Source organism: Mesorhizobium sp. M2A.F.Ca.ET.043.05.1.1 (assembly GCF_003952445.1).
GTDB lineage: Bacteria > Pseudomonadota > Alphaproteobacteria > Rhizobiales > Rhizobiaceae > Mesorhizobium.
This window is the reverse complement of the sequence record NZ_CP034446.1, coordinates 3,195,551-3,426,236: the sequence shown is the minus strand read 5'-3', so window position 1 is coordinate 3,426,236 and position 230,686 is coordinate 3,195,551. Positions and strand designations below refer to the sequence as shown.

The 230,686-nt window shown below is 62.9% G+C and carries 201 protein-coding genes, 3 pseudogenes and 1 riboswitch (1 of these 205 only partly in view); of the genes and pseudogenes, 123 read left to right on the top strand and 81 right to left on the bottom strand.

Features of this window, described 5'->3' with window-relative positions:
- On the top strand, positions 1–689 hold the final stretch of the coding sequence (glyS, locus tag EJ069_RS16865) for a glycine--tRNA ligase subunit beta (protein ID WP_126062260.1). The gene continues 1,591 nt to the left of window position 1, outside the view; 689 of the gene's 2,280 nt are visible here — the last part of the coding sequence; the start codon falls outside the window, past its left edge; the stop codon is at positions 687–689.
- 221 nt (positions 690–910) lie between these two features.
- Positions 911–1,171, top strand: coding sequence for an ATPase (locus EJ069_RS16860; protein WP_126062259.1), 261 nt, complete (start codon positions 911–913; stop codon positions 1,169–1,171).
- 117 nt (positions 1,172–1,288) lie between these two features.
- Here EJ069_RS16860 and EJ069_RS16855 read toward each other — a convergent pair whose 3' ends face one another.
- Positions 1,289–1,678, bottom strand: a complete 390-nt coding sequence (locus tag EJ069_RS16855) for a hypothetical protein (RefSeq protein WP_126062258.1) — start codon at positions 1,676–1,678, stop codon at positions 1,289–1,291.
- A 99-nt stretch (positions 1,679–1,777) separates the two neighbouring features.
- Complete coding sequence (locus tag EJ069_RS16850; protein WP_189475845.1) at positions 1,778–2,284, bottom strand: hypothetical protein; 507 nt, start codon at positions 2,282–2,284, stop codon at positions 1,778–1,780.
- A gap of 274 nt (positions 2,285–2,558) precedes the next feature.
- On the opposite strand from EJ069_RS16850, the gene EJ069_RS16845 reads away from it, so the two are divergent.
- The 4 genes from EJ069_RS16845 (at position 2,559) to EJ069_RS16830 (ending at position 6,971) form a co-directional block, all read left to right on the top strand.
- Positions 2,559–3,521 carry an L-threonylcarbamoyladenylate synthase gene (locus EJ069_RS16845; protein ID WP_245456142.1) on the top strand — a complete coding sequence of 321 codons (963 nt, stop codon included), beginning with the start codon at positions 2,559–2,561 and terminating at the stop codon, positions 3,519–3,521.
- Between the two features lie 21 nt (positions 3,522–3,542).
- Complete coding sequence (locus EJ069_RS16840) at positions 3,543–4,976, top strand: FAD-binding oxidoreductase (protein ID WP_126062256.1); 1,434 nt, start codon at positions 3,543–3,545, stop codon at positions 4,974–4,976.
- 185 nt (positions 4,977–5,161) lie between these two features.
- Positions 5,162–5,728 (top strand): DUF6101 family protein, encoded by a 567-nt coding sequence (locus EJ069_RS16835; protein WP_126062255.1) that lies wholly within the window; start codon positions 5,162–5,164, stop codon positions 5,726–5,728.
- 304 nt (positions 5,729–6,032) lie between these two features.
- Complete coding sequence (locus EJ069_RS16830) at positions 6,033–6,971, top strand: IS110 family transposase (protein WP_126059835.1); 939 nt, start codon at positions 6,033–6,035, stop codon at positions 6,969–6,971.
- A gap of 71 nt (positions 6,972–7,042) precedes the next feature.
- Here EJ069_RS16830 and ubiA read toward each other — a convergent pair whose 3' ends face one another.
- Both ubiA and EJ069_RS16820 read right to left on the bottom strand, forming a co-directional pair.
- Positions 7,043–8,026, bottom strand: coding sequence for a 4-hydroxybenzoate octaprenyltransferase (gene ubiA / locus EJ069_RS16825; RefSeq protein WP_126064766.1), 984 nt, complete (start codon positions 8,024–8,026; stop codon positions 7,043–7,045).
- Positions 8,027–8,092: 66 nt separating this feature from the next.
- The gene (locus tag EJ069_RS16820; protein WP_126062254.1) at positions 8,093–9,004 is read right to left on the bottom strand and encodes a LysR family transcriptional regulator; all 912 of its coding nucleotides are present in this window, start codon (positions 9,002–9,004) and stop codon (positions 8,093–8,095) included.
- Positions 9,005–9,094: 90 nt separating this feature from the next.
- Between EJ069_RS16820 and EJ069_RS16815 the strand changes: the two genes are divergently transcribed.
- Both EJ069_RS16815 and purD read left to right on the top strand, forming a co-directional pair.
- Entirely contained in the window at positions 9,095–9,889 is a 795-nt protein-coding gene (locus tag EJ069_RS16815; protein ID WP_189475842.1) for a phytanoyl-CoA dioxygenase family protein, read from the top strand.
- A gap of 154 nt (positions 9,890–10,043) precedes the next feature.
- A pseudogene (purD, locus tag EJ069_RS16810) lies at positions 10,044–11,319 on the top strand (phosphoribosylamine--glycine ligase).
- A gap of 6 nt (positions 11,320–11,325) precedes the next feature.
- Here purD and EJ069_RS16805 read toward each other — a convergent pair.
- The 6 genes from EJ069_RS16805 to EJ069_RS16780 all read right to left on the bottom strand — a co-directional run bounded on the left by EJ069_RS16805 (position 11,326) and on the right by EJ069_RS16780 (position 20,306).
- Positions 11,326–12,696, bottom strand: a complete 1,371-nt coding sequence (locus EJ069_RS16805) for an alpha-glucosidase/alpha-galactosidase (protein WP_126062252.1) — start codon at positions 12,694–12,696, stop codon at positions 11,326–11,328.
- A gap of 21 nt (positions 12,697–12,717) precedes the next feature.
- Positions 12,718–14,388, bottom strand: a complete 1,671-nt coding sequence (locus EJ069_RS16800; RefSeq protein ID WP_126062251.1) for an ABC transporter ATP-binding protein — start codon at positions 14,386–14,388, stop codon at positions 12,718–12,720.
- A gap of 10 nt (positions 14,389–14,398) precedes the next feature.
- Entirely contained in the window at positions 14,399–15,535 is a 1,137-nt protein-coding gene (locus EJ069_RS16795; RefSeq protein WP_126062250.1) for an ABC transporter permease, read from the bottom strand.
- Entirely contained in the window at positions 15,536–16,543 is a 1,008-nt protein-coding gene (locus tag EJ069_RS16790) for an ABC transporter permease (RefSeq protein ID WP_126062249.1), read from the bottom strand.
- A 112-nt stretch (positions 16,544–16,655) separates the two neighbouring features.
- Complete coding sequence (locus tag EJ069_RS16785; RefSeq protein WP_126062248.1) at positions 16,656–18,740, bottom strand: ABC transporter substrate-binding protein; 2,085 nt, start codon at positions 18,738–18,740, stop codon at positions 16,656–16,658.
- 99 nt (positions 18,741–18,839) lie between these two features.
- Positions 18,840–20,306 (bottom strand): alpha-glucosidase/alpha-galactosidase, encoded by a 1,467-nt coding sequence (locus EJ069_RS16780; RefSeq protein WP_126062247.1) that lies wholly within the window; start codon positions 20,304–20,306, stop codon positions 18,840–18,842.
- Between the two features lie 247 nt (positions 20,307–20,553).
- Between EJ069_RS16780 and EJ069_RS16775 the strand changes: the two genes are divergently transcribed.
- Entirely contained in the window at positions 20,554–21,396 is an 843-nt protein-coding gene (locus tag EJ069_RS16775; RefSeq protein ID WP_126062246.1) for an AraC family transcriptional regulator, read from the top strand.
- A 10-nt stretch (positions 21,397–21,406) separates the two neighbouring features.
- Here the strand turns inward: EJ069_RS16775 and EJ069_RS16770 are convergent, their stop codons facing one another.
- Positions 21,407–22,558, bottom strand: a complete 1,152-nt coding sequence (locus EJ069_RS16770; protein WP_245456682.1) for a glycoside hydrolase family 25 protein — start codon at positions 22,556–22,558, stop codon at positions 21,407–21,409.
- Between the two features lie 261 nt (positions 22,559–22,819).
- Here EJ069_RS16770 and EJ069_RS16765 point away from each other — a divergent pair, with 261 nt between their 5' ends.
- From EJ069_RS16765 to EJ069_RS16730, 8 genes are all read left to right on the top strand, one after another.
- Positions 22,820–23,704: an AraC family transcriptional regulator gene (locus tag EJ069_RS16765; RefSeq protein WP_126064765.1), complete on the top strand. Its 885-nt coding sequence runs from the start codon at positions 22,820–22,822 to the stop codon at positions 23,702–23,704.
- Between the two features lie 234 nt (positions 23,705–23,938).
- The gene (locus tag EJ069_RS16760; RefSeq protein ID WP_126062244.1) at positions 23,939–25,021 is read left to right on the top strand and encodes a sugar ABC transporter substrate-binding protein; all 1,083 of its coding nucleotides are present in this window, start codon (positions 23,939–23,941) and stop codon (positions 25,019–25,021) included.
- Positions 25,022–25,088: 67 nt separating this feature from the next.
- Positions 25,089–25,919: an ATP-binding cassette domain-containing protein gene (locus EJ069_RS16755; protein WP_126062243.1), complete on the top strand. Its 831-nt coding sequence runs from the start codon at positions 25,089–25,091 to the stop codon at positions 25,917–25,919.
- Positions 25,916–27,166 carry a sugar ABC transporter permease gene (locus tag EJ069_RS16750; RefSeq protein ID WP_126062242.1) on the top strand — a complete coding sequence of 417 codons (1,251 nt, stop codon included), beginning with the start codon at positions 25,916–25,918 and terminating at the stop codon, positions 27,164–27,166. The genes EJ069_RS16755 and EJ069_RS16750 overlap by 4 nt, the downstream gene beginning before the upstream one ends.
- 24 nt (positions 27,167–27,190) lie before the next feature.
- Positions 27,191–27,919, top strand: a complete 729-nt coding sequence (locus tag EJ069_RS16745; RefSeq protein ID WP_126062241.1) for an SDR family oxidoreductase — start codon at positions 27,191–27,193, stop codon at positions 27,917–27,919.
- 113 nt (positions 27,920–28,032) lie between these two features.
- Positions 28,033–29,640 carry an FGGY-family carbohydrate kinase gene (locus EJ069_RS16740; RefSeq protein WP_126062240.1) on the top strand — a complete coding sequence of 536 codons (1,608 nt, stop codon included), beginning with the start codon at positions 28,033–28,035 and terminating at the stop codon, positions 29,638–29,640.
- Positions 29,641–29,839: 199 nt separating this feature from the next.
- Positions 29,840–31,609: an acyl-CoA dehydrogenase family protein gene (locus tag EJ069_RS16735; RefSeq protein WP_126062239.1), complete on the top strand. Its 1,770-nt coding sequence runs from the start codon at positions 29,840–29,842 to the stop codon at positions 31,607–31,609.
- Between the two features lie 19 nt (positions 31,610–31,628).
- Complete coding sequence (locus EJ069_RS16730; RefSeq protein ID WP_126062238.1) at positions 31,629–32,381, top strand: crotonase/enoyl-CoA hydratase family protein; 753 nt, start codon at positions 31,629–31,631, stop codon at positions 32,379–32,381.
- A gap of 15 nt (positions 32,382–32,396) precedes the next feature.
- On the opposite strand, the gene pdxH is transcribed toward EJ069_RS16730, so the two are convergent.
- Positions 32,397–33,014 (bottom strand): pyridoxamine 5'-phosphate oxidase, encoded by a 618-nt coding sequence (gene pdxH, locus EJ069_RS16725; RefSeq protein ID WP_126062237.1) that lies wholly within the window; start codon positions 33,012–33,014, stop codon positions 32,397–32,399.
- A gap of 40 nt (positions 33,015–33,054) precedes the next feature.
- Between pdxH and EJ069_RS16720 the strand changes: the two genes are divergently transcribed.
- From EJ069_RS16720 to EJ069_RS16705, 4 genes are all read left to right on the top strand, one after another.
- Positions 33,055–33,519 carry an RT0821/Lpp0805 family surface protein gene (locus EJ069_RS16720; RefSeq protein ID WP_126062236.1) on the top strand — a complete coding sequence of 155 codons (465 nt, stop codon included), beginning with the start codon at positions 33,055–33,057 and terminating at the stop codon, positions 33,517–33,519.
- A gap of 100 nt (positions 33,520–33,619) precedes the next feature.
- Positions 33,620–34,546 (top strand): J domain-containing protein, encoded by a 927-nt coding sequence (locus tag EJ069_RS16715; RefSeq protein ID WP_126062235.1) that lies wholly within the window; start codon positions 33,620–33,622, stop codon positions 34,544–34,546.
- Positions 34,547–34,654: 108 nt separating this feature from the next.
- Positions 34,655–35,473: an enoyl-ACP reductase FabI gene (gene fabI / locus EJ069_RS16710; protein ID WP_042641715.1), complete on the top strand. Its 819-nt coding sequence runs from the start codon at positions 34,655–34,657 to the stop codon at positions 35,471–35,473.
- A 105-nt stretch (positions 35,474–35,578) separates the two neighbouring features.
- Positions 35,579–36,166 carry a histidine phosphatase family protein gene (locus EJ069_RS16705; RefSeq protein WP_126062234.1) on the top strand — a complete coding sequence of 196 codons (588 nt, stop codon included), beginning with the start codon at positions 35,579–35,581 and terminating at the stop codon, positions 36,164–36,166.
- A 241-nt stretch (positions 36,167–36,407) separates the two neighbouring features.
- Here the strand turns inward: EJ069_RS16705 and EJ069_RS16700 are convergent, their stop codons facing one another.
- A complete protein-coding gene (locus EJ069_RS16700; protein WP_042641719.1) occupies positions 36,408–36,671 on the bottom strand; it encodes a DUF1344 domain-containing protein in 264 nt (87 codons plus the stop codon).
- Positions 36,672–36,866: 195 nt separating this feature from the next.
- Here EJ069_RS16700 and aroC point away from each other — a divergent pair, with 195 nt between their 5' ends.
- Positions 36,867–37,973 (top strand): chorismate synthase, encoded by a 1,107-nt coding sequence (gene aroC, locus EJ069_RS16695; RefSeq protein WP_126062233.1) that lies wholly within the window; start codon positions 36,867–36,869, stop codon positions 37,971–37,973.
- A gap of 109 nt (positions 37,974–38,082) precedes the next feature.
- On the top strand, positions 38,083–39,183 hold the full coding sequence (gene ribB / locus EJ069_RS16690; RefSeq protein ID WP_126062232.1) for a 3,4-dihydroxy-2-butanone-4-phosphate synthase: 1,101 nt from the start codon (positions 38,083–38,085) through the stop codon (positions 39,181–39,183).
- Positions 39,184–39,527: 344 nt separating this feature from the next.
- On the opposite strand, the gene EJ069_RS16685 is transcribed toward ribB, so the two are convergent.
- On the bottom strand, positions 39,528–40,748 hold the full coding sequence (locus EJ069_RS16685; protein WP_126062231.1) for an MFS transporter: 1,221 nt from the start codon (positions 40,746–40,748) through the stop codon (positions 39,528–39,530).
- A 116-nt stretch (positions 40,749–40,864) separates the two neighbouring features.
- Here EJ069_RS16685 and EJ069_RS16680 point away from each other — a divergent pair, with 116 nt between their 5' ends.
- Positions 40,865–41,458, top strand: a complete 594-nt coding sequence (locus tag EJ069_RS16680; RefSeq protein WP_126062230.1) for a TetR/AcrR family transcriptional regulator — start codon at positions 40,865–40,867, stop codon at positions 41,456–41,458.
- Between the two features lie 131 nt (positions 41,459–41,589).
- A complete protein-coding gene (locus EJ069_RS16675; RefSeq protein WP_126062229.1) occupies positions 41,590–42,570 on the top strand; it encodes a hypothetical protein in 981 nt (326 codons plus the stop codon).
- On the opposite strand, the gene bluB is transcribed toward EJ069_RS16675, so the two are convergent.
- Positions 42,571–43,296, bottom strand: a complete 726-nt coding sequence (bluB, locus tag EJ069_RS16670) for a 5,6-dimethylbenzimidazole synthase (RefSeq protein WP_126062228.1) — start codon at positions 43,294–43,296, stop codon at positions 42,571–42,573.
- A gap of 42 nt (positions 43,297–43,338) precedes the next feature.
- A riboswitch (cobalamin riboswitch) is annotated at positions 43,339–43,516 on the bottom strand.
- A 115-nt stretch (positions 43,517–43,631) separates the two neighbouring features.
- Here bluB and EJ069_RS16665 point away from each other — a divergent pair.
- From EJ069_RS16665 to EJ069_RS16640, 6 genes are all read left to right on the top strand, one after another.
- On the top strand, positions 43,632–44,558 hold the full coding sequence (locus tag EJ069_RS16665; protein WP_126062227.1) for a histone deacetylase family protein: 927 nt from the start codon (positions 43,632–43,634) through the stop codon (positions 44,556–44,558).
- A gap of 3 nt (positions 44,559–44,561) precedes the next feature.
- On the top strand, positions 44,562–44,813 hold the full coding sequence (locus EJ069_RS16660; protein ID WP_027164646.1) for an exodeoxyribonuclease VII small subunit: 252 nt from the start codon (positions 44,562–44,564) through the stop codon (positions 44,811–44,813).
- A gap of 44 nt (positions 44,814–44,857) precedes the next feature.
- On the top strand, positions 44,858–45,124 hold the full coding sequence (locus EJ069_RS16655; protein ID WP_042641736.1) for a DUF2277 family protein: 267 nt from the start codon (positions 44,858–44,860) through the stop codon (positions 45,122–45,124).
- Positions 45,125–45,133: 9 nt separating this feature from the next.
- Positions 45,134–46,054, top strand: coding sequence for a pirin family protein (locus EJ069_RS16650; protein WP_126062226.1), 921 nt, complete (start codon positions 45,134–45,136; stop codon positions 46,052–46,054).
- A gap of 441 nt (positions 46,055–46,495) precedes the next feature.
- The gene (dxs, locus tag EJ069_RS16645; protein ID WP_126062225.1) at positions 46,496–48,403 is read left to right on the top strand and encodes a 1-deoxy-D-xylulose-5-phosphate synthase; all 1,908 of its coding nucleotides are present in this window, start codon (positions 46,496–46,498) and stop codon (positions 48,401–48,403) included.
- 251 nt (positions 48,404–48,654) lie between these two features.
- A complete protein-coding gene (locus tag EJ069_RS16640; RefSeq protein WP_126062224.1) occupies positions 48,655–48,942 on the top strand; it encodes a hypothetical protein in 288 nt (95 codons plus the stop codon).
- Here EJ069_RS16640 and EJ069_RS16635 read toward each other — a convergent pair.
- Positions 48,939–49,340, bottom strand: a complete 402-nt coding sequence (locus tag EJ069_RS16635) for a GFA family protein (protein WP_126062223.1) — start codon at positions 49,338–49,340, stop codon at positions 48,939–48,941. The genes EJ069_RS16640 and EJ069_RS16635 overlap by 4 nt on opposite strands.
- Before the next feature lie 100 nt (positions 49,341–49,440).
- On the opposite strand from EJ069_RS16635, the gene EJ069_RS16630 reads away from it, so the two are divergent.
- The 3 genes from EJ069_RS16630 to EJ069_RS16620 all read left to right on the top strand — a co-directional run bounded on the left by EJ069_RS16630 (position 49,441) and on the right by EJ069_RS16620 (position 54,380).
- A complete protein-coding gene (locus tag EJ069_RS16630; protein ID WP_126062222.1) occupies positions 49,441–50,217 on the top strand; it encodes a TlyA family RNA methyltransferase in 777 nt (258 codons plus the stop codon).
- Positions 50,214–51,455 carry a class I SAM-dependent RNA methyltransferase gene (locus EJ069_RS16625; RefSeq protein ID WP_126062221.1) on the top strand — a complete coding sequence of 414 codons (1,242 nt, stop codon included), beginning with the start codon at positions 50,214–50,216 and terminating at the stop codon, positions 51,453–51,455. The genes EJ069_RS16630 and EJ069_RS16625 overlap by 4 nt, the downstream gene beginning before the upstream one ends.
- A gap of 168 nt (positions 51,456–51,623) precedes the next feature.
- Positions 51,624–54,380 carry a caspase domain-containing protein gene (locus tag EJ069_RS16620; RefSeq protein ID WP_126062220.1) on the top strand — a complete coding sequence of 919 codons (2,757 nt, stop codon included), beginning with the start codon at positions 51,624–51,626 and terminating at the stop codon, positions 54,378–54,380.
- 131 nt (positions 54,381–54,511) lie between these two features.
- On the opposite strand, the gene EJ069_RS16615 is transcribed toward EJ069_RS16620, so the two are convergent.
- The 6 genes from EJ069_RS16615 to EJ069_RS16590 form a co-directional block, all read right to left on the bottom strand.
- The gene (locus EJ069_RS16615) at positions 54,512–55,183 is read right to left on the bottom strand and encodes a transglutaminase-like cysteine peptidase (protein WP_189341595.1); all 672 of its coding nucleotides are present in this window, start codon (positions 55,181–55,183) and stop codon (positions 54,512–54,514) included.
- Between the two features lie 189 nt (positions 55,184–55,372).
- A complete protein-coding gene (locus EJ069_RS16610) occupies positions 55,373–55,762 on the bottom strand; it encodes a type II toxin-antitoxin system VapC family toxin (RefSeq protein WP_126062219.1) in 390 nt (129 codons plus the stop codon).
- Positions 55,749–56,024, bottom strand: coding sequence for an AbrB/MazE/SpoVT family DNA-binding domain-containing protein (locus EJ069_RS16605; protein ID WP_126062218.1), 276 nt, complete (start codon positions 56,022–56,024; stop codon positions 55,749–55,751). The genes EJ069_RS16610 and EJ069_RS16605 overlap by 14 nt, the downstream gene beginning before the upstream one ends.
- A 75-nt stretch (positions 56,025–56,099) precedes the next feature.
- Entirely contained in the window at positions 56,100–57,512 is a 1,413-nt protein-coding gene (tldD, locus tag EJ069_RS16600) for a metalloprotease TldD (RefSeq protein ID WP_126062217.1), read from the bottom strand.
- 99 nt (positions 57,513–57,611) lie between these two features.
- Positions 57,612–58,079, bottom strand: coding sequence for a YbjN domain-containing protein (locus tag EJ069_RS16595; protein WP_189476425.1), 468 nt, complete (start codon positions 58,077–58,079; stop codon positions 57,612–57,614).
- Positions 58,080–58,156: 77 nt separating this feature from the next.
- A complete protein-coding gene (locus EJ069_RS16590) occupies positions 58,157–58,696 on the bottom strand; it encodes an invasion associated locus B family protein (RefSeq protein WP_126062215.1) in 540 nt (179 codons plus the stop codon).
- 327 nt (positions 58,697–59,023) lie between these two features.
- Here EJ069_RS16590 and coxB point away from each other — a divergent pair, with 327 nt between their 5' ends.
- The 12 genes from coxB to rnhA all read left to right on the top strand — a co-directional run bounded on the left by coxB (position 59,024) and on the right by rnhA (position 68,660).
- Entirely contained in the window at positions 59,024–59,905 is an 882-nt protein-coding gene (gene coxB / locus EJ069_RS16585; RefSeq protein WP_126062214.1) for a cytochrome c oxidase subunit II, read from the top strand.
- A 38-nt stretch (positions 59,906–59,943) separates the two neighbouring features.
- Complete coding sequence (ctaD, locus tag EJ069_RS16580) at positions 59,944–61,593, top strand: cytochrome c oxidase subunit I (protein WP_126062213.1); 1,650 nt, start codon at positions 59,944–59,946, stop codon at positions 61,591–61,593.
- A 70-nt stretch (positions 61,594–61,663) separates the two neighbouring features.
- Positions 61,664–62,608 carry a heme o synthase gene (locus EJ069_RS16575; RefSeq protein WP_126062212.1) on the top strand — a complete coding sequence of 315 codons (945 nt, stop codon included), beginning with the start codon at positions 61,664–61,666 and terminating at the stop codon, positions 62,606–62,608.
- Positions 62,605–62,796, top strand: coding sequence for a hypothetical protein (locus tag EJ069_RS16570; protein WP_112125881.1), 192 nt, complete (start codon positions 62,605–62,607; stop codon positions 62,794–62,796). Before EJ069_RS16575 ends, EJ069_RS16570 begins: the two co-directional genes overlap by 4 nt.
- Positions 62,796–63,422, top strand: a complete 627-nt coding sequence (locus EJ069_RS16565) for a cytochrome c oxidase assembly protein (protein ID WP_126062211.1) — start codon at positions 62,796–62,798, stop codon at positions 63,420–63,422. The genes EJ069_RS16570 and EJ069_RS16565 overlap by 1 nt, the downstream gene beginning before the upstream one ends.
- Before the next feature lies 1 nt (position 63,423).
- Positions 63,424–64,305 (top strand): cytochrome c oxidase subunit 3, encoded by an 882-nt coding sequence (locus EJ069_RS16560; protein ID WP_126062210.1) that lies wholly within the window; start codon positions 63,424–63,426, stop codon positions 64,303–64,305.
- A gap of 137 nt (positions 64,306–64,442) precedes the next feature.
- Positions 64,443–64,949, top strand: coding sequence for a L,D-transpeptidase family protein (locus tag EJ069_RS16555; RefSeq protein WP_126062209.1), 507 nt, complete (start codon positions 64,443–64,445; stop codon positions 64,947–64,949).
- Positions 64,946–65,332, top strand: coding sequence for a DUF983 domain-containing protein (locus EJ069_RS16550; protein ID WP_112125877.1), 387 nt, complete (start codon positions 64,946–64,948; stop codon positions 65,330–65,332). Before EJ069_RS16555 ends, EJ069_RS16550 begins: the two co-directional genes overlap by 4 nt.
- Positions 65,329–66,084 (top strand): SURF1 family protein, encoded by a 756-nt coding sequence (locus EJ069_RS16545; protein ID WP_189476423.1) that lies wholly within the window; start codon positions 65,329–65,331, stop codon positions 66,082–66,084. Before EJ069_RS16550 ends, EJ069_RS16545 begins: the two co-directional genes overlap by 4 nt.
- Positions 66,085–66,159: 75 nt before the next feature.
- The gene (gene ispH, locus EJ069_RS16540) at positions 66,160–67,164 is read left to right on the top strand and encodes a 4-hydroxy-3-methylbut-2-enyl diphosphate reductase (protein ID WP_126062208.1); all 1,005 of its coding nucleotides are present in this window, start codon (positions 66,160–66,162) and stop codon (positions 67,162–67,164) included.
- A gap of 6 nt (positions 67,165–67,170) precedes the next feature.
- On the top strand, positions 67,171–68,133 hold the full coding sequence (locus EJ069_RS16535) for a homoserine kinase (RefSeq protein WP_126062207.1): 963 nt from the start codon (positions 67,171–67,173) through the stop codon (positions 68,131–68,133).
- Entirely contained in the window at positions 68,130–68,660 is a 531-nt protein-coding gene (rnhA, locus tag EJ069_RS16530; protein WP_126062206.1) for a ribonuclease HI, read from the top strand. The genes EJ069_RS16535 and rnhA overlap by 4 nt, the downstream gene beginning before the upstream one ends.
- A gap of 16 nt (positions 68,661–68,676) precedes the next feature.
- On the opposite strand, the gene EJ069_RS16525 is transcribed toward rnhA, so the two are convergent.
- The 3 genes from EJ069_RS16525 to EJ069_RS16510 all read right to left on the bottom strand — a co-directional run bounded on the left by EJ069_RS16525 (position 68,677) and on the right by EJ069_RS16510 (position 70,649).
- On the bottom strand, positions 68,677–69,153 hold the full coding sequence (locus EJ069_RS16525) for a DUF2938 domain-containing protein (protein ID WP_126062205.1): 477 nt from the start codon (positions 69,151–69,153) through the stop codon (positions 68,677–68,679).
- A gap of 121 nt (positions 69,154–69,274) precedes the next feature.
- Complete coding sequence (locus EJ069_RS16515; protein WP_126062204.1) at positions 69,275–69,757, bottom strand: peroxiredoxin; 483 nt, start codon at positions 69,755–69,757, stop codon at positions 69,275–69,277.
- 85 nt (positions 69,758–69,842) lie between these two features.
- Positions 69,843–70,649: a protein-disulfide reductase DsbD domain-containing protein gene (locus EJ069_RS16510; RefSeq protein WP_126062203.1), complete on the bottom strand. Its 807-nt coding sequence runs from the start codon at positions 70,647–70,649 to the stop codon at positions 69,843–69,845.
- 126 nt (positions 70,650–70,775) lie between these two features.
- Between EJ069_RS16510 and EJ069_RS16505 the strand changes: the two genes are divergently transcribed.
- Complete coding sequence (locus tag EJ069_RS16505; protein WP_126062202.1) at positions 70,776–71,384, top strand: YqgE/AlgH family protein; 609 nt, start codon at positions 70,776–70,778, stop codon at positions 71,382–71,384.
- A 249-nt stretch (positions 71,385–71,633) separates the two neighbouring features.
- Here EJ069_RS16505 and EJ069_RS16500 read toward each other — a convergent pair whose 3' ends face one another.
- The 4 genes from EJ069_RS16500 to thrC form a co-directional block, all read right to left on the bottom strand.
- On the bottom strand, positions 71,634–74,522 hold the full coding sequence (locus EJ069_RS16500; RefSeq protein ID WP_126062201.1) for an EAL domain-containing protein: 2,889 nt from the start codon (positions 74,520–74,522) through the stop codon (positions 71,634–71,636).
- 2 nt (positions 74,523–74,524) lie between these two features.
- Positions 74,525–75,121 carry a GNAT family protein gene (locus tag EJ069_RS16495; RefSeq protein ID WP_042641788.1) on the bottom strand — a complete coding sequence of 199 codons (597 nt, stop codon included), beginning with the start codon at positions 75,119–75,121 and terminating at the stop codon, positions 74,525–74,527.
- A gap of 118 nt (positions 75,122–75,239) precedes the next feature.
- A complete protein-coding gene (locus tag EJ069_RS16490; RefSeq protein ID WP_126062200.1) occupies positions 75,240–76,532 on the bottom strand; it encodes a pitrilysin family protein in 1,293 nt (430 codons plus the stop codon).
- A gap of 14 nt (positions 76,533–76,546) precedes the next feature.
- Positions 76,547–77,944 carry a threonine synthase gene (thrC, locus tag EJ069_RS16485; RefSeq protein ID WP_126062199.1) on the bottom strand — a complete coding sequence of 466 codons (1,398 nt, stop codon included), beginning with the start codon at positions 77,942–77,944 and terminating at the stop codon, positions 76,547–76,549.
- 128 nt (positions 77,945–78,072) lie between these two features.
- Between thrC and EJ069_RS16480 the strand changes: the two genes are divergently transcribed.
- Positions 78,073–78,819, top strand: a complete 747-nt coding sequence (locus tag EJ069_RS16480; protein ID WP_126062198.1) for a hypothetical protein — start codon at positions 78,073–78,075, stop codon at positions 78,817–78,819.
- 34 nt (positions 78,820–78,853) lie between these two features.
- Here the strand turns inward: EJ069_RS16480 and EJ069_RS16475 are convergent, their stop codons facing one another.
- On the bottom strand, positions 78,854–80,416 hold the full coding sequence (locus tag EJ069_RS16475; RefSeq protein ID WP_126062197.1) for a winged helix-turn-helix domain-containing tetratricopeptide repeat protein: 1,563 nt from the start codon (positions 80,414–80,416) through the stop codon (positions 78,854–78,856).
- A 109-nt stretch (positions 80,417–80,525) separates the two neighbouring features.
- Here EJ069_RS16475 and EJ069_RS16470 point away from each other — a divergent pair, with 109 nt between their 5' ends.
- On the top strand, positions 80,526–80,984 hold the full coding sequence (locus EJ069_RS16470) for a cupin domain-containing protein (RefSeq protein WP_126062196.1): 459 nt from the start codon (positions 80,526–80,528) through the stop codon (positions 80,982–80,984).
- A 16-nt stretch (positions 80,985–81,000) separates the two neighbouring features.
- Here EJ069_RS16470 and EJ069_RS16465 read toward each other — a convergent pair whose 3' ends face one another.
- Complete coding sequence (locus tag EJ069_RS16465; protein ID WP_126062195.1) at positions 81,001–81,690, bottom strand: HAD family phosphatase; 690 nt, start codon at positions 81,688–81,690, stop codon at positions 81,001–81,003.
- A gap of 171 nt (positions 81,691–81,861) precedes the next feature.
- Between EJ069_RS16465 and EJ069_RS16460 the strand changes: the two genes are divergently transcribed.
- Positions 81,862–82,995: a site-specific DNA-methyltransferase gene (locus EJ069_RS16460; protein ID WP_126062194.1), complete on the top strand. Its 1,134-nt coding sequence runs from the start codon at positions 81,862–81,864 to the stop codon at positions 82,993–82,995.
- Positions 82,996–83,050: 55 nt separating this feature from the next.
- Here the strand turns inward: EJ069_RS16460 and EJ069_RS16455 are convergent, their stop codons facing one another.
- Both EJ069_RS16455 and mutY read right to left on the bottom strand, forming a co-directional pair.
- Positions 83,051–83,662, bottom strand: a complete 612-nt coding sequence (locus EJ069_RS16455; protein ID WP_126062193.1) for an HAD family phosphatase — start codon at positions 83,660–83,662, stop codon at positions 83,051–83,053.
- Positions 83,659–84,783, bottom strand: a complete 1,125-nt coding sequence (mutY, locus tag EJ069_RS16450) for an A/G-specific adenine glycosylase (RefSeq protein ID WP_126062192.1) — start codon at positions 84,781–84,783, stop codon at positions 83,659–83,661. The genes EJ069_RS16455 and mutY overlap by 4 nt, the downstream gene beginning before the upstream one ends.
- 32 nt (positions 84,784–84,815) lie before the next feature.
- Between mutY and EJ069_RS16445 the strand changes: the two genes are divergently transcribed.
- The 3 genes from EJ069_RS16445 to smc all read left to right on the top strand — a co-directional run bounded on the left by EJ069_RS16445 (position 84,816) and on the right by smc (position 89,751).
- Positions 84,816–85,325 carry a DUF721 domain-containing protein gene (locus EJ069_RS16445; protein WP_126062191.1) on the top strand — a complete coding sequence of 170 codons (510 nt, stop codon included), beginning with the start codon at positions 84,816–84,818 and terminating at the stop codon, positions 85,323–85,325.
- Positions 85,326–85,479: 154 nt separating this feature from the next.
- Positions 85,480–86,226 (top strand): DsbA family protein, encoded by a 747-nt coding sequence (locus tag EJ069_RS16440; RefSeq protein ID WP_042641803.1) that lies wholly within the window; start codon positions 85,480–85,482, stop codon positions 86,224–86,226.
- Positions 86,227–86,289: 63 nt separating this feature from the next.
- A complete protein-coding gene (gene smc / locus EJ069_RS16435; RefSeq protein WP_126062190.1) occupies positions 86,290–89,751 on the top strand; it encodes a chromosome segregation protein SMC in 3,462 nt (1,153 codons plus the stop codon).
- Positions 89,752–89,779: 28 nt separating this feature from the next.
- On the opposite strand, the gene EJ069_RS16430 is transcribed toward smc, so the two are convergent.
- Complete coding sequence (locus EJ069_RS16430; RefSeq protein ID WP_126062189.1) at positions 89,780–91,492, bottom strand: HAD family hydrolase; 1,713 nt, start codon at positions 91,490–91,492, stop codon at positions 89,780–89,782.
- Between the two features lie 229 nt (positions 91,493–91,721).
- Here EJ069_RS16430 and EJ069_RS16425 point away from each other — a divergent pair, with 229 nt between their 5' ends.
- Entirely contained in the window at positions 91,722–92,645 is a 924-nt protein-coding gene (locus EJ069_RS16425) for an acetamidase/formamidase family protein (protein ID WP_126064762.1), read from the top strand.
- 51 nt (positions 92,646–92,696) lie between these two features.
- On the opposite strand, the gene EJ069_RS16420 is transcribed toward EJ069_RS16425, so the two are convergent.
- Positions 92,697–93,611, bottom strand: a complete 915-nt coding sequence (locus EJ069_RS16420) for an aldose 1-epimerase (protein WP_126062188.1) — start codon at positions 93,609–93,611, stop codon at positions 92,697–92,699.
- Positions 93,612–93,671: 60 nt separating this feature from the next.
- Here EJ069_RS16420 and EJ069_RS16415 point away from each other — a divergent pair, with 60 nt between their 5' ends.
- The 11 genes and pseudogenes from EJ069_RS16415 (at position 93,672) to EJ069_RS16365 (ending at position 103,840) form a co-directional block, all read left to right on the top strand.
- Positions 93,672–94,457: a FadR/GntR family transcriptional regulator gene (locus EJ069_RS16415; RefSeq protein ID WP_126062187.1), complete on the top strand. Its 786-nt coding sequence runs from the start codon at positions 93,672–93,674 to the stop codon at positions 94,455–94,457.
- Positions 94,451–96,178, top strand: a complete 1,728-nt coding sequence (locus EJ069_RS16410) for an IlvD/Edd family dehydratase (protein ID WP_126062186.1) — start codon at positions 94,451–94,453, stop codon at positions 96,176–96,178. Before EJ069_RS16415 ends, EJ069_RS16410 begins: the two co-directional genes overlap by 7 nt.
- Before the next feature lie 8 nt (positions 96,179–96,186).
- A complete protein-coding gene (locus EJ069_RS16405) occupies positions 96,187–96,966 on the top strand; it encodes an SDR family oxidoreductase (RefSeq protein WP_126062185.1) in 780 nt (259 codons plus the stop codon).
- Between the two features lie 26 nt (positions 96,967–96,992).
- On the top strand, positions 96,993–97,991 hold the full coding sequence (araD1, locus tag EJ069_RS16400; RefSeq protein ID WP_126062184.1) for an AraD1 family protein: 999 nt from the start codon (positions 96,993–96,995) through the stop codon (positions 97,989–97,991).
- Between the two features lie 52 nt (positions 97,992–98,043).
- Positions 98,044–99,069 (top strand): ABC transporter substrate-binding protein, encoded by a 1,026-nt coding sequence (locus EJ069_RS16395; RefSeq protein WP_126062183.1) that lies wholly within the window; start codon positions 98,044–98,046, stop codon positions 99,067–99,069.
- A 77-nt stretch (positions 99,070–99,146) separates the two neighbouring features.
- Positions 99,147–100,247, top strand: a complete 1,101-nt coding sequence (locus tag EJ069_RS16390; RefSeq protein WP_126062182.1) for an ABC transporter ATP-binding protein — start codon at positions 99,147–99,149, stop codon at positions 100,245–100,247.
- Positions 100,244–101,116 (top strand): ABC transporter permease, encoded by an 873-nt coding sequence (locus tag EJ069_RS16385; protein ID WP_126062181.1) that lies wholly within the window; start codon positions 100,244–100,246, stop codon positions 101,114–101,116. The genes EJ069_RS16390 and EJ069_RS16385 overlap by 4 nt, the downstream gene beginning before the upstream one ends.
- A complete protein-coding gene (locus tag EJ069_RS16380; protein WP_126062180.1) occupies positions 101,113–101,913 on the top strand; it encodes an ABC transporter permease in 801 nt (266 codons plus the stop codon). Before EJ069_RS16385 ends, EJ069_RS16380 begins: the two co-directional genes overlap by 4 nt.
- Positions 101,914–102,441: 528 nt before the next feature.
- Positions 102,442–103,290 (top strand): tyrosine-type recombinase/integrase, encoded by an 849-nt coding sequence (locus tag EJ069_RS16375; protein WP_189476502.1) that lies wholly within the window; start codon positions 102,442–102,444, stop codon positions 103,288–103,290.
- A gap of 4 nt (positions 103,291–103,294) precedes the next feature.
- Positions 103,295–103,608 (top strand): annotated as a pseudogene (locus EJ069_RS16370) (transposase zinc-binding domain-containing protein); the annotation flags it as partial.
- Between the two features lie 13 nt (positions 103,609–103,621).
- Entirely contained in the window at positions 103,622–103,840 is a 219-nt protein-coding gene (locus EJ069_RS16365) for a transposase (protein WP_189476421.1), read from the top strand.
- A gap of 69 nt (positions 103,841–103,909) precedes the next feature.
- On the opposite strand, the gene EJ069_RS16360 is transcribed toward EJ069_RS16365, so the two are convergent.
- Positions 103,910–104,785: an HNH endonuclease gene (locus EJ069_RS16360; protein WP_126062177.1), complete on the bottom strand. Its 876-nt coding sequence runs from the start codon at positions 104,783–104,785 to the stop codon at positions 103,910–103,912.
- 11 nt (positions 104,786–104,796) lie between these two features.
- Entirely contained in the window at positions 104,797–106,395 is a 1,599-nt protein-coding gene (locus EJ069_RS16355) for an ATP-binding protein (protein WP_245456614.1), read from the bottom strand.
- 160 nt (positions 106,396–106,555) lie between these two features.
- Between EJ069_RS16355 and EJ069_RS16350 the strand changes: the two genes are divergently transcribed.
- From EJ069_RS16350 to EJ069_RS16310, 8 genes are all read left to right on the top strand, one after another.
- Positions 106,556–106,840, top strand: a complete 285-nt coding sequence (locus EJ069_RS16350; RefSeq protein WP_126062175.1) for a hypothetical protein — start codon at positions 106,556–106,558, stop codon at positions 106,838–106,840.
- A gap of 552 nt (positions 106,841–107,392) precedes the next feature.
- Entirely contained in the window at positions 107,393–108,859 is a 1,467-nt protein-coding gene (locus EJ069_RS16340) for a tetratricopeptide repeat protein (protein ID WP_126062173.1), read from the top strand.
- Positions 108,856–110,967: a hydantoinase/oxoprolinase family protein gene (locus EJ069_RS16335; protein ID WP_126062172.1), complete on the top strand. Its 2,112-nt coding sequence runs from the start codon at positions 108,856–108,858 to the stop codon at positions 110,965–110,967. Before EJ069_RS16340 ends, EJ069_RS16335 begins: the two co-directional genes overlap by 4 nt.
- The gene (locus EJ069_RS16330; RefSeq protein ID WP_210211342.1) at positions 110,954–112,750 is read left to right on the top strand and encodes a hydantoinase B/oxoprolinase family protein; all 1,797 of its coding nucleotides are present in this window, start codon (positions 110,954–110,956) and stop codon (positions 112,748–112,750) included. Before EJ069_RS16335 ends, EJ069_RS16330 begins: the two co-directional genes overlap by 14 nt.
- Positions 112,750–113,718 carry an oligopeptide/dipeptide ABC transporter ATP-binding protein gene (locus EJ069_RS16325; RefSeq protein ID WP_126062171.1) on the top strand — a complete coding sequence of 323 codons (969 nt, stop codon included), beginning with the start codon at positions 112,750–112,752 and terminating at the stop codon, positions 113,716–113,718. The genes EJ069_RS16330 and EJ069_RS16325 overlap by 1 nt, the downstream gene beginning before the upstream one ends.
- Before the next feature lie 20 nt (positions 113,719–113,738).
- Positions 113,739–115,367, top strand: a complete 1,629-nt coding sequence (locus EJ069_RS16320; RefSeq protein WP_126062170.1) for an ABC transporter substrate-binding protein — start codon at positions 113,739–113,741, stop codon at positions 115,365–115,367.
- 81 nt (positions 115,368–115,448) lie between these two features.
- On the top strand, positions 115,449–116,477 hold the full coding sequence (locus EJ069_RS16315) for an ABC transporter permease (RefSeq protein WP_126062169.1): 1,029 nt from the start codon (positions 115,449–115,451) through the stop codon (positions 116,475–116,477).
- Between the two features lie 6 nt (positions 116,478–116,483).
- Positions 116,484–118,202, top strand: a complete 1,719-nt coding sequence (locus EJ069_RS16310) for a dipeptide/oligopeptide/nickel ABC transporter permease/ATP-binding protein (protein ID WP_126062168.1) — start codon at positions 116,484–116,486, stop codon at positions 118,200–118,202.
- A 52-nt stretch (positions 118,203–118,254) separates the two neighbouring features.
- Here EJ069_RS16310 and EJ069_RS16305 read toward each other — a convergent pair whose 3' ends face one another.
- A complete protein-coding gene (locus EJ069_RS16305) occupies positions 118,255–119,244 on the bottom strand; it encodes a helix-turn-helix domain-containing protein (RefSeq protein WP_126062167.1) in 990 nt (329 codons plus the stop codon).
- A 137-nt stretch (positions 119,245–119,381) separates the two neighbouring features.
- Between EJ069_RS16305 and EJ069_RS16300 the strand changes: the two genes are divergently transcribed.
- From EJ069_RS16300 to EJ069_RS16290, 3 genes are all read left to right on the top strand, one after another.
- Positions 119,382–120,743, top strand: a complete 1,362-nt coding sequence (locus EJ069_RS16300) for an aminotransferase (RefSeq protein ID WP_126062166.1) — start codon at positions 119,382–119,384, stop codon at positions 120,741–120,743.
- Positions 120,744–120,834: 91 nt separating this feature from the next.
- Positions 120,835–121,653 (top strand): transketolase, encoded by an 819-nt coding sequence (locus EJ069_RS16295; RefSeq protein WP_127258542.1) that lies wholly within the window; start codon positions 120,835–120,837, stop codon positions 121,651–121,653.
- 1 nt (position 121,654) lies between these two features.
- Positions 121,655–122,635, top strand: a complete 981-nt coding sequence (locus tag EJ069_RS16290; RefSeq protein ID WP_126062164.1) for a transketolase C-terminal domain-containing protein — start codon at positions 121,655–121,657, stop codon at positions 122,633–122,635.
- 11 nt (positions 122,636–122,646) lie between these two features.
- Here the strand turns inward: EJ069_RS16290 and EJ069_RS16285 are convergent, their stop codons facing one another.
- From EJ069_RS16285 to EJ069_RS33020, 4 genes and pseudogenes are all read right to left on the bottom strand, one after another.
- Positions 122,647–123,615: an IS481 family transposase gene (locus EJ069_RS16285; protein WP_126062163.1), complete on the bottom strand. Its 969-nt coding sequence runs from the start codon at positions 123,613–123,615 to the stop codon at positions 122,647–122,649.
- Between the two features lie 381 nt (positions 123,616–123,996).
- Positions 123,997–124,652, bottom strand: a pseudogene (locus EJ069_RS16280) (SMP-30/gluconolactonase/LRE family protein).
- A gap of 159 nt (positions 124,653–124,811) precedes the next feature.
- Positions 124,812–125,633 (bottom strand): SDR family oxidoreductase, encoded by an 822-nt coding sequence (locus EJ069_RS16275; protein ID WP_126062162.1) that lies wholly within the window; start codon positions 125,631–125,633, stop codon positions 124,812–124,814.
- Positions 125,617–126,378, bottom strand: a complete 762-nt coding sequence (locus tag EJ069_RS33020) for a hypothetical protein (RefSeq protein WP_210211339.1) — start codon at positions 126,376–126,378, stop codon at positions 125,617–125,619. Before EJ069_RS33020 ends, EJ069_RS16275 begins: the two co-directional genes overlap by 17 nt.
- A gap of 244 nt (positions 126,379–126,622) precedes the next feature.
- Here EJ069_RS33020 and EJ069_RS33015 point away from each other — a divergent pair, with 244 nt between their 5' ends.
- Positions 126,623–127,003: a hypothetical protein gene (locus EJ069_RS33015; RefSeq protein WP_210211338.1), complete on the top strand. Its 381-nt coding sequence runs from the start codon at positions 126,623–126,625 to the stop codon at positions 127,001–127,003.
- Positions 127,004–127,088: 85 nt separating this feature from the next.
- Here the strand turns inward: EJ069_RS33015 and EJ069_RS16265 are convergent, their stop codons facing one another.
- A complete protein-coding gene (locus EJ069_RS16265; RefSeq protein ID WP_189476419.1) occupies positions 127,089–127,799 on the bottom strand; it encodes a LuxR C-terminal-related transcriptional regulator in 711 nt (236 codons plus the stop codon).
- 40 nt (positions 127,800–127,839) lie between these two features.
- Between EJ069_RS16265 and EJ069_RS16260 the strand changes: the two genes are divergently transcribed.
- From EJ069_RS16260 to EJ069_RS16240, 5 genes are all read left to right on the top strand, one after another.
- Positions 127,840–129,126 carry a DUF3445 domain-containing protein gene (locus tag EJ069_RS16260; protein ID WP_245456610.1) on the top strand — a complete coding sequence of 429 codons (1,287 nt, stop codon included), beginning with the start codon at positions 127,840–127,842 and terminating at the stop codon, positions 129,124–129,126.
- Positions 129,123–129,713, top strand: coding sequence for a dimethylamine monooxygenase subunit DmmA family protein (locus EJ069_RS16255; RefSeq protein WP_126062160.1), 591 nt, complete (start codon positions 129,123–129,125; stop codon positions 129,711–129,713). Before EJ069_RS16260 ends, EJ069_RS16255 begins: the two co-directional genes overlap by 4 nt.
- Positions 129,713–130,684 (top strand): PDR/VanB family oxidoreductase, encoded by a 972-nt coding sequence (locus tag EJ069_RS16250; protein ID WP_126062159.1) that lies wholly within the window; start codon positions 129,713–129,715, stop codon positions 130,682–130,684. The genes EJ069_RS16255 and EJ069_RS16250 overlap by 1 nt, the downstream gene beginning before the upstream one ends.
- 276 nt (positions 130,685–130,960) lie before the next feature.
- Positions 130,961–132,403 (top strand): NAD-dependent succinate-semialdehyde dehydrogenase, encoded by a 1,443-nt coding sequence (locus EJ069_RS16245; protein ID WP_126062158.1) that lies wholly within the window; start codon positions 130,961–130,963, stop codon positions 132,401–132,403.
- An 88-nt stretch (positions 132,404–132,491) separates the two neighbouring features.
- A complete protein-coding gene (locus EJ069_RS16240; protein WP_126062157.1) occupies positions 132,492–133,754 on the top strand; it encodes a four-carbon acid sugar kinase family protein in 1,263 nt (420 codons plus the stop codon).
- Positions 133,755–133,781: 27 nt separating this feature from the next.
- Here EJ069_RS16240 and EJ069_RS16235 read toward each other — a convergent pair whose 3' ends face one another.
- The 5 genes from EJ069_RS16235 to EJ069_RS16215 all read right to left on the bottom strand — a co-directional run bounded on the left by EJ069_RS16235 (position 133,782) and on the right by EJ069_RS16215 (position 139,663).
- Positions 133,782–134,663, bottom strand: a complete 882-nt coding sequence (locus EJ069_RS16235) for a DMT family transporter (RefSeq protein WP_189476417.1) — start codon at positions 134,661–134,663, stop codon at positions 133,782–133,784.
- Between the two features lie 108 nt (positions 134,664–134,771).
- Positions 134,772–136,151, bottom strand: coding sequence for an aminotransferase (locus tag EJ069_RS16230; RefSeq protein ID WP_126062155.1), 1,380 nt, complete (start codon positions 136,149–136,151; stop codon positions 134,772–134,774).
- 128 nt (positions 136,152–136,279) lie between these two features.
- Positions 136,280–137,440: an acyl-CoA dehydrogenase family protein gene (locus EJ069_RS16225; RefSeq protein WP_126062154.1), complete on the bottom strand. Its 1,161-nt coding sequence runs from the start codon at positions 137,438–137,440 to the stop codon at positions 136,280–136,282.
- 101 nt (positions 137,441–137,541) lie between these two features.
- Positions 137,542–138,801, bottom strand: coding sequence for an acetoin dehydrogenase dihydrolipoyllysine-residue acetyltransferase subunit (locus EJ069_RS16220; protein WP_126062153.1), 1,260 nt, complete (start codon positions 138,799–138,801; stop codon positions 137,542–137,544).
- A 4-nt stretch (positions 138,802–138,805) separates the two neighbouring features.
- Complete coding sequence (locus EJ069_RS16215; RefSeq protein WP_126062152.1) at positions 138,806–139,663, bottom strand: IclR family transcriptional regulator; 858 nt, start codon at positions 139,661–139,663, stop codon at positions 138,806–138,808.
- A gap of 199 nt (positions 139,664–139,862) precedes the next feature.
- Between EJ069_RS16215 and EJ069_RS16210 the strand changes: the two genes are divergently transcribed.
- From EJ069_RS16210 to EJ069_RS16175, 8 genes are all read left to right on the top strand, one after another.
- Entirely contained in the window at positions 139,863–140,876 is a 1,014-nt protein-coding gene (locus EJ069_RS16210; RefSeq protein WP_126062151.1) for an ABC transporter permease, read from the top strand.
- 10 nt (positions 140,877–140,886) lie between these two features.
- Entirely contained in the window at positions 140,887–141,735 is an 849-nt protein-coding gene (locus EJ069_RS16205; protein ID WP_126062150.1) for an ABC transporter permease, read from the top strand.
- Positions 141,732–142,784: an ABC transporter ATP-binding protein gene (locus EJ069_RS16200; RefSeq protein ID WP_126062149.1), complete on the top strand. Its 1,053-nt coding sequence runs from the start codon at positions 141,732–141,734 to the stop codon at positions 142,782–142,784. The genes EJ069_RS16205 and EJ069_RS16200 overlap by 4 nt, the downstream gene beginning before the upstream one ends.
- A 13-nt stretch (positions 142,785–142,797) precedes the next feature.
- Entirely contained in the window at positions 142,798–143,811 is a 1,014-nt protein-coding gene (locus tag EJ069_RS16195; protein ID WP_189476499.1) for an oligopeptide/dipeptide ABC transporter ATP-binding protein, read from the top strand.
- A 38-nt stretch (positions 143,812–143,849) separates the two neighbouring features.
- Positions 143,850–145,100 carry a CaiB/BaiF CoA-transferase family protein gene (locus EJ069_RS16190; RefSeq protein ID WP_126062147.1) on the top strand — a complete coding sequence of 417 codons (1,251 nt, stop codon included), beginning with the start codon at positions 143,850–143,852 and terminating at the stop codon, positions 145,098–145,100.
- Positions 145,101–145,334: 234 nt separating this feature from the next.
- Entirely contained in the window at positions 145,335–146,642 is a 1,308-nt protein-coding gene (locus EJ069_RS16185) for an LLM class flavin-dependent oxidoreductase (protein ID WP_126062146.1), read from the top strand.
- 55 nt (positions 146,643–146,697) lie between these two features.
- Entirely contained in the window at positions 146,698–147,579 is an 882-nt protein-coding gene (locus EJ069_RS16180) for a transketolase (RefSeq protein WP_126062145.1), read from the top strand.
- Between the two features lies 1 nt (position 147,580).
- On the top strand, positions 147,581–148,558 hold the full coding sequence (locus tag EJ069_RS16175; RefSeq protein WP_126062144.1) for a transketolase C-terminal domain-containing protein: 978 nt from the start codon (positions 147,581–147,583) through the stop codon (positions 148,556–148,558).
- Positions 148,559–149,184: 626 nt separating this feature from the next.
- Here EJ069_RS16175 and EJ069_RS16170 read toward each other — a convergent pair.
- Entirely contained in the window at positions 149,185–149,697 is a 513-nt protein-coding gene (locus EJ069_RS16170; RefSeq protein WP_126062143.1) for a flavin reductase family protein, read from the bottom strand.
- A gap of 270 nt (positions 149,698–149,967) precedes the next feature.
- On the opposite strand from EJ069_RS16170, the gene EJ069_RS16165 reads away from it, so the two are divergent.
- Both EJ069_RS16165 and EJ069_RS16160 read left to right on the top strand, forming a co-directional pair.
- Complete coding sequence (locus EJ069_RS16165; RefSeq protein ID WP_126062142.1) at positions 149,968–150,936, top strand: LysR substrate-binding domain-containing protein; 969 nt, start codon at positions 149,968–149,970, stop codon at positions 150,934–150,936.
- Positions 150,937–151,095: 159 nt separating this feature from the next.
- Entirely contained in the window at positions 151,096–151,773 is a 678-nt protein-coding gene (locus EJ069_RS16160) for a TetR/AcrR family transcriptional regulator (protein ID WP_126062141.1), read from the top strand.
- 105 nt (positions 151,774–151,878) lie between these two features.
- Here the strand turns inward: EJ069_RS16160 and EJ069_RS16155 are convergent, their stop codons facing one another.
- Positions 151,879–153,195 carry an LLM class flavin-dependent oxidoreductase gene (locus EJ069_RS16155; RefSeq protein WP_126062140.1) on the bottom strand — a complete coding sequence of 439 codons (1,317 nt, stop codon included), beginning with the start codon at positions 153,193–153,195 and terminating at the stop codon, positions 151,879–151,881.
- Between the two features lie 273 nt (positions 153,196–153,468).
- Between EJ069_RS16155 and EJ069_RS16150 the strand changes: the two genes are divergently transcribed.
- From EJ069_RS16150 to EJ069_RS16140, 3 genes are read left to right on the top strand one after another with little or no spacing between them, the layout of a single operon-like run.
- The gene (locus EJ069_RS16150; RefSeq protein ID WP_189476415.1) at positions 153,469–154,326 is read left to right on the top strand and encodes a shikimate dehydrogenase; all 858 of its coding nucleotides are present in this window, start codon (positions 153,469–153,471) and stop codon (positions 154,324–154,326) included.
- A gap of 3 nt (positions 154,327–154,329) precedes the next feature.
- On the top strand, positions 154,330–155,667 hold the full coding sequence (gene otnK / locus EJ069_RS16145; protein ID WP_126062138.1) for a 3-oxo-tetronate kinase: 1,338 nt from the start codon (positions 154,330–154,332) through the stop codon (positions 155,665–155,667).
- Positions 155,664–156,317, top strand: a complete 654-nt coding sequence (locus tag EJ069_RS16140) for a class II aldolase/adducin family protein (RefSeq protein WP_189476413.1) — start codon at positions 155,664–155,666, stop codon at positions 156,315–156,317. Before otnK (EJ069_RS16145) ends, EJ069_RS16140 begins: the two co-directional genes overlap by 4 nt.
- Positions 156,318–156,349: 32 nt before the next feature.
- Here EJ069_RS16140 and EJ069_RS16135 read toward each other — a convergent pair whose 3' ends face one another.
- From EJ069_RS16135 to EJ069_RS16120, 4 genes are all read right to left on the bottom strand, one after another.
- Positions 156,350–157,468, bottom strand: coding sequence for an ABC transporter ATP-binding protein (locus EJ069_RS16135; RefSeq protein ID WP_126062137.1), 1,119 nt, complete (start codon positions 157,466–157,468; stop codon positions 156,350–156,352).
- 10 nt (positions 157,469–157,478) lie between these two features.
- On the bottom strand, positions 157,479–158,285 hold the full coding sequence (locus EJ069_RS16130; protein WP_126062136.1) for an ABC transporter permease: 807 nt from the start codon (positions 158,283–158,285) through the stop codon (positions 157,479–157,481).
- Positions 158,282–159,121, bottom strand: coding sequence for an ABC transporter permease (locus EJ069_RS16125; RefSeq protein ID WP_126062135.1), 840 nt, complete (start codon positions 159,119–159,121; stop codon positions 158,282–158,284). Before EJ069_RS16125 ends, EJ069_RS16130 begins: the two co-directional genes overlap by 4 nt.
- A gap of 186 nt (positions 159,122–159,307) precedes the next feature.
- Positions 159,308–160,366 carry an ABC transporter substrate-binding protein gene (locus EJ069_RS16120; protein WP_126062134.1) on the bottom strand — a complete coding sequence of 353 codons (1,059 nt, stop codon included), beginning with the start codon at positions 160,364–160,366 and terminating at the stop codon, positions 159,308–159,310.
- 86 nt (positions 160,367–160,452) lie between these two features.
- Between EJ069_RS16120 and EJ069_RS16115 the strand changes: the two genes are divergently transcribed.
- Positions 160,453–161,940 (top strand): aminotransferase class III-fold pyridoxal phosphate-dependent enzyme, encoded by a 1,488-nt coding sequence (locus tag EJ069_RS16115; protein ID WP_245456606.1) that lies wholly within the window; start codon positions 160,453–160,455, stop codon positions 161,938–161,940.
- A 118-nt stretch (positions 161,941–162,058) separates the two neighbouring features.
- A complete protein-coding gene (locus EJ069_RS16110) occupies positions 162,059–162,628 on the top strand; it encodes a malonic semialdehyde reductase (RefSeq protein ID WP_126062133.1) in 570 nt (189 codons plus the stop codon).
- A gap of 113 nt (positions 162,629–162,741) precedes the next feature.
- Here EJ069_RS16110 and EJ069_RS16105 read toward each other — a convergent pair whose 3' ends face one another.
- From EJ069_RS16105 to otnK (EJ069_RS16035), 15 genes are all read right to left on the bottom strand, one after another.
- Entirely contained in the window at positions 162,742–163,701 is a 960-nt protein-coding gene (locus EJ069_RS16105) for an aminotransferase class IV (RefSeq protein WP_126062132.1), read from the bottom strand.
- 210 nt (positions 163,702–163,911) lie between these two features.
- The gene (locus tag EJ069_RS16100) at positions 163,912–165,462 is read right to left on the bottom strand and encodes an ABC transporter substrate-binding protein (RefSeq protein WP_245456680.1); all 1,551 of its coding nucleotides are present in this window, start codon (positions 165,460–165,462) and stop codon (positions 163,912–163,914) included.
- A gap of 88 nt (positions 165,463–165,550) precedes the next feature.
- On the bottom strand, positions 165,551–167,728 hold the full coding sequence (locus EJ069_RS16095; RefSeq protein ID WP_189476411.1) for an alpha-ketoacid dehydrogenase subunit alpha/beta: 2,178 nt from the start codon (positions 167,726–167,728) through the stop codon (positions 165,551–165,553).
- A 24-nt stretch (positions 167,729–167,752) separates the two neighbouring features.
- The gene (locus EJ069_RS16090; protein WP_245491099.1) at positions 167,753–169,267 is read right to left on the bottom strand and encodes a 3-hydroxyacyl-CoA dehydrogenase; all 1,515 of its coding nucleotides are present in this window, start codon (positions 169,265–169,267) and stop codon (positions 167,753–167,755) included.
- Positions 169,268–169,286: 19 nt separating this feature from the next.
- Positions 169,287–170,078, bottom strand: a complete 792-nt coding sequence (locus tag EJ069_RS16085) for an enoyl-CoA hydratase-related protein (protein WP_126062130.1) — start codon at positions 170,076–170,078, stop codon at positions 169,287–169,289.
- A gap of 316 nt (positions 170,079–170,394) precedes the next feature.
- Positions 170,395–172,062, bottom strand: coding sequence for a N,N-dimethylformamidase beta subunit family domain-containing protein (locus EJ069_RS16080; protein ID WP_126062129.1), 1,668 nt, complete (start codon positions 172,060–172,062; stop codon positions 170,395–170,397).
- Between the two features lie 37 nt (positions 172,063–172,099).
- A complete protein-coding gene (locus EJ069_RS16075; protein ID WP_126062128.1) occupies positions 172,100–172,945 on the bottom strand; it encodes an SMP-30/gluconolactonase/LRE family protein in 846 nt (281 codons plus the stop codon).
- Positions 172,946–172,968: 23 nt separating this feature from the next.
- Positions 172,969–173,988 carry an ABC transporter ATP-binding protein gene (locus tag EJ069_RS16070; RefSeq protein WP_245456604.1) on the bottom strand — a complete coding sequence of 340 codons (1,020 nt, stop codon included), beginning with the start codon at positions 173,986–173,988 and terminating at the stop codon, positions 172,969–172,971.
- A gap of 2 nt (positions 173,989–173,990) precedes the next feature.
- On the bottom strand, positions 173,991–174,977 hold the full coding sequence (locus EJ069_RS16065) for an ABC transporter ATP-binding protein (RefSeq protein WP_126062127.1): 987 nt from the start codon (positions 174,975–174,977) through the stop codon (positions 173,991–173,993).
- On the bottom strand, positions 174,974–175,735 hold the full coding sequence (locus EJ069_RS16060) for an ABC transporter permease (protein ID WP_245456678.1): 762 nt from the start codon (positions 175,733–175,735) through the stop codon (positions 174,974–174,976). Before EJ069_RS16060 ends, EJ069_RS16065 begins: the two co-directional genes overlap by 4 nt.
- 71 nt (positions 175,736–175,806) lie before the next feature.
- A complete protein-coding gene (locus EJ069_RS16055; protein ID WP_126062125.1) occupies positions 175,807–176,820 on the bottom strand; it encodes an ABC transporter permease in 1,014 nt (337 codons plus the stop codon).
- Between the two features lie 33 nt (positions 176,821–176,853).
- On the bottom strand, positions 176,854–178,386 hold the full coding sequence (locus EJ069_RS16050) for an ABC transporter substrate-binding protein (RefSeq protein ID WP_126062124.1): 1,533 nt from the start codon (positions 178,384–178,386) through the stop codon (positions 176,854–176,856).
- Between the two features lie 170 nt (positions 178,387–178,556).
- Entirely contained in the window at positions 178,557–179,267 is a 711-nt protein-coding gene (locus tag EJ069_RS16045) for a GntR family transcriptional regulator (protein ID WP_126062123.1), read from the bottom strand.
- Between the two features lie 127 nt (positions 179,268–179,394).
- Positions 179,395–180,039, bottom strand: coding sequence for a class II aldolase/adducin family protein (locus EJ069_RS16040; RefSeq protein ID WP_126064754.1), 645 nt, complete (start codon positions 180,037–180,039; stop codon positions 179,395–179,397).
- 7 nt (positions 180,040–180,046) lie between these two features.
- On the bottom strand, positions 180,047–181,324 hold the full coding sequence (gene otnK, locus EJ069_RS16035; protein ID WP_126062122.1) for a 3-oxo-tetronate kinase: 1,278 nt from the start codon (positions 181,322–181,324) through the stop codon (positions 180,047–180,049).
- Positions 181,325–181,429: 105 nt separating this feature from the next.
- On the opposite strand from otnK (EJ069_RS16035), the gene EJ069_RS16030 reads away from it, so the two are divergent.
- Complete coding sequence (locus tag EJ069_RS16030) at positions 181,430–182,662, top strand: aminotransferase class III-fold pyridoxal phosphate-dependent enzyme (RefSeq protein WP_126062121.1); 1,233 nt, start codon at positions 181,430–181,432, stop codon at positions 182,660–182,662.
- 6 nt (positions 182,663–182,668) lie between these two features.
- Here the strand turns inward: EJ069_RS16030 and EJ069_RS16025 are convergent, their stop codons facing one another.
- The 3 genes from EJ069_RS16025 to EJ069_RS16015 form a co-directional block, all read right to left on the bottom strand.
- A complete protein-coding gene (locus EJ069_RS16025; protein ID WP_126062120.1) occupies positions 182,669–183,346 on the bottom strand; it encodes a GntR family transcriptional regulator in 678 nt (225 codons plus the stop codon).
- Positions 183,347–183,569: 223 nt separating this feature from the next.
- On the bottom strand, positions 183,570–184,547 hold the full coding sequence (locus EJ069_RS16020; protein WP_126062119.1) for a transketolase C-terminal domain-containing protein: 978 nt from the start codon (positions 184,545–184,547) through the stop codon (positions 183,570–183,572).
- Positions 184,544–185,431 (bottom strand): transketolase, encoded by an 888-nt coding sequence (locus EJ069_RS16015; RefSeq protein WP_126062118.1) that lies wholly within the window; start codon positions 185,429–185,431, stop codon positions 184,544–184,546. The genes EJ069_RS16020 and EJ069_RS16015 overlap by 4 nt, the downstream gene beginning before the upstream one ends.
- Positions 185,432–185,532: 101 nt before the next feature.
- Here EJ069_RS16015 and EJ069_RS16010 point away from each other — a divergent pair, with 101 nt between their 5' ends.
- The 6 genes from EJ069_RS16010 (at position 185,533) to EJ069_RS15985 (ending at position 192,785) form a co-directional block, all read left to right on the top strand.
- A complete protein-coding gene (locus EJ069_RS16010; protein ID WP_126062117.1) occupies positions 185,533–186,900 on the top strand; it encodes an aminotransferase in 1,368 nt (455 codons plus the stop codon).
- Between the two features lie 255 nt (positions 186,901–187,155).
- Positions 187,156–189,141: a branched-chain amino acid ABC transporter ATP-binding protein/permease gene (locus EJ069_RS16005; RefSeq protein WP_189476409.1), complete on the top strand. Its 1,986-nt coding sequence runs from the start codon at positions 187,156–187,158 to the stop codon at positions 189,139–189,141.
- A complete protein-coding gene (locus EJ069_RS16000) occupies positions 189,134–190,288 on the top strand; it encodes an ABC transporter substrate-binding protein (protein WP_126062115.1) in 1,155 nt (384 codons plus the stop codon). The genes EJ069_RS16005 and EJ069_RS16000 overlap by 8 nt, the downstream gene beginning before the upstream one ends.
- 58 nt (positions 190,289–190,346) lie before the next feature.
- A complete protein-coding gene (locus EJ069_RS15995) occupies positions 190,347–191,030 on the top strand; it encodes an ABC transporter ATP-binding protein (RefSeq protein ID WP_245456600.1) in 684 nt (227 codons plus the stop codon).
- Positions 191,031–191,033: 3 nt separating this feature from the next.
- The gene (locus EJ069_RS15990) at positions 191,034–191,918 is read left to right on the top strand and encodes a branched-chain amino acid ABC transporter permease (RefSeq protein WP_126062113.1); all 885 of its coding nucleotides are present in this window, start codon (positions 191,034–191,036) and stop codon (positions 191,916–191,918) included.
- A 63-nt stretch (positions 191,919–191,981) separates the two neighbouring features.
- Complete coding sequence (locus tag EJ069_RS15985) at positions 191,982–192,785, top strand: N-acyl homoserine lactonase family protein (RefSeq protein ID WP_126062112.1); 804 nt, start codon at positions 191,982–191,984, stop codon at positions 192,783–192,785.
- A gap of 108 nt (positions 192,786–192,893) precedes the next feature.
- Here EJ069_RS15985 and EJ069_RS15980 read toward each other — a convergent pair whose 3' ends face one another.
- The gene (locus EJ069_RS15980) at positions 192,894–193,355 is read right to left on the bottom strand and encodes an FCD domain-containing protein (protein WP_189476407.1); all 462 of its coding nucleotides are present in this window, start codon (positions 193,353–193,355) and stop codon (positions 192,894–192,896) included.
- 198 nt (positions 193,356–193,553) lie between these two features.
- Positions 193,554–194,108, bottom strand: a complete 555-nt coding sequence (locus EJ069_RS15970; RefSeq protein WP_126062110.1) for a VOC family protein — start codon at positions 194,106–194,108, stop codon at positions 193,554–193,556.
- A 127-nt stretch (positions 194,109–194,235) separates the two neighbouring features.
- On the opposite strand from EJ069_RS15970, the gene EJ069_RS15965 reads away from it, so the two are divergent.
- The 3 genes from EJ069_RS15965 to EJ069_RS33320 all read left to right on the top strand — a co-directional run bounded on the left by EJ069_RS15965 (position 194,236) and on the right by EJ069_RS33320 (position 197,191).
- Complete coding sequence (locus tag EJ069_RS15965; protein WP_126062109.1) at positions 194,236–195,156, top strand: aminotransferase class IV; 921 nt, start codon at positions 194,236–194,238, stop codon at positions 195,154–195,156.
- Positions 195,153–195,920, top strand: a complete 768-nt coding sequence (locus tag EJ069_RS15960) for an SDR family NAD(P)-dependent oxidoreductase (RefSeq protein ID WP_126062108.1) — start codon at positions 195,153–195,155, stop codon at positions 195,918–195,920. The genes EJ069_RS15965 and EJ069_RS15960 overlap by 4 nt, the downstream gene beginning before the upstream one ends.
- A 611-nt stretch (positions 195,921–196,531) precedes the next feature.
- Entirely contained in the window at positions 196,532–197,191 is a 660-nt protein-coding gene (locus EJ069_RS33320) for a hypothetical protein (RefSeq protein WP_245456598.1), read from the top strand.
- A gap of 306 nt (positions 197,192–197,497) precedes the next feature.
- Here EJ069_RS33320 and EJ069_RS15945 read toward each other — a convergent pair whose 3' ends face one another.
- The gene (locus tag EJ069_RS15945; protein ID WP_126062106.1) at positions 197,498–198,187 is read right to left on the bottom strand and encodes a GntR family transcriptional regulator; all 690 of its coding nucleotides are present in this window, start codon (positions 198,185–198,187) and stop codon (positions 197,498–197,500) included.
- Between the two features lie 158 nt (positions 198,188–198,345).
- On the opposite strand from EJ069_RS15945, the gene EJ069_RS15940 reads away from it, so the two are divergent.
- From EJ069_RS15940 to EJ069_RS15880, 12 genes are all read left to right on the top strand, one after another.
- Complete coding sequence (locus tag EJ069_RS15940) at positions 198,346–199,740, top strand: aspartate aminotransferase family protein (RefSeq protein ID WP_126062105.1); 1,395 nt, start codon at positions 198,346–198,348, stop codon at positions 199,738–199,740.
- Positions 199,741–199,901: 161 nt separating this feature from the next.
- The gene (torT, locus tag EJ069_RS15935) at positions 199,902–200,960 is read left to right on the top strand and encodes a TMAO reductase system periplasmic protein TorT (protein WP_126062104.1); all 1,059 of its coding nucleotides are present in this window, start codon (positions 199,902–199,904) and stop codon (positions 200,958–200,960) included.
- Positions 200,961–201,121: 161 nt separating this feature from the next.
- The gene (locus EJ069_RS15930) at positions 201,122–202,609 is read left to right on the top strand and encodes a sugar ABC transporter ATP-binding protein (RefSeq protein ID WP_126062103.1); all 1,488 of its coding nucleotides are present in this window, start codon (positions 201,122–201,124) and stop codon (positions 202,607–202,609) included.
- Complete coding sequence (locus EJ069_RS15925) at positions 202,606–203,631, top strand: ABC transporter permease (RefSeq protein WP_126062102.1); 1,026 nt, start codon at positions 202,606–202,608, stop codon at positions 203,629–203,631. Before EJ069_RS15930 ends, EJ069_RS15925 begins: the two co-directional genes overlap by 4 nt.
- A gap of 23 nt (positions 203,632–203,654) precedes the next feature.
- Complete coding sequence (locus EJ069_RS15920; protein ID WP_126062101.1) at positions 203,655–204,617, top strand: ABC transporter permease; 963 nt, start codon at positions 203,655–203,657, stop codon at positions 204,615–204,617.
- Between the two features lie 26 nt (positions 204,618–204,643).
- Complete coding sequence (locus EJ069_RS15915) at positions 204,644–206,704, top strand: hydantoinase/oxoprolinase family protein (protein ID WP_126062100.1); 2,061 nt, start codon at positions 204,644–204,646, stop codon at positions 206,702–206,704.
- A gap of 27 nt (positions 206,705–206,731) precedes the next feature.
- Positions 206,732–208,531: a hydantoinase B/oxoprolinase family protein gene (locus EJ069_RS15910; protein ID WP_126062099.1), complete on the top strand. Its 1,800-nt coding sequence runs from the start codon at positions 206,732–206,734 to the stop codon at positions 208,529–208,531.
- Between the two features lie 926 nt (positions 208,532–209,457).
- A complete protein-coding gene (locus tag EJ069_RS15900; protein ID WP_126062098.1) occupies positions 209,458–210,900 on the top strand; it encodes a hypothetical protein in 1,443 nt (480 codons plus the stop codon).
- Positions 210,901–211,048: 148 nt separating this feature from the next.
- Positions 211,049–211,711 (top strand): hypothetical protein, encoded by a 663-nt coding sequence (locus EJ069_RS15895; RefSeq protein ID WP_126062097.1) that lies wholly within the window; start codon positions 211,049–211,051, stop codon positions 211,709–211,711.
- Positions 211,711–213,024 (top strand): hypothetical protein, encoded by a 1,314-nt coding sequence (locus EJ069_RS15890; protein WP_126062096.1) that lies wholly within the window; start codon positions 211,711–211,713, stop codon positions 213,022–213,024. Before EJ069_RS15895 ends, EJ069_RS15890 begins: the two co-directional genes overlap by 1 nt.
- On the top strand, positions 213,021–214,067 hold the full coding sequence (locus EJ069_RS15885; RefSeq protein WP_189476399.1) for a hypothetical protein: 1,047 nt from the start codon (positions 213,021–213,023) through the stop codon (positions 214,065–214,067). The genes EJ069_RS15890 and EJ069_RS15885 overlap by 4 nt, the downstream gene beginning before the upstream one ends.
- A gap of 328 nt (positions 214,068–214,395) precedes the next feature.
- A complete protein-coding gene (locus tag EJ069_RS15880; protein ID WP_245456597.1) occupies positions 214,396–215,277 on the top strand; it encodes a hypothetical protein in 882 nt (293 codons plus the stop codon).
- A gap of 38 nt (positions 215,278–215,315) precedes the next feature.
- Here EJ069_RS15880 and EJ069_RS15875 read toward each other — a convergent pair whose 3' ends face one another.
- Together EJ069_RS15875 and EJ069_RS15870 are read right to left on the bottom strand one after the other, a co-directional pair.
- Positions 215,316–215,909, bottom strand: coding sequence for a thermonuclease family protein (locus tag EJ069_RS15875; RefSeq protein ID WP_245456595.1), 594 nt, complete (start codon positions 215,907–215,909; stop codon positions 215,316–215,318).
- A gap of 279 nt (positions 215,910–216,188) precedes the next feature.
- A complete protein-coding gene (locus tag EJ069_RS15870; RefSeq protein WP_126062093.1) occupies positions 216,189–216,638 on the bottom strand; it encodes a MucR family transcriptional regulator in 450 nt (149 codons plus the stop codon).
- 323 nt (positions 216,639–216,961) lie between these two features.
- On the opposite strand from EJ069_RS15870, the gene EJ069_RS15865 reads away from it, so the two are divergent.
- From EJ069_RS15865 to EJ069_RS15850, 4 genes are all read left to right on the top strand, one after another.
- A complete protein-coding gene (locus EJ069_RS15865) occupies positions 216,962–217,294 on the top strand; it encodes a hypothetical protein (protein WP_126062092.1) in 333 nt (110 codons plus the stop codon).
- A gap of 379 nt (positions 217,295–217,673) precedes the next feature.
- Entirely contained in the window at positions 217,674–223,244 is a 5,571-nt protein-coding gene (locus EJ069_RS15860; RefSeq protein ID WP_126062091.1) for a DUF3320 domain-containing protein, read from the top strand.
- Between the two features lie 86 nt (positions 223,245–223,330).
- A complete protein-coding gene (locus tag EJ069_RS15855; protein ID WP_126062090.1) occupies positions 223,331–224,596 on the top strand; it encodes a DNA repair exonuclease in 1,266 nt (421 codons plus the stop codon).
- A complete protein-coding gene (locus EJ069_RS15850; RefSeq protein ID WP_126062089.1) occupies positions 224,593–228,063 on the top strand; it encodes a YhaN family protein in 3,471 nt (1,156 codons plus the stop codon). Before EJ069_RS15855 ends, EJ069_RS15850 begins: the two co-directional genes overlap by 4 nt.
- A gap of 43 nt (positions 228,064–228,106) precedes the next feature.
- Here EJ069_RS15850 and EJ069_RS15845 read toward each other — a convergent pair whose 3' ends face one another.
- From EJ069_RS15845 to EJ069_RS33005, 4 genes are all read right to left on the bottom strand, one after another.
- On the bottom strand, positions 228,107–228,379 hold the full coding sequence (locus tag EJ069_RS15845) for a hypothetical protein (RefSeq protein ID WP_126062088.1): 273 nt from the start codon (positions 228,377–228,379) through the stop codon (positions 228,107–228,109).
- A 426-nt stretch (positions 228,380–228,805) separates the two neighbouring features.
- A complete protein-coding gene (locus tag EJ069_RS15840) occupies positions 228,806–229,348 on the bottom strand; it encodes an SLATT domain-containing protein (protein WP_245456593.1) in 543 nt (180 codons plus the stop codon).
- Positions 229,349–229,373: 25 nt separating this feature from the next.
- Positions 229,374–229,781: a hypothetical protein gene (locus tag EJ069_RS33010; RefSeq protein WP_210211337.1), complete on the bottom strand. Its 408-nt coding sequence runs from the start codon at positions 229,779–229,781 to the stop codon at positions 229,374–229,376.
- Positions 229,747–230,277 (bottom strand): nucleotidyltransferase, encoded by a 531-nt coding sequence (locus EJ069_RS33005; RefSeq protein ID WP_210211336.1) that lies wholly within the window; start codon positions 230,275–230,277, stop codon positions 229,747–229,749. The genes EJ069_RS33010 and EJ069_RS33005 overlap by 35 nt, the downstream gene beginning before the upstream one ends.
- Positions 230,278–230,686: the final 409 nt, after the last annotated feature.

The following is a 230,686-nucleotide window of genomic DNA, read 5'->3' as shown; positions in this document are numbered from 1 at the left end:
CGTCGACTCACTTTCGCCAGTTGAGACGACAGGAAGCGCATGTCGCCACTCGCGAGCGCTTGGAAAAAGTCAAAGCGGGGTCCGATCAAAGCACCATATCATTGGTTGGCAGTGACGTTGCAATGTCGGTCAACAGAGTGGTGGAGGGGCGACATATTGATGAAGGTGCGCTCGATCTTCTCGCCTTCTTCCACGATCGCCTGAAAGTCTACCTGCGTGACCAGGGCGCGCGGCACGATCTGATCGACGCCGTCATCACGCCGCAGTCGGACGATCTCCTGCAGATCGTGCGCCGCGTCGAGGCGCTGGGCTCCTTGCTCGAAACCGACGAGGGCAAGAACCTGCTCGCCGGCACCAAGCGCGCCGCCAATATCCTGGCCGCCGAGGAGAAGAAGAGAACGGCCGTGGCCGAGACCGTTGAGCCGGCTCTGTTCCGCGAAGACGCGGAAAAGAAGCTCTATGCCGCGGTGAATCAGGCCGAGAAGGAAGCCGGCCAAGCAATTCAAAACGAAGATTTTTCCGCCGCCATGCTGGCGCTTAGCGTGTTGCGCGAACCGGTTGATTCATTCTTTGAAGGCGTTCTCGTGAATGATGAGGACCAGGCCGTGCGCGCCAACCGCCTGGCGCTGCTTGCCCGCATCCGCGCTGCCACCGACCAGGTCGCGGATTTCTCAAAAATCGTCGGCTGACGGCTCGAAAAATCGATCATTTGGACCTGCCCGCATCCGGTAGGATGCGGGCAGGCTTCAACAATTCTGCGCCCGAAATTTAATGCGCCGGAGCCGGCTTACAGTCATACGGCGATGACCTCCGCGTGGGAGAACCGATGCATGTCGCCCGGAAGCGCAGCGGTTCCGGGACAACGACATGCATCAGACAAAAGACGTTCCCCAAACCACGGAGGCATGCCATGAATCCCGTTGACGATATCGACCTGATTGAAGAGACCCCGGCCGCCGCCGAGGCCGTCGAACCCGCTTCCGACGACATCCTCGACCATGCTGCCGCCGCGGCGGTCGAAGCCGCCGACATGTCCGAGGACGACGAGGACGAAGACGGCGACGAAGAAGAAGAAGAAGAAGCCAAGGCCTCGGGCGATGACGAGGATGAAGACGGCGACGAAGATGAAGACGATGCCGACGAAGACGATGACAAGGAAGAAGCGGCCTGAGTCGTCTGCAGTCGTTTGAAGAATGAAGGGCGGCGCGTTTCGCGTCGCCCCTTTCGTCAGGCCAGCCTGATCAGGCTGCCAGGAAGAATGGCCCCGTCAATCAGGAAGATTGAGGCCTCAATCTTCCACGATGCTGACCCGCACGCTGTCGGAGTAGACATCCACCTCGATCAGCGGTTCGCCATTGACGATGGCGCGCCTCGTTGCGCTGCTCATGGCGCCGCCGCGTTCCAGCATGCGCTGCAGGTCGGCGCGCGAGCCGTCGCTGCGGAACCAGGGATCGCCCTGATCGTCGCTGTCGCGCCGATGGAACTTGTGCCAGTTGGCGCGGTCTTGCCGCACCATCTGCGCCGCGCTGCTCAGCGGATAGCCGTCGCTGGCGCGATGATCGCGATCGGAAATCCGCGCGACGTAAGAGCCGAGCATGTCGTCGGCTCGCGCCGAACCCGCGACCAGTGTCGCCGCCGCCACCAATCCGGCAACGGCCATTGCTTTCGAAACGGTCATGAAACCCCCATTGAACGCCAGCGCGATAGTGCCCGATCCGGATGACGGGAATCGGACAGAGCCGAGCGGTTAGCACATCGAAGCGGTTTCCAGTGTGATCTACATCGCCTTGCCGACGCGCGGCAGGGGCTGGCCATTTGACGGCTGCGCCTGTGGCTGCGCGTTGGCCGTCGCGGCCGGTTTGTCGCCGGTTTTGCCGTTGCCGTTCGAAGCAGACGCTGTGCCGTTGGCAGGCGTTGCCGGCGAAGTGCCGTTTGCCGGTGCGGCCGCGGTTGTTGTTGCCGGTGCCGTGGGCTTCGCCGCCGCGGTCGCCGCGGGCGTTGCGAAGGCGCCGCCGACGATGCCGCCGCGGATGATCATAGGCGCTGGCTGATGCCCGAACCTTTCGGGAATAGCCGCGACCTTTTCGTCGGTGACGGCGGGCACGGGGTCGCCCAGCGCAATCATCGATGGCGCGGAGAGCGCCGACAGCTTGGCCGGATCGATCGCTTCCAGCCTGACCACCGAAGGCGTTGAGGTCGAGACGCCGAGCACGACGATCGACGACGCATGCGCCGCACCGTTCATCGCTAAAAGGCCGATGCCGAACGCTCCGAACAAACGCATTACAAAACTCCCCAGCCCGCAACTACACCGGCCCGCACCTTAAGGCAGGCAAATTGAAGCCGGCTTGCCGGGAAACTTAACATTTTAGGGATTGATAAATCGCCAATGCCCGCCCTTGCCCGATGGAAGCCGTCGTATTACGGGACCGGCATGTCTGAAGCGCGTCGCGTTGAAACGGATTCAATCGACGCGCTTTAGGTTTTGTTTCATGCATGTTGTTGTCCCAAAACCGCTGCACACTTTTGGGCAACATGCATCAGGACTGGTGGCAAATTTGGCTGAGATATTGGCGGTTGGCGAGGCGCTTGAGCGGGCTTTGGCGTTGCTGCAAGCCGGTGACGTTGTCGCGATCCCGACCGAGACGGTTTACGGCCTGGCTGGCGATGCCACCAACGGCGTCGCCGTGGCGCGCATTTTCGAGGCCAAGGGCCGGCCGCGCTTCAACCCGCTGATCGCCCATGTCGCCGATCGCGCGATGGCGGACCGCATCGCCGGCTTCGACCCGCTCTCGGCGAAACTCGCGCAAGCCTTCTGGCCCGGCCCGCTGACGCTGGTGCTGCCGCAGCGCGCCGACAACGGCATCCATCCGTTGGTCACCGCGGGGCTGGACACGATCGCGTTGCGCATGCCGCGTGGGTTCGGCGGTGAGCTGATCGCGCGGCTTGGCCGGCCGCTCGCCGCTCCCAGCGCCAATTCCTCGGGCAGGATTTCCGGCACGACGGCGCAGGCGGTCGCCGCCGATCTCGGCGACAGGATCAAACTGGTCGTGGATGGCGGCGCGACCCCCGTTGGCCTGGAATCGACCATCCTCAAGGTCGAGGACGGCAAGTTGCGGCTGCTCAGGCCGGGCGGCATCGGCGCCGAGGAGATCGAGGCCGCGGCCGGCGCGAAACTGGTGCGCGGCGCTGCCGGCATCGAGGCGCCAGGCATGCTTGCCTCGCATTACGCGCCGGGCGCGGCGATGCGGCTCAATGTTCAACAGATCGTGAGGGGCGAGGCATTGCTTGCCTTCGGCCGTAACCGCGCCGAGGGCTGGCAGGATGCGGCGGCTATGCGCAATCTCTCAGAGACCGGCGACCTGCGCGAGGCGGCCAGCAACCTTTTTGCCGCCATGCAGGCGCTTGACCGCGTCGGCGCCGCGACCATCGCCGTCGAGCCGATCCCTTTCGAGGGGCTGGGCGAGGCGATCAACGACCGGCTCGCGCGCGCCGCTGCCCCCCGTGACAAGCAGGCCTGAGCGCCATAGGTTCTTGCCGCCATGAACGATCAGCCCTTCGACCTCGACCCTGCCGTCATCGACCGCTTCGCGGCAATCGTCGGCGACAAATATGCCTTGCGCGATCAGGCCGACATCGCGCCTTACATCACCGAGCGGCGCAGCCTCTGGCATGGCCGCACATCGCTGGTGCTGAGGCCCGGCAGTGTCGAGGAAGTGAGCCGCATCATGCGGCTTGCGACCGAGACCGGCACGCCGATCGTGCCGCAGAGCGGCAACACCGGGCTGGTCGGCGCCCAGGTGCCGGACAAATCCGGCCACGACATCGTGCTATCGCTGTCGCGGCTGAACCGCATCCGCGAGATCGATGTCTTGTCGAATACCGTGACGGCCGAAGCCGGCGTCATCCTGCAAACGCTGCAGGAGGCGGCCGACGCCGCCGATCGGCTGTTTCCGCTCTCGCTCGCCGCGCAAGGCTCCTGCCAGATCGGCGGCAATCTGTCCTCCAATGCCGGCGGCACGGGCGTGCTTGCCTATGGCAATGCGCGCGAGCTCTGCCTCGGCGTCGAGGTGGTGCTGCCGACCGGCGAGGTTTTCGACGATCTGCGCAAATTGAAGAAGGACAACACCGGCTACGATCTGAAGAACCTCTTCGTCGGCGCCGAAGGCACGCTCGGCGTCATCACCGCCGCGGTGCTGAAACTGTTCCCGAAGCCGAAGGGCAGGGAGGTCGCCTTTGTCGGCCTGCCATCGTCCCCGAAAGACGCGCTTTCGCTGTTCACTTTGGCGATGGACCGCGCCGGCGCTTCGCTCACAGCTTTCGAGCTGATCGCCAGAAGGCCTTACGATTTCACGCTGAAGCACGGGCAAGGCATCACGCGGCCGCTGGCCGACGACTGGCCATGGTATGTGCTGATGCAGATCTCGTCCGGCCGTTCCGAAGAGGACGGCAAGGCGCTGATCGAGGAGGTCCTGTCAGCCGGCCTTGAGCAAGGCATCGTTGGCGACGCGGTGGTGTCGGCAAGCCTGGCCCAGGGCGACGCCTTCTGGAATTTCCGCGAGACGCTGCCCGAATGCCAGAAGCCCGAGGGCGCCTCGATCAAGCACGACATCTCCGTGCCGATCGCCTCGATCCCCGACTTCATAGATAAGGCGGCCGGCGTGGTGGAAGGCGTCTGCCCCGGCGCGCGCGTGGTCTGCTTCGGCCATATGGGCGACGGCAATCTTCACTACAACATCTCGCGCCCGGTGGACTGGCAGGACGAGCCGTTTCTCGAGCTCTACCACCCGATGAACAAGGCCGTGCATGATGTCGTGCGCTCCTTCCACGGCTCGATCTCGGCCGAGCACGGCATAGGTCAGTTGAAGCGCGACGAGCTCATCGCCACGGCGCCGCCGATGGCGATCGACCTGATGCGCCGGGTGAAGGCCGCCTTCGATCCCGCAGGCATCATGAATCCCGGTAAGGTTATCTGATCCTTCCCATATCTGGTGGGCGGTCGCATTCCGATAACCATCGGCTCCGATCAGCAAAATTTAACCGACTTTCTTAAGCGCGCCGGTAAGAAGCCAGCGCTAACATTTCTTCCCATAACGAGGCCGGAAAAACCGGCCCTGAGAGAACCGGAAAACGGCCCTCAGGAGTAACAGGGAAGACATCGATGAACACTGGACTGAAGCCAGTCTGGGCCGGGCGCAACATGCGTCTCGACCCGTTTCGCCTGCCGCAGATGGTGAGCTATGCCACCCGCGACGACTATGGCGATGTGACCTTCACCATCGACCAGCGTGGCGCCGTCATCCGCCGCATGCTGGAGATGAGCGGCTTGCCGGCGATCATCGCGCTGCCCGCCAAGGCGTTCCGCGGCGTGGCCGCCCGCGCCATGGAGGATGCGGACGGCAACGTCACCGTGACGCTCGAGCTCCTGCACAATGATCCGATGCTGTCGGTGCCGCTGCTGGTCGCCGACGATCTCGAGGATGTCGCCGCCGACTGGCGCGCCTGGGCCGATGCCTATCGCCTGCCGATGCTGCTGATCGAGGCCGACGGCATCGCCCGTACGCTGGAAGAATCGCTCGGCGCCGCCATCAAGGCGCTGCCGCCGCAGGAGCGCCGCAAGGGCCGCGTCTCCACCACACGCCGCCCGCGCTTCCTCGCCCGCCGCAAGGCCGGCAATCTGGGCCTGAGGCTCGTCATCGACGGCCAGGAGATCATTGCAAGGGAGTAGCAGCGATTTTTCCTTCTCCCCTTGTGGGAGAAGGTGGATCGGCGCGCAGCGCCGAGACGGATGAGGGGTGTTCCAGCGGAGAGAGACGCTGGCTTTCCGTGGAACACCCCTTGTATCTGCACGGACAGAGATTTGTGCAAGGAAAGCGACTGAGCCTCGAACCGGACGGCCATCCGATACGAGGCTTGGCGAAGTCGCCCGACACCCCTCCGGTCACAACCGTGGATGAGCCTGGGATCTTCGCCTTCGTCACGCACGACCGAATAGTCGCTTGGCTCCAATCGCACGCACAAGGCAGGTTACCGTGAACAAGATCATATGTGGAGTGGATGTTTCGAAAGGATGGCTCGATGCCCATGTCGAGCCGAGCGGGGCGGTGGGCCGCTTCGGCAATGATGCGGCAGGCATCGCCGATCTGGCCGCCTGGTGTCAGAGCCACGACGTCGAGCTTGTCGTGATGGAGGCTAGCGGCGGCTATGAACGACTGGCCTTCCTGCTGCTGTGGGAGTTGGGCGTATGCTGTGGCTTGGCCAATGCCCGCAGTGTGCGCTACTTCGCCGAGGCGATGGGCTTCCTGGAAAAGACCGACAAGATCGATGCCGCCATGATCGCCCGCTATGGCGCGGTCAAGCAGCTCAAGGCGATGCCGCCACCAAATGCGGCCCAACTGCGGCTCAAGGCGTTGGTTGCCCGGCTTTCCCAGGTGACTGGCGATCTCACCGTTCAAAAGCAGCGCAAGAGTGCTGCCCTCGACGCCGAGACCGTCGCCAGCCTTGATGAGGTGATCGCGCTGCTCACACGCCAGAGCCGCAGGCTCGAGGGTGAGATCGCTTCGCTCATCGACGATGATCCGTTGTGGGCATGCCTCGACCGGGCCTTTCGCTCGCTCAAGGGCGTGGCCTCTCGCACCGTGCCACGGCTGATGGCGCAACTGCCTGAGATCGGCATCGTCTCCAACAGGGCCATCGCTAAGCTGGCTGGCCTGGCTCCGATCGCCAATGACAGCGGTAAGCGCAGCGGCCGAAGAGCGGTGCGCGGTGGCCGCGCCGGGCCGCGAGGCGTCCTCTTCCTCGTTGCCAGCATCGTTGCCAAATATGATCCCCATCTCGCCGCCTTCAAGCAACGGTTGCAGGCGGCTGGAAAGGAAAAGATGGTCATTCGCATTGCGCTCGCCAGGAAGCTGCTCGTCATCCTCAATGCAAAAGCACGCGACGCGCGCAAACAGTTCGCAAATGCAACTTGACACCTCAGATAGTCGCTCATCCGTCGCCTTCGGCGACACCTTCTCCCACAAGGGGAGAAGGGGGAGCCCCGCTACACCAGCGGCTTCAGCCATATCCAAACCGAACCGCCGATCAGCCCCAGGAAGATCAGCCAGCCGACCTGGTTGTTCGACTTGAATAGCTTCAGGCACTGGTCCGGATTGTTGATGTCGAGCCGGATGATCTGGCGCCCCATATGCGCGCCGGCGGCGATCAGTCCCGCCAGCGCCACGATCGGCACCTGCGCCGAGGCGAAGGCGATGGCGAAGCAGATCAGCGCGCCGCCATAGAGCCCGCTAAGCCACATCTTGGTGTTGTCGCCGAACAGCCGCGCCGTCGAGCGCACGCCGACGATGGCGTCGTCTTCCTTGTCCTGATGCGCGTAGATCGTGTCGTAGCCGATCACCCACAGGATCGAGCCGATATAGAGCATGATTGCCGGGCCATCGATGTCGCCGAACTCGACCGCCCAGCCCATCAGCGCGCCCCAGGAGAAGGCTAAGCCCAGCACGAATTGCGGCCAGTTGGTGATGCGCTTCATGAACGGATAGACCGCGACGATCACGAGCGAAGCGATGCCGAGCGGAATGGCGAAGCTGTTGAACTGCAAGAGCACGGCCAGGCCCACCAGCGCCTGGATAATGACGAAGATCCAGGCCTGGCGGCGCGTCACCTTGCCGGCCGGCAGCGGCCGCGAGCGGGTGCGCTCGACCTGGTTGTCGATGTCCTCGTCGGCGAGATCGTTATAGGTGCAGCCGGCGCCGCGCATGGCGACGGCGCCGATGAAGAACAATACCAGATACCAGGGCGCCGGAAGCAGCGTCAGCAGCGGGTCGGTCGGACGCGGATAGGCGCCCGCGGCAAGCGCTGCCGACCACCAGCAGGGCCATAACAGGAGTTGCCAGCCGATCGGCCGGTCCCAGCGCGCAAGCTGCGCGTAAGGCCACAGCCAGCGCGGCAGCACCCGGTAGACCCAATGGCCGCTCGGCGCGTCGGCGACGCGGCCCTGGATCGCTTTCGACTGGACGGTTTCCATCACGCTGGAGTGGCAGCAGCAGGCAGCGCCGTCAAGCGGCCGTGGTGTCGCTCAAGCGCCGAAAACTCAGGCGGTGAAAACATCGTGACCGGCAAACCATGCCTTGGCGACCTCGATGAAGGCCGTGGCCGCCTTCGACAGGCGCTGGCGTGTGTCATGCGTCAGGATGATGCGCTGCATCGGCAGCGGATCTGAGAGCGGCTTTAAGACCAGCGGCAGCCCGTCATAGCTGCGGTCGCCATGGGGCCTGGTATAGCTGACGGCGACGCCGAAGCCGTTGGCCACCATGGAGCGCTGCAATTCGAACGAGCTCGTCGTCGCCCGCGCGATCGGCGACAGGCCGCGGCTGAGGAAGAGGTCCAGCATATGCTGCCAGCTATGCGGCTGGTCGGTGGTGATCAGCGGATGCTGCGCAAGCTCGGCCAGGCTGACGGCATGCTTGTCCGCCAGCACGTGGCCTGCCGGCAGAAGCGCGTGCGGCCGCAATTCATGCAGGAGAATGCGCTTGAAATGCCCGGGAAGCCCGAGATCATAAGTGAGGCCGAGATCGACGGCGCTGTCGGCCAGGCGCCGCCCCAGGGTCTCGAAAGTCTCGTCGCCGATGACGACGGTGACGGCCGGGCAGCGTTCTGCGAAGGCGCGCATCAGCGCCGGCGCGAAATAGGGCGCCAGGTCCTCGAAGCAGCCGAGCACCAGCTCGCCGCCGATATCGGCGTCGCGCGATCCGAGCGCCGCCAGCTCGTCCGCCTCGCCCAACACCTGCCTTGCCTTGGCGACGGCCCTGCGGCCGAAAGATGTCAGCGCAACGCCGCTGCCCCGCTGGCGCACGAAGAGCTTCTGGCCGAGCGCGTCCTCGACATGGTCGATCGCCACCGAGATCGAAGGCTGCGACACGTTCAGCGCCTGGGCCGCCATGGTGACGCTGCCATGGCGGGCGACGGCGACGACATAGCGCAACTGCGTGAGTGTGAACTTCATAGGTCAAAACTATAAGCAGGATGACAAGTTATTATTTTACGTAATGTGAGGCTCTTGCGATAGTCGGTCATCGACAAGCAGGAGAGCACGATGGCCAGCCCGAAGATCGACGCCGCGACGATTGCCGATTACCAGCGTGACGGCGCGGTCTGCATCCGGGGCGCCTTCAAGGACTGGGTCGACGTCATCGCCGACGGCATCGAGCGCAACATCCAGAACCGGAGCGCCACGGCCTCCGACATCGCCGGCGGCAAGGGCAGCTTCTTCGACGACTACTGCAATTGGGAGCGCATCCCGGAATTCGTCAGGATCGTCAGGGAATCGCCTGCGGCAGAACTCGCGGCCGCCGTCATGCAGTCGCGCAGCGCCCAGTTCTTCCACGACCACGTCCTGGTCAAGGAGCCCGGCACGCAGAAGCCGACGCCCTGGCACCAGGACATTCCCTATTACTTCGTCGACGGCAGCCAGACGGTGAGCTTCTGGATCCCGATCGACCCGGTGAAGGAAGCGACGCTGCGGCTGATCGCCGGCTCGCACAAATGGGAAAAGATGGTGCTGCCGGTGCGCTGGCTGAACGACGCAAATTTCTATGCCGGCGAGGGCGACTATTTGCCGGTGCCCGATCCCGACAACGACCCGTCGATGAAGGTGCTCGAATGGGAGATGGAGCCGGGCGACGCCATCCTGTTCGATTTCCGCACCGCCCATGGCGCGCGCGGCAACATGACCTCGGCGCGGCGCCGCGCGCTGTCGCTGCGCTGGGTCGGCGACGACGCGCATTATGTCGAGCGCCCCGGCCGCACCTCGCCGCCCTATCCCGGCCACGACATGAAGCCGGGCCAGAAGCTGCGCGAGGACTGGTTCCCCGTTATCTATCAGAGCTGAGCGGCCCTGCTTCGTCATCCACGGGGCGGCTTCGACAGTCCCCGGCGTTTGCCCTGCTTTCCCGTGCGCAATTGCCGCCAAAATGCCAAGACGCCTTGACCCGCCGCCCGCGGACCAATAGCGGGTTCTGGGAGACGATCAGCAAGAGGTGGCCATGAACGTTCTTCTTCTCGGCTCGGGTGGCCGCGAACATGCGCTCGCCTGGAAGATCTCCGCCTCACCGCTGCTGACGAAGCTTTATGCCGCGCCTGGCAATCCGGGCATCGGCCGTGTCGCCGAACTGGTAAAGCTCGATGTCGCCGACCATTCCACCGTCGCCGCCTTCTGCCAGGAAAAGAAGATCGACCTCGTCGTGGTCGGCCCTGAAGGCCCGTTGGTCGCCGGCATCGCCGATGATCTGCGCGCCTGGGGCATCCGCGTCTTCGGTCCGTCCAAAGCGGCGGCCAGGCTCGAGGGCTCGAAGGGCTTCACCAAGGATCTTTGCGCCAAATTCAACATCCCGACCGCCGCCTATGGCCGTTTCGACGACCTTGCCTCGGCGAAAGCCTATGTCGAGAAGACCGGCGCGCCGATCGTCATCAAGGCCGACGGGCTCGCGGCCGGCAAGGGCGTCACCATCGCCATGACGCTCGATGAGGCGAACGCCGCGCTGGAAGCCTGTTTCGACGGTGCCTTCGGCGCCGCCGGCGCCGAGGTCGTGGTCGAGGAATACCGGCGAGGAGGCGAGCTTCTTCTGTCTGTGCGACGGCGCCACGGCGCTGCCCTTCGGCACCGCGCAGGACCACAAGCGCGTTGGCGACGGCGATACCGGGCCGAACACCGGCGGCATGGGCGCCTATTCGCCGGCGCCGGTGATGACGCCCGAAATGACCGAGCGCACCATGCGCGAGATCATCGAGCCGACCATGCGCGGCATGGCCAATCTCGGCGCGCCTTTTGCCGGCATCCTCTTCGCCGGCCTGATGATCACCGACCAGGGCCCCAAGCTCATCGAATACAACACCCGCTTCGGCGATCCCGAATGCCAGGTGCTGATGATGCGGCTGAAGGACGACCTGCTCGTCCTCCTCAACGCCGCCGTCGACGGCCAACTCGCGCATATGTCGATCCGCTGGAGCGACGAGACGGCGCTGACCGTGGTGATGGCCGCGAGGGGCTATCCCGGCACGCCGGAAAAGGGTTCGGTCATCCGCGGCCTCGACGAGGCCGAGCGTGATGGCGCCCAGATTTTCCACGCCGGCACCGCCATCAATGGCGGCGCGCTGGTCGCCAATGGCGGCCGCGTGCTCAACGTAACCGCGCTCGGCAAGGCCGTCGGCGAGGCGCAGGCCAAGGCCTATGCGGCGATCGAGCACATCGACTGGCCGCAGGGCTTTTACCGGCACGACATCGGCTGGCAGGCCGTGGCGCGCGAGAAGACCGGCGCGTAACCCAGCTCAGGCGGCCGCGCTCTTTCGTCCGCCGCGCGCCCAGGCCGGCAGCCAGTCGCCATGCGCGGCAAGCAGGTCGTCGACTAGCGACCAGATCTGGTCGAGATCGAGCTCGGCGGCGGTGTGCGGGTCCATCATCGCCGCGTGGTAGATGTGCTCGCGGTTCTCGTTGATCAGCGCCCGCACTGTCAGTTCCTGCACATTGATGTTGGTGCGGATCAGCGCCGTCAGCTGCGGCGGCAGGTCGCCGATATAGGTCGGCTGGATGCCGGAGGCGTCGACCAGGCACGGCACTTCCGCCGCGCAGCCGAAAGGCAGCGAGGTGATGCAGCCATTGTTGCGGACATTGCCGTAGATCACCGACGGCTCGCCGGTCCACACCGAATTCATGATCGAGGAGGCATATTCCCTGGACTGCTCGACCTCGATGCGATCGGCCGAGCGATAGGCTTCAGCCTGGCCCTTCCAGCGCTCGATCTGCTCGATGCAACGTTTTGGATATTCATCCAACGGAATGCCGTATTTCTCGATCAGGTCGGGACGCCCGTCCTTGATGAAATAGGGCGTGTATTCGGCGAAATGCTCCGAGCTTTCGGTGACGAAATAGCCGAGCCGCGTCAGCATCTCGTAGCGCACCTTGTTCGGGCAGCGCGGGTTCCAGCCGGGCTTCGGCGCGCGGCCTTCGCGATAGGCGCGCACGAGGTCGGGATAAAGGTCGCGATAGCTGCCGTCCGGCTGGCGATGCTCGAATTTGAGATAGAACGCCATGTGGTTGATGCCGGCCGAGCGATAGCGGATCTCCTCGTAGGGAAGGTCGAGGTCGTGCGCCAGCTCCATTGCCGTACCCTGCACCGAATGGCAGAGCCCGACCTGCTTGATCGTGGGGTATTTCTCTGCGATCGCCCAGGTGTTGATCGCCATCGGGTTGACATATTGCAGCATGATCGCCTCGGGGCAGACGGCGAGCATGTCCTCGCAGATCTTCCACAGATGCGGCACGGTCCTCAGGCCCCGCATGATGCCGCCGACGCCGAGCGTGTCGGCGATGGTCTGGCGCAGGCCGTATTTCTTCGGCACCTCGAAATCGGTGACGGTGCATGGCTCATAGCCGCCGATCTGGAAGGCGACCACGACGAAGTCGGCGCCTTTCAGCGCCTTGCGCTGGTCCGAATAGGTCTCGGCCTTCGCCTTGACGCCGAGCGTCGCGATCAGCTTGTTGACGACGATGGCGCTTTCTTCCAGCCGCTGCGGATTGATGTCCATCAGCGCGATCGTAGCGCCCGACAGTGCCGGCCGCTGCAGCACGTCGCCGACGATGTTCTTCATGAACACCGTCGAGCCGGCGCCGATGAACGCGATCCTGGGATTCTTTGCCACTTTTGAAGCCTCCGGCCTTGTCTACGCCACCTCGAAAGCGGCCCTGACGAGCCGTTCGGTGTAGGCGGTCTTGGGATTGGAAAGGACCTCGTCGACAGGTCCCTGTTCGACGATCCTGCCGTGCTGCATGACGATGACGCGGTGGCACAGCGCCCGCACCACCTTGAGGTCGTGCGAGATGAAGAGGTAGCTCAAGCCGCGCTCGTCCTGCAGCTTGCGCAGCAGATCGATGATCTGCGCCTGGACCGAAAGATCGAGCGCCGATGTCGGTTCGTCGAGCAGGATGAATTCCGGCTCCAGCGCAATGGCGCGCGCGATCGCGATGCGCTGCCGCTGGCCGCCCGAGAATTCATGCGGAAAGCGCGACAGGATGTTGCCGGGCATGCCGGCGCTGACCAGCGCCTCGCGCACCCGCTCGACCCGTTCGCGCCGCGTCGCTCCCAGCCTGTTGACGACCAGTCCTTCCTCGATGATCTGGCCGATCGTCATGCGCGGATTGAGCGAGGAGAACGGATCCTGGAAGACGATCTGCATGCGCGAGCGCAGCGGCCGCATCTCGGCGCGCGACAGCGTCTCGATCGGCTGGCCGTCGAAACGGATCTCGCCGCGCTTGGCGTCTTGTAGCCTGAGCAGCGCCTGGCCGAAGGTGGTCTTGCCGGAGCCGGATTCGCCGACCAGCCCCAGCGTCTCGTGGCGGCAGAGCTTCAGGTCGAGATCGTCGACTGCGACCAGCTCGCGCCAGTCGGGTTTGAGGAACGTGCCGTGGCGCAGCATGAAGCAGACGCGCACGCCATTCGCCTCGAGGATTGGGCCGGACCCCTCCGGCAACGGCTGCGGCCGGCCATGCGGTTCGGAGGCGAGCAGCCGCTGCGTGTAGGGATGCTGCGGATTGGCGAAGAGCCGCTCGGTGACATTGTGCTCGCGCATCTCGCCATGCTGCGTGACATAGACATAGTCGGAGAATTTGCGCACCACGGTGAGGTCGTGGGTGATCAGGATCACCGCCATCTTCAGCTCCTTCTGAAGATTGCGGATCAGGTTGAGGATCTGCGCCTGCACCGTGACGTCGAGCGCGGTGGTCGGCTCGTCGGCGATCAGCACATCGGGGTCGTTGGCCAGGGCCATCGCGATCATCACGCGTTGCCGCTGCCCGCCGGAGAGCTGATGCGGATACTGCTTGAGCCGCGCTTCCGGTTCGGGAATCTGGACATGCTTGAGAAGCTCGAGCGCCCGCGCCCAGGCCTCCCTGCGGCTCACCTTGCGATGCACCCGGATCGCTTCGACGATCTGGCCGCCGACTGTGTAGATCGGGTTGAGCGAGCTCATCGGTTCCTGGAAGAGCATCGAGATGCGATTGCCGCGCAGCTTGCGCCGGGCGGCCTCGGGGAATTTCAGGATGTTCTGCCCGAGATAGTCGACGCTCGAGCGTGGCGACACGGTCGCCCGCCGCGACAGCAACCCCATGACCGTGCGTGCGGTCACCGATTTGCCGGAACCGGATTCGCCGACAATGGCGATGGTCTCGCCGCGATAGAGCTGGAACGAGACGTCCTTCACCGCCTCGACGGTGCCGTGCTCGACCTTGAAGGCGACCTCGATGTTGCGGGCATCGATGATGGGCTGTTCATGGCGCGCGGCGTGGTCGAGCCGGACGGCCGGTGCGAAATTCTCCGCGAGCGCGATCGTCGTCATCCCGGCCACCTCAATAAGGATCGACGGCATCGCGCAGGCCGTCGCCCAGCGCGTTGAAGGCAAACACGGTGACCAGCACGAAGCCGACCGGCGACAGTATCCACGGATAGGTGCCGATGACCGAATAGGTCGCCGTATCCTGCAGCATCAGCCCCCAGGAGATCAGCGGCGGCTTCACCGCGAAGCCGAGGAAGCCGAGGAAGGCTTCGAGCAGCACAACCGTCGGGATGGCGATCGTCACCGCGACGATCACATGGCTCATCACATTGGGAAAAATGTGCTGGACGATGATGCGCCGGTCGGTGGCGCCGACCGCCATGGCGGCGCGCACATAGTCGATCCGCGCCAGCGCCAGCGTCTTGCCGCGCACCTCGCGCGACATCTGCGCCCAGCCCAGCGCCGACATGACGATGATGACGAAGGCGAGGAAGACATTGGTCGGCGCGGTGACCGGGATCAATGTCGTCAGCGCGAGATAAAGCGGCAGCTGCGGGAAGGCGAGCACCAGCTCGACGAAGCGCTGCATCCAGATATCGAACTTGCCGCCGAAATAGCCGGAAACCATGCCGACGGTGGTGCCGATAACGGTGATGATGAAGACCACCGTCAGCGCGATCATCAACGAGACGCGCGAGCCGTGGATGGCGCGCGACAGCACGTCGCGGCCGAACTTGTCGGTGCCGAGGAAATGCACCGGCTGGCCGTCCATCGACCCGAACAGGTGCCGGTCGGCCGGGATCAGCCCGAACAGCCTGTAGGGCGCGCCCTCGACGAAGAAGCCGAGCAGGCGCGGGTGGTCGTAGTCGGGGCCGACGATCGGCTGGAAGGTAACCGGATCGAGATCGGCCGAGTCGGCCAGCGCATAGATCCTCGGCCGGAAGGTGAAGTTGCCGTCCTTGTCATGAAAGCCCGGCACCTGCGGCGGCGCGAAGGCGACATCGGTCGCCTTCGGATCCGAGGGTGCGATGAAATCCGCGAACACCGCCATGACGAGCAGAAGCACGACCAGGAAGAGCCCGGCCATGCCGGTCCAGGAGCGCTTCAGCCGCCGCCAGACCAGCGCGATATAGCTTTCGTTGCCATGCGCCGGCTCGGCGATGGCCACGCCTTCGCCTGGCGGCGGCGGGGAGGGATCGCGCGCCAGCATCTAGCGCTCCCCGAACTGGCGGATGCGGGGATCGAGCAGCACCAGCAGCATGTCGGCGATGATGTTGCCGACGATCAGCGTCGCCGAGAGCACCATCATGAAGGTGGCGGTCACATAGACGTCCCCCACCGCCATCGAACCGACGATGGCCGGTCCGACGGTCGGCAGCGCGAAGATGATCGCCGTCTCGATCTCGCCGGTCAGCATATAGGGCAGCACCACGCCCTGATACATGACCAGCGGATGCAGCGCATTAGGCACGGCATGCCGCATGACGACCGCGCCGCCGGTCAAGCCCTTGGCCTTGGCCGTCTCGACATATTGCATGTTCAGTGTGTCGAGCAGATTGCCGCGCATGACGCGCATGTTGTAGGCGAGGCCGCCGAAGGTCGCGATCGCCACCACCGGCCAGACATGCCTGACCAGGTCGACGAACTTCGCCCACGACCATGGCGCGCCGCCATATTGCGGCGAGAAGAACGAGCCGATCTCCGAGACGTTGAACTGGAAGACCAGCAGATAGACGATGATCAGCGCCATCAGGAAGCGCGGCACCGTCATCCCGAGGAACGAGATCGCCGAGAGCGTGGAGTCGATCCAGCTATACTGCCTTGTCGCCGCCCATATGCCGAAGGTTATGCCGAGCACCGAGGCGAGCAGGTGGCAGACCAGCGCGAGCAGCAGCGTGCGCGGCAGGCGTTCGCCCACGACGTCGGCCACCGGCTTGTTGTAGTAGAGGCTGTAGCCGAAATCGCCGCGGGTGATGATGCCGCCGATCCAGTTGAGATACTGGACGGGCAACGGCTTATCCAGGCCGTGCTCGACGCGATAGGCCTGTGCCTGCGCCTCTGCCTGCGCATAGGAGGCCCCGCCCTGGTTGATCAGCTGCGATTTGATGTAGTCGGCATAGTCGCCAGGCGGCGCCTGGATGATGGCGAAGGTGACCAGGCTCAGAATGGCGAGGACGGGAACGGCCGAGGCGATGCGCATGAGCAGGAATCGCAACATGGACGGTCTGCTTCCTTTCTGGCCGGTCACGCATTCGATGCGTTTGGAGGATTTGCTTTGTCCGGCCGCGCCGCAACGCGGCCGAACATCTCTTCGTCAGGGGAGGTAAAGCTTAATCCATCGGTCCCTTATCGCCAGGCTTGCCGGGCAGTTCGTTGGGGAACAATTCGTATTTTGCCTGCTTGTCCGCCTTGACGAACACACGCTCGCGGATGATCGAATCCTCGGCCCAGTTGAACATGTAGATCGGCGTGCCCTGGGGGATGTTGGAGAAGCGCTTGTTGACGATCAGCGCGCCCGGATATTCCGTCAGGCCGACATTGTAGACATGCTCGGTCGAGATCTTCTGGAACTTTCGCATCAGCTCGGCACGCTGGTCGTTGTCCTGCGTCGACACGAATTTGTTGACGATGTCGACGAGGTCCTTCTCGAACGGCATCAGGTCGACCTGGCCGCTTTCCGGCGCGCGATGGTTCCAGCTGGTCTTCGGGCCGACCGGCGCCAGCTGCTCGGTGTTTTGAACGACGGAGGTGAGCTCGGTCTCGTTTCGCCGGATCAGCCAGTCGAAGCGGCCGGAATATTGCGTGGCATCGCGCTGCGTGCCGTTGAGCCCGTTGAGCACGACCCGGAGGCCGAGCTTCTCCATCTGCGCGACCACGCCTTCGGCAAGGCTCTTGTCGGTCGTATAGTCGTTGTTGACCAGCATCACGATCTCGACATCCTTGCCGCCTGCGGTGCCGGCCGGGAAGTTCGCGATGCCGTCGCCATCCGTATCCTTGAGGCCGGCCTTGGCGAGCAATGCTTTTGCGCCTTCGAGGTCGAACGGATAGTAGACCGTCGACTTGCGGTCATAGAAGCTGGTGCCGGATGAGAAGCCGCCCGGATAGATGGCGGTGAACGGACCCTTGACCAGCGAGTCGCCTAGCGCCTTGCGGTCGAGCGCCATGGTGACGGCCTTGCGGAAGTCCTCGTTGCGGTTGAGCTCGCGGATCGCCTGGCCGCGCTCGTCCGGGTTGCCCCAGCCATTGGCGGAAAAATTCATGCGCAGATTGTAGCCGATGAGACGCGGGCCGAAGGCGAGGCGTGCCGGCGCGTTCTTATCGGCCGCGCGCTTCAGCGAGGCGACGAAGTTCTCCGGCTGTTCGAGGTTGGAGAAATCGCCCGAGCCGGCAACAGCCTGCACGTCGCGGTCGGCCCAGGTCGAGAGCTTGTAGTGCAGCTCGTTGAGATAGGGCAGCTGGTTGCCCTTCTCGTCGACCTTCCAATAATAGGGGTTGCGGCGCATGACGATGATGTCGTCCGGCCGGTATTCGACCGGCACCCAGGCGCCCATCACCGGCATGTTCATATATTCCGGCGGGAAGGCGTTCTTGAACTGGTCATAGGTGTTCTTCGAATATTTCGGGTGCTGCGGCTTGAGGATGTGCGAGGGGCCAGGGCAGAAAGTGCCATAGGCCATGGCATAGAGATATTGCCGCGGGAACGCCTCCTTGAACGTCCACTCGACAGTGTAGTCGTCGATCTTCTTCAGCGTCGTGCCGACGCCGAAAGTCTCCGGGGTGGCGCCGTTGAGCGGCGAGACGTTTGGATCGACCACCTCGTCATCCCAGTAGAACATGACGTCGTCGGCATTGAAGGGCGCGCCGTCGGACCATTTGGCGCCTTCGATCAGATGCATGGTCAGCTTGTGGCCGTCGCTCGACCAGTCCCAGCTCTTGGCGAGGTTGGGCAGCGGCTCGGTGTCCTTGGCCTCGACCTGGAACAGCGGCGCCGTGCGCGTCAGGCATTCGGACAGCCCGATGTCGATACCGCCCCAGCCTTGCGTTTGGCCCGCGCCGTAGTTCCAGCCTTCCGGCCGGCCGCCGATGACATGGCGCATCGTGTCGCCATAGACGCCGATGCCGTCCGGCATGTTGGCCGTCTTGAAGACCAGCGGTTCCTTCGGCAGCCTGTCCTTGACCGGCGGCAGCTTGCCGGTCTTGACATATTTCTCGGTCACCCAGTCCGGCTCGTGATATTCGGGCAGCGCCTTGAACTCCAGGATGGAGTCGCGCGCCACATAGTGGATCTTGCCCTCGGCCGGGAATGTCGCAGGCTGCGGCGGGATCGTCGGCTCGGAAGCGAAGGCGTTGAGCGCATGGACTGAAACGCCGAGCATCAGCCCGGCGGCAATGGCAGTTCTACGAAAAGTCCTCATAGTCTCCTCCCAGATGTTTTTGGACGTCTGCTGCTGCCCGCCTCTTGTGAATTTCTTGCCGAGCTGCCTCCTGCGACCCGGCCTGCTTGCCTTTAGGCCTCAGCCGGCCTGTTTCAGAGCCGCCTTTTCGGCGCGTAGTTCCTCGATCGAGCGCACGTTGCGCCGCGCGGCACCCGCCCATTCGCGGGTCTTGACGTGTGCTTTCGAAAGCCGCTCCTTCGCCGCCGGAACGGCGTGCGCATATTGCGGCAGCCATGCGGCTTCAGCGACCACCATCTCGTCCACCATCTGCCAGACCTCTTCCGGCGTCGACACCGCACCCACCAGCGGATCGTGCAGCACGGCGAGCTTCAAGAGATCGATGTCGCCGGCGATCGCCGCATGCACCGACATGCGCTGCACGTTGATCGAAGCCATGCAGGTTGCCGCACAGGCTTCCGGCAGCGTGATCCCGGCCGCCATGTTGATGCCGAAACGGTCGACGAAGCCGGGCGATTCGATGATGGCGTCCTGCGGCAGGTTGGTGATCACGCCATTATTCTTGACGTTGAAGTGGCCGCGATAGACGCGGTTGGTCTCCAGCGCCTCGAGGATGTGGCTGGCATGCTCATTGGAGCGTTTGGCCGGATCGATCGGCTTCGAGGCCGCTTCGAGGAATTGCGGATACTCCGTCTCGAACCAGTTGCGGGTTTCGGTCGAGTAGCGGAGATACCCTCCCGTCTCGCCATGGATCCAGTCCGACATGTCGATCCAGCGCGTGATCTCGTCGGGGCGCTTGCGGTACCAGGGCAAATATTCGGAGAGATGCCCGTTGCTTTCGGTCGAATAGACGCCGAAGCGCTTCAGCACGTCGATCCTGAGCTTCTCCTGCTTCGAATAGACCGGATGCGCCTCGAAGGCGGCGACGAGCTCGTCCTTACCGATCGGCCGGCCGTTCAGCTTGAGCTCGATGAACCAGGTCTGGTGGTTGATGCCGGAGCAGACATAGTCGAGCTCTCTGGGCGATTTCGCGCCGAGCACCTCGGCGATCTGTTCGGCGCCGTGCTGCACGCCGTGACAGAGCCCGACCGTGTCGACCTTGCCATATTCGATCGCCGCCCAGGTGTTCATCGCCATCGGGTTGGCATAGTTGAGGAATTTCGCGCCGGTCGCGGCGACCTCGCGAATGTCTTTGCAGAAGTCGAGGATCACTGGAATGTTGCGCTGGCCGTAGAGGATGCCGCCGGCGCAGATCGTGTCGCCGACGCACTGGTCGATGCCATATTTCAGCGGGATGCGAATGTCGTCGGCATAGGCCTCCAGCCCGCCGACGCGCACGCAGCTGATGATGTAGCGCGCGCCCTCCAGCGCCTCGCGGCGATTGGTCGTCGCCGTCACTTTGGTCGGCAGGCTGTTCGCCTCGACGATCCGGTCGAGGATCGCCTTGATCATCCCGAGATTGTGCTCGCTGATGTCGGTCAGCGCGAATTCGATGTCCTGGAATTCAGGCACGCACAGAATGTCGGTGAACAGCTTCTTGGTGAAGCCGACGCTGCCGGCGCCGATAATAGCGATTTTGAAGCTCATCACCTTCACCTCGATCCGTTCGAATGCTAGGCAAGGAGCAAGGGAGAAGGATATGGCCGCACGCAACAGCGCGCATGCCACTCAACGCCGGAAATCCGGCTCTTTCTCCTCCCGCCCGCTCCTCGACCGCGGGTCTTTCGCGTTCTGAGAAGCCGGATTATGCGCTTATTCGCCGGCTCGGCCAGAGAAGGATTATGCTTTCGAGGGTAATTTTGTGCTGCGTGACTTGATCGCCAACGGGGAACTGATGCGGACAATTTCGCTGCCGCGCGGGCGCCAGCGGCTGCATGCCATGCCGACAAGCACCGGCTATGAGGTGCGCGAGGACGAAACCTATGACTGGGACGGCAGGAAGCGTGGCCAGACTCCGTTCACGGTGCTCCAGCATACGATCAGCGGCACCGGGCAGTTGCGCTACGAGAACCGCAACTACCGTCTGCAGGCCAACGACACGCTGCTGGTTCTGGTGCCGCACAACCACCGCTACTGGTTGGGGCAGGGCGATCGCTGGGAATACTTCTGGATCTCCATGAACGGCGAGGAGGCGCTGCGTATCCACAAGTCGATTCTCAGCGTCTCCGGCCCGGTGTTCCGGCTGCAGCCGGCGACCGTCGATCACCTTGCCGATTGCAGCCTGCGCCTCATCAAGGGAGCGGGTTCGCCTGGTGCGGCCTCCGCGATCGCCTATGAGGCGGCGATGGCGCTCTACGACGATGTCTTCGGCTCGCATGCCTTCGCCGAGAAGCAAAGCGCCATGCAGCCGGTCATCGATCACATCAACGCCAATCTCGACAAGCCACTGCCGGTGGCGGAGCTAGTCGGGATCAGCGGCCTCAGCCGCGCCCATTTCTCGCGCTGCTTTGCCGAGAGCGAAGGATTGCCGCCTGCCGAGTTCGTGCTGCAGCAGCGCCTGCAGCGCGCGGCCAAGCTGCTCACCAAGGCCGATTTCCTGCCGGTCAAGGAAGTGGCTGTGCTCTGCGGCTTCGAGGATGCGAACTATTTCTCGAAGGTCTTCCGCCGTTTCTACGGCATCACCCCGACGCAGTTCCGCACCACCGGCATGTATGCGAGCCTCGGCAACCATCGCTGATGCTTGGGATTCAGTGCCGCCTACGGTCCAGAGCGGTCGAAGCGGTCTTGACCGGATCGGCGGCGGCAAAGGCCGCGTCGACCTGCTCGGGTGTGCGCTGCTCGGTCCGCTTCCAGGCGACATATTGCACGATGCCGAAGCTCGGGCGCTGCGGCACCGTCTTCACCACCGGCATGCGGAAGCCGTCGCGGAATTTTTCCCAGCGCGCGCCGAGCACCGCGACCATTTCCTCGACGGTCGGTGGTGTCGCCACATCGGCATAGGTGATGGTGACCTTGCCGGCGAGCGCCTTTTCGCGCGAGAGCGGCACCGGGATCGAAGCGAGATAGTCAGTCGGCACGTCGAGCAAACCGCCAAACGCCCATTGCTGGCGCAATTGGTCGGCGCTCATCGGCGCGACGCTGACATCGATGTCGTTGGGCGTGCCAGGTACGCGGTAGGGGCAGCGGAAACGGCCGCAATTGGCCTGCGCCGAGAATTGCCACAGCGCATAGCCCTGCCAGTTGCCCATCGGGAAATGCACGTCGATGTCGGGCTTGTAGCGCGCATACCAGAGCGGCAGCCGCGACAGCAGTCGATACTGGTAACGGTTGTCGGCGATGTACTGGGCCGTCTTGCCGTTGACATAGAGCACCGGGAAGCGGCCGACGCGGCGATGCACCTGGCGCACGAATTCCTCGGCGTCCTCCAGCGACATCCATTGCGTCGGATCGATGCCTTCGATGTCGAGAGCCATCAGCTCATCCGGGGCCGGTTCCGCGAAATCGATGAAATTATTGGCCTGCTCGACCGGGTTGCCGGGCCGCGCCAGGTGATAGGCGCCCCATTTCAGGCCGAGCGCCTTGGCCACGATCTTGCGCGTCTGGAATAGCTCGCGCGTCACCGCATAGCGCTTCCACTGCGCCTTGCAGAGTTTGACGTCGGCCTCGGCGCCGAAGCAGAAGTAGGGCGGAGGCAGCCCGTCGGACGCCTTGTTGATGAAGCCGGCGACGCGCTTGTCGGTGACGAGCTGCTGCCAGTCGATCGAATTGTATTCATAGGCGTCGATCACCAGCGGGCGGGCGGCATTCTTCCACGGCTCGGAGAAATCCGAGGCCTGTGCCGCCGTACCCAGCGCAACCGCCGCAGCGAGAAACGCCAGGCGGCGAAGAGGGCGCGCCAGCTTTTTCAATCAGGGTGTCCCCACTGACCAGGGAACGATCCTGAACCGCTATGGTTAAGGAATTGCTTTCACAACATCGGCTTGCTTCCGTCCGCTCCAAAACATCAAAAAAGTATCGGTCGGGTGGACAAGCCGTGGTGGCAGGGGCTTCAATTGCCGCCTAAGCTTTCGATAACGGCGGCCAGTGGGAAGAGGCGGGCCCGCCTGACGAAGCGCAGCAACCTGTCACAAGACCGGACCCGCGCGGGGAGGAAAATGAACATGAATCCGGACCTGGAAGTCGTCCAGATCAGACAGGGAGAGTCGTTCAAGGCCTGGGCCCACGGCTATCCTTTCCGCACCGTTCGCTGGCACTTCCACCCCGAATACGAACTGCATCTGGTCGTCGCCACCACCGGCCGTTATTTCGTCGGCGACTTCATCGGCGAATTCGAGCCGGGTAATCTGGTGCTTACCGGGCCGAATCTGCCGCACAATTGGGTCAGCGACGTGCCGCCGGGCGAGACCGTGCCGCTGCGCGGCCGCGTCGTGCAGTTCTCCGAAGAATTCATCGCCAGCGCTTCAGCTGCCTTGCCCGAACTTGCCGCCTGCGCCGGCATCCTCGAAACCAGCCGCCGCGGCGCGCTGTTCTCGCCGGCGACGGCCGAACTTGCGGCGCCCCTGCTGGCGGAGCTGACCGAGGCGCAGGGCGTGCGCCGCCTGTCGCTGTTCATGGCCGTGCTCGATATCTTGAACCGCGCCGGCGATGTCCGCACGCTGGCCAGCGCCGGCTATCTGCCCGACCCCTCCGGCTTCATGTCGGCAGGCATCAACCAGGCGCTCGCCTATATCAATTGCCACCTGACCGAGCCGTTCAGCGAAGGAACGCTGGCCGAGATCGCCGGGCGCAGCCCAAGCGCCTTCTCGCGCAGCTTCCGCCGGCACACCGGCATGGCGCTGGTGCAATATGTCAACCGCCTGCGCATCAATCTTGCCTGCCAGCTCTTGATGAGCGAGGTGCAGATGTCGATCACCGAGATCTGCTACGCCGCCGGCTACAACAACATCTCGAATTTCAACCGTCAGTTCCTGGCGCAGAAAGGCATGTCTCCTTCGCGCTTCCGGGCGTTGCTGGCTGAGAATATCAACGCGGAGATTGCCGCCTAACAGGGAGGAACCGGGAGGAGCTCAAGGCGATTCCGAGAGGAATTGCGTCAAGACCAAAGAGACATTCAGGGAAATCCAGCATTCAGGAGGATGTTTGCGCGGCTTGCCAGGATCAGATCGATCCTGAGCCGACTGATCATACTCCTTTCAACAGTTAGACATGCAGTCAAGGCCTGGCGCGCCGTTCACCGCGCAGGTCCTCGTGAAACCATTTCTCGAAAGGGAGACATTCGAATGACCAGACATGCTTGGAAATCGCCGTTTGCCTTGAAATCGACGATCGCGGCTGTTTTCGCCTTCTCGCTGCTCGGCAGCACGGCAGCGTTTGCAGACACCGTCACCGATGCAACGGTGGCCTTCCTGATGCCCGACCAGGCATCGACCCGCTACGAGCAACACGACTATCCGGGCTTCGTCGCCGAGATGAAGAAGCTCTGCCCCGGCTGCAAGGTGATCTACCAGAACGCCGATGCCGATGCCGCGCGCCAGCAGCAGCAGTTCAATTCGGTGATCTCGCAGGGCGCCAAGGCGATCGTGCTCGATCCGGTCGATTCCACCGCCGCGGCCTCGCTGGTGAAGCTGGCGCAGAGCCAGGGCGTCAAGGTGATCGCCTATGACAGGCCCATCCCGACGGCGCCCGCCGATTTCTACGTCTCCTTCAACAATGAAGGCATCGGCAAGGCGATCGCCGATTCGCTGGTCGAGCACCTCAAGGCGCTTAAGGTCGATCCGGCCACTGGCGGCCTGCTGCAGATCAACGGCTCGCCGACCGACGCCGCCGCCGGCCTGATCAAGAAGGGCATCCATGAGGGCCTCGACAACAGCGGCTATCCGATCCTGGCCGAGTTCGACACGCCGGAATGGGCGCCGCCGAAGGCCCAGCAATGGGCGAGCGGCCAGGTCACCCGCTTCGGCGCCAAGATCCTCGGCGTCGTCGCCGCCAATGACGGCACCGGCGGCGGCGCGATCGCCGCCTTCAAGGCGGCCGGCGTCGATCCGGTTCCCCCGGTGACCGGCAACGACGCGACGATCGCGGCGCTGCAGCTGATCATCGCCGGCGACCAGTACAACACAATCTCCAAGCCGAGCGAGATCGTCGCCGCCGCCGCGGCCAACGTCGCCGTCAAGCTGTTGTCGGGCGAGACGCCGAAGGCCGAGATGACGCTCTACGACACGCCCTCGCAGCTCTTCACGCCGGCGGTGGTGACGCAGGAGAACCTCAAGGCTGAGATCATCGACAAGAAGATCAACACGGCCGCCGAACTCTGCGTCGACCGCTATGCCGAAGGCTGCAAGAAGCTCGGCATCACCAACTGATCAAGTGGCATCCGGCCGCCCCTCGGCGGCCGGATGTCCGGGCAACGACTGTCAAGAAAGGCGGCGCATGAGCGAAAGTCCTGAAGGGTCGGCTTCCGTCGGTGAGCTGGTGCTCAGCTTGCGCGGCATATCGAAGAATTTCGGGGCCGTCTCGGCGCTAACCGATATCGATTTCGACGTCCATGCCGGCGAGGTCGTAGCCTTGGTCGGCGACAATGGCGCCGGAAAGTCGACGTTGGTCAAGATCCTTGCCGGTGTTCATCAGCCGAGCTCGGGGACGATCAATTTCCGCGGCCGGTCGGTCACGCTGCCTGACCCGCGCGCGGCGCTCACGCTCGGCATCGCCACGGTGTTCCAGGATCTCGCGCTCTGCGAGAACCTCGATGTCGTCGCCAACATTTTCCTCGGCAACGAGCTCAGCCCGTTGCGACTGGACGAGGTGGCTATGGAGATGCGTGCCTGGACGCTGCTCAACGAATTGTCGGCGCGCATTCCGAGCGTCCGCGAGGCGGTCGCCTCGCTGTCCGGCGGCCAGCGCCAGACGGTGGCGATTGCGCGCTCGCTGCTGCTCGAGCCGAAACTCATCCTGCTCGACGAGCCGACCGCCGCGCTCGGAGTCGCCCAGACGGCGGAAGTGCTCAACCTCATCGACCGCGTCCGCGCGCGCGGTCTCGGCGTCGTCATGATCAGCCACAACATGGAGGATGTCCGCGCCGTCGCCGACCGCATCGTGGTGCTGAGGCTCGGGCGCAACAACGGCGTCTTCGAGCCGGATGCCTCGAACCAGGACCTGGTGAGCGCCATCACCGGCGCGTCGAACAACGCGGTGTCGCGGCGCGTCGAGCGCCTGCGCATGGAACGCGATCACAGCGCACAGGCGGGGGAGCCGCGTCCATGACGGAGCAAGGCAATTCGACTCCCCTGGCGCTCGACCGCGCCGATGCGCGCGTGAAGCATGAGGCAGGCATCGGCGGCGCGGTTCGCGCCTTCCTCGATCGCGTGCGCAGCGGCGATCTCGGCTCGCTGCCGGTCATCGTCGGTCTCGTGGTGATCTGGACGGTCTTCACCAGCCTCAACCCGATCTTCGTGTCGAGCAGCAATCTGGTCAACCTCCTGTTCGACTGCTCGACGGTCGGCGTCATTGCGCTCGGCATCGTCTGCGTGCTGATAGTCGGCGAGATCGACCTGTCCGTCGGCTCGATCAGCGGCTTCGCCTCGGCCATGGTCGGCACGCTCTGGGTCAACCAGGGTTGGCCGGTCGCGCTGGCAATCCTGGCCGCGCTCGCATTCGGCGCCCTGATCGGCTCGCTCTATGCGCTGCTGTTCAACCGGCTCGGCATGCCGAGCTTCGTTTCGACGCTGGCCGGCCTGCTCGCGGTGCTCGGCATGCAGCTCTATATCCTCGGCTCCACCGGCTCGATCAACCTGCCTTACGGCTCGGCTTTGGTGGATTTCGGCCAGCTGATGGTGATGCCGAAATGGGTCTCGCATACGCTTGCCGCGATCCCGGGTTTGGCGATGCTGGTAAGCGGACTCCGCACCGTCGCACGCCGCCGCGCGGCCAATCTCTCGACGCCGTCCGTAGCCGGGCTCGTCCTGCGCGTCGCCACTATTACCATCGGCCTCGAGCTGATCGTCGCCTACCTCAATCAGTCGCGCGGCATCCCCTGGATGTTCGGCCTGTTCGTCGGACTCGTCGTGGCGATGAACTATGCGCTGACCAGGACCAAATGGGGGCGTTCGATGACCGCCGTCGGCGGCAACCGGGAGGCGGCGCGGCGAGCCGGCATCAAGGTACGCGCCATCTATCTCAGCGCCTTCGCGCTGTGCTCGCTCTTTGCCGCGCTCGGCGGCGTCCTTGCGGCCGCCAGGCTTGCTTCCGCCAGCCAGCAGGCCGGCACCGGCGACGTGAATTTGAACGCCATCGCGGCCGCGGTCATCGGCGGCACAAGCCTGTTCGGCGGCCGCGGCAGCGCCTATTCGGCGCTGCTCGGCATCATCGTCATCCAGTCGATCGCCAGCGGGCTGACGCTGCTCGATCTGTCCTCGTCGCTCCGCTACATGATCACCGGTGCCGTTCTGGCCATCGCCGTGATCGTCGACTCCCTCGCGCGCCGCTCCCGTGCCTCGCACGGCCGCGCCTGAACCGTTCAAACGAGAAGGGTACACATGGCTCAAGATCTTTCGGGAAAAGTCGCCGCGGTCACTGGCGCGGCATCGGGCATCGGCCTTGAATGCGCCAGGGCGATGCTTGCTGCCGGCGCCCGCGTGGTGCTGGTTGACCGCGCTGAAGACAGGCTGAAGGAGGTCATCGCCGAACTCGGCGACGGCGCCATCCCGCTGGTGGTCGACCTCACCAACCCCGCCAGCGTGGCGACCATGCTGCCCGGCATCCTCGACAGGGCCGGCCAACTAGACATCTTCCACGCCAATGCCGGCGCTTACGTCGGCGGCGAGATCCTCAATGGCGACCCGGATGCCTGGGACCGCATGCTGAACCTCAACATCAACTCGGTGTTCCGCTCGGTGCATGCGGTGCTGCCGCACATGGTCGGACGCAAGACCGGCGACATCATCGTCACCAGCTCCATCGCCGGGCTGGTCCCCGTCGTCTGGGAGCCGGTCTACACGGCCTCCAAGCACGCCATCCAGGCCTTCGTCCATACGCTGCGCCGTCAGGTCGCCAAGCACGGCCTGCGCGTCGGCGCCGTGGCGCCCGGCCCGGTGGTGACGGCGCTGATCAGCGACTGGCCGCAGCAGAAGCTCGAGGACGAGCTGGCGGCCGGCGGGCTGATGCAGCCTGTCGAGGTCGCGGAAGCCGTCCTGTTCATGCTGACGCGGCCGAGGAACATCACAATTCGCGATCTAGTGATCCTGCCGCAGAGCAATGATTTGTGAGGCAGTAGGAATGAGGCAGTAGGGAGTAGGGAAAGAGGCTCTTGCGTCCAGCCATTCAACACTGACCTACCGCCTACCGCCTACCGCCTACTGCCCCGCTTCTGAGGTCCCCCATGTCTTCCCACTTCCTTGGCATCGATGTCGGCACCGGCAGTGCGCGCGCCGGCGTCTTTGACGAGCGCGGCGAGCTGCTCGCTTCCGCCAAGCGCGACATCGCGCTCTTCGTCGAGCCTGGCGAGATCGCCGAACAATCCAGCCGCGACATCTGGCAGGCGGTCTGCGCCAGCGTGCGCGAGGCGGTCGAGATGGCTGGCGTCGATCCCAGAGACATCGGCGGCATAGGCTTCGACGCGACCTGTTCCCTGGTGGTGGTCGATGATAATGGCCAACCTTTGCCGATCGGCCGCTCTGGAGACAGCGACAGGAACATCATCGTCTGGATGGACCATCGCGCCCTCGACCAGACCAGGCGCATCAATGCCCTCCGGCATCCCGTCCTCGACTATGTCGGTGGCGTCATCTCGCCGGAAATGGAGACGCCGAAGCTCCTGTGGCTGAAGGAGAACCTGCCCGCGACTTTTGCCAAAGCGCGGCATTTCTTCGACCTTGCCGACTACCTGACCTGGCGCGCCACCGGCAGCCTTGCCCGTTCGGTCTGCACCCTTGCCTGTAAATGGACCTATCTCGGCCATGAGCGGCGCTGGGATGACAGCTATTTTTATTCCGTCGGGCTCGGCGATCTTGCGGATGAAGGATTTGCCCGCATCGGGACCGAAGTGGTCGATCCCGGCACGGCGGTCGGCGCCGGCCTGACGGAAGCGGCCGCGACCGAACTGGGGCTGGTCGCGGGCACGATCGTCGCCGCCGGGCTGATCGACGCCCATGCCGGCGGCGTCGGTACCGTGGGTGCTTCCGGCGATGCCGGCACCATCGCCTCGCGCATGGCCTATGTGCTCGGCACTTCGGCCTGCACTATGGCGAGCAGCCAAGGTCCGGCCTTCGTTCCGGGCGTATGGGGGCCCTATTACTCCGCCATGGTGCCGGGGTTCTGGCTGAGCGAGGGCGGCCAGTCGGCGGCCGGCGCGGCCATCGATCTGCTGGTGCATTTCCACCCTGCCGCAGCCGAGGCCGCCGCGCGCGCGGCTGCGGAAGGCAAATCGCTGGTCGACTGGCTGGCCGCGGCCGCTACGGAGGCTTCGCTTGATTTATCCGCCGCCGCCACGCTCGCGGGAAGCATCCATGTCGTGCCCGAATTCCTCGGCAATCGTTCGCCCTTGGCCGACCCGGATGCGCGCGGCCTGATCGCCGGGCTCGGCACCGACCGTTCCGTCAACAGCCTCGTCGGCCTCTACGTGGCCGGGCTTTGCGGCCTCGGCTACGGCGTGCGCCAGATCGTGGCAGCGATGGCGTCGTCCGGCCTTGTCGTCGACACAATCGTCATCAGCGGTGGCGCCGGGCAGTCGCCGCTCGTGCGCCAGCTGCTTGCCGACGCCGCCGGCTTGCCGGTCGCCGCGTCGCAATCAGCCGAGCCAGTGCTCCTGGGCGCCGCCATTCTTGGAGCGGTCGCGGCTGGGCGTTACCCCGACCTGTCGAGCGCCATGCCTGCCATGTCACGGCTTGGCGACATTTTTACACCTGCGTCGGGCGACATCCGCACTTGGCACGACAAGCGTTACGAAGCCTTCTTGGCACTGCAGGCGGTGGGCCGCAGCCTACGCTGATGGTTCGATCAGCCCCCTAAACAGCGCCCGAACCTCGAACGGATCGGGCCCCGGCTCCCGCTCCACCCGTGAATGGCGAAGTCCACGCAAAAATCCGCGTGACAAAGTTTGACGTTTACGTAAAAAGAAGGTGCGAAATCGACGCATGGTTTCGCTTCGGCCATGCACTACGATTGGCTGGGACGGAGGAGGATGAGACATGTATCGCGCGCCCGTCGAGGATATCGCCTTTACGCTCAAGCACGTGGCGGGGCTGAAGCCGGCGCTGGACGCCGGCATTTTCGGTGACCTCGGCGAGGACTTGGTCGACGCGATCCTGGCTGAAGCCGGCCGCTTCGCCAGCGAGGAGGTGGCTCCGCTCTACAAGATCGGCGACGAGCATGGCGCGGTGCTGAAGGATGCGGTCGTCACCACGCCGCCCGGCTGGAAGGAGCTTTACCGGCGCTGGATCGACGGCGGCTGGAACGCGCTGTCGGGGCCGGAGGAGTACGGCGGCCAGGGCCTGCCGACCATGCTCGGCGTCGCCGCGCTCGAAATGTGGAACTCCGCCGCCATGGCCTTCGGCATCGGCCCGACGCTGACCATGGGCGCGGTCGAGGCGCTCGACAAACACGCCTCGGAGGAACTCAAGGCCAAATATCTCGCAAAGCTCGTCTCTGGCGAGTGGATGGGCACGATGAACCTGACCGAACCGCAGGCGGGCTCGGACCTCGCGGCCCTGCGCAGCCGCGCCGAGCCGGTTGGCGACGGCACCTACCACATCTTCGGCCAGAAGATCTTCATCACCTATGGCGAGCACGATTTCACCGACAACATCGTGCATCTGGTGCTGGCGCGATTGCCCGACGCGCCGGCCGGCACGCGCGGCATCTCGCTGTTTCTGGTGCCGAAATTCTTCGTCAATGACGATGGCTCGCTTGGCGCCCGCAACGACGTCTTCTGTTCCGGCCTCGAGCACAAGCTCGGCATCCATGCTTCGCCGACCTGCACGATGATCTATGGCGACGGTTTTCAGGGTGCCCAGCCCGGCGCCATCGGCTGGCTGATCGGCGAGGAGAACAAGGGGCTCGCCTGCATGTTCACCATGATGAACAACGCGCGCCTCGCCGTCGGCATGCAGGGCGTAGCCGTCGCCGAGACCGCGACGCAGAAGGCGATCGCCTATGCCAATGAGCGCCGCCAGGGCAAGGCTTCCGCCTATGCGGGCTCCGGCATGGCGCCGATCGTCCATCATCCGGACGTGCAGCGCAATCTCCTCACCATGCGGGCGCTGACCCAGATCGCGCGCTCGATCAGCTATTCCTGTGCCCATGCGCTCGACCGCGCCCGCGTCGGCGAGGGCGAGGCAGGAGCGAAATGGCATGACCGCGCCAGCCTGCTGACGCCGCTCGCCAAAGCCTTCTCCACCGATGTCGGCGTCGAGGTCGCCTCCCTGGGTGTCCAGGTTCATGGCGGCATGGGCTTCATCGAGGAGACGGGCGCTGCCGCGCTTTATCGCGACGCGCGCATCGCGCCGATCTATGAAGGCACCAACGGCATCCAGGCGATCGACCTTGTCTCGAGAAAGCTGCCGCTCGGCGGCGGCGAGCATGTGCATGGTTACATCAGCGAACTGAAAGCGGTGGCGGACGCCGTGCGCACCTCCAATATCGAAGGCTTCGGCCGCACCGCCGACAATCTCGACCGCGCGCTGGCCGATCTCGACGAAGCGACGCGCTTCCTGCAAAAACTGCTTGCCGACGGCGAGGCCGACGCCGCGATGGCCGGCGCCACGCCCTATCTGCGCCTGATCTCGCTCGCCGCCGGCGGCGCCTATCTGGCGCAGAGTGGCCTGGCAGACCGCAGCCGCATCGCGCTTTGCCGCTTCTTCGCCGAAAACCTGCTCGGCGAGACGCGCGCCTTGAAGGAGCGCGTCATCGACGGCGCCGAAAGCCTCGCCGCCGCCGGCAAGGCGCTGATTTCAGCCTGACGTTCACAAGGAAAAAATCGTGACCGACCATATCCTCGTCGAGCGCCAGGGCGCCGTGCAGATCATCCGCATCAACCGCCCGGACAAGAAGAACGCGCTGACGCGCGCCATGTACGCGAAAATGTCGGCGGCGCTCACCGAAGGCGACGCCGATCCGGCGGTCCGCGTGCATGTCTTCCTCGGCGTTCCGGGCGCCTTCTCCGCCGGCAACGACCTCGCCGATTTCCTAGTCATCGCCACCGGCGGCGAGGGCGGCAACGAGGTGTGGGATTTCCTGATGGCGCTGGCCATGTCGCAGAAGCCGATGATATCCGGCGTCGACGGCATCGCCGTCGGCATCGGCACCACGCTCAATCTGCATTGCGACCTGACCTTCGCCACGCCGCGCACGCTGTTCCGCACGCCCTTCGTCGATCTCGGCCTGGTGCCGGAGGCCGGCTCCAGCCTGATCGCGCCGCAGCTTCTGGGCCGGCAGGGCGCCTTCGCGCTGCTTGGGCTCGGCGATGGCTTTTCGGCCGAGCGCGCCAAGGCCGCCGGACTGATCTATGACGTCGTCGCCGAAGACGCGTTGGAAAGCACGGTGCTGGCCGCCGCCAACGGCATCGCCGCCAAGCCGCCGCAGGCGCTGAAGATCGCGCGCGACCTGATGCGCGAGCCGCGCGAAGCGCTCGTCGCCCGCATCAAGGTCGAAGCCGAGCATTTCCGCGAGCGGCTGACGTCCAACGAGGCACGCGCCGCGCTCACCGCTTTCATGACGCGCAAGAAGAGCTGAACGCGTCGCCCGCCCTCAAGGATAAAGCCTGGTCTTGTCCCAGCCGCCGGCGGCGTTGCGTGAAAACACGACACGGTCATGCAGCCGGAACGGCCTGTCGTGCCAGAACTCGATCGTCTGCGGCACGATACGGAAGCCCGACCAATGCTTCGGCCGCGGGATCTCGCCGATGGCGTAGCGCGCCGTGTATTCGGCCACCGCCTTCTCCAGCGCGAAGCGGCTCTCCAGCGGCCGCGACTGCTTCGACGCCCAGGCGCCGATGCGGCTGCCGCGCGGGCGCGTGGCATAATAGGCGTCGGCCTCGGCGTCGCTGACGATCGTCACTGGCCCGCGCACGCGCACCTGGCGGCGCAGCGACTTCCAGTGGAAGCACATCGCCGCCTTCATGCTGCCAAGAATTTCGCGGCCCTTGGCGCTCTCGAAATTCGTGTAGAAGACAAAGCCTTTTTCGTCGAACCCCTTGAGCAGCACCATCCGCACATCCGGCATGCCGTCGGCGTCGACGGTTGCCAGCGCCACGCCATTGGGATCATTGGGCTCGCTCTTCGTGGCGTCCTCCAGCCATGCGGCAAAGAGCCGGAACGGCTCCGCCGCTTCGGTGAAGTCACTGCTTGTTAACTCGGTTTCGTTCATAGTTTTCCAAATTTTTAACATTGCGGGAGGAGTTCGCCGATTGTCGCGTATCGCGCAAGCTTTTGACAGCGGGCAATGGAGCGTTATCGCTTCGGCCAGTGCCAAGGCTGCGCTGCTGACCTTGGCGCTTCCCCTTGCCGCCTGCGGCGCCGGCGGCTTCAGCCTGCAAAAAGCCGAGGTCGACCGCTCGATCATCACCGCCAGCGCGCCGTCCTCGCCAACCGCGCCGGCTGCCTCCGACCAGGACTCCGACCAGACCACCATCGGCAACGCGGTTTCTTCCGCCGACATCAAGGAGCTTGGCGGCCAGACGGTGCCATGGGCCAATGCTGGCACCGGCTCGCGCGGCGCGATCACCGAACTGGTGGAACTGAAGGACGGCGGCCTGACCTGCCGCCGTTTCAGCGCCACGCGCGAGAGCTTCGACGGCGTTGCGCTCTACAAGGGCGAACTGTGCCTGGCCGAAGCCGGCGGCTGGCGCATGCAGGAGTTCAAACCGCTCTGATTTAGGCAGCGCAAATCCCTCTTGCGCCACTGGAATTTCTTCCTATGCGAGCGCATATAGGGTGCAACCGTGGATTCAATCTCTCTTGCAGGCAGGAAGCATGCGCGACCCCTATGAGGTGCTGGGCGTTGCCAAGAACGCATCGGCCAAGGACATAAAATCGGCTTACCGCAAGCTCGCCAAGAAATATCATCCGGACCAGAATCCGAATGATCCCAAGGCGAAGGACCGTTTTGCGGCCGCCAACCAGGCTTACGAGATCGTCGGCGACGAAAAGACACGCGCCGCCTACGATCGCGGTGAGATCGACGCCGATGGCAAGCCGAAATTCCAGGGCTTTGAAGGCGCGGCCGGCGGCGACCCGTTCGCCGGGTTCCGCCGCCAGCAGGGCCCGGGCGGCGCGCATTTCGAATTCCGCACCGGGCGTCCGGGCGGCGATCCGTTCGACGGCAACAGCGACATCTTCAGCCAGATCTTCGGCGATGCCTTCTCCGGCGCCCGCGGCGCTGGCCGGGGCGATCGCCGGCAGCCGGCGCAGGCTGCCGACCTCAACGTCACCATGGACATCAGCGTCGAGGAGGCGGCCACCGCCGACAAGGTGACGGCGATGTTCCCCGACGGCCGCAAGGTTGCGGTCAAGCTGCCGGCCTATGTCGAGGACGGCCAGACGATCCGCCTGAAGGGCCAGGGCGAGCAGGGGCCTGGACAGCCGGGCGACGCGCTGGTCAAGATCCACATCCGCCGTCACCCGCGCTACCGCATCGAGGGCCGCGACCTGCATGTGGATCTGCCTGTCGATCTGGCCGACGCCGTGCTCGGCGCCAAGGTGGCGGTCGAGACGCCGACCGGCAAGCTCGCGGTCAACGTTCCGGCATGGTCTAGCTCGGACAAGGTGTTGCGGCTGAAAGGCCGGGGCTTGCCGGAAAAGGCCGGCGGCCACGGCGATCTCTATGCCCATGTGCGGCTGATGCTGCCGGAGGGCGGCAATGCCGAGCTTGAGGCCCTGATGCGCCGCCAAAAAGGCTGATCGAGGGAATTTTGTTCCCGTTACAGTGTCTTTTGAGCGCTTGAAGGGGCTCTGTGCCTGTGCGATAGGGCTCTCCACAAAGCAGATATTCTTGCGGAGAGCTTGCACATGGCAGGTGGACAGGGCCTGATGGCCGGTAAGCGAGGCCTGATCCTGGGCGTCGCCAACAATCGGTCGATCGCTTTCGGCATCGCCAAGGCTTGCGTCGATCACGGCGCCGAGATCGCGCTGACCTATCAGGGCGAGGCCTTCAAGAAGCGCGTCGAGCCGCTGGCGGCCGAGCTCAACGCGCATGTCGCCGGCCATTGCGACGTCACTGACCCGGAAAGCCTCGACGCGGTCTTCGCCGACATCGCCAAGCACTGGGGCAAGCTCGACTTCCTCGTCCATGCCATCGCCTTCTCCGACAAGGACGAGCTCACCGGCCGCTATGTCGAGACCACGCGCGACAATTTCCTGCGCACCATGGACATTTCGGTGTTTTCCTTCACCACCATCGCCAAGCGCGCCGAGCCGCTGATGACCGATGGCGGCTCGCTTTTGACGCTGACCTATTACGGCGCCGAGAAGGTGATGCCGCATTACAACGTCATGGGTGTCGCCAAGGCGGCGCTGGAAGCGAGCGTGCGCTATCTCGCCGTCGACCTCGGCGCCAAGAAGATCCGCGTCAACGCGATCTCGGCCGGTCCGATCAAGACGCTCGCCGCCTCGGGCATCGGCGATTTCCGCTATATCCTGAAGTGGAACGAATACAATTCGCCGCTGAAGCAGACGGTCACCCAGGAAGAGGTCGGCGATTCCGGCGTCTACTTCCTGTCCGACCTGTCGCGCGGTGTGACCGGCGAGGTCCATCACGTCGATTCCGGCTATCATGTCGTCGGCATGAAGGCGGTCGACGCGCCGGATATCTCGACCGTCAAGGACTGATCTTTCCGCCTATCCAGCGTCCAAGCAATTCCAGGAAAAGTGCGAAGCGGTTTTCCGCCCGGAATTGCTTGCAAAAGCAAATAGCGTCCGACCTTGGAAGACCTGATGTACCCGCTCGTCTACATCGCGCGCCACGGCCAGACCGAGTGGAATACCCAGCGTCGCCTGCAGGGTCAGGCCGACACCGACATCAATGAGCTTGGACGCCAGCAGGCGACTGCCAACGGACGGCGCCTGGCCGCGATGATCGGCAAAGGTGAGGGTTTCGACTTTGTCGCAAGTCCGATGCGGCGCACATGCGAAACAATGGAACTGATGCGCGCGGCAATGGGACTCGACCCGCTCGCTTACCGGACGGAGCCGCGTCTGGTGGAATTGAGTTTCGGCGAATGGCAGGGTTTTACGTTTCGGGAGCTCGAGGCAAGGCATCCTGGATCCACGCATGGCCGCCGCGCCGCGAAATGGGATTTCCAGCCGCCCGGCGAGGGCGCGGAAAGCTACGAGATGCTGCTCGAACGGGTGAAGCCTTGGTTCGACGCGCTTGACCGGCAGACGGTGTGTGTCACCCATGGCGGCGTCATGCGCTGCCTTTTCCGCCTCGTCACCGGCCTTTCCAAGCAGGAAGCCGCCAGTCTCGATGTCCCCCAGGACCGCCTGCTTCGGCTGGAAGGCCGGAGTTTGGAGTGGTTATAGGTCCGGGTGCGGCCGTGAAGGTCGTCATCCTTGGGCGCAGCGACGCGAAGCGGAGCGAAGACCCGGGGATCCATGCCGTGACATTCCCCGAATGGTAAAAACGGTGCAGAAAAGATCGTTCTGCACCGCTGAAAAGCTCAGACGTAGTGGCATGGATTCCAGGGGCTGCGCGCCGTCGCTACGCTCCTTGCTCCGCCCTGGAATGACGAAGCTTAGGCGTTCAAGCCCCTGGCCGGAAAAGTTAGTTCTGGTCGCTGTCGGGCAACTGCATATCGGTCACGACATTCTCGCCATTGCTCACGTCATAGGCGATGACGATGTCCATGCCCGGCTTCAGCGAGTCGATATCGGTCTCGGCGTTGAGCTTGTAGGCCTTTCCGTCGTCAAGCGTCAGCGTCAGCGTGTCCTTGTCGACCTTCTTGATCAGGCCCTCGGTCTGGCCGGCGAATGCGGCGGCAGTGGAAATCATGAGCATGGCGCAGGCGGCGCCAATCAGGGTACGCATCGTCGTCCTCTTTGGTCATTGCGCCGGCTGGTCAGCGGCGGGTCCTCAACGGCGGATGGGAAGAGAGCAGAAACCAACCGAATGTGTCAAAACTAAATCCGCCACATCACAGTTTGATGCAGCCGTTTGACCACTGTGGAAAACGCCAATAGAAGGCAGCCGTAGCCGGTTTCCTCGCCGGGCAGGACGTTTTTCATGTCTCACAACACATTCGGCCATCTCTTCCGCGTCACCACCTGGGGTGAAAGCCATGGCGCGGCGCTCGGCTGCGTTGTCGACGGCTGCCCGCCCGGCATCCGCTTCAGGCGCGAGGACATCCAGGCCGACCTCGACCGCCGCCGCCCGGGGCAGTCGCGCTTCGTAACCCAGCGCCGCGAGCCGGACGAGGTCAAGATCCTGTCCGGCTTCATCCTCGACGAGGACGGCGAGACGATGATCACCACCGGCACGCCGGTGTCGATGCTGATCGAGAATGTCGACCAGCGCTCCAAGGACTATGGCGAGATCGCCCGCCAGTACCGGCCGGGCCATGCCGACTACACCTATGACGTCAAATACGGGTTGCGCGACCATCGCGGCGGCGGCCGCTCCTCGGCGCGCGAGACGGCCGCCAGAGTTGCGGCCGGCGCGCTGGCGCGTAGGGTTGTGCCCGGCATGACGGTGCGCGGCGCCCTGGTCGCGATGGGCGAAAAGTCTATCGATCGCGCCAACTGGAACTGGAATTTCGTCGGCGATGCCGAAAATCCGTTCTTCACGCCGGATCCGGCCTCGGTCCCGGTCTTCACCGAGTACCTGGACGGCATCCGCAAGGCCGGTTCCTCGGTCGGCGCGGTAATCGAGATCGTCGCGGACGGCGTGCCGCCCGGGCTCGGCGCCCCGATCTACGCCAAGCTCGACCAGGACATCGCGTCCGGCCTGATGTCGATCAACGCCGTCAAGGGCGTCGAGATCGGCAACGGCTTCGAGGCCGCCCGCATCACCGGCGAACAGAACGCCGACGAGATGCGCATGGGCAATGACGGCAAGCCGGTGTTCCTGTCCAACAATTCCGGGGGAATCCTGGGCGGCATCTCGACCGGACAGCCGATCGTCGCCCGCTTCGCCGTCAAGCCGACTTCGTCGATCCTGACGCCGCGCAAATCCATCGACAAGGACGGCAAGGATGTCGAGGTGATGACCAAGGGCCGCCACGACCCGTGCGTCGGCATCCGCGCCGTGCCGATCGGCGAGGCCATGGTTGCCTGCGCGATCGCCGATCATTATCTGCGGCACAGAGGACAAACGGGGAGGGGAGGGGAGTAAGGCAATAGGGCAGTATGTTAAGCAGCCCCGCCGAAACAGCCAAAATTTCCTTTCCCCTACTCCCTTACTGCCCTATTCCCCTACTCCCTTGCGAGCGAAGCGAGCGCCCATGCCTTACGACCAGAAGAAGATCGTCGAAGCGATCCGCGCCTTCGAGCGCGGCGAGATCGTTGTCGTCATGGACGATGACGGGCGCGAGAACGAGGGCGACCTGATCGTCGCCGCCGTGCATTGCACGCCGGAGAAGATGGCCTTCATCGTGCGCAACACCTCCGGCATCGTCTGCACGCCGATGCTGCGCGAGGATGCGAGGCGCCTGAATCTCGCGCCGATGGTGGCGGACAATGATTCGGCCCACACCACCGCCTTCACCGTCAGCGTCGATTTCAAGCATGGCACGACGACAGGCATTTCCGCCGACGACCGCACGCTGACCGTGCGTAACCTCGCCAACGGCAATGTCGGCCCGTCGGATTTCGTGCGCCCCGGCCACATCTTCCCGCTGATCGCGCGCGAAGGCGGCGTCTTGATGCGCTCCGGCCATACGGAGGCCGCGGTCGACCTCTGCAAGCTTGCCGACCTGCCGCCGGTCGGTGTCATTTCAGAGCTGGTCAATGATGACGGCACGGTCAAGCGCGGGCCGGAAGTGCAAGCTTTCGCGGAACAGCATGGCCTGAAGCAGGTTTCGGTGGCCGACCTCATCGCCTACCGCCAGCGCAAGGAAACGCTGGTCCAGCGCGTCGCCTGTTCCGATATCGAAACGCCAGGCGGCAAGGCGCAGGCCTTCACCTACACGCTGCCATGGGATTCCATGCACCACCTGGCGGTCGTCTTCGGCGACATCCGCGACGGTGAGGAGGTGCCGGTGCGCCTGCACCCGGAGGACGTCGTGACCGACGTGTTCGGCACCAGCCACCGGCTGGACGGCATCATGAAGGCGATGGGCGAGCGCCGGCGCGGTGTCATTGTCTATCTGCGCGAAGGCTCGGTCGGCGTCGCCCACCAGGAGCGCAAACGTCCGGTGAGCGGCGACCGCGAAGATCACGAAGAGGCTCGCCGGCGCGAGAACGAATGGCGCGAGATCGGCCTCGGCGCCCAGATCCTCAAGGACCTCGGCATCTCCTCGATCAACCTGATCGCCTCGCGCGAGCGCCACTATGTCGGTCTCGAGGGCTTTGGCATCCATATCGCCAAGACTGAGATTCTGTAGTCCGTCAGGGTTGGCGCCGGAGGTCTATGGCAGCCTGCCGGCGTTGCTGACCGACCGAAGCCTCCCCGACTTGGCCGAACCCTTCCGCAACGCAGGCGATTGGCCGAGACCTATGCGACGTCGTCATCCACGGGCGGAGCAAGGAGCGAAGCGACGCGCGCAGACCCGAGGATCCATTCCGTGACTTTCACGTGTTGCGACGGTGCAGAATTCCGCTCCGTCGCGTCCTACGATCAAGGTCACGGAATGGATCCTCGGGTCTTCGCTCCGCTGGGCGTCGCTTCGCCCGTGGATGACGACGTCGCATAGGTCTCGGGCTAACCGCAACGTCGGCCAAATAACCGTCACTCCGCAGGCGCCACCGCTTCGCCTCTGTCCACATCGCAATCGTCCGTCGCCAGCCGGCATTGGCCGGCAAGCACGGTGCCCAGCGCAATCGCGCCCGCCGCGACCGAGACCCAGAACCCGTTCTGCGGGCCGAAAGTGTCGACCATCCAGCCCGCGGCGAAGGAACCCAGCGCCATGCCGATGCCGATGCCGGTCGTCACCCAGGTGACGCCTTCCGTCAGCATGGCCGGTGGCACGTGGCGCTCGATCAGGCCGAAGGCGGTGATGAAGGTCGGCGAGATCGCGACGCCGCTGACGAACACCGCCAGCGCCAGCGTCGGCACCGTGTCGGCGAAGAGCAGCGGCAAGGTGGTGAGCGCGATCACGGTGACCGCGAGTGCCAGCTGCCGCTGCAGCGGCGCCTTCAGGCTGAGCGCGCCGACGATGATCCCAACCACGAAGGATCCCAGCGCATAGACGCCGATGACAAGGCTCGCCGCCTCAGGCTGGCCGAGCGCCTTGGTGATGGCGACGGTGGTGACTTCCGTGGTGGCGAAGGTCGCGCCGACGAAAATGAGGGCGAAAGTGATGATCTGCACCGGTCGCAGGCGGATCGCCGAGCCGGTCGCCCCATGCTCCGCCGGCCGCGCTGGCGGCTCCGTCGAGCGCTGCAGCAGGAATGCCGCTGAGCCCAGCGCAAGCAGCAGTGTGCTGACGACCATGCCGGCCTCGGGAAACAGCGCCGCGCTCAACCCCACCGACAGCGAGGCGCCGGCGACATAGACCAGTTCGTCCGCGGCTGACTCGAAAGCAAACGCCGTGTTGAGCTCCGGCCGATCGCGAAAGATCTCGGTCCAGCGCGCCCTAACCAGCGCCGGAATGCTGGGCATGGCGGCGGCGAGCAGGGCCGAACCGAACAAGGTCCATGCTGGCCAATGCCGGTTGGCCGCGATAATCAATGTCGCGAAGGCAAGCACCGAGACGAGCGTCATGGGCACCGCGATCGCCAGCTGGCCGCGCCGGTCCACCAGCCGCGACACATGCGGCGAAAGAAAAGCGTTGACCAGCGCATAGGTGGCCGAGACCGCGCCGGCCAGCCAGTACTCGCCATGCGTCTGCGACAGCATCGCCACGATGCCGATCGGCGCCATGGCGATCGGCAAGCGCGCGACGAAGGCGGCTGCGGCGAAGCCTTTCGTGCCGGGAGCCCGAAAGATGTCCGCATAGGAGTTTCGCATGATCCTGCTCCTCGACAAGGGTGCATACCACAATTACATACGTTGCGTATGTGAGATAGTTCATACGCCGCGTATATCAATTGGCATACGAAGCGTATGTGAATAGGGCCAGAGCCATGCACAGACCGCGCAAGGAGATGATCGCCGAGACGCGCGCCAAGCTGATCGCGGCCGCCCGCCACGCCTTCGGCACGGTCGGCTATGCCGAGTCCTCGATGGACGATTTCACCGCGTCGGCCGGCCTCACGCGTGGCGCGCTCTACCATCATTTCGGCGACAAGAAGGGGCTGCTGCAGGCGGTGATCGCCGAGATCGACGGCGAAATGGCCTTGCGCGTCAACGAGGTGGCCTCGAAGGCGCCGACCCGTTGGCAGCATTTCGTCGACGAATGCACCACCTATATCGAAATGGCGCTGGAGCCGGAAATCCAGCGCATCATGTTCCGCGATGGCCCGGCGGTGCTCGGTGACCCGGCGCAGTGGCCGAATGCCAGCGCTTGCATCGCCTCGATGACCGACCACCTGACGAAGCTGCAGGAAGAGGGCGTGGTCGTCGCCGATGTCGACCCTGAAACAACCTCGCGGCTGATCAATGGTGCCAGCAGTCAGGCCGCGCAGCGCATCGCCAATTCAAATGATCCTGAAGCCACCTCGAAGAAGGCGATCGCCGCCTTCAAGCAACTGCTCGAAGGCTTGCGCAGCAAGCCGTGACGGTGCGCTTGGTTAACTTATTTGCCGGGTTGTGCACCGCTTTCAGGCCGGCGCAACCCTGCCGTGATTGACAATCAAAGGGGCGAGCGCATCCTCCCTTCCCATTCTCTTAAGGGCGGGAGAGTCGGGGCATGTGGGACTTCAGCATCGCCAGGTCGGTCTCCATCATGATGCGGACATGGCCGTTCATCGTCTTTCGCATGATCGTCTATTTCGGCATCACCGTCGCTTACATCATGGCGACCGGCACGGGCGCCAGCGTCGGCTACGGCGTCGGCCACATCTCGACCGATCCGGATGGCCCGATGTCCTTCGCTCTCTGGGGCGGCGTGGTCGGCTTCGGAATCGTGTCGATCGCAGTCTACTGGATCCGCGAATATATCCTTTATGTGCTGAAAGCCGGCCATGTCGCCGTCATGGTGCATCTGATCGACGGCCATGAAGTGCCCGACGGCCAGGGCCAGATCGCCTATGCCAAGGAAGTGGTCAGCCAGCGCTTTGCCGAGGCCAATATCCTTTTCGTCGTCGACCAGTTGGTCAAGGGCGCCATCCGCGCCATCACCGGCCTGATCGGCGGCATCGCCGCCTTCCTGCCCATTCCCGGCCTGAGCGGCATCGTCAGCTTCATCAACACGGTGATCCGCCTGTCTCTGACCTATGTCGACGAGATCATCCTCGGCTACAACATCCGCATCAATTCGAACTCGCCCTTCGAGACGGCCAGGCAGGGCGTCGTGCTCTACGCCCAGAACGGCAAGCACATGATCAAGAACGCCGTCTGGTTGGCGGTGATCATGTGGGGCGTGTCCTTCGTCATCTTCCTATTGATGCTGGCGCCCGCGGCCGCGATCCTGTGGGTCATGCCCGGACAATTGGCCGGCTGGGCCTTCATGCTGGCCATCGTCTTTGCCTGGGCCTTCAAGGCGGCCTTCATCGAGCCCTTCGCCATCGCCTCGCTGATGCAGGTCTATTTCGAAGCCATCGAAGGCCAGGTTCCCAATCCAGAATGGGACAACCGGCTCGCCGAGGCGTCGTCCAAATTCAGGGAGCTGCGCGACAAGGCGCTGGGCTCCTTCGGCGGCTCGCGCTGGGATACGCCGCGAGCCGCTTGATCATTGCTGGCGACCTAGCCTTGCGATCGCCGATTTGAGCGGCGCCTCGCCGGCGCCGCGAAACGTCTCGCTCATCACCAACTCGGGCAGCGGCAGGCGCTTGCCCCAGCCATGCGCTTCGAGGTCGGGCCTCGGCGCGAATTCCGAGACGCGGCCGACGCACAGATAGGCGATCGGCGTGACATGCTCCGGGATCGACAGAAGCCGTTTCAGCGCCTCCGTCTCGATGATGCTCACCCAGCCGACGCCGACGCCTTCGGCGCGTGCCGCCAGCCAGAAATTCTGCACCGCGCAGACGGTGCTGTAGAGATCCATCTCCGGATTGTGCCAGCGCCCGAGCGGCGAGTCCTTCGAGCGCTGCCGGTCGCAGGTGATGCAGAGATTGAGCGCGCTTTCGCATATGCCTTCGAGCTTCAGCTTGCGGTAGAGCGCCTGCCGCTCCGCCTCGATCGCCGGCAATTCCTGCTCGCGCGCGGCGAGGAACAGGTTGCGCACCTGTCTGCGCCGCTCGGCATCGCGGATGACGATGAAGTTCCAAGGCTGCATGTAGCCGACAGACGGCGCATGGTGAGCGGCGGTGAGAAGCCGCGCCAGCACACAATCGTCGAGATCGTCGGCTGTGAAATGGCTGCGCACGTCGCGCCTGGTGAACATCGCCCGGTACACCGCGTCGCGCGCCAATTGGTCAAAGTCGTCGCCACACGCGGCGATCGCTGCTGCCGTCATCGCTTTTCCCCTTGCGACAAGCCGTCCCCCGCCTGACCAAGCGGACGACCATGTCTGCCGGGCCGGTCTTCTGGCTCGGGATCGTCCCGCTCCGGCGCCTTCCCGTCATGGACAGTGGCTTTTGCCGGCGCGGTCCCCCTCACAGCGTTGGGCACGCCACGGAATAAAACCGTGTTCCCGATTCTCCCGCGTCGCGGGCACCAGGCAGCGGAATGACCTTACCGCGAAGTTCGGCACCCGCCAATGGTGCGGACGACATGGGCTGGCGCAATTTCCCCAGCCATTCGGCTTTTCAAACATGGTCATTACGGCTGCGGGTGCCTAGATTAGGCGCCATGGCCACCCGTCTCTACACGCACCCAATCTTCCTCGAACACCTCACGCCGCCCGGCCACCCCGAGCGGCCCGACCGCCTGCGCGCCATCGAGCGCGTGCTGGACGACGAGGCGTTCTCGGCGCTCGACCGCGTAAAGGCGCCGGAAGGCGATGAGAAAACCATCCTCTATGCGCACCCCGAGACTTTCGTCGAGTGCGTGCGTGCGGCGATCCCTCGGACCGGCATTGTCTCGATCGATGCCGACACCAGCGCCAGCCCGAAAAGCTGGCAGGCCGCGGTGACGGCGATCGGCGCGGCCAATGCGGCGATAGACGATGTCTTCGAGGGCCGAGCCTCGAATGTCTTCGTCGCCGCCCGTCCGCCTGGGCATCACGCCGAAAAGACGACGGCCATGGGTTTTTGCCTCTTCAACACGGCGGCGATCGCTGCCCGTTACGCGCAGAAGAAGCACCAGGCCGAGCGTGTCGCCATCGTCGATTGGGACGTCCATCATGGCAATGGCACGCAGGACATCTTTTGGGACGACCCGTCGGTGCTCTACTGCTCGACGCATCAGATGCCGCTTTACCCGGGCACAGGCGCCAAGAGCGAGACCGGCGCCGGCAATATCGTCAACGCGCCGCTCGCGCCGCGGACCGGCAGCGACATGTTCCGCGACGCCTTCCTGTCGCGCGTGCTGCCGTCGATCGATGCCTTTGCGCCGGACCTGATCATCATTTCCGCCGGCTTCGACGCGCATCACCGCGATCCGCTGGCCGAGATCAACCTGACCGAGGACGATTTCGACTGGGCGACCGGGCAGTTGATGGAGCGCGCCGGCCGCCACAGCTCCAACAGGCTCGTCAGCCTGCTGGAAGGCGGCTACGATCTGCAGGGACTGGCATTTTCAGTCGCCGCCCATGTCGGGCGGCTGATGAAGGGATAGGGTATGGCAGTGGAAGGCAATGAGGACGTCAAGGCGATGAGCTTCGAGCAGGCGCTCGACGCGCTGGAGAAGATCGTCGACGATCTGGAGCGCGGCGACGTCCCGCTCGATCAGTCGATCAAGATTTATGAGCGCGGCGAGGCGCTGAAGGCGCATTGCGACCGGCTGCTCAAGGCGGCCGAGGACAAGGTCGAGAAGATCAGGCTGTCGCGCGACGGCAAGCCGGTGGGAACGGAGCCGCTCGACGCCGAATAATCCGGAATAGCGTAGGCAGAGCAAGCAGGTAAGGAGTTCAAGCCATGTGCCGCAACATCAAGACCCTGGCCAATTTCGAGCCGCCGGCGACCAATGACGAGGTGCATGACGCGGCGCTGCAATTCGTGCGTAAGCTGAGCGGCTCGACGAAACCGTCCAAGCGCAACGAGCATGCCTTCTATCACGCCGTGGAAGCGATCGCCGCCGCCGCGCGCGAATTGATCGACTCGCTCGAAACCAGCCAGGAACCGCGCAATCGCGAGGAAGAGGCCGCCAAGGCGAAGGCCAGGTCGGCGTTGCGTTTCGCCTGAAGGACAGTCATGAGCTTTTTTCCGGGAAACGATCCTGAACCCGGCGATGCCTTCGCCTGCGATCAGATCGAACTGATGGTCATCCCGAACGCCAAGGACATCGGCGGCTTCGAGGTTCGCCGCGCCTTGCCGACGGCAAAACGCCGCCTGGTCGGGCCGTTCATCTTCTTTGATCGCATGGGCCCGGCCATCCTGCGCGCCGGCCACGCGCTCGATGTGCGCCCGCACCCGCATATCGGGCTCTCCACTGTCACCTATCTGTTCGACGGCAAGATCAGGCATCGGGATTCGCTCGGCACCGAAATGGTGATCGCGCCGGGCGACGTGAATTTGATGACCGCCGGGCGCGGCATTGTTCATTCCGAACGCACGCCGGAAGAATTGCGCGGCGCGCCGATGTCGGTCTCCGGCCTGCAGACCTGGCTGGCGCTACCGGACGGCAAGGAGGAGATTGCCCCGGTTTTCGCCAACACGTCCGTGGCCCGCTTGCCGCAGATCGATGCCGAGGGCGTCAGCGGCCGCGTCGTCATCGGCGAGTTCTCGGGCCTGCGCTCGCCGGTCGCAACCGCTTCCGACACGCTCTATGCCGATCTGCGCCTGGCGACGGGCGCCAGCGTGCAGATTCCCGCCGATGCCGAGGAACGAGCCATCTACACGCTGGAGGGCGACGTCTCGATCGCCGGCGATGTTTTTCCGGCCGAGCGGCTTCTGGTGTTCAAGCCGGGCGAGGAGATCGTCGTCTCCTCCGAGCGCGGCGCGCATTTCATGCTGTTCGGCGGTGCCTCGCTCGGTTCCCAGCGCTACATCTGGTGGAATTTCGTCTCGTCCTCGAAGGAACGCATCGAACAGGCCAAGCAGGAATGGAAGACAGGCCGCTTCGATATCGTTCCTGGCGATGAGGAGGAGTTCATTCCGCTGCCTGAGGGTTAGTTCTCGAGCACACAGAATTTTTGACGGCTCGGATATGCGTTTCTAGGTGCATGCCTTGGCGATTGGCCGAAACGTCCCTTGCGTCGTCATCCTATGGCGGAGCAAGGAGCGAAGCGACGCGGCGCAGACCATAGGATCCATGCCGTGACTTCCAAGCGTTGCAACGGTGCAGAATTCTGCTCCGCTGCGCTCTTCGGCCAGAGTCACGGCACGGATTCCAGGGTCTCCGCGACGGAGCTTCGCTCCTGCTTCGCCCTGGAATGACGACGTTGGGAGGGCTTCCGCCAATTCCAGCCGTTTTCGATGGCTTGCCAAAATAAGCAGCGCCACGCGTCACTGGCGCGCATTTACATTCGCCCGGCGGCGGCCTATGCCGCGCATGATTATGGCGCAATCTGCTGGTAGCGCCGTGTTCGATCGATTGAGGCAGGACGCGCCCGAGTGAAGCCAGACACGCCGCTGCTCGACAAGGTTCGCATTCCCGCGGACCTGCGGACGCTCGATGAGAGCGCGCTACCGCAGCTTGCCGCCGAACTCCGCGCCGAGCTCATCGACGCCGTGTCGCAGACGGGCGGCCATCTCGGCGCCGGCCTCGGCGTCGTCGAGCTGACGGTTGCGTTGCATTATGTCTTCAACACGCCGGACGACCGGCTGATCTGGGACGTCGGCCACCAGGCCTATCCGCACAAGATCCTGACCGGCCGCCGCGACCGCATCCGCACGCTGCGCCAGGAAGGCGGCCTCTCCGGTTTCACCCGGCGGGCCGAGAGCGAATACGATCCGTTCGGCGCCGCGCATTCCTCGACCTCGATTTCGGCCGGTCTCGGCATGGCCACGGGACGCGACCTGTCGGGTGGCCGCAACAATGTCATTTCCGTCATCGGCGACGGCTCGATGTCGGCCGGCATGGCCTTCGAGGCGCTGAACAATGCCGGCGCGCTGGATGCTCGCCTCATCGTCATTCTCAACGACAACGACATGTCGATCGCGCCACCGACCGGCGCCATGAGCGCTTATCTGGCCAGGCTTGCCTCCGGCAAGGCCTATCTGGGCTTGCGCGATTTCGGCAAGAAGCTGACATCCTATCTCGGCAAGCGCGCCGACCGCGCCATCACCCGCGCCGTCGAGCATGCGCGCGGCTATGTGACCGGCGGAACGCTGTTCGAGGAACTCGGCTTCTACCACATCGGCCCGATCGACGGACACAATCTGGAGCATCTGATCCCCGTGCTGAAGAATGTGCGCGACAACGGCAAAGGCCCGGTGCTGATCCATGTCGTGACCCAGAAGGGCAAGGGCTATGCGCCGGCGGAGGCCGCGGCCGACAAATATCACGGCGTCAACAAGTTCGACGTCATCACCGGCGCGCAGGCCAAGGCGCCGGCCAACGCACCCGCCTACACCAAGGTCTTCGCCGAGAGCCTGATCCAGGAAGCGCGCGAGGACGAGCGCATCGTCGCCATCACCGCCGCCATGCCGAGCGGCACCGGCCTCGACCTGTTCGGCGAGGTGTTCCCGAAGCGGACCTTCGATGTCGGCATCGCCGAGCAGCATGCGGTGACCTTCGCCGCGGGGCTGGCCACCGAAGGCTACAAGCCCTTCGCCGCCATCTATTCGACCTTCCTGCAGCGCGCCTACGACCAGGTCGTGCACGATGTGGCGATCCAGAAGCTGCCGGTGCGTTTTCCCATCGATCGCGCCGGCTTCGTTGGCGCCGACGGCGCCACCCATTGCGGCGCCTTCGACACGACCTTTCTCGCGACACTGCCGGGCTTCGTCGTCATGGCCGCGGCCGACGAGGCGGAGCTTCGCCATATGGTGCGCACGGCGGCGTCCTATGATGACGGTCCGATCGCCTTCCGCTATCCGCGCGGCAACGGCGTCGGCGTCGACATGCCGGAGCGCGGCTCGGTTCTCGAGATCGGCAAGGGCCGCATCATCAAGGAAGGGACCAAGGTCGCACTGCTTTCCTTCGGCACGCGGCTGCAGGACTGCCTGTTGGCTGCCGAGGAGCTCGGCGCCGCGGGCCTCTCCACCACCGTCGCCGACGCCCGCTTCGCCAAGCCGCTGGATGAGGATATGGTCCGCCGGCTCGCCCGTTCGCATGAAGTGCTGGTGACCGTGGAGGAGGGCGCTATCGGCGGCTTCGCCAGCCAGGTCTTGCATTTCCTCGCCCATGAAGGCCTGCTGGAAAGCGGCCTCAAGGTGCGCCCGCTGGTGCTGCCGGACGTGTTCACCGACCATGCCAAGCCCGAGAAGATGTATGCCGACGCCGGCCTGGATTCGGCGGGAATCGTGCGCACGGTCTTCGCGACGCTCGGCCATGGCGTGCAGGCGCAGCGCGCCTGAATCAGGACTTCAACACGCTGAATCGGTTTGCCGGCTTCCGGCCGTAAGCTTTTGTTAAGGCTTCCGTTTGGCGGTTCGCTTACCCTGTCTCTTGGCCGATTTTCAACGGCGCCCTGCTAAGACCTTGGCCCCAGAGCAATTCCAGGAAAAGTGTGAGCGGTTTTCCGCCCGGAATTGCGTAAAAACAAAGGGATAGAGCGGTTCGCCGTTTCACTGAAACGGTGAAACGCTCTAGGCAGGGGATAAGAACAATGAAGTCGTTCCTTTGCGGCACGGCCTTGCTGGCCGCCATGGCCGCGCCGGCGACAGCCGAAACGCGTTACGACCGCAATATCGAAAAGGCGGCGATGGACATCGTCGCCGGCAAGATGGGCAGCATCCGCGGCGGCTTCTCCTACAAGCAGAGGCCTCAACTCGTCGTGCTGCCGGATGCTACGCCCGTCGCACCCACTCCGGTTGAACCGCCGCGCAAGGAAGCCTCCGGCAATGACGGCCTGACACCGGCCGTCGAGCGCCGCGTCTCCCGAACCGTTTTTTAGAACCACAGGTCGCGCACGCAGCGCCCGTCGCGCGGCAGGTCGTCGAATGTGTCCAGGCCATCGAAATGGTCGATCGGCAGGTCGGCAACCTCCTCGGGCGGCGCCAGCCTGACATTGACGGCGACGCGCGTGCGGCCGCTTTTGCTGGAACGCAGGCCGCGCCAGGCGAGGACGCAGGCGCAGGTCGGGCAGAACAGGATCTCCAGCGCGGGCTCGGCCACCTCGGCGCGTGTGTAGGACTTCAGCTGTCCCCCGATGCGGATGCGCTCGTCGAGATAGTCATACGCCCAGAGCGTGCCGTAGCGGCGGCAAAGCGTGCAGTTGCAGGCGGTGATTCCGCCGGGATCGCCTTCCAGCGTCCAGTGGGCAGCGCCGCAATGACAGGTCCCCTTCAGCATCGACTCCTCCGATCGACAGCCCGCGTGGCGGCATTCTGCAGTCTCTTGCGCGGTATTCAAACCCATTGCGTTAGCGCTTGGCTTTCGCCAATGAAGGCCGATGAATTCCCCATTGCCATTAAGCCAGCGCCAGCGGCTCGATGAATTGCTCGTCGGGCGCGGCCTGTTTGCCAGCCGCTCACGCGCCCGCGACGCGATCGAGCGCGGCACGGTGACGGTTGACGGCACAATTGCCCGCAAGCCCGGCCAGCCCGTTGCACCGGACTGCGTGGTCGCCATCGACGATCCGGCCCAGGCCTATGTTTCGCGCGCGGCATTGAAGCTGATCGCCGGCCTCGACCATTTCGGCCTCGATCCTTCCGGCAGCGAGGCGCTCGATATCGGCGCTTCAACCGGCGGCTTCACCCAGGTGCTGCTGAAACGAGGCGCGGCGCATGTCACGGCGATCGATGTCGGCCACGGCCAGATCCATCCCGATATTGCCGGCGACCCGCGCGTGACGGTGATCGAAGGGCTGAACGCCCGAGATTTGACGGCAGCCGATCTCGGCGGCCGCGTTGCCGATTTCCTTGTCTGCGATGTCTCCTTCATCTCGCTGAAGCTGGCGCTGCCGCCGGCGCTTGAGCTGGCGGGCGAGGGCGCCAGGGCAGTCCTTCTGGTCAAGCCGCAATTCGAGGCCGGCCGCGAGGCGATCGGCAAGGGCGGCATGCTGAAGGATCCAGGCGATGCCGAGCGCATTGCCGGGAATCTGCGCGATTGGCTCGCCGGCATTATCGGCTGGCGCGTGCTGGGACTTCACCCGTCGCCGATCGAAGGCGGCGACGGCAACCGCGAGTTCTTGCTCACTGGCATCAAGGACGCAGGACCGTTGCGATGAGCGCACGCTTCACCATCGCCAGGCTGGGCTCCCAGGGCGACGGCATCGCCAATGCCGAGGGCGGGGAGGTTTTCGTCCCGTTCACGCTGCCGGGCGAGACGGTCACCGCCGCGCGCCAGAAGGACCGCGCCACCCTGGTGTCGGTGCTGGAAGCCTCCCCGCTCAGGATCGACCCCGCTTGCCGTCATTTCACCGAATGCGGCGGCTGCGCGCTGCAGCACTACGAGCCCGCAGCCTATCAGGAATGGAAGCGCGAAAAAGTCGTGCAGGCGCTGAAGGCCAAGGGTATCGCTTGCGAGGTCGCCGCGCTGGTGCCGTGCGCGCCGCACAGCCGCCGCCGTGTCACCTTCAGTGCCAGGCGCACCGAGGCCGGCATGCTGCTCGGCTTCGTGCGCGCGCTGTCGTCGGAGATCATCCCGATCGAGGAATGCCCGATCTCGCTTCCGGCGATCGTCGCGGCGCTCGATAAGTTGCGCGTCCTGGCCGGATTGGTCTGCGCCACGCCGAAAGCGTTTCATATGACGGTGACCGTCACTGCTTCCGGCCTCGACATTGCGGTTCATGATGCCGGCAAGCTTGGCGACCACCAGCGCCGCATCGCCTCCAACTTCGTCATGGCCGAGGGCCTGGCCAGGCTGTCCGTCGATGGCGAGATCGTCGTCGAGCCGAAGAAGCCGGTGGTGCAGTTCGGACCGGTCGCCGTCGCCGTGCCGCCCGGCGCCTTCCTGCAGGCGACGGAAGCCGCCGAGCAGGCGATGGCCGGTCTCGTCGGCCAGCATCTGTCGCGCGCGAAGAAGGTCGCGGACCTGTTTGCCGGCTGCGGCAGCTTCGCGCTTCGGCTGGCGGCGAAATCCGAGGTTCATGCCGTCGAAGGCGAAGCCGCGGCACTTGCCGCGCTCGATCGCGCCTACCGCTTCGCCACCGGCCTGAGGCGGGTGACCAGCGAACGCCGCGACCTGTTCCGCAGGCCGCTGACCTTCAAGGAGTTGAACGCCTTCGACGGCCTGGTCTTCGACCCGCCGCGCGCCGGCGCCGAGGATCAGTCGAAACAGATCGCCCGCTCCAACGTGCCGCTGGTCGCGGCCGTCTCCTGCAATCCGGTGACGCTGGCACGGGATTTGCGCATCCTTCTCGACGGCGGCTACACGCTGAAAAGTGTCATCCCGATCGACCAGTTCCTGTGGTCGCCGCATGTCGAGGCCGTGGCCTTGCTGGAGAAGCGGAAGCGGCGGCGCTAGTCGACTGGCGGAGGTTCGCTGGAAAAATTGTGAAGTCTCTGTTCTTTCGGTGAAATCGCGCCCTAAAGCCGCCTTTTTGCCGGACCTTAATTTCGCTGTTAGGGAAACATTCCTGCCTCCCCGGCGTTATCGCTTGGGATGGATGGCGAACAAGGATGGCGAATTGCTATGCTCTCGCTTCGGAAAGTCATCGGTCTTCTCGTTCTTCTCATCGCGTTCACCGTCGCGTCCGCGACCGGTGTGCTCGCGCAACAGCAGAAACGTCTCGCTTTCGTCATCGGCAACGCCGCCTATCCGTCCGATGCGCTGGTCACCTCCGCGAACGACGCCGGTCTGATCGCGCAGACCCTGCAGGCAGCCGGGTTCGATGTGGTCGGCGCGCGCGATGTCGACCAGGAATCGCTGCGTGGCGCGCTGCGTGATTTCCTTGCGAAAGTTTCCGCCGCCGGTCCGGACGCTACCGTTTTCGTGTACCTCGCCGGCCGTGGCGTGCAGTTCGAAGGCGAGAACTACTTCTTGCCGGTCGATGCCCAGATCGCCAATCCGGCCGACGTGCCGCTCCAGGCCATGCGGCTCTCCGACATTACCAAGTCGCTGGCCGGACTGCCGACGAAGGTTAATATAGTCGTCCTCGACGCGGCCCGGCCGAATGCCCTCCCCAAAATGAGCCAGCCGCTGGCCAGCGGGCTGGCGCTGGTCGACCCCGACCCCAATATGCTGATCGCGTTCAACGCCGCTCCCGGAACGGTTGCGCCGGAAGGCAAGGGCCCATACGGCGCCTATGCCCAGGCGCTCGCCGAGATGATGCGCGACGGCGGCTTGTCGCTCGATGAGGTTTTCGACCGCACGCGGCTGCGCGTCAACGAGGTGACGCAAGGCGCCGAAATCCCGTGGAATGTCTCGAAGGTCGATGCGCCTTTCGTCTTCTTCGAGCGCGCTCCGGACGCGCCGCCGCCGAAGGTTTCCGAGGCCGAAGAACGGACCAACCGGACCAGGGCGATCCGCGACTTCAATGCGCACGACGCCTATCTCGCGGCACTCGATCGCGACACGATGCGCGGCTACGAGGATTTCATCGTCGCCTATCCGCACGACCCAATGGCCAAACGCGTGCGCGCCATCATCGCGGCGCGGCGCGAGGCGATCACCTGGCGTGAAACGTGGCTGCGGGACACGCCCGAGGCCTATTGGTCCTATCTCGAACGCTATCCGCACGGGCCGCACGCCTGGGACGCACGGCGCCGGCTGGAGCATTTCGACGCCGAGCTCGAGCCACCGGCGAGCTTCACAGTTATCGTGTACGATGTGCCGCCGCCACCGGAGGACGAAATCGTCTATATCGATAGGCCGGTGCTCTATTTCGACGATCCCGATTTCGATTTCGAGCCTCCGCCGCCGGTCGACGTGATATTCCTGCCGCCTCCGCCGCCGGATTTTGTCGTGCTGCCGCCGCCTCCGCCGCCGGTCGATGTTTACGTCCTGCCGACGCCGGTCTTCGTCCCCGTGCCGGTCTGGGTCAGGCCGCCACGCGACATCGTGCCGCCGCCGGATAACATCATTTTCAACAACATCCACAACACGACCGTCATCAACAACATCAATAACACCACGATCCGCAACGAGACCGCCAATCAGGCCGGGCAGCCAAACGGCAATGCAGAGGGCGGCCTCACCACCGGCCAGAAAATGACCGGAGCTGCCATCGGTGCCGGCGCGACGCTGGCGGCCAGGGTCGCGCTGCCGCCGCTCTTGAAGAAGAGGGCGGCCGTATCCGGTCAGGCCCAGTTCAACCAGAATCAGGGCGCCTTGCCGCTGAAGCCCGGCCAGGGTGTGGCGCAGGGCCAGCAGCCTGGTGCTGCCGCTCCGCTGTCGAAGAACCTGTCCACCCGCAAGCTCGGAACCGACCACGCCTTGCCGGGAGCCGATGGCAAAACGCTGCCGCTCGTCAATGGCAAGCCTGTGCTCAACGGCCAGAATCTGCCCAACGACAGGTCGAGGAGGCTGCTTGGCAAGCAGGGCATCGTGGGCCAGCAGCCGACGGGAAATGCCGGCACCGCGGCGACTGGAGAGCAGGGCACGGATCAGCAGAAGGGCAAGAAATTCCGCAGGCTGCCGACCGTCAACGGCTTGCCGGCCGATAACGGGGTGAGCGCACAGGAAAAATTCAGGAAGAACAATCCGAATGCGTTGTCCGACCAGGGCAACGGCAAGCCGAAAAGGCTGACGCGCAAGGATTTGTCAGCCGGCCAGTCCATAGTTGAACCAGGCGATCAAGGCTCGGCCAACAGAAACAACAAAGTCAGGAAATTCGGCAAGCTGCCGACCGTCAATGGTGAGCCGGCTGACAACCGGCCGAGCGTGCAGAAGGACCTGAGGAAGAACAATCCGGACGTGTTCTCCGACCAGGGCTCGATCGACGGGAACGTCAAGAAGTTCCGCAGACTGCCGACTGTCAATGGTGCGCCGGCCGACAATGGGCCGAGTATGCAGAAGCGGCTCAGGAAGAACAATCCGGACGTGTTCTCCGACCAGAGCTCGATCGACGGGAACGTCAAGAAGTTCCGCAGACTGCCGACCGTCAATGGTGCGCCGGCCGACAATGAGCCGAGTATGCAGAAGCGGCTTAGGAAGAACAATCCGGATGTCTTCTTCGGCGAGAATCAGGGCTCCGCCGGCGGGAACGACGGGGCCAGGAAGTTCCGCAGGCCGCAGAACGAGGAAGGTTCCGTTGGCCCCGAAGCCAACGTCCAGCGCAACTTCAAGGTCAACCGGCCGAACGAGAATGTGCAGCGCCAGCTCGAGCTTCAGGAGAATTCCAACGCTCAGGAGCGGCGTCTGCCACAACAGCCGAAGGAACAACCGCCGCAAGGTAACAACAAGAAATTCGCCTGCGGCAACCCGGGCGAGCCGCCCTGCAAGCAGTAGCGGCAGGGGTTGGACAGCAATTCTCCGTCGATAGGCCGGAGTTTCCTGGCTCATCGCCTGCAAATCAAGAGATCGCTGGCTCGCGGCGCTTCAGCCGATGCTGGCTGCACGGGACAGGGGGACTATTCGGCCTATGAGCTCGGCGATAGCCGCTTTGCCGTGCCGCCACGCTGGTTGATCGAAACCCAGGTGTTCGGGTTCTGCTGCGACTGCCGCTTCAGGAAATAATAGCCGGTCGCGTTCCACGGCCTAACCTCGTCGACCAGATTGTCTAGCACGAGATCGCCCTTGTCGGTTTTCACCGTCAGGATGGTGTGGCCCTCGTTGTGCAGGTCGCGAACCACCGTCATCAGCAATGCCTGCCGGGGAAATCCTGCTTCCTGAAGAAGCTTGCGCTTGTAGAGCGCGTAGATCTTGCAATCGCCCTTGCCGTCCACGGGATAGTCCCAGTGGTCCATCATCGTGCCCCAGTGATCGTAGTTGCTGACGGGCTTGATGGAGCGGTTCGCCTTCTGGTTGACCCGCTTGAGGATGCTCATGTTTTGCGCGGTCAGCTTTACGCTGGTGGCCGGCAGCGCAGGCACCTTGCATTCTTTCGGCCGGCGATGACAGAAGTCGAGCCACCCATAAGGGACGCTGGTACTTGCACCGACCGTGGCGGAACTGGCGACAGGTCGTGTCGACGCTAGCTTGAACAGCGACGACTGCGCCGCCGAAGGGCTGACACAGAACGATGAAACACCAACCGACGAAACAAGGCCAAACAGGAAGGAAGAAGTCAGGACGTGAGGGGATCGCTTCACTGCCAACACCACCGCAACGAGGAGACTGGTGACAGGCTAACGCGCAAACGCCAGCCTGGCCAATTAAACAATTAATAATGTCCTAACACGATTGTGTTCACTTCAAGGTGGAGGCTGCCTTCAAGTCGGAATGCGAGCATCAACCTGGCGGACACTGCGGCGAGGTCATAGTCCCGACCGCGGCTGGCTTCATGCCTCCCGCACACCTTCAGACCCAGCCGCCTTTGCAGCTTTTACGAAATTGCGGTCAAAGGTTGCAAAGCCGGTACAGTGGGTTGATTTACCCAGATGCAGCGCATCCGCGAAATCAACGCCCGCCTCGACCAGATCGAGCGCTGAAGCGACAACAGGGGCATCTTCGATCTCGACCGTAGGAAGCCCGCCGAACTTCCGCAGTGCCCTGACGATATCAGGCCGGTCATAGCCATAGGCGCTGCGTAGCACCCACTCGGTTCCCAGGATCACTGTGACGGCCGCAAAGACCTGTTGACCGTCGATCAACCGCCGGGCGCGCTCAGATTGTTCGGGGTGGTCGTTCGTCAGGTAGCGAACAACAACATTCGTATCAATCGCGAGCATGGCGCCGCCGTGCTTCGGCGAGGACGCCCGCGTCCATTTCTTCCAATGTCTTCGGCGCGCCGCGGGATGGCAAGGAGCCGAACACGTCTTTCGGCTGCGTCGCCGCGAATGCGGGCGCCAGCTTCAAAAGTACGCCTTCCGACGTTTCCTGAACTTCAAGCCGCGTTCCAGCGCTCCACTCTCTCCGTTTCCGGATGGCGCTGGGCAGAATCACCTGCCCCTTGGTCGAGACTGTGGTCGTGAGCTTTTCAGAAGCAGACATGGCACTTACCTATGTAAGACAAAGGTAAGATAGATGGCGTGAGCGCCGAATTCAAGTCATATATTGGCTCGAACCTCAAACCCTGGTGCCGCCCACGGTCATCTGGTTCATCCGCAGATGCGGCTGGCCGACGCCCACCGGCACGCCCTGTCCGGCCTTGCCGCACATGCCGATGCCGGTGTCGAGCTTCATGTCGTTGCCGACCATGCTGACGCGGTGCATGGCGTCCGGACCGTTGCCGATCAGCATCGCGCCCTTGATCGGCTGCGTCACCTTGCCGTTCTCGATCATATAGGCTTCGGTGCAGCCGAACACGAATTTGCCGGACGTGATGTCGACCTGGCCGCCGCCGAAGGAGACGGCGTAGATGCCGTTCTTGACCGAAGCGATGATCTCTTCCGGCTGCATGTCGCCCGCGGTCATGTAGGTGTTGGTCATGCGCGGCATCGGCTGGTGCGCATAGCCCTCGCGCCTTCCGTTGCCGGTCGCCTTCATGCCCATCAGCCGGGCGTTCTGGCGGTCCTGCATATAACCGACGAGCTTGCCGTCCTCGATCAGCACGTTGCGCGCCGACGGCGTTCCTTCGTCGTCGACGGTGAGCGAGCCGCGCCGCTCGGGGATGGTGCCGTCGTCAACCACCGTGACGCCCTTCGCCGCCACCTGTTGGCCCATCAGGCCGGCGAAGGCCGATGTCTTCTTGCGGTTGAAATCGCCCTCCAGTCCGTGGCCGACCGCTTCATGCAGCATCACGCCCGGCCAGCCGCTGGAGAGCACGATGTCAAACGTCCCGGCGGGCGCTGGAACGGCCTCGAGATTGACCAGCGCTTGCCGGAGAGCCTCGCTGGCCGCATGCTTCCAGCTTTCCTCGCTGACGAACTCGCCGAAGCTCTTGCGGCCGCCCATCCCGTAGGAGCCGCTCTCCTGCCGGTCGCCGCTGCCGACCACGACCGAGACGTTGATCCTGACCAGCGGGCGGATGTCGCGCACGATCTGGCCGTCGCCGCGCACGACCTCGACATGCTGCCAGGATGCGGCGAGCGAGGCCGTCACCTGGCGCACGCGCGGATCCTTTGCGCGCAGCCAGCCGTCGATCTCCTGCAGCAGCTTGGCTTTGGCCTCGAAGGAAGGCGAGGGGATGGGGTTCTCGTCGCCATAGAGGTGGCGGTTGGTGCGGGCCGGCGCGCCGGCAAGCGTGCCGGAATAGCCGCCCTTGACCGCCGAGACGGCATCGGCGGCGCGCAGCAGCGAGGCTTCGGAAAGATCGCTGGAATGCGCATAGCCGCTGGCCTCGCCGGCCACGGCGCGCAGGCCGAATCCCTGATCGGTGTTGAAATTGGCCGTCTTCAGCCGGCCATTGTCGAACATCAGCGCCTCGCTCTCGCTGTATTCGAGGAACAGCTCGCCGTCGTCGGCGCCCTTGATGGTCTCGGTGACGATCTCCTTGACGCGATCATCGGAAATATCGAATTGGCCGATCAGGCTGTTCATGGCAAATTCCATTCGTGGAAACAAATCTTGCAACGGATGTAGGCGCGAAGCTGCCGTCGCACAATCGCCAACGAGATGAAGCCGGCGATTGCGACGCCGTCACCTGCCGTTGATGAAGTCCTTGATGTTGCCGGCCATCGCATTCCAGTTGGAGAACTGCTCCTCCAGATTGGCCCTGGTGATGCCGCCGGCGAAGCTGACATCCATCTTGAAATTCGAGCCGTCGCCCGAATAGGCCTTCACCCAGCGGTACTTTGCGTTCCAGGCATTGGCCTGGTCGGCGGTCAGCGGATCGGTGTAGCCGGTCGAGAACTGCAGCGACTTGCAGTTCTCGTGGTCTTCGCAGCCGTAGAAATAGATCACGTATTTGACACCCTCGACACGGCCGGAAATCATCGGGTCGCCATTGTCGTCCTTGTCCATCCTGGCCGAGCCGAAGCCCTTGGCGATCTCGAGAACCGTCGCGGGGTCCGGCGTCTGGAGGATTTCCGCATCCTCGGCCCGGGCTGCAGAGGCCGCGCAGGCAAGCGCCAGACCTGCAATGGAAATGGACAGCGTCGCGCGCATCAAGCCTCCTGGCCGCCAAGCGCGCATCACCGCCGCGCCTCGGCATGAGGCACGGCCGCTGCGCGTGGGCGCCAAGATCAAGGTAGGGCGGCGAAGCCTTCCGCAAAGCCCTTGAGGTCGACGGGAATGCCGATGCCCTCTTCCGGCGTCTGGAAGACGATGAAGGTGGCCGAGGTGCCGCTCTTCAACGTGTCGAGCAGCGGCTTTTCGAGGATCACCTCGGCATAGCAGCCATCCTGGAAGCAGCGCACGAAATAGGCGCGGCCGATATCCTTGCCGTCGACATTGAGACCGAGGCCGTTGGGCAGGAGAACGCCGAGCGGCGCCAGCACGCGCAGGATCTCCGCCTTGTTGTCGGCGGTGCGCAGCACCACGACCGAAAGCCCCATTTCAGGGCGATCCTCGGCGACGACATTCTGCATCATCACGCATTGCTCGGAGGTCGCTCCCGCCGGCGTGTCGCAGATGATCGACCATGCGCCATGCGTCGACTTCACCGTGCCGCTGGGCGGCGTGGCGTTGTTCGGCGAGGCGGCGCCGCCTACGGCTATGCCGACGCCGAGCAAGGCGACGGCAAGAACGACCTTCGCCAAGGTTCTCGAAAGCCAGGAAGTCATGACGGCTCCATTGCGAATCACGGCACTTTAAGCTGCGCCCGGGCCAAGTAAAGGACGAGACCATCGCCGGTGCGCCCCGATACCGGCAATTGCGTGCTTTTCCAAAGCAAATTCGCCCGAATTGGGGCCGCCCGGCATATAGCATGGCGAGCGCCGAACACGGCCTTCGGGCTGCGCGCAAAAATGCCGCACGGTTTCCTCCGCTCCTTTCTTGCGGAGGGAAAAAGAGTATGGTTTGAACCACCCAGGGACAGACCGGGATTCCCAATCCCGGCATCGTCCGCTATTGGTGCGACAAGATCGCGGGAAGTGGGAGACGAGAGGGCGATGAGGAAATTCCTGGCAAGCGCTAAATTCTTGGCAGGTACGGCAGCTTCGGCCGTGCTCTTTTCCCGCGCGGCCCGTGCCGACCAGCCGCGGGAATGGGAGGTGAGCTTCCAGGCTCCGGCCACCGACATGATGCGGCAGATCGAGCGGTTCGGGAACTACACGATGTGGTTCATCGTCCCGATCACCGTCCTCGTGCTGGTGCTTTTGCTGGTCTGCATCGTCAAGTTCCGCGCCAGCGCCAATCCGGTGCCGTCAAAGACCAGTCACAACACGCTGATCGAGGTGATCTGGACGGTCGGGCCGGTGATCGTGCTCTTGCTCATCGCCATTCCCTCCTTCCAGCTGCTCACTGCGCAATACACGCCGCCGGAAGAAGCCAAGCTCACCGTCAAGGCGACCGGCAACCAGTGGAACTGGGATTACGAGTACCAGGTCGACAAGACCTTCTCCTTCAACTCGGCGGTTTTGCAGGATGGCGACCGCGCCAAGGCCGGCAAGGAGGATCGCGCCCTCTATCCGCGCCTGCTCGCGGTTGACAACGAGCTGGTTGTCCCGGTCAACACCACGACCCGCGTGCTGATCACCGCGACCGACGTCATCCATTCCTTCGCCGTGCCGTCCTTCGGTATCAAGATGGACGCCGTTCCCGGCCGCACCAACGAGACCTGGTTCAAGGCGGAGAAGGAGGGCCTCTACTACGGCCAGTGCTCGCAGCTCTGCGGCAAGGACCACGCTTTCATGCCGATCGCGGTCCGCGTCGTTTCCGATGCGCAGTTCAAGACCTGGCTGGAAGCGGCCAAGACCGACGTGCCCGCCGCCAACAAGGCGCTGATGGCCGAGATCGATGGTACCAACAAGGTAGCGGCCGCCGGCAACTGATGCCGCGGGTTAGCAAGATTTAGGGAACGGAGCGGAACATGGCAGAGGCTGCAGCTCACGATCACGGCGACCACAGGCCGCATGGCTGGGTCCGCTGGGTCTACTCGACCAACCACAAGGACATCGGCACGCTCTACCTGATCTTCGCGATCATGGCCGGCATCATCGGCGGCGCGCTCTCGGTCGCCATCCGCATGGAGCTGCAGGAGCCGGGCATCCAGATCTTCAGCGGTCTGGCTCAGATGGTCTACGGCATGCAGGGCGACGCCGCCATCGACGGCGGCAAGAGCATGTACAATGCCTTCGGCGCCGCGCACGGCCTGATCATGATCTTCTTCATGGTCATGCCCGCGCTCATCGGCGGCTTCGCCAACTGGATGGTGCCGATCATGATCGGCGCGCCGGACATGGCCTTCCCGCGCATGAACAACATCTCCTTCTGGCTGCTGCCTCCGGCCTTCATCCTGCTGCTCTCCTCGATGTTCGTGCCGAGCGCGCCGGGTGCGTTCGGTGTCGGCGGCGGCTGGACGATCTACCCGCCGCTCTCGACCTCCGGCCAGCCCGGGCCTGCGATGGATCTGGCGATCCTGTCGATCCACATCGCCGGCGCCTCGTCGATCCTCGGCGCCATCAACTTCATCACCACCATCTTCAACATGCGCGCTCCCGGCATGACGCTGCACAAGATGCCGTTGTTTGCCTGGGCCGTGCTGATCACCGCCTTCCTGCTCCTGCTCTCGCTGCCGGTCCTGGCTGGCGGCATCACCATGCTGCTCACGGACCGCAACTTCGGCACCGCCTTCTTCGTGCCGGACCAGGGCGGGGATCCGCTGCTCTTCCAGCACCTGTTCTGGTTCTTCGGCCACCCCGAAGTGTACATCCTGATCCTGCCGGGCTTCGGCATCATCAGCCACATCGTCTCGACCTTCTCGAAGAAGCCCGTCTTCGGTTATCTCGGCATGGCCTACGCCATGGTCGCGATCGGCGCGGTCGGCTTCATCGTCTGGGCGCACCACATGTACACGACCGGCCTGTCGCTCGACACGCAGCGTTACTTCGTGTTCGCCACCATGGTCATCGCGGTGCCGACCGGCGTGAAGATCTTCTCCTGGATCGCCACCATGTGGGGCGGCTCGATCTCCTTCAAGCCGCCGATGCTGTGGGCGCTGGGCTTCATCTTCCTGTTCACCATCGGTGGCGTCACCGGCGTCCAGCTCGCCAATGCCGGCCTCGACCGCTCGCTGCACGACACCTATTTCGTGATCGCCCACTTCCACTACGTGCTGTCGCTAGGCGCCGTGTTCGCGATCTTCGCTGGCTGGTACTACTGGTTCCCGAAGATGACCGGCTACATGTACTCGCCGGTGATCGCCAACACCCACTTCTGGGTCACCTTTGTCGGCGTCAACCTAATCTTCTTCCCGCAGCACTTTCTCGGCCTCGCCGGCATGCCGCGCCGCACGGTCGACTATCCTGACGCGTTCGCCGGCTGGAACATGATCTCGTCCTACGGCTCTTATATCGCGGCCGTCGGCGTCGCGATCTTTCTCTACGGCGTGTTCGAGGCCTTCCAGAAGAAGCGCGTCGCCGGCGCCAACCCATGGGGTGAGGGTGCCACCACGCTCGAATGGCAGCTGCCTTCGCCGCCGCCGTTCCACCAGTGGGAACAGCTGCCGAAGATCAAGTAAGGCAGCCCTATTACGAGACCGCCGGACAGCCGGCGGTCTTGGCCAACGGAATAACGGACTTTAAGTACGCATGGCCCTTGCCGACCACAGATTGATGAAGGACGCGGGCTTTCCCATATCGGAAGCGACTGCGGGCGATTACTTCGCCCTGCTGAAGCCGCGCGTCATGTCGCTGGTCGTCTTCACCGCCTTTGTCGGCCTTGTCGCCGCGCCCGTGGCCATCAATCCGCTGCTGGCGATGATTGCCATCCTGGCGATCGCCATCGGCGCGGGCGCTTCTGGAGCGCTCAACATGTGGTACGACGCCGACATCGACGCGGTGATGACCAGAACGGCATCCCGTCCAGTGCCGGCCGGCCGCGTCACGCCGGGCGAGGCGTTGACCTTCGGTCTGGTGCTGTCGGTGCTGTCGGTGATGACGCTCGGCGTGTTGGTCAACTGGCTGTCGGCATCGCTTCTTGCCTTCACCATCTTCTTCTATGCCGTCGTCTACACCATGTGGCTGAAGCGCTGGACGCCGCAGAACATCGTCATCGGCGGTGCTGCCGGCGCCATTCCGCCGGTGATCGGCTGGGCCGCGGTGACGGGCTCGGTCAGTCTCGAAAGCGTGATCCTGTTCCTGATCATCTTCCTGTGGACGCCGCCGCATTTTTGGGCGCTGGCGCTGTTCAAGTCCGACGACTACGCCCGCGCCGGCATCCCGATGATGCCGAACGTCGCCGGCCATGCCTCGACCCGCCGGCAGATCTTTTCCTATGCGCTGATCCTGGCGCCGGTCGGCGTGCTGCCCTGGGCGCTAGGCTACACCACGGCCGGCTATGGCGTCGTCGCGGCCATCCTCGGCGCGGGCTTCGTCTGGTATGCCTGGAAAGTGCTTGGCATGGCCGACGACGATCGCGCGATGAAACCGGCCAAGGCGCTCTTCGGCTATTCGCTGCTCTATCTCTTCGCCATCTTCGCCGCCTATCTCGTCGACTGCGTGGTCGGGCGCGCCCTCATGATGGGGGGAGCATGACCGTGGCCGACAAGAAGCTCGAACTGGTCACGTTGACGGAACGCCAGCAGAAGGCGCGCCGCAACCGGTCCATCGCCATCGCTGTCGCGCTGGCGGCATTGGTCGTCATCTTCTACGCCGCCACCATCGTGCGCTTCGGCCACCAGGGCGCCAGCCTGACCGGCTCGGGCCTGTTGGGAGGCGGCTGATGAGCGGCGACGTGAGCAAGCCGCGCAAGGTGAACAACGGCATCGTCGCCGCGGTCTGCCTCGCCTTCTTCACCGGTATGGTCGGCATGGCCTATGCGGCCGTGCCGCTCTATAAGATGTTCTGCCAGGTCACCGGCTATGGCGGCACAACGCAGCGCGCCGAGAAGCAATATGCCGGCCGCGTGCTCGACCGTGACATCACCATCCGCTTCGACGCCAACACCAACGGCATTCCGTGGCAGTTCGAGCCGGTCGCCCGCTCGGTGGCGATCAAGATCGGCGAGACGACGCAGGCGCATTACAGCGCCACCAACAAGTTCGACCGCCCCATCACCGGCCGCGCCTCGTTCAACGTGCAGCCGGAAATGGCCGGCGCCTATTTCAACAAGGTGGAGTGCTTCTGCTTCACCGACACGACGCTGAAGCCCGGCGAGACGCTGGACATGCCGGTCGTGTTCTATGTCGATCCAGAGATCGTCAACGTGCCGGAACTCAAGGACTTGAAGACCATTACCCTGTCCTACACGATGTTCCCGGTCGAAAAGAAACAGCCGGTCGCCTCGTCGGCGCCGGCCGCTGGCAGCAGCAAAAAAGTTCCAGATTCCGAAGCAAGCCTCGGGGGTTGATATGGCAGACGCGCACGCAAAACCACACCACGACTACCATCTCGTCAACCCGAGCCCCTGGCCCTTCCTGGGTTCGGTCGGCGCGCTGGTCACCGCCATCGGCGGCGTCTGCCTGATGCAGTATCTGAAGGGCGGCAACTTCCCGGTCTTCGGCCACAACATCGCCAATCCGTGGCTGTTCTTCATCGGCATGATCATCGTGCTCTACACGATGTTCGCCTGGTGGTCGGACACCATCAAGGAAGCGCATGAGGGCTACCACACGCGCGTCGTGTCGCTGCATCTGCGCTACGGCATGATCATGTTCATCGCCTCCGAGGTGATGTTCTTCGTCGCCTGGTTCTGGGCCTTCTTCGACGCCAGCCTGTTCCCCGGCGAGGCGCAACAATACGCCCGCACCGCCTTCACCGGCGGCGTATGGCCGCCGAAGGGCATGGAAGTCCTCGATCCCTTCCACCTGCCGCTCTACAACACCATCATCCTGCTCCTGTCGGGCACGACGGTGACCTGGGCGCACCACGCGCTGCTGCATGGCGACCGCAAGGGCCTGGTCAACGGCCTTGTGCTGACCGTCGGCCTCGGCATGCTGTTCACCATGGTGCAGGCCTACGAGTACATGCACGCGCCCTTCGCGTTCAAGGAATCGATCTATGGCGCCACCTTCTTCATGGCGACCGGCTTCCACGGCTTCCACGTCATCATCGGCACCATCTTCTTGGCTGTCTGCCTGGTGCGCGCCATGCGCGGCGACTTCACGCCGAAGCAGCATTTCGGCTTCGAGGCGGCCGCCTGGTACTGGCACTTCGTCGACGTGGTCTGGCTGTTCCTGTTCAGCGCCATCTATGTCTGGGCCTCGAACGGCGCGCTGATCGAAGGCCACTGATAGAGGGCAATTCCGGGAAAGCGCGTAGCGATCTTTCCGGAATTTGCTTTCAGCAGTTTTTCAGGAGTTTTGAAGGTGGTCGCGGCAACGCGACCGCCTTTCTTCTTTTCGGCGCAATGGCCGCCCATCGGTGAGCGATGTGGGTGAAGATTCCTCTGGCCATCGCCGCGTGTCTGATCGGGACGACTCCGCTGCTTGAACGCAATGTGTTGTCGCAGCAGAAGGTTGATTTGGTGCGCGTCGAGAAGTCAAACCGGCAATTGCAACTGATCGGCGGCGATAAGATCCTGCGCAGCTACAGGATCGCGCTAGGCGGAGATCCGGTTGGTCAAAAGCATCGGGAAGGCGATGAGCGAACGCCGGAGGGTCGATACATGCTCGACTGGCGCAATCCCAACAGCGTCGCCCACAAGTCGATCCACATCTCCTATCCCAACGCCGATGACATGGCGGCGGCAAAGGCGCTCGGCGTCGAACCAGGCGGCGCGATCATGATCCATGGCCAGCCGAACGGTTTCGGCTGGCTGGGCCGGCTGCTTCAAATGGTCGACTGGACCGACGGCTGTATTGCGGTTACGAACGCCGATATGGATGAAATCTGGACTATGGTGGCCGATGGCACACCGATCGAGATCATGAAATGAGCGAAGACAAGGCGATCTGGCCACCCATCGATCCGATCTCGGCCGGCCTGCATGGCCGCTGCCCGCGCTGCGGCGAAGGCAAGCTGTTCTCGGGCTTCCTCACCGTCGGCAAGCGCTGCTACAATTGCGGGCTCGACTATTCCTTCGCCGATGCTGGCGATGGGCCGGCGGTGTTCGTCATCCTGATCATCGGCTTCCTCGTCGTCGGCCTCGCGCTCTGGATGGAGGTGACGTTCAGCCCGCCGCTCTGGCTGCACTTCATCCTATGGATACCGCTGGCGCTGGTGCTCTGCCTGACGGCGCTGCGCCTGATCAAGGGCGTGCTGATCACCTTGCAGTACTCGAAGAAAGCCTCCGAGGGCAGGCTGGAATCCCACGAATGACCGAGGCGACCGCTTCGGCGGCCGGCCGTTCGCGGCCGCGTTCGGCGTTGCTTATCGGCCTCGGCCTTGTCCTGTTCGCCATCCTGATCGGGCTCGGCACCTGGCAGGTCCAGCGCCTGCACTGGAAGGAAGACCTGCTTGCGACCATCGACAAGCGGACGCATTCGGTGCCGTTGCCACTGGCCGACGTCGAGAGAGAATTCGCCGCCTCCTATGATGTCGATTACACCCCGGTGACGGTGACGGGCACCTTCCTGCACCAGGGCGAGCGGCATTTCTTTTCCACCTGGGAAGGCGAAAGCGGCTTCAACGTCTACACGCCCCTGCAACTCGACGACGGTCGCTTCGTGCTCGTCAACCGCGGCTTCGTCCCCTATGACCTCAAGGATCCGGCCAGGCGCCGACAGGGCGAGGTCGCCGGCAAGGTGACGGTGACCGGGCTTGCGCGCAATCCGTTGCTCGCAAAACCGTCGATGATGCTTCCCGACAATGACGTCGCCAAGAACATCTTCTACTGGAAGGACCGCGATGTCATGGCGGCCACCGCCGGCCTGCCGGCCGGGTTCGTGCTGGTGCCGTTCTTCATCGATGCCGACAAAACGCCGAATCCCGGCGGCCTGCCCGTCGGTGGCGTCACCATCATCGATCTGCCCAACAATCACCTGCAATATGCGGTCACCTGGTATGGCTTGGCCGCGGCTCTCGCCGCCGTGCTGATTCTGAGGCTGCGCCGCCCGACGAAGGAAGCGTGAAGCCCGCGCTCTTGACAGGGCAGGGGTGCGCACCTCATTTCGCGTCCAGTACGACGACTTAACCGGCCAGAATTCATGATTGAGAAAAAGCCACCGCTCACGATCAGGCTCTGCCAGCCGCGCGGCTTCTGCGCCGGCGTCGACCGCGCCATCCAGATCGTGGTGCTGGCGCTGAAGAAATACGGCGCGCCGGTCTATGTCCGCCACGAGATCGTGCACAACCGCTACGTCGTCGAAGGGCTGCAGAGCCTCGGCGCCGTCTTCATCGAGGAACTGTCCGAGATTCCTCCGGAGCATCGCCAGTCGCCCGTGGTCTTTTCCGCGCATGGCGTGCCGAAATCGGTGCCGGCCGATGCCGAGGCGCGCAATCTCTTCTACCTCGACGCCACCTGCCCGCTGGTCTCCAAGGTGCACAAGCAGGCGATGCGCCACCAGCGGCTCGGCCGCCATGTGCTTCTGATCGGCCACGCCGGTCACCCGGAAGTGATCGGCACGATGGGCCAGTTGCCGGAAGGCGCCGTGACGCTGATCGAGACCGAGGCCGACGCCGCGCGCTTCGTGCCCGTCGACGCCTCGGCGCTGGGCTTCGTCACCCAGACGACCTTGTCGGTCGAGGACACCGCCGGCATCATCCGGGCTCTGCAGGAGCGGTTTCCCGAACTGCACGCGGCCGCGGCCGAATCGATCTGCTATGCCACCACCAACCGCCAGGAAGCGGTGAAGGAGACGGCCGCCGGCGCCGATCTTTTCCTCATCGTCGGCGCGCCCAATTCGTCCAACTCGCGTCGTCTTGTCGAAGTGGCGGAGCGCGCGGGCGCGACCATGTCGCTTCTCGTGCAGCGCGCCGCCGAGATTCCATGGGATGAGATCGCCGGGATCAGGACACTTGGCCTGTCGGCCGGCGCCTCGGCGCCGGAGATCATCGTCGACGAGATCATCGACGCGTTCCGGCAGCGCTTCGACGTCACCATCGGCCTGGCGATAACGGCCACGGAAACGGAGGATTTTCCGGTGATGCGGGTGCTGCGCGATGTCGAACTGACGGCGGCCGATATGGCCTTCGTCAATGGAGCGGCGTGAAACAGGATGGCCGTCTACACCGACGTCAACGAAGGCGAACTGACCGCATTCCTCAAAGCCTATCCGGTGGGGGAATTGCTCTCCTACAAGGGCATCGCCGAGGGCACCGAGAATTCCAATTTCCTGGTCCACGCCTCGACCGGCTCCTACATCCTGACGCTCTATGAGAAGCGCGTCGACAAGGCCGACCTGCCGTTCTTCCTCGGCCTGATGGGCCATCTTGCCCGGAAGGGCATTTCCTGCCCGCTGCCGGTCACGGCGCATGACGGCACCGTCATCGGCACGCTCGCCGGCCGGCCTGCCGTCATCATCACCTTCCTCGAAGGCCTGTCGCTCAGGCGCCCGACCGCCGCGCATTGCGCGGAAGTGGGCAAGGCGCTCGCCAGCCTCCATATTGCCGGCCAGGATTTTCAGATGAGAAGGCCGAACGCGCTGGCGATCGACGGCTGGCGCAAGCTCTGGGCGGCCTCGCGCGGCCGCGCCGACGAGGTCGAGCCGGGCCTGGCGGCGGAGGTCGACGCCGACTTCGCCGATTTCGAGCGCAACTGGCCGAACGGCCTGCCGCAAGGCATCATCCACGCCGACCTGTTCCCGGACAATGTCTTCTTCCTCGGCGAGAAGCTGTCCGGGCTGATCGACTTCTATTTCGCCTGCGACGATCTCTACGCGTACGACGTCGCCACCTGCCTCAACGCCTGGTGCTTCGAGAAGGATTTTTCCTTCAACCTGACCAAGGGTACGGCGCTGCTCGCCGGTTATCAGTCGGTGCGGCCGCTTGGAAACGACGAGAAGGCGGCTATGCCGATGCTGGCGCGCGGCTCGGCGCTGCGCTTCATGCTGACCCGCCTCTATGACTGGCTGACCATCCCGGATGGCGGACTGGTGATGAAGCGCGACCCGACCGAATATATCCGCCGCATGCGCTTCCACCGCGCGATCAGGTCGCCATCCGAATACGGGCTGACATGAACAAAAAGATCGAGATCTTCACCGACGGCGCCTGCTCGGGCAATCCCGGGCCGGGCGGCTGGGGCGCCGTACTGCGCTACAACGGCGTCACCAAGGAACTGTCCGGCGGCGAGGCCGAGACCACCAACAACCGCATGGAACTGCTGGCCGCCATCACCGCGCTCAATGCGCTGAAGGAACCTTGCACGGTCGACCTCTACACCGACAGCAAATACGTCATGGACGGCATCTCCAAATGGATCCATGGCTGGAAGAAGAACGGCTGGAAGACCGGCGACAGGAAGCCGGTCAAGAATGGCGAGCTCTGGCAGGCGCTCGACGAGGCCAACCGGCGCCACAAGGTCACCTGGAACTGGGTAAAGGGCCATGCCGGCCATCCGGAAAACGAACGCGCCGACGAACTGGCCCGGCAAGGCATGGCGCCGTTCAAGCCGAAGCTGGCAAGGCCTGCGCCGGTTGGGGCAGCGCCACAGAAAGCCGCTCCAACCGGCAAACGCGCCCCCCGGCGCTTTACGCAGAGCTACTGACGCGAGACTTCTACAGCTAACGGATCAGCAGCGCCGTCGAGAACATGCCGAGCGCGAACACCGTATGCGCCACGAGGTTCAGCGCGCGCACCTTCGTCGGGTTGGGGAGTTTGGACGCCGCCCAGCCGGCGCCCATGCCTGGCGCCAGCAGGAACCAGCCGGCTCCAACCGTGACGATGCCGAGGATGAAGGCGGGCAGGAAGGTCGGCGCGGCCAGCCAACCCGCGCCGGCGAGCACGATCAGGACCACGCCGTAAAGGATGCCGACGAGGTAGTGGAACGCCCAGCCGAGCGCTTTTTCATGCGCATAGGGCGCGGCCTTGCCGATATCGTCGTGGAAAACCCTCTCTGGCAGGTGCCGCACCCAGCGCCCGACCATGCCCCAGTTGGGCAAGGGCTGGCCGATCGCCTTGTTGAGAATGATCGCCCAGATATCCATGAACACGGTGGCGCCGATGCCGATCGCCACCGCGCGCCAGGCGATGTCGAGCATCAGAGCATGATCCCGAACCGGAGGTCAGCGCACGCAAAAAGTGGGAACCGGTTTTCGGACAAGATCATGCTCCAGCAAAGAGTGGGATCAGGATGGCGGGTCAACGAAACGTCATCCTGATCTAGAGCTGCCCGAGGATATGAGCGGCGCCGCTCTCGTCGACGCCCGGCTTGGTTTCGACATTGAGTGCCACGACCTTGCCGTCGTCGACGATCATCGAGAAGCGCTTCGAGCGCAGGCCCATGCCGGCAGCGGAAAGATCGTTGTCGAGCCCGACCGACTTGGCGAAATCGCCGCTGCCGTCGGCGAGGTAGAGGATCTTGCCTTCGCCGCCGGTGAAGTTCGCCCAGGCGCCCATGACGTGGACGTCGTTGACCGAAACCACGGCGATCGTGTCGACGCCGCGCGCCAGGATGGCGTCATGGTTCTCGAGATAGCCGGGCAAATGGTTGTTGCTGCAGGTCGGCGTGAAAGCGCCGGGGACGCCGAACAGCACCACCTTCTTGCCGGCGAAGATCTCGTCGCCGGTGATCGGCTTGGCGCCGTCGGCGGTCATCACCTTGAAGTTCGATGCGGGCAGTTTTTCGCCAACCGAAATGGTCATGGGTTCCTCGCTTGGGAGATGGGGAAGGTCGATGCCTTCGATATCGGACCGGACGATTTCCCGCAACCATTGCGCCAATGCTGGATCAAGGGAAAGGCAGCAACCCGTCCACCGAACCTTCGGCGCTGGTCAGCGTGTAATACAGCCCGCCATCGCTCGGCGTTGCCGATGGCCGGTCGAGGATCGGCACGGTGAAGACGAGCTTGCCGTCCTTCTGGCTGCGCACCGGCGCGCCGAACATGTAGTCGCGCTCGCCGGCGATGAAGAAGTCGACGGATTCCGGATCCCCGGGCGACTGTGCCTGGACGACAAGGGTTTCGTGGTCGCCGGGCAGCACGCTGATGCCGAAATCGGGCCGGGCCGGGGAGGGCAGCGTCGCAAGCGCGGTTTTGACCAATGCCGCGTCGGTCGCGTTGTCGGGATCGGAACCGGGATCGACGCTGAGCCGGGTCTGCACCGGAATGCAGATCGTCTCGCAGATGCCGAGGAAGACATGGGCGTCGATCGTCGCAGGTTGGCCGGGCGAAGACACCGTGAAGGTCACCGGCAGCGACACCGGACGATCATAGCCGGCCCATTTGCCGTAGCCGTCGTCATGCCGCTGCGGCGGCGGGAACGACAATTGCGCGTCGGCGATGTTGGTGCTGCCGGATATGTCGAGCTGCGGCGGCACGCCGGCATCGCCCGGATCCCGCCAGTAGGTCTTCCAGCCCGGCTTCAGCGCGATGTCGAGCACGCCGCGGATCTTGCCGGCCTCATCGGGCTTGCCGGTGGTCACCAGCCGGACCTTGCCGCCCTCCGAATTGTACCAGATCGAGGAAGAGGCCTCGGCCGGGAGGCCCGTAGCCCATCCGAAAACGATCCCGAGAACCAGTATCTTCATGTATCGCATGGCGGTGATTTGACCGTCCGTTCTTGGCCGCGCAATGGCCTCGTCGCTCTCCCGGTATCATATTTGCGTGACATCGGGGACTGACACCATCTTTTCGGCGCAGCCGAAACGCGTTACGCTCAACCCATGGACTTGCTGCGCCACAAGAAGGCGGCCGCCGGACGCGGCTTCCTCGACGACCAGTTCCTGATTGCCATGCCTGGCATGAAGGACGACCGCTTCGCGCGCTCCGTCATCTACATCTGCGCCCACAGCGACGAGGGCGCGATGGGGCTGATCATCAACCAGACGCAGCAGATGCTGTTTCCGGACCTGCTGGTGCAGCTCGGCATCATGAACGAGCAGGAAGCGATCCGACTGCCGGCGCATACGCGCGATTTCGTCGTGCGCAATGGCGGGCCGGTCGACCGCAGCCGCGGCTTCGTGCTGCACTCTGGCGACTATCGCGTGGAATCCTCGCTCAACGTTTCCGACGATATCTGCCTGACCGCGACCGTCGACATCCTGCGCGCCATCTCTACGGGGCGCGGCCCCCGCCATGCGCTGATGGCGCTCGGCTATGCCGGCTGGGGCGCCGGCCAGCTCGAGACGGAGATCGCCGAGAATGGCTGGCTCACTTGCCCTGCGACGCAGGAACTTCTGTTCGACGCCGATATCGAGCGCAAATACGACCGTATCCTGGCCTCGATCGGCATCGACCTCGCCCATCTGAGCGCCGCCGCCGGGCACGCATGATCCTCGCGACTACCGCGAACGCCCGCGCCTTCGTCATCCTAGGGCGAAGCAGGAGCGTAGCTCCGTCGCGAAGACCCTAGGATCCATTCCGTTACATCTACCGTAGGTGCAGCGGCGCAGAATTCTGCACCGTTTTCAACGCCTTAGCGTCACGGCATGGATCCTAGGGTCTGCGCCGCGTCGCTGCGCTCCTTGCTCCGCCCTAGGGTGACGAACCGAGAGGCGCGCCAATCGCCGAAGCGGTGGCCTCTAAGCCTGGGTCAGCGGATACTGCTCCCTCAGCGTCTTCAGCACCTGGTCGCCGGGCATCGGCGCGCCGAACATGAAGCTCTGGACATATTCGCAGCCCATCTGGCGGAGTTCCAGCGCGTCGCTTTCGTCCGAGATGCCTTCGGCGACCACCGACAGCCCCAGCTCATGCGCCATGTTGACCATGGATTTGAGCAGCACGGCGCGCTTCGGCGTGGCGTCGTCAACAAAGCTCTTGTCGATCTTGATCGTGTCGAAGGGGAAGCGTGTCAGGTAGGAGAGCGAGGAATAGCCGGTGCCGAAATCGTCGAGCGACAGCCCGATGCCGAGCTGTTTCAGCTTGGTCAGCACATGCGCGGTCTGCTCGGGATTGTCCATCACCAGGGATTCGGTGAGCTCGAGCCGGAAGCAGCGCGGCTTCAGATTGGCCCGCGCGATGACGGAGCGGACGTCGCTCACCAGGTCGCGGCGGATCAGCTGGCGGCTGGAGAGGTTGACCGACACCGACAGTGGCGCGTCGCCGATCTGCTTCTGCCAGCCCGCGAGGTCCTCGGCCGCCTGCTGCATGGCGAACAGGCCAAGCTGCACGATCAGCCCGCAATTCTCGGCCACCGGGATGAAATCTCCCGGCGGGATCATGCCGCGGCGCGGGTGGTCCCACCGCAGCAGCGCCTCGAAGCCGGCGACGCTGCCGTCCTCCAGCCGCACGATCGGCTGGTAGGCAAGCGTGAACTCGCGCCGCTCGATGGCGCGGCGAAGGTCGGATTCGAACTGCAGGCGATCAGTGCCGACGGTGCGGAAGGCGGGCCGGAACGGCTCGATCCTGTCGCCGCCGAAACGCTTGGCCTGGTGCATGGCAAGCTCGGCGTCCTTGACCATGTCCTCGGCGGAAGTTTGCGCCGTCGTCCAGGTGATCAGGCCGATCGAGGCGGTGAGCACGATCTCGCGCTTGGCGAAGGTGATCGGATTGTTGATCGCGTGCTTGATGGCATCTGCCAGGGCCGCGATGCGGGCAGGGTCCTGCTCGGAAAGCAGCATCAGCGCGAACTGGTCGCCGGCAAACCGCGACAGCGAATCCTTCGGCTTCAAGAGCCGGTGCAGCCGGCGCGCGACGGTGAGCAGAATGGTGTCGCCGGCGGAAATGCCGAGGCCGTCATTGACCTGCTTGAAACGGTCGATGTCGATGATGAAGACCGTCGGGCGCACCTTGTCCTCGGTGCGGGCGATCGAGATGATCGCTTCCAGCCGGTTCATGAACAATTCGCGGTTCGGCAGGCCGGTGAGGTTGTCGTGGACGGCGTCGTGCAGCAGCCTTTCCTCGGATTTCTTCTGCTCGGTGACGTCGACCATGGTGCCTACGCAGCGGATCACCTCGCCGTCGGAACCGATCACCGGCCGGGCGCGCAGCGAGAACCAGTGATAGTGGCCGTCGGCGCCGCGCAGGCGGAAATTCTGCGCCACCTTGCCGCGGCGGTGCTCCAGCACCACGTCGAGCGTGGTGCGGAATGTGTCGCGATCGTCGGCATGCAGCACCGGCAGCCAGTTGCGGGCGGCACCGCCCAGGCTGTTCGGCGCAAGGCCGAGCTGCAGACTGATGTCGGGCTTGGTCACCACGCGGTCGCGCAGCACGTCCCAGTCCCAGACGATGTCGCCCGAGCCGGCGACGGCCAGCGCCTGCCGCTCGAGATCGGAGAACAGGCCCTGGTGCAGCGCGCCGCCGGCGAAAGCATGCTGCATGACGGTGAAGCCGATCAAGAGGATGATCAGGATCAGGCCGCCGCCCAGAGCCGGCTGGGCGATGTCGTTGTCCAGCATGCCGGTGATGGCCATCCACGATCCGCATAGCCAGAGCAGCACCATCACCCAGCTCGGCACCAGCATGATCGCGCGGTCATAGCCGCGGATGCCGAGGAAGATGATGAGGCCCAGGCCGGTGAGCGCGGTAGCGGCGAAGGAGATGCGGGCGATGCCGGCGGCGACCGCGGGATCGACGATGGCGACGCCGGCGATCAGAAGCAGCCCGAGGATCCAGACCAGCGCGCCATAGCTGAAATGGCCGTGCCACCGGTTGAGGTTGAGATAGGCGAACAGGAACACCACGAAGGTTCCGGCAAGCGCCACCTCCGTGCCGGCTCGCCATATCTGCTCGTTGCCGGGCGATATCTCGATGATCTTGTTGAGGAAGCCGAAGTCGACGCAGATATAGGCCAGCACCGCCCAGGCGAGCGCCGCCGTTGCCGGAAACATCGAGGTTCCCTTGACCACGAACAGGATCGTCAGGAACAGCGCCAGGAGGCCTGAGATGCCGATGACGATGCCGCGGAACAGCGTGTAGGAATTGACCGAGTCCTTGTAGGAATCCGGCTCCCAGAGATAGACCTGCGGCAGTTTCGGCGAGGCGAGCTCGGCGATGAAGGTCACCACCGTTCCGGGGTTCAGCGTCACGCGGAACACGTCGGCGTCGGGGCTTGTCTGGCGGTCGAGCGCGAAGCCCTCGCTGGGCGTGATCGCGGCGATGCGCGTCGAGCCGAGGTCGGGCCAGAAGATGCCGGAGTTCACCAGGCGGAAATGCGGCGCGACGATCAGCCGGTCGAGCTGCTGGTCGGTGGTGTTGGCCAGCGCGAAGACGGCCCAGTCGCCGCTGGAGCGGGCGTCATTGGCCTCCACCTCGATGCGCCGCACGATGCCGTCGGGGCCTGGCGCGGTCGAGACCTGGAAGTTCTCGCCCTGGTTCCGGTAGATTTGCACGGCACCGGAAAGGTCAAGCGCCTTGTCGTCGCGCGCGATCTTGATCGGCTCGACGGCGAAAGCCGGCGTGGCCGCAAAAAACGTGACGACGACCGCCAGGATAAGGGCGAACAGCGACGCTAATCGCGAAAAATTCGTCACATTCAGCCCTTCGTTCCATCACCCGGCGGATCGTCCGCGATCCGGGCGTAGAGGTAGTGATCCTGCCAGATGCCGTTGATCCTGAGATAGGATCGGAGAAGTCCTTCGCGCCGGAATCCGGCTTTTTCAAGCACGCGGATCGACCGGGCGTTTTCGGGAATACAGGCAGCCTCGATCCGGTGCAACCTCAGCGTATCGAAGGCGAAACGTGACACCAGCTTGACCGCCTCGGTCATCAGGCCGCGGCTGCCGAAGCGTTCGCCGATCCAGTAGCCGATATGGCCGCTCTGCGCGACACCGTGGCGGATGTTGCCGAGCGTGATGCCGCCGGCAAGCTTGCCGCTCGATTTCTCGAAGATGAAGAAGGCGATGGCCGTGCCCTGCGCGTAATCCTCGCGGTAGCGGCTGATGCGCAGCCGCCAGGCGGTGCGGTCGAGCTCGTCCGGCTGCCAGCGCGGCTCCCAGGGTTCGAGGAAGGCGCGGCTTTCGCCGCGCACCGTCGACCATTCGCGATAGTCGTTGGTCAGAGGCACGCGCAGCGTGACCTTTTCGCCCTTCAATGCCGGCAGGTCGCGGCGAAAGAAAGGGAGCGCGAACACGGCTCTGGAACTAAGCAGATATTCGTGGGATGCCCCACGAATATCTGCCTAGATTCCCTGGTTTCTCGCAGGTTTTGATCGCAAAACCGTGGGACACTTTTGCGAAACCTGCTTAGGGCTAGACGGCGAGCCGGCGGGCCGTCGTCTGCGGACCCGCAAGCGATTCGAGGATCGCCTCGTAGGGCGCAAGCGTGCCCACGGGGCCGACCGCGGTGAGCGTCGGCTTGGTCGAGAACAGCCGCGAGGAGAGATCGGTCAGCCGCTCGACGGTCAGCGCCGAAAGCCGCTCCATCAATTCCTCCTTGGCGATCGGCCGGCCGAACAGGAGCATCTGCCTGGCGATCTGAGATGCGCGGCTGGCCGGGCTTTCGGCCGACATGATGAGGCCGGCGCGATATTGCGCGCGCGCCCGGTCGAGCTCTTCCTGCTGGATGCTCTGGCCGGCCTTCTGCAATTCGTCGATGATCACCGGCACCAGCTTGGCAATGTCGCTCTGCCCGGTGGCGGCGTGCACGCCGAAGATGCCGGTGTCGGAAAAACCCCAGTGGAAGGCATAGACCGAGTAGCAGAGGCCGCGCTTCTCGCGCACTTCCTGGAACAGCCTGGACGACATGCCGCCGCCCAGGATCATCGACAGCACCTGCGAGGCGTAGAAGTCGCGCACATGATAGGCGCGGCCTTCGAAGCCGAGCACGATCTGCGCGTCCATCAGGTCGCGGTCCTCGCGGAAGTCGCCGCCGACATATTGCGCGTATTGCGGGATATTACCCGCCGCCTTGGCGCGAAAGCCGCCGAGCTTCTTCTCGACCTCGCGCACGAAATTGTCGTGCTTGATGTCGCCGGCCGCCACGAGGACCATGCGCTCGGCATCGTATTGCCGCTCGATGAAGTCGTGCAGCTGTCCGGAAGTGAAGGATTTGACCGTCTCCGGCGTGCCCAGGATCGAGCGGCCGATGGTCTGATGCCGGAAGGCGGTTTCGGTGAAGCGGTCGAAGACGATGTCGTCGGGCGTGTCGTGCGCGGCCCCGATCTCCTGCAGGATCACATGCTGCTCCCGCTCCAGCTCGTCGGGATCGAATTCGGATTCCTGCAGGATGTCGGCCAGGATATCGACCGCCAGCGGCACGTCGTCGGAAAGCACCCTGGCATAATAGGAGGTCGTCTCGACGCTGGTGGCGGCGTTGATCTCGCCTCCGACATTCTCGATTTCCGAGGCGATCTGGAAGGCGCTGCGGCGCTTCGTGCCCTTGAACGCCATGTGCTCGAGCAGATGGGCCATGCCATGCTCTTCGTCGCGCTCGTTGCGGGCGCCGGACTTCACCCAGGCCCCTAGGGCAACCGATTCGATGCTTGGAAGGGTTTCGGTGGCGACTGTCAGGCCGTTCGACAGACGGCTTACCTCAACACCCATATGGCAAGTACTCCCTAACGCGCCGCCCGCGAGTGGCGGTTCACGTAATCTTCCACCATTTTCAAGTCGGATGGAAGTATCGTGTATTTTTCGTCGGCTGTCATCAAGCCGCCTAGCCATGCGGGCAGGGCAGGGGTGACGCCGCTCGCTGCCTCGACCGCGGCCGGGAATTTCGCCGGATGCGCGGTGCCGAGCACCACCATGGGCACCGGGCCGGAGGCATGGGCGGCTGCGACATGAACGGCGGCGGCCGTATGCGGGTCGAGCAGGTAGTTGCTTTTCTCGAGCGTCGCGCGGATGGTGGCGGCGACCTCGTCCACCGTGGCGCGGCCGGCGTCGAACTCGGCGCGGATGCGCTCAAGTTCGCCTTCCTCGATGGTGAAGGCGCCGGACTGCTTCAGCCCGTTCATGTAGCGGCGCACCGTTTCGGCGTCGCGGCCAGCCGCCTCGAACAGCAGGCGCTCGAAATTCGACGACACCTGGATGTCCATCGACGGCGAGGTCGTGGCGAACACGCCCCTGGTCCGGTATTCGCCGCTCGCCAGCGTGCGCGCCAGGATGTCGTTGTCGTTGGTGGCGATGATCAGCCGCTCGATAGGCAGGCCCATGCGCTTGGCGGCATAACCGGCAAAGATGTCGCCGAAATTGCCGGTCGGCACGGTGAAGGAAACCGGCCGGTCCGGCGCGCCGAGCGACAGGGCCGACGAGAAATAATAGACGATCTGGGCCATGATGCGGGCCCAGTTGATCGAATTGACGCCCGACAGCGACACCCTGTCGCGGAAAGCGTGGTCGTTGAACATGTCCTTCACCAGGCCCTGGCAGTCGTCGAAATTGCCTTCGACCGACAGCGCATGGACGTTGGCAGCGCTCAACGTCGTCATCTGCCGCTGCTGCACCGGCGAGACCTTCCCATGCGGGAAAAGAATGAAGATGTCGGTGCGGTCGCGGCCGGCGAAGGCGTCGATCGCGGCGCCCCCGGTGTCGCCCGAAGTCGCGCCGACGATGGTGGCGCGCTGGCCGCGCTCGGAAAGCACGTGATCCATCAGCCGCGCCAGCAACTGCATCGCCACGTCCTTGAAGGCCAGCGTCGGGCCGTGGAACAGCTCGAGGATGAAGGTGTTCTTGCCGGTCTGCACAAGCGGGCACACGGCTTCATGCCGGAAAGTCGCGTAGGCCTCGCGCACCAGCCGCTCGAAGACGGGCGCCGCGATCTCGCCGCCGAGGAAGGGCGTCAGCACACGGATGGCAAGGTCGGGATAGGCAAGCCCGCGCATGGCGCGGATGTCGGCGGGCGAAAACCGCGGCCATTCGCTGGGCACGTAAAGCCCGCCGTCGCGCGCCAGCCCGGCCAGCACCGCGTCTGAAAATCCAAGCGCGGGCGCATCGCCGCGGGTACTCACATATTGCATCGTAAAAGGCCCATTGCTGCCGCTCGCGTCATCCACGGCAATTGGTTAATTTTCCGAGCCGGCTCAGTCGCATTTTTGCCGCGCCGTTGCTATACGTCACCGGCTTTGTGAGAGGGAAGTGCAGTTTCATGGCGTTTTTTTCGGTCAACCGTCGCTTTGTCGCGGGTCTGGCGCTCACCGGCTTTATGCTTGCCGCCGCCGGCTGCCAATCGAGCGACAATGGCATATTGAACCTCGGCATCGGCAAGAAACCCGATCCGACAGCTCCGATACCGCCGCAGGACCCCAAGATCCTCGCCAGCCAGCTGCAGGCCTATTGCCCGAAAGTGACGCTGCGCGACGGGACAGCCTTCTTCAACACCTATGCCAAGGGCGCGACGGCGAAACCGAAGAAAAAGAAGGCTGACGCCGCGGACGCTGAAGCCGAGGCGGCGGCCGCCGCTGCGGCCCAGACCGGACCCAACGGCCAGCCGGTCGATCCCGCTCACGATCCGGCCAAGATCATCTACCAGGCCTCGATCTCGGACATGACGCGCGATTGCACCCATGCCAACGGCCAGCTGTCTATGAAGATCGCGGTCGCGGGCAAGGTCGTGCCGGGTCCGATGTTCGCGCCCGGAACCGTCACGATGCCGATCCGCATCGCCGTCCAGCACGGCGACGAGGTGCTTTATTCGCAGCTCCACCAGTACCAGGTGCAGGTCACCGATCCTTCGGCCGCAACCCAGTTCGTCTTCACCGATACCAATGTCGTGGTGCCGGAGCCTTCCGCAAAGGACTACCAGGCCTATGCGGGCTTTGACGAGAACGCGCCGGCCGCCCCAGCGGACAAGTCGAAAGGCAAGCGGAAGAAACGCGCACCGGCGACGAATTAATGTCTGCGCTCATCGATGCCCCGATTATAGCCGGCTACTCTGGCAATCCGGCTGCCCGTAGCGCGCTGCCAAGAGCCTCCGCGAGCGCCGGCGCGCAATTGACTCCGGCAAACTGGCGGCTGTAGCGAAAGGCCGGCTGGAGCTCGATCACGCGAGCGGCGGCTGCCTTCGCTTCGTCCAACCGGCCAAGCCTGGCCAGCGCGGCCGCCAATTGCACATAGGTGATGCTGTGTGCCGGATTGGCTTGGACGGACTTGTAGGCAGCACGGCAAGCCTCTTCGAAACGGCCGCGCAACAAATGGCTCATCGCCTGTGCGTCAAAAGCGGCCCAGGCCCACGAATCGAAGGGGCTCAGCCGCAAGCCCTGCTTGCTCCATTCTATCGCTCGCTCCGCTTCACCGCTCCAGCCGAGAATGACGCTGCCAAGGATGTAGCTCAGCGCCGATGACGGGCTGATGGCGAGGGCGGCTTCCAATGCCGCGAACGCTGCAGCGCGATCATGCGCATCCATTCCGATCGAAAAGCCAGCCCATGTCAGGGCGAGAGCATCGTCCTGTCCGTGGACGATGGCCGACCGCGCGTGGCTGATCGAAGATGCGCGGTTAATCTCCTGCAGGCCGGCGCGAAGGAACAGACAGTGATGGCACATCGCGGCGTTGCCATGCGCCAGCGCATAGGTTGGCTCGAGTGTGATCGCGCGCTCGAGAAGTGCCAGCGCTCTGGTCACTTGCTCCGGCATGCCTGAATCGACATCAGGCTGGGCCTGCAGCACGAGATCGTAGGCATCGAGGCTATCGGGGCGTTTGCGCCTGACACGTTCGATCTCGGCCTTCCGCACGCTTGGCGCAATCGCGCCCACTGCCGCCAGCGCGATCTCGTCTTGGAGCGCGAAGATGTCGTCGGAGCTGCGGTCATAGCGCTCGGCCCAGACATGGGCGCCGGTCGAGGCATCGATCATCTGCGCCGTAACCCGCACGCTACGGCCGGCCTTGCGCACACTGCCTTCGAGCACATAGCGAACGCCTAGCTCGCGGCCGATCTGCTTCACGTCGACGGCGCGACCCTTGTAGGAAAAGGTCGAGTTTCGCGCGATGACGAACAGCCATTTGATCCGTGCCAGGCCCGTGATGATGTCGTCCACCATCCCATCGGCAAAATACTCCTGTTGGGGGTCGCCGCTCAAATTCGAGAACGGTAGGACCGCGACGGACGGCTTCTCAGGCAAGCTCGGTCCCGACGTGGCGCCGGTGGCGACCGAGGTGTCGGGACCGTTGGTGGCTACGGCGGGTCCGACATAGCGATAGCCACGGCGCGGCAATGTTTCGATCCAGTTCGCGACATTCGCCGCGTCGGCCAATGTGCGGCGCAAGGCAGCGATCTGAACCGTCAGATTGTTATCGGCAACCGCCGATCCGCCCCAGCCGGCGTCGATCAGCGCGTCCTTGGAGACGGGTTGGCCAGCATTCTGGATCAGCAGTCGCAGCAGCGCGACGGCGCGCTGCCCGAGCATGGTCGGTTCGTTGCCGTAAAAGAGGATGCCCACCTCCGGATCGAGGCGGAACAGGCCGAATTGGTAGAGATCGCCCCTGACGGTCATTTTGTTATTTTAGCAAATTTTTGGGAACGGATTCACGACTTTCCGGCGCGATCGGTCGATGTTGCGCGAAAGCTTGCGAGAAAGAAGCTCTTTATCAGAGGAGGACAATATGAGCGATGCCGTCATCCGCATGCCCGACGAGAAGAAGGGCGTCATGTTGCGTGGTCACCCGATGGCTTTCCTCGTCACCGACGAAAATACCAGGCATACGAGCATGTTCGACTGGACGATCCCGCCGGAGTTCGCCACCGGGCGGCATGTTCACCGGGTGCAGGAGGAGACCTTCTATCTGCTCGAAGGCGAGTGTGAATGGCATGTCGGCGACAGGACGATCCATGCAACGCCGGGAACCTTCCTGTTCATCCCGCCGGGGGTGCCGCACAACATCACTAATGTCAGCGAGAAGCCTGCGCGCGTGCTGATGACCGTCTCTCCGCCCGGCCACGAGCATTATTTCGAAGAACTGGCCGATCTGGCGGCGCATGGGGCGCCGGATCCGAAGGCGCTCGCCGACCTCCGGAACCGCTATGATACAGACCAACTCTCCACTCTGACCACGCGCGCGTAAGCAGTTCCTCGGGCTTCTAGGCGTCTTCCGACCACTCCGAGAGCGCGGCGAGCGTGCTGTTGAGCTCCGCCCAGCGCCGGATGACCGTTTCGGCGCCGGCCTCGGTCAGCGCGTCGGCGTGGCCCGGATAGCTGTGCCCGGCGCCGGTGAAGCCGATCACCCGCATGCCGGCCGCCCTGGCGCCGGCGATACCGTGCACGGAATCCTCGATGACGAAAGTGTTCTTCGGGTTGGCGCCGAGCTTCTCCGCGGCGTAGAGGAACACATCCGGCGCCGGCTTGGTCTTCTTGCTGGGAATGTCCAGCCCCGAAAAGATGCGGCCGGCGAAGAACGGCAGCAGCCGCACCTTCTCCAGCATGAATTCGACCCGCTCGGTGCGCGAATTGGAACAGACGGCGCGCGGTGCGGTGACGGCCGCAACCGCCTCGCGGGCGCCGTCGATGATGCGCACGTCGCTGCGCAGCTTGCGGTCAACCAATTCCTCGGCGCGGTCGATCAGGGACGCCTGGAACGGAATGTGCGACTTCTCCTCGAGCCGCAGCATGATGTCCTTGAAGGTCAGCCCGGCATAGGTCTCGGAAATCTCCTCCGCCGAGATCTCGAATCCGGCCGATGTCAGAAGCTCGGCCTCGACGCGCGCGGCGATGATTTCGGAATCGACGAGCACGCCGTCGCAATCAAAAATGACAAGATCTGGCTGGGGCATGGCAATCCGGGTCGTTGGGGAGAGGCCTGACTGGCTCAAGCGGCGCGGCATACACCAATGGGCGGGCTGGCGCAAACTTCGGCGGCCACGCGGCGGGCCTTCACCGAATGTTTACGCTGATCGGTAACCATAACAGCCAGTAAACCGTAACGCGTTTGTTTGGGTGTTTTGATGTCTGCCGTGCGTCTTCTCGACGAGCTTTCCCACGCCCCTCTTAAATCCGAATGGCTGGACACGATCCTCAAGGGCGATTGTGTCGCCGCCCTCGACCGCCTGCCGGAAAAGTCGGTCGACATCATCTTCGCCGATCCGCCCTATAATCTGCAGCTCGACGGCGATCTGCACAGGCCCGACCAGTCCAAGGTCGACGCCGTGGACGATGACTGGGACCAGTTCGAGAGTTTTGAAGCCTATGACGCCTTCACCCGCGCCTGGCTGCTCGCGGCGCGCCGCGTGCTGAAGCCCAGCGGCACCATCTGGGTCATCGGTTCCTACCACAACATTTTTCGCGTCGGCGCCCGCATGCAGGATCTCGGCTTCTGGATCCTCAACGACATCGTCTGGCGCAAGACCAACCCGATGCCGAATTTCCGCGGGCGCCGCTTCCAGAACGCGCATGAGACGATGATCTGGGCCTCGCGCGACCAGAAAGCCAAGGGCTACACCTTCAACTACGAAGCGCTGAAGGCGTCGAACGACGATCTGCAGATGCGCTCCGACTGGCTGTTCCCGATCTGCACCGGCGGCGAGCGCCTGAAGGACGAGAACGGCAACAAGCTGCATCCGACGCAGAAGCCGGAAGCGCTGCTTGCCCGCATCATGATGGCCTCGACCAAGCCGGGCGACGTCGTGCTCGATCCCTTCTTCGGCTCCGGCACCACCGGCGCCGTCGCCAAGCGCCTCGGCCGCCATTTCGTCGGCATCGAGCGCGAGCAGGCCTATATCGATGCCGCCAATGAGCGCATCGCCGCGGTGCGCCCGCTGGAAAACGCCGATTTGACAGTGCTTTCGGGCAAGCGCGCCGAACCGCGCGTCGCCTTCATCAGCCTGATCGACAACGGCCTTGTCGCGCCGGGCGCCACGCTCTACGACGCCAAGAAGCGCTGGGCGGCGAAAGTGCGCGCCGACGGCACGTTGGCGATAGGCGACAGCGCCGGCTCGATCCACAAGATAGGCGCCGAGGTGCAGGGGCTGGATGCCTGCAACGGCTGGACCTTCTGGCATTATGAACGCAGCGGCGGCCTGACCCCGATCGACGAACTGCGCCGCATTGCCCGGCTCGGCATGGAGCGGGCAGGGGCCTGAGCCGCCGGTCCGCTCTTGAATCGACGCTTCAACGGATCGCCGCAAGCGATTCAGTTCAGGCCGTAATCCCCAGCCGTTCAAGGTCCGCTTTAAGCGTCGGGGCGTCGGTGAACAGCACCGCCTGCCAGCCGGCGGCCTTGGCGCCGTCGACATTCTTCTGACTGTCGTCGATGAACAGCGACGCCGAGGGATCGAGTTCGAACGACGCGACGTGATGGTCGTAGATCGCGCGGTCAGGCTTGATCAGGCCGATGTCGCCGGAGACGGTGACTCCCCGCGGCTTCTCCAGGAATGGAAAACGGGCGCGGGCCTCGCGAAACGTGTCCGAGGCCCAGTTGGTGAGCAGCGTCACGTCGTGGCCGTCGTCGATCAGGCCTTCGAGCAGGGCGACGCTGTCTTCATAGGCGTGCGGCGCCATCTCGTGCCAGTAGCGGCGGAAATTGCGGATGTTCTCGGCATGGCCGGGATGCTCGGCGATCAGCAGCGCCTCGGCTTCTTCCCAGGTCCGGCCGCGATCCTGCTCGAGATTCCATGCGCTGGTGCAGACATTATCGAAGAACCATTTCCGCTCCCCGGCGTCGGGGATCAGGCGGCTGAACGGGATGTCCGGATCGTAATGGACCAGCACCTTGCCGATGTCGAAGACGATATGGCGGATTTCGGTCATTGCATGCCTTTCGGTCTCTTGGTCGCGCCCGGTATCGCCGCTTCGATTGCCTTTTTCATGACAGTCGGCAGCGCTTCCCCGGAAATCTCATGGGCCAGCGACCAGAAATGTCCGGACGGCGCATCGTCGTTAATGCGGGCGTGGAAGATTTCGAGCTCGAGCGCGAAATGGGTGAAGACATGGCCGATCTGCCCGGCGCGCCGCCAATCGGCCGGAAAGGGCGCGGCGTCGGCTGTCGTGGCGCCGTCGATCCGCGCCGTCCAGTCCGTGGTCGGCACCTCGGTCATGCCGCCGAGCAGGCCCTTCTCAGGCCGCTTGCGCATCAGGATGGCGCCGTCGGCGCGCTCGGCGACGAAGGCAGCACCCCTGCGCAGCGGCTTGTCGTCCTTCGGCAGGCGGATCGGAAAACGCTCGGGATCGCCGCTGAGAATGGCGCTGCAATCCTCGCGGATCGGGCAGAGCATGCAGCGCGGCCGCTTTGGCGTGCAGATCGTCGCGCCGAGATCCATCATTGCCTGGGCGAAATCGCCGGGCCTGGCCTGTGGCACCAGCTTTTCGACCAGCGCGCGGATTTGCGGCTTCGCTTCGCTGAGCGGCGTATCGATCGAATAGAGCCGGGTCATCACCCGCTCGACATTGCCGTCGACGACCGCCGCCGGCCGGTCGAAGGCGATCGCCGCGATCGCCGCCGCCGTATAGGCGCCGATCCCCGGTAGTTCGCGCAGCCCAGCCTCGGTGTCGGGAAAGCGGCCGCCCCGCAGCGCGACGAGGTCGGCGCAGGCCTTCAAATTGCGCGCCCTGGAATAATAGCCGAGCCCGGCCCACGCCTTCATCACGTCTTCGGCGGGGGCCGCCGCCAGCGCCTCGACCGTCGGCCATTTCCCGACGAAATTGCGGAAATAGGCCTTTACCGCCTCGACCGTGGTCTGCTGCAGCATCACCTCGGATAACCAGACCCGATAAGGATCGGCCCTCACGCCGCGCGCAAACGCAACCGGCGTGACGCGCCAGGGCAGGTCGCGATGATGCGCGTCGTACCAGGTAAGCAGGCGGGATGCGATGCCCGTGTCTTCGGACGCGGCCTGCTGTGATGCCTTGCGGGTCTGGTCGAGCGGTGCCATTGATCGGATGAACTGGGAACTGGAGAACGCACATGGCAGGGAAAAGGGCCTTCGGCAATCCCGTTCCGGTGAGCGATCTCGCTACCGAGATCCTCGATCCGATGCTGAAGAAGCGCGCCGGCATCTCGATCGGGCTGGTGCAGTCCTGGGAGGAGATCGCCGGGCCGCGGCTGGCCACTCATTCGCGCCCGGAAAAAATCCAGTGGCCGCGCCGGCTGCATGAGGACGACCCGTTCGAGCCGGCGACACTGATCGTCGCCTGCGAAGGCATGGCGGCGCTGCACCTGCAGCACGAGGCCGGTGAGGTCATCAACCGCGTCAACGCCTTCCTGGGCTTCAACGCCATCGGCCGCATCAAGATCCTGCAGAAACCGGTGCTTTCGCAAAAGGCGCGGCCGAAGCCTGCGCCGCGACCCTTGACCGAGGCCGAGAAGGCGAAGCTTTCGCATCTGGTAGGCAAGATCGAGGATGACGGCCTGCGCGCTTCGCTGGAGCGGCTCGGCGCCACAATTTTGGGTGAAAGGAAGCCCAAAGGGTCGTAAGAAGCGTCATGAATGCGTCACCAATCTCGCGCATTCGTGATGCTCATGATCAAGTTTCGCGATTGGATTGGGGATCGCGATGCCTTAATTCGCGCCAACTCTCGCCTTTTCTAGCCCTTGCATTGCAAAATCCAACCGATATCAGGTGATTCGCATGAACCGTGCCCCGTTTGGCAATAGCTTGTCCCGCAGAAACCTTCTGACAGCGCTGGCCGCTGTTCCTGCGGTGGCGCTGCTTGCCGCATGCAGCGACTCCGGCGAGGAGGCCAAGGCCGCCGACGTGAAGCCCGCCGACCCGTCGACGCCTGCCAAGCCTGCCGCCACTCCGGCCGCCGCCCAGGTGCCGGAGGCGCAGGGCACGGTCGACATGGCGGAACTGCTGAAGCCTGGCGCGCTGCCCGAAAAGCAGCTCGGCAAGGACGACGCCAAGGTCACCATCGTCGAATACGCCTCGATGACTTGCCCGCATTGCGCGCATTTCGCCATGACCACCTTCCCCGAGTTGAAGACCAAGTATATCGACACCGGCAAGGCGCGTTACATCCTGCGCGAATTCCCCTTCGATCCGAGCGCCGAAGCCGGCTTCATGCTGGCGCGCTGCTCCAAGGACAATTACTTCGCGATGGTCGACGTGCTGTTCAAGCAGCAGCCGAGCTGGGTCGGCGTCAACAACACCAAGGAAGCGCTGCTGCAGATTTCCAAGCTCGCCGGTTTTACACAGGAGTCCTTTGAGTCCTGCTTGACGGACCAGAAACTTCTGGACGATGTGAGAGCAGTCCAGAAACGCGGAGCGGACGAGTTCAAGGTCGACTCGACGCCGACCTTCTTCATCAACGGAAAGACCTACAAAGGGGCGATGTCGATTGAGGAAATGTCGGCCATCATCGACCCTCTGCTCTGACATCCAGGCCGCGCCGAAGCGGTCCGGCTTCGGCGCGCACGCCTGTAGTGTTGGGCGGCGCGAATGAAATTTTCGCGCCTTCGCCTTCTCGGTTTCAAATCCTTCGTCGAGCCTGGCGAGTTCGTCATCGAACGCGGGCTGACCGGCATTGTCGGGCCGAACGGCTGCGGCAAGTCGAACCTCGTCGAAGCCTTGCGCTGGGTGATGGGCGAAAGCTCCTACAAGAACATGCGCGCGTCCGGCATGGACGACGTGATCTTTTCCGGCTCCGGCGCGCGCCCGGCGCGCAACACCGCCGAAGTCACGCTTTTCCTCGACAACACTGACCGCACGGCGCCCGCCGCCTTCAACGATGCCGACGAATTGCAGGTGTCGCGCCGCATCGAGCGCGAGGCCGGCTCGCTCTACCGCATCAACGGCAAGGAAGCGCGCGCCAAGGACGTGCAGCTCCTGTTCGCCGACCAGTCGACCGGTGCCCGTTCGCCCTCCATGGTCGGCCAGGGCCGTATCGGCGAGCTGATCCAGGCGAAGCCGCAAGCCCGCCGCGCGTTGCTCGAAGAAGCGGCCGGCATTTCCGGCCTGCATACGCGCCGGCATGAGGCCGAACTGAGGCTGAAGGCCGCCGAGCAGAACCTCGAACGGCTCGACGATGTCGTCGGCGAGCTGGAAGGCCAGATCGAAAGCCTGAAGCGCCAGGCACGCCAGGCCTCGCGCTTCAAGAACCTGTCGGCCGATATCCGCAAGGCCGAAGCGACGCTGTTGCATCTGCGCTGGACGTTGGCCAAGACCCAGGAAGGCGAGGCGCGTTCCGCGCTTGCCGTCGCCACCACGCTGGTCGGCGACCGCGCCGCCGCCCAGATGGCAGCGGCCAGGGAGCAGGGCATCGCTGTCCACCGGCTGCCGGACCTGCGCGACGCTGAAGCCGCCGCGGCCGCCGCCTTCCAGCGCCTGTCGATCGCCAAGACGCAGATCGAGGAGGAGGCCGGCCGCATCCGCGCCCGCCAGACCGAGCTCGAACGCCGCCTGCAGCAGCTCGACGCCGACATCGCCCGCGAGGAGCGGATGGTGCGCGACAATGCCGACATCCTCGAGCGCCTGCGCACCGAGGAAGCCGAGCTCAATTCGGAAAACGCCGGCGCCGCCGAGCGCGAGGCAACCACGCTCGCTGCTTTCGAACAGGCCGGCGTGACTTTGTCGCAAAGCGAGGCAAGACTTGCCGCGCTGACCGCCGAGCGCGCCGAGGCCGCCGCCTCGCGCCACCAGATCGAGCGCAGCCTGCGCGAAACCGCCGAGCGCCGCGACCGCTTCGCCGGTCAGCTCGCCGAGGTCGACCGCGAGCTTTCCGATATCGTCGCGCGCATTTCCGGCCTGCCGGATCCCGCTGAAAAGCGGCTGCTGGTCGAGGATGCGCTGGCCCGGCTGGAAGAGAGCGAGGCCGGCGCCATCGCCGCCGAGCAGGCCGTCGCCGAGGCGCGAGCGGCCGAAAGCGCCGCAAGGCCGCCGCTGCAGGATGCCAGGGCGGAACTGGCACGCATTGAGACGGAAGCGCGCACGCTGGCGAAGATCCTCAACGCCACCAGCGGCGGCGATCTTTTCCCGTCGGTGCTGGAGCAGATCAGCGTCGAGCGCGGCTATGAGACAGCGCTTGGCGCGGCGCTCGGCGAGGACCTCGACGTCCCGCTCGACCGCAGCGCTCCGGTACATTGGGGCGAAAGCGCGGTGCAGCCGGGCGATGCCGTATTGCCCGAGGGTGTGAAGAGCCTGGCAAGCGTGGTGCATGCGCCGTCGCAGCTCGCCCGCCGCCTGGCGCAGATCGGCATCGTCGACGCCGCCGACGGCCGCCGGCTGCAAGCGCTTCTGGCTCCTGGCCAGCGGCTGGTCAGCCGCGATGGCGCGCTCTGGCGTTGGGATGGCCTCACCGCGAGCGCCGACGCGCCTACCGCCGCCGCGCTGCGGCTGGCGCAGAAGAACCGCCTGGCCGAGCTCGATGCCGAAGCCGTGCAGGCGACGCGCGTCGTGCGCGAGGCGGAGGAGGCGCTGGCGCGGGCAGAGCAGGCGATGCGCCAGGCAAGCGAGGCCGAGCGCAATGCCCGCCAGGCCGGCCGCGACGCCCAGCACGCGCTGGACGCGGCCCGCAACGCGCTGGCCGAGGCCGAGAAGGCCGGCGGCGAGCTGGTGAGCCGCCGCGCTGCCTTGGACGACGCCCGCGCTCGCATCGTCGAAAGCCATGAGGAGACGCAGGCCGCCTTCCTCGAAGCCGAGGAGATGCTGAAGGACGCGCCCGATCTCGGCGATCTTCAGCTGCAGCTCGAACAGGCTTCGGCCAATGTCTCGCGCGACCGCGCCACGCTTGCCGACGCGCGCGCCGTGCATGAGGGGCTTCGCCGCGAGGCCGAGGCGCGCATGCGCCGGCTCGACGCCATCGGCGCCGAGCGCAGGAACTGGGTGGAGCGCGCCGAAAATGCCTCGACGCAGATCGCCGCGCTTGGCGAGCGCAAGGCCGAGGCCGAAGCCGAGCGCGAGCGGCTGGCCGACGCGCCGGACGAGATCGATGCCAAGCGCCGCGCTTTGCTGACGCAGCTTTCAGAGGCGGAGGCGTTGCGCCAGACGGCGAGCGACCGCCTGCAGGAGGCGGAGAACAAGCAGGCCGAGCTCGACAAGGCGGCCACCGCGGCGATCCAGTCGCTCGCCGAGGCGCGTGAGACCCGCGTGCGCGCCGAGGAGCGGCTCACCGCGGCGGACGAGCGCCGCGCCGACGTCGAGGCGCGCATCCAGGAAGCGCTGAACACGCCGCCGCATCTGGTCATCAAGCATACCGGCCTCGAAGCCGACGATCCTATGCCCGACATGGCCGAGATCGAACGCCAGCTCGACCGGCTGAAGATCGAGCGCGAGCGGCTCGGCGCTGTCAATCTGCGTGCCGAGGAAGAGCAGCGGGAATTGTCGGAACGGCTGGAGACGATCGTTTCCGAGCGCGAGGACATCATCGAGGCGATCAGAAAACTGCGCCAGGCTATCCAGAGCCTCAACCGCGAGGGGCGCGAGCGGCTGCTGTCAGCCTTCGAGGTGGTCAACGGCCATTTCCAGCGGCTGTTTTCGCATCTGTTCGGCGGCGGCACGGCCGAGCTGCAGCTGATCGAGTCGGAAGATCCGCTGGAAGCTGGCCTTGAAATCCTCGCTCGCCCGCCCGGCAAGAAGCCGCAGACCATGACGCTGCTTTCCGGCGGCGAGCAGGCGCTGACGGCGATGTCGCTGATCTTCGCCGTCTTCCTCACCAATCCGGCGCCGATCTGCGTGCTCGACGAGGTCGACGCCCCGCTCGACGACCACAATGTCGAGCGCTTCTGCAACCTGATGGAGGAGATGGCGAAGACGACGGAGACGCGCTTCGTCATCATCACCCACAACCCGATCACCATGGCGCGCATGGACCGCCTCTTCGGCGTCACCATGGCCGAGCAGGGCGTCAGCCAACTGGTCTCGGTCGACCTGCAAGCGGCCGAAGCGATGCGCGAGGCGAGCTGAGCTCCGCCTTTCGCAGGTTCGACCAATCTTATTTTTCCGGAGCTGTCGCAGGCGCCGTGTAGCGCCTCCGCACGGCATCGATCACCAGCTTGCGGCTTTCGTCGGCCGACAGCGCTTTGTTCTTCTCCGCCTCCGCCGTTTCCCGGGCGAGGTCCTTGTCCCTGATCTGCTGGCGGAACCATTTGGAATAATCGCCGGCGCGCAAATGGTGTTCCCATGTCTTGTCGTCGATGCCTTCCGCCATCTGCGCGAAAATGATGAGGTTGTGGGCCCTGAGGTTCATCGCCTTCTTCGGTCCGGTGAAATAGAAGCTGCCTGCCTCGTCGAGCTCGCCCTCGGCATATTTGCGGCTGTGCCTCTTTAGCGACTGGGCCGGCTCAATGGCCTTGACCGTGAACGGCGTCTTGCTGTCATGCGGACGCCAGAAAAGCACGCGGTCGCCTTTGGGCGATGGAATGTCCTTCGGCGCCGGGAGTCCCGTTTCCTTGCAGAAGGTCTTGATCACGCCCTTCGCCTTGGGGCCAAGCGCGATCACCGCCGTTACCAGGCCGAGCGCGTCAGTGGAGATTGCTTCGGGGTGGACGGTGATCAGCACCGTGCCGGGCAACTCGATCGAAAGCACGGATCGTGTATCGCCGCGCCGCTTCGGTATCAAGTGATGCGCCTCGTCGATGATCAGCCAGTGCGGCCTTGCGGTGCGATAGCGGATATTGCCGAGGCCGGGCAGCAATTCGGCGAAGAAGTCGGGCCGCTCGTCCACCTTCAGCGCCAGGCCGTTGACCACGACATTGTTTTGCGGCTTCTCGATCAGTTCCAGCAATTGCTCCTTGTTCGGCGCGATCGAGGCGTTGCCGAGCGGCACCGCGCCCTTCAGCCCGTCATAGTCGCCCTCGGGGTCGAAAATGCAGAACTGCAAACCCTTCTCGACCAGCCGCTCGGTCAGCGCCGTGGCCAGGGTCGATTTGCCGATGCCCGAGCTGCCGGCGATCAGCACCGTTTCCGTCGGCGACAGATAAATGTCCTTGCCGCGTGAAGTTCCGACCAGCACGCCGCCCAAGCGCTTCTTGGCGATGAGGTGGTCGTGCTTGATCAGCTTGCGGATCAGTTCCTCGACGCCCTTGCCGCGCGCCTCCTTGGTGACGAGGTCGGCGGTTTCCTTGACGGCGGGCAGCGCGTTGGCCACCGCGACGCTGCAGCCCGAGGCCCTGAGGAAGGCGTGGTCGTTCTCGGCGTCGCCGACGGCCACGACATTGTGCCGCGACAGTTTCAGGTCTTCGAGCGCCGCCGCCAGCCCGGTCGCCTTGTTGACGCCCGAGGGCAGGATCATCACCGCGCCCTTGTTGAAGATGATCTCCAGCTCCAGCCCGAGCTTCTTGATGACGTCGAGCACGGTGGCCTGATGCGGTTCCCAGGTGGCGACGATCGATCGCCCTACCGAGAGCGGCTTCACGCCGCGCTTCTTGAGCTTTTCAATGAGATCCGCGGGGGGCGAGGGCGAGATCGTGCGTTCTTCCTCGCTGGCCGGCGTGTAGATGAGCGCGCCGTTTTCGGCCACGACCTTGTCGAACAGTGAAAGTTCGGGAAAGACTTCCTTCAGATCGGGCAGCTCCCGCCCGGTGACCAGGATGAGCTTTCGCCCGGATTTCTTCAGCTTCTCCAGCGCCGAGATCGTGCTCGCGGTGACCAGGCCATCATGCGCCAGCGTGCCGTCATAGTCGGTGGCCAATGCCATGAAATACATCGGTTGAGCCTCTCCATCGTCCGTTTTGCCGGTCGCCTGGAAAACCGGCCGGGTGGACAACAACGCCTGTTGGTGGAAAAGGTTTAGGCCGGGCACTGGATTTGTCGGGCTGGCGCCAGGTCCGTCCTGCATCGTGGCGGTCAACTCGCCAATACCAATGGAACGATCGGGCGCCAGGATCTCGATCCGCCCACTTGCCGCGCGGCAACGCCTTCGCTACTGCCATTCCATGGCAACGCACAAGCTCATCAACACCACATGGCACAATGTCCTCGGGACGATCGCGCCGGCGCTCACAATTGCATCCGGCGATGTCGTGATCACGGAGACGCTGGACGCTAGGGGCTTCGACAAGAACGGTGCGCGACCGGCTCATGGCCCAAATCCGATGAACGGCCCGGTCTTCGTGACGGGAGCCGAACCGGGCGATGCGCTCCGCGTCGACATCCTGCGCATGGATCCTATCCGCCCCTCCGGCTGGACGATCTCGTCGCTCGCCGCGAATGTTGTCGATCCCGAGGCTGCTCGCCAATTGCCGGCACGCGAGAGAGCCGACTGGCTGATCGATCTGGAATCGCGAACAGTGAAGTTGCAGGAACCGCCGCCAGGCCTTGAGAACTTCGTTCTGCCGCTCGAACCGATGATCGGCTGCTTTGGCGTGGCACCCGCGATGGGCCAGGCTTTCTCCACCGCGACAAGCGCGGAGAATGGCGGGAACATGGATTATCGTGGCTTTCGGCCCGGCGCGACCGTTTGGTTTCCCGTCGCAGTGGAGGGTGCGCTCTTCTTTGCGGGCGATTGCCATGCAACGCAGGGCGATGGGGAGATCGTCGGAACCGGGATCGAGACCTGTTTTGAAGTGCAGCTACGCTTGAGCGTGGAAAAGAACAGGCAATTGACATGGCCCCGCGGTGAAAACGAAACGCACATTTTCTCGGTCGGCAACGCTCGGCCGCTGGATCAGGCCCTTCAGCATGCGACCACGGACATGCTCAACTGGCTGACCAGCGATTATGGATTGTCCGCTGCCGCCGCATCGCATCTGATGGGACAGGTTGTCCGGTATCACGTCGGAAACGTCTTTGATCCTGCCTACACGATGGTCTGCCTTGTCGAAAAGCGATGGCTTCCGAAACCGGCATCGGTCGGCTGAGAGCGCACGGCCCAAGGTGCGCCAACCGGAACCCGCTGCGGGAGGCATGCATCAGACTGTCTGGGACGGCACGAAGCGCACACTTGCCGAGCGGCTCTCGCCAGGCGCGAGCACCATGCAGCCTGTGTCTTCGTCCAGCCGATTGAAGGCGTCGGTGATGTTGGAGACCGGCTCGGCGCAGAAGAACGGCTCGCCTGGTGGTGTGTAGAGCACCAGGAAGTCGAGCGGAGCTTCGGCCTCGATGTCCAGCAGCCGTTCCTCATCCGGCCAGGTGATGCGGGCACGGCGTGTCCATCCGGTGAAGACGGTGTCGAATGCGGCCTCGGCGACGTCGAATCCCGTTGTCGGATTGGCGCCCGCGGGCGGCGAAACATGGCGCGTCGGCAGAACCTCGGCGTCGGTTTCCCACATCCCGGTGACATCGGCCTGGATATGCGTCCACGGCGTGGCCGGAAAATAGGGATGAAGCCCGAACCCGGCCGGCATGGGCGTATCCGAGAGGTTGCGCAGCGAGATCCGGATGCTCAGGCAGCCCCGTACGAGTCCGATCCTCTGCTCTGCCTCGTAGCTCCAGGGCCAGGAATCGGCATCGTGGCGATAGCGCAGGATCGCCCTGGCTTGCTGGTGTCCGGCCAGCTTCCACGACCGTCGCCAGCCGTGGCCGTGCTCATAATGCGGGTCGTCTGGTCGCGTCGGCAACTCGATGGTTCGGCCGGCGAAGCTGAAGCGGCCGCCCCTTACGCGATTGGAGTAGGGGACGAGCGGAAAGCAGGCCATCGCGCTCGCGTCGTTGCTGCCGAGCGCGGCGGGCAGGGCGGGACGTAGCCAGTCGACGGCATGCCCATTTTTCCGCCAGCGATATGACACCAGCGCGCCGCCGGCGGCCGGGGCGATCTCGACCGCCGCCAGACCGTCGGTGATCGTGACCAGGCCGTCCGCGCCTCTTGTCTTAAAATTTTCGTCCATCCTCTCTCCGGCGGCTTGACTCTCATCCATGGCTGGATAAAGACATATCATATGAATAGTATGAAGAATACAAAATCCTTCAGCACCGCACGCACGTCGCGGGTCGTCGCGGCGGTCGCCAGCGGTTCGACGGCGCTGCATGCGACGGTCGTCGAGCAGATCGGGCTGCGCATCGTCCAGGGCGATTTCCTGCCGGGCGAGGCACTCCCCAACGCCGATGATTCCAGTGAGATGCTGGGCGTCAGCCGCACCGTGCTGCGCGAGGCCATCAAGGTTCTGGCGGGCAAGGGGCTGGTAGAGTCGCGGCCGAAGACCGGCACCCGGGTGCGCCCACGCTCCGACTGGAATTTCCTCGATCCGGACGTCCTTTCATGGCGCTACGCGGCGGGCGTCAGCGCCGAGGATGTCACGGCCCTTTTCGAGCTGCGCCGGGCGATCGAGCCGATGTCGGCCGCGCTTGCGGCCAAGCGCGCGACGCCGGCGCAGCTTGCCGATCTCAACGCCGCTCTCGCCGAAATGGAGGCCGTGGGCGACGACGGCGACCGCTTTGCCAAGCCCGACCTCATCTTCCATCAGACCATCCTGCGCATGACGGGCAACGAGCTGATCGGCTCGCTGGCGGCGCTGGTGGAAACGGCCCTGGTGATGAGCTTCCGTCTCTCCAACGACAATCCGGAGGGGCAGCGCCACTCGCTGCCGCTGCATCGCGAGGTGGCCGAGAAGATCGCCGCCGGCGATGGAAGCGGCGCGCAGCAGGCGCTTCTCGTCCTCATCGACAATGCCGAGGAAGACGTTCGCCGCAGCGTCGAGAACCGCAACAGGCGCCGTAAGGAGCAGAGATCGTGAGCGAAAGACGAAAGCTGCGGTCGACAGCCTGGTTCGGCGGTGAAGGCAAGAACGCCTTCATGCACCGCAGCTGGATGAAGAACCAGGGCATTCCGGACGATGCGTTCGACGGCCGCCCGGTGATCGGCATCTGCAACACCTGGTCGGAACTGACCCCGTGCAACGGGCATTTGCGGGCGCTCGCCGATCAGGTCAAGCGCGGCGTCTATGAGGCCGGCGGCCTGCCGGTCGAATTTCCCGTGACATCGCTCGGCGAAAGCAACATGCGCCCGACCGCGATGCTGTTCCGCAATCTGGCGAGCATGGACGTCGAAGAGTCCATTCGCGGCAACCCCATCGACGGCGTCGTGCTCATGGTCGGCTGCGACAAGACCACGCCGTCGCTGCTGATGGGGGCGGCGTCGTGCAACCTGCCGACCATCGCCGTGTCGGGCGGCCCGATGCTGAACGGCAAGTTCCGCGGCCAGGACATCGGCTCCGGCACCCATGTCTGGAAATTCGCCGAGGACGTGAAGGCGGGGCGCATGAAGGTCGAGGACTTCCTCGCCGCCGAGCAGGGCCAGAGCCGCTCGGCCGGCAGCTGCATGACCATGGGCACCGCGTCCACAATGGCCAGCATGGTCGAGGCGCTTGGCATCGGCATGCCGGACAATGCCGCCATACCTGCGGTCGACTCGCGCCGTGGCGTGCTGGCGCAGCTTGCCGGACGGCAGATCGTCGACCTTGTGCTCCGGGACGTGACGATATCGCAAATCCTCACCCGACAGGCCTTCGAGAACGCCATCCGCGTCAACGGCGCCATCGGCGGATCGACCAACGCCGTGCTGCACCTCATTGCGATCGCGCATCGCGTCGGCGTCGATCTCAGCCTCGACGACTGGGATCGCCTCGGCCGCGATGTGCCGACCATCGTCGACCTGATGCCGTCGGGCCGATTCCTGATGGAAGATTTCTACTACGCCGGGGGGCTGGCTGCGGTCATGGCGTCGCTGGATGGGGCGGGGTTTCTCCATCGCGACGCCATGACCGTCAGCGGAAAGACGATCGGCGAGCTGGTCGACGGCGCGCCGAACTACAACAGCGAGGTCATCCGGCCGCTCGACCGGCCGCTGACCAGGGAAGGCGGCATATCGGTGCTGCGCGGCAACCTTGCGCCCGACGGCGCCGTCATAAAGCCCTCGGCGGCGACGCCGGCGCTGATGCAGCACCGGGGCAGGGCGGTGGTCTTCGAGAATATCGAGCACTACTACGCCCGCATCGACGACCCGGACCTCGACATCGACGCCTCGTCGGTGATGGTGCTCAAGAATTGCGGGCCGCGCGGCTATCCGGGCATGGCTGAGGTCGGCAACATGCCGCTGCCGGCCAAGCTCCTGAAACAGGGTGTTTCCGACATGGTCCGCATCTCCGATGCGCGCATGAGCGGCACCGCCTACGGCACCGTGGTCCTGCATGTTGCTCCCGAGGCTGCAGCGGGTGGCGCGCTTGCCCTGGTTCGCGACGGCGATCTCATCGATCTCGACGTGGCCGGCAGGCGCCTCGAGCTGCTGGTTTCCGACGAGGAGCTTGCCGCGCGCCGCCGCGACTGGAAGCCGCCGGCGCCACCCGAGGGCGGCTACCAGAGCCTCTATGTCGAGCGCGTCCTGCAGGCCGATCGGGGCTGCGATTTCGATTTCCTTGTCGGGCGCCGCGATGCCGGCATCCCCCGCCATTCGCATTAGGTGCCGCAATGAGCGACGAGACCGGGAGCTACGCGATCTACCCCAGCCTGCGGGGCCGCAGCGTCTTCATAACCGGCGGCGGCAGCGGCATCGGCGAAAGCCTCGTGCGCCATTTCTGCGCGCAGGGCAGCCGCGTCGCCTTCGTCGACATGGCGGTGGAGCCTTCCCGACAGCTGGTGGCGGCGGTCGCGGCGCAAGGCCATCCCGAACCGCTGTTCATTCCCTGCGACCTGCGCAATGTCGAGGCCCTGCAGGCGGCGGTCGAGCAGGCGGGGGAACGCAACGGCCCCATCCAGGCTCTCTGCAACAATGCCGGCAATGACGACCGCCACCAGACCGCCGATGTCAGCGTCGCCTATTGGGATGACCGCATGGCCGTCAACCTGCGCCACCAGTTCTTCGCCGCGCAGGCCGTGCGCCCGCAGATGAAGGCCCTTGGCGGCGGCTCGATCATCAATTTCGGCTCGATCACCTGGATGGTCGGCGATCCGGATTGTCCCGCCTATGTGACGGCGAAGGCGGCCGTCTACGGCATGACGCGGGCGCTTGCCCGCGAACTCGGCCCCGAGCGCATCCGCGTCAACTGCATGGTGCCGGGCTGGGTGATGACGGAGCGCCAGATGCGGCTGTGGCTGACGCCGGCCGGCGAGCGCCAGATCGAGGAAAGGCAGTGCCTGCCCGACCGGCTGCAGCCTTCCGACATTGCGCGCATGGCGCTGTTTCTAGCCGCCGATGACAGCCGCATGTGCTCGAGCCAGCAATTCATCGTCGATGGCGGCTGGGTGTGACCCGGCGAGAAGGAAAAGGTAGGTTCATGCGTCTTGTTCAGTTCTACTTGCCCGATGGCAGCCGCCACGTGGGCCGCGTCAGCGCCGACGGCGATCAGCTCCACATCCTTCTCGGCACCAACACGGTTCTCGAACTTGCCACTGCGGCTATTGCCGAGGGCAGGTCCATCGCGTCGCTCGTCGAGGAGCGGACCGGCGGCGAGAAAGTCGATTACGACCAGCTGCTGCGCGAAGGCCGGGTTCTCGCTCCGGTCGATCATCCGGAGCCGGCGCGTTTCCTCATCACCGGCACCGGCCTGACGCACACGGGAAGCGCTGCCGCGCGCGACAAGATGCATGTGCTGACCCATGGCGAGGATGCCGCCGAATCCGACTCGCTGAAGATCTTTCGCATGGGACTGGAGGGTGGCAAACCCGCGCCGGGAGAGCTGGGCGTCCAGCCGGAATGGTTCTTCAAGGGCGTCGGCACCTGCGTCGTCCCGCCTGGTGCCGCGCTGCCGCTGCCGGCCTTCGCCAAGGCGGGTGCCGAGGAAGCTGAGATCGTCGGCCTCTACCTCAACGGACCGGACGGCCGCCCCTATCGCATCGGCTACGCGCTAGGCAACGAGTATTCCGACCACGTGACCGAGGCCGAGAACTATCTCTATCTCGCGCACTCGAAGCTCCGCTCCTGCTCGATCGGTCCCGAGTTGCTGATCGGCGAGCTGCCGCCGGAGGTGCGCGGGCATTCCCGCATCCGGCGGGACGGCGCCGTCATCTGGGAACAGGAATTCCTCTCCGGCGAGACGCACATGTCGCACTCGATCGCCAATCTCGAGCACTACCATTTCCGCTACCCGATGCACCGCCGGCCAGGCGATCTGCATGCCTATTTCTTCGGCGCGGCGGTGATGAGCTACGCCTCCGGCATCAAGACGGCGCCGGGCGACGAATACGAGATCCAGGCGCCGGAATTCGGCAAGCCGTTGCGCAACCGGATGCAGGCGGTGCCGGACGAGGGGCTGGTGGCCGTCACCCCGCTGTGACGGCAAGACCCGCGGACTGAGATCATCACAAACAACAAATGGGAGAATGATCATGCTATTGAAGAGACTGCTTCTAGGGATAGCGGGTGTCGGCCTCGGCATCGGCCTGATGGCGTCGTCGGCGCTCGCGGCGAACCTGCGCGTGCTGGCTTGGGATGGCTATGCAGACGCCGATTGGGTCAAGGACTTCACCGCCGAAACCGGCATCGGCGTCGATGTCGTCTTCATCGGCAGCGACGACGAGATCTGGGCCAAGATCAAGGGCAGCGAGGGGCAGGACTTCGATGTCTTCGCCGTCAACACCGCGCAGCTGCAGCGCTACATCAAGGCCGACCTCGTCACGCCGATCGACCTGTCGAAGCTTCCCAACCAGAAGGACACGCTGCCGCGCTTCCGCGACATCACCAAGGTCAGCGGCGACACCAAGGACGGCAAGGTCTACGGCATCCCGTTCTGCTTCGATTCCATCGGCCTGATCTACGACACCGACAAGGTGAAGCCGGCGCCGACATCGATGTCCGTGCTGTGGGATCCGGCTTACAAGGGCAAGGTGCTGGCCTATGACAATGGCGAGCACAATTTCTCCTTCACCGCGCTGACGCTGGGCTACAAGGACCCGTTCAACCTCAGCGCCGAGCAGATGGCGGCGGTCAAGGCCAAGCTGGTCGAGCTGAAGGGCAATGTGCTCAGCTTCTACACCACCGCCGACGAGGCCCAGCAGATCTACCAGAACAACTACGTCGCCCTGATCTGGGCCAATTACGGCCAGCAGCAGGTCAAGGCCTTGCAGAAGATCGGCGCCCACGTCGCCTACATCAATCCGAGCGAAGGCGCGCTCGCCTGGCTCGACAACTGGGTCATCTCGAAGGGCGTTCGCGACAAGGACGCGGCCGAGAAGTGGATCGACTTCATGCTGAGCAAGAAGGTGAGCGGCGCCTTGTCCGAGCGCACCGGCTTCGGCAACACCGTGGTCGAGTCGAGCAGTGCCGGCGGCAACGACAAGCTGGTCTGGCTCAACAATGTCGAGGACCCGACCAAGCGCTCCGACCTGTGGAACGAGATCAAGGCGGCGCCTTGAGCCGCCCTCGCCATGCTTGAGGACCTGGCGGTCCGGGCCGGGCCGGACCGCCGACACGCTATTCTTGAAAGTCAGCCATGAACCAGACCAGCGACCTTCTCACGCTGCGCTCAGTCTCGAAGTCCTATGGCACGGTTCCCGTGCTCCACGACATCGACCTTGCGATCCGCGACGGCGAGTTCTTGACCGTGCTGGGACCGTCAGGTTCGGGCAAGACCACGGTGCTCAGGCTGATCGGCGGCCTGGAGCCGCTGACTTCGGGCGAGATCCGCCTCGACGGCCGGGACATCAGCGGCATGCCGATCAACCGGCGGCCCTTCAACACCGTGTTCCAGGACTATGCGCTGTTCCCGCATCTTACCGTCGCCGGCAATGTCGGCTACGGCCTGTCGGTCCGCCACGTGGCGCGCAAGGAGATCGCGCGCCGCGTCGCCGAGGCCCTGGAATTGGTCCAGCTCGGGCGGTTCGCCGACCGCTTTCCAGCCCAGCTTTCCGGCGGCCAGCGGCAGCGCGTGGCGCTCGCCCGCGCCCTGATCTGCCGGCCCCGGCTCGTCCTGCTCGACGAGCCACTCGCGGCTCTCGACCTCGAGCTGCGCCGGCAGATGCAGGAGTTCCTGAAATCCATCCAGCGCGAGGTCAAGACCACCTTCCTGTTCGTCACCCACGACCAGGAGGAAGCCATCGGCATGGCCGACCGGATCTGCGTCATGCAGGCCGGCCATATCCGCCAGCTCGGCAGCCCGCACGAGCTCTATTACAAGCCGAACTGCGAGTTCGTGGCGCGGTTCTTCGGCGAGAACAATCTCGTGGCAGGCACGCTGGGTGAGACGCAGGGCGAATTCCGCGCGATCGAGACGGCGCTCGGCCGGCTGGTCTGTTCGGTCGCCGGCCAGCCGCATCTCAAGGCCGCCGCGACCGGCGCCAGCGGCTTCGCCGCCTTCCGCCCCGAAGCGCTGCGCCTTGCCGGCGATGGCGACGCCGGCAATCGTCTTTCCGGCACCGTCGCCGATCTTGCCTTTGCCGGCTCCTCGACGGTCGCCACCATCACGGCCGGCGGCGATGCCGCGCAGCGCCTCAGGCTGCGCTTTCCAAGCCGGGTGGAGGGCAGCGCGCTCAGGACCGGCGAGACGGTGGCGCTTTCCTTCGCCCCACACGAAGGCCATCTGGTGCTGGCATGAAGAGCGCTGGCCTGGCGCGTCCCGTCGCCATCCGCTCGTCGCCGCTGGTCACCGCGTTTGCCTTCGCGCTGCCGGTGGTGTTCGTCCTGGTGCCGCTGGCGATCTTCCTCGTCTACAGCTTCTTCAGCGTCGACCAGGGCCAGATCGTCTACGCGCCGACGCTTGCCAACTATCTCCGCTTCTTCACCGATCCCGTCTTCCTCCCGGTGTTCTGGCGCACCATCGTGCTCTGCCTCTCGGTGGCGGTGATCTCGATCCTGCTCGCCTATCCGACAGCCTATTTCCTGACCACGCTGCGCGGCCGCTGGCGTTACGCCCTGCTGATGCTGCTCATGGTGCCGCTCTTGATGAGCTACGTCATCAAGATCTACGCGATCCGCAGCATTCTCGGCCTCAATGGTTTTCTCAACAAGGCGCTGGTCGGACTTGGCATTCTCGCCGAGCCGTCGAACCTCTTCGTCTTCAACATGAACGCCATCCTGCTCACGCTGACGCTGCTTTTGATCCCCTTCGCGATCCTGCCGATCTTCCTGGCGCTCGAGCGCATCCCGCAGGTGCTCTTGCGCGCCTCCGACGATCTCGGCGCAAGCAGCCTGCAGACGTTCCTGCGCATCACCTTGCCGCTTTCCCTGTCCGGCGTCGCCTCGGCGGCGAGCTTTGTCTTCGTGCTGGCGATCGGCGATTTCCTGACGCCGCAGATGGTCGGCGGCATCAGCGGCTTCACCTTCGGTCGCATCCTCTACAGCCAGTTCGGCACTGCCTATAACTGGCCCTTCGGCGCCGCTCTGTCGGTGGCGCTGGCCGTCGTGGTGATCGTCGCGATCCTTCTCGGCGAGCGCTTCGGGCGCAATCGGGGGGCCTCGCTTTGATCGCCACGCCGCGCCTCTCCACCATCCTTCTCGCCGCGATAACCGTCCTGATCGCGGCGCTGCTCTACAGCCCGCTTTTCGTGCCCATCGCGTCGTCCTTCTTTCCCGTGGCGCGTGGCGAGGTCGACTGGTCGTCACCGACGGTCGAGACCTATGTCGCATTGGCTGGGAATCACGAGATTCTTTCCGCCCTTCGCACCACGCTCGTCGTCGGCGTCTGCACGGTCGTCCTCTCCGTCGTCAGCGGCACATTGCTGGCCCTCTATTATCATGGCCGCCGCGCCGGCCGCTCGCTGCTGCAGTTCATCGTCTTCCTGCCGTTCCTGATGCCGCCCATCATCAGCGGCCTGGCGCTGCTGATCTTCTTCCGTGAGATCGGGCTCGAACGCTCGCTGCTGACGGTCGTCATAGGCCATACGGTCTTCGTGCTCGCCATCGTCTACCGCACGGTGCTGACGCGCCTGCAGTCGATGAGCCGCACGCTGGTCGAGGCCTCCTACGACCTCGGCGCGACCAAATGGCAGACGTTCTGGCGCGTCATCCTACCCAACCTGTCGAGCGCGATGGTCGGCGGCGCCATCCTGGCTTTCGCTCTGTCATTCGACGAGACCATGATCACCATTCTGGTCACCGGCACCCAGACGACGCTGCCGGTACGGCTGTGGGCGATGATGCGACTGGGTTTCTCGCCGGATATCAACGCGCTGGTGGCGCTGATCCTGATGTTCACCGTCTTGCTCTGCGCCCTTGCGGCCAGGTTCCTCGTTCCGAAGCAGATCGCCACACAGCGCAGTTGAAACGGGTCGACGCGTTTGGGCGACGCCCGGGGCGGAAGCCGGCCGGCTGTGCGAGGGATGGCTGGGGCGCCAGGATCCTGGATTTTCATTTTCCTATCCGAATTAAGGGTATAAAATCAGTCACATAGCATTGCGGCTGAATTGCAGTCAAAGGTCTACTGGGGCAGCCATTTGTTACGGAATATGGTCCCCGAAGAAAGATGGGCGAGCCGTGTCAGCGTTCAATGGACGTTATCCTTACGTCGACGGGATAGGTCGAGCTAACCGGGAGTGGCCAGATATGACCCGCTTCCGGCATGATCGGTGCGTTCAGCTTCCTGCAAAAAACAGTCCAGCGTCTTAATGGCAGCTTTGCGCCGCATGCACTAACCCGCTTCGCGGGAGGGGCGCCTAGTTCTGAGATGGCGTGACAGGCATTGGTCTTGAGCGGGTAGAAGCTGCGATCTGACAATGGAGTTCCTTCAACGAGAGGAACTTGCCGTGGATACTCTGTCGACCGATGCACCGATCACGCCACTTCGCCAGCGCATGCAGCAAGACATGCTCATGCGGGGCCTGGGCTCCCATACCCAGCAGGACTATGTTCGTCACGTCCGGCGCTTCGCAGCCTTCCTCCGACGCTCTCCCGATACCGCGACGCCCGAGGACATCCGCCGCTTCCAGTTGTATCAGCATGAGAACGGCGTCGGGCCTGCGACCATCAACGGCGCCGTCTCGGCGTTGCGGTTCCTGTTCCTGACGCGGCGGGATCTGGCACGTGTGCTGGTCATCATGCGCCATCCACGCAAGCTGCCGGACGTGCTGAGCGTGGAGGAAGCGGCGCGGCTGCTCGAAGCAGCACCTGGCATCAAGTACAAGGCCGCGCTCGGTGTCGCCTATGGCGCTGGCCTGCGCGTGTCGGAGGTCGCGCACCTCAAGGTCGATGATATTGACTCCACACGCATGCTGATCCGCATCGAACAGGGCAAAGGGCGCAAGGATGGCAACGCCATGCTCTCGCCGCAACTCTTGGAACTGCTGCGGCTGTGGTGGCGCGAAGGCAGGCGTCGCGGGGTGACGCTTCCGCATGGCTGGCTGTTCCCGGGGGGCAGTTGCACCGATCCGATCTCGACGCGGCAACTCCATTGCGCGGTTCAGGAAGCCGCCGAAGTCGCCGGCATCCGCAAGCGCGTCAGCCCGCATACGCTGCGGCACAGCTTCGCCACCCACCTGCTCGAGCAGGATGTCGACATCCGCGTCATCCAGGTGCTGCTCGGGCACAGCAAGCTCGAAACGACAGCGCTCCACACCAAGGTCTCGACCCGGACGATCCACGCGGTCAAAGGGCCGCTCGACCGGCTGATGGCGCTGATGGAGGATAAGTCACCTCCCGGCTGAACCGGTGCGCGCGGACCTGGAGGTTGCCGACATCTTCCGTGCTGCTGGGCCTGCCTACCGGGCCACCCATGCAGGGCACCTGAGCCATCATCATCTCAACGTGATGTCAGCGATCGAGAACTGCCGCACCGCAGCCCTTGGCGGGCCTGCGAGGACTGCGGTCAGTGGCGCATCGCCTAGAACAGCAGCCGCAACCGGCACCGGCACTGTCCCAGATGCCAGGGCGCGGCGGCGCGGACCTGGCTTGCCGAGCGGGAAGCCGATCTGCTGCCGGTCGGCTACTTCCATGTCGCCTTCACCCTGCCGGCCGAGGTCGCCGACGTCGCCTTCCATGACGCTCGCCACAGACGAGTTCATCCGCCGGTTCCTGCTCCATGTCCTGCCGCGCGGCTTCCATCGCATCCGCCACTACGGCCTGCTCGCGGCCACGCCTCCCGTCACGAACGATCCTGCGGCGGAATCGGACGACTACCGGCCGCTGCTCAACGGAGAAAAGCACCTCGTGCTCGGCAACCGCGATCATAGGGGGCCAACGGCGGAGCTGGTGTGAGCCAGCATCCACGAGCTAACCGACGTGGCAGTGCACGGCCATCCGCACCCGAGCCTCAATCTGGTGGGCTTAGCCTTCGGTGTCAGCCGTCATGCCCTCAAGTAGCTGGGGATCCATCGGCGCCACTATCGCAAAGCCCCCGTTACAGAAGAGAGCATGATCGGCGAGCGCTTGAAGGAGGACCGGTCGCCAATGATTGCGATGATAGGTCTGTCTTTCCACAGCCGCTTGCGTGAGTAAGAAACGCCGCACCATTTGCGCGCCTTCCCGAAACATCAGGTGAAGATTTACAATGTGGCTCACGAGCACGCCGGATATCTCCTCGCCAAATCTTTCGCTCAGGTTGAGCGTGTTCGCCTGATAGACGAGCCTGTCGTATAAGGCTGGCGGCATGTTGGCGACATTTTGAGCGACAGAGAAATTGGCCACTAAGCCGCCATTCACGATGGCGACGTCGGCACGCACGAAGTCCTCGTCCGGCAAGATATCGAAATACGCGTGAGGGAACAGTCGATTTCCGGCTTCCTCGTCCTTGGCCTTCTTGATGTAATTACAATCGTGACAAAGCGGGACAAGGTTGCGGGAATAAATGGTAAGTGGCTTGTATTTGGACTGAGGAAAAAAGTGATCCAGCTCGCCTGGCTTACTAATTCCACATATCGGGCAATGGCTGACGCCCTTGAATGCTTGTTCTCGGACATGAGGGATTTTTCTCCCCTCGTAGGTGTGTGCATACGCATGCGCCACCGCCTCGTTCAGTTTCTCGACGAGGCCCTGGCCCTTTAGAGAGTTCGAGGGCACCGCGGGTCCTTGGTCATATTCATCGTAGAGCGCCAAAATGGAATCTATCTCGGCGTCACCCGCGGCATAGCCCTGCGGACCGCGGTAGCTGTACGTGATAAGGACCTTCTTAAGGTCGTCTTTCGCGCTTGCGCGAGAGGGCATCGGTAGATTTCTCAATTCGCCCTCTTCTTCGCCGCGAGCTTGGAGAGGACGTAGGCACGAGCCTGGGCGCTCAGGCCTGGATTGAACAGCGCGTCAATTTCTTCAATTTCCTTCACGCCTTTGACCAGAAGATTGAGAACTTCATGAAAATCGGTGCCCGCCACCGTGAGGCCGAAGATGTCGTATGTGAGAACGCCTAGATTCTCGCCAAAGGTTTCAAGGCGCGGCTTCGCGAACTGCATCGCGTCACCACTGCGAGTGACGATGCGGACGTGGCGAGCCAATGTTTCTTGAATAACCACGGCCGAGTGCGTGGCCGCTATGCAGAATGCGTTGGTCTCTTCGAGGATGATGCGTAGAGACTGCATCAAAGCGGCTGCGAGGGGCGGATGCAAGTGGGTCTCCGGCTCGTCGAACAGGACCAAGGACTTTCGTGTGGCGTTTGCGACCAACGACGCGACGACATGCAACGCGATCTTGTGCCCCGTGCTCCAGCCCATGAAGCTTTGGCGGGGATTTTCGTCAAGCAGCTCCACCGGTGCTAATTCGCTGAGCTGCGAAAAAGAAGGGTCGGCGAAGATCGGTTCTAGCGCTGCTTGAAAGAGACTTCTCTTCCCCGTCGTGTTGATCCGTTTGAGCAACGCCTCGAACTCATCCGCGAGCTTGTCGATCGATTTCAAATACGTCTTTCGCTGGTGACCCAATTCGTTTTCCCTAGGCTCTGCGGGCACCCGTCGCGGTTCGTACGCGAGGTTTTCCCGAGCCTCCTCGGCGATGTCACGCAGACCGCAATAGACGAAACGACCTTGCCCCCTCTCGATCTCAAGTGACTGCTGCCGCCTGTCTCGAGCTTCCAAGCCCGGAACGGTGAAGTTGTCGAACGCGCTGTAGGAAACCGTGATGATGCGGAAGAAATTGAGATCAGGGGGCGTCAGCTCTCCCATCGCACGGACGTCACTGCTCGTGCGCGCGTCTTTCGACGCGAAGGCAACGTGAGCCAGCCGGGCCAGAACCGTGCTTTTTCCCGAGCCGTTACGACCGATCAGCGCAACAATCCGCCTTGGAAGCAGAACCTCTTTTCGGCTTGGTCCCACGCGACGATACGGCCCTGGATACATCTGGGGCTCTGGCGCGTTGAAATTTAGGTTGAGCTCGTCGGATGCCTCGCTCGGCCGGAAGGAGAAGGCGGCGGTGATGTCCGGCAATTGCCCCGATGTTTTGTTATATACCGCCGTTGCGTCATCGAGGAACCGCTCCCACTCGGAATTATCGCGGAAAAGCGATGTCTTCCAACCGGGCTCGGTCATGAACTCGACACTGAGTTGCGAGTTCGCGATGACGTCATTCAACGCTGTTACGATTTCATAGCGATCGCTTTGCCGGATATTGGATAGGCGCTCGTAGTAGTCCAGCGACGTCCCAACCGAACAAAACTCTGGACCTAGACGGTCGAATGGATCATCGACTTGCAACGGATCGGCAGCGGCCTGCCCACGTCGTAGGATTTTGACGCCGCCAATGAACACAATCTCCGAACTGTCTTCCTCTGGCTTGTAATAAAGACCGTAGAGAGTTTGGAAACTGTAGTCGTTCCAGTTGTCTTTTTGCAAACCGTACTTTGTATTTATCGATCTAAGTTCAGTTTTTGATGCAGGATATATGCTAAACAACATTGAGGATACCAATCATTTTCCTATTAATCTTATTAATTTCTGGCAAGGCGCCCATATTTCATAGATGCTACACTAACCCATCCAGCCAAACCAGCGTGTGATCCGGGTGCGAGGCACCGATACTGCTCCGGAGATGCTCGTTCGCAAGCTCGTTCATGCAACGGGATATCGCTATCGCCTCCATAGACAGGGGCTCTCCGGAAAACATAACCTCGGTCGCATTCCCGGCTCGCAAGAAGGCCATCTCCTGTATACGGGTGCTATTGACATAACTCGCCGAGGCCTGTCGAAGGCTCAGATTCTCGGAAGACTGCATGAGCATTTGCAAGAATGCCCGTCTGACGCCGCTGCGTCGAGAGCAGATGTCCCGCGACATTGTTAAAGGCCGTCTTTCCAAAGCCGATGTGGCGCGGACATGAAGGTGGTGGCGCGCTGGGGGAGCGCTTCCAGATCGAGGGAAGCGCCGGCATGGTCGACCGTCCTTCGCGAGCCAAGTCAAGTCCGAGGCGAACCGAAGCCGCGGTGGCGGATGTAATCGTGGCTTTGCGCCGCAGCGCCTGACCGGCAAGCACATCGCTCTGCAAACCGGCGTGTCCGAAGCGACGGTGAGCCGGCTGCTGACATGCGCCGGCCTGTCAGGGAGGTGTGATTTTCCGACGCCTGTTCTGTGGGTTGAAGCCGTGGAGAGGAACTGCGGGCTTGATCGCGATCTGTGAGTTGGCGGATTCTATATCGTGAGGACATGGAATGTTTCCCAGGCTCTCGCTGAACCGCCCGGCGGGATCGAGGAAGATCTCTCGCTTGGCGCTACACCGTCGCACTTTCCTATTCCGCGTCGTCCAGAGCGTCGACAGTCTTCGAGGTAGCGCGATTCGACAAGTAGATAGCGCAATTCGTTAAACTGCGATCCAGAATGCGTTGAAGATCGGCCCTCATGATCCAGGCAGAGCCAACTCATCGCGACGCGTATTCCGGTGCTGCAGAAGGCGTTGGAAAATCGGTAGAGCCAGACTTGGTTTCGTCGTTCTTCCAAGACTTCAACGCCGCAGCGACCAATGGTGACGTTGAAACCGCGTCTCACTTGGCAGCCATGGCCCTTGCCGCGCGACCCGGTCACCCCGCCAGCCAGATGATGTGGGGTTTCGCCTGTACCTTGGCCGGACGTCATAGGGAGGGTTTGCCGTATCTGCTCAAAGCTTCGGCCGCCATGCCGCGCAACCGCGTCTGCCATATGCTGGCTGGGAAGGCGGCTTTCTTCGCCGGCGACATGGCCGCGGCGACTAAGGCGTTCAAGTTCGCAATCGCTCTGGACCCATTTGCGCCCGACGCTCACAACGATCTTGGCCAAGCGTTGAAGCGGCAGGGCAATCTTCGGCAGGCGGTCGCTTGCTTCAAGCAGTCTTTTGACCTCGGGCGCAGTTCCCGCTGGTACAGCAAGACGTCCGCCGCAAACATCGTCGATCCACTCCGGTCGGGAGGTGCATCGATCACGTCAGTGGCGCGTCTGGAGCACGACGCCGAGCAACTCGAATACCTTTGGTGGATCGGCTGCATCGATGAGAGTCTGGCAGGGAAAGCAGCGATCTATCGCCATATCGCGCGGCGCCGTGCAGTGGCGCACGGCTTTTCGGATCCGTTCGAGATGACGAGCGAGGAGATCACGGCAACCAGCGGCGTCTACGGACGGGCGGTGAATATACCGTCGCTTCCGCATTCGAAAGACGCGGTTGTCGGCGGAGGCCTGAACGGATCCGACGTAGAAGCTGCTTTTGCGACAGGACGTTCTTTCGCCATCGTAGACAACTTCCTGTCGCCAGAAGCGTTGGAAACATTGGTACGCTTCTGTCGCGAGGCCACCGTATGGTTCGATTGCAAGCGCCGAGGAGGATATCTTGGCGCTTATCTCCACGACGGCTTTGCGCCGGAAACAGCGGTGCGCCTAGCCGAGGAATTGCCCCGCCTGCTTCCTGACTTGCTCAAGGGGCACGGGCTCAGCCAGTTGTGGGCATTCAAATATCCGAGCGAGGGCACCGGCACGGCGGTGCATGCTGACCAGGCTGCGATCAACGTCAATGTCTGGCTAACTCCGGAAAGTTCGGCGGAGCCCGGCAGGGCCGGCGGCCTGAGAATTTACGATGTCAAGGCTCCGGAAGGCTGGGACTTCGGGGACTACAACGGCGACCGAGCCGCATGGTGCACCGCGAAGGCCGCGGCGTCGGAATATGTCGACATTCCTTATCGCGGCAATCGCGCCGTGATCTTCGACTCGAGCCTGCTGCATGAAAGCCTGCCCTTCCGATTTCGCGACGGGTATGTACATCGGCGGATCAATCTGACCCTGCTCTTCGACAGGGTGCAACTGCCTACCCCCACTGTATCGGTATTTGAGGGCCACAAATGAGTTTTCGAATATCGGTCGACACCGGTGGTACCTTCACGGATGTCATCGTCACTGACGCCGACGGCAAGCTTGTGCTTGGAAAGGCGCTCACCACGCCACACCGCAGCTTCGAGGGTTTCTCGGCATCGGTCGCCAGCGCTGCGGCCCAGCTCGGCCTGCCCGTGGAGGCGCTGCTGAAGGACACGAGCGTGCTGATCTACGGCACCACCCGCGCCACAAATGCCATCGTCGAACAGAAGGTGGCCAAGACAGCCTTCCTGGTAACAGAAGGGTTTCCCGACATCCTCGTCTATCGGCAGGGGGGCAAGCTCAACGCCACACAGCTCAACATCGATCTTCCGCCGCCTTACGTCCCGCGTCGCCTGACCTGGCAGATTCCGGAGCGTGTCGACGCGGCGGGTGAGGTGCTGATGCCCATCGACGTTGAGGCGCTCGACCGCATTCTGCATGAGATCAAGGCGAAGGGCGTCGAGGCGATTGCCGTATGCCTTCTGTGGTCGATCGTGAATTCGACGCACGAGCTTGCGGTCGGCAAACGCATCGCCGAGATACTACCGGGCGTCCCGTTCACCCTGTCGCACCAGCTCAATCCGATCATCCGCGAGTATCCGCGCGCGTCGTCGACTGCCATAGACGCCTCCCTCAAGCCGCTGATGCAGGAGCATCTGAGCGCCCTGAAGCAGGATCTCGCCGAAGCAGGGTTCACCGGCGAGCTTCTGGTCAGCACCTCCTTTGGCGGCGTGATGCACATCGAAGACGTCATAGCCAAACCAAGCTACATGGTGATGTCCGGGCCGGCCATGGCTCCGCTGGCCGGCCTCGCCTATGCCGAAAGCGAAAAGCTCGGTAACGACATTATCGTCGTTGATGCGGGCGGAACCACCTTCGACGTCAGCCTGGTTCGGCAAGGCATGGTCAAATACACGCGTGAGACGTGGTTCGGCGAGCAGTATGTCGGCCACAACCTCGGTATGTCCACCGTCGATGTGCGAAGCGTCGGCGCCGGCGGCGGCTCAATCGCCTGGATTGACTCCGGCGGACTTTTCAGGGTCGGGCCGAAGAGTGCTGGATCGGTGCCCGGACCGGCGTGCTACAGCCGCGGCGGGACGAGCCCGACGGTGACCGATGCGGCGGTGGTGCTGGGCTACCTCGATCCCGATTATTTCCTTGCCGGACGCATGAAGCTGGACGTCGGCGCGGCTGAAGCGATCGTCGGACAAATTGCTGAGCAGATCGGCAAGAGCCTTCATGAGACCGCGACCAGCATATTGACACTGTCGACAGAGAACATGATCGGCGCGATCCAAAGCATCACGGTAAACGACGGCGTAAACCCCCGCGACAGCATCCTCGTCGCTGGCGGCGGTGCGGCGGGGCTGAACATCCTGCCCATTGCCCAAACGCTGGGATGCGATCGCGTCCTCCTGCCCAGAACCGCCGGTGCGCTCAGCGCCTGTGGAGCCCAACTTTCTGACATCGTCGTCGAGTTCCCGGGGTCCTGCTTCCTGTCAACGGCCGATTTCGACATGGACAAGGCCAATGCCCTTCTGAGCTCCCTCCAGGCGCAGTTGGAAGATTTCCGGGAGCGGCTGGCCGCACGCGGCATTCAGCGGTTCCATCGCTCGTTCTTCGTCGAGGCGCGCTACAGCGGACAGCAGTTCGAGATCGAAGTCCCGGTTCCCGTGGAAAGATTTGAGACAGACGCAAACATCGAGGCGCTGGTGGTCGCCTTCAACGATATTCATGAACGGCTGTATGGCGTCCGGGATGTGCACAGCGCGGTCGAATGCGTGAACTGGAAGGCCCGTCTGCGCGCCGAATTGACGAAACCGCCTCTAGCCAGCGCGACGGCCGAAGCCGCCCGGTCCACGCCGGCGCCTGCGAAGCACCGTGCCTGCTATTTCACAGAGACGGGGATGACTCGCGTTCCCGTTTATTACGGCAATCAGCTGACGCCCGGCGACCACATCGACGGTCCGGCGATCATCGAGGAGGCAACGACCACCATCGTCGTCTATCCAAAGACCTCGGCACGCGTGACGCTGAGAGACAACTACATCCTCACACCGGTTTCGGGACTAAGGGGTTTGGACAATGGCGACTGCTAACGATAAGATGCTCGATCCCGTCCAGCTTGCCATCATGTCCAATCGCGTCGAGGCCATCGTGCGCGAAATGACGAACACCGTTCTGCTCTCGGCACGGTCGTCGATGATTGGCATGGCGCGCGACTTCTCATGCGCGATCGTGACAGGCAACAACGAACTGCTAAGCGCTGCCGAAGCCCTGCCCATCCACATTTACGGCGTCAACCTCCAGGCCGAGACGATGAGCCGGCTACATCCGGATCTAAAGCCGGGCGACGCCTACCTTCACAACGATCCCTATCTGGGCAATTCGCACGCGGCCGATCACACGTTCCTCGTGCCGGTGTTCCACGAACACGAGCATCTGTTCACGACGGTCGTCAAAACGCACCAGGCTGACTGCGGCAACAGCGTTCCGACGACCTATTTCGCCGCCGCGACGGATGTATATCAAGAAGGCTCGCTGATCTTTCCGTGCATTCGGATCCAGGAGGATTTCAAGGACTGCGAAGACATCGTCCGCATGTGCCGCAGTCGTATCCGCATTCCCGGGCAGTGGTATGGCGACTACCTGTCCAGTGTCGGCGCCTGCCGGATCGGCGAGGAGCGGCTCAAGAGCTTCGTAGAAAAGTATGGCGTCGACACGGTCCGGACTTTCATCGCGCAATGGTTCGACTATTCGGAGCGCCGATGCGCCCAGGCCATACGCAAGCTCCCTGCCGGCAGCTTCGAGATGTCCGGGAGGCTGGACGCGCTGCCGCCCTTCCAGCCGTCGGAAATCATCATCAACGTCAAAGCCGAGATCGATCCGGTGAATGCGTCGATCGTCGTGGACCTGCGCGACAACCCCGACTGCGTGGAAAGCGGGATCAACCAGACCGAGGCCACCGCGACGGCCAATGCGATGACGGCGGTGTTCAACTGTCTCGACCATGACATACCACACAATTCCGGCAGCTTTCGCCGGATCAAGGTCTTGCTTCGGGAGAACTGCGTCGCAGGCATTCCACAATTTCCGCACAGCTGCTCGACGGCGACGACGTTGGTGGCGGACGTCATCGTCAACACGACGCAGGCCGCATTCAGCCAGCTTGGAGATGGATTCGGCCTCGCCGAAGGCAATTGCTGCAATTCGGTCGGCGCGAGCGTGATTTCCGGAAAGGATCGGCGGCGGGATGAGGCGCCGTTCGTGAACCAGATATTCCTAATGGGCGGGGGTGGCCCCGCCTCGCCCCAATCCGATGGGATGGTCTATCTGTTGGTTCCGCCGGCTGCCGGTCTACTCTACCGAGACAGCGTGGAGGTGGACGAGCAGCGCTATCCGATGCTCGTCCGCTCGATGACGATCTCCGTCAATTCGGCCGGCGCCGGCCGCTTCCGCGGAGGCCCGGGCACTGAGGTGGTTTTCGGGCCACATCGCGGCGAGATGCTCGTCATGACGATTAGCAATGGACAGGAAAATCCGCCGCGTGGCGTACATGGGGGAAAGCCTGGCCGCTCAGGTGCGAATTTCAAGATCGAACGCGACGGATCAGCCACCAAACTGGATGCCTATGTCGTTTGCCCGCTTGCGGAAGGCGAGTGGATCAAGGGGATCGACAATGGCGGCGGCGGATATGGCGATCCTTTGGATCGTAGCCCCGACCGCGTCCTCTACGACATCGTCGAAGGCTACGAGACCATCGACCGCGCCCGGGATGTCTACGGCGTTGTCTTTGAAGGTTCAACGACTGATGACAACCTCTCAGTCGACGTCGATGGAACGCGGCGGCTAAGGCTCAAGCTCTCCGCGGGCGCCCGCTGATGGCCGTGGCAGGCAGTGAACCTCTCCTGCGCGTCGAGCGGCTAACAAAGACCTTCGACCTGAAGCGCGGTAAAACGCTCATTGCCGTGAACGACGTTTCGTTCTCGTTGCAGAGAGGGGAAACGCTCGGGCTCGTCGGCGAGAGCGGCTCAGGCAAGACCAGCGTCGGGCGCTGCATCCTGCGTCTAATCGAGCCGACATCGGGCAGCATCTACCTCGACGGGAAGAACTTGACGACACTGACACCACGGGCGCTGCGGTCCGCGCGCGCCCGCATCCAACTCGTATTCCAGGACCCTTTTGGCTCGCTTGATCCACGTGTGTCGATCGGCGCAAGCCTACGGGAGCCGTTGAATATCCATCACGTCGACCATGGAGCCGGCGACGGGCGCATTCGCCAGATGCTCGACCTGGTGGGGTTGCCCTACGACGTGGTTCATGCACTGCCGGCCGACCTGACGACCAGCGAGCAGCAAAGAGTGGGAATTGCCCGGGCACTGGTCACCAGGCCCGACCTCGTGATCCTTGACGAGCCAACCTCGCAGCTCGATTCGACCGCTCGGTCGGCACTGCTTCGGACGCTGAAAGACATCCAGGCCGAGCTCAAGACCGCCTACATCTTCATTTCCCACGACCTCAACTCCGTGGCGAAGATCAGCCATCGCATAGCGATCATGTATCTGGGTTGCCTGGTCGAGGTGGCGCCGACGGAAAATATCATCGCCAGCCAGCGTCATCCCTATAGCCGCGCGCTTCTGTCGGCGGTGCTGTTTCCCGATCCTTCCCGCAAGCCAGATCGTTACGTGATCCAGGGCGAAATATCCTCCGCCATCGAAACCAAGGACGAGTGCCAGCTCTATCCACGCTGCCCAATACGCGAGGAAGCCTGCTCGCGCGGAAAACCTCCACTCGTCGAAATTGCGGCGTCGCACCAGTCCGCCTGCCGCCGCTGGGGCCATGTCAGTTAAACGCCACAAGGAGATTGCCTATGCCTGCAGTGCATATACGCGCAAAATTTCTCTCGCTCTCGTTCACCGCAGCCCTCCTGCTCGGAGCGGGCACGCTCTCAGCATCAGCGAAAGACACATTGGTCGTCGCCATACCGGGTACGCCCCAAGGCATCGACCTCAACAAGGATGTCAGTCCACAGACCTGGATCATGGCCGCCCAAGTCTACGACGAGGGGATGCAATGGGAAGCCGGGTCGTATCCGTTTGGAACGGGCGCTGCCTTCGATCCCCGCCCGCAGGACGATTTTAGCTATCCCGATCTCCGCAGCGGAAAGCTGAAGGCAAGCATCATCGACAGATGCGAACTTTCGGCGGACGGCAAGAAGGCCACAATCCTGCTGCGCAAGGGTGTCAAATCGGCTCCAGGCAATGAATTCACGGCTGGCGACGTGCTCTGGCGCGTCGACCGCGCGTTGGCTACCAAGGCAATCGATGCCTTCTTGATGGCCATAGCCAACGTCGACGATCGGGCGAAATGGTCGAAGGTCGACGATTACACGGTTAACATCACGTCCGAGCAGCCCATGCCCTTGGCGTGCACGATCCTGACGAACAATTACTGGCCCTGGTACGATTCCACCGAGATCAAGAAGCATGCAACCGCTGAGGACCCGTGGGGAGACGCTTGGATTTCCCAGCATGGGGGCGGCTTCGGCCCCTATTCAGTGACGACCTGGGAAGCAGGCAAGCGGGTGGTCATGGACGCTAATCCCAACTACTGGCGCGGCGAGCTGCCGGTGAAGCGGATCATCTTCCAGGTGGTGCCGGAAAGTACGAACCGGCTGGCGCTTCTCAACCGGGGTACGGTCGACATCGCCGACGGCCTCTCGCCCGACCAGATCATGTCCCTGTCTGGATCGTCCGTTGCTAAGCCGATCGCGGTGAAGGGAAACCAGAACCTTTTCATCGTCATCAACAACGCGCTGGACAGTTACAAGGACGCGCGCGTCCGCCAGGCCATCAATCTGCTGATCCCCCGTCAGGATATCGTCAAGAACATCTACCGGGGCATGGCCGCGGAGTTCCAGGGCGTCTATCCGAGCATCTATCCTGGGCACGTAACCTTCGCCGACTTTTCCTACGACCCGGCCAAGGCCAAGGAGTTGCTGGCAGCTGCGGGGGTAACTAATCTGAGCGATGAACTCATCTACAGCGCTGACGATCCCGTCCAGGAATCCATCGCGATTCTGCTGAAAACTTCGTTCGCAGACGCCGGGATAGACCTGACGCTCAAAAAGCTTCCCGTAGCTGCCCTCGCCTCCACCGTCCAGTCGAAGCAGGCGCATCTCGCGCTGTGGATCGACTTCCCAATTCAGCCCGACCCAAGCTATGCCTCAACGCTGATCTATTCGTCGACCGGCGCCGTGAACTACGAGAAGTACAAGAACGAGAAAGTCGACGAACTTCTGACCGCCGGCCGCAGCGTGACCGGAATGGAAGAGCGCATCAAGGCACATGAGGAGGTGCAGAAGCTGATCCATGCCGATGCTCCGCTTGGATGGGTCGTCGAGCCTTACTTCGGCCTCGGCTTCTCCAACAAGGTGAGAGGGTACAAATGGTATCCGGGCAACTATTATCAGGTGCGCGATCTGAATATTGCGCCCTGACGTTATCCGGGCGGGGGGCTGCCCCCGCCCCGTTGCCGTAATAACGCGCGGCGCCTTGAGGCCCCGCATCGAAAGATCTCGATGAAGCTTCTGAAACACCTCGGCTATCGCCTTCTGGTACTGGTGCCGCAACTCCTTGCCATATCGTTTGTCACTTTCGGTATCGTCAGATTGCTGCCCGGAGATCCCGCGCGCCTGCAGCTCGGCCCGCTCGCTCCGGAAGCGACGGTTGAAAAACTCAGAGGCGAATTGCTCCTCAACCGACCCATTTGGGAACAGTACACCGTCTATCTTAAACGTCTTTTACAGGGCGATTTCGGCCGCTCCTGGGTAAACGGCACCTTCGTGGCCGAAGATCTTGCGACGCGCCTCCCGGCTACTCTGGAATTGATCTTCCTGTCGCTGCTGACAATTCTCCTCATCCTGGTTCCGATGGCGATCGTGACCGCCTCGGACTCACTCAATCCGTTCGTAGGCCAGCTTCGGCGGCTGGCGGTTGGGTACGGCATGCTGGCCGGAGCGCTTCCCGATTTCCTTCTAGGTTTGCTGCTGATCTTCGTGTTCTTCGTGACGCTCGGCTGGTTGCCCGGCCCGGAGGGGCAACTGGGCATTCTTGACATACCGCCTGAACGGATCACCGGTTTCGTCTTGGTAGACAGCATCATCGCCGGCGATACGGAACTCGTGAAATCGGTATTCCTTCATATGGCGATGCCGGTCGGGACCCTGGCGTTCGTCTACGGTGCGCCGATCTTCAAAATGCTGCGCGGCCGTATGGAGGAAGCCCTCGCCAGTGACTACACACTCTACGGTATAATGCTCGGGCTGCCACGCCGGACCACCTTCCTGCGCGCTCTCCGCAGCGCGGCCGGCCCGACATTGGTTATGACCGGGGTCGTATCCGGATTTCTGCTCGGCGGGGCGGTCCTAGTGGAATCGGTCTTCAATCTCAATGGGATCGGCCAATACGCGATCAAGGCCATCGCAACGGCGGATTATGCGCCGCTGCAGAGCTTCGTTCTGGTGTCGGCCATCGTGACGGCGACGATCTACCTTCTGGTCGACATCGCCATGCTGTTCGTTGACCCCAGACTTGCCGGCGACCGGTAGCCACCGATGATGAACACCGTCCTTGGCACTTATCGGCGGCTGCCGTCTTGGCAGCGGATAATCTGTATCGTCTGGCTCGTCATCATCGTGCTCACAGTGGTTGGACCATGGATAGTGCCGTATCGTCCCGAAGTGGCCCGGCCCGACGAGCGCCTTCTCCCGCCGGACCTCCATCACTGGTTCGGCACCGACGAGAACGGCATTGACATCTTTTCGCGCATCCTGACCGCGCCACGCACCGACGTCCTCATCGCGTCGCTGGCAACGGCGCTCTCGGTCTTGATCGGGGCACCTCTGGGCATAGCAGCCGGGCTGTTGGAATCGTCTCAACGTCTCGGCGGCATGCTGATATCGAACCTTCTTATGCGGCTGCTCGACCTCGTCCAGGCGTTCCCGGTGTTCATCTTCGCTATCGTGCTCGTGGCGCTTTTCGGCGGAACCAGCCTGAACATCGTTCTGGCGATTGCCTTTGTGAATGCCCCGGTGTTCCTACGCTTGGTGCGTTCGGAAGTCCTCACCCTACGGCGCAAGCCCTTCGCTGAGGCCGCCGTGTCAGTAGGCAATTCCGAACTCATGTTGGGGGTTCGGCACATGTTGCCGAACGCCTTGCCTACGATCATCGTCCAGATATCGGTCACGGTGGGATTCTCCATCCTGCTCACGGCGGGACTTAGCTTCGTCGGCGCCGGCATCAAGCCGCCGACCCCCGAACTGGGCAATATGGTCGCGTCGGGCGCGCCCTATCTGATGACCGGGCAGTGGTGGGTTTCGCTCATTCCAGGTGCCGCGCTTGGGCTGATTGTCTTCAGCTTTGGCGTGGTGGGTGAAGTCCTCAACATTGCGCTCCACCAGCGTCGCCGCCCGGCCGAACCGGCGACGGTGTCCGTCCCGGCGACACCGATGTCCGAGACTGCGAAGTGTTCGATCAGGCCTGTGAGCGGTAAGCAGGGCATCTTCGAAGTACGCGGCCTGAGCGTGTCCGCCGGACGCGGCTCGGCACGGCGCGAACTCCTCTCAGGCATCGACTTGTCCATTGTCCGCGGCGAGACGCTCGCGATAGTCGGGGAATCCGGGTCGGGTAAGACGATCCTCGCCCGGGCGCTGCTGAACGTTCTGCCAAAGGACGTTTACGCGTCGGCCGGCACGATCACCTATAATGGCAGCGATCTCCTGGCGATGCCAGACAAGCAGGTCCAGGCCCTGAGAGGGTCGAGCATCGCGGCGATCCTTCCGAACCCTCGCCAGCAGTTACATCCGCTGACGACGATCGGCGAGATGATGATAGGCGCGCTGAGGGCGCACAGACAAATAGATCGCTCCGGGGCTCGCCACGAGGCGATGAGGCTTCTGTCGAGCGTCGGCATAACGGACCCCGAGACGCGTCTTTCGGCCTACCCACACGAACTGAGCGGCGGAATGGCCCAGCGTGTCTGCGTCGCGCTGGCCATTATGCATTCGCCGTCGACGTTAATCGCCGACGAACCCACGGCCGGTCTCGACGTGACCATCCAGAGGCAGGTCCTCGACCTCATCCACGACATGGTCAAGCGGCGCAACATGGCGCAGGTCATCATCACAGGCGATCTTGGGATCGCTGCCCATTTCAGCGATCGGACGGCAGTTATGCGCGCTGGTAGGATCCTGGAGATCAACACGACAGAAGAGCTGTTCCGCAATCCACAGCACGAGCACACGCGCTATCTCATCGACGCTGCTGCACGTTGAGGATAATACGTGGAGTGACGGCCATCCGTTCGGTTCCTCGGACCGAAGCAAGCTACCGAATGAACGGTCGCATCATCCGCTTGCGGAAGCGATTCCGATAGTCCCGGGGCGACGACTGAAACCGGGCACCGAACGCCCGGGAGAATGCCGACAGGGCCGAAAATCCCGTCGCGAGGGCGATCTCCGATATCGTCATGTCCGTATAGATCAATGTTTCTCGCGCGTGTGCCAGCCGAACTTCCAGATACTGCCTGGAAGGCATGAGCGCGTTGGAATTCCTGGCGAGTTGCTCGAGCTGCCGGAGCGAAATTCCGGCCCGACGCGCCACTTCCCTCAGAGACAGTGGCCTCTCGATGTTCGTCACCATGACGTTCAGCGCCCTGTTCAGCATCGGATGCATTTTCCAGTTCCCCGCGCTGAGGGAATCCGACTGCAATGTGTCACCTTGCCGGATGGACGAATACAGCATTTCGCTCAGCAGCACTTGGACAAGACCTTCGCCACAAGTTTGCGAGATGAAATCCAGGAACATGTCGAGCGTCGCGGTATGACCACCGCAGGTCATTCGGTTCCGACTGATTGAGTAGAGTGTTCCCTGCACGTCGAGACGCGGAAACTTTTCCTGCATCGCACCCAGTATCTCGCGGTTGGCCGATATCTGGGTCTGCTCTGGGTAAAGTCCCGCTTCCGCGAATAGCCAAACGGCATGATCCAGCGCGCATAGCATCGCGCCGTATCGGGACTGGCGGCGCAGCCAGCTGTTGAGCCGGCGCTTGTATGAATCGTCCGGCTCGAACGAAGCCACGACGATGACGAGGTCGAAGCGGCTGACGTCGTCGATAACACCGTCATGCGCGATCGGCATCCCGTTGCTGGCCACAAGCTCTTGGGCCTCGACAGTCAATATCCTGATGTCGAAAGGCGGTTCATAACTCAGCCGGTTGGCGGCATGAAGCGGCTCATAAGCGAGCACATAGGTCAGCAGCGAGACCTGCGGCGCAACTACGAGGGCGACCTTTAGAGGATGTTCACGTTTGACCATCGTTTCCCGGTTCGGCGAGGGGCAATCCAAAGATGTCTAACCTATAGCGTTTTTCGTCAAATTTCGCAGCGGGCCGATATCTATTTTCGCGAGGTTCGCTCCACTGAGGCCGAACGAACTGAGGAGAATGCGCAGGAATGGCCACGCGTCCCAATTCTATCGAGGCGAGGGACATCGCGTCCCAACTCCATTCATTCACGAATCCGGACTTGCTCGATCGCGACGGGCCAATCGTGGTCGCCAAAGGAGAGGGCATTCGCGTCTTCGGCGCAGATGGAAAGCCCTACATCGAAGGCATGTCCGGCCTGTGGGCCGCCTCGCTGGGTTTCAGCAACCATCGGCTGGTGGACGCCGCGCGCCGGCAACTCGAGACGCTGCCTTCCTATCATACGTTTTACAGGCGCACGTCGCCCGTGGTCACCCAACTCGCCGAGGCCCTGGTCGAGATGACGCCGGCGCATTTCACCAAGGCCTTTTTCACCACCTCGGGGTCCGAAGGAAACGAAAGCGCCATCAAGATGGCTTGGGCGTACCACCACGCGATGAACCGCGCCGGCCGCAAGAAGGTGATATCTCGGCTCCATGCCTATCATGGCGGAACCATCGTGGCCGCGAGCCTCACAGGAATGCCGACGAGCCATGCCGGCCTGCCGATGCCGCTCGACTGGATCATTTTCACCGACTGTCCGCATCACAGTGCCTTTTCGCGGAACGGCGAAAGCGAGGACGAGTTCGTGCATCGGCTGGCCATGTCGCTCGACGATCTCATTCAGCGCGAAGGTCCGGACACCATCGCCGCCTTCATAGCTGAGCCTGTAATGGCGGCGGGTGGGGTCATAGTTCCTCCAAAGAGCTACTTCCCAGCGATCCGGAAGGTTCTGGATAAATACGACATCCTGCTGATCGTCGACGAGATCGTCTGCGGCTTCTACAGGACGGGACAGCCCTTCGGTTCTCAGACCTTCGACATCAAGGCAGACATGATGGTGCTCGCCAAAGGACTTTCAGCTTCCTACCAGCCGATAGCGGCGGTCATGCTGACGGAGCGCATCCACGATGCCATCAGATCCTTGAGCAACGAAGTCGGCGCCTTCTCCCACGGCTTTACCTATTCCGGTCACCCTGTAGCGGCCGCGGTGGCGCTGGAAGCCATTACGATCTATCGGGAGGACGGATTTTCCGAACATGTGAAAACGGTGTCGGCGCATTTTCAGGCGCGCCTGCGCAGTTTCCGTGACCATCCGTCCGTCGATGAGGTGCGCGGCGTCGGCTTGATCGGCGGAATCGAGCTCCGTGACGACGCAACCGCGAAGAGAACTGGCGATCCATCACAGACGCTGGGAGCAGTAATCGCCGATCGCGCCCTGGATCATGGTCTCGTGCTTCGATCCCGTGGCAATCTGCTCGCCTTCTGTCCGCCGCTGATCATCACACCAGAAGAGGTCGACGAGATGTTCGATCGCTTCAGCAAGGCTATTTGCGATGTCCTCGAACAGTAACTCCGACGACAAAGGCCGTATCCAGCATCCGCCGCGCGGCTCTACACCAACGCGCGGCAACAGCTTCGAGCCCACGGCGGAGGTGGAGGCGATGCTGAAGGATCGCGCGCGCTTCGTGCGGCTTGAGACGATCCGGCTGATCGAGATCGCCAAGACCGGCCACTACACGTCGGTGTTCTCGGCAGCGGAAATCTTCGCGGCGCTTTATTACGACGTCATGCGGCTACGTCGTGGCGATCCGAAATGGACCGGCCGCGACCGCTTTACGATCGGCAAGGGGCACGCTGCGGTGGGCCTGTTTCCGATCTATGCCGATCTCGGCTACTTCCCGAAGGAATGGCTCGATCAATATACGCGTCTCGGCAGTCCGCTTGGTGATCATCCAGACATGCGGAAAGTGCCCGGGGTCGACTTCTCTTCGGGCTCGATCGGCCATGCGCTGTCGAACGCGCTGGGCATGGTGCTGGCGCAGCGCTGGACCGGCGAGAAGGACTACCGGGTCTTTTGCATGATGGGCGATGGCGAGATGCAGGAAGGACAGGTGTGGGAGGCCGCGATCAATGCCGCCCAGCACCGGGCCAGCAATCTCATCGCCATCGTAGACCGCAACGGCTACCAGCTGGACGGCCGCGTCGACGACCTGATGAATATCGAGCCGCTCGACGAGAAATGGCGCGCCTTCGGCTGGGAAGTCCATGAGGTCGACGGCCATGACGTGGCGAAGGTCACAGAGCTGCTGCGCCGGGTGAGGGCCGATGACGAGCGCGCCAAGCCCTGCATGATCATCGCCAGGACCAGCAAGGGCAGGGGCGTTTCCTACATGGAGACCGAGCCGGGCTGGCACCTGGGTTATCTCGACCCGTCCGATGCCGAAAAGGCCATCGCTGAGATCAACGCGCTGGATGCTTGAAATGAACGGTCCGCTATCTCCCAATTCCTGGCAATATCGCGGTCTTAACGCCGTCAATCCAGGCCTTGACCACCTGTCCAACGGACTGATCGATCTGGTTAAGGCAGGCCATAACGTCATGGCTGGATCGGCCGACCTGCAATATTCGAACGGCCTGAACCGCTTCGCGGCGGCGTATCCCGACCGCTATATCTCCTTCGGCATATCGGAGCAGAACATGGTCAGCACCGCCGCGGGCATCGCGACCTGCGGCGTGGTGCCCTTCGTGGCGACCTTCGCTTCCTTCATGGCCTTGCTTGCCTGCGAGCAGATCAGGATGGACGTCGCCTATTGCGCGCAGCCGGTTCGCCTGATCGGCCACCACACCGGGATTTCCCTCGGCTTCTACGGCACATCGCACCATGCCACGGAAGACATCGCCATCATGCGCTCGATAGCCGACATCGCGGTGGTGTCGCCGGCGGATGGTCCGCAACTGGAAGCTGCGATCCGCGCGTCCGCCAATTACGACAAGCCGATCTACTTCCGGATCGGCCGCGGCCGCGATCCCGTGGTCTATCAAGGCACACCGACATTCGCCTTCGGCAAGGCGCATGAGCACTTCAAGGGCGAGGAACTGACCATCATCGCTTGCGGCATGGCCGTGCACGGCGCGCTTGAGGCTGCCAGGGCGATGAATGAAGATGGGCGCTCCGTCGGCGTGATCGACATGGCGTGCATCAAGCCCCTCGACCGGGAGGCCATTCTCGTCGCCGCGTCCCGCTCGAAGAAGATCATGACAGTCGAGGAGCACAACGTCCTAGGCGGACTTGGCAGTGCGGTCGCCGAAGTGCTGACCGACGAGGGGCTTGGCGTGAAGCTCAAGCGCCACGGCATCTACGACGAATACAGCCTGATCGCGCCGCCCACCCATCTCTACGCTCATTACAAGCTCGATGCCGCAGGCATTCGCAGCGTTGCAGAGGCCTTCATCGCAGCCTGATCGTAGCCGCTCTAGTTGTGGAGCCTCAACAGGTTGTCTTCGGACAAGGCGAGTCTGCTGATGGGCGTGTTGTCCTTAAGGCTACCATGGGGTCGGTGCCAGTTATAGCGATGAAGCCAGAGAGGCAGCTCTTCAGCTCTTTGATCGGAGGTGTCGTAAGCCCTGGCGTATGCCCACTCGCGTAGGGCAGTCTGAATGAAGCGCTCGGCCTTGCCATTGGTCTTTGGCGTATACGGCTTTGTGCGGATGTGTTTGAGATGCAATCGCTTGCAGGCCTTGGCGAAGACTCTCGATACATAGCAGCTACCGTTGTCGGTCATGATGCGGGTCACCTTTACGCCGAGGCCCCTGTAATAGGCGATGGCAGCCTTGAGGAAGGCGATGGCGCTGCGCGTCTTCTCGTCGGATTTGATTTGGCTGAAGGCGACGCGGGATGCATCGTCGATGCAGACATGGACGAACTCCCAACCCGGACCGCCGCGCTTGGAACTGCGCCAGGTGCTCTGGCCCGTGCGATCGCCGGTGATGCGATGACCAACCCGCTCGAAGCGGCCGAGCTTCTTGATGTCGATGTGGATCAGCTCGCCCGGATGGGCACGTTCATAACGGCGTACCGGCGGCAGCGGATCCAACGCCATGAGGTTGTTCAGGCCGAGGCGCCTAAGTACACGACTGACCGTCGCGGGCGAGACGCCGACCTCCTTGGCGATGTGCTTTCCGGAACTGCGCTCCCGGCGCAGGGCCTCGATGCGAGCAACGACTTGCGGCGGCGTCGGACGGTACAGACGCCGTGGTCGAGAGCTACGATCCTGCAGACCGGCCACACCCTCGGCTCGATAGCGCGCAACCCACTTGCGCACCGTATGCGGGCAAACGCCTGCGGCACGTGAGGCGGCCTGCGGCGTCTGCCCGCGCAGCACTTCAGCCACAACTCGCTCTCGACCGTGCGGCGTCAGTCGGGCATTCTTATGGATGTTCATTCGGTCCTCCTGCGAGAATCGCTAAAGCTTCAGCAACTTCAGCTTCCTCGCTCGGGACCGAATGAACAACCTCCTGAAAGCTCACATCTAGTTGGTGCTGCTCGAACCATGGCAGTCCCGAAATCCGGTGAGTTTGTGGCCGACAACTCCCGTCGGGCGCTGGTGGCAGTAGCGAAGGAACACTAAATAGCTCCGAAGGCGGCTGGGCATCGACCAGACGATCTCAACATCATCTTCTCCTGCTGTTCGCCGTACCAGTTCTGGTCCAAGATATGGCGGATCGCAGCAAACCGCTTGCGTTGTGGCGCCCGAGGCCCACTGCTTCCCGATGGAGTTTGCATCGGACCAACCGTGCGCGCTCCCGAACATAGGCGTCGGGGCTTAACCGAAGACGCCAGTCTGAAGGCCGGCGATGTCCGCCTTCACGGAGAACAGTGTTCCGATCTGATATCGGCCCGGGCGGTCCGTTCGCAGCGAGGTGATGAAGAGTGTCTTCAGGTCGCTGCCGCCAAAGCATGGCATGGTCGGCGCCGGCGTCGGCAGCGAAAATATGCCAGCGATTCGGCCGTCCGGGGCGAACTTGGTGAGCCGGCCTGCCGTCACGCCCGCAACCCAGTAGTGCCCGTCGACGTCGGTCGCCGCTCCATCCGGCAAGCCGTCGTCTTCCGTGAATGTCGCGAACCGTCGCGCTGCGGACAGGCCGCCGCTCTGCGGGTCGAAGTCGTAGGACTCCACATAGGGTCCGCGCGTATCCGCGTGATACATGGTCCTGGCGTCGGGGCTCCAGGCGAGCCCGTTCGACACCTTCAGCCCGCTCACCATCCTCGTGCATTGGCCCGCCGGCGTCACCCGGTAGAGTGAGCCGGTCGGCGCGCGGGGCACGCTGTCGTGCATAGATCCGACCAGAAGCATCCGTCCGGTCCGACCTTGCCGTCGTTCAGCCGGTTCATCTCCATCTCGGGTTCCGGGTGAACCAGGAACTCCAGCGTCCTGGATACAGGATCGAAAAGATGAACGCCGCTCCGAAGCGCGACCACCAGCCGGCCGCCGGCGGCCACTCCGATGCTGCCGACTGGCGGTGAGAGACCTGAGGGAGGGCTCTTATCGCATCCTTGAGCAGCTCAAGCTAGCCCAGGTCAATTCAGGGAAGGCGACCCGCCTTCGGTCGAAGGGCTGAGCCGGTCCGCGCCAGGATCTCAGCCGCTGCTGTCGGCGGGACGGGCCTTGAGCTTTTCCGCGCCGATGGCCGCATTGTGCTCGTACATCTTCGCCAGCGCGCCCGGTTTCACGCCGATCTGGCGTACGAAGCTGCCGCGCTCGGGCGGAATGTAGACCTCGGCCGGCTTTTTCACGACGGCGTCGAGAATGGTCCGAGCGACGTGCTCGGCGGGAACCGGATTGCCGGCGAAGGCAAGCGCCATGGCGTCGTCCTCGGCTTCCTTCTCCAGCATGGGGGTTTCGGTCGCAGTCGGATAGACGATCGTGAAGCGGACCGGGCTGCGGCGCTCCTCGATGGCCAGCGCATGGTGGAAGGCCCGCAGCGCGTGCTTGGCCGCGGCGTAGCTCGCTATGCCGGGGAAGGGCAGGAAGGCGACCATGCTGGCAACCGTCACCAGATGGCCGGAACCCTGCGCCTTGAAGCGCGGCAGCCCGGCCAGCATGCCGATGGCCGCGCCCATGAAATTGGTGTCGAGCGTGTGCCTATGCTTCTCGATCGGCACATCGGCCGCAAAGCCGGTGTGGACGATGGCTGCGTTGTTGATCAGGACATCCAGCCGGCCGTGCTCCGCCCAGACCTCGTCGAGCAACGCGTTCCAGTTTTCCTCTGATCGGATATCGAGGCGCTTGGCGGATGCATTGGCGCCGATCTCGGCCGCCGTCGCGCGGGCTCCAGCTTCGTTGATGTCGGCCAGAATCACCTTGTGGCCGGCGCCGGGGGCCAGTCTTGCCGTTGCCGCCCCGATACCGCTCGCGGCGCCGGTGACCAGCATTGCCTTGGGGTTATGTTTCCTGCTCATTGTGGAAGATGCCTTCGTTCCAGTCCCGGGCGACGTTCAAAAATATGTCCGGATCGAACCAGTGACCCGGTAGGACGGATCGACAAGGTGGATGACCCGCCATTTGTCGAAGGTCAGGCATGGGTGCGAGATACCGAAGCCTCAGATCGCCGACGCGCAGCGGCGAGCCGGTCGGCACCGAAAGGTGGCAGTGCTGGTCTTTCAGCCTGGTCACGACATGCCCCGCCGGCACCGTCTGGGGCGCTGTCATGCTGCCATCCGGCCGGTACCAGCTCAGCGCTAGCGGCAGGTCGTCATAGGAGATGTCACGCTTGCCGAACCCGACGATCGCCTTGTCAGCCTCCGGCCGCGACTGCGCATAAGCCCAGATCTCGAGCGCGGGTTGCAGACCGCCATGCGAGTCGGCAAGCGCGCTGTTGCGCTCCCGCATCGCGTCCATGGCGCGAACGTAGAGCACAGAATCATGCGTGATGTAGCAGCCCGAGCGCAGCAGGATCCGCGTCTCGCGGTTGAGCCTGGCCGCTGACAGATGCGCGGCGACAACGTCGAAGAAGGATGATCCGCCCGCCGAGAGCAGCACCGTGCCTTCGGCGAACAATCGTTCCGCAGCGCATCTTTCGGCAAGCTCGACCATCGAGCCGAGCAGGCTCTCCACCTGCGCCAGCGTTTCGGTGTTCGACGATCCTCGAAGGAGCCCCTCGAAGCCTTCGACACCGGCGAGCGCCAGGATGCCCGACGCATGCACGGCACGGGCGAGGGTGATCGCCTGCTCGACAGTGCGGCACTCGGTCCGCCGGCCGGTCGAGGTTCGCTGCCCTGGCCGCCAATGCCAGGGCTTCCACGTTCCACAGATCGTCCACTAGGCAGAAGAACTCGAAGGCCGGATCATTCGCCAGTTCGCGCATGACATATTCGATCGCGCTTCTGCCGATCAGCTGGTTGGCGAAGAATATCCTCCAATATCCGAAGGCGCGCGCGACCTGGATCTGATGCGGCGTCGCGACCGTGATGGCCCAGGCGCCGTCGTCAAGCTGCATATCGAAAAGCGCCGGGCACATTGTCGTCTTGCCGTGAGGGGCAAGAGCCACGCCGCTGTCTTCGAGAAAGGATTTCATCCATTCGCGGTTATGGCGGAGCGCGTCATGTTTGATGACGGCCGCCGGGAGCGGAATGTCTTCCCGCAGCAGGCTCGATTTCCGGTCTGCGACCGTGTCGATCGCGACCTCGGCGACCGTTCCGGGGACGCCCTTGTCGAGCGGGCTGAGAGGCGGATGAGCGGTCTTCATCGTTGCCGAAGCTGTCATGTCGTCGATCCGAAAGCTCTTGATATATCGTATTGCAAAATTGCCGTGCGTTGCAAGTGGCGTTGATGGGCCGCTTCGGCCTCAGCCCTCGGAAACAGGTCGCGGTGGAGTGACGATCCTGGCGGCAGCCGACGCCTGCGGATCGCGGCGATTATCTCGTCATTTCGGCTTTGCGCATCCGGGCGATGAGCGATGTGCGGTTCCCGACATCGAGCTTTGCGAACAGGCTCCGCAGATGGGTCTTAACCGTGGGCAGGGAAATCGTCAGCTCCTCGCCGATCTCCTGGTTGGTCAGACCCCTTCCCACCAGCTCGGCGATTCCGATTTCCCGCTTCGACAGCAGGAATTCCCTTGCGAGCCTCCTTCGGCCCCGATCGCGCATCACCCTTGGGTGAAGCGCGAGACTTGCCTCGACATAGCGCTGCATGCTCTCGGCCAGCTTCCAGGCCTCCGGCGATACGCAATCCTGTTCGTTCCTCGCCACAAGTCCCAGCCCGGCGACCGCGCTGCCCTCATGCCAGAAAACCATCTCCAAGGCGTCTTTGATCCCGCTCAGCGCCATATATGGCCGGTACAGTTCGAGAGCCTCGCTTTCGCAGCATGCGCGCTGCAGGGTCTGGGTGCGCGCCTGCCGGCTGATCATCCGCACGGGGCTGCACGGGTCATGTGCGTAAAAGGTGGACTGGTAGATGTTGAGCCGATCGAGGTCGACAGCTTCGCATGCCGCTATCTGCATGCGCATGCTCTCGTCGATCCAGTAGAAGATCGAAGAAGGTATGTGCGTCTCTTCCATGGCGAACTGCAGCAGTTCGACGATCGGCCTGGCCTCCTCGCCGTCCGAGACAAATTGGGTCGCGGTCATCCTGCGCCTCGACTGCATCCGGTTTTTCTGCGTCGCAAGATTGCGTTCGATCAGAGGTCAAATCAACATTTTCCGCCGCGATCTGAAGTTGGCCAAAGGAGATCATCCTTTCGGACGATTGACCCGGCGAACCCCCTCGATGCCAAGATGGAGCATTCCCGAACGGCGGCCTGCCGTGCCCGGGAATCCACCCTTCCGCCGAAAACAACCTGCGCCGATCCAGGCCATGCGGGGAGAGTTGAACTTGTCCATCGCGCCACGAAGCGGCGAGGTTCCGCCCAACGTCTTTCGCGGCGACATGACGTTCCGCAATTCGGACGCCGGCATTCTGCGCTTTCCCTTTCCCCTGGACACCGACCGTTTCGAGATGAAGGGGGTGGGGGTCGAGCCGCAGGATCGAAACGGGCCGACCGCGGCTTACAGGTCGCTGTTCGATATCGATGAGCACTATCTGGACGAGGTCGCCGAACGGGCATTCGTCCTCGATCAGGACCGCTCGCGCTATCATGTCCTGCCGCACATGGAAGAGGCGCAGTGGGAAGCGACGGACTACATTATGCGTGCTTTGGCGCGGGACTTTCCGGCGCATTTCTCCTATCGGCGCGAGGACAGGAACTGCCGGTGGGAGAACCGTCTGCTGGGAGAGCGGCGGGATTTTACCTTTGGCCGGGCCGAGACGCTTCCCTGCGAAGCGTTCGAATACATCACCCGCCAAACCCAGGGCGACTTCGTGCTCATGGATCAGCGCCAGAGCACCCTGTGGTTGGATGGTGGCATGGTGACCGCTCCCTATGGCTGGTCGTTCGACTTCATCCTGGGTATGAACTGGCATGACTGGCATGGAACGCTGGTTGGAGCCGTGGCGGAAAGCCGGGTTATCGACCAGGCGCTGCGCATGACGATGATGCTATCGGCCGAGGCGCCGCAAAGGCGGGTTACTTGGGTGCACGCCGTGCGGCCGCGCCTCGACAAGTCGCTGGAGAATAAGATCGTCTGGCAGCACGACGTCGATGGCGTCACGGCGGAGACGGTGCCCGACGACATCTTCGTGCGCAGCGAATTTCAGCAGCTCTATCGCGTGCCGCGCAGCAACGCGATCATCTTTGTCCTGCGGAACTATCTCTTGTCGCTGCGCGATGTGGCGCGGGTGCCGAAATGGGCCGCGCGCCTGCACCGGGTGCTGCGCGATCTCGATCCTGGCCTTGCACGCTTTTCGAACATCCACTTCCGGCGCGAATGCGTCGACTGGCTTGTGCGCTTCGACGATGGGCGACCTCTGTCGCCAGGCGCCGGGCCCGACACAGACCGCCTGGAGCCACGCCCTTGACCATCGGGATCGAGAGTTCCTCCAAGCCTGCCTACGGCACGCTGGCCTGGAAGCCCGCGCGACAGCAAATCTTGGTCTCGGACGAGGCGGGTATGACCGCGATCGAGCGTCTCCTGGCAATGCCATGGCCCGCGAGCACCGGATCGATCTGCGTCCATGTTCTGGGGCGCGAGAACCGGATCGGGTCCTTATTGAACGCACCCGGGATAGAGTTTGGTCTGCACCTCGACGAATGCGCTTTCTGCGAAGTGCTCTCGGCTCGCATGGATGCGATGCCGGCGGCTGCCCGGCTCTATGTCGCCGGTACGGAATCCTTCCTCTCGCTTGTGCGCCGGCAGGCGCGCGACCGAGGTCTTGCCGCCGATGTTATGCTTGCGGAACAGGCAGGCGCCGGCGCGCGGCGTGCTCAATGCGTGCATTGCAAGACGGTGTATGACGGCATTGCCCGCCGGGCCTTCGACTGTCCCCGTTGCGGCGTGACGCTGGTCGTGCGGGACCACTACTCGCGGCGTATCGGCGCCTATCAGGCGGTCGTTCTTCACCCCTCGGATCCCAACGTGCCCGCCTTGCGGCAAGAGCCTTTCTGATGGATCTTGCCGACAAGGGATTCCTCAAGCTGAGGCTGGCCGGTATCGAGACCGTCGCCGGGGGCGTGAAGAGCTTTTTCCTCGAACATGCGCAGGGGCTAGATCTGCCGGCATTTTCGCCCGGGTCCCATCTCGTGCTGCTGCTCGACACCGGTGGGGGTATCCGGCGCAACGCCTACTCGCTGACCAGCGACCCCGATGATCGCCGCCGCTACGGGATTTCGGTGCAGCATCAGCCTGATGGGCGGGGCGGATCGCGGTTCCTGCACGAAAGCCTTGGCGTCGGCGACGAACTGACCGTTCGCCGGCCCTTGAACTCCTTCCCGGTGGACCGGCTGGCAAGGCGCCATCTGCTGATTGCCGGTGGCATCGGGATCACGCCGTTTCTGAGCATGGCACGCGAGCTCGATCGCCTGGGCGAAGCCTTCGAGCTGCATCATTCGGTCCGCTCGGCCGGGGATGCGCCCTTCGTTGCGACGCTTCGCGCCCGTTATGGTGCGAAGCTGCATCTCCACGACAGCGCCGCTGGGACACGCCTCGATCTTTCCGGTTTGCTGGCTGAGCAGCAGGCCGGCACCCATGTCTATGTCTGCGGGTCCCCGAGGATGATGGATGCGGCGATCGAAGCAATCAGTTCCGTGGGCTGGCCGCAATCATGTTTCCACTCGGAACGGTTCAAGGCAGCGGTGGGAGGCGCGCCGTTCTCGGTCGTGCTGGCGGGAAAGGAAGAGCGCGTCATAGAGGTTTCCTCCGACCAGTCGATGCTCGAAGCGCTGGAGGATGCGGGCGTCGAGGTCGATTCCATGTGCCGTGTCGGAGCTTGCGGCAAATGCCGCCTGAAGGTGCAGAGCTGCACGGGCGGGATCGTCCACAACGACCACGTCTTGGACGCGACAGAGCTGGCGGAAGGAACCGCCATCATGCCCTGCGTCTCAAGAGTGCTGGGGGGCCAGGTGACGGTGGAGGCATGAGCCATGCGCCGGGGCGCCGGGTGGGGGCGGATTGGTGCGTTCTCGGGGACTGTTCGCCGCCTCTCGGCCGTGTTTGAAAGTGCGAAAAAAATCGGCTAAAAACGCGCCGCGCCGTAGCCAGCTGGGCCGATATATCCTATCAGGAGCCGGCGTTGATTATCGGCCCGAGAGGCTGACCCCTGATTGCGCGCGAGACAGGCAGATCCGGCTGATACGGCAGGGCTGCGGAGCGTCGCAAGCCGCGCAGGCGGATGAAAGCGTAAGGAGATTGATGGAATGTCGTACCCCGAACATGTGCTGCTGCATATTAACGGCGAGTGGAAGCCGGCTGCGTCGGGCAAGACCTTGCCGATCATTAATCCCGCCAATGAGACCGTGCTGGGCAGGCTCGCCCACGCCGAAATAGCGGATCTCGACGAGGCGCTTGCCGCGGCGGAAAACGGCTTCCAGCTCTGGAGCAGGATTTCGGCCTTCGAGCGCTACAAGCTGATGCGCGCGGCTGCCGTCATCGTGCGGGAGCGCGCCAATATCATCGCGCGCATCCTGACCACCGAACAGGGCAAGCCACTGGCCGAGGCGAAGATGGAAACCCTCGCGGCCGCCGACCTGATCGATTGGTTCGCCGAGGAGGGACGCCGCACTTACGGGCGGGTGATACCGGCACGCGCCGGCGGCGTCAGTCAGATCGAGGTCAAGGAGCCGGTCGGTGTCGTGGCGGCCTTTTCGCCATGGAACTTTCCGCTCAACCAGGTCGTGAGGAAGCTGTCGGCGGCACTGGCCACCGGGTGCTCCATCATCATCAAGGGATCGGAGGAAACGCCGGCTTCCCCGGCGGAGCTGGTCAGGGCATTCGTCGACGCCGGCATTCCGCCGGGCGTGGTCAACCTCGTGTATGGGGTGCCGGCCGAGATTTCCGCCTATCTCATTCCGCATCCGGTCATCAAGAAGATCTCGTTTACCGGCTCGACCGCAGTCGGCAAGCAGCTGGCTTCGCTGGCAGGGCAGCATATGAAGCGCTCCACGATGGAGCTTGGCGGCCATTCTCCGGTCATCGTCCTGCCGGATGCCGATGTCCAGCGCGCCGCGAAGGTGATGGCGGGGTCCAAGTTCCGCAATGCCGGCCAGGTTTGCGTGTCGCCGACGCGCTTCCTCGTCGACCAGGGCGTCTATGACGAGTTCGTCGAGGTCTTCACGAAGGCGGCCAAGGCGATCAAGGTCGGCGACGGGCTTGCCGAAGGCACGACGATGGGCCCGCTGGTCAGCGAGCGGCGCGTCGAGGCGGTGGGCGCTCTCGTCCAGGAGGCCGTGCAGGCCGGCGCCGAGGTGATGACCGGCGGCAAGCGCTTGGGCAATGCCGGCTACTTCTTCGAGCCGACCGTTCTTTCGCGGGTTCCGAAAACCGCCCGGATCATGAACGAGGAGCCGTTCGGACCCGTCGCCTTGATGGTTCCGGTCAATGGTCTTGATGAGGCGATCGAGGAAGCCAACCGGCTCAGCTATGGGCTGGCGGCCTATGCCTTCACGCGTTCGGCCGACAATGCCGCAAGGATGAGCAGCAGCATTCGCTCGGGGATGCTCTCGATCAACCATCTCGGTCTGGCGCTGCCGGAGGTTCCGTTCGGCGGGATCAACGATTCCGGCTACGGCACCGAGGGCGGCGCCGACGCGCTGGAGTCTTACCTGAACACCAAATTCGTCACGCACCTGCAGGTCGAGTGACGACATCGGCCGTGGGCGTCTCGAGCCGGATCGCTCCGGCGGCGGGCGGGGGAAGTCCTTGACGAAGCTCGGGAGGGGCATCGGTCGCATGAGTGTCAGATTCGCCGTCATTGCCGACGATTTCACCGGCGGGCTGTTCGTTGCGAGCAATCTCGAGAAGATCGGCATTCCCGCCCTCTATGTCTGCGATCCCGGCATCCTGCCGTCCATCGGCGACCAGGGCGTTGTTGTGGTTGCCACGCGCTTGCGCTTCATGCCGCCGGCCGAAGCCGTGGCCACTTTGGATTCCTTGACGGTCTCGCTAGATGCAATCGGCACCGAGCATATTTTCTACAAATACTGTTCCACCTTTGACTCGACCGATGAAGGCAATATTGGTCCCTGCGCCGACTTCTTGATCGGGAAATACGATCAGTCGCGCCTGGTCTTCGGTCCCGGCTATCCCGACCTTCGCACCTACGTGCATGAAGGCTACATGTTCTACAAGGATCGCCTGATCTCAGAATCGATTAAGCGCTTCGATCCGATCTCGCCGATGAACGATCCCGATATGGCGAGGGTGCTGCAGCGCCAGACCGCCGAGAAAGTCGGATTGCTGCCACATCGCGTCCTGCATCGTGGCTCCACGGTCGCGCATGACTATGTGCGGGACCAGCAGGACAAGGGCGTGCGGTACTTCCTCATGGATTGCGTCGACAATGACGACGTGGCGCTTGGTGCGGTGATCTTCGGTGGTGACCGCGTCACCACCGGGGCCGATGCCCTGGCGATCGAACTGGCTTCGCGCTGGGAGAAGCGCCAGCTTGCTCGGCAAGACCGGCCGATGCCGCTTCGCGGGCAGGGCGGGGAGGCCGTCCTGGTGGGAAGCTGCAGCGAAGTCACACTGAGGCAGCGCGATCATTTCGCGCTCTCCAACCCGGTTCTCGACATCGACATCCGCGAAGCGGAAGCCGATGCCCTGACGGATAGAGCTCTCGAATGGGCGCGGCGGCGACTCGATGCTGGTCGAGCGATCGGATTCTCAGTCGCCGGCGATCCGGATGCCGTTACGCGGGCGCAGTCGATGTTCGGCGTGATGGGGGCGGCGCGCAAGGCCGAAGCGATCCTGGCTGGCATCGCCAGGGGATTGGCGGAGAAAGGCGTCCGCAAGTTCGTCGTGTCGGGAGGCGAATCCTCCGGCGCCATCGTCCAGGCGCTGGGCATACAAAGCATGCAGGTGCTTGCCTTTGACGAACTCGGCGCCGGGTCCTGCATCTCGCAGGACGACAGGCGTATTTCGCTGTTCCTCAAGCCGGGGAAGATCGGCGCCGAGGATGTGTTTTCCGCGGCTCTCGAGAAGATGAGGGCGTGAGCGAGGGCCACTGCAGACCGGCGTTCCTCAACGTATGCCGGGCGGGTTTGCCGGTTTGATCCGGCGTATACGCTCGCGCAGCACCGTCAGCAGGCCCGCGCTGGCGATAATCCCGACTCCGACCACCGCCAGCAGGTCGGGATATTCCTGAAAGATGATGATCCCGAAGAGCATGGCCCAGCCAAGCTGCGAATAAGCGACCGGCGCGATCTGGGTCGCGTTGCCGTAGCGCGCCGCGCTGACGAACGCCCACTGGCCGAGACCCACACACAGGCCCGATAGCGCCATCAGCACGAGATCGTGTAAGGCAGGCGCCGTGAAGCCGTGAAGCACCATGCCGATGCCATTGATCAAGACGAGGTAAATGAACAGCATCCCCAGGATGCTCGTCTTCTTGGCGGCGGAGCCGAGGCCTCGCATGATAATGATCGACGTGCCGGTGGAAAGCCCTGCGACCATCGCGCCGAAATGTCCGAGCTGAAACGCCTGGAAGCCGGGCTTGACCGCCAGCAGGACTCCGACGAATCCGAGCAGCACGGCGAACCACCGCCATAGCCCGACCTGTTCCTTGAGGATCAGGACGGACATGACGGTCACGAAGAACGGGGCAAGGAAGATGAGCGAGTAGGCATCCACGAGCGGTATCGTCGTGAAAGCGTATATTGCGCAAAGGCTCGACACCACGCCGCATATGGCGCGGAAATGAATGGGCCATGGGCGGCTCATTTTCCAGAACTCTATCCAGCGCTCGTTCTGATGGCGCGTAGCCATCAGAACGAGCGAGGCGAAGGCGTTCTCGAAGAAGCCGATCTCGAAAACGCTCAAAGGCCCATGCAGGGCCTTGGTGAAAGCGTCGGACGTCGAGAAGCACGCATAGGCCGCGAAGGCGCAGACATAGACGTTGGTCAAGGGAGATTGCCGGGCTGGCATCGGATGCGCCTGCTTCTGCGTTGTTTGCCGGCCGACACCGTGGCGGCCAGAGTGCGGGAGCTGTCGGCGCGCCTCGCTCCCGTTTTCTCAGATCGACTTTGCCTGGATTGCCTTGTCGGTTTCCCGGAGAGCCTTCTCCATCTTGGAGCCGATCTCCTCCACGTCGCCTTCGTCGATGATCAGGGGTGGGCAGAAGCCGACCGTGTCGCGCATCGCGCGAACCACTAGGCCATGCTCATAGGCGCTGGCGGCAAGGCGGGCGCCGACCTGGCGCGCCGGCGCGAACGGTGAGCCGGTTGCCGGGTCCTCGACGAGCTCAACCCCATACATCAGTCCGACGCCGCGAAGATTCCCAACGATGGGCGAGTCCTTCGTCACGTCGGCGAGCGTCTGATGGAGGAGCGCGCCCATCTTGCGGACATGGGCCACGATATCGAGCTCTTCGTAGATCGCGATCGTCTCCGCCGCGACGGCCGCGCCGACCGGGTGAGCCGCATTGGTGAAGCCGTGGCCAAACGAGGTGCCGCCTTCATTGTAGCGCTCGACCGCCTCGAGGATTTTCGGCGACACGATCACGGCCGCGAGCGGGAAGTAGGAAGAGGTGATGCCCTTGGCGAGCGACATCATGTCGGGCGCCATGCAGACCGTCTCACGCCCGAACCAGTTGCCAGTGCGGCCGAAACCGCAGACCACCTCGTCGTCGAGGCACAGGATGTCGTACTTGGCCAGGATCTTTTGGACGGCCTCGAAATAGCCCTCTGGCGGCGGAATGATGCCGCCGCCGGCGATGACCGGCTCGGCGATGAAGGCGGCGATCGTGTCCGGGCCTTCCCGCAGGATCATGCGCTCGAGCTCGCCAGCCAGGCGGGCGACGAACTCGGTTTCGCTCTCGCCCGGCAGCTTGACCCGATAGGCGTTTGGGCACAGCGTATGGATGAACCCGGGCAGTGGAAGTCCGAATTCCCGGTGCATCATCTCCAGGCCGCACATCGACCCCGCCACGATGGTCGATCCATGAAAGGCGCGATCGCGCGCGATGACCTTGCGCTTGGTCGGCTTGCCGCGTGAGGCATGGTAGAGCCAGGCAAGCTTCACCATGGTCTCGTTGGCCTCGGAACCGGAGGTTACGAAGAATGCTTTGCCGTTTGGCATGCCGGTCAGTTCGACCAGCTTCTTGCTCAGCGTCGCCGCCTTCGGGTTCGTGCGTCCGTAGAAGCTGTGGTAATAGCCGAGCTCTTCATATTGTTTCGCGGCAGCGCGCCCCAGGCGCTGGTTGTTGAAACCCAGCGACGCGCACCAGAGTCCGGCCATGGCGTCGATATAGCGTTTGCCATTTTCATCGATGACATGCGTGCCGTCGCCCTTGACGATGATGTAGGCGCCCTCGCGCGACAGGGCCTGCGGATTGGTCTGGGAATGCAGATGGTAGGCGAGGTCGGTCGCGTTTATTTCGGAATGCGCGTTCACGGCGGGCTCGTATGCTGATTGTGGAAATTGCGGGTGATGATAATGAAAAAAATTCGGTTATCAACGATCGGATTAGGTGCACGGCGCCTCATTCATAGAAGCCAGCACCGCGGCTTTATCCATGTCGCCTAGGCCGCGGCGGCGGCTTCCTTCATCATGTTCCTCGCGATTAGGATCTGCTGGATCTGGGTTGTTCCCTCATAGATGCGGAACAGGCGGACATCGCGGTAAGCACGCTCAATGCCATACTCTTCCATGTACCCGGCGCCGCCGTGGATCTGCACAGCCTTGTCCGCGACACGGCCGACCATTTCGCTGGCGAACATCTTGCAGCAGGCGGCCTCGGTGGAGACATTTTCGCCGCGATCCTTGGACCGCGCCGTTTCGAGCACCATGCACCGGGCGGCGTAGGCTTCGGCCCGACTGTCCGCCAGCATCGCCTGTATCAGCTGGAATTCCGCGATGGGCTGTCCGAACTGCTTGCGCTGCATGGCATAGGTCAGGCTGTCCTGGATGAGCCGTTCGGCCATGCCCACGCAGAAGGCCGAAATATGCAGCCGCCCCCTGTCCAAGACCTTCATCGCGGTTCTGAAGCCCTGGCCTTCCTTTCCGCCCAGGACGGCCGAGGCCGGCACGCGGCAGTCCTCGAAAATCACGTCGCAAGTGTGTGAGCCAGCCTGCCCCATCTTCTTGTCGATCTTGCCGAATGAAAGGCCGGGCGCGCTCCGTTCTACGAGGAATGCAGTGACAGCGCCACCGAGCCTTTGACCACTCTCGGTCCGGGCAAAGACCGTGAAGAGATCTGCATATGGCGCATTCGTGATGAAGCGCTTGGTGCCGTTGAGCAAATATTCGTTGCCCTCGCGGCGGGCCGTCATGCGCAACGAGCTGGCGTCGGAACCGGCCTCCGGTTCGGTCAGCGCGAAGGCGCTGATCAATTCTCCCGTTGCCAATCTCGGAAGATATGAGCTCTTCTGGGCATCAGTGCCGTCCATGACCAGGCCCTGTGAGCCGATGCCGTTGTTGGTGCCGAACACCGACCTGAATGCAGGAGACGTATGGCCAAGCTCGAAGGTGATGCGGACCTCTTCTTCCATGTCGAGGCCAAGGCCGCCATACTCCTGCGGTATCGACAGCCCGAACAGCCCGAGCTCGCGCATCTCCTGCTTGATCTCGGCTGGCATGCTGTCGGCGCGGGCAATTTCGGCCTCGCGCGGCACTAGACGTTCCTTCACGAAGCGCTGCACCGTGTCGCGCAGCTGGTCGAAGAGGTCTGCTTCAAGGGCCATGGGGTCGTCTCTCAATTGTCATTTCAGAATCGAGCCGCGGGCGGTATCGTCCCGGTCCGCTGGAGGCAGGGCCTCGTCCCGCTTCGTCGTCGCGAAGCGGCTCAAGGTTCGGAGCGGGCCAGGGCCAGCATCTCGTTGACTATCGAGAGCGTGAGCTCCGGCTCCTCCAGATAGGGCATGTGACCGCATTGCTGGAACGCATGGAGGCCGACACGGCCGGGCAGCGAATGGCAATGGGTGAACGGAATAATCCTGTCTTGCATGCCGAAGATGATGCGGATGGGGATGCGAAGTCGTTCGAGGTCGGGCCGGATCGAGAAGGTCTGCGTGCCGTCGCAGAAATAGCGCTCCGCCAGGTTAGCCAATGCGCCGGACAATTCCTCGTCCTTGCGTTGGTCCACCACGCTGCGCACGAAGGCTTCCGAGATTAGGCCGGGATCGAACACCAGTTCGTGCAGCCAGGGCAGGATGCTGGAAGGCTGCCTGGCCGCGACAAAGCCCTTAATGAATTGACCACGGATCTCCGGGCCGAGCCCCGCTGGCGATATCAGCAGCAGCGCGTTGACCCGGACGAACCCGCGGCTGGCGAGTTTGGAGGCTACCGCGGCGCCGAAGGAGTGGGCAACGAAAGCCGCCTCATCAATGCCTTCGGCTGCCATCCGCTGCTCGACCATGGCGCAGATCGCGTCGAGATCGGTCGGAACGGCCCTCGATGATCGTCCGTGGCCAGGCAGGTCTACGGCGAGCATTCGCGCCCTTGGCCGACCGGCGGCAAGCAGGCCGCGCCAGGCGTTGTGGTCGGACGCAAAGCCATGCAGGGCGACGAGCGTGCCGGGGCCGTCCTTCTGTAGCCACACGGCATTCAGCGGTGACTGGCTTGCGGCCGGAGACGGTCTCGGGATTGGCGGCACATCAATGAGGTCACGCTTTTGAATGCGCCCCCTTGGTCCGGAGCCGCGGACGTTGCGCAGGTCGATCTGCTGCTGTTCGGCGATGCGTTTGGCCAGCGGCGTCGCGACGATTCGCGCAGATGCGCTGTGCTGCGCCGGTTCACTCTTACCATTGGTGGCAGCGGCTATCGGCAGCGCTTTAGCAGCCGGTTTGCCCGCGCCCTCCGGCCGCTCGCCACTTTGCAGGATATGCGCGACAACTTCGCCAACCTGGACATCTTCGCCGGCACTCCGAACATACGAGACAATTCCTGACGCCGGGGCCTCGACCTCGACCGCCGCCTTGGCATTGTCGATCTCGAAAAGGGGCTCGCCCTGGTTTACCGTCGCCCCATCTTCCTTCAGCCAGCGCGAAATCGTGCCGGCGTCCGTCTCCAGGCTGACTTTCGGAAAGATGACGGCAGTCGCCATGAAGTTATCCCTTGTTACCGGTCGGCGTCGCCGAGGTCGATTCGCCGGGTGGCGGCGGCACGGCGCCGATCAGCCGGCTTTGCAGTTCCGCAAGCAGCGATTTGAGCTTGGGGACATAAACCGAGAGGCAGGCCTCGACGGGCGCCAGGTCCTTTATGCCGCCGCACGTGATGGCGACCAATTGCGAGCCGTCGGTCGGCCTGAAAGGCACGCCCACCGCATTTATGTAGCTGTACCAGTCGCCGAATGACGAGACGAAGCCATGCTTTGCATAGCTTTCCAACCCGCTGTCGATGGCGCGCTGGATCTTGTCCCTGGTGCCGGGTTTGGTCTCGATCAGCTGTCGGATAACGCGCTCGCGCAGCGTCTCCTCCATGGCGGCCAGATAGGCCAGCCCCATGGAGGTCTGCCATATCGGCAACCGCGAGCCGACATTCAGCCTGAGCGTCACCGGCGTTTCCGGCCGGCAGTTGGCGACGTAGACCATCTCCAGCCCGTCTCGCATGCCCATGGCCACCGCGACGCCAGTTTCGAAGGCCAGCGCCTGCATCAGCGGCTTGGCCATATAGATCACGGCGCTGCTGCTCAAACCTGAATAGCCGAGCGAAACGGTGGCTGGCCCGATGCTATATCGTCCTAGCAAGGGGTCGTAGATCAGGTAACCAAGCCCGACCAGCGTGTAGGTCAGGCGCGAGATGGTGGCTTTCGGCAGGCCTGTCCGCTCGATCAGTTCCTGGTTGCCGAGCGTGACGTCCGCGGGCGTGAAGGTGCGCAATATCTGCAGTCCGCGCACCAGGGCAGAGGCGTGTTGACCAAGCTCTTCCTCGGAGGGCGCGACGATCGGCTTAATGCGTTTTCTCATGCTGCCTCCCAACAGCGCGAAGGTTTCCGCCGGACGATGGGCCCACCGGAGACCCCACTATGTCGCTAGGCGCGTCCAACAGGTTCGCTGAAATTTGGAACTTAATTTCATTTCTATTGACTGGACTTTTCAGCCTTGTCAATATCGCGCCACTTTCACTCGATGGGGCAGGTGCTACCGCGATGCCAAGAGACGACCGATGCTGAACTATATCCTACGACGCAGCATCGCGATGCCTTTCATTCTGCTGGGCATTGTCACGATGGCGTTCCTGCTTACGGCCATAACCAAGGGCGATCCGCTCACCGCCGTCGTAAGTGAACAGCAGATGAACAACCCGGAGATCGTCGCCGCCGCGCGGCAGCGCTGGGGGCTCGATCGTCCCCTGCCGGAGCGGTACCTGATCTATGTCGGCAACCTGCTCAAGGGCGACATGGGAACGTCGTTCGTCACGCGTCGTCCGGTGTCGGCCGATCTCGTGGCACGTCTGCCGGCGACGTTCGAGCTCGTCATCGCCGCCATGATCATCGGCAGCGTCATAGGCATCGTCTTCGGCCTCCTCGCGGCCTACTATCGTGACACCGCGACCGATCAGGGCGCGCGCATATTCTCGCTGTTCGGCTCCTCCGTCCCGATCTTCTGGCTGGGCCTGGCGCTGCTTTTCCTGCTGTCGGTCAAATACCAGATACTGCCCGGGCCCGGCCGCATAGATCCCAGGCTTTCGCCGCCGCCCGCTGTGACTGGGTTCATGACCATCGATACCCTGCTCGCCGGGAATTTGACCGCCTTTAAGGATGCGCTCGCTCATCTTGTGCTGCCTTCGGTGGTCCTCGGCTGGACCGTTGCCGGAACGATCTCGCGCCTCGTGCGCGCCAACATGCTGGAAGTGATGGAGCGCGAGTTCATCCTCACCGCACGGGCCAAGGGAGCCGGCGAGATGCGCGTGGTGCTGCGCCATGCCTTCCGCAACATTCTGGTGCCGGTGCTGACGGTGATCAGCTACTCGTTTGCCTATCTCATCACCGGCGCTGTGCTGACGGAGGCGGTCTTTGCCTGGCCTGGCATGGGCAGCTATGCCGTGACAGCGGCGCGTTCGCTTGATTTCCCGGCGATCATCGGCGTCACGATCGTCGGCGGCGTGATGTTCCTTATCACCAATCTGCTCACGGATATCGCTTATGTGCTGGCCAATCCGCGCGTGCGCCTGAACTGAGAGAAAGCCAATGTCTTCGGTTCAAGCCTCAACACCAGCGCGCCTTCGGCTTCCCGAATGGGCTTCGCCTGCTTTTCTGGTCGGCGGTGTCGTCGTTCTCTTTTGGCTCGTGGCCACACTGTTGCCGACATGGCTCGCGCCTTACGACCCGCTCAAGCTTGCGGGCCGGCGGCTGCAGGCGCCGAATGCGAGCTATCTGCTCGGAACCGACGCCCTTGGCCGTGACGTGCTCTCGCGCACGATCCATGGTGCGCAGCATTCCCTACCGATAGCGCTGCTGGTGGTGGTCAGCGCCGTGGTGATCGGATCTGCCGCGGGCGCTATTTCAGGTTACAGGGGCGGCATCATCGGCGCCGCAATCATGCGGCTGGTCGATGTCACGCTTTCCTTTCCTCCGATCCTGCTGGCGATGGCCGTGGCGGCTTCGCTTGGGCCGGGACTGGGCAACGCGGCGATCGCGATGGTGGTCGTCTGGTGGCCGGTCTATGCCCGGCTGATGCGCGCCCAGGTGCTCGAGGTGCGCGAGCGCGAGCATGTCGAGGCCGCCGTCGCGGCCGGGGCGGGCCATTTCCGTATTCTCACCAAGCACATCCTGCCGCTTTGCTGGACGCCCATTCTCGTCAGCGCGACGATGGACCTCGGCCAGGTGATCCTGCTCGCGGCGTCGCTCTCGTTCATCGGCCTCGGCGCCACGCCTCCGACGCCCGAATGGGGCGCGATGATCTCGGACGGCGCGACATTCTTCTACAGCTGGTGGATCGCGTTCGGGCCGGGCATGGCAATCCTGACGGTGGTGCTGGGCTTCAACTTCATAGGTGACGGTTTGCGCGACTATTTTGACCCGAGGTCGTCCAAATGAGCGCGGCCGAAATCAATCAAGAGGCCGCCGGCCAGCCATTGTTGCGCATCCGCGATCTGAAGGTCGGCTTTGCCTCGCGGGATCGCGTCCTGCCCGCCGTGCGCGGCATCAGTATCGACCTCTCCAAGGGAGAGGTCCTGGGCATCGTCGGGGAATCCGGATCGGGCAAATCGCTCGGCATGCTCGCCTCGCTCGGCCTGCAGGCGCGCAACGCGATCGTCACCGGCTCGGTCGTCTTCAAGGGGCAGGAACTCGTGGGGCGCTCACGCCGGGACATGCGCGCGCTTCGCGGAGCCGAAATCAGCATGATCTTCCAGGATCCGCTTTCGTCGCTCAATCCGGTAATGACCGTGGGCGATCAGATACGCGAGGCGCTTCTCCTCCACAATAGGGGCTTGAGCAAGACGAACGCGACCAAGCGGGTGCTCGAGCTTTTGCAACTTGTCGCCATTCCGCAGCCGGACCGGCGGATCAATCAGTATCCTCATGAGTTCTCGGGCGGCATGCGCCAGCGTGTCATGATCGCCATGGCAGTCGCCAACAATCCCGAATTGCTGGTTGCTGACGAGCCGACGACGGCGCTCGACGTCACGGTGCAGGCGCAAATCATGCGCATGCTGCGCGAACTCAAGGAAAAGCTCGGGCTCGCGTTGATCCTGATCACACATGACCTCGGCGTCGTCGCCGGGCACGCGGATAGGGTCGCGGTCATCTATGCGGGGCTGGTGGTAGAGGAAGCCGAGGTGCGGGAACTCTTTGCCAATCCCCGCCACCCCTACACTCGCGGTCTGATCAATTCGATCCCGAAGCTGACGGCTTCGAAGGAGAAGCTTTATTCGATCCCCGGCGCGCCGCCCATGCTCGGCGCGCTGCCTGAAGGCTGTGCCTTTCATCCGCGTTGCAGCTTTGCCCAGGCTGTCTGCCGCAAGACTGCCCCTACAGTGATCGAGCTTGGCCGGCACCGGGCCGCTTGTCACTTCGCAGATAGCCTGCCGTCTTGGAGCGATGCCGGCCGCACGACACCGGCGGAAGAGCGTACAAATGTCTGAAAAATCGAACAGAATCCAGTCCGTGTCGGACGAGGGGATCGCCATGTCGGTGCGCAATCTGTCCAAGACATTCCCGATCATGGGCGGTACCCTGGTCCGTCGGGAAGTCGCGCAGCTGAAGGCTGTCACCGACATCTCCTTCGACCTGAAGCCCGGCGAAACGCTAGGTCTGGTCGGTGAATCCGGCTGCGGCAAGTCCACGCTTGGCCGATGCCTGCTGCGCCTGACCGAGCCGACGTCCGGCAGCGTGAGCGTGAACGGCGTCGACGTAATTGCGCTCGGCCCACAACAGATGCGCAGGATGCGCCGGCATCTTCAATTGGTCTTCCAGGATCCGTACAGCTCACTGCACCCGCGCATGCGCATCGAGGACAGCATCGCGGAGCCGCTGCGCATATCTACGATGAAGCGCCCGGAGAGGCGCGAGCGCGTGATGGAGATGCTCGACCTGGTCAGCCTCAGCGCCGCGCATGGACGGCGCTACCCTCACCAATTGTCTGGCGGCCAGCGCCAGCGTGTCGTGATCGCTCGCGCCCTCGCGTTGAAGCCGGAAGTGCTAGTGCTAGACGAACCGGTCTCGGCGCTCGACGTGTCGGTGCAGGCCGGCGTGCTCAACCTCCTCCAGGAGATACAGGAGAAGATGCGGACGGCTTACGTGTTCATCGCCCATGACCTGTCGGTGGTGCGCCACATCTCCCACAAGGTCGCCGTGATGTATCTCGGCCGCTTCGTCGAAGTGGCGCCGGCGGAGAAGCTCTATGGAAGGCCGCTTCATCCCTATTCACAGGCGCTGATGTCGGCAGTGCCGGTCGCCGATCCGGATGTCGAGCGCAGCCGCAAGCAGCTCCTGCTGAAGGGAGACGTGCCGAGCCCGATCAACCCGCCGTCGGGCTGTCCGTTTCGGACACGCTGTTTCAAGGCCCAGGATAAATGCGCGGAGGTGCCGCCGCCGCTCCTCGAGATCGAGCCGGGACATCAGGCGGCATGTCATTTCCCAGGACCGGCGGATATCGGGCTGGCCGCCTGAGCGCCGGAATCCCCGCAAAGCAAGAAAGCGAGAACCAAATGTCGGAATCCGTTGGGCCTGGGGGCGCTGCCGCGTCCGGTTTGCCGCTGGCGGGCATCAAGGTGCTGGACCTTTCCCGCGTCCTAGCCGGCCCCTGGGCGACTATGTCGCTCGCGGACCTTGGCGCCGAGGTCTGGAAGATCGAGAACGTCGACGGCGGCGACGATACGCGTGCCTGGTCGGTACCGAGCTACAATGGCGTCAGCACCTATTACCTCTGCGCCAATCGCGGCAAGTCTAGCATCGCGGTCGACATCAAGCATCCCAAGGGGCGTGAGATCATTTACCGTCTGGCCGCGAAGGCCGACGTGGTGATCGAGAATTTCCGCGCCGGCACGGTTCAGCGGTTGAAGATCGACTACGAGACGCTGAAGGCCTTCAACCCGGGCATTATCTATTGCTCGATCTCCGGCTATGGTCAGACCGGTCCCGAATGGGATCGGCCGGGCTACGATTTTGTCGTCCAGGCAGAGAGTGGCCTGATGTCGATCACCGGTCCCGTCGACGGCGAGCCCCAGCGCATCGGCGTTGCGATGACGGACATCATCGCCGGAATGGTTTCGGTGCAGTCGGTGCTGGCGGCGCTTTATCAGCGCCGCGAGACCGGACAGGGGCAGTATATCGACATATCGCTGCTGGAATGCGCGCTGAACACTCTGATCAATGTCGGCAGCGGCTACCTTAATGCCGGAGTCGTTCCACGCCGCTACGGCAACGCTCATCCGACCGTTGTTCCCTACCAGATCTGCGAATGCTCGGACGGCAGCTTCGCCCTTGCCGTGGGCAACGACAAGCAATTCACCGCGCTGTGCGAGAAGGTTGTCGGCATGCCCGAGCTCGCCCAGGATCCGCTTTACAAGACCGCCGCGGCGAGGGCGCTGAACCGCGAAAGCCTGCTTCCCAAATTGGGCCAGTCGTTCCGCGCGAACACGCGCCACCATTGGATGGAGGCCTGCCTGCGGCACGGCGTTCCCGCGGGCGAGGTCAAGTCGGTGCCCGAGGCCTTCGAAAGCCGGACGGTTAAGGCCCGCAATGTCGTGCAGACCTTGCACAACCAGCATTTAGGGCCGGTCTCGCTTGTCAGGCCGGCCCAGGGTCTCGCTACGCAACGCGATGCCCACTACAAGGCGCCGCCCATGCTTGGCGAGGATACGACCACCGTTCTGTCCGCGTTCGGCTATGCTCCCGAGGAGGTCGAAGACCTCATCAGACAGGGCGTGGTGCGCCAGTATTCGCCTGCCGCCGCGTGACGGCGCAATGAGGGCGCCTGGCATAACGAAAGGTTATCAAGCCCAAACGTTTTTGCCAGTGTACGGCGTAGCCGCGGGGTGCAAGAAGCAGACGTAGATCGGCGGTCGTTTCGTGGCTAGACGAATCCAGCCGCAAGGCGACGACGGGCCCCGACGCGTAAGAGCTTCCTTCGCAGCGATGGCTCGCCGGACACTTCCTTCGAGCCCGAGGCGGGCGGATTTTGGGTGAGTTCAATGGTACGTCAGCTGCACTTCGTAGGCTATTGCACGATCGGACCCTCGTGGCACAACAACGGCAGCTGGCGTCACGATGAAAGTGACGGGACGGACTTCCTCAATCCTGTTCGCTACGAGAACATTGCACGGATCCTGGAGGATGGAAAATTTGACGGGCTCTTCTTCGTCGATGTCCAGACGCTCTACGACACCTATGGCGGCGTCATCGATCCCTGTGTCAAGTATGGCGGGCACATGTGCATGCTCGACCCGATGCAGATGCTGACGGCGATGGCGCGGGTGACCAACCACATCGGCCTGTCGGCGACGATGTCGACCTCGCTCTACCATCCGTTCCACATCGCGCGCGCCTTCGCCTCGCTCGACCACATCAGCGGCGGCAGGGCCGCCTGGAACATCGTGACCTCGGCGACCGATCGCGAAGCGCAGAACTACGGGATGGACCGGCTGCTGGACAAGGCGCAGCGCTACGATCATGCCGACGAGGTGGTCGAGGCCTGCACGACTCTGTGGAATAGCTGGGACCCCGACGCGCTGGTGCTTGACCGTCAGGCCGGCATTTTCGGCGATCCCTCGAAGGTCCACTACGCCAATTACGCCGGCCAATATGTGAAAACACGTGGCCCGTTGATGACGCCGCACTCGCCGCAGGGCAGCCCTGTGCTGATGCAAGCGGGGTCGTCTGCGCGGGGACGCCAGTTTGCCGCGCGCTGGGCCGAAATCGTCTTCACGCTGCAGAACAACAAGGCCGACATGCAGGCCTTCTACCGCGACATCAAGAATCGCGTAGCCAATGCCGGGCGCGACCCTTCGCACTGCGCCATCCTCCCGGCGACGGACATCGTCATAGGAGAGACGGAATCGATCGCGCGCGAGCGCGCCGACTATATCGACTCGCTCGCCAATGCCGAGCTTGGCCTTTCCGAAATGTCGAACCATATCGGCGTCGACCTTTCCGGCTTCCCGATGGATCAGCCGCTGAACGAGATGGAGATCACGCAGGGCGCTCGCGGTGTCTTCGATATCATCATGAGCGGCGGGAAGGGCAAGACATTGCGCGATGCCGGCCATCAATACGCGACCACGCAGATGTCGCCACAACTGGTCGGAACGCCGATGATGATCGCCGATCATATTCACGAGCTGTTCGAGGCCGAGGCCTGCGACGGCTTTGTCATCTGCCCGTCCATCACGCCGGGATCGTTCTACCAGTTTGTCAGGTCGGTAGTGCCCGAACTGCAGCGCCGGGGCATTTACCGCCGGGATTATTCCGGCCGGACGTTCCGGGAAAATCTGCGTTCCTGACGCAGTCGCGGCTGAGGAGCGCGCCAGTAACCATGAACTTTGATCGAGGGATGAAATGAGCGGTTCTTTAGACACGGCGCGCGGCAACAGCTTCGAGCCCACGGCGGAGGTGGAGGCGATGCTGAAGGATCGCGCGCGCTTCGTGCGGCTTGAGACGATCCGGCTGATCGAGATCGCCAAGACCGGCCACTACACGTCGGTGTTCTCGGCAGCGGAAATCTTCGCGGCGCTTTATTACGACGTCATGCGGCTACGTCGTGGCGATCCGAAATGGACCGGCCGCGACCGCTTTACGATCGGCAAGGGGCACGCTGCGGTGGGCCTGTTTCCGATCTATGCCGATCTCGGCTACTTCCCGAAGGAATGGCTCGATCAATATACGCGTCTCGGCAGTCCGCTTGGTGATCATCCAGACATGCGGAAAGTGCCCGGGGTCGACTTCTCTTCGGGCTCGATCGGCCATGCGCTGTCGAACGCGCTGGGCATGGTGCTGGCGCAGCGCTGGACCGGCGAGAAGGACTACCGGGTCTTTTGCATGATGGGCGATGGCGAGATGCAGGAAGGACAGGTGTGGGAGGCCGCGATCAATGCCGCCCAGCACCGGGCCAGCAATCTCATCGCCATCGTAGACCGCAACGGCTACCAGCTGGACGGCCGCGTCGACGACCTGATGAATATCGAGCCGCTCGACGAGAAATGGCGCGCCTTCGGCTGGGAAGTCCATGAGGTCGACGGCCATGACGTGGCGAAGGTCACAGAGCTGCTGCGCCGGGTGAGGGCCGATGACGAGCGCGCCAAGCCCTGCATGATCATCGCCAGGACCAGCAAGGGCAGGGGCGTTTCCTACATGGAGACCGAGCCGGGCTGGCACCTGGGTTATCTCGACCCGTCCGATGCCGAAAAGGCCATCGCTGAGATCAACGCGCTGGATGCTTGAAATGAACGGTCCGCTATCTCCCAATTCCTGGCAATATCGCGGTCTTAACGCCGTCAATCCAGGCCTTGACCACCTGTCCAACGGACTGATCGATCTGGTTAAGGCAGGCCATAACGTCATGGCTGGATCGGCCGACCTGCAATATTCGAACGGCCTGAACCGCTTCGCGGCGGCGTATCCCGACCGCTATATCTCCTTCGGCATATCGGAGCAGAACATGGTCAGCACCGCCGCGGGCATCGCGACCTGCGGCGTGGTGCCCTTCGTGGCGACCTTCGCTTCCTTCATGGCCTTGCTTGCCTGCGAGCAGATCAGGATGGACGTCGCCTATTGCGCGCAGCCGGTTCGCCTGATCGGCCACCACACCGGGATTTCCCTCGGCTTCTACGGCACATCGCACCATGCCACGGAAGACATCGCCATCATGCGCTCGATAGCCGACATCGCGGTGGTGTCGCCGGCGGATGGTCCGCAACTGGAAGCTGCGATCCGCGCGTCCGCCAATTACGACAAGCCGATCTACTTCCGGATCGGCCGCGGCCGCGATCCCGTGGTCTATCAAGGCACACCGACATTCGCCTTCGGCAAGGCGCATGAGCACTTCAAGGGCGAGGAACTGACCATCATCGCTTGCGGCATGGCCGTGCACGGCGCGCTTGAGGCTGCCAGGGCGATGAATGAAGATGGGCGCTCCGTCGGCGTGATCGACATGGCGTGCATCAAGCCCCTCGACCGGGAGGCCATTCTCGTCGCCGCGTCCCGCTCGAAGAAGATCATGACAGTCGAGGAGCACAACGTCCTAGGCGGACTTGGCAGTGCGGTCGCCGAAGTGCTGACCGACGAGGGGCTTGGCGTGAAGCTCAAGCGCCACGGCATCTACGACGAATACAGCCTGATCGCGCCGCCCACCCATCTCTACGCTCATTACAAGCTCGATGCCGCAGGCATTCGCAGCGTTGCAGAGGCCTTCATCGCCTGAGCTATGAACGCCACGGAGGCGGGCTGCAGTCGCCCCCGCGAACGGACTGGGCGCGGCTGAGACCCGCCGAAGACGATGAAGGACTTCCCACCGCGAGGGTGTGCCCTGGAAGCCGATCCTATCGGCCTGCAGGGCGTTTCAGGTAAGCAGCTGTCGATGTTAGCTTCTGCGCCGCGGCGTGCCCTGTTCAGTCGCGACATGTCGATGCCGGCCTTTGGTCAACACGGCGGTGACTTACCTGTTCTGCTAGAAACCGTTGGGCGATCGCGTCGTGCGCGGCCTCGTACTTCCCTTGCCATTTGGCCGCGACCGCCGCGCGGGCCGCATATTCGAAACGGACCGAACATCGGCCAATCCTCGTGGACGATCCGCAGCTTGCGGTCGCTTGTAAGCCGCTTCTTCAGTTCCGGATGGCTCTTGCGGCAGTAGGAGCAGTCGTAGTCGATGAACTCGGCGATCGCGAGGTCGGGACTGACGTTGCTGCCGCAAGGTTGAGGCCGACCAGGAGACGCCGATGGCTAATGGAAATTCGCTCAGCATGAAATGACCTTCGAGGCGCAGCGCCGCCCTTCATGGGATGAAACAAGCGCGCGGGCGCGGCCGATGAGGGCGTTTTGGCAACCCGGTCAACCCGGCCGGAGCGTGTGGAAGGATCGCTTGAAATGGATGAGCGGCTCGCCGCCGAGATGCTCCATGTCTCGGACGTCGCCGATCATTATCTCATGGTCGCCGCTCGCGATGATGCTGTTCAGGTCGCAGCTGATGCAGGAAACAGCCCCGTCGATCATCGGCAGGCCCGCATCGGAGAGCCGATGGCTGACGGACGCGAACTTGTCCGCAGCCTTGCTGGCGAATAGCATGCAGATCTCGCGCTGCTCGCGGCTTAGGAAATTGATACAGAAGCGCCGCTTCTCTTTCAGCACCGGCAGCGTGTTGGACGTCTTGTCAACCGAGATCAAGAACTGCATTGGCTCCAGCGAGAGCGCGATGACGGCGCTCATGGTCAGGCCGTGTAAGGTCCCGTCACTGGCCGCGGTCGTGATAACCGCGACGCCGGATGGCCAATGGCTGGACACGGTCTTGAACAGGTCGCGGCCGATGGGCATGGCGGCAGGAGGAACGACGATGGGAGCATTCATGTTCGGTGCGTCCTATGATCGCGCTTTTGGTATTGCGACCATGCCGAAGGGCGGCGGTCGCGTAAATGCGCAAAATTCTTGGTGTCCCATAACAAATCCTTTTGTGAACGCCCGGCAGACGAAATAATGCTTTGAGGGTAAGCCACTGAAAGGATTGCAATGAGTTCGCCGATGTAACTTTGCGAGGTGTTCAATAGGGATCCGCAAAAGTAGGTGCGGCCGAGTCAGCGCCGACTTGCGGATCACGGCCGAGTGCCATAGAAATTCGTTATGTCATTGCTGCGCAAAAGCATCCCCTCGCTCGTCTCGCTAATCTCTTTCGAAGCAGCTGCGCGGCTGATGAGTTTCACCAAGGCGGCCGACGAATTAAACATCACGCAGGCGGCCATCAGCCGGCAGATTCGCGAGCTGGAACATTTCCTCCAGATGCCTCTCTTCGAAAGAGGGCACCGGTCGATCGAGCTCACGCCGGCTGGCGCCATGCTCAATGCATCGCTGCCGGTGCATCTGACGGCCATAGCCTCTCTTGCGGACCGCGTAAGGGAGCTGCGCGATCCGCAGGCGATCGTGGTCGGCACGACCCATGCTTTCGGCACCTACTGGCTGGCCCCGCGGCTTGCCGAGTTCAGCGGTCTCCATCCGGACGTGGATCTGCGGCTGGCGGTGAATGACGAACTCGTCGACATTTCGAAGCAGCGGATAGACATGACGGTGCGTTTCGGCGGAGGCTCGTGGTCGTCCATGTCGGCAAGGTTCCTGGTCGGCTGCGAGGTGACGCCAGTCTGCCATCCTTCCTATTGGGACAGGCGCAAGCGACCAGCCCGCCCAGCCGATCTCTTGGGCGAGAAACTGCTCGACATTGAGGGGCGATCCGTGCAGGGCGGTGGCTGGAGCGACTGGTTTCATGCCCATGGAATCGACGCCACCAAAGGCAAGCACCAGATCACGGTCAACAACTTCTCAGTCCTCATGCAGGCGACGCTGAGCGGCCAGGGTATCGCCCTGGCTGGCAGCCCGCTGATCGACGATCTCTTCGCCAGCGGGGTTCTGGTGCCGGCCGTCGACATCACCCCGTACAGAGTGCGGGGTGCCGACTATTATGTAGTGGAGCCAGCCGGACAACTGCGCAAGCAAAGTTGCGAAATGTTCTGTGCTTGGCTTTACGACAGGATGCGTCGGGATGCATCGGTGACGAACAATGAGCATCTGCTGACTGAAATTCATCCGCCGGCTTTATGAGATCCGGTCAGTCAAGACCTTTGCTCATCGAAAACTGCTGCTTCGGCGGCCGCGCGACGAATGGCGAAGACTGGCTTGATTGTCTGAATTCATTGGTGCCTTGACCTTCGGGCGCGTTTCTTCTTGTGTCCGACTCAGGGCTGTGCAATCGAGGTGAAGATGAGCAACGATGTCGAGGAAAAGGCCGCCGCAGACCGACAGCCGAAGCGCATCGTAGCGCGCCAGCCCCAACGCAAACCCGGGCAGTTGCGCTTTCGCAAACTGCTCGACGCGCTGGACGAGTTGCTTGCAACCAGCAACGTTCAGGATATCGGGCTTTACCAGATCGCCGCCAAGGCGAAGGTGCCGAACGCATCGGTCTACCATTTCTTCCCTAGCACGGAATCCGCACTGCTTGCGCTTGCCGAGGTGCACCACAATGCGTTGCTAGAGCTCTCCATGCTGCAGCTGGAAATCCGGCCGGCGCGTTGGCAGGATCTGTTTCGGCAGAAGGTGATCAGCGCGGCCGAGTATCACAACAGTCACCCGGCGGCGTTGCGATTGTTTCTCGGCGCCAATATCAGCGTCGAGGTCAAAAGCGCCGATATATCGCAGTACCATCGTCTTGTTGACGGCAGGTCGCAGCTGCTTTCGTACTACTTCCATGTGCCTGCCGTGCCGGATTGGGAGCGCCGTCTCGCGGCATACTTCGCCATGATAGACGGCGTTTTCTCGCTGTCTTACAGCGAAAACGGTTTTATCCGGGAGGACTATGTTGCGGAGGCGCATCTGGCTGGTATCGCCTATCTGCGCTGCTATCTTCCGGAAATTCTAGTGCCTCGTGACGATGCCGGGTAGCGGCCGTTCCACGGCCCCTGAATGCAAAAATCCGCTGGTTTTAGAGTAATGGGGCGGCCCAGCGATCTATCATGCTGGGCCGCTCATGCTACCTCGGGTCAGGCGTCAGTTCTGCAGGTTTTCGCGGAAGGTCGCGTACTGATACTCCTTGCGGTATATCCCGCGGCGTTGCAGTTCCGGGACCACAGTCTTGACGAACTGGACATAGGTTCCAGGACTGATCGACGGGCAGATCATGAAGCCGTCGCAGCATTCGGCTTCGAAGAAATCCTGCAGGTGGTCGGCAATCTGTTTCGGAGTGCCGATGAGCTGCGGGGTCATCTGGCTGGTCGCCCAGGCCTTGCCGGCCTGGCCTAGCGTCAGCCCATCCTTCTTGGTTCCCTGCAGCATCACGTCGAGGATGCCGCGGCAGCCTTGGGTCAGTTCTAGGTCCTCCAGCGGCTTGTCGAGAGGTTCCTTCGACATGTCGACGCCCAGCGCGTTGGAGATCTCGGCGACGCCGAGCGTGGGGCTTGCATACTCGTTGATGGCCGCGGCGCGCTCTCGGGCGATCGATTCCGTGTCGCCGAGCACGATGTCAACGGCAGGAACGATGGCGCATTCGTTCGGCTTGCGTCCGCTGGCTACAACCCGATCCTTGATGTCGCGGTAGAAGGCCTGCATGTGCTCCTTGGAGTTCTGCAACGTGAAGATGACTTCGGCCCAGCGGCCGGCGAATTCGCGGCCGCGAGGTGACGACCCCGCCTGCATGATGACCGGCCGGACCTGTGGAGAGCTTGGCACCGTCAGCGGGCCGCTGGTGCGCACATATTGGCCTTCATAGTTGGCGTAGTGGACTTTGTCGGGGTCGGCGAAGACATTGTTCTCCCGATCGCCGACGAGCGCTCCCGGCTCCCAGCTCCGCCAGAGCTTGTCGCAGGCCTCAAGCACTTCGTCGGCCATGTCGTACCGTTTGTTCTTGTCCATCAGCGCATCCATACCGAAATTCCTGGCCTCGCGCTCCATCGCCGAGGTGACTACGTTCCAGCCGGACCGACCTTTGCTGATGTGATCGAGGGAGGCGAAGGCACGCGCGATGTGGAAAGGGTGATAGAAGGTCGTCGACATGGTCGATGCGAGTCCGATGCGCGAGGTGACGCGGGCCATGGCGGCTAGAAGCTGCATCGGATCCATCATGCATTGCTGACCGCCCTCTTTCAGGTTGGTGCGGTAGCCGCCAGCGTATGAATCGAAGAGCATCAGGAAGTCGACGAAGAACAACCCGTCGAATTTGCCGCGCTCCAGGACGCGGGCGATCTCCTCGTAGCGGGCAGGATCAAGCATAGCCAGGCCGTCGCTCTCCGGGTGTCGCCAGCTCCCGTAGTGGTGCCAGGTCGGCCCCGCCAGTACGTAGCCTATCAGATGCATTTGCCGCTTCGACATGGGTGGAAATCCTCCGCGTGGCCGGGACAGTCGTGATAATGAGAGAGCGCTAGGATTACAGAGAAACTTATTCGTTATCAACAGGCATTCTGGATGAAACGACGGTGCCCTCGATCACGGTGTGCGTCCGGCGGACGCTTATCCAAACTGCTTGAGTTTCATGGAAAATTAGCGCAAATTTTGGGGGGGCGGATCCCGTGTCGGGTTTGGCACTCATAAAGCCACTAATCGATATTTATCATAGTAATGGATCCGGAGACCTCGGAGGGACTTATGGACGCGCGCCGCATAACCGGGCAGACCAAAATCATGCTGCTGATGGCGGATCCGGTCTCCCATGTCGTCGGCACGGAAGCCATCACGGCTCACATGCGCGCCGCCGGCCACGACTTCGTTTGCGTGCCGGTTCATGTCGGCGCCCGGGATCTGGCCACCGCGCTCCAGGCTCTGTCCCGATTTCAAAACTGCCTCGGCTCGGGCGTCACGATCCCCCACAAGATCCCCGTTCTGTCGCTGCTCGACGAACTCACGCCACGCGCCCGCAGGATCGGCAGTGTCAACTACATCCGGCGTGATGTAGATGGAAAGCTGACCGGAGATAATGTCGATGGCAGCGGTTTCGTACGCGGCGCAACGGAGGCCGGCATTCCGCCCGCGGGCCTTCGCGTGCTTCTGCTTGGCGCCGGAGGCGCCGGGCGGAGCCTGGGTTTCGCTTTGGCAGAGGCGGGGGTCGCGGAACTGGTCATTTCAAACCGGAACCGTGCCAAAGCTTCGGACCTCGCCGATGCGGTTTCCGTCGCCTATCCGGGGGCAGCGGTTCGGTGTGGCGAGGCCGATGCCACCGGCTTCGACATGGTTGTTAATGCGACTTCGCTAGGGATGATCGGCAAGGAGGATGGCGACCCCCTGGATTTCGCGACGCTATCTGCCGATATGGTCGTTGCCGACATCGTCATGAAGCCCGAAAAAACCCGGCTTCTGCAGGCGGCCGAAGCCAGGGGTTGCCGCTTGCTGTTCGGTCGCCAGATGATGGACGGTCAACTGGCCTGGCTCGGACATTTCTGGGTCTTTGAATATGATGTAGGCGACCGCCCACGGCTTCAACACTGGACGGAATTTCAAGGGAATTAATCGATGGCAGAACGAAAGCGTCCGCTGCTGTTCGGCGCGATCGCCGACGACTTGACCGGCGGGTCCGAGTTGGCCGCCATGCTGGTGGCGCGGGGCGTCCCGACGAGTTTCGCCACCAGCATCGAGGCCGACATCCCTTCCGGTTCGCTGGCGCATGTGATCGCGCTGAAGACGCGCGTGATACCAGCGCAGGATGCTGTCGATCTTGTCCTGAAGTCGGCGCAACGATTGCTGTCGGCAGGCTGCGATCAGATATTTTTCAAATATTGCGCTACCTTCGATTCCACGCCGGCCGGAAATATCGGTCCGTGCGCGGAGGCGCTGGCGGATCTGCTCGAGGCGAAGCTGGTGCTGTTTTGTCCGGCGCTCTGCGAAACCCAGCGAACGGTGTTTCAGGGCTATATGTTCGGGGGTTCGCAGATCCTGGCGGAGTCACCCAAGCGGTTCGATCCGCTGACGCCGATGACGGATTCGAACATCGTTCGCGTCCTTGCGGCGCAAAGCCGAAGCCGCGTCGGACTCGTAGCGCATCCGGTCGTCGATTGCGGCCCGGACGCCATCGTCAAGCGTTGCGACGATTTGGCCGGGGAGGGCGTCCGTTTCGCTGTCACCGACACAATCTATGAACGCGATCTGGCTTCGATCGCGGAAGCCGCGGCGCCCATGCCTTTGTTGACCGGCAACGCATCGGTGGCGGCGCATCTCCCGACGTCGTGGCGGCGCGGCGGCAAGCTTGCCAGCCAAGAGGCTGCAACGTTGCCGGGCGTCGAAGGGCCGGCCGTCGTGCTTGCCGGCAGCGTCGCGCCGCGCACCGCCGAGCAGCTTGCGCATTTCGGCAGGCAGAATGAAGTCATCACGATCGATCTCGCCCGCGTCATGGAAGGCGAAGATCTGCTTGCCTCGGCTGTGGAGCCGGCCGATCGAGCGATTAGCGCGGGGCAGGCGATTGCCATCGCCACCATGGCGCCACAGGACGAGGTCGAACGGCTGCAGGGCAAGTATGGACGCGATGTGGTGGCGCGCACGGCGGAGGATTTCCTCACGTGCCTCGCGCAACGAATGATCTTTGAGCGTGGCGTCCGGCGGCTTGTAATCGCCGGTGGCGAAACCGCCGGCGCGATCGTCCCCAAACTGCCCATCACCCGCTTCATCGTCGGGCCATATCAGGGCCTGGGCACTGGACGCATGGTCGCCGAAATGCCGTTTCCCGTCGCGCTGATGCTGAAATCCGGCAAGCTCGGCGGGCTGGATGTCTTTTCGGCGGTGCTCGACGAAATGCGCCGGCCCGTAAGCGTCGAACCCTATCTCGAACAATGGCCGCCAAAGGCGAGAACCCAATGACCGATCAATCAGCAGCGATGCGCCAGTCTCTTGTCGATGCCGTGCGCGCCGTCGCGTCAAAAGGCTTGAACAGCGGAACCTCGGGGAACCTCAGCCTGCGGTTCGGTACCGGCGGCATGCTGATAACGCCGACGGGCATCTCGCCCGAAAAGCTCGACCAGGCCGCGATGGTCGAGATGACGCTCGACGGCAGCTGGAATGGCGAGATCCGTCCGTCAAGCGAATGGAACATGCACGCGGCGATCTACAAGGCGTTTCCTGAGGCGCAGGCCGTCGTGCATGCCCATCCGGATCACTGCGTGGCGCTGTCGTGCCTGCGGCAGGGCCTTCCGCCATTCCACTACATGATCGCGTCGTTCGGCGGCGACGATGTTCCTTGTTCCGATTATGCGCCGTTCGGCACGACGCAACTGGCCGAGGTCGTGGTGCGGGCGCTGGCGAAACGGAACACCTGCCTGATCGCTAATCACGGCATGATCGCCTACGGACCCGATCTTGCCGCCGCGGTCGCCCGTACCGAAAAACTGGAGACGCTGGCCAGGCAATACATGCTTGCCTCGACGCTCGGGCGCCCGGTGATGCTGACGGAAGACGAGCTGAACGTGGTCAAGAACCGGTACAAGACCTATGGCCAGCAGAAGCTGAAATAGTACCCCTAGGTGGAGCTGGCGACCCGCCCTGACTATTCCCGAAGGATGGTCATGTCGTCGGCCGACCATCCAATGTCCACGGTGCTTCCGGTTTCGAAGACCTCGGTATTGCCTTGCGGCAGCACGCGCGACTTGACCGTGGAGCCGGTGCCATTGAGTTCGATACGGTAGCGGATGCTGCCCGGTGTATAGAGGCTCTCTCGCACGATGCCCGTATAGGCATTGTCGAGACCGCGCGCTTTCGGGCCGACAGTGACGCGTTCCGGCCGGATGCATGCGAAGCTGCCGGGGGCCGTGGCCTCGTCGGTGCGGATAAACGCCTGGGTGCCATCTTCGAGGACGATCCGGCAAGGCTGGCCGGCCTGTTTGCCGGCAGCCAATTTGACCGGGAAGATCGAGGCCTCGCCGAGGAACTCGGCAACGAAGCGGCTGTTCGGCTGCTCATAGAGCGCGCGCGGGCTGCCGATCTGCGTCATGGAGCCGTCGCGCATGATGGCGATGCGGTCGGCTAGGAACGCCGCTTCCTGCTGGTCGTGGGTGACGTAGATGACGGTCGCGCCCAGCTCCTGCTGGAAGCGCTTGATCTCTTCCTGCATCTCGTCCCGGAGGTTCTTGTCCAGCGCGCCGAGCGGCTCGTCCATCAGCAGGATCGACGGATGATAGATCGATGCCCTGGCCAGCGCGATGCGCTGCTGTTGTCCGCCTGATAGTTCGGAGGGCTTGCGCGACGCGAATGCTTCAAGCCGCACCATGGCCAGGCTCTCGCGCACGCGCCTTGCAATCTCCTCTTTCGGCACGCCGCGAATCTTCAGCGGATAGGCGACATTCTGGGCGACCGACAGATGCGGAAACAGCGCATAGTTCTGGAAGACCATGCCGATGTTGCGCCGGTAGATAGGTTCGGGAACGATGTCGCGCCCGTCGACTACGATCTGCCCTTCGGTCGGATCGATATAGCCCGCGATCATGCCGAGCAGCGTCGACTTGCCGGAGCCGCTCGGTCCGATGATGGCGAAGAAATCGCCGGAATCTATCTCGACGGACGTGGGGACGACGGCCTCGAAATTGTTGTAGCGCTTGCAAAGATTACGGATGGAAACCGCGGCGCCCCCAGCAGCACGGTTCTGACCTGTCGCGGATCGACCTGGCATCTGCAGCATCCTAGTTGTCCTTACCGAGACCGGGCAACAAAGTTGCCACGAGAATGAGTAGACTTGTTACGGCGAGAATGACGCTTGCCGCGGCAGCGATTTCGGGAGTGACCTGGAAATTGAGCTGCTCCCAAAGCAGCAAAGGCAATGTCCGCGTCGAGGGGCTGCTCAGGAAGAGCGCCAGCACCAGCTCGTCGAGCGACGCCGCGAAAGCGAAGATGAAACCCGCGATCACTGCCGGTCTGATCATCGGGAAAGTGATCAGCCGGAACGTCTGGAATGAATTGGCGCCCAGCGTCATCGACGCGATCTCGATCCGGCTGGAATAGGATGCGAGCGCGCCGCAGACAGTGATGAACGGGAAGGGCAGGCCGATGACAGCATGCGCCAGGATCACGGCCCACAGCGTGCCTTGAACTCCCAGCCATACGCTGATTGGGAAGAGCCCGATCGCCAGAACGATCTGCGGCAATATCGCGGGGGCGACGGAGAGCGCGCTTACGATGGTGGACCCTGGCACGCTCGCGCGAACGACGGCCAACGCGGTCGAAATCCCGGCGATCGTCGCAAGCGCCGCGGCCGCCGCGCCGATCATGATGCTGTTCAGGATGGCGGAGCGGTAGTCGTCGTTGCCGACGAACTGCTGGTACCAGCGCAGCGAAAAATCGGTGGGCGGAAACGACAGGTACGACTTGCTCTGGAACGATACTGCGACGACCACCAGGATAGGCACCAGGAACCCGATGAGCATAGCTCCGACGAGGCTGTTCAGGAACCGGCCCCAGGCGCCCCAGAGCTTCTTCTCGGACACGCTCATGCGAACACTCCCGCCCGAGCCGCGCCCTTGCGGCGGGAAGCCAGTTGGCTGACCCGCAGCAGCGCGAAGATGATGATGGTGAGGAACAGCACAATGATCGCGAGCGCCGAGGCGAGCGGCCAATCCAGCAATCTGTTGGCCTGTTCGCTGATCAGCATCGAAACCACCGTAAGGTCTCCGCCTAGAAGCGACGGCGTGACGAAGAAGCCTAGCGAGGTGACAAAGACGATGGTGCAGCCCACCGCCACGTTGGGCATGGAGAGCGGCAGGGTGACGGCGAGGAACTGTCGCCATGGATTTGCGCCGAGCACCGCGGCTGCGCGCGGCAGATTGGGGTCGATGGCGCGCAAGCCGTTGAGGATGGGGACGACGATGAATGGCACCATGATATAGGTCATGGCGACCATCAGCCCTAGCCCGTTGTCGATGAAACGGATCGGATCCTCGATAAGGCCGATGCCAACCAGGACAGAGTTGACCGGGCCCTTGCGTCCGAGAAGGATCATCCAGGCAAAGGAACGTATAACCGTGCTCGCCCAGAAGGGCAGGAAGATCAGGAATATGCCGATGGTGGCCCATCGGCCCCTGAGCCGTGCCAGCACATAGGCGATCGGGTAGCCGATCAGCAGCGAAAAGATCGTCACCATCGCCGCGACATAGAAGGTGTTGTAGAGGACTGTTCTGATGCCTTGGTCGGTCACGACCTTCATATATTCCGCCCCGATCCCATGCTGGCCGCTGAAGCTCTCCGTTCCGATCACCGCCATCGGCGCGAGGAAGAAGGGCGTTAGCAGCAAGGCGACGGGAAGATATAGCAGGAAGCTGCGATGCTTCATGACGTCAACATATCCTCACACACGGATTCCTGGCGTGTTTGACGGCGCAAGACACTTCAACAGATTGTCAGGCTCTCGCACAAGCGGCGCCGGTGGGCGTCGAATTGGCGAATAGCGTCGAACTGGACGAAAGAAAGAACCGCGTGGGCAAATCTTTGCCCACGCGGCCAGTCTTGGGAGGTTCGCTTATTTCGCTACGACCCACGTGTTAAAGCGGTCGTAGATCTTGGTGCCGTTCTCGAGCCAGTAGTCGCCATCGATCGCGGCCGAAAGCTTCCGGTTCTCCGGCGAGCTTGGCATGCGCGCGCGCTCCGCGGGCGACAGGATATCGAACGCCTTGTCGTTCGTCGGTCCATAAGGGATCAGTTTAGAGAAGGCGGCCTGGACCTCAGGGTCCATGCAATGCGCGATGAATTTCATCGCGGTGTCCCGGTTGCGCCCGCCCTTCGGCAGGCTCCAGATACCAGGCGTGTGCAGCGAGTAGTCGAACGTATAGTCGATCGGCCCGCCCTGCTGCTTGACCGGGTCGACACGGCCGTTCCAGCACATGCCGAAATCGGCGTCGCCATTGGCAAGAAGCTGGGCGCTCTGCGCGCCCGACGTCCACCAGGTGATGGACGAACGGATGCCGTCGAGCATGGCGAAGGCGCGGTCGATATCTAGCGGATAGAGCTTGTCCAGCGTTTGGCCGGCACCAAGCGCGGCCACTTCCATGGTCTGCGCGGCGTTCTTCCAGAGCGTCCTGCGACCCTTGATCTTCGGATCGAAGAACTCCTGCCAGTTCTTCGGGCGTCCGTCCTTGGAATCAGTGTTCCAGCTCAGGACGCAGCCGGCGATGTAGCACGACGTCCAGTACTTGCTGGCTGCGCCATCGATCAGCCCTTCCTTCGGGACGACGCTGTAGTCGATCTCGTCGAGAAGGCCGGCAACGGCCAGCGGCGCGGCCTCGGAGGAATCCGTATCCGTGACATCGATGTCGACCGCGCCGGCCTCGACCATTGCCTTCAGCCGTGCGCCTTCCATGTAAGGAGCGCTGATGATCTTGACGCCGGTCTTCTTCTCAAAGGTGTCGAAACATGCGGCCTTGAACGCGTCGCCTAGCGCGCCTCCGCCATTGGCGACCGAGATCGAGGTGGGTGCCGCCCGGCCAATCGCCGGCATTGCAAAAAATGAAGCGGCGGCGACCGTACCGGCGCCCAACTTCAGCACCCTGCGTCTGCTCAGACCATTCTTGGTGGTGTTCATGGATTCCCCTTTGGCTCTTTTGATTTCCGGTTTCGGTGACGTCGCGTCTTTAGCCGGCTGGCCGAGCTCGGAGCCTCCAAGAAAGCTTGGCTTCTCCGACGATCGATCCTGCCATCAGCTTTTCTCCTCGGACGCTCGGCACTAGCCGGTCTGCGGTAGCCGCGGATGCGTCCGCATGCCGGGCTCCCGAGTTTTGTATCGGAAAAGCAGCCGACAATCCATCGGATTCATCATTGATAGCAGATATTTTTCTTGCTATAGGCTACAGCGAAAATAGGGAAATCACATCAATGACTTGGTCGAATCGTCGGAATTCAGAGCTGCTGGAGCGTGCCCGCCGTGTCATACCTGGGGGTATGTATGGCCATGAATCGACAGCACTTTTGCCCTCCCACTTTCCGCAATTCTTTAGCCGTGCCAGCGGCGCAAGACTGTGGGATGTCGATGGCAATGAATATATCGACTATCTCAGCGCCTATGGTCCTAATCTATTTGGCTATGGAAACCCCGAGGTCGAAGCCGCCGCGCGCCGGCAGGCCGAGCTCGGCGACACCATGACCGGACCGTCGCCCCTGATGGTCGAACTAGCCGAGGCGTTGGTTTCGATAGTGTCCCATGCCGATTGGGCGATGTTCTGCAAGAACGGCAGCGACGCCACCTCGATGGCGATGACGACCGCGCGCGCCTATTCCAAACGCCGAAAGATACTGGTGGCGACCGGCGCCTATCACGGCTCCCAGCCCTGGTGTACGCCGAACCGCACCGGTATCGTCGATGACGAGCGGCGCCAGATCATCGCCTACGAGTACAACAACGTCGAAAGCCTGGAGGCCGCGGTGCGGACGGCTGACGGCGACGTCGCCGGCGTTTTCGCCACGCCTTTCAAGCATGAGGTATTTGCCGATCAGCTGATCCCCTCCGAGGCGTTCGCCCAGGCGGCGCGCAAGATTTGCGATGCTGTAGACGCGCCGCTGATCGTCGACGATGTCCGCGCCGGTTTCAGGCTGGCGCGCGACTGCTCGTGGTCAATCCTGGGAGTGGAACCCGATATCAGCTGCTGGGGCAAGGCCATTGCCAACGGACATCCGATCTCGGCCATGATGGGCTCGCAGCGTTTCTACTCCGCCGCTCGTTCCATCTTCGCCACCGGTTCATTCTGGTTCTCGGCCGTTCCGATGGCAGCCGGCCTCGAGACGCTGCGCCTGATCCGCGAAACCAAGTATTTGGAACACACAGTGGAGCTGGGCGACAAGTTGCGTGACGGCCTCAACGAGCAGGCCGTCGCCTTCGGCTTCGCGCTGCGTCAGACCGGTCCGTCGCAGATGCCGCAGATCCTGTTCCATGACGATCCGGATATGCGGCTCGGCTATGCCTGGGTGACAAACACCCTCAAACATGGCGTCTATTTCCACCCGTATCACAACATGTTCCTGAACGCGGCCATGACGGCGGCCGATATCGAGCAGACGCTGAAGGCTAGCGAGCAGGCTTTCGCGGAGCTGAAGGCCGAGCGCACGCGAATTCCGGCAAACGAGAATCCGCTCGTGCTGGCAAGGCTTAAAGTCGCCCGTTGAAGGCGAGCCCCGGCGGCGGTCCTAAAATAGGGATCGCCGCGTCTTCGAGGATATCGCCGAACCCTCAGGCTCCAGGTCGCGTGCGACAGGGTGCTTGAAACCATGCCCAAGGATCGCAATGGCCGACTACAGCATTTTTACGAAGGCCCGAACACACAACAAGTGGACGGACAGGCCGGTCTCCGACGATACGCTGAGGCAGCTCTACGACCTTCTGAAGATGGCCCCTACTTCGGCGAACTGCTCGCCTGGCAGGTTCGTCTTTGTCCGGTCGTCCGAAGCCAAGGAGAAACTCCGTCCGGCTTTGAGCAGCGGCAATTCCGCCAAGACCATGGCAGCACCGGTAACCGCGATCGTTGCTTACGATGAAGCCTTCTATGATCGTTTGCCCGAGCTCTTCCCGCACACGGACGCGCGCGCCTGGTTCACGTCGAGCCCCGACGTCGCGCACGAAACCGCCTTTCGCAACGGTACCCTCCAGGGCGCTTACCTCATCCTCGTCGCCCGCATGCTGGGACTCGATGCCGGACCGATGTCCGGTTTCAAGAACCATCTCGTCGACGAGGCCTTCTTCTCCGGGACGAGCTGGAAGAGCAATTTTCTGGTCAACCTCGGCTATGGCGATCCCACTGGCTTGTTTCCGAGGCTGCCTCGGCTTGCCTTTGAAGACGCCTGCCGGATCGCCTGAACGATCGATGCCGAAATGAAAAAGGCTGCGATCCATTTGGGATCCGCAGCCTTTTGTCGAAGTGGCTTAAAGCCGCCGTTCATGTTGGGCCGTCGGGCACGCCTGCCAATCTCTCAATAGTTGATCGCGAAGCTGTGCATCGGGTCGTAGTGGGCTTCCCAGTAGGCCTTCCAGATCGTCCTGCTGATCGGGCCGACTTCCCCACCGCCGACCGGCGCTCCATCCAGCTTCGTGATCGGCATGACGCCGCCGGCCGTGGTGACAAAGAGCAACTCATCGCAATTATAGGCGGCGCTCACCGGGACGTCCTCCACATGGCACTCGACGCCATGCACCTTGGCGACCTCCAGCACGGTCTTGCGGGTCACGCCCTCCAGCACGCCGCGCTTAGGTGTCCGCAGAACGCCGTCCTTGATAATGCAGACATTGAAGCCGGACCCTTCCGTAAGGTTTCCGTCCCCGTCGGTCAGGATTGGGTAGTTGGCGCCGCGATCGCGGGCCTCGAGCATGCCGCGCACGAAATCGCCCCACTGCAGGTTCTTCACGGTCGGGTCGATGGCGCCGGGCGGCACGCGCCGAACATCGCGCGCGATGACGGCCGAGCCGCCGGTCTTCTGCAGCTCCTCGCCCATCACCCAGACGAAGGGTTGCACCATGAGGTAAAGATTGTTCTCGATCTCATCGGGGCTGTACTGGCGGATGAACTTCAGGCCACGCGTCACGATCATGCAGACATAGGCGTCGCGGATGCCGCTCCTGGCCGCCATCTCCACCAGCTTCTGCCGGATCCCGTGGCGATCGAGCGAGCTGCGCAGCCGCAGCTGTTTGAGGCTGCGCTCGAAACGGTCGAGATGATCGTCGAGCCGGAAGAAGCGGCCGTCCCAGATCGAGGGCACGTCATAGGTCAGATCGGAATGGAGAAATCCCTGATCGAGAATGGGGATGCGGGCTTCGTGGATCGGATAAAGCTCACCCTCGACATAGGCGACCCCCCTCGCGAAAGGATTGTCACTGGCCTCGAGTTCGGCAACTCGCTTTCGGTAGCCGTCGAAAATGAAGTCGGTGTATGCCACGGTAATCTCCACATCAGTCGATTTCGACTATCAAAAGGCGATCAAGGCATCGATCTGTGAACAAGGGGGCGAATCCGCTGTTACGATGGTGCCAGGAAAGCAACTGGGTGGTCAGGGGGCCCGCCCACCACGGCAGTCCGGAAGGTTCGGCCGAACGGAACTGTATCCGCGAGGCGCATCAAACGCCTCGCGGATACGTGAATTTCGTGCTCAGTCGTCGAGCGTGATCTCATAGAGCGGAACGTTGGAAGCCGGCGAGTTGCGGACGCCATGCACCTTGCTGCCGTAAGCCAGGATCGTGTTTGGGCTGATCATCGGAACGATGATGTTCTGCGCTTTGATCTTCTCGCCGATGTCAAAGTAGATCTTCTCCGCTTTGTCCGGCGCCGACTTAAGCGCTTCCGCCAGCATGGTCTTGGATTCAGGCAGGACGAAGGACGGGTCGGTCGCGGCACCGGCGCGCTTGGCCCAGGGCGTATCCGGGGCAAGGCCAAAGTAGTTCACATACTGGGAAGTGCCGTAGAAGTCGGGGGCAAAGAAGACGAAGGTGATCGGAATGTGGTCCTTCGTCGCGGCCTCTCGCCAGTTCGGGAACTCGACAGGCTTGAGCTCCAGCTTGATGTTCACGGCCGCCAGATCCTGCTGGATCTTCTGCATGGCCAGCGTGAAATCAACGCCGTAGACGTTGAGCTTCGGGTAGGTCGCCTCGAGTGTAAATCCGTCGGCGTGCCCTGCCTTGGTCAGTAATTCCTTTGCCTTGTCAGGACTGTATTCCGGAATTGAATGTCCGGCCCCGCCCGGGAAATCCAGCGGGAAGGGCACCGAGATCAGCCTACCATTGCCTTCGCCGAGCGTAAAGTCGACAAGCGATTTGCGATCGATGGCGAGCGAGATGGCTTCACGGATGTCGGCAGTGATCGGGAACGGGTTGGCGACCGCGCCGGGGCTGATGGCGAGATAGACGAAGTTGTTGGACGGAGCCGACTCCGTCTTCACATTCGGACCGGTGAGCGTCTTGGCCGTTTCCGGATCGATGTTCATGGCGACATCGGCCTGTCCGCTTTGCAGAAGCTGCGCCTGGGCCACGGCATCACCGACCTGACGGATGACGATCTCGTCGACCTTCGCCGGCTCGCGCCAGTATTTTTCGTTCCTCTTCAACCTAAGCTCCGCCCCCGGCTGGTAAGATTCGAGCACGAATGGGCCGGCGCCGGCCGAATGCGCGAGGAACCACGGTTCGGCCTGGTCGGACTGCGCCGCGTCAGCCGCCGCCGTGGCCTTGCCTTCCGACTGGGCGACGTCGCTGTTGACGACGCCGAAATAGCTCGCCGCCAGAACGTTCAGCAGTTCGGAGTTGGGCTCGGCGGTCTTGACCACGACGGTTTCGGCGTCGGGAGTCTCGATGGATGAAATGCTGGCGGCGAGGTCGGAGGGGCTGCCCTTGATATTCTTCAGTCGCTCCCACGACCATTTCACGTCCTTGGCCTCGACCTTGGAACCGTCGGAGAAGGTCGCCTTGGGATTAAGCTTGAAGGTGAACACCGTCTGGTCGTCGTTGACTGTCCAGCTCTCGGCGATCACTGGCACAAGCTTGTTGTCCTTGTCCAACGCCAGCAACCCGTCATAGACGGCCGCATTGTAGATCATGCAGGTGTCGCACCAGCTCCTGTCGATATCGAGCGAGTTGACGTCCATGTCGCGGGCGATGACCAGCGTCTTGGCTTCGGCCGGCATTGCCGTGGCTGCAAGGCCGCCAAGCATCGTCGCTGCCGCAAGATTCTTCCAATGTCTCGAAATGCGATTGAAGTTCCCCAGTCTCATTATCATGCTCCTTCTGGCATTTTTCAGTTCAGGCACTTTGGGCAAGCAACTCCATCGCCTCGCGCAACCTCTCGGCGGATCCCAGCGCGGCTCTGTTCAAGACGGCCGACACAACGGGCGCCGAAAGGCTGCCGGTGACGTGGAGTATTTCGTGGTCGAGGTCGTCGAAGGCGCGTGCCTGGATCTCGGCGATCCAATGGCGGCCAAGCGAAAGGCCGCTCGCGACCTGTTCGACGATGATGACCCGGTTTGTCTTGGCAATGGACGACAGCACGAGAGGCCAGTCGGTCGTGAGCTGACCGATGCTGCGCATGTCGATGATCTCGGCGTCGATGCCGGTTTCCTCCGCGACCTTCACTGCGGTGTGGACCATGACGGATGTCGCGAGAACCGTGCAGGCGCTGCCGGACCGGACAACCTTGGCCTTGCCGAGCGGGATGCAGTAGTCGCGCTCGTTGTGCGGAACCAGGCTTTCGCGCTGATAAAATTCGACATGTTCGATGATCGCGACCGGGTCATTGGTCTTCAGCGCCGTGTTCAGCAGTCCGACATAATCGAACGCATTCGTCGGCGAGACCACGTGCCAGCCGGGGAACATTCTGAACAGCGCCGCCGGGTCGCTCGAATGCTGCGAGCCGTAGCCGGTGTGCGGGGAGACGCGCACTCGCATGATGAGAGGCACCGGAAATCCGTCGCCGAACATGTGCCTGACTTTGGCGATGCCGTTGGCGATCTGATCGGCAGCGACGAAGCAGAAATCGCCGAACATGATTTCGACGATGGGCCGCAGCCCGCGCAGCGCGGCGCCGAGCGCCACTCCGGTGAAGCCGTTCTCGGCGATCGGCATGGCCAGCACGCGACCGGGAAACTGCTCGAGGGCGGAGCGGGTAAAGCCGCTCACCCCGCCGCGCAAGCGATGGACGTCCTCGCCGAGTACGATGATGTTCGGGTCTGCGGCCATCGCCGCGCCCAGAGCCTCGCCAGCGGCAGTGACAAAACGAGCCTTGACCAGTTGCTCAGGGGCAAAGTCTTCGATCTCGCGATAATTCAGCCCTTGGGCTTCGGCGGGAGACGCCAGGATGCCACTGTCGACGGATTGCGCGGCAGGCCAGAGGCCGTCCGGGATGCGAAGCTGGTTGGTGCCTGGCGCCGTTTCGGTCAAACGGTTGGCGGCGGACTGGACGATCGCCGTCACGCGCTCATCGATCAGCGCCAGCGCGGCGCTGTCGAGAATCCCCAATTTGCCGAGGCGCGACTCCGCCAGGCGAAGCGGATCGCGCTTAAGCCATTCCTGCTCTTCTTCCTTGCTCCGATAGCCAAATTCGCTTCCGGCCTTGCTGCCGCTCTGATGGAAGTATCGATAGCATTTCGCCTCGATCACGACAGGTCCGCGTCCCGCGCGGATCGTCTCTATGGCGTCAGACATGGCGCGATGCACCGCGACCACATCCATGCCGTCGCACTCGATGCCGGTAAAGCCGAGCATTGGACCGCGCGAGGCGATGCGGGGTTCCGCCGTCACGTCGCCGATATGTGTCGCCACGGCGTAGAGATTGTTCTCGACGAAGAAGATGACGGGCAGCTTGTAAGCGGCCGCGATGTTCATCGATTCATACGCTGCGCCCTGCAGCGAGGCGCCGTCGCCGAAGAAAGCGACCGAAATTCCGTCCCTGCCGAGGATGTCGTCGGCAAGCGCGTATCCGACGGCATGGGGGATGTTGCCGCCGACGATGGCGCTGGTGCCGGCCACGCCGGACTCGGCGTGGCGCATATGCATGGAGCCGCCGCGGCCGCCGCAGTAGCCCGGCGAAAGACCCATAATTTCCGCCATGAATCGGTACACGGCGTCGTTCATCGGCGGTGTGAAATCCTGGTTCAGTATGTCGAAATCCGGCTCGGTCTGCGCATTGACCAGCTTGGTCAGCACCTGGTGATGGGCCCGATGCGTGCCGTTGATCTGATCGCAGGCGCGCAACATTGAAACCGCTCCCACGGCCGCCGCTTCCTGGCCGATGCTGGCATGAGCGGGGCCATGGATGAGCCCGGCCTTCTCCAGGTCGAGAATCTTTTCCTCGAAGCGTCGGATCAGCTTCATCTGGGCATACAGGCGAACGAGATCGCTGGCGGGCAGGCTCGACCAGTCGGACTCGTCGGCCTCGATCCGGTACCACGGCGCCGAAGGCTTCAACTCATGCTTTTGGACCAACTCTACTCCTCCCCGGCCTGTCTATTATTCCAGCGCCAATCCCAATTCCGCGCGCCGGCGCAGCCACAGGCTTGCGCGATAGCGAGGATCCCGGGTGCGCTCATGCACCGTATCCAGGATGCGCAGAATGCGGGCGGGGCCGAGCTCGTTGCCCCATTCCAGCGGCCCGTGGGGGTAGCCAAGTCCCAGCCGCACGGCAGCGTCCACGTCCGTCACGGATGCGATCTTCTGCTCGACGATCTCGCAGCCGATGTTGACGATCATCGCCACGACGCGCTGGCACACCGCGCCGCAGCTGTCGTTCACCAGCGTCGCCTTGCGGCCGGTACTCTCGACGAGGGCGACGGCGGCCTTGCCGGCTGTTTCCGACGTCGCCGCGGACGCGACTAGCGTCACATGACAGTCCAGGCCGAAATAGGGATCGAAGCCGACGCACAGTGACGGCGGCAGGCCGAGACGCCGTGCTGCGCCGGCGACATCCTCGCCCTCCAATCCAACGAGGACGAGATCGTACTGCCCAGGCGCCAGAGCGTCGGGATCCACGGCCGCCGCGTCGGTCGACGCGACCATCTTTCGGATATCGGCCGCGTCATTGTCCGCCAGCACGGCGACGCATTTCGGAATTACCGCGGTGTCGGCCGCTTGCGCAGTGTTCAGCGGCGCTGCCTGCCGGTTGGGGTCGTAGCTGTAGAAACCGCGCCCCGTCTTGCGGCCGAGCAGACCTGCCGCCACACGCTGGGCAGCAATCCCGGAAGGTCGGTAGCGCGGGTCCTGGTAGAACTGGGTGTAGATGCTTTCCATGACCGGGTGCGAAACGTCGAGGCCGGTCAGGTCCATCAATTCGAACGGCCCCATCTTGAAGCCGGCGGCATCGCGCAGGATCGCATCGATCTCGCCGATCGAGGCTACGCCTTCGCGCAGCATCGCCAAGGCTTCTGTGCCAAAGGCGCGCCCGGCATGGTTAACGATGAAGCCGGGGGTGTCTGCCGCAATTACCGGACGATGGCCGAAGCGCGCGGCCAGATCGACCAGTGCGCGCTCCACCTCGGGTGAAGTGTGCGCGCCAGAGATGACCTCGACCAGCTTCATCACCGGCACGGGATTAAAGAAATGGTAGCCGGCGACCCGCTGCGGCCGCTCAGCCGCTGACGCGATCGCCGTCACCGAGAGGGAAGAGGTGTTAGTCGCGATGATCGCGTCGGCCCCCACGATCTTCTCCAATGCCTCGATGAGCCGGCGTTTGGGTTCGATTTGTTCGATGATGGCTTCCACGACCAGATCGGCGCCAGCCAGATGATCGAGGGTTTCGACAGGCGTTATGCGCGCAAGCAGCTTCTCGACAAAATCCGCGCTGACCTTGCCCGCTACGGCCCGCGCTCGCTGGCGCGACGCGATCTGCTCGACGGCGGCGGCCGCCTTTCCGGGTGCTTCATCGACGATCATCACGTCGATACCTGACGCTGCCAGGACTTCGGCGATGCCGGAGCCCATCACTCCGGCGCCCACGACGCCGGCTTTTTCGATCGGACTTGTCGACACCCCTCCCGTGCTAGCCAAGTCAGCGCCCCTTGAATGAGGGCTTGCGCTTCTCAAGGAAGGCGGCGACGCCTTCCCGCTTGTCGGCGGTGTCGAAAAGCAGCTGGAAGCCCTTGCGTTCCAGCCTCAACGCCGTTTCCAGCGGGGCGTCCTCTCCGTTGATCACAGCTTCCTTGATCTGCTCGACGGCCAGGGGCGGGAGCCGGCTGATCTTCTGCGCGATCAGGAGCGCCTGCTCCAAGGCCTTGCCCTCGTCCGTCAGGGTGCTGACAAGACCGGCACGCTCGGCATCTTCCGCCGAAAACATATCGCCGGTGAGAACGAGCATCAGCGTCTTGTATTTGCCGATCGCCCGCAGCATCCGCTGGGTGCCGCCGGCGCCCGGCATCAAGCCGAGCTTCACCTCGGGCTGCCCGAATGTGGCTGTCCGAGCGGCAACGATGATATCGGCGTGCATGGCAAGTTCGCAGCCGCCGCCGAGCGCGAAGCCTTCGACCGCGGCGAGGACTGGTTTCGGGCATCTGGCGATCACGTCCCAATAGCGATGGGTGCGCTGCAGAAGCATGTCGGCCGAGCCGAGCTTTTCGAAGGCCTTGATTTCGGCTCCCGCGACGAAGTTGCCACCGCGCCCAGCGATCACGATAGCCCGGATTTCCGGATCCTCCGAAAAGCCGACGACCGCGGCGGCCAGCTTCTCGCGCACCTCCAGATTGAGTGCATTGCGCAATTCAGGTCGATTGATCTCGACCAGCCCCACATTCTCGACGGGGCGGCTCTCGATGACGACGAGAGATTGATCGTTCGTTGAGCTCATTAGTGCCCAGAAATCAGAGAGTGGAATTTAATTTCAAATCTGCTTGACTATAGTCAGTAGCCGCGAGGGCCGCAAGCGTATTGTTCGATGCGCCGGTGCGGACCCGGACGGGTTTGAGCGGCGGGCCGGCTAGCCGGCAGGGGACTTCTCCTGAGTGCCAAGCCGCTTTCAGGTCGTGGCCCAGGTCGTCGGTCGGTCACCGAAAAAATATTCGGGTGTCCGCGCGTGCGGGAGCGCAATGGTCAGGCGAAATCGGAAAGCAGAGCGGCGCCTGCTCTGCCTTCCGAGGATCAAAACGACGGTCCGCCGCGCCACGTCATGCGTTGGTGAAACGGTCGAGGACGTTGCGGGTGATCTGCTCGGTGAAGCGGTCGCCGCGCTTGAGGCCCATGACCCATTCGCAGGTCGCGGCGGTCAGCACTTCGCCCTTGCCGCGCGTCATGTGCACCATCATGCCGGCGCCGTATTTGTAGCGGGCAAGCCCTTCCGGCGTCACCTCGCCGGTGACGCATTTCACCAGGCCCTCATGGTCGCTGCTGCGGACGTAATAGCGGAAGCCTTCGCCGTCCGGCTCGTCCTCGGCAAGCACCGCCGGCGCCATGGCGAGGATCTCGATCGTTTCCGGCTGACCGTCGACCGGGACAGGGTAGGGGAGGCCATGCCTGAATGTGTAGTCGAGACCGTCGACCTCGTAGGCGAAGATGCGCTCCTTGTCGCCGAAGATGTCGGCATAATGCAACCCGGTGCGGGCAAACACCCAGTGCTCCGGACGGTAGACGGTGAAGCCTTTCTGGCCGTGCGGCGCGAAGCCGCCCCAGGACGCGTAGAGCCCATGCAATCCGTTGACGCCGACGGTCGAGGCGCCCGGCCAGGCGACATCCTTATCTTCCCATGCGGTCGACAGCAGATGCGCCTTGTCGGTGCCGGCGACGGGATCATTGTTGATGGCGTTGAACTTGTGGCAGATCTGGCGCTTGCCGTCATCCTCCAGGCGGATCTGCCAGAGGAAGTTGGCGCCGAAGCGCGCAAGCCTGCCGCCGCGTTCGACATAGGCTTCGATCGCCAGTCGCATCTCGCGGGTCCAGTATTCGTCGTGACCGACAATGGTCAGGCATGGATAAGCATCGAGGAGCTCCGGCCTAAAGTGCAGGTCGGTCTGCGTAATCATGTCAAGCTCGTAATCTTCCTTCTCCGCCCATAGTACGAAGTGTCGATCGAACTGCGCCCAGCCGGCGGCGGCGTAATACTGGCCGAAGCCGTTGGCATAGGCCCATTCCTTCATAGGGTAGCGCGGCGCGTCGCCGAATTCCGGCAGCGGGTCGGCACAGATGCGCGGCGCGCCGGGCGGCAGCCAGACGACGCCGCGGGTCCATGGGCGCTCGAGCGAAAGCACGGGCGAAGGCTGGTCCTTGCCCGGACCGGCAACGCCGAAATAGTGGTTGGCGCCGCCGAAGTCGTTATAGGCGGTCCAGGTGCCGGTCGGCAGGATCATCAGGATCTTGGCGCGGCGCGTGGCCGCCGTCGGCCGCACGACGAAGAAGTGATGCTGGACGAACTTGCCGCCATTGGCGCGGGCGCAGGTCGAGACGACCCGGTAGAAGCCCGAGCGCAGATCGGCCGGAAGACGCCAGCGGTGGCTCACCGGCCAGCCGCATCCGGAGCGGTATGCATCCGCCGGCGTCGGCGCGAAGGCGCCGGCGATATCCTCGACCTTGTGGACGGTTTCCGGCCGATAGCCGTCGCGGTAGATCTCTAGCGTCCATTTCGGCGCGGTGGTCGAGGAATGGAAGACGACCTCGTCGCCCGGGTCATAGGACATCGTGTCCGTGTAGGTATAGACCTCGGGCAGGGCAGGGTCGCCGCGCGGCGCCTCATACCAGGGATTGGAGTGCCAGTGCTCGTCGGCGGGCATCGCCCAGGCCTTGCGCGGGCGGATGTTGACGGGGCCGAGTTCGGGCGGAACGAAATCATCTTCACGGGACATGGGCTTACTCGTTCGAGGATGGTCTGGGAGGCGTTGGTCAAAGAGCGTAGGAGACGAGCTGGCCTGGCAGGCCGAGCGTCACCCAGAGCCGGCCGTCACGGACGCAGCAATTGGTCGGGTCGCTGCCTTGGCCGCAATCGATCATCTCGACCAGCCGACCTGATGTGTCGAGGATCGCGACCCGGTCGCCGGTGCTGCCGGTGACGTAGAGCAGGCCGTCATGGCAGACCATGCCGTCGGGGTTGAAGCGGCCGTCGAAACGAACCCATTCGCTCATCGCGCCAACACTGCCGCCGTTCCAGTCGAAGCGCAGCAGACGATGCTCCATGGTGATGCCGACGATCAGCGAGCCGTCGGGATGGAAGACAAGCCCGTTCGGGAAGCCGGTCATCTTGGCCAGCGCGCGGACCTTCCGGTCCTGTCCCGCCGCAAGCAACTGCCCGCCATGATAGGCCGCGTCGTCGGCGCCGAACACCTCCCAGTTCTGCGGATCGGTGAACACGATCTCGCCCTGCGGCGTGAAGATCAAATCGTTCGGCCGCGAAGGCTTTGCGCCGGGCAGTTGGTCGGCAAAATTTTCCCAGCGGCCGTCGAGCTGCAGGCGCTGGATGCAGCCGGGGATCATCGGGGCGGCAAAATGCAGCGTCTCCAACGATTCCGGCGCAAGCCCGCCATTGTTGCAAATGTAGAGCGCGCCGTCGGGGCCGAGCCTCATGCCATTGGGCGCGCCGGGCAGCGTGGCCAACTCGCGCACGGCGCCGTCCTTAAAGGCGCGCACCTTGGCGTGGAGCAGGTCGACGAAGGCGATCGAACCGTCCGGGAGCGCCACCGGTCCCTCCGGGAAGCCCAGGCCCGTCACATGGATTTCCTTCGATCGTTTCATTGCTCCCTCCCTTCGGTGTTCTTCTAGCTGACCACGGCCAGCCCGCGCCGCGCGCGTCCGACCTCGGCGCCGGCACGCGCCGTTTCGTCAGGCGCGAGGTGGCAGGCCGCCATCTGGCTGGTGCCGGGCATGGCGCGCAGCGGCGGCACCTTTTCCCGGCAGATGTCGCGCGCCAGATGACAGCGCGGATGAAACCTGCAGCCGGATGGCACGTCCGCCGGATTGGGCGGATCGCCGGTGAGCATGATGCGCTTCCAGCCGACCTGGCGGCGCGCGGCAAGCGTCGGCGCGGCCGACAGCAGCGCCTGCGTGTAAGGATGCAGCGGCCGCCGCATGATCTCGTCCGCCGTTCCCTGCTCGATGATGGTGCCGAGATACATAACCGCGATGCGGTCGGCGACATGCCCGATCACGTCGAGGTCATGCGAGATGATCAGGTAGGAGATGCCGCGCTTGCGCTGGATCTGCAGCATCAGGTTGACGATTTGCGCCTGGATCGACGGGTCGAGCGCCGAGGTCGGCTCGTCGGCAACGATGATCTCCGGTTCGAGCGCCAGTGCCCTTGCAATGGCGATGCGCTGCAACTGGCCGCCGGAGAACTGTCCAGGCAGCTTTTGGATGTCGATGTTCTCCAGCCCGACGAAGGACAGCAACTCGCGGATACGCGCCTCGAGCCCGGCGCCCAGCTTGACGCCATGCGTGTCGAATGGCTCGCGCATCACCTCCGCGATGGTCATGCGCGCGTTGAGCGAGGCGAGCGGATCCTGGAACACGGCCTGCAGGCGACGACGGATCGGCAGCATGCGGCGGCCGGCGAAGCCGGTCACGTCGACGCCGTCGAAGCGCACGCGCCCGTCCGTCACGTCGACCAGCTTGAGCGCCAGCCGGGCGAGAGTGGACTTGCCGCATCCACTCTCGCCCACCAGGCCCAACGTCTCTCCCTTGCCCACGGTGAGCGAAACACCGGCCACGGCCTGCACGGCGCGGCCGCCGCGGCGCTGCGAGAAGGTTTTCGAGACGGCATCAAGCTCGAGAAGCGCCATGGTCAGCTCCTCGCCGCTGCTAGAGGCATCGCCGCCTCGATCGGATGATGGCAGGCAAGCTCCACGGCACCGAATTTGCGCCGCGGCGGCTCGACGGCCTTGCAGTCGTCCTGTGCGCGCGGGCAGCGCGGATGGAAGCGGCATCCCGATGGGAAGGCGCCCAGCCCGGGCGCGCCGCCGACGATGGCGTTGAGCTCCTGCTTGGCGGGCGACTGCGAGATCATGGCGCTGGTCATCAGCGCCGCCGTGTAGGGATGCGAGGGCTGCAGCATGATGGAATCGGCTGGCCCGACCTCGGCGATGCGGCCGGCATAGAGCACGAGGATCCGGTCGGCCACCTCGGCGACCACGCCCATGTCGTGCGTGATCAGGATGATCGTCAGCGAAAGCTCGCGCTTCAATTCGGCAAGCAGTTCCAGCATCTGCGCTTTGATGGTGACATCGAGCGCCGTCGTCGGCTCGTCGGCGATCAGCAGACTCGGGCCGGCGGCCAGCGCCATCGCGATCATGGCGCGCTGTCGCATGCCGCCGCTGATCTCGTGCGGATAGGCAGAGGCGACGCGACGCGGGTCGGGAATGCGCACGCGCTCCAGCATTTCCACGGCGCGCTTTCTTGCCTCGACGCGGCCGGCAAGGCCGTGCGCGGCCAGCGTCTCAGCAATCTGATCGCCCACCGGCCAGACCGGGTTCAGCGAACTCAGCGGATCCTGATAGATGAGGCCGATCTCCGGGCCGCGCAGCTTGCGCAATTCGGCGTCGGGCCGCTTCAGCATCTCGCGGTCTTTGAAGCGGATTGAGCCGGAGACGAAGGCGGTGGGAGGCTGCAGGCCGGCGATCGACATGCCGGTCAGCGACTTGCCCGAGCCCGACTCGCCGATGATGACGAAGGTCTCGCCCGCTTCGACGTCGAAGGAAATGCCATCCACCGCGACGAGGTTCTGGCCCTCGCGCTGAAACCCGATTGCGAAGTCGCGGACCGAAAGGATCATGCGGCCCGCCTCGACGCGAGCGCGTCGCCGATCAGCGAGAAGGCGGTGGCCGTCAGCATGATCATGGTGCCGGGAAAGACCAGATACCACCAGGCCGAGCCGAAATAGGGGCGCGAGTCGCGGATCAGCAGACCCCATTCCGGCGTCGGCGAATTGGCGCCGAGGCCGAGGAAGGAGAGGGCGGTGACGGCGACCAGCGCGTAGCCGACGTCGGTGGTGACGCGCACATTCACCTCCTGGACGACGAAGGGGATGATGTGGCGGCGCAGGATGGTCATCTCGGAGACGCCGAGCGCGCGGGCGGCCTCGACATGCGGCCGCTCGCGCAGGCGTAGCACCTCGCCGCGCACCAGCCGCGCATAGCCCGGCCACCAGATGATGGCGAGCGACAGCGCCACGCTGTCGAGGCCGCGCCCTATCGAGGCGGCGACGGCCAAGGCCAGCACCAGCGCCGGGAAGCCGAAGAACAGGTCGACGATGCGCATCATCAAATTGTCGATGCCTTTGCGCGCCATGCCGGAAACCGCGCCATAGATCACGCCGAACAGCGCCGAGGCAAAGACGATGGCGATCGCCACGCCGAGCGAATAGCGGGTGCCGTAGACAACGCGAGAGAAGACGTCGCGGCCACCCTCGTCGGTGCCGAAGATATGGGCGAGGCTCGGCGGCTTCAGCCGGTCGGCCATGGCAAGCGCGATCGGGTCGTGCGGCGCGATCAGGCCGGGCAGAAGCGTGAAGGCGGCGAGGATAGCCACCATCAGCAGCGCGAGCGGCAAGAGCACGCCCTTCGGCCTCGCGATGGTCCGGCGCGCGGGCTGGGTGGAAATACTCATGGGCCGACACTCTGCACGCGCGGATCGATCACCGGATAGAGCAGGTCCATCACCAGGTTGATGATCACGAAGCCGGCTGTCGAGACGATCGCCAGCGCGATGACGGGCGAATAGTCGAAGACCTGGAAGGACTGATAGGCATAGAGACCGATGCCGGGCCAGTCGAAGATGACCTCGACCAGGATCACCCAGCTGATCATGTAGCCGAACTGCATGGTGGTCGCCGTCAGGATCGGCGACAGCGCATTGCGCAAGATGTGCTTGAACAGGATGCGGTTGGGCGAAAGGCCCTTGCCGCGCGCTGTGCGCACATAAAGCCGGCCCTGCTCCTGGATGAGGGCGGCGCGCGACAGCCGTGTGCCGACCGCAAGCAGATTGACGACGATGGTCGCGGCGGGAAGCGCCAGGTGCTTCAGGCTGGCGAGAAAGGCGGAGAGGCTGCCGGCCAGCAGGGAATCGATAAGCAGGAAGCCGCTGACTACAGGCGGCGCCGTCTCGCGGATCGGGAAGCGCGCGCCGAGCGGCAGCCAGTGCAATTTGTAGAAGAAGAAGAATTGCAGCGTCATGCCGAGCCAGAACACCGGGATGCCGGTGCCGATCATGGTGATGAGGCGGATCGCGCCGTCTACCGCGCCGCCGGGGCGGCGCGCGGCAAGCACAGCCAGCGAGAAGCTGATCGCCAGATAGAGGGCGAAGCTGACGATCAGCAGCTCCAGCGTCGCCGGCAGATACTGCTTGAGGTCGGTGCTGACGCTGCGGCGCGTGCGGATGGACTCGCCGAGGTCGCCCTTGGCGAGGCCGATCATGTAGGAGGCGAACTGCTCGGGCAGCGGTCGATCGAGACCGTGCTCGACGCGGATACGCTGCACGGCCTCCTCGGAGGCGTTCTGGCCGGCCAGGAAGGCGGCGGGATCGGCTGGAACGACACGGCTGAGGAAGAAGGTTATGACCGCGACGGCGATGAGGACGACAAGACCCCAGACCAGACGCTTGAACAGGAAGGCGATCACAACCGTGCCGTCCGCATGCTCACCCCGTTGCTGTTACTTAGCGTACATTTCCCAGAAGCGGGCGTTGATGTACTCGGCCGGGTCGATGCGGTAGCCGCCGATCCGGTCAGGCTCGGGCACCACCGTCTTCGGCCGCGCGGTCCAGATGATGTAGTGGGAGTCCACCACGATGTCGGCCGCCTGCTTGAGCAGCTTGCCGCGCTCGGTCGGGTCGGAAATCGTCGGCAGCTTGGCCACGAGGTCCTGCAGCGTCTGGTCGAAGAACTTGCCGGAATTGTAGAACCCGCCCTTGAGATAATGCGCCGCGAAGAACTTCGTCGCGTCGGATGGGCTGAGGTTGGCGTTGCCGAGCACGAAGCAGTTGCTCTTGTCGGACTTGATGGCGGTAATCGCCTCGACGAAAGGCTGCTCCTCGATCTCGACGGTGACGCCGAGCTGCTGAGCCGACGATTGGAGAACGGTCGCGGCAAAGCGGAATTCCGGGAAGCCGGCGGGCACCGAACATTTCATCTTGGCGTTGGCGAGACCCGATTTGGCAAGCGCTGCCTTGGCGCCGTCGAGATCGGTCTTGATCTCGGCCTCCTCCTTCTCCGGGCTGCCGGGGAACCAGGAGGGCACCGGGCCGCGGCCGACTTCGGCCTTGCCCTGGAAGGACTGCACCATGGCGCTGTAGTCGAACGCCTTGACCAGCGCCTCGCGGAAATCCTTGTTGTTGGTCGGCGCCAGATCCATGTTGAGGTAGATCGCCGGCCAAGCCCACAGATTGTTGCCTTCGACCAGATGGAAGCCGCTGCTGGTGCCGATGCGCAGCGCCTCGTCGAGCGGCACGAAATTGGCGAGGTCGAACTCGCCGCCTTCAACACCGCGGGCGCGGTTGGCGCCGTCGGTGACGAAGCGGTCGAGCACGCGGTCGAACGGCTTTTCCGGGAACTTGCCCCACCATTTGTCATTGCGCTTCAGCTCGATCTGGGTGCCGCGCGTCCAGGACACGAATTCGTAGGGGCCGGTGCCGTTGGCGTTCTCGTTGAACCATGCCTGGCCGAGGTCGTCCTTGTGCTTGGCGATGTCCTCGTCCGACAGCATCTCGATGCGGCTGAGATTGGAGGCGAGGAAGACGGTCGGCGCCTTAGTCTCGACCTTGACGGTCTTGGGATCGACCACGGTGACGCTGGCGATGTCGTCGACCAGATAAGATTGGCCCTGGCCGATCTTCAGCAGCCGGTCGAGCGTCGCCTTGACGTCGTTGGCATCGAAGGCGGTGCCGTCATGGAAGGTGACGCCGTCGCGCAGCTTGAAGGTCCAGACCTTGCCGTCCTGTTTCCATTCCGTTGCAAGCGCCGGCAGCAATTTGGACGGATCGGTAAGGTCGAAATCGACCAGTCGATCGTAGATGTTGCGGGTGACCGTGAACTCCCAGTTCACGTTGGCCTTGGCCGGATCGATGGTGCTCGGCTCGCCGGCATCGGCATAGACGAAGGTGGATGCGTCGGCAGCGAAGGCCGAGTAGGAGACGCCGCTGGTCAAAAGCCCGAGCGCCAGTCCCAAAATCCCATTGCGAAGCTTCATTGTTCTCCCCTTATTTTTGGTCTCCGGAAATAGAATATATCATATATGATGGAGGTCGCAAGCACGCATGTTGTGTTTCCACGCCGCGTGGCGGGCAGCAAGATGCAAGCATTGAGGCGCAAAAAGGCCTAGCCCTCATGGCTCATTAGCCCGATGTATCGGGACATTAGTCAGGGTCGCGAACGACGCGAAGGCTCTTCTTCGGCTCCTTCCTTGCTCTCGATGGCGGCGAGATGCTCGACGAATTTGCGGCCACCTTCGATCAGGTCCTGCTCGAAGGCGCGCCGCAGCGCTGCCTCGTCCTTCGCACGCAAGGCGGCGATTGCATTGACGTGCTGGTGCTGGCCTTCATAGGTCGGATGGCCATGCGGGTAGAGTAGGTTGAGCAGCGGGCCGGCCTGGATCCACAGTCTCTCGATCATCTCGATCAGATGCGGCATTTCCGATTGGCGATGCACCGCGAAGTGGAAGTCGTAATTGTACTGAAGCGCGGCCGGGTAGTCCTTGGTGCGCTCTGCTTCGATCAGCTTGTGGTGGATATCTTCGAGCGTTTTCAGGAACGGCTCGTCGATATGCGGCATTGCCTTGGCGGCCGCATAAGGTTCCAGCACGAGGCGAATGTCGCGCAGCTCCAGATATTCCTTGAGGCTGATCCGCCGCACGCGGATGTAGTAGCCCGGCTTCATCTCCAGCGCGCCATCCTTGACGAGCTGGAAGATGGCTTCGCGCACAGGCGTCTCGCTGGTGCCGAGCTGCTTTGCAAGGCCGCGGATCTTCAGCCGGTCGCCGGGATGAAGCCGCGCCGACATCAACTCCTGGCGAAGACGCAGGTAGATCTGCGAAGACAGGCTCGTCGCCTGGATCTCAGGCAGGTTCTGCATTCGTCAGCGGACTCGCTTTTCGCATCTGGCCAATGGTTCTCAAGATCACACGCCGCCGGACCTGTCCATATCGCGGGTCCGCAGCCTTTCGAGAATTTGGTTCATAAGAACCGCGTTTCCGTCTTCGCTAGCCGGGCAACAAACCCATTCCATAATTGCCGTATCGCTTGCCGACCCGCTCCATTTCCGCTTCGGGAAGCAGGGCCGGTTCGCCGACCTGCAACGCCATCAGATACTGACGCGCCAGCGTCTCCAGTTTCACCGTGGTCTGGAAGGCGGCTTCCAGCGTCTTGCCGATTGCGATCATGCCGTGATTGGCGAGCAGACAGGCGGTGCGATCCTTGAGCGCCTCGACCGCCGATGCCCCGAGCTCCATGGTGCCAAAGGTGGCGTAGCGGGCGCAGCGCACATCGGTGCCGCCGAAGGTCGCAACCATGTAGTGGAACGACGGCAGCGGCTTGCGCAGGCATCCCAGCGCCACACAGGCATCGGCATGGGTATGGATCACCGCATTGGCGACCGGGTAGGCGTCGAGGATCGCGGCGTGCATGTGCCATTCGCTCGATGGAACGCCGCCGATCATGCTGCCGTCGTCTTCGACGCGGACAAGCCTGGACGGCGTGAGATTGGCGCTGTTTGCCCCGGTAGGCGTGATCAGCATGCCGCCGGCAAGGCGGCAGCTCACATTGCCGCTGTTGCCGTGATTGAAGCCTTTGTCCTGCAGGCGCCTCACGGTGTCGACGATTGCCTGGCGAGGTGTGTCTTCGTCCATCGTCACCTCAGTGCTCCGGATGCCGCATGGATTCCAGCGTCGGCAGGAACATGTCCGGTGGCCCAAGCTTTCCGGATTTGAGGCTGAGCGCGACGATCTCGCCTTCTTCCGTTGTCGCGCGCGCGATGCCGGGCCCTTGGTAGGCGCCGATCCTCAGGCGATCTATTCCAAGCTGCTCGACAACCGATCCGGACGTCTCGCCGCCTGCGACGAGGAAGCGCCGGACGCCGCGCTTGCGCAGTTCTACGGAGAGCCGGCCAAGAATAGCCTCGGCGACACTTGCTGCGCCTTCGCGCCCATGTCTTGCCTGCGCGGTTCTGACCTGTTCCGGGCCGGCGGAGGTGGCAATCGCGATCGGACCGCCGTCGATATGCGTGCCCGACCAGCCGAGCGCCTGCTGAACCGCCGCATCGACGCTCGCGACCGCAGCGATGTCGATACGGTGCACCGGCCTTGCGTGCTCGAACGCAGTGAGCTGCTCGAGCGTGCGTTCCGCGCAACTGCCTGCCAGCACGACACCGGGGCTTTCGACCGCCGGCAGCGGCCGCTTGGGCGGCGCGTCGTCCAGCCAGCCGCGCTCACGCCAGAGCGCGGGGTAGTGGCGGATGACCGGCGCGTTGCCGGTCATCAGCGGCCAATCGACGGTGAGTGCTGCGACCGCGGCAAGATCGTCCGCATAGATGGCGTCCATGATGACGTGCCGCACGCCTTGCGCGACCAGATGGTCGAGATAAGCGCGGCGGGTGGATGGCTCTGCCCGCACGACATTGTGCGGCAACAGCCCGACGGCGAGTTTCGACTGCCGCTGCAACACGCGCACCAGGCTGGGATCGGTCATCGGGGTCAGCGGATCGTGCCGTTTCGGCGATTCCGAAACGAGCTGCGCGCCGACGAAGAGATGGCCCTGGAAGACACTGCGCGCGAGATCGCCGGAACTCGGGCAGAAGCCGGTATGCGTGGCCCGCGTCAGGGCAAGCAGGCTGTCGGCCACCGGGCCGATATTGCCGTCATCGGTGGAATCGAAGGTGGCGCAATATTTGAAGAACAGCCGTCTCGCGCCGATGTCGAGAAGCTGCTGTGCCGCGTCTTCCGATTTCCGCACGGCCTCGGCGGCGGGAACGACGCGGGTCTTTTGCGCGACGACCACGGCGGGCGAGTTGGCGAAATGGTGGACCAAGGCAGGCCTGGTCACGAAACCGCAGTCGACGCCGAGAGCCACCAGCATCGCTGCCGTTTCCATGCCGCCTGTGAGATCGTCGGCAACCACACCGATGATGGGCTGCATGTTCCTCCTGCAATCCCAACGCTATTGTGCGGGGATGATACATGATATATCGAACGCTGAAAAGCAGTCTCAGGCATCGGCTCGCACGCCGCGCGGCGGGGTTCCATGGATCAGCAGTCAAAGAACAATGACAGTATCTTGCGGGGCCGCGCGATGCGCGTCATCCCGGGAGGAATGTGGGGGCATCAAAATGCACCACGCCTGCCGGTCGGCTATCCGCAATATTTCTCACGCGCGCAAGGGTGCCGCACCTGGGATGCGGACGGACGCGAATACATCGATTTCCTCTGCGGTTGGGGGCCGATGATCCTGGGTTATGGCGATGCCGACGTCGAGGCGGCGGCCGGCAGGCAGCGGGAGCTTGGGGATGCGATGAACGGGCCGAGTGAGCGGCTCGTCGAATTGGCGGAACTGATGGTCGAGACTATCCCGCATGCCGACTGGGCGATGTTCTCCAAGAACGGCACCGACGCCACGACCGCCTGCCTGACGATCGCCCGCGCGGGCACCGGGCGCCGCAAGATCCTGGTCGCGCGGGGCGCCTATCATGGCGCCATTCCGTGGTGCTCGCCATCGGTCGCCGGCGTCACCGAGGAAGATCGCGCGCATCTTGTCCATTACGACTACAATGACGTCGAGAGCCTCGAGGCGGCGGCTGAGCAGTGCAGGGGCGATCTCGCGGCGATCCTGGTCTCTGCCTTTAAGCACGACCTTGGCAAGCCGCATGAATTGCCGACCGTGGCGTTCGCGCGAAAGGCGCGCGCGCTCGCCGACAGCGCCGATGCTGCGCTGATCGTCGACGATGTTCGTGCCGGCTTCCGCCTCGATATGGGCGGCAGTTGGGAACCGGTCGGCGTGCGGCCCGATATGGCCGCCTGGAGCAAGGCGATCGCCAACGGCCATGCGATGGCTGCCGTCACCGGCAACGACCGCTTTCGCGAAGGAGCGACACGCATCTTCACCACCGGCTCCTTCTGGACCGCCGGCGTGTCGATGGCGGCGGCGATCGCGACGATCCGGAAGCTCGGCGCCGTCGATGCGGTCGGGCATATGCGGGCCATGGGCCAGCGTTTCCGCGAGGGCCTCGACGCGCAGGCGCGCAAACACGGCGTGCCCTTGCGGCAAAGCGGGCCGGTGCAAATGCCGGTGCTTTTGTTCGAGAACGACGTGGATCGGAAGCTCGGAGAAACGTTCTGCCTGGAAGCACTCGCCGGTGGCGTCTACCTGCATCCGGCGCACACGCTGTTCCTGTCGGCTGCCCACCAGGAGGCGGATATCGACGAGGCGCTGGCGGTGACGGACGAGGCTCTGGCAGCGGTCGCGCGGCTGCAGGCCTGACAAGGCTCAGGGTGCCACGAAACCTTCGTGTCCCTGCAGGAAGCGTAGGAAATCCTCGCCGCCCAGGATGAGGTCCTGCTCCATGGCGGCGCGCGCCTTTTGCGAATTCTTTTCGCGCAGGCCCTCAATTACCGTCAGGTGCTCGGCGGCGCCGACATATTTGTGTCCACCCTCCTTGTAGAACACCGTCAGCATCGGCCCCATCGAAACCCAAAGGCTTTCGATATGCGCGACCAGCATCTCCATGCCTGAGAGCCGATAGACGGTGAAGTGGAAGTCCCGGTTGTAGCGGAATGACAGTTCCGGATCGCTGGCCCGGTCCGCCTTCTCGAACACTTTCTGGATGGCGGTCAGCTTTTCGATGTCATCCCTCGTCGCATTCTGGGCGGCGAGTCCGGCGGCAAGGCCCTCCAGCGACAGCCTTATGGTGCGCACCTCCATGTAACGCGCCAGCGTCAGCGCCGGCACGGTGACGAAGCGGCCCGAGCGCAGTTCCAGGCCGCGTTCACTGACCAGCCGCAGGCAGGCTTCGCGGACAGGGGTGACGCTGGTGCCGAGTTGGTCGGCGAGATCCTGCATCACCAGGCGCTGTCCCGGCCGGAACTGACCCGCGATCAACCCTTCGCGAAGGGCGACATAGGCGCGTGCGGACAGATTGCCTTGCTCAAGCGGCTGAATGTTCACGGCAAAGGTCTCCTCGGCTTTGTTGAGTGGCGTCTTCTGCCGGCGGTGATTCTACAAGATATAACCAATAGACGCTTTTTCTCTCCTTGTATTGTCGGCCGGCTAGAGCCGGATGACGTATCGTTGAATCGTCGCCCTGCACCAACTCTTTGTTGAAGCATGTTCATCTCCGGAAACCGAATCCCACCTTTTGCTGCACTGAACTGCGGTTCGGGATCATGCTCTAAGCGAGCAGGGATTGCGCAACGCTTTCGACCCCCGCCGCGTCGAGCTTGTAGTGACGGTAGAGATGGGTCGGCGGGGCGATCAGGCTGTACTCGTCCTTGATGCCATGACGGACGAGCCGTGCGCCGCCGCCTTCCTCGGCTAGCACTTCGGCGACGGCGCCACCCAGCCCGCCGAGGATATTGTGCTCCTCGACGGTCAGGATGATGCGCGACTTGCGTGCCGCCTGCATCAGCACCACGCGGTCGAGCGGCTTGATAGTGTGCATGTCGATGAGGCCGACGGAGTGACCCTTGCCGTTTAGCGATTCCATGGCTTGCTTGGCCGAATGCACTGCCATGCCGCAGGCTATGAAGGTGAGATCGCTACCGATGCCGTGGACCACGGCCTTACCGAATTCGAACGGCTCGTCACCGGCATAGACGACCGGATCGTGGCCGCGCGAGATGCGGAAATAGATCGGCTGCGGATGATTGACCGAAGCGCGCAGCGCCGCGGCGAATTGCGGGCCGTCCGCAGTCGAGACGACGGTGAGGTCGGCAATCGAGCGCATGATGGCGATGTCTTCCGTCGCATGGTGCGAGGTGCCGTAGAAGCCGAGCGAGATGCCGGTGTGGTGGCCGATCAGGCGGACCGGCTGCGCGCAATACGCGACGTCCATGCGGATCTGCTCGCAGCAGAGCAGCGCCAGGAAGGAGGCGAAGGTGGCGACATAGGGTATGACGCCGGTCGTCGCCATGCCGGCCGCGGCCGAGACCATGTTCTGCTCAGAGATGCCGAATTGCGTGAAGCGCGCGGGAAAGCGCTGCGCGAAGCCGACGAGCCCGTTGGAATGCTGCAGGTCGGCGGTGCCGGCGACGACCGGATGGCCGGCCTCGGCGAGTTCGATCAGCGTGTTGGCTAAGGTCGCAAGCGAGGGCGCGCGGTTGTTGAGCTCGCGATACTGCCAGCTGTCGGGATGCAAGACAGCGCTCATTCCGCACCTTCCTGGATCATGTCGCGGGCGCGCGCTTCGTCTTCCGGCGCGAGATAGCCCAGGTGCCAGCCGGGTTCGGTTTCCATGTAATCGATGCCTTTCCCCTTGACCGTTCTGGCGATGATGCAGCAGGGCTTTTCGCGGGCAGTGTCGGTCTTAACCTTCCGCAGCAGGTTGGCGAGCGCCACGACGTCGTGACCGTCCACCTCATGAACCTCCCAACCGAAGGCGCGCCACTTCTCGTCCAGCGGCTCGACCGCCGCGACGTCGTCGACCTTGCCGTCGAGTTGGTAGCCGTTGCGGTCGATGATCGCGACAAGCTTGCTCAGGCGATGTGTGGCGGCGCTGATCGCGGCCTCCCACACCTGGCCCTCCTGCATCTCGCCGTCGCCGAGCAGGACGAAGACGTTGAAGTCCTTTCTGTGGAAACGGGCGCCCAGCGCCATGCCGACGCCGTTGGACAGGGCATGGCCGATCGAACCGGAGCTGAAGTCGACACCGGGCACTTTGCGCATATCGGGGTGATCGCCGAGCGGGCTGCCGAGGCGGGTGTAATCGTCGAGCCAGGAACGGTCGAAGAAATCGAGGTCGGCAAGGATCGGAAACTGCCCGACAGCCGCATGGCCCTTTCCCATCAGGAAGCGGTCGCGGTCCGGCCAGTCCGGCTCGCCGCGGCGGATACGCATCGTGTCGTAATAGAGCGTCGAGAAGATCTCGGCGCAAGAGAAGACGGACGAGTAGTGGCCGACCTTGGCGATTGAAATCAGCCTGATCGTCTCCAGCCGCACGAAGCGCGCGCGCTCGCGCAGGCGATCAGCCTGTTCGTCCGATATCGCGTCCGTGCCGCTGTTGCTCGGCCATCGGCTCGCACCTGAGGACGTCATGCCAGTCTCCTCCGTTTCCCTGTATCGACTCTCGACAACTTATAAGTTATAAGATATCTGGTTGAGCCGCAAGAGCAATCATCCGACTATAGGGAACAGGAATGCTGCACAACTCTGCTCGGGCCCTTGACATGAGCCTGCATCTGCATTCGCAGACGGACCCGCGGCGGCACGAGCAGGATGGACCGCTGATCATCTCAGGCGGCGACGGCGTTTATGTCAGCGACGATGCCGGAAACCGCTATATCGAAGGCATGGCCGGCCTGTGGACGGCGTCGCTCGGTTTCAACGATCAGAGGTTGGCCGCCGCTGCGGCCGTCCAATTCGCCAAGCTCGCCAATTACCATACCTTCAACCATCGTTCAAACGAGCCCTGCATCGACCTGATCGAGCAGCTTGCGGCGGTCTCGCCAATTCCAGACTGCCGGATATTCCTCGCCAATTCCGGGTCGGAAGCCAACGATTCCATGATCAAGCTCGCCTGGTATTATCAGGCCGCGCGCGGCAAGCCGGAGAAGCGGCGCATCATCAGCCGCAACGGCGCTTTCCATGGCAGCACGGTGATGGGCGCGGTGCTGAGCGGCCTGCCGCATATGCACCGTTCGTTCGGCATGAACACCGACGACATCCTTTTTGCAGGCAAGCCGCATTTCTATCGAGAAGGGCGGGAAGGCGAGAGCGAGGAGGCGTTCGCCGACCGGCTGATCGCCGAGCTCGAGGCGATGCTCCTGGCGGCCGGGCCAGAAACGATCGCAGCCATGATCGCAGAGCCGGTGATGGGAGCGGGCGGGGTGATCGTCCCCCCGCAAAGTTATTTCCCCAAGCTGCGCGCGTTGCTCGATAGATATGACATCCTGCTTCTGGCCGACGAAGTCGTCTGCGGCTTTGGCAGGACGGGCAACTGGTTCGGCAGCGAGACTTTTGGTTTCAAGCCGGACATGTTCTCCGTCGCCAAGGGTCTGTCCTCGGGCTATCTGCCGATCGCAGCGGTGGTTGTGTCGGATACGCTCTATCAGGCGATCGCCGACGAGGGACACCGCAACGGCGTCTTCGGGCACGGCTTCACCTATTCGGGCCATCCCGTCACCTCGGCGGTCGCTGCCGCAGCGTTGCGCATTTACCACGAGATGGATGTCGCCGGCCGTGCCCGGAAACTGGGCGCGCAGATGCTGGGAGCGCTGCGCAACGCGCTCGCCGACCATCCAATGGTCGGCGAGATACGCGGCGTCGGCCTGCTTGCCGGCGTCGAGCTTGTCGCCGACCGGCGCACGAAACAGGGTTTTCCTACCGAGGCCAGGGTTGGCGCGCAAGTCGAGCGCGCCTCCCGGCAACGCGGCATCATCCTGCGCAACATGGGTGACGTGCTGGCGCTTTGCCCGCCTTACATCATCGAGCCGGACCAGATCGACGAACTCGTCGGCGCGCTTTTCCTCGCCATCGAAGACACAAGGGAGAGCCTCTCGCTTTGAGGCTTGGCTGCCATGACAATCACCACAGACAGGACAAAAGCATGCATCCCGAAGTCGTAGCTTTTCATCACGGCAAGTGGGGCCGGCGCGCCGGCACGACGCTCGAATTTCGCAATCCCGGCCCGACGACCTCAGCAGCGGGAGCGTCGGGCTTTGGGCCAGACAGCAGGTTGCCGACTCCTTCAACCATCACGGGCGAACCTGCTCCTGCTTCCTTGACGGATAATTTATAAGATGTAAGTTGTAAGAAGAATGATGTGCCGCCATCCGCAAAGTCCCTTGGCGATTGGAGGGGGACAAGCTCAGAGAGAGGGGCCGGCGCGACGCCTTTGTGCACTATGCGCTGACCTCAGGCGTCGGACATGGACGGGGGATCGTTTGGACAAGGCATTACAGGTCATTGCTACGCCCCGCTTCCTGCTTAATGTGACCATCCTGGGCGTATTCCTCATCCTGGTCGGAACAGCGGTCGCATTGTTCGGGACGAGCGCCAGCAAGCTGACTTACGTCAATGCGCTAGTCAGCCTGATCGCCGTTCTGGGCTTGACCGTATACAGCGGAAATTCCGGCATCCTGTCCTTCGGCCACGTTGGCTTCATGGCGCTTGGCGCCCAGATTTCCGCCAGCCTGACAATACCGCCCGCACTTAAGGCCAGCGCGCTTCCTTTGCTGCCTTCGTTCATACAGCAGAGCCAGTTCGGCCTCCTGTCGGCCACGGTCATGACGCTGGTCATCGTAGGAATTGTTGCCGCCGTTGTGGCGATCCCCATCGCAAAGCTGGGTGGAGCCTCCGGCGCGATCGGCACGCTGGGCTTTCTCATCATCGTCAATTCGCTGATTGTCGGCGCGCAAGGCATCACACGCGGCAGCCAGGCAATGTACGGCATCGCGCCGCTTGCGAGCGTCGGTGTAGCCACGGCGCTTGCGCTTTGCGCGCTTTTTGTCGCGCGGGCCTATCGGGATGCGATAGCCGGCCTGCTCTTACGATCCAGCCGGGAGGACGAGGCAGCCGCCTATGCGATCGGCGTGGACGTCGTGCGTCAACGGCAACTGGCCTTCATCGTCAGCGCGATCATCACCGCGTTGGCGGGAGTCGTGCTGGCCCACTCCCTTACCGTCTTCTCGGCCAAGGTCTTCTATCTGGAAATGACGTTCTCTCTGATCGTCATGTATGTCGTGGGTGGTGCCGGCAGCGTCACCGGCGCCGTAGTCGGGGTCACAGTCGTCACTCTGCTTGTCGAGATACTGCGTCGCCTGGAACCCGGCGTTACGATCGGTCCGATCCATCTGCCCCAGATATTCGGCCTGACGGTGGTCGGCCTGAGCGTTGCCATCCTGGTGATCCTGCTGGTGCGGCGCCAGGGGCTTGTCGGCCACGCGGAAGTCGAGGATCTGTTCCTGTCACGCCGATTGCGGAACCAGGGAATGGGCGCGCTGCCGTCCGACAAGCCAGAGCCTTCGTCGCTCTCGGCCAGAGAGTTGAGCAAGTCCTATGGCGGTGTCCGGGCGCTCGATGGCGTCACCCTGACGCTTGCGTCGGGGCAGGTCCTGGGTTTGATCGGCCCGAATGGCTCGGGTAAGACGACGCTTCTCGGCTGTCTGGCCGGCACCCTTGTGCCGAGCGGTGGGACCATCGTGCTCGCTGGCCAGGATATATCAGGCTATTCGTCCTTCCGCATCGCGCGTCTCGGCGTCGGGCGCACCTTCCAGACGGTCCGTCTTTTCGGTCGCCTAACGGTGCTCGAAAACGTCAAAGCCGCGCTTGCGCAGAAGTTCGCCGATCTTGGTCATGCCGAACTCGAACGGATGGCCGTCGGTCTGCTTGAAGCGCTCGGCATCGCCGATATGCAAAACCGGCCCGCCAACGAACTCGCCTATGGCCTGCAGCGACGTCTGGAAATTGCCAGGGCACTGGCGACCAATCCGCGGTTCATGCTTCTGGACGAGCCTGCCGCGGGAATGAACGAGGGCGAGACGCGGGAACTGCTCGCGACGCTACGCAAGGTGGTGCGGGAGCGCGGCATCGGGCTGCTGATCGTCGACCACGACATGGCTCTCATCATGGAGCTCTGCGACCGCGTGGCCGTGCTGAACAAGGGGCAGTTGATCGCCGAGGGCGAGCCGGACGCCGTGTGGGCGGACCCTGCTGTGCGCGAGGCCTATATCGGCAGGCGATCTGCCAAGAAGGACTGGAATATCCAAGACAAGGGTGTTGGCAACAAGGAGGAAAGCAATGCTTAAGGCAAAGGGCTTGGCGGTAGCTATGCTTGTGGGATTGATGGGCGGTTCGGCGTTGGCCGACGACATCAAGATCGGGGTCGTGGGAGGGCAGACCGGCGCGTTGGCGATCTTCGATCAACCGCTACTGCTGGGTGCCCAGCTGGCCGCTAAGAAAATCAACGCGGCGGGTGGCATCGAGGGCAAGACAATCCAGATTCTCGCACGGGACACGCGCTCCGAGACCAGCGAAGCGGCCGTCATGGCGCAGGAACTGGTCAGCGAAGGAGTCAACGTGCTGGTGACACCGGCGGATGGCGACCCGACCATTGCCGCCGGCCAGGTAGGCCAGGCGGCCGATGTGCTGACCATCTCAGGCACCGCGACGCCGCCGATCCTGCCGGGCATGGTCGGCGATCATCTTTATCTCAATGCCGTACCTGACAGCATCCAGGCGGCTGTGCTCGGCAAATATGCGGCAAAGACCGCCGGGTACAAGACCGCGGCGATTCTCCTTTCGCCCGACAGTCCATATACCGACAAGCTGCCCAAATATTTCGGCCAGGTGTTCGAGAAATACGGCGGCAAGGTCGTCTCGACCATCCAATACAAGATGGGCCAGCAGGACTTCACCGTCGAGGTAAGCAAGATCAAGGAACTCAATCCTGCTCCAGATGTGATCATGACGTCGGCATATGAGCCCGACTTCCCCGCACTTCTGCAGCAATTGCGGGCGGCAGGCGTGGACACGCCCGTACTGGGCTCCGACGGGATCGATACTCAGACGGTAGTGGATCTCGGCAAGGTGTCGGAAGGGGTCATCTATTCGGCGAGCGGCTTCCCGTTGCCGGGCAGCCGCCTGGAAGCCTTCAACAAGGAATTCCAGACGGAATACGGCTATCCCACCGATACCGTGACGAGCGCTGTCGGTTACGATCTGATCGAGATTATCAAGGCGGCCGTCGAACGCGCCAACGGCAAACTGGACGGCCCATCCCTGATAGCGGGCATGGAGACTATCGAGAACCTGCCGGTGACGACGGGCACCATCACCTACAAGGGAACGAACAGGGTTCCCTTGCGGACCGTGTTCCTGGTGAAGGTGACCAGTGGTCACAAGGAACTCGTGGTCGACGAGACGCCCGCGCTCGAAGACATCCCAGCTCCCTGAAGATGTCTGAAGGCGGAGACCCATGATGAGAACACTTCTTAAGGTTCAGAGGTTGTGCGTGTCCTACGGCGCGGTGCAAGCCGTGCGGGGTATCGATCTCGAGGTCCTGACCGGACAGATCGTTACGCTCCTCGGGGCGAACGGTGCGGGCAAAAGTTCCGTGCTTGGCGCCTGCATGGGTCTCGTGGCGCTCGCCTCTGGGTCGGTGACCTTCCGGGACGAGGACATCTCCCGGAAGGGCACCGAGCAGATCGTGCACCGCGGAATGACGTTGACGCCGGAGGGACGGTTCGTTTTTCCGCAGCTCACGGTGCATGAAAATCTGCTGATTGGCGCGGCGGGAACCTCCGCGTTGCGCTCGCGCACGCAGCAGAACGTCGAGAAGAATTTCGATCTTTTTCCGCGTTTGCGCGAAAGAAGCAGTCAAGTTGCCGGCACGCTCTCTGGCGGCGAACAACAGATGCTCGCGATCGCGCGCTCTCTGATGTCCGAGCCAGAACTGCTTCTGCTCGACGAGCCATCGCTTGGCCTCGCGCCCAACATCGTCGATCAGATCTTCGACCTCATCGTCTCGCTCAACAAGTCGGGCACGACCATCCTGCTCGTCGAACAGAATGCCGAATTGTCGCTGGACATTTCCGACGCGGCCTATCTCATGCAGGCGGGTGTCATGGTCAAGCATGGCACAAGCGAGAGTATGCGAGAAAGCGGCGACATCCATGCCATGTACATGGGAGTGTGAGCCTTGGAATATTTCTTCCAACAGGTGCTGAATTCGCTCGCCCTCGGCGGAACCTACGCCTTGGTGGGAATCGGTCTCGCCATGATCTTTTCCGTACTTGGCCTGATCAACTTCGCCCATGGCGAGTTGATGACCATCATGGGTTACGCTCTCTTCTACTGCCTGTCGTCGGGCATGCCCTTCGCGCTCGCATTCGTGGCCGCCCTCGCGGTAACGGTCATCGCGGCCTTAGTAATGGAGATCGTCGCGTTCAGGTCAGTTCGCAATGCCGACATCGTGGTCATGCTGCTGACAAGCTTCGCAGTAAGTTCCATCCTGCACGTGCTGTTCCAGAATGTCCTTGGCGCCCGCCCGAAAGCGATCGCCGTGCCCGAGAGCCTGACAGGGGCCATTACGCTCGGAAGCTTCCATTTCGGCAAGGTGCCGATGTTTTCAATCCTCACCAGTGCCTTATCGCTGGCACTCTTGACGCTTTTCCTCAAGCGGTCGGTCGTGGGTATAGCCATGCGCGCCGCGGCGCAGAATTTCAGAGTTACGCGGCTGATGGGCGTCAACGCCAATCTCGTCATCCTGCTCGCATTCGGGCTCTCCGGATTGCTGGCGGGAATAGCCGGGGTGCTCTGGATATTCCAACGCGGATCGGTCGATCCGGCAATGGGAAGCATGCCGGTCATCAAAGCCTTCATCGCGGTTGTGCTGGGAGGGCTCGGCAGTCTGCCCGGGGCGGCCGTGGGCGGTCTCATCCTGGGGGCTCTGGAGGTGTTTCTTCGCGCCTACCTGCCGGAGGCGGTGCTGCCATACCGGGATGCCATCAGCCTCTCCATCATTATCGGCATTTTCACCATCGTTCCGCATGGCCTGTTCGGCCGCAGGGAAGCCGTCCGGTGAGGGCCGCCATGGGGGCTGCGGACGATTCAGGCGGAAACCACACAAAGACGATAGGGGCCGGCAATGACCGATCTTGCATACGGTAGCATTGGCGAAATGCGCATCTATCCGCTGTACTGCGGCGGTGACATGACTGATTGGGCCGTGTTCGATCCGTTCGATCCCCGCGCCGGCCAGAAGGTCTTCAACCCTTATTTCGTCTACGTCATTACGCATCCGGAGGGCAATGTGCTGTTCGACAGTGGCGCGCATCCGACGCTGAGAACCGATCCGCATTCCAGGCTTGGGGCCGCGGCCGATTCTTTTCAAGTCGTTATGACCGAGGAGGATTGGCTTGTTCCCCGGCTGGCAAGCATTGGTATGAGTACGTCGGACATCTCGCACGTGGTTCAGTCCCATCTCCATTTTGATCATGCTGGTGGGTTGGAGTGGCTTACCCATGCCAAGGTTTATGTCCAGCGCGACGAGCTTGCCTTCGCCCGCAATCCACCACGGTATCAACGTGAGATATTCGTGCAGAAGGATTTGAACCACCCCATCGATTGGATCGAGCTTGATGGCGAGTTCGACCTGTTCGGTGATGGTTTGCTGCGGATTTTTCCGACACCGGGGCATACGAAAGGCCATCAATCGCTTCTCGTTCACCTCAGATCGAGGCCGGTGTTCCTTCTTGGTGACGCAGCCTATCTGGTATCAAAGATGCGCGAACGATTGGTTCCGGCCGTCGCCTGGAGCCCCGACGCATTCATGTCCACTTGGGATCTCGTGGAAGAAATCGAGCGCTCACAGAATGCCCTGCTGGTGGCGACGCACGAGCTCGACTATGAAACGTCGGTTCCCATGGCGCCGGCGCGCTGGTACGCCTAGGGACTGGGCTTGGCTAATGGTTCAAATCCGCGCGGCTGAGTCCCCTCATCAGGCCGCACCCGCCGCGACCGTGACAAAGGCGGGGCGGCTAGAATTTTCGGCGCGTTGCTACTCAGGCCAACATCTCGTTGTGTCGCTCCAATTGCAGGCGGGTGCGGCGGATATGGCCGCCGAGGATAAATCCAGACTGTTCGCCGTCGCGCTGTTAAGTGCCTCGAGGATCAGGCGGTGCTCGTGATGTACCGCCGCCATGCCAGCCGAGCCCACCGAAGCAGCGAAAGCGTGGGGGTATTGCGGGGTGGTGTTCCAGAGTTTGTGGATCATCTGGGCGAGCTGGGGCATGTGCGCGCCTTCATAGCTCAGGAACTCGCGGTCGAGCTGCAGGAACTCGTCGATGCTGCCGGCGGCTTCGATGCACAAGAAGACGTCTTCCGGACGCACAAGCGTTTCGGGCGAGAGGTTCGCGCTGCTTTCGGAAAGCGCCAGCGGCTCCAGCCGTTCGCGGATCTTGTAGATCTCGATGCATTCGGCACGGTCGAGCTTGGAAATCCAGGCACTGCTGTTGGGCACGAGGATGACCTGCCCCTAGCTTCCCAGCTGCCGCAGCGCCTCGCGCACGGGGGTGCGGCTGACGCCGTATTCCTCAGCGAGCTCCTCCTGGCGCACACGGCTGCCCGGCCGCAACCGCCCCGACAAGATAGCGTCGCGCAGCGCATCGGTGACGCGGCTGCATCGGCGCGCAAGTGGGAATCGGCACGAACCATCCGCTCACAGATGAGGTCTGGCGGGATGCCAAAGCCGGCGGTCCGTTCCGCGCTCATAGCCTTTGCCGGCTGGGAAGGAGACCAGCTCGAGCTGCATGCCCCAGGGGCTCAGGAAATAGACCCAGCTCTGGCCGGCGCTCGGCCCCCCGGTGCGCACTGTCGGCTCGCCGAGCACACGGACGCCCCGCGCCTTAAGATAGGCGATCGCCGCGTCGATGTCGTCGACATAGAAGGCGAGATGATGACCGCCGACGTCGCTGTTGCGGGGCTGCGTGGCATTCCGGTCCGGAGCGGAATATTCGAAGATCTCGAAATTGGAACCGTGACGGCAGCGCAGGAATTTGAGCTGCTTCATCACGGCCCGGGGATGGACATTGAGATGGGTCTGCATCCAGTCCCCATCGGACTGGAAAGCCCCAAGTTCGTAAAATGGCTCGCAGCCGATAATTTCGACGAAGAAATAGACGGCTTCGTCGAGGTCGGGAACGGTGAAGCCAATATGATCGGTGCCGCGCAGCCCTGGAAGGCCGTTGCCGGCATGGTTGGGATCGTCAAGCATTTGTGGCCCGCATATTGTCGTAGGACTGTATACAATGCGAAGCGGTTGGCAAAGCGCTTTAACTGTTCTGGCGAAATATTTCCCCAGATTGTATCCAATAATAGATTTGGCAGAGGTGGAGGATTTCATGACAGACAGAACCGCTCACGATCCGGCGTTGGGTATCGCCTACGTCAACGGCAGCTATATGCCGCTGGCCGAAGCGGCCATTCCGCTCACCGACCGTGGCTTCGTGCGATCCGATGCGACCTATGACGTCACCCATGTCTGGAAGGGTCGCTTCTTCAGGCTCGACGATCATATCGAGCGCTTCCTGGCTTCCATGCGCGGCCTGCGCATGAGCCTGCCGCTGTCGAAGGCCGAGATGGCCGATGTCCTCATCGAGTGCGTGCGCCGCACCGGACTTCGCGACGCCTATGTGCAGATGACCTGCACGCGCGGCGTGCCGCCGGCAGGCACGCGCGATCCACGGCTTTGCCAGAACCGGTTCTATGCCTTCGCGCAGCCTTTCGTCTGGATCGCCAATGACGAGCAGCGCTGCGACGGGCTGAAGATGGTGGTGAGCTCGGTGCAGCGCATCCCTCCCGAATCGCTCGATCCGCGCATCAAGAATTTCCACTGGCTCGATCTCACCATGGGCATCTTCGAGGCCTACGACAAGGACGCCATCGTCGCTGTGCTCAATGACGGCAAGGGCAACGTCACAGAAGGCGCGGGCTTCAACGTCTTTTCGGTGAAGGGCAACGTCATCACGACACCGGACCGTGGCGTCTTCGAGGGCATGACGCGCCGCACGGTGATCGAGTTGGCCGCCGAAGCAGGCGTCACCTGCGAGGTGCGGCCGCTGCCGATCGAGGAACTGCGCGACGCCGACGAGATCTTCATCTCAAGCTCCGCCGGCGGCATCATGCCGGTGACGGTGCTCGATGGCCGCATCTACGGCAACGGCAAGCCCGGACCGATCACCAACCGCATCCACGATCTTTACTGGGCAGCGCACAGGGCCGGTCCGCTTTGCACGCCGGTCAGCTACGAGACAGTCGCATGAGCACGGAAACACAACGCGTCTTCCTGGTGACCGGCGGCACGCGCGGCATCGGCGCGGCCTGCGTCGAGCGGCTGGCGGCGGATGGCGCGCGGGTCGTCTTCACCGGGCGCGACCAGACGGCCGCCGATGATGTGATCGCCGCGGTTCCCGGCGCCGTCTTCGCCGCCGGCGACGCGACCAGCGAGGCCGACTGCAAGCGCGCGATCGAGGTCGCGCTGGAGCTCGGCGGCGGCCATATCGCCGGCCTCGTCAACAATGCCGGCGCCGGCGGGCGCGGCGCCTTCGACCAGACGACGCTTGACGACTGGAACAGGACGATAACGGCCAACGCCACCTCGGCCTATCTGTTCACGCGTCATGCGCTTTCGGGTCTGCGCGCCGCGCGCGGCGCCGTGGTGACGATCTCGTCGGTGGCCGGCATGGTCGGCGAGGAGGGGCTCGCGATCTACACCGCCTCCAAGGCGGCGCTGATCGGCCTCACGCAGGCGCTGGCGCTCGAATACGGCTCGGAGGTGCGCTTCAACGCTGTCTGCCCGGGCCAGATCGCCACGCAGATGATGGCAAAGACGCTGGCCATCCCAGGCCGGCGCGAGAAGCTGGAAATGCGCATCCCCGCGGCGCGCCTGGGCACGCCGGAGGAAGTCGCGGAAGCCATCGGTTGGCTACTGTCACCCGCAGCGAGTTTCATCAACGGCGCGGTGTTGAGTGTCGATGGCGGCGAGACGGCCGGCTTCATGACGCCGGGAGACGATCAAAAGGCCTGACTTTCAGGATAGCGGCCGACCCCGGTCGGCCATCGGCCTGCGCACGCCCCGCTCGAGATCGGCGAGGCGTGCGCAGGCTGCGTCGGGCACCTTGGAATCGCCAGGCTTCATTGCCGCTCGCGCACTTGTCATCAATTTCGCCGCGCTCGTTGACGCCCTGATCGGGTGAGCCGGCCGGCTTAAGTTCATGGCGGCCATCTCAGCATGCGGCCGCGCGGCTACTGGTTCAAATTGATCGACGACACGCACATACTCAACCGGCTTAAGGAATCGACTATGACCATGATAAGCGTCATAGATGTCGAGCTCAACGGGAGGGGCGCGGGCCTTGAACCCCTATCGCGCCATGATGACGCCGCCCATCCCGAATGTTTCAACATGATTAGCACCATCATGGAGTACAGAGCGCGGGCGGACTACCCGTCGTCTGTTTTGCTTAGACTCCTGGTCCTGCATTCTGCTGGCCCATCGTGGCGGCGATCGCCAAGGCCACGCCGCGATGTCTCCCGCGCGGGCAATTACCCGATCGGCTTGTAGCAGCTAGCGCGACCTCTCCTTGCGACTAAGACAGCCAGGAGCATGACGATCCCGAAGACGATCCTGGGGGCTGCATGCTTCTCGTCGCACTCGGCACGTTGGTGACTGGCGCAAACCTGCAGGTCGCGCTTCGCGATGTCGCCGCTGTCGGGCTGTTCAACGGGGTGATGATCAACATCCTCGGCATCCCTGCCATTATTGTGACGCTGGCGATGAATGGTGTCATGCAAAGCGCTGGGCTGCTTTACAGCGGTGGCTTCGCTCAAGGGCAGGCCCCAGCGATCCTGGTTGGGCTTTTTTCAGCAACGGTTTTTCGGCCTAACGCCCGCCAGCTGGCTCTTGATCGGGATTGCCGCCCTCGCCATCTGGCTGCTGAACCACAGCAGTTTCGGTCGCCGGTTGCTTCTCGTCGGCAGCAATCCCCGTGTCGCCCGGCTGTCGGGGATCGCCGTTCAACGAACGAGGCTTCTTGCTTATATTTTGAGCGGATTTTGTGCGGCATTGGCGGGCATTTTGCTGGTCGGCTTCAGCAGACACGCGACATTGAACATGGGCGCATCTCTCCTGTTGTCTTCTATCGCGGCCGTTCTCGTTGGCGGCACTGTGGCGAGTGGCGTACGACCGCACCTTGCCCGATGGTCAGCACTGCAAGAAACACACCTAGCATCAGGAGCGAATTCAAAAAATTCACGCTGAGCGTTGCAGGACCTATCACCACCAGAAGGGCGACGTAGACGGAGAGGAGCAAGATCCATGGTGGCAGCCAGAGGCGGATATCCGCCTCGCTGCGACGCACCCAGGCACGCACTCCGCCGTTCGCAAGCTCGGGGATAGCACGTGCCATCGGAATGGTTCGGCCAGAGCCGCCGTGACCAGCTGGCACGAGGAGATCAGTTCTGCGAAGGCCGAGCGCATCGCCTGGCCTGACCCGAGAGCCGCTTCTAGGATCAGCGGTCCGAAGCCCCGCGCGGCGAGGCTGCGCGCAATCGCAAGGCCGATCACGCCGGCTCCGGCAACGATGCAGTCGACCTGCTCCATGCTCAGTTCGCCTGGCCGGCGCCAGCGGCGCGTCTGCTGAAGAGCCGTTCGAGAATCACGTTTCCGCCCTCGGTGATGTCGGCGATGATCGCACGTTCGGCGGCGTCGGAATCCCCCTTTTCGACCGCGGCGAGGACCGCATGGTGATTGTCGATCATGGCGCGGCCCCCTTCGTGGTAGGACTCCGCGATCAACGGCCCCATCTGCAGCCAAAGCCGGTTCAGGATGCCGCGCAGCACCACCATGTCGCCTATATCGGCAAGCGCGAAGTGGAATGTCTGGTTGAGCTCCAGCGCTTCGGTCCAGTTCCTTCCGGTGATAGCGCTCTCGTTGCGGGCGATCAGATCGCGCAGCCGCTCGATATCCCTGGCTGTCGCCTTGAGGGCTGCCTCACGCGCGGCAAGCCCTTCGAGCTTCAGCCTGATCTGGCGGATCTCGCGATAGCGTTCCAGCGTGATGATGGGGACGCGCACCTCGCGCGCCGATTTCTGCACCAGCGCCTCGTCCTGGATGAGGCGCAGGATCGCGTCGCGGACCGGCGTGACGCTGGTTCCGAGCGACTGGGCGAGGTCGCGGATGGTCACCCTGGCGTCCGGCGCGAACCGTCCCTTGATCAGCGCCTCAGCGACGCGGGCATAGACGGTCTCGCCGAGGTTTTCGCGCTCGAGCGTCTCGAAGCTGAAGCTCGCCATGCCGTTCCCGTCCCGTTTTTTGGCTGCCGCCCAAAAGAGCTTGACACTATATCTTATAAGAAACATGATGCATCAAACAGCACAATGCAAGAGGGAACTGCGGACCCTTGGAGGGGGCATGGCAATACCCGCTTGGACGCAGGCAGACAGGAGCCATGATGGACCCCCGACCGAATTCCCCTGAAGCCCGCGATATAAGCTACCACATGCATGGCTACACCAACGCGCGCAAGCACCAGGAAACCGGTCCGCTGGTCATCGAAAAGGGCGATGGCGTCTATGTCGAGGACATTGCCGGCAATCGCTACATCGAGGCGATGGCGGGCTTGTGGAGCGTTGCCGTCGGCTTCTCGGAAAAGCGGCTGGTCGAAGCCGCGACAAGACAGATGTCGAAGCTGCCCTTTTACCACGACTTCGGATCGAAGGCGCATTCGCCGCTGATCGACTTGGCCGAGAAGCTGGTGCAGATGGCGCCGGTGCCGATGAGCAAGGCTTATTTCACCAATTCCGGTTCCGAGGCCAACGATACCGCGATCAAGATGATCTGGTATCGCTCGAACGCGCTCGGGCAGCCGGCGCGCAAGAAGATCATCAGCCGCAAGCGCGGCTATCATGGCGTCACCATCGCCTCGGCCAGCCTGACCGGCCTGCCGAACAACCATCTCTCCTTCGACCTGCCGATCGCCAACATCCTGCACACGTCGACGCCACATCACTGGCGCGACGCGGAGCCCGGCGAAAGCGAGGAACAGTTTTCCGCCCGGCTCGCCGACGAGCTGGAAAAGCTCATCCTCGCCGAGGGGCCTGAAACGATCGCCGCTTTCATCGGCGAGCCGATCATGGGCGCCGGCGGCGTCGTTGTCCCGCCCGCCGGCTACTGGGAAAGGATCCAGGCGATACTGTCGAGATACGACATCCTGTTGGTGGCCGACGAGGTGATCTGCGGGTTCGGCAGGACCGGCGAGATGTTCGGCTCGCAGACCTTCGGCATCAAGCCAGACATCATGGTGCTGTCCAAGCAGATCTCGTCCTCCTATCTGCCGATCTCGGCGCTGCTCATCAACGATCATGTGTTCGAGCCGATCGCCGACGAGAGCAACCGCATCGGCACCTTCGGTCACGGCTTCACCGGCGGCGGTCATCCGGTCGCCGCGGCGGTCGCGCTGGAGAACATCAAGCTGATCGAGGAGCGCGACCTCGTCGGCAATGCGCGCAAGGTCGGCGCGCATTTGCAGGCAAGGCTGCGCAAGCTTGCCTCGCATCCGCTGGTGGGCGAGGTGCGCGGCGTCGGCCTCATCGCCGCCGTCGAGCTCGTCGCCGACAAGGCGACCAAGGCGCCCTGGGGCAAGCCGGCTGCGCTCGGCGCGCTGGTCAACGGCTTCCTGCAGCAGAATGGCGTGATCTCGCGCAACATGGGCGATGCCATCGCCTTCTGTCCGCCACTGATCATCACCGAGGCGCAGATCGACGCTTTGGTCGATGCGTTCCAGCAGTCGCTAGACGCTGCCCTGCCGCAAGTTCATCCGGCTGGTCATTCCCGCATTGACACATAAGATATAAGATGTAAGTTACACGGCTATTGGACGCATCTGGTTGCGGCATGTCGCAGACCTATTAAATGCCAACGTAGAAATGGCAGTTGGATACCAAGGCAACCAAAGCCGAAATCGAGAAAACTTCAGCCCATCAGGGCGCTGAAAAATGGGAGACTGATATGAGAGGATTGAAGAAGTCACTGGCATTGGCACTGTCGGCGACGGTGCTGTCGGCAGGAATGGCGCATGCCGCCGACTGGTGGCCGTTCAAGATCGCGTCGGCGAAGGACGGCGATCTGAAGAAGGTCGGAGAGATCGACTACAAGCCGCTCGACAAGGCGGAAAAACCTTGGAAGCTGTGCGTGCTCTTTCCGCATTTGCAGGACAGTTACTGGGTATCGGTGGACTACGGCATCGTCGAGGAAGCGAAACGTCTCGGCGTCAAGGTGACGGTGCTGCAGGCCGGTGGTTACACGGCCCTCCCGAAGCAGATCTCGCAATATGACGACTGCGTCGCCTCGGGAGCCGACGCCATCCTGATCTCCGCGATCTCGGAAGCCGGCGTGGCGGCCAAGATCAACGAGGGCATGGGCAAGGGCATCGTCAACATCGCCGTCGCCAATCCGATCCTGGAGACACCGATCACCGCCCGCATCACGCCCGACTTCTACCAGAAGGGTTTTCAGACCGGCGAATATGTGAAGAAGTTTCTCGGCGACAAGCAGGGCACCGCAGTGGCGTTCCCCGGACCGCAGGGCAGCGGCTGGGCCGAAACCTACATGGACGGCTTCCGCGACAGCACCAAGACAGGCAACATCAAGCTGGTCGGCGAGATGTTCGGGGAGGCAAGCGTGCCGGCGCAGCTCAAGCTGGTCGAGGACGCGCTGCAGACCCATCCGGACGTCAACGTGATCTGGGGCGGCGCACCGACCGCGGAAGCAGCGATCGGCGCCGTGGCCGATGCCGGCCTGAGCAATGTGACGATCATGTCGTCCTACGAAAACCAGACCATGCTGAAGGCGGTGAAGGGCGGCCAGGTGCTGGGCTTCGCGACCGAGTATCCGGTCATTATGGGCCGCATCGGCGTCGACCTGGCGGTGCGCGCGCTGGAGAAGAAGGACCACGAAAAGGTTCTGCTGGTTGCCCCCGGCATCGTTACCAAGGACAATGTCGACAAGATCGACACGACCCAGATCTTCGCGCCGGACAACTGGCGCCCCGTTTTCTCGGTCGAATAGCAACGAGGCCGCCGGCGCGGCCTTCAGCTTCGCGATCATATCGCGATCCTCCCGGCCTGGCCGCCTTGCAGAAGGCGGTCAGGCGACTTGATGCAATTCCAGGCGAAACCGCCGCGCAGTTTGCTCGAATTGCTCTTGCCGGCTTTGGGCCTTTGGACAAGATGCTGGAAGTTACAGGGTTCACCAAAAGATTCCGCGGCATCGCCGCGCTCGATAATGTCGACTTCTCCCTCAACGAGGGCGAGGTCCATGCATTGCTTGGCGAGAATGGCGCCGGCAAGTCGACGCTTATCAATCTCATTGCCGGCACGTTTCCCTGGGCCGAAGGCGTCTACCGCATCAACGGCCGCACCATCACCAGCCTGACGCCGCAGGTGGCGCAGGAGATCGGCATCGCCGCCGTCTTCCAGGAATTCAGCCTGGTGCCCGACCTTACCGTGGTCGAGAACATCTTCCTCGGCCGCGAGCAGTCGTCCGGGCTGTTCCTGAAGCGCAAGCAGATGCGCCAGGCCGCCGCCGAGCTGCTGGACGGTCTCGGCTTCCATTTGCCGCTCGACGAGAAGGTCGCCTTCCTGTCGCGCGCGCAAAAGCAGATGGTCGAGATCGCCAAGGCGCTGCGCATGCGGCCGAAGGTGCTGATCCTCGACGAGCCGACCGCGTCGCTCACCGACGGCGAGGCGCAAAAGCTCTTCAATGCCGTGGCGCTGCTCAAGGCGCGCGGCGTCGGCATCATCTATGTCTCGCATCGCATGAGCGAGATCCGCAATCTCTCCGACCGCGTCACCGTTTTGCGCGGCGGCAAGAAGATCGGTACGGTGGTCACCGCCGAGATTTCGGACCAGGGCCTGATCGAGATGATGGTCGGCCGCCCCGTCGAACAGCTCTTTCCGAAGATCGAGGACAAGCCCGGCGCGGTCAGGCTCGAGGTGCGGGATCTCACGACGGAGAAGCACTCCGTCATCGGCGCCTCCTTCACGGCGCATGCAGGCGAGGTGGTCGGCCTTGCCGGACTGGTCGGCTGCGGGCGCAGCGAGCTCTGCCGCGCCGTCTTCGGCCTGGAGACTATCGAGGCGGGTACGATCATGCTGGGCGAGAAGCCGATCGAGCGGCCGACGCCGACGTCGATGCTTGCCGCCAATGTCTGTTATTTCCCGGCCGATCGCGGGTCGGAAGGCCTGGCACTGGTGCGGCCGGCGCGCGAGAACGCAACCATGAGCTCGCTCGATCTGCCGCAATTGTCGTCGGGACCGGTGCTGAAATTCTGGCGCGAGACCGAGACGATCAAGGAGCCGCTTACCAATCTCGCGCTCAGGCCCTTGGCGCCCGAGCGCAAGGCGTCCGCCTTCTCCGGCGGCAACCAGCAGAAACTGATGCTGGCGCGCGGCCTGATGAAATCCTTCGATGTCTATCTGTTCGATGAACCCACCGTCGGCATCGATGTCGGAGCGAAGGCCGATGTCTACAACCTCATCAAGTCGCTGGTCGAGGCCGGCGCCTCGGTCGTCGTTTCGACATCCGAATTGCCGGAGCTGATCAATCTCGCTTCGCGAGTCTATGTCATGCATGAAGGCAAAATCGTCGCCGAGCTTGCCCAGCACGAGCTCAGCGAAGCCCAGGTGTTGTCGCACTATTTCGGAGGGCGCGCATGAGCTCTGAAACGGCGACCGTGACCGCTGCCAACGCGCCATCGCATCGCGCGAGCCGGCTCGACCGCTTCCTCATGCAAGGCGGCATCGTCATCACCTTCCTGGTCGTAGCGGTCGTCGCAACCGCGCTGATCGAGCCGCGTTTCCTCAACCGGCTCAACCTGCTCAACGTCATGCGCAACTTCGCGCTACTGCTCATCCCGTCGCTGGCGCAGATGCTGGTGATGACGGCCGGCGGCTTCGACCTGTCGGTGGGCGCTGTGGTGTCGGCGACCTCGGTGGTGACTGCCGCGGTGATGCTGGTCGGCAGCTTCTATTTCCCCGGTATGGAATCGGCCCTCATCATCGCGTCGCTGGTGATTGCACTCGGCGTCGGGGCGCTTGTCGGCCTCGCCAATGCCGGTCTGGTTGCGACCTTCTCGCTCTCGCCATTCATGGTGACGCTGGCGATGATGTCGGTGCTGATGGGCATCGCGCTCTATTTCACGCAGGGCATTCCGATCTACGGCGTGATGGATTCCTTCGTCGCCAATGTCGGACGCGGCCAGTTCCTGGGCTTGCCGATCGTTCTTTGGGTGGGGCTGGGCGTGCTTGCCGCCTGCATCGTCATGCAGCGTTTCACTGCGCTCGGCCGCCATATCTACGCGGTGGGCAGCGACCAGCGCTCGGCGCGGCTGTCAGGCGTTGCCACAGGCCGCACGCTGATCGCGGCCTATATGCTCGCCGGCCTGCTCGCCGCGCTCACCGGCTTCCTGATGACGTCACGGCTCGGCTCCGGCCAGTCGACTATCGGCGGAACGCTGGCGCTCGAAACCATTGCCGCGGCCGTCATCGGTGGCGTCTCGCTGCGCGGCGGCGTCGGCCGCGCCGAACTGGTGGCGCTGGCGGCGCTGTTCCTGTCGGTGATCGCCAACGCCATGAACCTGGTGCAGGTCGACAGCAAATATCAAACGCTGGTGCTTGGCGCGGTGCTGATCGTGGCCTTGGCCATCGAACGGCTTCTGTTGAGAAAGCGGCAGGCATGAGCACGGAGGCCAAGACACAACCGATGGCTCAGCCTTCCGGTCTCTCGCTGAAGGAGATTCTGCGCGCCGCGCGGCTGCCGATCGCCATCTTCGTGGTGCTGGTCCTGTTCGGCCTGGTCGAGCCGCGCGTGCTTTCCGTCGGTAATTTCCGCAACATAGCGCTGCAGGCGAGCTATCTGGCCATCTTCGCCATGGCGCAGACAATGGTGCTTTTGACGCGTGGCTTCGATCTGTCGCTCGGCTACACCGTCTCGCTGGTCAGCGTCGCCGCCTCGATGGCGATGGTGGCAACGGGTGGCGGCGACGTTTCGATCCTCTATGGGATCGGAGCGGCGGTTCTGATCGCCGGCGCGATCGGCCTCGCCAACGGACTCCTCATCGCCGGCATCGGCATCAATCCGCTGGTGACGACGCTTGGTATGGCCAACATGGTGCTGGCCTTTGCCTCGACGATCAGCGGCGGCTTTCCGGTCACCGGCCTGCCGAAGAGCCTCACCGCCGAATTCGCAGAGCGCTCGCTGCTCGCCATCCCGATGCCGATCTGGATCGCCGCGCTGGTGTTCGTGCTTCTGTTCCTGACACTTAAAGCGACGCGCTTTGGCCGGAGCCTCTATATCATCGGCGCCAACCCAAGGGCGGCAGTGGCGGCGGGCATCCGCACCATGCCAGTGCTGGTGCTGGCTTACATGCTTTGCGCGCTTCTGGCAGCACTCGGCGCCCTTCTGCTCACTGCGCGCACCGGCTCTGGCGAGCCCAATCTCGGCGGCAACCTCACGCTTGAAGCCATCGCGGCCGCCGTGGTCGGTGGCGTGCGCCTTTCCGGCGGCGAGGGCGGCGTTGGCGCCGCGGTGCTCGGCGCGCTGTTCGTCACAGTGCTCTCCAACGGCATGAATCTCGTCCAGATCGACGGTTATCTGCAGCAGATCTGCCTGGGCGTCATCATCGTCGTCAGCCTGATCGTCAACCGCGACGAAGCCAGGCGCTGATACTCCAACCTGTTCGGGAAGCTCGTATGGCCTATCAAGTTTGCATCGACATCGGCGGCACCTTCACCGACTGCCTCGTCTCAAACAGCAAGGGCGAGATCGCGATCTTCAAGTCGCCGACGACGCCCGGCGAATTCGAGAAAGGCTTCATCAATGTCCTGCATGTCGCGGCCGAGGGCTATGGCCTGAGCGGCGCCGACTTCATGAGAGAGATCGACCTTATCGTGCATGGCTCGACCGTGTCCACCAACGCATTGGTCGAGCGTAAGACGGTCAAGGTCGGCCTCATTCTGACCGCCGGCCACCAGGATATCCTCGTGCTGCGCGAGGGCCCGCGCAAAGGCGCTTTCCAGTGGCGGCTGAACTATCCCGATCCCTATGTGCCGCGCCATCTGACCAAGACGGTCGCCGGCCGCATCGACGCGCGCGGCCGTGAATTGGCGCCGCTGTCGCTGGACGACGTGCGCAAGGCGGCGGCCGAATTCCGCGGCCTCGGTGTCGAGGCGATCGCCGTCGGCCTCCTGTGGTCGGTGGTTAACCCGGCGCATGAGCTTGCTGTGCGCGAGATCCTGGAGAAGGAGCTGCCGGGCATCCCAGTGACGCTCAGCCACGAGATCAACCCGATGCCGCGCGAATACAAGCGCATCATCGCGGCCGCGATCGACGCCTCGATCAACCCGATCGTGCGCACCTATATCGAGAAGCTGAGGACGGCGCTCGACGAGGAAGGTTTCGAGGGTGAGCTGCTGCTTGCCAATTGCGTCGGCGGCATGATGCCTTTGGCCGACATGATCCGGAAGCCGATCTACAGCGTCATGTCCGGCCCGACGCTGGCGCCGATGGCGGCGCTGGCGCTGTCCGACGAGCCCGACATCATCGTCGGCGACATGGGCGGCACCACCTTCGACGTCTCGGCGCTGCGCGACCACCAGATCATCGTCACGCCGGACAGCATGATCCATGACGATTCGCTCGGCATCCCCAAGGTCGATGTGCGCTCGGTCGGCGCCGGAGGCGGCTCGATCGCCTTCGTCGACGAAGGCGGCCTGCTGCAGGTCGGCCCGCGCAGCGCCGGTGCCCGGCCGGGTCCTGCCTGCTATGGCCAGGGCGGCACCGAGCCGACGGTGACGGACGCCAATGTCGTGCTCGGCATCGTCGATCCGGATTACTTCCTCGGCGGCAAGATGCAGCTGAAGCGTGAGCTGGCGGAGGCGGCGGTCGACAAGATCGCGACGCGGCTCGGCGTAACGCGCCAGGAAGCGGCCTACGCGATCTACACGACCAGCAACCACAATATGGTGGCGGCGATCGAGGAGATCACCGTGCGCGAGGGCATCAATCCACGCGACTCGTTCTTCGTGTGCGGCGGCGGCGCCACCGCCATCCACATCGCCGAGATGGCCGATATCCTCGGCTTGAAGCGCTACATGGTGCCGCGCTTCATGGCCGGGCTCAGCGCCTTCGGTGGCCTGATCTCCGACATCCGCTCGGAAGAGAGCGCGGTGCTGCTCACCTCCGATGCCGACTTCAACGTCGCCGGCGTCAACGACGCGCTGAAGCGGCTGAAGCAGGCCGGCGACAACTTCCTCGCCGAGGCCGGCGTCGCGCCGGAGAACCGCCAGTTCGAATTCTCCTTCCTTGGCCGCTACGAATACCAGTCCTTCGAGATCGAAGTGCCGTTCGAGGTCAAGGACGGCGCGGTGTCAGAGAGCGACCTACCCACGCTGGTCGAAGCCTTCCACAAGATGCATGAGCGCATCTATTCGATCCGCGCCGACAATGACGTCGTCGAGTTCACGGCGTGGAAGCTGCGCGCCATCGGCAAGCGCTCGGGCCAGGACATCTGGCAGAAGAACACGCTGCCCGATCAGAATGGCCCCATCGACCTGAAGGCCAGGCGCGGCATCTACCAGCAGGAGAGCGGTCGTGTCGAAACGGTGCCGGTCTACGAACTGGCGCAACTGCGCGCCGGCGCGCAGCTTGCCGGCCCTTGCCTGGTCGAGGCCGAGACCTTCACCGCCTACCTCAAGGACCAGCATCAAGGGCAGATCGACCGCTACGGCAATCTCGTCGTCAACATCGCCTAGTTCAACAATCACGTGAGAGAACGACCCATGGATTCCATCAACAGGCTCGAGCTCGACGTCGCTGAACGCCGGGTCGACCCCTTCCTGATGTCGGTGCTGAAAAGCCGCTTCGAGGCGATCGTGCGCGAGATGACGCTGGTCGTCATGCGCGCCAGCCGCTCGGCGGTGATCAAGAACGCCCGCGACTTCTCCTGCGCCATCCTGACCTACGATCACAGGCTGGTGTCTGTCGAGGACGCGCTGCCGATCCATGTCATGTCGATGGACATGGCGACGCGGCCGCTGACCGACCTGTTCGACGACATCACGCAGGGCGACATCTTCCTCAACAACTGCCCCTATACCGGCGGCACGCACCATGCCGACCTGATCATGGCGATGCCGGTGTTCTTCGAGGGCGAGCCGCTGTTTTGGGTGGTGGCGCTGTCGCACCATGCCGACACCGGCGCGCCGGTGCCGTCGACCTATCTGCCTTTCGCCAAGAACATCTTCGAGGAAGGCATGCATTTCCCCTGCGTGCGCGTCGCGCAGAAATACGAGGAGAAGAAGGACATCCTGCGCATCGGCACGATGCGCAACCGCGTGCCCGACATGTGGCTGGGCGACGTTCGCGCGCAGATCGGCGCCTGCCGCACCGGCGAGCGCCGCATCGGCGAATTGTTCGCGCGCTACGGCCGCGACACGATCCTCGGCTTCGTCGAGGACTGGTTCGATTACGGCGCGCGCTGCGCCAAGGCGGCGATCGCCAAGCTGCCGGCCGGCAGCTACAGCTACGAGACGCGCCATGACCCGGTGCCGGGCGTCGCCGACGAAGGCATTCCGGTCAAGGTGACGATCAATGTCGATCCGGAAAAGGGCGAGATCGTCGTCGACGTGCGCGACAATATCGACAACGTGCCGGGCGGCCTCAACCTATCGGAAAACACCGCCACCGGCTCCTGTCGTATCGGCGTCTTCAACAATCTCGACGAGAGCATCCCGCACAATGAGGGCGCTAAGTCGCAGATCAAGGTGCTGCTGCGCGAGGGAAGCATCGTCGGCAAGCCGAAATATCCGGTCGGCACCTCGGTCGCGACCACCAATGTCAACGACCGGCTGATGATCGCCGGCAATTGCGTCTTCTCGCGCATGGGCGCGCCTTACGGCCAGGCCGAGAGCGGCTCGCACCTGCCGGCCGGCGTTGGCGTCATCTCGGGCGAGGATCCGTTCAAGCACGGCAAGTCCTATGTCAACCAGGTCTTCGTCGGCTATGCCGGCGGCGGCGCCCGCCACGGCTTCGACGGCTGGCTGACCTATTGCGGCCCGGCCAATGCCGGCCTCATCCAACTCGACTCTGTTGAGGTGGACGAGTCGATGTATCCGATCGTCATCGAGCGCCGCGGCGTGCTGCCCGGATCACAGGGGTTCGGCGAGTTCGAGGGCGCGCCGGCGACCGGCGGCGTCTTCTATCCGCTCGACCACGACATGACGATCGTCTACGCGGCCGACGGCACCAGCTTCCCGCCGCGCGGCGTGTTGGGCGGCGGCGACGGCAAGGAGAGCGAGACGATCAAGCTTAGGGCAAGCGAGAAAATCGTGCTGCCTGCCTTCAGCGAAGAGACGATCGAGGATGGCGCCCGCATCGAGTTCACCGCCTGCGGCGGCGGCGGTTACGGCGATCCGCTGAAGCGCGATCCTAAGCGTGTCGCGGCGACCGTCAATCGCGGCTGGCTGAGCCGCGAGGACGCCGAGAACGTCTATTGTGTCGCCCTGAAGGATGCGGAGGACGCCGGGCTCTTGATGGTTGACGAGGTGCGAACGGCAGAACTTCGGAGCACTCGGCAGTAGGTACGACGCGACCTCCTGCAAATGGAGGGCATGCGCGCATCGCTATGGCGCCGGTCGTCAGGCACGTGAAGCCCGCCGGCATCACCGCAAGAAGCTCTCCGACCTGGCCCAGAAGCCGCCTGGCCGGGGGCGGATTGGATCGATGCCTGCTTTTGCTGGGCTGCAACGTGCGAGGCAAAAGCCGACATGTGACGCCCAGTTGACGGCTCAATGGGATATGACCCGAAGGAGGTGACCATAGCCGCGGGAGACACCGTGGAGTGGTCAAGCGAAACGACCTTTGAGCACACGGTCACGCCGGAATGGATTCCACCGGAAAGTTCGAGGGGACCGATTCTCTAAAACCGAAGCAAAAGTATTCGACGACCATTAAGGCTTCAGCCGATCCTATTCACTACCACTGTGATTTTCATCTGATGATGAAGGGGACGATAATAGTCAAGTGAGTTGGAAGCCTCTGTGACGCGGCCGCGGAACGGAAGCTAAGAACCCTCTCACGAGAACGGCGGTTCGGGTACCCTGAGGCAGAAAGCGGACTCTCAAAGTTTCCGCTAGCCTGGCTTGTCGATGAGGCTATCGCCGAGGGTCTCCTCGCGGACGCCGCCATGTAGGATTTTTGGGTGTCGGGAAGCCGTTACTTGACGGCAGGCAGTTCTATGTCGTGCCGAGGAGCCGGCCGGGTCGCCGCAGAGCGGACAGGCTGGCGGAGATCGTCAGCGCTCAGAGCCACCAAGGACGCTGACGAGTCGTCCAAATCCGCCTCAAGCAGTCGGCCAGCGATCGATTTTTGCAACCAATTGCAACTGCCCTGCCACAAAGGATAAGCGCCTAATAACAAAGTGGACATTTGCGTCTGCACAGTTGCCCTTTGCCTCTACTGTGCATAGAAGCACATTGCAGGGGTGTGACGGGGCTGGGTAGTAGGCGTGGGTTCTAAATTCGAAAAGCTAAATAGGCTGCGCGAGTCTTTGCGTGAGTCTAACCATGATTTCCGTGCGAGTACCCAGCTGTTTAGCAGCCTAGACGTCGCCAAGATCGATCGCGATATGGATCTCGCCGGTCGCGGGAAGGAACGTGGCGAGTCGAACCAACCGCCCAAAAACGCAAAGAATCTTGACGACGTCGAACATGCCATCATCGAACGGGTCGAAGACGAGAAGAAGGCTTCCTATCACACCCTTGAGGATAGCCTCCAACTTCTAGGTGGGCGTTTAGCCGGGCTGGATTTCGAAGAACAATTCGGCCTGATCCGCCAGGCCAATGCAGCGAGCGTATCGGACTTCAAGGCTTCGGTCGCCGTCGGGTTGGACGAGCTCCACGGATTGAGAAGGGCTCTGAACGACGCTGAGAAAGAGCATTCCTGGTTCAAGGAGAAGCACGGCTTGGTTCGAGCTGCGCGCGTGCAGCATGGCGCAGCTCACGTCCTTAGGCTCTCGCTGCTACTGTTCTTGTTCCTCATTGAGACTGCAATGAACGGCAGCTTCCTTGCGAAGGGAAACGAACAAGGGCTCTTCGGAGGCATCCTAGAGGCTGCGGCATTCTCCTTCATCAACATCGGAGCAGCTTTGCTGCTGGCGGTTTTCTGTGCCCGATTGGTCACCCACCGGTCCAGTTTCGGAAAGTTGGTGGGCATTGGTTCGATCATTTTCTACATTGTGCTGGCCGTGACCATAAACCTGGCCCTGGCTCATTATCGTGAGGTGAGCGGGTCACTCGCTGACGGTGCAGGTGTCGAGGTTATTCGGCATCTGCGTGCCGATCCGACAGGTCTGACGGACGTGAAGTCGTGGCTGCTATTTGGCATCGGGCTCATGTTCTCGCTTTTCGCGTTTATAGACGGCTGGTTCGTGTTCGACCCGTATCCAGGCTACGCGGGGGTAGAGAATCGGCTGGTTCACCGGCGCGAAGATTACATCGACCGCAAGAAGGAGCTGATCGAGGAACTGCAAGATGTTCGTGACGATCACAACGAGAAGGTTGAGGACATCGTCAAGGAACTCGGAAGTCGTCGCAGGGAGCATCGCGCGATTATCGATCATCGCTCGAGGCTTCTGGCGCTGTTTGCGCAGCATCAGGATCAATTGGAGCGAGCTTGTAACCAGCTTCTCTCGAAGTACAGAGAGGCCAATATCCAGGCCAGAACGGAGCCTGCACCCAAGCATTTCGGGTCACCGTACAAACTGGATCGGATAAAGCCTCACGTCTCGGGGGAGGGAGAGTGGAGCGAGTCTGACATTGGCGCGTCGATCCGCGCCGCACAGGAAGAGCTGAACGCTCAGGTGCGGCTGATCGGCCAAGAATGTGAACGTGGTATCGAACAATACCGGGACCTCGACAAGCTTCATCCCGACAGTGTGAGCAATGACTAGGCGGTCTCGCAGGCGGAAGAAGGGCCAAGCAGGCACGATCGTCGCGGCTGTCGCCTTAGGGATTTTATCGGTCGCGATGTTGGCCGGCTTTGGCTGGATGTGGTCTAGATCTGGGAAGGGTCAGATCGATGCTAGCACGAACTGCCCGTTGGATGGGCCGACCAGCCTGACGGCCGTTCTGATCGATGCGACGGATCCGATTTCGGCAACGACGATAGCCGATCTGAAGAATGAGTTCCGCAAGACAATCGGGCGGGTCGAGCCGGGCGGATATGTAAGAATCTACACTTTGAACTCAGCGCCTGGCGACCTCACCGTTATGTTCGACGGATGCAATCCTGGCGACGGGTCAACGGTAGATAGTTGGACCAACAATCCTGCCCGTCGTCAGAAGAAGTGGGAAGACGCTTTCGGCGATCCCTTGAGTAAGCTTCCTGATGAGATTCCGAATGGTGACTCGGCAAGCCAGTCTCCGATCATGGCCGGCATCCAAAAAATCAAACTGTCGCTCTTCGATAGCAGTCTGGCGAAACAGGATAGCGCAAAGCGATTGGTTGTCGCCTCGGACATGATTGAGCATACGTCGCTTTATTCCCAGTACCGATCGGGCCTCGATTACCAAAGATATCTCAATAGCGCCGCCGATCGCACCTACGGCACGTCGCTGGATGGAGTGAGTGTCACCATTCTCTACATCGACAGGACGAAGAAGCCATTTCAGACGCTCGACCACGCCGAGTTCTGGACGCAGTGGGTGCAAAATCACCACGGCGAGTTCGAAAAGCTGGTTAGGTTGGAAGGGTTGAACTGATGGCCAGGAAACATGACCATTCCCTGTTGGGCCATCAAGTTTTTCCGCTGGTTGTCTTTGCGGTTTTGACCCTTGGAGGCTGCGTCTTCATCGCAATCGCCAAACTTTCCGGTGTGAACCCGATTGTCGGAGCGGGCATACCGGTTTGCCTGATGTTCTTCTACCTGGGTGTATCGGTCTTCACGGGTAAGCTGCGGCTGCATGATGAGCAGACTGGCGACAACCTCTACTACATGGGCTTCCTGTTCACGCTCACGAGCCTTGGGGTCTCATTGTTTCAGTTCGGCTCGGAAGGCTCGACCGAAACCATCGTCCGAAACTTCGGTATCGCGGTGACGTCGACGATCACGGGCATCGCGCTCAGAATTTTCTACAACCAGATGCGCCGCGATCCTGCCGATATTGAGCGGACGGCCAGGCACGAGCTCGCGGACATGACAAGGCGGGTAAGGGCTGAGATGGAGAGCGTGACCAGGGAGTTTGCCGAATTTCGGCGCGTGAGCCATCAGATGCTGGAAGAGGGCTTTGCCGAGATTGCCACGCAGGCAGAGCGAAACGGCGAGCACATTAGATCCGCCCTCGAGAAGGTCGCGATGGAAGCGATCAAGCCCGTGCAGGAGGCGTCGGGTAAACTGAGCGACGCTCTCAAGGAGAATTTCGGGCAGGTCGAACGTCAATTTTCCTCCATTGCGCAACGGGTCGAGGCGGCCGCGGGTTTGCTAGACAAGGCCAATGGCTCGATGTCTTCGTCAGTGAGCAAGCTCGGCGCGCAAGCGGACACGGTGGCCACGAAACTCGGAAATGTTGTTGTCCCTGACGAGGTATTGAAGAACGATTTGGCGCCGATGGTGAAGATGCTGGGCAGTGCTGTCGCGCAGTATGCCGTGAAAACTGAAGCCGCCTCACAGGAGCAGCAAGTGCGTATGACCAGTCTCACGGACGTGGTGGCGACGGTTGCGAGCAGTGTGGAGCGAGCCGCTGCAGCCGCGGAAAAGACTGCCGAGACCGTGCAGGGTCAGCAGAAGGTGACAGAGGCGCTTGCGGCCGTGCTGCAAAGGCAGAGCAAAGAGACGAGCGAACTCTTCGCAGCGCTTGCGGAAAGGGGTCCGCAAATTTCTCGCCCGACCCAGTCTGTCAACGGCCCAATAGCGATCGATCCGACACCTCCTGCGACGCCTGCCGTCAGTGTCACCGAAGATGCGCCGATCGAGATTTCGCAACCTCCGCAAGGCGATACGTTCCAGACGTTGGCCGGGACACCGCAGGCAGAAAAGGTTGAGCCGCCGAGACGGTCCAGTTGGTGGGGCAGGTGAGCGACGTCGGCGGAACATCGGTCGCTTTCGAGCGCAAAGGTTATGGCCGCGGTCTGATCCTTGGCCTGACGATGGCCGAAACGATGCTGCTTCTCGTTTTCTGCCTTCTCTTAGCGGCCGGCGCCATCATCCACAAAAAGGAGCAAGAGGCGGCGGAGGCGCAGAAGATTGCGCAATCCGTCCAGGAGACCATTCGCAAGCTCGACGAGGAGAACAAGCGGCTGCTCGCTCAGCTAAATGCGTTCAAGCCCGCGACGGGACGCAATGTCTCCGATCAAGAATGGCGCGAACTCGTCCTTGCGAAAGAGGTCGTCGAAACAATCAAGAAGGCAGGGCTCACGGTTGAAGAGGTGGTGCAAAAGGCGCCGGTCACCAAAGTTCTTGCCGACAATGACGTCGACGTCGAACAGGCCAAGGCGATGGTCGAGCATGTGAAGGTGCTGAAGGAGTATGGCTACGTTGGAGCGGCCAAGACGTCCAAGGACCTTTCCGAGGCGCTGAAGAAGGCCGGCGAGGCCGTGGTTGCGACCAAGCCGCATGATTGGCCACCCATCATCAGCCTCAGCGAACTTGGCGGGTATAATTTCGCATCTGGCAGTGCTGAGCTTTCCGACGACTTCAAGATGAAGCTGCGTGATCTCTCGAAGACCATTGCGAGCATTGCGAAGGCGTATGGCGTCGACGTCATCGAGGTGATTGGCCACACGGACGAGCAGGCGATGTCCGGCGAGTCATCGAACATGGACAAGGGGCTCCAGCCGGTCCTGGCCCATAAGGTAGGGATCGGTACGCTCCACCCAGCCGACAACGCGGGTCTTGGATTGGCTCGCGCGATCTCGGTCACGAGCATCTTGCGCGACATGCCCGAGCTGAAAGGGTTCACCATCCTGCCGATGTCAGGCGGTCAGCTGATACTTCCTGGCGACCGCCTGACTGACGGAGCACAGGCTGGCGACGTGAAGGCAAGACGACGAATTGAAATCAGGGTGAGACAGCGCTCCCGCGAAACGGACTTGGCGCCAGCTGCGGGGTCGAAGTCATGAGCGGGAAAGAATGCTGGTGACCTAACGCTCACAGCATTGAGTTGGGGGCTCAAAGGGGATGGGGTTTTACGTTCGCAAATCGATCAGCGCAGGGCCGTTCCGATTTAACTTTTCATCGGGCGGCGTCGGCGTCTCAGTAGGCGTTAAGGGGCTTCGGATCGGAACGGGCCCACGAGGCCACTACATCCACGCAGGCGTCGGCGGGCTCTACTATCGTGGGACGCTCGGAAAGGCCGGCGCGAAAAACACTGCTCGCCAGCCGCCCCATCGTACACCGGACATACAGCCGCAACCGTCTGCGCCGGAATACGTGGCAGATGGTGTCGTGATGAGGGAGATCGAGTCCGGCGACGTGATGGAAATGCGCGATGAGACCTCTGCCGAAGTCCTGGACGAGATCAATGCCAGACAGTCGCAGATCCGGCTCTCGGTGATCTTGGCGGTCTTGTGCGGCATCGTGGGCTTCGTGGTCGGAAAGGCGATCGGGGGCGTCGGGCCAGTGGTGGGAGTTGTAGCCTTCCTGCCCGGCATGCTGATCGGCAAGTGGTTTGACGGCTATCGCCGGGTTAGTGTGCTTTTCTACGATTTGGAGCAGGACGCCGAGGCGGCCTATGGCCGATTGGTGGCCGCTTTCGAAACGCTCACCGCTTGTGCGGGAAGGTGGCACGTTGCGGCGGGCGGCAAGATCGAGGATCTGACGACTTGGAAGCGCAATGCCGGCGCCAGCATGCTGGTGGACAAGAAGCCGACGGTACTTGCGAGCACCTTGCCGCAAGTTGTTCGCAGCAACGTCACGCCGCCTTCAATTCACGTGGGCCGGCAAGTGCTCTATTTTATGCCGGATCTTGTCCTGGTGAAGGATGGCAACCGCTACGGCGCCATCGGCTATGGTGAACTCCGTACCCAATTTGCGCCAAGCAATTTCATCGAGACTGGTCAGGTTCCATCCGATGCTGAGGTTGTAGGACATACCTGGGCACATCCCAACAAAAGCGGCGGCCCTGACAGACGGTTCAAAAACAACAGGCAGATCCCGATCTGCCGATATGAGGCATTGCGCCTATCGAGCGGCAGCGGTCTCAATGAACTCGTCGAATTTTCAAAAACGAACGTCAGTCAGCCTTTCTGCCATGCGATATCGGCGCTGGCGCACCTGCATGGCGCCACCGCAACATCCTCGCGTCAGCGAAGCCTCACGGGTAGGGTCTGAACAGACGAGAGGTGGTCAGCCGATCCACCCCACAGCCCTCAGCAAAGACCTTCGCAAGGAATGCCATCGCTGTCTCTGTCGAGTTTACCGCCCCACGAGCAGTTGCTCAGATACCAACGCGCTTCCTCACAGGAGGAAATCTGAGAGCAATAGCGTCGCGGCTGACACGAGTAGCTCTGGGCTATTTGACCTTGGTTGACGAGGTTGAACTTACGATTGGTTGAAGGCTTGGGGTCATCCGAATGACCTGCGCGCCAATCCCATGGCGCCTCGAACTCGCCAGTCCACAATCCTACCTTGCCGGACTTCGCTTGTGCTTGCAGATCGGCGTAGGTGCCGTGGCTATATCGAGGCCAATCAAGAGCCTGGCCGTGCTCGACCATCCACGAGGCGACGCTGGCGCCGTCGGCCCGGCGACAATCTCCAACGAAGCGGTGATACCTATCCCATGCGACAAACGTGCATTGGACGGGGCGAGCCTCGGCCAGAAAGGCGTCTAGTGCCTCGGCGGACCGTCGCCCGCATGGATATTCGAGCCCATTGGCATCTTTGCAAAGCTGCCGGCTTTCAGGCGCATCAATACCATTGAGGCGAATTCGCTGACCGTGGATTTCGATAGTGTCGCCATCCACAACCGACGGCGCGCCTATTATGGATGGTGGTTTCGCAGCTGTTTGGTTGGGTATAACTGCGGCGAGTTCACCATGGCTGCGTCCCGTCAGGGAAACGGCGGCGTAAGCTGAAGCTGCCAGGCCGATAACTCCTAGAGATATCAAGGCGAGGGTCCGGGTGCTTCGGGAAGTGCGGTCAACCGAGCTACGTTGGCGGCGCCTAAGGCGCGACCGATGTCGGTGGGATTGCCGATCGTTCCTCAATTTTAAGAACTCCTCGCGAGCACAGACGTGATCGACCTATCGGGCCTTTGCTCTTTTAGCCGGGGCCTTTTTCACCGCAGCCGCCTTGCGGCCAAGTCCCATCGACTTGGCGAGCGCGGAACGGCTCTCCGAATAATTGGGAGCGACCATTGGGTAGTCGCGCGGCAGTCCCCATTTTTCACGATACTCATCGGGCGTCAGGCCGAAATGAGTGGTCAGATGTCGCTTGAGCGATCGGAACTTTTTTCCGTCTTCGAGGCAGATGATGTAGTCCGGCGTCACCGACCGCTTGGGATTGACGGCCGGAAGCTGTGCCGGTTTTTCAGGTTCAACAGGCTGACCAATACGTGACAACGATGAATTCACGCTCTCGATAAGTTCAGGCAGAGATGCAACGGGCACCGCGTTTTTGCTGACGTAGGCTGATACGATGTCAGCGGTGAGTGCGATAAGTGACCCTACGTGACTGTGGGAATCGTCGGCCAATTTTTTGCTCCATGAAACAGCGTTCTTTTATTACCGGCATTCCCACAAAACGCCAGTAGACCGGAACCATCTTCAGAAAGATATGAGAGCTAATCGCATCGATTCTCTTTGTATGCGTCCCTTCCCAATGTAGATTGACCCGCGTGCCGTCCTAGACGTCAAGCCGCCGGCTTAGCGGCTGATCAGAGTCCGGATGGGCGCGAAAGTCAGCCCCGTCGCGGGCATGCAAGCTAAGAATTGAAAAAGCGAGGCGACTTTGCGCCGAGACAATTGCGATTGGCCGGTAAAGCGAGGTTCTTTGGGATTGAAGAATCAAGGCAGAGGTGTCTACTGACCGTCCTATCGCGGAAAAAGCAAAGGCGCATATCGTGACATCTTTTGAAGACCCCAACGAGGATTCCGACGAAACCAACCAGGATCCCGAAGATACCGAAGGCCCAGACAATGGATCCGAGGGAAGTACAGAGGATTCTGGCAGTTCGACCAAGGGGATGCCGCCCCGCGCCCGCACGGAAAAGGAAATTGAGGAACTGCAGCGGAATCCGAGCGCTGGCGCTTTGCGAGCCCGTGACGGAGTGTCAGTAAAGCATGACGACCTGTTGGATTTGGCAATTCGCGGCGGCCGGGAAAGATCGTCGTCATCGGATGAAGACTGAGTTTTCTTCGACCTCAAACGGTGGGTCAGTGCTCACGACCTGGATTCGCCGCCCGGCATATATCGCCGAATTCTCTAAGGCCGACGATGGCGTCGTCGCCCGTTGACTCTGGAACAAAAAGAGAACATACTGCGCTTCAGTAGGGCTGGCGATTGCTATCCACAGCTCAGTTCTGCATCTAGCGGATGACTGACCGTTCCCGCCATTGCTTGCGTGATCCCCTATAAACCTAATCTAGAGGATGACCTCCGTCGCATTCACAAATGTTGCGGCCCGCCCGGTACGTCGCCTCTATTCACAAATTGGGAAAAGGGATTGTTTCTTGTTGCGACGGCCATTGCCCAGGTTCTATGTTTTCGTCGTGCGTGGGGGGGTGTAGTTGTCTGACATCGAAAAATCCGTCTTCCAGAGCGACTTGCCTCTGAAGGAGAAACTCGAGCGCGCCAGGATGGAGCTGCTTGATCTTTCCGCGCGCAATCGGCTTTTGAATGTGCCGCGGTTTTCCAAGAGCGCGAAGACGATCGACATTGTCGATGAGAAGTCGTCGGAGATCTATCGGTTGCTGGTGAACGCAGGCAAGGCCTTTACGTTCCTCGCCGGCAAGCCCGATAGACCGAAGGCAGCCCAAGAGGGCACCTCCGCGGACGAAGAGATCGACTATTCGCCCATCTCACTTGCTCAGCCAGAGGATGACGAGGTCGACGATCGGGGAATCTCCGCGCGACATTCGGACACCAAACTGCAGACGCGGATGACTCCCACCGGCTTACAGCGCCGGCTTCTCGACCTCTATCATGATGCTCGAACGCTCGAAGAGGAGCAGGGCGTCAACATCCTCTTCTTGGCTCTCGGGATGCTGAAGTGGATTGACCCGAACAATAAGGAGAACATCCGTCAAGCACCGCTCATTTTGGTGCCGGTCCGACTTGAGCGAGGAACGGCCGGGGAGAAGTTCCGGCTGCGCGCAAGACCGGAGGATCAGAGCGCGAACCTCTCCCTCGAGCTCTACCTCGATCGCATGCACAAGCTTGCGATGCCGAGCTTCGACGCGGGAGACGACTTCGACGCCTCAAAGTATCTCGATGCCGTGGCCGACGCGGTCTCCACCAAAGAGGGTTGGGAGGTGCTTCGGGACGATATGGTGCTGGGGTTCTTCTCGTTCGCGAAGTTCTTGATGTACCGGGATCTTGATCCCGAGATCTGGCCCGAGGGCTCAAAGATCATCGAACAGCCGAAGATCCGCTCGCTCCTTTCAGATGGCTTTGAAGCACGCGAGCCGTTGATGTCGGAGGATATTGCGATTGATCCGCATATCTCGCCCGCGGAGATGTTGCATATCGTCGACAGTGACAGCTCCCAGACGCTCGCAATTCATGATGTCCGAAGGGGCCGCGACCTTGTCATCCAAGGTCCTCCGGGCACTGGCAAGTCGCAGACGATTGCAAACGTAATCGCGTCGGCCGTGGCCGATGGAAAGACCGTTCTTTTTGTGGCCGAAAAAATGGCCGCCCTGGAGGTCGTGAAGCGTCGACTGGACAACGCCGGGGTAGGGGATGCCTGCTTAGAGCTCCATAGCAACAAGGCGAATAAGCGGATGATGCTGGAGGAGCTGCGTCGCACCTGGCAGCTCGGGTCGCCTCGAGGCCAATTCCCGTCTGCGCTCACCGAACAGCTCTTGCAGGCACGCGATAAGCTCAATGCGCATGCAGAGCGGATGCATGTTCCCTTCGGTGCATCTGGGCTAACGCCATATCAGGTATTCGGCCAGCTAACCCGGCTCAGGCAGAGCGGACAAAAGCCGGTGGATATCGAATTGGAGGGTGCGACCGATTGGACGGATGAAGGTGTTTCATCGCGCCGAAAGCTGCTCGACGAGGTCTCTCAACGGATCAACGAAATCGGGCTGCCAATCCACCATCCCTGGCGAGGAGTTGGCCTTGATGTTGTATTGCCAACGACGGTCGAGCGGCTCGTGCCGCGCATTGCGTCGTTGCTGGAGCAAGCGAAGGCCGTACAGGCCAAACTGATCGACATTGCCGCGCGGATCGAGGGTGACGCTCCCCGGATTTTGAGTGACAGCGGCGATCTAGAGGATCGCGCGGAACTTCTCGCTTCGGCACCGGACCTCCCGGCCGAAGCGCTAGTTTCCCCGGCGTGGGATGACAGCCCTAAGGAAATCTCCTCGCTCCTTTGGACAGGATCCGATTTCGCACGCAGATTCGAGGAGGTTTCGCGGCATTTGGCGGCGACCGCGATCGACACCCCAATTGAAGATCTCGAGATAGAGCTTGCCAGGCTGCCGGCGGAATTTTCGAAGGACGGCTTTGTTCGCGCGCACCAGCTGACGGTTCTGCTCCCGCGCTTGCGCGATGAAGCCGAGCGGCTGAATCAGGAGCTTGGGTCAACGGTCGTGCCGGACACGCTGGCAGGGATCCTTAGATTGATCGCGACGGGGGAGAGAGTTGCGGCTGCCCCTGACGCAAGCCCCGAAGCATTTGCCGCGACCGTCTGGGATTCAGGACTTGAACAAGCCGCAGACCTTGCAGAGAGCGTCGCCACACTTGAGGCGGTACAAGCAGAATTGAAGGGCAAGGTTGTCGATGCTGCCTGGAACACGGACGTAGTAGCAACGAGGCAAGCCCTCGCCACTCATACCGGACTGTTGAAGGCATTGAGCCGCGACTACAGGCGCGCCAAGGCGTTGGTTCGATCCCTTCTGGTCGATGCCAACACGCCTTCGACCGAGACCGTGCGCCTCCTTGACGTATTGATGAAGGGGCAAGCGGCAGCCGCAAGGGTTCGTGATGGCGATGCCTTTGGTCGCTCCGCCTTCGGCGCAGATTGGCGCCGGGAGAAATCGTCTTCGGCACCGCTCTTGGCGCTAGTGGAATGGATGCGCACGCTGAGGGGGCTTGGGTCGGAACCGCGACTTATTGCCGGTCGTATTGCCGAGCGCACTGAAGCGGGCGCGCGGGCGCTCCGAGTTCGCAAGGTGATAGATATCGGCCGGCCGATGATCGAGGGTTTCTGGAATGATCTTGGCCACCTCGCGCCGTCCATGCTGGGTGACGTGGCTTCCGCGGAAAGGGCTTCACTACAGCTGATGGAAGAGAAGGCGCGCTCCGTAGCTCAGGCGGACGAAGCGTCTCAAGGGGTTCTGGCCGGCGTGCCTGATCAGTTGTCGGATCGGCTGGAGCTTGTACGGCGCCTGGGAGCTCTACAAAATCTCGCTCGGGAGATCGATGCGGCTGAGGGCCTTGGCATATCCGCATTCGGCTCGTCTTGGCGTGGCCGAGGATCTAATTGGGCCGCGCTTACGCAAGCCGAGCTCTGGTTGAAAAACAACAGCGCGCTTCGACATCTGGCCGCGCGTCTGCCTGACAGGGCCGAGATCGCAAAATCGGCTCGTGCGACGCGGGAAGCGACCCAAGCCGCGGCGCTGCAATTGAAGGCGCTTGCGGAGGATCTGAAGGCTGACGCTTCATCATTGTTCGCAGTTGACGATTTCTCGGAGGTTTCGATTGCCGAGCTGATTGCTCGATTGGAGGGCTGGCTCGCGCACCAGGAACAGCTCTCGAAATGGGTTGCCTATGAAGAACGATCCGAGAGTGCCCGAAAGGCCGGCCTGGGACAGTTGATCGACGGCCTAGCCAACGGCCAGGTTCCGACCGCATCGGCGCGGTCGGTCTTCGACATGGCCTATTACGAGAAAATCCTGACGGCGATGGCGACGAAAGAGCCTGAGCTCGGAAGGTTTGACGGCGAGCTCCATTCCAGGGCGGTCCGCGACTTTGCCGATTTGGATCGGCAAAGGATCAGGGCTAGCGCCATCGAGGTTGTGACAGCGCATCATCGCAAAATCCCTGCAAGAGATGGTGGAGCCGGGCCCGTGGGGTTGCTCCGATCTGAAATGGCGCGCAGAAGGGGCCATATGCCTATCCGGCAGCTGATGCTGAGAGCCGGGCCTGCCGTCCAAGCGCTAAAGCCCGTGTTCATGATGAGCCCGCTTTCGGTAGCGCAGTTCTTGTCGCCCGGCCGCATGTCGTTCGACCTGTTGGTCATGGACGAAGCGTCTCAGATCCAGCCGGTGGATGCGCTCGGTGCCATTGCCAGGGTGAACCAGGTGGTCGTCGTAGGCGATGAACGCCAACTGCCACCGACGACATTCTTTGCGAAGATGACCGGCTCACAGTCTGAAGATGACGAGGGCGAGGGTGCGCAGGTTGCCGATATTGAAAGTATCCTCGGGCTTTTCACGGCGCGTGGTTTGCCGCAGCGCATGCTTCGCTGGCACTACCGTAGTCGCCATCAATCGCTGATTGCCGTGTCAAACAGTCAGTTCTACGAGAACCGGCTCTTCATCGTGCCGAGCCCCTATACCCAAGAGGCGGGCATGGGGCTGCGCTTCCATCACGTGCCGGACGGAGTGTTCGATTCAGGCGGGACTGGGACGAACCCGATCGAGGCACGGGCCGTAGCAGAAGCGATCATCCGCCACGCGAAGTCGAATCCGCAAGAGTCTCTGGGCGTTGCCACTTTTTCCGTTAGCCAGCGTCGTGCGATCCAAGATGAGCTAGAAGCGCTGCGTCGGCTAAATCCCGATACGGAAGACTTCTTCCACGCCCATCCGAGTGAGCCGTTTTTCGTCAAGAACCTGGAGAACGTTCAAGGCGATGAGAGGGACGTGATCATGATCTCAGTGGGCTATGCCAAGAATGCACAGGGCTACATGGCCATGCGCTTCGGCCCACTCGGTTCGGAAGGTGGCGAGCGTCGCCTTAACGTCCTCATAAGCCGGGCCAAGCGCGCCTGTGAGGTGTACGCGTCGATAACAGACGAGGACATCGACCTCGAGCGCGGAAAGGGTAAGGGGGTTTTCGCCTTCAAGCTCTTCTTGCATTACGCGCGGACTGGGAGGATCTCGCTCGCACAGACGACGACTAGGGAGATGGGTTCAATCTTTGAAGAACAGGTAGCCAACGCATTGATTGAACGAGGCTATCAGGTCCATGCGCAGGTAGGTATCGCGGGCTTCTTCATCGATCTGGCAGTTGCCGACCCCGAGCGGCCAGGACGCTATTTGCTTGGTATCGAATGCGACGGTGCTGAGTATCATTCCTCACGCTCCGCCAGAGATCGGGATCGCCTGCGCCAAGCCGTGCTCGAAGACCACGGTTGGATCATTCATCGCATCTGGAGTGCTGACTGGTTTCAGCGCCCGCGCGAACAGCTCGAGCGAACTGTGGCAGCGATCGATGCTGCAACACGAGAACTTGCGGAACGGGCAGAGTTAGGCAACCAGCGAAGCCGTGCCGCGGCGGTACAGGTCGTAACGGTTGACCGAGGCAATGTCACCGAAATCGGCTTGGAAACTATGAATGGCGCCTCCACACCTGATCGATCCTACGCGGAAGCCCGTGTCCAAAGACCGGCCGGACAGTTTGAGCTTCACGAGACGCCTACCGGCCTTCTCGCGGGACTGGTCGAGCAGGTCGTGGCAGCGGAGACGCCAATCCATCTCGATGAGGTGGTATCGCGTATCCGGGACGCCTGGGGTCTTCAACGGGCCGGTGGTAGGATCCAAGACGCAATAGAGCGCGGCCTGATTGTCGCCGAGGCGCGGGGAGCGGTGGCACGTCGAGGCGACTTCTGCTTCAATCCCGGCGCAGCCATTCAGCTGCGCGACCGCAGTGGCGTCCTGTCCCCTGGATTGCGTAAACCCGAAATGATCTCGTTGGAGGAAGTAGCCCAAGGAGCAATCGAGGTGGTGAGGTCCAACCTCGGCGCAACCGAAGACGAAATCGCAACCAGCGTTTCGAGGATGCTGGGCTTCAAAGCCACTAGCGCGCAATTGAGGCAATTGATTTCATCGGCGGTCGCCGGCGCCGTTGCGAACGGATCATTGCGATACCAAGACGGGCTGCTGATCGACGGCGCAAACGGCCAGTGAGATATCAGCGACAACGCGAGGGCGGGCTGCCATCCTCGCCTGACGTGACGAACCTTGGACGAGGTCTGTCCTTGGCTGGAGGCTGAATGGCGTTTCGATTTGTTCACACGGCCGACGTCCATCTGGATTCACCGCTGCGCTCGCTAGCGCTGCGAAATCTCGAACTCGCGGAGCTCGTGGGCGACGCCAGCCGCCAAGCCTTCATTTCGATAGTGGATTTGTGTCTTGATGAACGGGTGGATGCGCTGATCATTGCTGGCGATCTCTACGATGGCGAACAAACTTCGATGAAGACCGCGCGATTCGTGGCAACACAGATTGCACGACTGCACCAGGCGGGTATCCGGGTCTTCAAGATCCGTGGCAACCATGATGCCTTGTCGCGCATCTCAAAGCAGCTCGTGTTTCCAGACAGCGTGACTATCTTCGGCGGCCGCGCTCAATCGGTATTGCTGACTTCTGGCGGTCTCGACGTAGCTTTCCATGGACTGAGCTTCGCGCACCCTAAGGCGCCAGAAGGCCTGTTGCCCAAGTACCCGATAGCTCGAGACGGCGCGATCAATGTGGGTATCATGCACACCAGCCTGGCGGGCTCCCCCGGTCACGACGTTTATGCACCCTGCAGCATTGCCGACTTGCACAATCATGGTTTCGACTACTGGGCGCTTGGGCACATCCATGTTCGCCAAGTCTATCCAGGGGCACGCGCGACGGTCGTGATGCCGGGTATTCCCCAGGGCAGGGATATCAATGAGGCCGGCGAGAAATCGGCAACGCTTGTGACCATACGTGATGACGGTTCCGTTGAGATCGAGGAGAGGCTGACCAGCGTCGCGCAATTCGAACGTCTCAGCGTCGATCTCACTGGAACCGTTGAGTGGCCAGAGGTCGTCATGCGCATCCGCGCGGCGCTTGAAGAGCTGCGATCCAATGTCCGATCGCGGCACGTTCTGACTCGATTGAATTTGAACGGAGCGTCGCCGCTGTCGTGGAAGCTCATTCGTGACAAGGACCTACTTCTAGCCGAGGCGCAACAGGTGGCTGGGCAACTCGGTGACACCTGGATCGAGAAGCTCGATCTCGACGTAGTTTCGCCAGGGGGCGACGATGCAGCCGGGGACATTGCTGATCCGACTTACGAACTCGCCGCGTCGATGCATAGCGACGCCGCGTCGGACGCGTTCCGCTCCGAAGCGAGAGCGTTCATTCAAAAGACGGTTGCCGAACTGCCGGCGGAAGGGCGGGACTTTGCTGGTAAGAGCGAAGCCGAGCTCGACCTCTTCCTTGATAGAGCGCTGGCCAGGGGTATTGATCAGGTCATCGCCCGTCTCAAGGCCGGAGCGTCGTCATGAGACTGCGACGCCTTGACCTCATTCGCTATGGGAAGTTCACTGATCGGACGATCGATTTCGGGCCGAAGCCGACATCTGGGCCGGATCTTCATGTGGTGTTTGGCCTCAATGAAGCTGGCAAGTCGACCGCACTTGCCGGTTTCCTCGACCTCTTGTTCGGAATTGAGGAGCGCAGCAAATACAATTTCATTCACGAGTACAGCGCCATGCGGCTCGGCGCGGTGCTCGAATTGCAAGGTGTGGAGCAAGCATTCACCCGCACGAAACAGCGGAATAATTCGCTCCTTGACGCGACCGGGAAGCCGGTCAGCGAGATGGCGATCACGGCACATCTTGCCGGCCTGTCTCGCGATGCCTACGAGACGATGTTTTCGTTGGATGATGATACGTTGGAGGCCGGCGGAGAGGCAATCCTGGAGTCGCGCGGCGATCTCGGCAAGCTGCTCTTCACCGCCAGTGCTGGACTTGGACATGCGACCGAAAAGCTGAATGCGTTGGAGGCAGAGGCCGACGCGCTGCATCGCAAGCAGGCCCAAGGCACGGAGATTGCGCTGCTCAAGAAGCGGCTGGCCGACCTAAAGAGTCGCAGGGACGAAATCGACACGCTGGCTTCGACCTATGAAGGGCTAGAGTCCGAACATCGAGAAGCGGCACAGCAGTACGAGAGCATAGTCAACGAACGGGCGGTTCTGGTGGCGCGGCTCGAGGCGATCGCACAGTTCGAGCGCGCGCGACCGATGCTGGCGGATATTCGGCGCAAGATCGTGCAGTTGGAGGCGTTACCGCAGACCCCTTCACCAACGCGGACGTGGACAGGCTCGATAGCTGAGCTAATCGATGACGATGCGAGCCTCAGAACGCGCTTGGCCGGCATTGTCGGCGAAGTTGAGCGTCTGACGGCGAGCATTGCGTTCACGGAAGTGGACGAGCTGATCTTGAGTGTCTCCGAGCGCGTCCGGAACTTGGCAGAGAGCAGGGTGCGCTTTTCGTCGGCCGGCTTTGATCTGCCCACACGCAATGTCCAGCTGCAAATCCTCAACAATACCGTCGCAACTTGCCTAAGCGCGCTGGGGCGCACTTCCGAACGAGATCCGGGGAAGCTACTTTTGCCCGCCGCGACGGTGGGAACCTTGCGTACAATGATTGAGCAGCGGTCTGGTATCGCCACCGCGGTGCGCGCTGCGCAAGACGAAGTCGCGGCTGCGCTCGATGCGCTTCAATCAGCTAGAGAGCGAGTCGGGGAAGATAGAGCTGTGCCGGAGTCCGTGAGGGCCAAGCTCGGTTCAGCGTTATCGAAGGCCCGAGCCAGCAGTCATCTCGCCGAAATCAAGGCGGCCCGCGAAGAGGAAGACGCAGCAGGAATCCGATGGGAGGAGTTACGGGCTGAGCTCGGGCCATGGGCCGGCGATGCTAGTGCGCTGGCTAGCATGACGGTTCCGAGTGCAGGGCAGATCGCATCCTGGAAGACGGCGGCAACAGATTTGGCCAAAGCCCGTTCCGTCCTCGCCGAGCGTCTTGCTGAATGCGAGAGCAATTCCGCGAAACTTGCGGCACGACTGGACGCATTTCGAGCGTCAAGTGACGTGGCTGACGACGAAGCCGCGGCAGCGAGCCGGCGCACCCGTGACGCAGCTTGGGAGACGCATAGGGCGGCGCTGACGATCGACACAGCTGACGACTTTGCTCTAGCGCTCGCCCGCGACGACGGTGTTGGCCTAGGTCGCTTGGCGAATGCGTCGCATTTAGCGGAACTGCGCTCAACGACCAGGGCGCTTGCCGAGGCTTCGGCGGATCTGTCTCGTTTGCGCCAGCAACACGCACAAATGGGCCTCGACCTTGAAGCCAAAACGGCTGAAGTCCGTCGGGTCGGCGGTCAGCTGCTAGGCCACCTAGTCGAGCCGTCGCTAGAGCGCTTGATTGAGCGTTTGGAGGATCGAGTTGAGGTCCGCGCTGATGCGCTCGCTGCATGGGGGCAGATCGAGCTGTCTCGCAAGAAGGCAGAACGCGCTGCGGAAGCAGGCGAGGAAATCCGGCTGGAACTTATCAGGGCGTTGACCAGCGTCGGAATAGCACCGGCGCCTGAGGATACGCTTGAAGCCGCTATGGCACTGGCGGAATTGTTTCTGGAGCGACAGCGCAAGTTAGACGCAGAATACGCTGAGGCGCAAAGGACAGTGAATGGCAGGGAAGAGGATCTTGCCGTCAGACGTCGTGCTCTCGCCATGGCTGAGCGGCGCGAGGAGGAGTGGCTCGCCACGATAGGCGAGACGCTTAAGGGAACCTGGCTCGAAAATGGCGTCTCCGCATCCGGCTTAAGCACCGTGCTCGAGCAATTGAGTAACCTGGCCAAAAGCGTGCAGGAGCGAGACGCTCTCCAGCTGCGCATTGACAAAATGGAAGATGACAGAACGGGTTTCCTCAGCGAGGTCAGGTCGATCGCAGCAGACGTGGGAGAGAAAACGACGGATGAAGAGGCGGAGCAGTTAGCAGTTCGCATTGCCGAACGCCTGGATCGCGCTGCAAGGGCGCGTGACACCAAGGCAGCTCTGCTAGCCGATCTCAAACGCCTGCAAGGCGAACGCAACGTACTCGATAACGAGACTTCGATCCATGAGCGCCGCAAGAATGAAGTGCTGATCGCGTTTGGGGTCGACACATTGACCGATGTGGCGCAGCGAGACGAGTTGCTGCGCGAGAGAGATCGCTTGCGGACTAGCGTGGCCGAGCTTGAGGATCGCGTGGCGGCCGAACTTTCATTGGAGAAGTTTGAGCAGGCCCGCGCGGTGCTTGAAGAGACCGACTTCGAGAGCCTGGCGATCGAGAAGGCGCAAGGCGAGCAGCGGCTCCAGCAGCTCGACGGCGCCCTCCGACAGCAGTTGATCCGACAAACGCGCGCGGCGGACAAGATTGACGACATTGGAGGCGACAGCGCTGTCGCCCGTCTTGACGCCGAGCGTCGCACCATTGTGCTAGAGATCGAAGAGACAGCGACACGCTATATCGAACTCAAGCTCGGCATCATGTCGGCGGGTAACGCTTTACGCGCCTATCGTGAGCGCCATCGGTCAGGAATGATGGCGCGGGCCTCGGAAGCGTTCACCCTGATAACCCAAGGCCAGTATACGGGCCTCACGACCCAGCCTGTAAGAGGCGGCGAGGTTCTGATCGCGATGCAGCGCGACGGCCAATCCAAGGTCGCCGATGCGCTATCGAAGGGTGCGCGATTTCAGCTCTATCTGGCACTGAGACTCGCTGGATACTACGAATTCGCGCAGTTCCGACAAGCGGTTCCATTCGTCGCCGATGACATTATGGAGACGTTCGACCATATCCGATCCGAAGAAGTGTTCAGGCTCTTCGGCGAAATGGCCGGCATAGGGCAAGTGATCTATTTAACGCACCACAAGCATTTATGCGAAATCGCTAAGGCGGTTGTGCCTGAGGCGACCATTCACCCGCTCGAATAGGGACTTGCCACACGTGGCCGTCAAAGGCCGATGTCAAGCGCAGCTAAAACTGCCGGATCTGCCGACTAGTCACTCCGAGTAATAGCTTTACCCTGGACAGTCTGAGACGAGCCAGGCGGCGAACTGAGATTTGCAGCGATTCTCGGCCGCTCTCCGCTAGGAAAGACAAAGTCATCATGTCGATCAGAAATTCGTCGACGGCCTGGGTACCAATTTCCGTGCTACCAGCGAAAGAATTCAGCAAAGCGCGAGCTTGGTCGACCGCATCGACGCCGCCGGTTTCGATCAGCGCTTCCAGCCTATTGAAGGGATCCAATTCCAGATATCTCCACCCGCACGCACGCTACGCATAGAGAGATGGAGTGACATCTACAAATGTTAATGTCGATGGTCGGCTCCGCTGGTTTGAGTCCATTCGAGCCATCGTCTTGGTAAAGCGAACAGCCACGCGAACCATGGGGGAGCTTTGTCGAAATCTTCCCGAGCCAAGCCGTCGGCTTCCGATCTTAGACGCAAGGCCTGCTTCGCGTCTCATTTCGTCGGACAATTTAGATCGCCCCGTTCCAAGAAGCAGGTATTCGGTCGACGAGCCCAACCTACGGGTGCAAGCGACATCGATGACGGTGCTCGACGGCAAAGTTCGTTGGCTGAAGGTCCAACCGTTGTTAAACGCCCGGGCCTAGCTTGGTTTCTTTGCTCTGAACTGGTGTTGCGGCTCTGACCGTGCCCTTTGCGAGGTCGGCTAAGCTCTGTTCGAGCGCCTTAAAGTGGTCGGGAGCATGTCGTCGATTTCCTTGTCGGAGAACATAAGCTCCTCGTTGTCTTTCAAGGAATCCTGTGCCTTCCTATACGCCCTCCCGTCCGTGAAGGGTGCGGCGCGATAGATTTCGTGGAGGTCGGTTTGCAGTTCATCACGTTGCTTCCGCAGGTCGTCGATTAGCACCGCCGAGTTGAGCGTGTCGGTTATCAGGCTGAGGTAAGACTCCCGCACATTCCAGATGTCAGACGCGGTTTCCCTGTGTCGCTGCGCGAGGGCACCGGGGTCTAGATCCTTCTGGTAAGCGTTGTAGATCAGGCTGAGAATGGAAAGCACTAGGGTCGCGTATTCCGCGTATTGCAAAAGCCCGGTTTCCGCTCTGAAAACGGTTGTCACCGCGCCGCCGGCGATTAGCGCGGACAGGATGATGTTGAACCACTTCGCATACCGTTGATGGTCGGCAAGCCGTTCGGCCATCTTCTCGTGGATCTTGTGGGTGTATGCGCAACGGCCGTAGCACTCGCGCACTTGGCTCTCGAGCTGGTACCGCGGATCAGATTGGGAAGGTTGTGCCAAAGACGGACCTCCATTTCGCGCGGCGCTGTGCGGCCTTTTCGTCGGTCTGTATATTGCAAGCCTCGACGGCAATATTGTAGTCCGTGAGCGCCTTCAACCAGAACACCCCCGTCTTGTAGACGTAGGAGCCGCTTCCCGGCATGCGCCAGTAGGTTTTCTCTCGGTCGAGGACATAGAGATATTTCAAGAAATCCCGGGCCATGTAATCATGGTAGGCGTAGGATTTGTCCCGATACCCCCAAGTTTCGATGAATTGATAGGCGAGCGCGTCTATCAGAGCTCCGGTCATCGGCACGCTATTGTGGTCTTTCCAGACCCGCATCATGCGGCAGAGAGCTTTCAGATTGCCGTTAACTGCCGTGTTGCGTATCTGGACAGCGTTCATTGCGTATCTGGACAGCGTTCATTTCTGCCCGAGGATTGCACTCCCGCCAGACACCGCCCTCGTTGGAATCGGCAAAAGTCCAGGAACCGTCCGTGTTGCTGAAATAGGGGAGGATTTCAAAAGTGATCCCATCCGTGAAGGAGATGACGACAACCTGACCGTCGCCGCCCACCTTACTGGAGCCATAGGTTTTGAGGAGGGAGTTTTTCACGGCTTGGAGAAGTGCGGACTGGCCGTTGCCCTGATATGCGCTGTATCTGACGTATTCTGCATAGGGGAGCTGGAAACCGATATCGAGGTCGCTGATTCCCCGCGCGGCGGTGTCGCGACCGTAAGAGCCTACATAGAGACTGTGGGCCGAGCTGGAATCGGTGTTCCAGAAATCTGTATTTAGGCGCGTAGTGATTCGCCGGTACCGTTGTGCGATTGAACTGATCAGGTCGGTTCCGATATTGTAGTTATTTCGGAAGTTGTAAAACTCGTCAGATACGCCCATCCCCATCCACCTCATGACAACCCGTCGAGAAATGGGATCTATATGCTTTCCGCGCAATAGCTTCCGTGCTCATTCAACCGGAATATTACGTGGCCAACGGGCGCTAGTTCTTGCGCCGTCACTACCACCAGGGCTGGATTACCCAGGAGAATGATTCAGCGTGGGCGGAAGTCGCGGCTTCAAGGGGTGAGATTATTCGCTCGCCGCTCTCACTTCCGAACAGGCGATGGTGCGTTCATGCCCTGCTGAGCGCTACGGGGCATGCCCTGTGACAAGGCTTTTATGTAACGAAAGCGGTGATCTCTAGCGGCAACGCTCGCTGCAGAGCCGCCCGTTAATCTGGAAGTAGCTGGAACCTGTGCGGGTATGGCTCGGCGGGCAAGCTTTTTTCTTTCGTTAGTTCGAATGC

What these genes read in the sequence shown, in the direction of transcription:
- EJ069_RS15940 (WP_126062105.1), top strand. Translation starts at nt 198,346, where the DNA reads ATGGACCCCCGACCGAATTCCCCTGAAGCCCGCGATATAAGCTACCAC.
- EJ069_RS16785 (WP_126062248.1), bottom strand. Translation starts at nt 18,740, where the DNA reads ATGAGGACTTTTCGTAGAACTGCCATTGCCGCCGGGCTGATGCTCGGC.
- EJ069_RS16700 (WP_042641719.1), bottom strand. Translation starts at nt 36,671, where the DNA reads ATGCGTACCCTGATTGGCGCCGCCTGCGCCATGCTCATGATTTCCACT.
- EJ069_RS16775 (WP_126062246.1), top strand. Translation starts at nt 20,554, where the DNA reads ATGCGGACAATTTCGCTGCCGCGCGGGCGCCAGCGGCTGCATGCCATG.
- EJ069_RS16405 (WP_126062185.1), top strand. Translation starts at nt 96,187, where the DNA reads ATGAGCGACGAGACCGGGAGCTACGCGATCTACCCCAGCCTGCGGGGC.
- EJ069_RS16515 (WP_126062204.1), bottom strand. Translation starts at nt 69,757, where the DNA reads ATGACCATTTCGGTTGGCGAAAAACTGCCCGCATCGAACTTCAAGGTG.
- EJ069_RS16210 (WP_126062151.1), top strand. Translation starts at nt 139,863, where the DNA reads ATGCTGAACTATATCCTACGACGCAGCATCGCGATGCCTTTCATTCTG.
- EJ069_RS15970 (WP_126062110.1), bottom strand. Translation starts at nt 194,108, where the DNA reads ATGCTTGACGATCCCAACCATGCCGGCAACGGCCTTCCAGGGCTGCGC.
- EJ069_RS33010 (WP_210211337.1), bottom strand. Translation starts at nt 229,781, where the DNA reads ATGAACGCTGTCCAGATACGCAACACGGCAGTTAACGGCAATCTGAAA.
- EJ069_RS16505 (WP_126062202.1), top strand. Translation starts at nt 70,776, where the DNA reads ATGGACTTGCTGCGCCACAAGAAGGCGGCCGCCGGACGCGGCTTCCTC.
- EJ069_RS16525 (WP_126062205.1), bottom strand. Translation starts at nt 69,153, where the DNA reads ATGCTCGACATCGCCTGGCGCGCGGTGGCGATCGGCATCGGCGCCACC.
- EJ069_RS16780 (WP_126062247.1), bottom strand. Translation starts at nt 20,306, where the DNA reads ATGAGCTTCAAAATCGCTATTATCGGCGCCGGCAGCGTCGGCTTCACC.
- EJ069_RS15920 (WP_126062101.1), top strand. Translation starts at nt 203,655, where the DNA reads ATGGCTCAGCCTTCCGGTCTCTCGCTGAAGGAGATTCTGCGCGCCGCG.
- EJ069_RS16045 (WP_126062123.1), bottom strand. Translation starts at nt 179,267, where the DNA reads ATGCAGAACCTGCCTGAGATCCAGGCGACGAGCCTGTCTTCGCAGATC.
- EJ069_RS16130 (WP_126062136.1), bottom strand. Translation starts at nt 158,285, where the DNA reads ATGAGCGTGTCCGAGAAGAAGCTCTGGGGCGCCTGGGGCCGGTTCCTG.
- EJ069_RS16790 (WP_126062249.1), bottom strand. Translation starts at nt 16,543, where the DNA reads ATGTTGCGATTCCTGCTCATGCGCATCGCCTCGGCCGTTCCCGTCCTC.
- EJ069_RS16750 (WP_126062242.1), top strand. Translation starts at nt 25,916, where the DNA reads ATGACGGAGCAAGGCAATTCGACTCCCCTGGCGCTCGACCGCGCCGAT.
- EJ069_RS16415 (WP_126062187.1), top strand. Translation starts at nt 93,672, where the DNA reads ATGAAGAATACAAAATCCTTCAGCACCGCACGCACGTCGCGGGTCGTC.
- EJ069_RS16000 (WP_126062115.1), top strand. Translation starts at nt 189,134, where the DNA reads ATGCTTAAGGCAAAGGGCTTGGCGGTAGCTATGCTTGTGGGATTGATG.
- EJ069_RS16240 (WP_126062157.1), top strand. Translation starts at nt 132,492, where the DNA reads ATGAGTGTCAGATTCGCCGTCATTGCCGACGATTTCACCGGCGGGCTG.
- EJ069_RS16340 (WP_126062173.1), top strand. Translation starts at nt 107,393, where the DNA reads ATGATCCAGGCAGAGCCAACTCATCGCGACGCGTATTCCGGTGCTGCA.
- EJ069_RS16535 (WP_126062207.1), top strand. Translation starts at nt 67,171, where the DNA reads ATGGCCGTCTACACCGACGTCAACGAAGGCGAACTGACCGCATTCCTC.
- EJ069_RS16455 (WP_126062193.1), bottom strand. Translation starts at nt 83,662, where the DNA reads ATGACCGAAATCCGCCATATCGTCTTCGACATCGGCAAGGTGCTGGTC.
- EJ069_RS16745 (WP_126062241.1), top strand. Translation starts at nt 27,191, where the DNA reads ATGGCTCAAGATCTTTCGGGAAAAGTCGCCGCGGTCACTGGCGCGGCA.
- EJ069_RS33015 (WP_210211338.1), top strand. Translation starts at nt 126,623, where the DNA reads ATGCGGCGTCGCGACCGTGATGGCCCAGGCGCCGTCGTCAAGCTGCAT.
- EJ069_RS16170 (WP_126062143.1), bottom strand. Translation starts at nt 149,697, where the DNA reads ATGAATGCTCCCATCGTCGTTCCTCCTGCCGCCATGCCCATCGGCCGC.
- otnK (WP_126062122.1), bottom strand. Translation starts at nt 181,324, where the DNA reads ATGCAGCCCATCATCGGTGTGGTTGCCGACGATCTCACAGGCGGCATG.
- rnhA (WP_126062206.1), top strand. Translation starts at nt 68,130, where the DNA reads ATGAACAAAAAGATCGAGATCTTCACCGACGGCGCCTGCTCGGGCAAT.
- EJ069_RS16140 (WP_189476413.1), top strand. Translation starts at nt 155,664, where the DNA reads ATGACCGATCAATCAGCAGCGATGCGCCAGTCTCTTGTCGATGCCGTG.
- smc (WP_126062190.1), top strand. Translation starts at nt 86,290, where the DNA reads ATGAAATTTTCGCGCCTTCGCCTTCTCGGTTTCAAATCCTTCGTCGAG.
- EJ069_RS16795 (WP_126062250.1), bottom strand. Translation starts at nt 15,535, where the DNA reads ATGCTGGCGCGCGATCCCTCCCCGCCGCCGCCAGGCGAAGGCGTGGCC.
- EJ069_RS16315 (WP_126062169.1), top strand. Translation starts at nt 115,449, where the DNA reads ATGAAGCTTCTGAAACACCTCGGCTATCGCCTTCTGGTACTGGTGCCG.
- EJ069_RS15960 (WP_126062108.1), top strand. Translation starts at nt 195,153, where the DNA reads ATGAGCACGGAAACACAACGCGTCTTCCTGGTGACCGGCGGCACGCGC.
- EJ069_RS16390 (WP_126062182.1), top strand. Translation starts at nt 99,147, where the DNA reads ATGAACCAGACCAGCGACCTTCTCACGCTGCGCTCAGTCTCGAAGTCC.
- EJ069_RS16225 (WP_126062154.1), bottom strand. Translation starts at nt 137,440, where the DNA reads ATGGCCCTTGAAGCAGACCTCTTCGACCAGCTGCGCGACACGGTGCAG.
- EJ069_RS15915 (WP_126062100.1), top strand. Translation starts at nt 204,644, where the DNA reads ATGGCCTATCAAGTTTGCATCGACATCGGCGGCACCTTCACCGACTGC.
- EJ069_RS16480 (WP_126062198.1), top strand. Translation starts at nt 78,073, where the DNA reads ATGGCGTTTTTTTCGGTCAACCGTCGCTTTGTCGCGGGTCTGGCGCTC.
- EJ069_RS15850 (WP_126062089.1), top strand. Translation starts at nt 224,593, where the DNA reads ATGAGACTGCGACGCCTTGACCTCATTCGCTATGGGAAGTTCACTGAT.
- EJ069_RS16680 (WP_126062230.1), top strand. Translation starts at nt 40,865, where the DNA reads ATGCACAGACCGCGCAAGGAGATGATCGCCGAGACGCGCGCCAAGCTG.
- coxB (WP_126062214.1), top strand. Translation starts at nt 59,024, where the DNA reads ATGAGGAAATTCCTGGCAAGCGCTAAATTCTTGGCAGGTACGGCAGCT.
- EJ069_RS16310 (WP_126062168.1), top strand. Translation starts at nt 116,484, where the DNA reads ATGATGAACACCGTCCTTGGCACTTATCGGCGGCTGCCGTCTTGGCAG.
- EJ069_RS16705 (WP_126062234.1), top strand. Translation starts at nt 35,579, where the DNA reads ATGTACCCGCTCGTCTACATCGCGCGCCACGGCCAGACCGAGTGGAAT.
- EJ069_RS16570 (WP_112125881.1), top strand. Translation starts at nt 62,605, where the DNA reads ATGACCGTGGCCGACAAGAAGCTCGAACTGGTCACGTTGACGGAACGC.
- EJ069_RS16465 (WP_126062195.1), bottom strand. Translation starts at nt 81,690, where the DNA reads ATGCCCCAGCCAGATCTTGTCATTTTTGATTGCGACGGCGTGCTCGTC.
- EJ069_RS16625 (WP_126062221.1), top strand. Translation starts at nt 50,214, where the DNA reads ATGAGCGCACGCTTCACCATCGCCAGGCTGGGCTCCCAGGGCGACGGC.
- EJ069_RS16335 (WP_126062172.1), top strand. Translation starts at nt 108,856, where the DNA reads ATGAGTTTTCGAATATCGGTCGACACCGGTGGTACCTTCACGGATGTC.
- EJ069_RS16075 (WP_126062128.1), bottom strand. Translation starts at nt 172,945, where the DNA reads ATGAAACGATCGAAGGAAATCCATGTGACGGGCCTGGGCTTCCCGGAG.
- EJ069_RS16610 (WP_126062219.1), bottom strand. Translation starts at nt 55,762, where the DNA reads ATGCTCGCGATTGATACGAATGTTGTTGTTCGCTACCTGACGAACGAC.
- EJ069_RS33005 (WP_210211336.1), bottom strand. Translation starts at nt 230,277, where the DNA reads ATGGGCGTATCTGACGAGTTTTACAACTTCCGAAATAACTACAATATC.
- EJ069_RS16595 (WP_189476425.1), bottom strand. Translation starts at nt 58,079, where the DNA reads ATGCGCGCGACGCTGTCCATTTCCATTGCAGGTCTGGCGCTTGCCTGC.
- EJ069_RS16635 (WP_126062223.1), bottom strand. Translation starts at nt 49,340, where the DNA reads ATGCTGAAGGGGACCTGTCATTGCGGCGCTGCCCACTGGACGCTGGAA.
- EJ069_RS16010 (WP_126062117.1), top strand. Translation starts at nt 185,533, where the DNA reads ATGCTGCACAACTCTGCTCGGGCCCTTGACATGAGCCTGCATCTGCAT.
- ctaD (WP_126062213.1), top strand. Translation starts at nt 59,944, where the DNA reads ATGGCAGAGGCTGCAGCTCACGATCACGGCGACCACAGGCCGCATGGC.
- EJ069_RS16490 (WP_126062200.1), bottom strand. Translation starts at nt 76,532, where the DNA reads ATGGGTGTTGAGGTAAGCCGTCTGTCGAACGGCCTGACAGTCGCCACC.
- EJ069_RS16510 (WP_126062203.1), bottom strand. Translation starts at nt 70,649, where the DNA reads ATGCGATACATGAAGATACTGGTTCTCGGGATCGTTTTCGGATGGGCT.
- EJ069_RS16545 (WP_189476423.1), top strand. Translation starts at nt 65,329, where the DNA reads ATGACCGAGGCGACCGCTTCGGCGGCCGGCCGTTCGCGGCCGCGTTCG.
- EJ069_RS16620 (WP_126062220.1), top strand. Translation starts at nt 51,624, where the DNA reads ATGCTCTCGCTTCGGAAAGTCATCGGTCTTCTCGTTCTTCTCATCGCG.
- EJ069_RS16290 (WP_126062164.1), top strand. Translation starts at nt 121,655, where the DNA reads ATGAACGGTCCGCTATCTCCCAATTCCTGGCAATATCGCGGTCTTAAC.
- EJ069_RS16675 (WP_126062229.1), top strand. Translation starts at nt 41,590, where the DNA reads ATGTGGGACTTCAGCATCGCCAGGTCGGTCTCCATCATGATGCGGACA.
- EJ069_RS16460 (WP_126062194.1), top strand. Translation starts at nt 81,862, where the DNA reads ATGTCTGCCGTGCGTCTTCTCGACGAGCTTTCCCACGCCCCTCTTAAA.
- EJ069_RS15890 (WP_126062096.1), top strand. Translation starts at nt 211,711, where the DNA reads ATGGCCAGGAAACATGACCATTCCCTGTTGGGCCATCAAGTTTTTCCG.
- ispH (WP_126062208.1), top strand. Translation starts at nt 66,160, where the DNA reads ATGATTGAGAAAAAGCCACCGCTCACGATCAGGCTCTGCCAGCCGCGC.
- EJ069_RS16440 (WP_042641803.1), top strand. Translation starts at nt 85,480, where the DNA reads ATGAACCGTGCCCCGTTTGGCAATAGCTTGTCCCGCAGAAACCTTCTG.
- EJ069_RS16100 (WP_245456680.1), bottom strand. Translation starts at nt 165,462, where the DNA reads ATGCTTGGCGGCCTTGCAGCCACGGCAATGCCGGCCGAAGCCAAGACG.
- EJ069_RS16020 (WP_126062119.1), bottom strand. Translation starts at nt 184,547, where the DNA reads ATGAGCGCTGTCTTGCATCCCGACAGCTGGCAGTATCGCGAGCTCAAC.
- EJ069_RS16190 (WP_126062147.1), top strand. Translation starts at nt 143,850, where the DNA reads ATGTCGGAATCCGTTGGGCCTGGGGGCGCTGCCGCGTCCGGTTTGCCG.
- EJ069_RS16070 (WP_245456604.1), bottom strand. Translation starts at nt 173,988, where the DNA reads ATGGCGCTTCTCGAGCTTGATGCCGTCTCGAAAACCTTCTCGCAGCGC.
- EJ069_RS16395 (WP_126062183.1), top strand. Translation starts at nt 98,044, where the DNA reads ATGCTATTGAAGAGACTGCTTCTAGGGATAGCGGGTGTCGGCCTCGGC.
- EJ069_RS16650 (WP_126062226.1), top strand. Translation starts at nt 45,134, where the DNA reads ATGAGCTTTTTTCCGGGAAACGATCCTGAACCCGGCGATGCCTTCGCC.
- EJ069_RS16080 (WP_126062129.1), bottom strand. Translation starts at nt 172,062, where the DNA reads ATGTCCCGTGAAGATGATTTCGTTCCGCCCGAACTCGGCCCCGTCAAC.
- EJ069_RS16185 (WP_126062146.1), top strand. Translation starts at nt 145,335, where the DNA reads ATGGTACGTCAGCTGCACTTCGTAGGCTATTGCACGATCGGACCCTCG.
- EJ069_RS15925 (WP_126062102.1), top strand. Translation starts at nt 202,606, where the DNA reads ATGAGCTCTGAAACGGCGACCGTGACCGCTGCCAACGCGCCATCGCAT.
- EJ069_RS16765 (WP_126064765.1), top strand. Translation starts at nt 22,820, where the DNA reads ATGAATCCGGACCTGGAAGTCGTCCAGATCAGACAGGGAGAGTCGTTC.
- pdxH (WP_126062237.1), bottom strand. Translation starts at nt 33,014, where the DNA reads ATGAACGAAACCGAGTTAACAAGCAGTGACTTCACCGAAGCGGCGGAG.
- EJ069_RS33320 (WP_245456598.1), top strand. Translation starts at nt 196,532, where the DNA reads ATGCTTCTCGTCGCACTCGGCACGTTGGTGACTGGCGCAAACCTGCAG.
- EJ069_RS16330 (WP_210211342.1), top strand. Translation starts at nt 110,954, where the DNA reads ATGGCGACTGCTAACGATAAGATGCTCGATCCCGTCCAGCTTGCCATC.
- EJ069_RS16365 (WP_189476421.1), top strand. Translation starts at nt 103,622, where the DNA reads ATGACGCTCGCCACAGACGAGTTCATCCGCCGGTTCCTGCTCCATGTC.
- EJ069_RS16275 (WP_126062162.1), bottom strand. Translation starts at nt 125,633, where the DNA reads ATGAGCAGGAAACATAACCCCAAGGCAATGCTGGTCACCGGCGCCGCG.
- EJ069_RS16860 (WP_126062259.1), top strand. Translation starts at nt 911, where the DNA reads ATGAATCCCGTTGACGATATCGACCTGATTGAAGAGACCCCGGCCGCC.
- bluB (WP_126062228.1), bottom strand. Translation starts at nt 43,296, where the DNA reads ATGACGGCAGCAGCGATCGCCGCGTGTGGCGACGACTTTGACCAATTG.
- EJ069_RS16250 (WP_126062159.1), top strand. Translation starts at nt 129,713, where the DNA reads ATGGATCTTGCCGACAAGGGATTCCTCAAGCTGAGGCTGGCCGGTATC.
- EJ069_RS16605 (WP_126062218.1), bottom strand. Translation starts at nt 56,024, where the DNA reads ATGTCTGCTTCTGAAAAGCTCACGACCACAGTCTCGACCAAGGGGCAG.
- EJ069_RS16300 (WP_126062166.1), top strand. Translation starts at nt 119,382, where the DNA reads ATGGCCACGCGTCCCAATTCTATCGAGGCGAGGGACATCGCGTCCCAA.
- EJ069_RS16305 (WP_126062167.1), bottom strand. Translation starts at nt 119,244, where the DNA reads ATGGTCAAACGTGAACATCCTCTAAAGGTCGCCCTCGTAGTTGCGCCG.
- EJ069_RS16005 (WP_189476409.1), top strand. Translation starts at nt 187,156, where the DNA reads ATGTGCCGCCATCCGCAAAGTCCCTTGGCGATTGGAGGGGGACAAGCT.
- EJ069_RS16360 (WP_126062177.1), bottom strand. Translation starts at nt 104,785, where the DNA reads ATGCCCTCTCGCGCAAGCGCGAAAGACGACCTTAAGAAGGTCCTTATC.
- EJ069_RS16715 (WP_126062235.1), top strand. Translation starts at nt 33,620, where the DNA reads ATGCGCGACCCCTATGAGGTGCTGGGCGTTGCCAAGAACGCATCGGCC.
- EJ069_RS16165 (WP_126062142.1), top strand. Translation starts at nt 149,968, where the DNA reads ATGTCATTGCTGCGCAAAAGCATCCCCTCGCTCGTCTCGCTAATCTCT.
- EJ069_RS15880 (WP_245456597.1), top strand. Translation starts at nt 214,396, where the DNA reads ATGAGGGAGATCGAGTCCGGCGACGTGATGGAAATGCGCGATGAGACC.
- EJ069_RS16285 (WP_126062163.1), bottom strand. Translation starts at nt 123,615, where the DNA reads ATGAACATCCATAAGAATGCCCGACTGACGCCGCACGGTCGAGAGCGA.
- EJ069_RS16760 (WP_126062244.1), top strand. Translation starts at nt 23,939, where the DNA reads ATGACCAGACATGCTTGGAAATCGCCGTTTGCCTTGAAATCGACGATC.
- EJ069_RS16385 (WP_126062181.1), top strand. Translation starts at nt 100,244, where the DNA reads ATGAAGAGCGCTGGCCTGGCGCGTCCCGTCGCCATCCGCTCGTCGCCG.
- EJ069_RS16220 (WP_126062153.1), bottom strand. Translation starts at nt 138,801, where the DNA reads ATGGCGACTGCCGTCATCTTTCCGAAAGTCAGCCTGGAGACGGACGCC.
- EJ069_RS16160 (WP_126062141.1), top strand. Translation starts at nt 151,096, where the DNA reads ATGAGCAACGATGTCGAGGAAAAGGCCGCCGCAGACCGACAGCCGAAG.
- EJ069_RS16855 (WP_126062258.1), bottom strand. Translation starts at nt 1,678, where the DNA reads ATGACCGTTTCGAAAGCAATGGCCGTTGCCGGATTGGTGGCGGCGGCG.
- EJ069_RS16800 (WP_126062251.1), bottom strand. Translation starts at nt 14,388, where the DNA reads ATGACGACGATCGCGCTCGCGGAGAATTTCGCACCGGCCGTCCGGCTC.
- araD1 (WP_126062184.1), top strand. Translation starts at nt 96,993, where the DNA reads ATGCGTCTTGTTCAGTTCTACTTGCCCGATGGCAGCCGCCACGTGGGC.
- EJ069_RS16375 (WP_189476502.1), top strand. Translation starts at nt 102,442, where the DNA reads ATGCAGCAAGACATGCTCATGCGGGGCCTGGGCTCCCATACCCAGCAG.
- EJ069_RS16420 (WP_126062188.1), bottom strand. Translation starts at nt 93,611, where the DNA reads ATGGACGAAAATTTTAAGACAAGAGGCGCGGACGGCCTGGTCACGATC.
- EJ069_RS16180 (WP_126062145.1), top strand. Translation starts at nt 146,698, where the DNA reads ATGAGCGGTTCTTTAGACACGGCGCGCGGCAACAGCTTCGAGCCCACG.
- EJ069_RS16175 (WP_126062144.1), top strand. Translation starts at nt 147,581, where the DNA reads ATGAACGGTCCGCTATCTCCCAATTCCTGGCAATATCGCGGTCTTAAC.
- EJ069_RS16840 (WP_126062256.1), top strand. Translation starts at nt 3,543, where the DNA reads ATGAACGATCAGCCCTTCGACCTCGACCCTGCCGTCATCGACCGCTTC.
- EJ069_RS15945 (WP_126062106.1), bottom strand. Translation starts at nt 198,187, where the DNA reads ATGGCGAGCTTCAGCTTCGAGACGCTCGAGCGCGAAAACCTCGGCGAG.
- EJ069_RS16205 (WP_126062150.1), top strand. Translation starts at nt 140,887, where the DNA reads ATGTCTTCGGTTCAAGCCTCAACACCAGCGCGCCTTCGGCTTCCCGAA.
- EJ069_RS16835 (WP_126062255.1), top strand. Translation starts at nt 5,162, where the DNA reads ATGAACACTGGACTGAAGCCAGTCTGGGCCGGGCGCAACATGCGTCTC.
- EJ069_RS16850 (WP_189475845.1), bottom strand. Translation starts at nt 2,284, where the DNA reads ATGCGTTTGTTCGGAGCGTTCGGCATCGGCCTTTTAGCGATGAACGGT.
- ribB (WP_126062232.1), top strand. Translation starts at nt 38,083, where the DNA reads ATGCCTTACGACCAGAAGAAGATCGTCGAAGCGATCCGCGCCTTCGAG.
- torT (WP_126062104.1), top strand. Translation starts at nt 199,902, where the DNA reads ATGAGAGGATTGAAGAAGTCACTGGCATTGGCACTGTCGGCGACGGTG.
- EJ069_RS16655 (WP_042641736.1), top strand. Translation starts at nt 44,858, where the DNA reads ATGTGCCGCAACATCAAGACCCTGGCCAATTTCGAGCCGCCGGCGACC.
- EJ069_RS16685 (WP_126062231.1), bottom strand. Translation starts at nt 40,748, where the DNA reads ATGCGAAACTCCTATGCGGACATCTTTCGGGCTCCCGGCACGAAAGGC.
- EJ069_RS16630 (WP_126062222.1), top strand. Translation starts at nt 49,441, where the DNA reads ATGAATTCCCCATTGCCATTAAGCCAGCGCCAGCGGCTCGATGAATTG.
- EJ069_RS16040 (WP_126064754.1), bottom strand. Translation starts at nt 180,039, where the DNA reads ATGGACGAAGACACACCTCGCCAGGCAATCGTCGACACCGTGAGGCGC.
- EJ069_RS16550 (WP_112125877.1), top strand. Translation starts at nt 64,946, where the DNA reads ATGAGCGAAGACAAGGCGATCTGGCCACCCATCGATCCGATCTCGGCC.
- EJ069_RS16565 (WP_126062211.1), top strand. Translation starts at nt 62,796, where the DNA reads ATGAGCGGCGACGTGAGCAAGCCGCGCAAGGTGAACAACGGCATCGTC.
- EJ069_RS16820 (WP_126062254.1), bottom strand. Translation starts at nt 9,004, where the DNA reads ATGAAGTTCACACTCACGCAGTTGCGCTATGTCGTCGCCGTCGCCCGC.
- EJ069_RS16030 (WP_126062121.1), top strand. Translation starts at nt 181,430, where the DNA reads ATGGATCAGCAGTCAAAGAACAATGACAGTATCTTGCGGGGCCGCGCG.
- EJ069_RS16265 (WP_189476419.1), bottom strand. Translation starts at nt 127,799, where the DNA reads ATGACCGCGACCCAATTTGTCTCGGACGGCGAGGAGGCCAGGCCGATC.
- EJ069_RS16245 (WP_126062158.1), top strand. Translation starts at nt 130,961, where the DNA reads ATGTCGTACCCCGAACATGTGCTGCTGCATATTAACGGCGAGTGGAAG.
- EJ069_RS16120 (WP_126062134.1), bottom strand. Translation starts at nt 160,366, where the DNA reads ATGAACACCACCAAGAATGGTCTGAGCAGACGCAGGGTGCTGAAGTTG.
- EJ069_RS16150 (WP_189476415.1), top strand. Translation starts at nt 153,469, where the DNA reads ATGGACGCGCGCCGCATAACCGGGCAGACCAAAATCATGCTGCTGATG.
- EJ069_RS16215 (WP_126062152.1), bottom strand. Translation starts at nt 139,663, where the DNA reads ATGAGAAAACGCATTAAGCCGATCGTCGCGCCCTCCGAGGAAGAGCTT.
- EJ069_RS16135 (WP_126062137.1), bottom strand. Translation starts at nt 157,468, where the DNA reads ATGCCAGGTCGATCCGCGACAGGTCAGAACCGTGCTGCTGGGGGCGCC.
- aroC (WP_126062233.1), top strand. Translation starts at nt 36,867, where the DNA reads ATGTCTCACAACACATTCGGCCATCTCTTCCGCGTCACCACCTGGGGT.
- EJ069_RS16065 (WP_126062127.1), bottom strand. Translation starts at nt 174,977, where the DNA reads ATGATCCTTTCGGTCCGCGACTTCGCAATCGGGTTTCAGCGCGAGGGC.
- EJ069_RS16740 (WP_126062240.1), top strand. Translation starts at nt 28,033, where the DNA reads ATGTCTTCCCACTTCCTTGGCATCGATGTCGGCACCGGCAGTGCGCGC.
- EJ069_RS16110 (WP_126062133.1), top strand. Translation starts at nt 162,059, where the DNA reads ATGGCCGACTACAGCATTTTTACGAAGGCCCGAACACACAACAAGTGG.
- EJ069_RS16200 (WP_126062149.1), top strand. Translation starts at nt 141,732, where the DNA reads ATGAGCGCGGCCGAAATCAATCAAGAGGCCGCCGGCCAGCCATTGTTG.
- EJ069_RS16665 (WP_126062227.1), top strand. Translation starts at nt 43,632, where the DNA reads ATGGCCACCCGTCTCTACACGCACCCAATCTTCCTCGAACACCTCACG.
- EJ069_RS16560 (WP_126062210.1), top strand. Translation starts at nt 63,424, where the DNA reads ATGGCAGACGCGCACGCAAAACCACACCACGACTACCATCTCGTCAAC.
- EJ069_RS16640 (WP_126062224.1), top strand. Translation starts at nt 48,655, where the DNA reads ATGAAGTCGTTCCTTTGCGGCACGGCCTTGCTGGCCGCCATGGCCGCG.
- EJ069_RS16475 (WP_126062197.1), bottom strand. Translation starts at nt 80,416, where the DNA reads ATGACCGTCAGGGGCGATCTCTACCAATTCGGCCTGTTCCGCCTCGAT.
- EJ069_RS16735 (WP_126062239.1), top strand. Translation starts at nt 29,840, where the DNA reads ATGTATCGCGCGCCCGTCGAGGATATCGCCTTTACGCTCAAGCACGTG.
- EJ069_RS16815 (WP_189475842.1), top strand. Translation starts at nt 9,095, where the DNA reads ATGGCCAGCCCGAAGATCGACGCCGCGACGATTGCCGATTACCAGCGT.
- EJ069_RS16320 (WP_126062170.1), top strand. Translation starts at nt 113,739, where the DNA reads ATGCCTGCAGTGCATATACGCGCAAAATTTCTCTCGCTCTCGTTCACC.
- ubiA (WP_126064766.1), bottom strand. Translation starts at nt 8,026, where the DNA reads ATGGAAACCGTCCAGTCGAAAGCGATCCAGGGCCGCGTCGCCGACGCG.
- EJ069_RS16555 (WP_126062209.1), top strand. Translation starts at nt 64,443, where the DNA reads ATGTGGGTGAAGATTCCTCTGGCCATCGCCGCGTGTCTGATCGGGACG.
- thrC (WP_126062199.1), bottom strand. Translation starts at nt 77,944, where the DNA reads ATGCAATATGTGAGTACCCGCGGCGATGCGCCCGCGCTTGGATTTTCA.
- EJ069_RS15965 (WP_126062109.1), top strand. Translation starts at nt 194,236, where the DNA reads ATGACAGACAGAACCGCTCACGATCCGGCGTTGGGTATCGCCTACGTC.
- EJ069_RS15855 (WP_126062090.1), top strand. Translation starts at nt 223,331, where the DNA reads ATGGCGTTTCGATTTGTTCACACGGCCGACGTCCATCTGGATTCACCG.
- EJ069_RS16425 (WP_126064762.1), top strand. Translation starts at nt 91,722, where the DNA reads ATGGCAACGCACAAGCTCATCAACACCACATGGCACAATGTCCTCGGG.
- EJ069_RS15910 (WP_126062099.1), top strand. Translation starts at nt 206,732, where the DNA reads ATGGATTCCATCAACAGGCTCGAGCTCGACGTCGCTGAACGCCGGGTC.
- EJ069_RS16295 (WP_127258542.1), top strand. Translation starts at nt 120,835, where the DNA reads ATGCTGAAGGATCGCGCGCGCTTCGTGCGGCTTGAGACGATCCGGCTG.
- EJ069_RS16125 (WP_126062135.1), bottom strand. Translation starts at nt 159,121, where the DNA reads ATGAAGCATCGCAGCTTCCTGCTATATCTTCCCGTCGCCTTGCTGCTA.
- EJ069_RS16060 (WP_245456678.1), bottom strand. Translation starts at nt 175,735, where the DNA reads ATGGTGGCTATCCTCGCCGCCTTCACGCTTCTGCCCGGCCTGATCGCG.
- EJ069_RS16325 (WP_126062171.1), top strand. Translation starts at nt 112,750, where the DNA reads ATGGCCGTGGCAGGCAGTGAACCTCTCCTGCGCGTCGAGCGGCTAACA.
- EJ069_RS16085 (WP_126062130.1), bottom strand. Translation starts at nt 170,078, where the DNA reads ATGAGCTCAACGAACGATCAATCTCTCGTCGTCATCGAGAGCCGCCCC.
- EJ069_RS15985 (WP_126062112.1), top strand. Translation starts at nt 191,982, where the DNA reads ATGACCGATCTTGCATACGGTAGCATTGGCGAAATGCGCATCTATCCG.
- EJ069_RS16575 (WP_126062212.1), top strand. Translation starts at nt 61,664, where the DNA reads ATGGCCCTTGCCGACCACAGATTGATGAAGGACGCGGGCTTTCCCATA.
- EJ069_RS16050 (WP_126062124.1), bottom strand. Translation starts at nt 178,386, where the DNA reads ATGAAGCTTCGCAATGGGATTTTGGGACTGGCGCTCGGGCTTTTGACC.
- EJ069_RS15930 (WP_126062103.1), top strand. Translation starts at nt 201,122, where the DNA reads ATGCTGGAAGTTACAGGGTTCACCAAAAGATTCCGCGGCATCGCCGCG.
- EJ069_RS16445 (WP_126062191.1), top strand. Translation starts at nt 84,816, where the DNA reads ATGGCAGGGAAAAGGGCCTTCGGCAATCCCGTTCCGGTGAGCGATCTC.
- fabI (WP_042641715.1), top strand. Translation starts at nt 34,655, where the DNA reads ATGGCAGGTGGACAGGGCCTGATGGCCGGTAAGCGAGGCCTGATCCTG.
- EJ069_RS16660 (WP_027164646.1), top strand. Translation starts at nt 44,562, where the DNA reads ATGGCAGTGGAAGGCAATGAGGACGTCAAGGCGATGAGCTTCGAGCAG.
- EJ069_RS16015 (WP_126062118.1), bottom strand. Translation starts at nt 185,431, where the DNA reads ATGACGTCCTCAGGTGCGAGCCGATGGCCGAGCAACAGCGGCACGGAC.
- otnK (WP_126062138.1), top strand. Translation starts at nt 154,330, where the DNA reads ATGGCAGAACGAAAGCGTCCGCTGCTGTTCGGCGCGATCGCCGACGAC.
- EJ069_RS16590 (WP_126062215.1), bottom strand. Translation starts at nt 58,696, where the DNA reads ATGACTTCCTGGCTTTCGAGAACCTTGGCGAAGGTCGTTCTTGCCGTC.
- EJ069_RS16755 (WP_126062243.1), top strand. Translation starts at nt 25,089, where the DNA reads ATGAGCGAAAGTCCTGAAGGGTCGGCTTCCGTCGGTGAGCTGGTGCTC.
- EJ069_RS16430 (WP_126062189.1), bottom strand. Translation starts at nt 91,492, where the DNA reads ATGTATTTCATGGCATTGGCCACCGACTATGACGGCACGCTGGCGCAT.
- EJ069_RS16155 (WP_126062140.1), bottom strand. Translation starts at nt 153,195, where the DNA reads ATGTCGAAGCGGCAAATGCATCTGATAGGCTACGTACTGGCGGGGCCG.
- EJ069_RS16470 (WP_126062196.1), top strand. Translation starts at nt 80,526, where the DNA reads ATGAGCGATGCCGTCATCCGCATGCCCGACGAGAAGAAGGGCGTCATG.
- tldD (WP_126062217.1), bottom strand. Translation starts at nt 57,512, where the DNA reads ATGAACAGCCTGATCGGCCAATTCGATATTTCCGATGATCGCGTCAAG.
- mutY (WP_126062192.1), bottom strand. Translation starts at nt 84,783, where the DNA reads ATGGCACCGCTCGACCAGACCCGCAAGGCATCACAGCAGGCCGCGTCC.